Annotated in this window: 220 protein-coding genes, 1 pseudogene, 3 riboswitches and 1 other annotated feature (2 of these 225 only partly in view); of the genes and pseudogenes, 55 read left to right on the forward strand and 166 right to left on the reverse strand. The window is 34.9% G+C overall.

Features of this window, described 5'->3' with window-relative positions:
• The 4 genes from HLK68_RS12350 to HLK68_RS12365 all read left to right on the forward strand — a co-directional run.
• Nucleotides 1–1,171, forward strand: partial view of a hypothetical protein gene (locus HLK68_RS12350; protein ID WP_132942728.1) — the 3' portion only. It extends 704 nt beyond the left edge of the window; only the last 1,171 of its 1,875 coding nucleotides appear in the window; its start codon lies off the left edge, out of view; it ends in the stop codon at nucleotides 1,169–1,171.
• A gap of 2 nt (nucleotides 1,172–1,173) precedes the next feature.
• Entirely contained in the window at nucleotides 1,174–2,022 is an 849-nt protein-coding gene (locus tag HLK68_RS12355) for a hypothetical protein (protein ID WP_055165930.1), read from the forward strand.
• Nucleotides 2,012–2,749 carry a hypothetical protein gene (locus tag HLK68_RS12360; protein WP_006785102.1) on the forward strand — a complete coding sequence of 246 codons (738 nt, stop codon included), beginning with the start codon at nucleotides 2,012–2,014 and terminating at the stop codon, nucleotides 2,747–2,749. The genes HLK68_RS12355 and HLK68_RS12360 overlap by 11 nt, the downstream gene beginning before the upstream one ends.
• A gap of 361 nt (nucleotides 2,750–3,110) precedes the next feature.
• Complete coding sequence (locus HLK68_RS12365) at nucleotides 3,111–4,883, forward strand: AIPR family protein (RefSeq protein WP_055165933.1); 1,773 nt, start codon at nucleotides 3,111–3,113, stop codon at nucleotides 4,881–4,883.
• Nucleotides 4,884–5,129: 246 nt separating this feature from the next.
• On the opposite strand, the gene HLK68_RS12370 is transcribed toward HLK68_RS12365, so the two are convergent.
• Nucleotides 5,130–5,438, reverse strand: coding sequence for a nucleoside triphosphate pyrophosphohydrolase (locus tag HLK68_RS12370; protein WP_055165936.1), 309 nt, complete (start codon nucleotides 5,436–5,438; stop codon nucleotides 5,130–5,132).
• A 114-nt stretch (nucleotides 5,439–5,552) separates the two neighbouring features.
• Here HLK68_RS12370 and HLK68_RS12375 point away from each other — a divergent pair, with 114 nt between their 5' ends.
• The 7 genes and pseudogenes from HLK68_RS12375 (at nucleotide 5,553) to HLK68_RS12400 (ending at nucleotide 13,835) form a co-directional block, all read left to right on the forward strand.
• Nucleotides 5,553–8,006, forward strand: a complete 2,454-nt coding sequence (locus HLK68_RS12375; RefSeq protein ID WP_129821453.1) for a DEAD/DEAH box helicase family protein — start codon at nucleotides 5,553–5,555, stop codon at nucleotides 8,004–8,006.
• A gap of 36 nt (nucleotides 8,007–8,042) precedes the next feature.
• A complete protein-coding gene (locus HLK68_RS12380; RefSeq protein WP_055165608.1) occupies nucleotides 8,043–9,314 on the forward strand; it encodes a hypothetical protein in 1,272 nt (423 codons plus the stop codon).
• 128 nt (nucleotides 9,315–9,442) lie between these two features.
• Complete coding sequence (locus HLK68_RS12385; RefSeq protein WP_055165605.1) at nucleotides 9,443–10,540, forward strand: aldo/keto reductase; 1,098 nt, start codon at nucleotides 9,443–9,445, stop codon at nucleotides 10,538–10,540.
• Between the two features lie 206 nt (nucleotides 10,541–10,746).
• Nucleotides 10,747–11,694, forward strand: coding sequence for an alpha/beta hydrolase (locus tag HLK68_RS12390; RefSeq protein ID WP_055165602.1), 948 nt, complete (start codon nucleotides 10,747–10,749; stop codon nucleotides 11,692–11,694).
• An 86-nt stretch (nucleotides 11,695–11,780) separates the two neighbouring features.
• Nucleotides 11,781–12,311: pseudogene (locus HLK68_RS14860) on the forward strand (iron-containing alcohol dehydrogenase); the annotation flags it as partial.
• Between the two features lie 42 nt (nucleotides 12,312–12,353).
• Nucleotides 12,354–12,947 carry an iron-containing alcohol dehydrogenase gene (locus HLK68_RS14865; protein WP_443259901.1) on the forward strand — a complete coding sequence of 198 codons (594 nt, stop codon included), beginning with the start codon at nucleotides 12,354–12,356 and terminating at the stop codon, nucleotides 12,945–12,947.
• 72 nt (nucleotides 12,948–13,019) lie between these two features.
• Nucleotides 13,020–13,835 (forward strand): aldo/keto reductase, encoded by an 816-nt coding sequence (locus HLK68_RS12400; protein WP_132942727.1) that lies wholly within the window; start codon nucleotides 13,020–13,022, stop codon nucleotides 13,833–13,835.
• A gap of 84 nt (nucleotides 13,836–13,919) precedes the next feature.
• On the opposite strand, the gene HLK68_RS12405 is transcribed toward HLK68_RS12400, so the two are convergent.
• Together HLK68_RS12405 and HLK68_RS12410 are read right to left on the reverse strand one after the other, a co-directional pair.
• Complete coding sequence (locus HLK68_RS12405) at nucleotides 13,920–14,384, reverse strand: MarR family winged helix-turn-helix transcriptional regulator (RefSeq protein ID WP_132942726.1); 465 nt, start codon at nucleotides 14,382–14,384, stop codon at nucleotides 13,920–13,922.
• Nucleotides 14,377–15,123: a lysoplasmalogenase gene (locus tag HLK68_RS12410; protein WP_009606495.1), complete on the reverse strand. Its 747-nt coding sequence runs from the start codon at nucleotides 15,121–15,123 to the stop codon at nucleotides 14,377–14,379. Before HLK68_RS12410 ends, HLK68_RS12405 begins: the two co-directional genes overlap by 8 nt.
• A 335-nt stretch (nucleotides 15,124–15,458) precedes the next feature.
• On the opposite strand from HLK68_RS12410, the gene HLK68_RS12415 reads away from it, so the two are divergent.
• From HLK68_RS12415 to HLK68_RS12465, 11 genes are all read left to right on the forward strand, one after another.
• Nucleotides 15,459–16,421 (forward strand): aldo/keto reductase, encoded by a 963-nt coding sequence (locus tag HLK68_RS12415; RefSeq protein WP_009606494.1) that lies wholly within the window; start codon nucleotides 15,459–15,461, stop codon nucleotides 16,419–16,421.
• A gap of 358 nt (nucleotides 16,422–16,779) precedes the next feature.
• Nucleotides 16,780–17,283 carry a flavodoxin gene (locus tag HLK68_RS12420; RefSeq protein WP_229040165.1) on the forward strand — a complete coding sequence of 168 codons (504 nt, stop codon included), beginning with the start codon at nucleotides 16,780–16,782 and terminating at the stop codon, nucleotides 17,281–17,283.
• Between the two features lie 11 nt (nucleotides 17,284–17,294).
• A complete protein-coding gene (locus HLK68_RS12425; protein WP_006784098.1) occupies nucleotides 17,295–17,699 on the forward strand; it encodes a carboxymuconolactone decarboxylase family protein in 405 nt (134 codons plus the stop codon).
• A gap of 39 nt (nucleotides 17,700–17,738) precedes the next feature.
• Nucleotides 17,739–18,044, forward strand: a complete 306-nt coding sequence (locus HLK68_RS12430; protein ID WP_006784097.1) for a carboxymuconolactone decarboxylase family protein — start codon at nucleotides 17,739–17,741, stop codon at nucleotides 18,042–18,044.
• A gap of 14 nt (nucleotides 18,045–18,058) precedes the next feature.
• Nucleotides 18,059–18,460, forward strand: coding sequence for a cupin domain-containing protein (locus HLK68_RS12435; protein ID WP_006784096.1), 402 nt, complete (start codon nucleotides 18,059–18,061; stop codon nucleotides 18,458–18,460).
• A 251-nt stretch (nucleotides 18,461–18,711) separates the two neighbouring features.
• On the forward strand, nucleotides 18,712–19,407 hold the full coding sequence (locus HLK68_RS12440) for a hypothetical protein (protein WP_009606493.1): 696 nt from the start codon (nucleotides 18,712–18,714) through the stop codon (nucleotides 19,405–19,407).
• 218 nt (nucleotides 19,408–19,625) lie between these two features.
• On the forward strand, nucleotides 19,626–20,684 hold the full coding sequence (locus HLK68_RS12445) for an AEC family transporter (RefSeq protein ID WP_006784095.1): 1,059 nt from the start codon (nucleotides 19,626–19,628) through the stop codon (nucleotides 20,682–20,684).
• A gap of 48 nt (nucleotides 20,685–20,732) precedes the next feature.
• On the forward strand, nucleotides 20,733–21,731 hold the full coding sequence (locus tag HLK68_RS12450; RefSeq protein ID WP_006784094.1) for a 2-hydroxyacid dehydrogenase: 999 nt from the start codon (nucleotides 20,733–20,735) through the stop codon (nucleotides 21,729–21,731).
• A gap of 201 nt (nucleotides 21,732–21,932) precedes the next feature.
• Entirely contained in the window at nucleotides 21,933–23,411 is a 1,479-nt protein-coding gene (locus HLK68_RS12455; RefSeq protein ID WP_394806284.1) for an ATP-binding protein, read from the forward strand.
• Entirely contained in the window at nucleotides 23,404–24,078 is a 675-nt protein-coding gene (locus HLK68_RS12460) for a response regulator (protein WP_006784092.1), read from the forward strand. The genes HLK68_RS12455 and HLK68_RS12460 overlap by 8 nt, the downstream gene beginning before the upstream one ends.
• Before the next feature lie 63 nt (nucleotides 24,079–24,141).
• Nucleotides 24,142–24,324: a DUF3796 domain-containing protein gene (locus HLK68_RS12465; RefSeq protein ID WP_039930754.1), complete on the forward strand. Its 183-nt coding sequence runs from the start codon at nucleotides 24,142–24,144 to the stop codon at nucleotides 24,322–24,324.
• A gap of 158 nt (nucleotides 24,325–24,482) precedes the next feature.
• Here HLK68_RS12465 and HLK68_RS12470 read toward each other — a convergent pair whose 3' ends face one another.
• Nucleotides 24,483–24,980: an aldo/keto reductase gene (locus HLK68_RS12470; RefSeq protein WP_317452373.1), complete on the reverse strand. Its 498-nt coding sequence runs from the start codon at nucleotides 24,978–24,980 to the stop codon at nucleotides 24,483–24,485.
• A 423-nt stretch (nucleotides 24,981–25,403) separates the two neighbouring features.
• Between HLK68_RS12470 and HLK68_RS12475 the strand changes: the two genes are divergently transcribed.
• The 10 genes from HLK68_RS12475 (at nucleotide 25,404) to HLK68_RS12520 (ending at nucleotide 35,986) form a co-directional block, all read left to right on the forward strand.
• A complete protein-coding gene (locus HLK68_RS12475; protein WP_006784090.1) occupies nucleotides 25,404–25,889 on the forward strand; it encodes a hypothetical protein in 486 nt (161 codons plus the stop codon).
• A 102-nt stretch (nucleotides 25,890–25,991) separates the two neighbouring features.
• Complete coding sequence (locus tag HLK68_RS12480; RefSeq protein ID WP_006784089.1) at nucleotides 25,992–26,639, forward strand: SIMPL domain-containing protein; 648 nt, start codon at nucleotides 25,992–25,994, stop codon at nucleotides 26,637–26,639.
• A 14-nt stretch (nucleotides 26,640–26,653) separates the two neighbouring features.
• A complete protein-coding gene (locus HLK68_RS12485) occupies nucleotides 26,654–27,202 on the forward strand; it encodes a GNAT family N-acetyltransferase (protein ID WP_006784088.1) in 549 nt (182 codons plus the stop codon).
• Nucleotides 27,203–27,225: 23 nt separating this feature from the next.
• Complete coding sequence (locus tag HLK68_RS12490; RefSeq protein WP_006784087.1) at nucleotides 27,226–28,266, forward strand: zinc-binding metallopeptidase family protein; 1,041 nt, start codon at nucleotides 27,226–27,228, stop codon at nucleotides 28,264–28,266.
• Between the two features lie 38 nt (nucleotides 28,267–28,304).
• Nucleotides 28,305–29,264 carry a serine hydrolase domain-containing protein gene (locus HLK68_RS12495; protein WP_006784086.1) on the forward strand — a complete coding sequence of 320 codons (960 nt, stop codon included), beginning with the start codon at nucleotides 28,305–28,307 and terminating at the stop codon, nucleotides 29,262–29,264.
• Between the two features lie 309 nt (nucleotides 29,265–29,573).
• Nucleotides 29,574–29,978 (forward strand): metallophosphoesterase family protein, encoded by a 405-nt coding sequence (locus HLK68_RS12500; protein ID WP_238698367.1) that lies wholly within the window; start codon nucleotides 29,574–29,576, stop codon nucleotides 29,976–29,978.
• A gap of 46 nt (nucleotides 29,979–30,024) precedes the next feature.
• A riboswitch (purine riboswitch) is annotated at nucleotides 30,025–30,126 on the forward strand.
• Nucleotides 30,127–30,342: 216 nt separating this feature from the next.
• A riboswitch (purine riboswitch) is annotated at nucleotides 30,343–30,444 on the forward strand.
• A 397-nt stretch (nucleotides 30,445–30,841) separates the two neighbouring features.
• The gene (locus HLK68_RS12505) at nucleotides 30,842–31,594 is read left to right on the forward strand and encodes a S1 RNA-binding domain-containing protein (RefSeq protein ID WP_006784084.1); all 753 of its coding nucleotides are present in this window, start codon (nucleotides 30,842–30,844) and stop codon (nucleotides 31,592–31,594) included.
• A 105-nt stretch (nucleotides 31,595–31,699) separates the two neighbouring features.
• The gene (locus tag HLK68_RS12510) at nucleotides 31,700–32,368 is read left to right on the forward strand and encodes a hypothetical protein (protein ID WP_006784083.1); all 669 of its coding nucleotides are present in this window, start codon (nucleotides 31,700–31,702) and stop codon (nucleotides 32,366–32,368) included.
• 113 nt (nucleotides 32,369–32,481) lie between these two features.
• Nucleotides 32,482–34,407, forward strand: coding sequence for an LTA synthase family protein (locus HLK68_RS12515; protein ID WP_132942724.1), 1,926 nt, complete (start codon nucleotides 32,482–32,484; stop codon nucleotides 34,405–34,407).
• 217 nt (nucleotides 34,408–34,624) lie between these two features.
• Entirely contained in the window at nucleotides 34,625–35,986 is a 1,362-nt protein-coding gene (locus HLK68_RS12520; RefSeq protein WP_006784081.1) for an MATE family efflux transporter, read from the forward strand.
• Between the two features lie 184 nt (nucleotides 35,987–36,170).
• On the opposite strand, the gene HLK68_RS12525 is transcribed toward HLK68_RS12520, so the two are convergent.
• Nucleotides 36,171–37,349, reverse strand: coding sequence for a peptidoglycan recognition protein family protein (locus HLK68_RS12525; protein WP_132942723.1), 1,179 nt, complete (start codon nucleotides 37,347–37,349; stop codon nucleotides 36,171–36,173).
• A gap of 202 nt (nucleotides 37,350–37,551) precedes the next feature.
• Between HLK68_RS12525 and HLK68_RS12530 the strand changes: the two genes are divergently transcribed.
• The 3 genes from HLK68_RS12530 (at nucleotide 37,552) to HLK68_RS12540 (ending at nucleotide 40,994) form a co-directional block, all read left to right on the forward strand.
• Nucleotides 37,552–39,420 (forward strand): carbohydrate-binding domain-containing protein, encoded by a 1,869-nt coding sequence (locus HLK68_RS12530; RefSeq protein ID WP_132942722.1) that lies wholly within the window; start codon nucleotides 37,552–37,554, stop codon nucleotides 39,418–39,420.
• Nucleotides 39,421–39,524: 104 nt separating this feature from the next.
• On the forward strand, nucleotides 39,525–40,553 hold the full coding sequence (locus HLK68_RS12535; RefSeq protein ID WP_006784662.1) for a hypothetical protein: 1,029 nt from the start codon (nucleotides 39,525–39,527) through the stop codon (nucleotides 40,551–40,553).
• 63 nt (nucleotides 40,554–40,616) lie between these two features.
• Complete coding sequence (locus tag HLK68_RS12540; protein WP_006784663.1) at nucleotides 40,617–40,994, forward strand: zinc ribbon domain-containing protein; 378 nt, start codon at nucleotides 40,617–40,619, stop codon at nucleotides 40,992–40,994.
• A gap of 22 nt (nucleotides 40,995–41,016) precedes the next feature.
• On the opposite strand, the gene HLK68_RS12545 is transcribed toward HLK68_RS12540, so the two are convergent.
• On the reverse strand, nucleotides 41,017–41,847 hold the full coding sequence (locus tag HLK68_RS12545; protein ID WP_006784664.1) for a Cof-type HAD-IIB family hydrolase: 831 nt from the start codon (nucleotides 41,845–41,847) through the stop codon (nucleotides 41,017–41,019).
• 112 nt (nucleotides 41,848–41,959) lie between these two features.
• Here HLK68_RS12545 and HLK68_RS12550 point away from each other — a divergent pair, with 112 nt between their 5' ends.
• Nucleotides 41,960–42,868 (forward strand): potassium channel family protein, encoded by a 909-nt coding sequence (locus tag HLK68_RS12550; RefSeq protein ID WP_132942721.1) that lies wholly within the window; start codon nucleotides 41,960–41,962, stop codon nucleotides 42,866–42,868.
• A 212-nt stretch (nucleotides 42,869–43,080) separates the two neighbouring features.
• On the forward strand, nucleotides 43,081–43,662 hold the full coding sequence (locus tag HLK68_RS12555) for a hypothetical protein (protein WP_006784666.1): 582 nt from the start codon (nucleotides 43,081–43,083) through the stop codon (nucleotides 43,660–43,662).
• A gap of 190 nt (nucleotides 43,663–43,852) precedes the next feature.
• On the opposite strand, the gene HLK68_RS12560 is transcribed toward HLK68_RS12555, so the two are convergent.
• On the reverse strand, nucleotides 43,853–44,764 hold the full coding sequence (locus HLK68_RS12560) for an FUSC family protein (protein ID WP_006784667.1): 912 nt from the start codon (nucleotides 44,762–44,764) through the stop codon (nucleotides 43,853–43,855).
• Between the two features lie 168 nt (nucleotides 44,765–44,932).
• Here HLK68_RS12560 and HLK68_RS12565 point away from each other — a divergent pair, with 168 nt between their 5' ends.
• The 4 genes from HLK68_RS12565 (at nucleotide 44,933) to HLK68_RS12580 (ending at nucleotide 50,254) form a co-directional block, all read left to right on the forward strand.
• Nucleotides 44,933–45,808, forward strand: coding sequence for an SDR family oxidoreductase (locus tag HLK68_RS12565; RefSeq protein ID WP_006784668.1), 876 nt, complete (start codon nucleotides 44,933–44,935; stop codon nucleotides 45,806–45,808).
• A 317-nt stretch (nucleotides 45,809–46,125) separates the two neighbouring features.
• Complete coding sequence (gene asnB, locus HLK68_RS12570) at nucleotides 46,126–47,970, forward strand: asparagine synthase (glutamine-hydrolyzing) (RefSeq protein ID WP_132942720.1); 1,845 nt, start codon at nucleotides 46,126–46,128, stop codon at nucleotides 47,968–47,970.
• Between the two features lie 83 nt (nucleotides 47,971–48,053).
• Nucleotides 48,054–48,737, forward strand: a complete 684-nt coding sequence (locus tag HLK68_RS12575) for a YiiX/YebB-like N1pC/P60 family cysteine hydrolase (protein ID WP_006784670.1) — start codon at nucleotides 48,054–48,056, stop codon at nucleotides 48,735–48,737.
• A 137-nt stretch (nucleotides 48,738–48,874) separates the two neighbouring features.
• Nucleotides 48,875–50,254, forward strand: coding sequence for a GTP pyrophosphokinase (locus HLK68_RS12580; RefSeq protein ID WP_055165573.1), 1,380 nt, complete (start codon nucleotides 48,875–48,877; stop codon nucleotides 50,252–50,254).
• A gap of 36 nt (nucleotides 50,255–50,290) precedes the next feature.
• Here HLK68_RS12580 and HLK68_RS12585 read toward each other — a convergent pair whose 3' ends face one another.
• From HLK68_RS12585 to HLK68_RS12730, 30 genes are all read right to left on the reverse strand, one after another.
• Nucleotides 50,291–51,271: an asparaginase gene (locus HLK68_RS12585; protein WP_006784672.1), complete on the reverse strand. Its 981-nt coding sequence runs from the start codon at nucleotides 51,269–51,271 to the stop codon at nucleotides 50,291–50,293.
• Nucleotides 51,272–51,694: 423 nt separating this feature from the next.
• Entirely contained in the window at nucleotides 51,695–52,120 is a 426-nt protein-coding gene (locus HLK68_RS12590; RefSeq protein ID WP_006784673.1) for a HutP family protein, read from the reverse strand.
• 169 nt (nucleotides 52,121–52,289) lie between these two features.
• Nucleotides 52,290–53,081 carry an ABC transporter ATP-binding protein gene (locus HLK68_RS12595; RefSeq protein ID WP_055165566.1) on the reverse strand — a complete coding sequence of 264 codons (792 nt, stop codon included), beginning with the start codon at nucleotides 53,079–53,081 and terminating at the stop codon, nucleotides 52,290–52,292.
• Nucleotides 53,032–53,955 carry an ABC transporter permease gene (locus HLK68_RS12600; RefSeq protein ID WP_006784675.1) on the reverse strand — a complete coding sequence of 308 codons (924 nt, stop codon included), beginning with the start codon at nucleotides 53,953–53,955 and terminating at the stop codon, nucleotides 53,032–53,034. Before HLK68_RS12600 ends, HLK68_RS12595 begins: the two co-directional genes overlap by 50 nt.
• A 1-nt stretch (nucleotide 53,956) precedes the next feature.
• Nucleotides 53,957–54,943, reverse strand: a complete 987-nt coding sequence (locus HLK68_RS12605; RefSeq protein ID WP_006784676.1) for an ABC transporter substrate-binding protein — start codon at nucleotides 54,941–54,943, stop codon at nucleotides 53,957–53,959.
• Nucleotides 54,944–55,669: 726 nt separating this feature from the next.
• Entirely contained in the window at nucleotides 55,670–57,196 is a 1,527-nt protein-coding gene (locus tag HLK68_RS12610; protein ID WP_132942719.1) for an FAD-dependent oxidoreductase, read from the reverse strand.
• 209 nt (nucleotides 57,197–57,405) lie between these two features.
• The gene (locus tag HLK68_RS12615) at nucleotides 57,406–57,582 is read right to left on the reverse strand and encodes a hypothetical protein (protein WP_006784678.1); all 177 of its coding nucleotides are present in this window, start codon (nucleotides 57,580–57,582) and stop codon (nucleotides 57,406–57,408) included.
• Nucleotides 57,583–57,717: 135 nt separating this feature from the next.
• Nucleotides 57,718–57,939 (reverse strand): hypothetical protein, encoded by a 222-nt coding sequence (locus HLK68_RS12620; protein WP_006784679.1) that lies wholly within the window; start codon nucleotides 57,937–57,939, stop codon nucleotides 57,718–57,720.
• Nucleotides 57,940–58,060: 121 nt separating this feature from the next.
• Nucleotides 58,061–58,507 (reverse strand): threonine/serine exporter family protein, encoded by a 447-nt coding sequence (locus HLK68_RS12625; RefSeq protein ID WP_006784680.1) that lies wholly within the window; start codon nucleotides 58,505–58,507, stop codon nucleotides 58,061–58,063.
• Nucleotides 58,504–59,280, reverse strand: coding sequence for a threonine/serine exporter family protein (locus HLK68_RS12630; RefSeq protein ID WP_006784681.1), 777 nt, complete (start codon nucleotides 59,278–59,280; stop codon nucleotides 58,504–58,506). Before HLK68_RS12630 ends, HLK68_RS12625 begins: the two co-directional genes overlap by 4 nt.
• 292 nt (nucleotides 59,281–59,572) lie before the next feature.
• Nucleotides 59,573–61,069 carry a sodium-dependent transporter gene (locus tag HLK68_RS12635; protein WP_009607060.1) on the reverse strand — a complete coding sequence of 499 codons (1,497 nt, stop codon included), beginning with the start codon at nucleotides 61,067–61,069 and terminating at the stop codon, nucleotides 59,573–59,575.
• Nucleotides 61,070–61,386: 317 nt separating this feature from the next.
• Nucleotides 61,387–61,827, reverse strand: coding sequence for a peptide-methionine (R)-S-oxide reductase MsrB (gene msrB / locus HLK68_RS12640; RefSeq protein WP_009607059.1), 441 nt, complete (start codon nucleotides 61,825–61,827; stop codon nucleotides 61,387–61,389).
• A gap of 108 nt (nucleotides 61,828–61,935) precedes the next feature.
• Nucleotides 61,936–62,769, reverse strand: coding sequence for a putative RNA methyltransferase (locus HLK68_RS12645; RefSeq protein WP_132942718.1), 834 nt, complete (start codon nucleotides 62,767–62,769; stop codon nucleotides 61,936–61,938).
• Between the two features lie 119 nt (nucleotides 62,770–62,888).
• Nucleotides 62,889–63,749 (reverse strand): metallophosphoesterase family protein, encoded by an 861-nt coding sequence (locus tag HLK68_RS12650; protein WP_006784685.1) that lies wholly within the window; start codon nucleotides 63,747–63,749, stop codon nucleotides 62,889–62,891.
• A gap of 78 nt (nucleotides 63,750–63,827) precedes the next feature.
• Complete coding sequence (locus HLK68_RS12655) at nucleotides 63,828–64,988, reverse strand: serine hydrolase domain-containing protein (protein WP_006784686.1); 1,161 nt, start codon at nucleotides 64,986–64,988, stop codon at nucleotides 63,828–63,830.
• Between the two features lie 234 nt (nucleotides 64,989–65,222).
• Nucleotides 65,223–65,720: a hypothetical protein gene (locus tag HLK68_RS12660; protein WP_006784687.1), complete on the reverse strand. Its 498-nt coding sequence runs from the start codon at nucleotides 65,718–65,720 to the stop codon at nucleotides 65,223–65,225.
• A 212-nt stretch (nucleotides 65,721–65,932) separates the two neighbouring features.
• Nucleotides 65,933–67,093: a methionine adenosyltransferase gene (gene metK, locus HLK68_RS12665; RefSeq protein ID WP_006784688.1), complete on the reverse strand. Its 1,161-nt coding sequence runs from the start codon at nucleotides 67,091–67,093 to the stop codon at nucleotides 65,933–65,935.
• Entirely contained in the window at nucleotides 67,080–67,985 is a 906-nt protein-coding gene (speB, locus tag HLK68_RS12670) for an agmatinase (RefSeq protein WP_006784689.1), read from the reverse strand. Before speB ends, metK begins: the two co-directional genes overlap by 14 nt.
• A complete protein-coding gene (gene speE / locus HLK68_RS12675) occupies nucleotides 67,966–68,829 on the reverse strand; it encodes a polyamine aminopropyltransferase (RefSeq protein ID WP_132942717.1) in 864 nt (287 codons plus the stop codon). Before speE ends, speB begins: the two co-directional genes overlap by 20 nt.
• Before the next feature lie 26 nt (nucleotides 68,830–68,855).
• Complete coding sequence (gene speD, locus HLK68_RS12680; protein ID WP_006784691.1) at nucleotides 68,856–69,278, reverse strand: adenosylmethionine decarboxylase; 423 nt, start codon at nucleotides 69,276–69,278, stop codon at nucleotides 68,856–68,858.
• A gap of 21 nt (nucleotides 69,279–69,299) precedes the next feature.
• On the reverse strand, nucleotides 69,300–70,790 hold the full coding sequence (locus HLK68_RS12685) for an aminotransferase class I/II-fold pyridoxal phosphate-dependent enzyme (RefSeq protein ID WP_238526658.1): 1,491 nt from the start codon (nucleotides 70,788–70,790) through the stop codon (nucleotides 69,300–69,302).
• Nucleotides 70,791–71,278: 488 nt separating this feature from the next.
• Nucleotides 71,279–72,133 (reverse strand): coiled-coil domain-containing protein, encoded by an 855-nt coding sequence (locus tag HLK68_RS12690; protein WP_132942716.1) that lies wholly within the window; start codon nucleotides 72,131–72,133, stop codon nucleotides 71,279–71,281.
• A gap of 993 nt (nucleotides 72,134–73,126) precedes the next feature.
• Nucleotides 73,127–73,309 carry a hypothetical protein gene (locus HLK68_RS12695; RefSeq protein WP_055165563.1) on the reverse strand — a complete coding sequence of 61 codons (183 nt, stop codon included), beginning with the start codon at nucleotides 73,307–73,309 and terminating at the stop codon, nucleotides 73,127–73,129.
• 15 nt (nucleotides 73,310–73,324) lie between these two features.
• Nucleotides 73,325–73,840 carry a hypothetical protein gene (locus HLK68_RS12700; protein WP_006784695.1) on the reverse strand — a complete coding sequence of 172 codons (516 nt, stop codon included), beginning with the start codon at nucleotides 73,838–73,840 and terminating at the stop codon, nucleotides 73,325–73,327.
• Nucleotides 73,841–73,952: 112 nt separating this feature from the next.
• The gene (locus tag HLK68_RS12705; protein ID WP_006784696.1) at nucleotides 73,953–74,663 is read right to left on the reverse strand and encodes a hypothetical protein; all 711 of its coding nucleotides are present in this window, start codon (nucleotides 74,661–74,663) and stop codon (nucleotides 73,953–73,955) included.
• A 345-nt stretch (nucleotides 74,664–75,008) separates the two neighbouring features.
• Nucleotides 75,009–75,608: a hypothetical protein gene (locus HLK68_RS12710; RefSeq protein WP_006784697.1), complete on the reverse strand. Its 600-nt coding sequence runs from the start codon at nucleotides 75,606–75,608 to the stop codon at nucleotides 75,009–75,011.
• A gap of 262 nt (nucleotides 75,609–75,870) precedes the next feature.
• Nucleotides 75,871–76,851: a tyrosine-type recombinase/integrase gene (locus HLK68_RS12715; RefSeq protein ID WP_006784698.1), complete on the reverse strand. Its 981-nt coding sequence runs from the start codon at nucleotides 76,849–76,851 to the stop codon at nucleotides 75,871–75,873.
• A gap of 100 nt (nucleotides 76,852–76,951) precedes the next feature.
• A complete protein-coding gene (locus HLK68_RS12720; RefSeq protein WP_006784699.1) occupies nucleotides 76,952–77,749 on the reverse strand; it encodes an amidohydrolase family protein in 798 nt (265 codons plus the stop codon).
• A 170-nt stretch (nucleotides 77,750–77,919) separates the two neighbouring features.
• Nucleotides 77,920–78,426, reverse strand: coding sequence for an HdeD family acid-resistance protein (locus HLK68_RS12725; protein WP_006784700.1), 507 nt, complete (start codon nucleotides 78,424–78,426; stop codon nucleotides 77,920–77,922).
• Between the two features lie 186 nt (nucleotides 78,427–78,612).
• Nucleotides 78,613–79,104, reverse strand: coding sequence for an NAD(P)H-dependent oxidoreductase (locus HLK68_RS12730; RefSeq protein ID WP_238843601.1), 492 nt, complete (start codon nucleotides 79,102–79,104; stop codon nucleotides 78,613–78,615).
• Nucleotides 79,105–79,291: 187 nt separating this feature from the next.
• On the opposite strand from HLK68_RS12730, the gene pulA reads away from it, so the two are divergent.
• A complete protein-coding gene (pulA, locus tag HLK68_RS12735; protein ID WP_006784702.1) occupies nucleotides 79,292–81,427 on the forward strand; it encodes a type I pullulanase in 2,136 nt (711 codons plus the stop codon).
• 218 nt (nucleotides 81,428–81,645) lie between these two features.
• Here pulA and HLK68_RS14840 read toward each other — a convergent pair whose 3' ends face one another.
• The 20 genes from HLK68_RS14840 to HLK68_RS12835 all read right to left on the reverse strand — a co-directional run bounded on the left by HLK68_RS14840 (nucleotide 81,646) and on the right by HLK68_RS12835 (nucleotide 104,328).
• Nucleotides 81,646–81,780: a sugar nucleotide-binding protein gene (locus HLK68_RS14840; RefSeq protein WP_202795348.1), complete on the reverse strand. Its 135-nt coding sequence runs from the start codon at nucleotides 81,778–81,780 to the stop codon at nucleotides 81,646–81,648.
• A gap of 128 nt (nucleotides 81,781–81,908) precedes the next feature.
• On the reverse strand, nucleotides 81,909–82,916 hold the full coding sequence (gene rfbB / locus HLK68_RS12745; RefSeq protein ID WP_039930899.1) for a dTDP-glucose 4,6-dehydratase: 1,008 nt from the start codon (nucleotides 82,914–82,916) through the stop codon (nucleotides 81,909–81,911).
• A 270-nt stretch (nucleotides 82,917–83,186) separates the two neighbouring features.
• A complete protein-coding gene (locus HLK68_RS12750) occupies nucleotides 83,187–84,566 on the reverse strand; it encodes an MATE family efflux transporter (RefSeq protein WP_070099668.1) in 1,380 nt (459 codons plus the stop codon).
• Nucleotides 84,567–84,745: 179 nt separating this feature from the next.
• Nucleotides 84,746–85,507 carry a 2-dehydro-3-deoxy-D-gluconate 5-dehydrogenase KduD gene (kduD, locus tag HLK68_RS12755; RefSeq protein ID WP_006784705.1) on the reverse strand — a complete coding sequence of 254 codons (762 nt, stop codon included), beginning with the start codon at nucleotides 85,505–85,507 and terminating at the stop codon, nucleotides 84,746–84,748.
• Nucleotides 85,508–85,532: 25 nt separating this feature from the next.
• Entirely contained in the window at nucleotides 85,533–86,543 is a 1,011-nt protein-coding gene (locus tag HLK68_RS12760; protein ID WP_006784706.1) for a sugar kinase, read from the reverse strand.
• 12 nt (nucleotides 86,544–86,555) lie between these two features.
• Complete coding sequence (locus HLK68_RS12765; RefSeq protein WP_006784707.1) at nucleotides 86,556–87,194, reverse strand: bifunctional 4-hydroxy-2-oxoglutarate aldolase/2-dehydro-3-deoxy-phosphogluconate aldolase; 639 nt, start codon at nucleotides 87,192–87,194, stop codon at nucleotides 86,556–86,558.
• A gap of 24 nt (nucleotides 87,195–87,218) precedes the next feature.
• Nucleotides 87,219–88,055, reverse strand: a complete 837-nt coding sequence (kduI, locus tag HLK68_RS12770) for a 5-dehydro-4-deoxy-D-glucuronate isomerase (protein WP_132942715.1) — start codon at nucleotides 88,053–88,055, stop codon at nucleotides 87,219–87,221.
• 24 nt (nucleotides 88,056–88,079) lie between these two features.
• On the reverse strand, nucleotides 88,080–88,829 hold the full coding sequence (locus HLK68_RS12775; protein ID WP_006784709.1) for an IclR family transcriptional regulator: 750 nt from the start codon (nucleotides 88,827–88,829) through the stop codon (nucleotides 88,080–88,082).
• A gap of 27 nt (nucleotides 88,830–88,856) precedes the next feature.
• Entirely contained in the window at nucleotides 88,857–89,693 is an 837-nt protein-coding gene (locus HLK68_RS12780) for a sugar phosphate isomerase/epimerase family protein (RefSeq protein ID WP_006784710.1), read from the reverse strand.
• 84 nt (nucleotides 89,694–89,777) lie between these two features.
• On the reverse strand, nucleotides 89,778–91,265 hold the full coding sequence (locus HLK68_RS12785) for a UxaA family hydrolase (RefSeq protein WP_055165560.1): 1,488 nt from the start codon (nucleotides 91,263–91,265) through the stop codon (nucleotides 89,778–89,780).
• A gap of 13 nt (nucleotides 91,266–91,278) precedes the next feature.
• Nucleotides 91,279–92,736, reverse strand: a complete 1,458-nt coding sequence (locus HLK68_RS12790) for a tagaturonate reductase (RefSeq protein ID WP_006784712.1) — start codon at nucleotides 92,734–92,736, stop codon at nucleotides 91,279–91,281.
• 19 nt (nucleotides 92,737–92,755) lie between these two features.
• Nucleotides 92,756–94,165 carry a glucuronate isomerase gene (gene uxaC / locus HLK68_RS12795; RefSeq protein ID WP_006784713.1) on the reverse strand — a complete coding sequence of 470 codons (1,410 nt, stop codon included), beginning with the start codon at nucleotides 94,163–94,165 and terminating at the stop codon, nucleotides 92,756–92,758.
• A 6-nt stretch (nucleotides 94,166–94,171) separates the two neighbouring features.
• Nucleotides 94,172–94,567 (reverse strand): RDD family protein, encoded by a 396-nt coding sequence (locus HLK68_RS12800; RefSeq protein ID WP_006784714.1) that lies wholly within the window; start codon nucleotides 94,565–94,567, stop codon nucleotides 94,172–94,174.
• Entirely contained in the window at nucleotides 94,542–96,122 is a 1,581-nt protein-coding gene (locus HLK68_RS12805) for a glycoside hydrolase family 28 protein (protein ID WP_132942714.1), read from the reverse strand. Before HLK68_RS12805 ends, HLK68_RS12800 begins: the two co-directional genes overlap by 26 nt.
• A complete protein-coding gene (locus HLK68_RS12810) occupies nucleotides 96,112–97,221 on the reverse strand; it encodes a glycoside hydrolase family 88/105 protein (protein ID WP_055165554.1) in 1,110 nt (369 codons plus the stop codon). The genes HLK68_RS12805 and HLK68_RS12810 overlap by 11 nt, the downstream gene beginning before the upstream one ends.
• A 118-nt stretch (nucleotides 97,222–97,339) precedes the next feature.
• On the reverse strand, nucleotides 97,340–98,200 hold the full coding sequence (locus HLK68_RS12815; protein WP_006784717.1) for a carbohydrate ABC transporter permease: 861 nt from the start codon (nucleotides 98,198–98,200) through the stop codon (nucleotides 97,340–97,342).
• 10 nt (nucleotides 98,201–98,210) lie between these two features.
• Nucleotides 98,211–99,137, reverse strand: coding sequence for a carbohydrate ABC transporter permease (locus HLK68_RS12820; protein WP_006784718.1), 927 nt, complete (start codon nucleotides 99,135–99,137; stop codon nucleotides 98,211–98,213).
• 3 nt (nucleotides 99,138–99,140) lie between these two features.
• Nucleotides 99,141–100,484: an ABC transporter substrate-binding protein gene (locus tag HLK68_RS12825; RefSeq protein WP_006784719.1), complete on the reverse strand. Its 1,344-nt coding sequence runs from the start codon at nucleotides 100,482–100,484 to the stop codon at nucleotides 99,141–99,143.
• Nucleotides 100,485–100,846: 362 nt separating this feature from the next.
• The gene (locus tag HLK68_RS12830) at nucleotides 100,847–102,793 is read right to left on the reverse strand and encodes a GTP-binding protein (RefSeq protein ID WP_132942713.1); all 1,947 of its coding nucleotides are present in this window, start codon (nucleotides 102,791–102,793) and stop codon (nucleotides 100,847–100,849) included.
• A 239-nt stretch (nucleotides 102,794–103,032) separates the two neighbouring features.
• Entirely contained in the window at nucleotides 103,033–104,328 is a 1,296-nt protein-coding gene (locus HLK68_RS12835; RefSeq protein ID WP_055166313.1) for a Na+/H+ antiporter NhaC family protein, read from the reverse strand.
• Nucleotides 104,329–104,569: 241 nt separating this feature from the next.
• Between HLK68_RS12835 and HLK68_RS12840 the strand changes: the two genes are divergently transcribed.
• Complete coding sequence (locus HLK68_RS12840) at nucleotides 104,570–105,205, forward strand: hypothetical protein (protein WP_009607063.1); 636 nt, start codon at nucleotides 104,570–104,572, stop codon at nucleotides 105,203–105,205.
• A 538-nt stretch (nucleotides 105,206–105,743) separates the two neighbouring features.
• Here the strand turns inward: HLK68_RS12840 and HLK68_RS12845 are convergent.
• From HLK68_RS12845 to HLK68_RS12900, 12 genes are all read right to left on the reverse strand, one after another.
• The gene (locus HLK68_RS12845) at nucleotides 105,744–106,574 is read right to left on the reverse strand and encodes an energy-coupling factor transporter transmembrane component T family protein (protein WP_055166316.1); all 831 of its coding nucleotides are present in this window, start codon (nucleotides 106,572–106,574) and stop codon (nucleotides 105,744–105,746) included.
• On the reverse strand, nucleotides 106,574–108,277 hold the full coding sequence (locus HLK68_RS12850) for an ABC transporter ATP-binding protein (RefSeq protein WP_009606848.1): 1,704 nt from the start codon (nucleotides 108,275–108,277) through the stop codon (nucleotides 106,574–106,576). The genes HLK68_RS12845 and HLK68_RS12850 overlap by 1 nt, the downstream gene beginning before the upstream one ends.
• A gap of 213 nt (nucleotides 108,278–108,490) precedes the next feature.
• Nucleotides 108,491–109,045: an ECF-type riboflavin transporter substrate-binding protein gene (locus tag HLK68_RS12855; protein ID WP_006784725.1), complete on the reverse strand. Its 555-nt coding sequence runs from the start codon at nucleotides 109,043–109,045 to the stop codon at nucleotides 108,491–108,493.
• Nucleotides 109,046–109,146: 101 nt separating this feature from the next.
• Nucleotides 109,147–110,367: a BaiN/RdsA family NAD(P)/FAD-dependent oxidoreductase gene (locus tag HLK68_RS12860; protein ID WP_055166319.1), complete on the reverse strand. Its 1,221-nt coding sequence runs from the start codon at nucleotides 110,365–110,367 to the stop codon at nucleotides 109,147–109,149.
• Nucleotides 110,368–110,459: 92 nt separating this feature from the next.
• Nucleotides 110,460–111,080 (reverse strand): zinc dependent phospholipase C family protein, encoded by a 621-nt coding sequence (locus tag HLK68_RS12865; protein ID WP_006784727.1) that lies wholly within the window; start codon nucleotides 111,078–111,080, stop codon nucleotides 110,460–110,462.
• Between the two features lie 12 nt (nucleotides 111,081–111,092).
• Entirely contained in the window at nucleotides 111,093–112,136 is a 1,044-nt protein-coding gene (locus HLK68_RS12870) for a hypothetical protein (protein WP_055166322.1), read from the reverse strand.
• A gap of 387 nt (nucleotides 112,137–112,523) precedes the next feature.
• Nucleotides 112,524–112,670, reverse strand: coding sequence for a hypothetical protein (locus HLK68_RS12875; RefSeq protein WP_006784729.1), 147 nt, complete (start codon nucleotides 112,668–112,670; stop codon nucleotides 112,524–112,526).
• Between the two features lie 549 nt (nucleotides 112,671–113,219).
• Nucleotides 113,220–114,266 (reverse strand): ABC transporter substrate-binding protein, encoded by a 1,047-nt coding sequence (locus HLK68_RS12880; protein ID WP_006783176.1) that lies wholly within the window; start codon nucleotides 114,264–114,266, stop codon nucleotides 113,220–113,222.
• 7 nt (nucleotides 114,267–114,273) lie between these two features.
• On the reverse strand, nucleotides 114,274–115,053 hold the full coding sequence (locus tag HLK68_RS12885) for an ABC transporter permease (RefSeq protein ID WP_006783177.1): 780 nt from the start codon (nucleotides 115,051–115,053) through the stop codon (nucleotides 114,274–114,276).
• Nucleotides 115,047–115,892: an ABC transporter permease gene (locus tag HLK68_RS12890; RefSeq protein ID WP_006783178.1), complete on the reverse strand. Its 846-nt coding sequence runs from the start codon at nucleotides 115,890–115,892 to the stop codon at nucleotides 115,047–115,049. The genes HLK68_RS12885 and HLK68_RS12890 overlap by 7 nt, the downstream gene beginning before the upstream one ends.
• Nucleotides 115,893–115,895: 3 nt before the next feature.
• The gene (gene potA / locus HLK68_RS12895) at nucleotides 115,896–116,939 is read right to left on the reverse strand and encodes a spermidine/putrescine ABC transporter ATP-binding protein (RefSeq protein WP_006783179.1); all 1,044 of its coding nucleotides are present in this window, start codon (nucleotides 116,937–116,939) and stop codon (nucleotides 115,896–115,898) included.
• A 21-nt stretch (nucleotides 116,940–116,960) separates the two neighbouring features.
• Complete coding sequence (locus tag HLK68_RS12900) at nucleotides 116,961–117,503, reverse strand: helix-turn-helix domain-containing protein (protein WP_006783180.1); 543 nt, start codon at nucleotides 117,501–117,503, stop codon at nucleotides 116,961–116,963.
• Nucleotides 117,504–117,865: 362 nt separating this feature from the next.
• Between HLK68_RS12900 and HLK68_RS12905 the strand changes: the two genes are divergently transcribed.
• The gene (locus tag HLK68_RS12905) at nucleotides 117,866–119,434 is read left to right on the forward strand and encodes a PASTA domain-containing protein (RefSeq protein ID WP_006783181.1); all 1,569 of its coding nucleotides are present in this window, start codon (nucleotides 117,866–117,868) and stop codon (nucleotides 119,432–119,434) included.
• 118 nt (nucleotides 119,435–119,552) lie between these two features.
• Here the strand turns inward: HLK68_RS12905 and typA are convergent, their stop codons facing one another.
• The 4 genes from typA to HLK68_RS12925 all read right to left on the reverse strand — a co-directional run bounded on the left by typA (nucleotide 119,553) and on the right by HLK68_RS12925 (nucleotide 125,539).
• Entirely contained in the window at nucleotides 119,553–121,379 is a 1,827-nt protein-coding gene (typA, locus tag HLK68_RS12910) for a translational GTPase TypA (RefSeq protein ID WP_006783182.1), read from the reverse strand.
• A 231-nt stretch (nucleotides 121,380–121,610) separates the two neighbouring features.
• Complete coding sequence (gene holA, locus HLK68_RS12915; RefSeq protein ID WP_132942712.1) at nucleotides 121,611–122,591, reverse strand: DNA polymerase III subunit delta; 981 nt, start codon at nucleotides 122,589–122,591, stop codon at nucleotides 121,611–121,613.
• 169 nt (nucleotides 122,592–122,760) lie between these two features.
• Nucleotides 122,761–124,992 (reverse strand): DNA internalization-related competence protein ComEC/Rec2, encoded by a 2,232-nt coding sequence (locus HLK68_RS12920; RefSeq protein WP_238581482.1) that lies wholly within the window; start codon nucleotides 124,990–124,992, stop codon nucleotides 122,761–122,763.
• A complete protein-coding gene (locus tag HLK68_RS12925) occupies nucleotides 124,961–125,539 on the reverse strand; it encodes a helix-hairpin-helix domain-containing protein (protein WP_006783185.1) in 579 nt (192 codons plus the stop codon). The genes HLK68_RS12920 and HLK68_RS12925 overlap by 32 nt, the downstream gene beginning before the upstream one ends.
• A 200-nt stretch (nucleotides 125,540–125,739) precedes the next feature.
• On the opposite strand from HLK68_RS12925, the gene HLK68_RS12930 reads away from it, so the two are divergent.
• Nucleotides 125,740–127,026, forward strand: coding sequence for an ISL3 family transposase (locus tag HLK68_RS12930; RefSeq protein ID WP_155077852.1), 1,287 nt, complete (start codon nucleotides 125,740–125,742; stop codon nucleotides 127,024–127,026).
• Nucleotides 127,027–127,138: 112 nt separating this feature from the next.
• Here HLK68_RS12930 and HLK68_RS12935 read toward each other — a convergent pair whose 3' ends face one another.
• Genes HLK68_RS12935 through HLK68_RS12965 form a run of 7 tightly spaced genes read right to left on the reverse strand, consistent with a single transcriptional unit; the run spans nucleotide 127,139 to nucleotide 131,516 of the window.
• On the reverse strand, nucleotides 127,139–127,864 hold the full coding sequence (locus HLK68_RS12935) for a class I SAM-dependent DNA methyltransferase (RefSeq protein WP_006783362.1): 726 nt from the start codon (nucleotides 127,862–127,864) through the stop codon (nucleotides 127,139–127,141).
• The gene (rsfS, locus tag HLK68_RS12940; protein ID WP_006783361.1) at nucleotides 127,864–128,208 is read right to left on the reverse strand and encodes a ribosome silencing factor; all 345 of its coding nucleotides are present in this window, start codon (nucleotides 128,206–128,208) and stop codon (nucleotides 127,864–127,866) included. Before rsfS ends, HLK68_RS12935 begins: the two co-directional genes overlap by 1 nt.
• A 14-nt stretch (nucleotides 128,209–128,222) precedes the next feature.
• The gene (gene yqeK, locus HLK68_RS12945) at nucleotides 128,223–128,777 is read right to left on the reverse strand and encodes a bis(5'-nucleosyl)-tetraphosphatase (symmetrical) YqeK (RefSeq protein WP_006783360.1); all 555 of its coding nucleotides are present in this window, start codon (nucleotides 128,775–128,777) and stop codon (nucleotides 128,223–128,225) included.
• 9 nt (nucleotides 128,778–128,786) lie between these two features.
• Entirely contained in the window at nucleotides 128,787–129,080 is a 294-nt protein-coding gene (gene yhbY / locus HLK68_RS12950) for a ribosome assembly RNA-binding protein YhbY (RefSeq protein WP_006783359.1), read from the reverse strand.
• Nucleotides 129,067–129,855 carry a shikimate dehydrogenase gene (gene aroE / locus HLK68_RS12955; protein WP_006783358.1) on the reverse strand — a complete coding sequence of 263 codons (789 nt, stop codon included), beginning with the start codon at nucleotides 129,853–129,855 and terminating at the stop codon, nucleotides 129,067–129,069. Before aroE ends, yhbY begins: the two co-directional genes overlap by 14 nt.
• A 16-nt stretch (nucleotides 129,856–129,871) precedes the next feature.
• The gene (gene yqeH, locus HLK68_RS12960; RefSeq protein WP_006783357.1) at nucleotides 129,872–130,981 is read right to left on the reverse strand and encodes a ribosome biogenesis GTPase YqeH; all 1,110 of its coding nucleotides are present in this window, start codon (nucleotides 130,979–130,981) and stop codon (nucleotides 129,872–129,874) included.
• Nucleotides 130,982–130,991: 10 nt separating this feature from the next.
• The gene (locus HLK68_RS12965; RefSeq protein WP_006783356.1) at nucleotides 130,992–131,516 is read right to left on the reverse strand and encodes a YqeG family HAD IIIA-type phosphatase; all 525 of its coding nucleotides are present in this window, start codon (nucleotides 131,514–131,516) and stop codon (nucleotides 130,992–130,994) included.
• A gap of 157 nt (nucleotides 131,517–131,673) precedes the next feature.
• On the opposite strand from HLK68_RS12965, the gene sigK reads away from it, so the two are divergent.
• Entirely contained in the window at nucleotides 131,674–132,363 is a 690-nt protein-coding gene (gene sigK, locus HLK68_RS12970) for an RNA polymerase sporulation sigma factor SigK (protein ID WP_006783355.1), read from the forward strand.
• 28 nt (nucleotides 132,364–132,391) lie between these two features.
• On the opposite strand, the gene HLK68_RS12975 is transcribed toward sigK, so the two are convergent.
• The 42 genes from HLK68_RS12975 to HLK68_RS13180 form a co-directional block, all read right to left on the reverse strand.
• On the reverse strand, nucleotides 132,392–134,317 hold the full coding sequence (locus tag HLK68_RS12975; RefSeq protein WP_006783354.1) for an NAD(+) synthase: 1,926 nt from the start codon (nucleotides 134,315–134,317) through the stop codon (nucleotides 132,392–132,394).
• Entirely contained in the window at nucleotides 134,314–134,901 is a 588-nt protein-coding gene (nadD, locus tag HLK68_RS12980; protein ID WP_229040201.1) for a nicotinate (nicotinamide) nucleotide adenylyltransferase, read from the reverse strand. Before nadD ends, HLK68_RS12975 begins: the two co-directional genes overlap by 4 nt.
• Before the next feature lie 122 nt (nucleotides 134,902–135,023).
• Nucleotides 135,024–135,713 carry a 5'-methylthioadenosine/S-adenosylhomocysteine nucleosidase gene (gene mtnN, locus HLK68_RS12985; RefSeq protein ID WP_006783352.1) on the reverse strand — a complete coding sequence of 230 codons (690 nt, stop codon included), beginning with the start codon at nucleotides 135,711–135,713 and terminating at the stop codon, nucleotides 135,024–135,026.
• Nucleotides 135,714–135,770: 57 nt separating this feature from the next.
• Complete coding sequence (gene greA / locus HLK68_RS12990; RefSeq protein ID WP_006783351.1) at nucleotides 135,771–136,241, reverse strand: transcription elongation factor GreA; 471 nt, start codon at nucleotides 136,239–136,241, stop codon at nucleotides 135,771–135,773.
• Between the two features lie 66 nt (nucleotides 136,242–136,307).
• Nucleotides 136,308–136,928, reverse strand: a complete 621-nt coding sequence (gene udk, locus HLK68_RS12995) for a uridine kinase (protein ID WP_006783350.1) — start codon at nucleotides 136,926–136,928, stop codon at nucleotides 136,308–136,310.
• A gap of 42 nt (nucleotides 136,929–136,970) precedes the next feature.
• On the reverse strand, nucleotides 136,971–138,245 hold the full coding sequence (locus HLK68_RS13000) for a peptidase U32 family protein (protein WP_006783349.1): 1,275 nt from the start codon (nucleotides 138,243–138,245) through the stop codon (nucleotides 136,971–136,973).
• Between the two features lie 21 nt (nucleotides 138,246–138,266).
• On the reverse strand, nucleotides 138,267–139,202 hold the full coding sequence (locus tag HLK68_RS13005) for a peptidase U32 family protein (RefSeq protein ID WP_006783348.1): 936 nt from the start codon (nucleotides 139,200–139,202) through the stop codon (nucleotides 138,267–138,269).
• A gap of 44 nt (nucleotides 139,203–139,246) precedes the next feature.
• Complete coding sequence (locus HLK68_RS13010) at nucleotides 139,247–139,897, reverse strand: O-methyltransferase (protein ID WP_006783347.1); 651 nt, start codon at nucleotides 139,895–139,897, stop codon at nucleotides 139,247–139,249.
• 21 nt (nucleotides 139,898–139,918) lie between these two features.
• The gene (gene mltG, locus HLK68_RS13015; RefSeq protein ID WP_006783346.1) at nucleotides 139,919–141,010 is read right to left on the reverse strand and encodes an endolytic transglycosylase MltG; all 1,092 of its coding nucleotides are present in this window, start codon (nucleotides 141,008–141,010) and stop codon (nucleotides 139,919–139,921) included.
• Nucleotides 141,011–141,083: 73 nt separating this feature from the next.
• Complete coding sequence (locus HLK68_RS13020; RefSeq protein WP_006783345.1) at nucleotides 141,084–141,377, reverse strand: DUF1292 domain-containing protein; 294 nt, start codon at nucleotides 141,375–141,377, stop codon at nucleotides 141,084–141,086.
• Nucleotides 141,378–141,398: 21 nt separating this feature from the next.
• On the reverse strand, nucleotides 141,399–141,830 hold the full coding sequence (gene ruvX, locus HLK68_RS13025; RefSeq protein ID WP_006783344.1) for a Holliday junction resolvase RuvX: 432 nt from the start codon (nucleotides 141,828–141,830) through the stop codon (nucleotides 141,399–141,401).
• Nucleotides 141,827–142,093 carry an IreB family regulatory phosphoprotein gene (locus HLK68_RS13030; RefSeq protein ID WP_006783343.1) on the reverse strand — a complete coding sequence of 89 codons (267 nt, stop codon included), beginning with the start codon at nucleotides 142,091–142,093 and terminating at the stop codon, nucleotides 141,827–141,829. The genes ruvX and HLK68_RS13030 overlap by 4 nt, the downstream gene beginning before the upstream one ends.
• Nucleotides 142,094–142,158: 65 nt before the next feature.
• Nucleotides 142,159–144,780 (reverse strand): alanine--tRNA ligase, encoded by a 2,622-nt coding sequence (gene alaS / locus HLK68_RS13035; RefSeq protein WP_055164854.1) that lies wholly within the window; start codon nucleotides 144,778–144,780, stop codon nucleotides 142,159–142,161.
• A 47-nt stretch (nucleotides 144,781–144,827) separates the two neighbouring features.
• Nucleotides 144,828–145,040 (reverse strand) — a binding site (T-box leader).
• Nucleotides 145,041–145,166: 126 nt separating this feature from the next.
• A complete protein-coding gene (locus tag HLK68_RS13040; RefSeq protein WP_006783341.1) occupies nucleotides 145,167–145,334 on the reverse strand; it encodes a hypothetical protein in 168 nt (55 codons plus the stop codon).
• Between the two features lie 86 nt (nucleotides 145,335–145,420).
• Nucleotides 145,421–147,841 carry an SF1B family DNA helicase RecD2 gene (gene recD2, locus HLK68_RS13045; protein ID WP_055164856.1) on the reverse strand — a complete coding sequence of 807 codons (2,421 nt, stop codon included), beginning with the start codon at nucleotides 147,839–147,841 and terminating at the stop codon, nucleotides 145,421–145,423.
• Nucleotides 147,842–147,858: 17 nt separating this feature from the next.
• The gene (mnmA, locus tag HLK68_RS13050) at nucleotides 147,859–148,992 is read right to left on the reverse strand and encodes a tRNA 2-thiouridine(34) synthase MnmA (RefSeq protein ID WP_009607292.1); all 1,134 of its coding nucleotides are present in this window, start codon (nucleotides 148,990–148,992) and stop codon (nucleotides 147,859–147,861) included.
• A gap of 203 nt (nucleotides 148,993–149,195) precedes the next feature.
• Entirely contained in the window at nucleotides 149,196–150,146 is a 951-nt protein-coding gene (locus HLK68_RS13055; RefSeq protein ID WP_006783338.1) for an ABC transporter permease, read from the reverse strand.
• The gene (locus HLK68_RS13060; protein WP_006783337.1) at nucleotides 150,146–151,243 is read right to left on the reverse strand and encodes an ABC transporter permease; all 1,098 of its coding nucleotides are present in this window, start codon (nucleotides 151,241–151,243) and stop codon (nucleotides 150,146–150,148) included. The genes HLK68_RS13055 and HLK68_RS13060 overlap by 1 nt, the downstream gene beginning before the upstream one ends.
• The gene (locus HLK68_RS13065; RefSeq protein ID WP_006783336.1) at nucleotides 151,243–152,772 is read right to left on the reverse strand and encodes an ABC transporter ATP-binding protein; all 1,530 of its coding nucleotides are present in this window, start codon (nucleotides 152,770–152,772) and stop codon (nucleotides 151,243–151,245) included. The genes HLK68_RS13060 and HLK68_RS13065 overlap by 1 nt, the downstream gene beginning before the upstream one ends.
• A gap of 175 nt (nucleotides 152,773–152,947) precedes the next feature.
• On the reverse strand, nucleotides 152,948–154,072 hold the full coding sequence (locus HLK68_RS13070) for a BMP family lipoprotein (RefSeq protein WP_006783335.1): 1,125 nt from the start codon (nucleotides 154,070–154,072) through the stop codon (nucleotides 152,948–152,950).
• Between the two features lie 259 nt (nucleotides 154,073–154,331).
• Nucleotides 154,332–155,429, reverse strand: a complete 1,098-nt coding sequence (locus HLK68_RS13075; protein WP_132942935.1) for a BMP family lipoprotein — start codon at nucleotides 155,427–155,429, stop codon at nucleotides 154,332–154,334.
• A 124-nt stretch (nucleotides 155,430–155,553) separates the two neighbouring features.
• On the reverse strand, nucleotides 155,554–156,702 hold the full coding sequence (locus tag HLK68_RS13080; RefSeq protein ID WP_006783333.1) for a BMP family lipoprotein: 1,149 nt from the start codon (nucleotides 156,700–156,702) through the stop codon (nucleotides 155,554–155,556).
• Nucleotides 156,703–156,827: 125 nt separating this feature from the next.
• Nucleotides 156,828–159,140 carry an FtsK/SpoIIIE family DNA translocase gene (locus HLK68_RS13085; protein ID WP_006783332.1) on the reverse strand — a complete coding sequence of 771 codons (2,313 nt, stop codon included), beginning with the start codon at nucleotides 159,138–159,140 and terminating at the stop codon, nucleotides 156,828–156,830.
• 142 nt (nucleotides 159,141–159,282) lie between these two features.
• Nucleotides 159,283–161,034 carry a ribonuclease J gene (locus HLK68_RS13090; protein ID WP_006783331.1) on the reverse strand — a complete coding sequence of 584 codons (1,752 nt, stop codon included), beginning with the start codon at nucleotides 161,032–161,034 and terminating at the stop codon, nucleotides 159,283–159,285.
• Nucleotides 161,035–161,591: 557 nt separating this feature from the next.
• Nucleotides 161,592–162,473 (reverse strand): 4-hydroxy-tetrahydrodipicolinate synthase, encoded by an 882-nt coding sequence (dapA, locus tag HLK68_RS13095; protein WP_055164859.1) that lies wholly within the window; start codon nucleotides 162,471–162,473, stop codon nucleotides 161,592–161,594.
• Between the two features lie 19 nt (nucleotides 162,474–162,492).
• Complete coding sequence (locus tag HLK68_RS13100; RefSeq protein ID WP_009607676.1) at nucleotides 162,493–163,530, reverse strand: aspartate kinase; 1,038 nt, start codon at nucleotides 163,528–163,530, stop codon at nucleotides 162,493–162,495.
• A gap of 1 nt (nucleotide 163,531) precedes the next feature.
• Complete coding sequence (locus HLK68_RS13105; protein WP_006783328.1) at nucleotides 163,532–164,569, reverse strand: aspartate-semialdehyde dehydrogenase; 1,038 nt, start codon at nucleotides 164,567–164,569, stop codon at nucleotides 163,532–163,534.
• A 3-nt stretch (nucleotides 164,570–164,572) separates the two neighbouring features.
• Entirely contained in the window at nucleotides 164,573–165,406 is an 834-nt protein-coding gene (locus HLK68_RS13110; RefSeq protein WP_006783327.1) for an NAD(P)-dependent oxidoreductase, read from the reverse strand.
• A gap of 144 nt (nucleotides 165,407–165,550) precedes the next feature.
• The gene (locus tag HLK68_RS13115; protein WP_006783326.1) at nucleotides 165,551–166,486 is read right to left on the reverse strand and encodes a polysaccharide deacetylase family protein; all 936 of its coding nucleotides are present in this window, start codon (nucleotides 166,484–166,486) and stop codon (nucleotides 165,551–165,553) included.
• 160 nt (nucleotides 166,487–166,646) lie between these two features.
• Complete coding sequence (pnp, locus tag HLK68_RS13120) at nucleotides 166,647–168,752, reverse strand: polyribonucleotide nucleotidyltransferase (protein WP_006783325.1); 2,106 nt, start codon at nucleotides 168,750–168,752, stop codon at nucleotides 166,647–166,649.
• Nucleotides 168,753–169,013: 261 nt separating this feature from the next.
• Entirely contained in the window at nucleotides 169,014–169,283 is a 270-nt protein-coding gene (gene rpsO, locus HLK68_RS13125; RefSeq protein ID WP_006783324.1) for a 30S ribosomal protein S15, read from the reverse strand.
• Nucleotides 169,284–169,399: 116 nt separating this feature from the next.
• On the reverse strand, nucleotides 169,400–170,317 hold the full coding sequence (locus HLK68_RS13130; protein ID WP_006783323.1) for a bifunctional riboflavin kinase/FAD synthetase: 918 nt from the start codon (nucleotides 170,315–170,317) through the stop codon (nucleotides 169,400–169,402).
• Between the two features lie 12 nt (nucleotides 170,318–170,329).
• Nucleotides 170,330–171,232 carry a tRNA pseudouridine(55) synthase TruB gene (gene truB / locus HLK68_RS13135; protein ID WP_006783322.1) on the reverse strand — a complete coding sequence of 301 codons (903 nt, stop codon included), beginning with the start codon at nucleotides 171,230–171,232 and terminating at the stop codon, nucleotides 170,330–170,332.
• Between the two features lie 21 nt (nucleotides 171,233–171,253).
• Complete coding sequence (gene hemW / locus HLK68_RS13140; RefSeq protein WP_009607670.1) at nucleotides 171,254–172,390, reverse strand: radical SAM family heme chaperone HemW; 1,137 nt, start codon at nucleotides 172,388–172,390, stop codon at nucleotides 171,254–171,256.
• 11 nt (nucleotides 172,391–172,401) lie between these two features.
• The gene (locus tag HLK68_RS13145) at nucleotides 172,402–173,172 is read right to left on the reverse strand and encodes a histidinol-phosphatase (protein ID WP_006783320.1); all 771 of its coding nucleotides are present in this window, start codon (nucleotides 173,170–173,172) and stop codon (nucleotides 172,402–172,404) included.
• Between the two features lie 105 nt (nucleotides 173,173–173,277).
• Nucleotides 173,278–175,101, reverse strand: a complete 1,824-nt coding sequence (lepA, locus tag HLK68_RS13150) for a translation elongation factor 4 (protein WP_039931112.1) — start codon at nucleotides 175,099–175,101, stop codon at nucleotides 173,278–173,280.
• A 244-nt stretch (nucleotides 175,102–175,345) separates the two neighbouring features.
• Nucleotides 175,346–175,696, reverse strand: coding sequence for a hypothetical protein (locus HLK68_RS13155; RefSeq protein ID WP_132942936.1), 351 nt, complete (start codon nucleotides 175,694–175,696; stop codon nucleotides 175,346–175,348).
• 17 nt (nucleotides 175,697–175,713) lie between these two features.
• Nucleotides 175,714–176,772 (reverse strand): stage II sporulation protein P, encoded by a 1,059-nt coding sequence (gene spoIIP / locus HLK68_RS13160; protein ID WP_006783317.1) that lies wholly within the window; start codon nucleotides 176,770–176,772, stop codon nucleotides 175,714–175,716.
• Between the two features lie 105 nt (nucleotides 176,773–176,877).
• Complete coding sequence (gene gpr, locus HLK68_RS13165; RefSeq protein ID WP_006783316.1) at nucleotides 176,878–177,945, reverse strand: GPR endopeptidase; 1,068 nt, start codon at nucleotides 177,943–177,945, stop codon at nucleotides 176,878–176,880.
• A 99-nt stretch (nucleotides 177,946–178,044) separates the two neighbouring features.
• Nucleotides 178,045–178,941, reverse strand: a complete 897-nt coding sequence (locus HLK68_RS13170; RefSeq protein ID WP_006783315.1) for a DMT family transporter — start codon at nucleotides 178,939–178,941, stop codon at nucleotides 178,045–178,047.
• A 79-nt stretch (nucleotides 178,942–179,020) separates the two neighbouring features.
• Nucleotides 179,021–180,475 (reverse strand): aminoacyl-histidine dipeptidase, encoded by a 1,455-nt coding sequence (locus tag HLK68_RS13175; RefSeq protein WP_006783314.1) that lies wholly within the window; start codon nucleotides 180,473–180,475, stop codon nucleotides 179,021–179,023.
• A 151-nt stretch (nucleotides 180,476–180,626) separates the two neighbouring features.
• Complete coding sequence (locus tag HLK68_RS13180) at nucleotides 180,627–180,920, reverse strand: PspC domain-containing protein (RefSeq protein ID WP_006783313.1); 294 nt, start codon at nucleotides 180,918–180,920, stop codon at nucleotides 180,627–180,629.
• 185 nt (nucleotides 180,921–181,105) lie between these two features.
• Here HLK68_RS13180 and HLK68_RS13185 point away from each other — a divergent pair, with 185 nt between their 5' ends.
• The 3 genes from HLK68_RS13185 (at nucleotide 181,106) to rpsT (ending at nucleotide 183,642) form a co-directional block, all read left to right on the forward strand.
• The gene (locus tag HLK68_RS13185) at nucleotides 181,106–181,777 is read left to right on the forward strand and encodes a cysteine hydrolase family protein (RefSeq protein WP_006783312.1); all 672 of its coding nucleotides are present in this window, start codon (nucleotides 181,106–181,108) and stop codon (nucleotides 181,775–181,777) included.
• Nucleotides 181,778–181,792: 15 nt separating this feature from the next.
• Nucleotides 181,793–183,238, forward strand: coding sequence for a nicotinate phosphoribosyltransferase (locus tag HLK68_RS13190; RefSeq protein WP_132942937.1), 1,446 nt, complete (start codon nucleotides 181,793–181,795; stop codon nucleotides 183,236–183,238).
• Nucleotides 183,239–183,378: 140 nt separating this feature from the next.
• Entirely contained in the window at nucleotides 183,379–183,642 is a 264-nt protein-coding gene (gene rpsT / locus HLK68_RS13195; RefSeq protein WP_006783310.1) for a 30S ribosomal protein S20, read from the forward strand.
• Nucleotides 183,643–183,687: 45 nt separating this feature from the next.
• On the opposite strand, the gene HLK68_RS13200 is transcribed toward rpsT, so the two are convergent.
• The 9 genes from HLK68_RS13200 to efp form a co-directional block, all read right to left on the reverse strand.
• Nucleotides 183,688–184,275, reverse strand: coding sequence for a SpoIIIAH-like family protein (locus tag HLK68_RS13200; RefSeq protein WP_006783309.1), 588 nt, complete (start codon nucleotides 184,273–184,275; stop codon nucleotides 183,688–183,690).
• 1 nt (nucleotide 184,276) lies between these two features.
• Complete coding sequence (locus tag HLK68_RS13205; protein WP_006783308.1) at nucleotides 184,277–184,795, reverse strand: hypothetical protein; 519 nt, start codon at nucleotides 184,793–184,795, stop codon at nucleotides 184,277–184,279.
• Nucleotides 184,792–185,259 carry a stage III sporulation protein AF gene (locus tag HLK68_RS13210; protein ID WP_009607672.1) on the reverse strand — a complete coding sequence of 156 codons (468 nt, stop codon included), beginning with the start codon at nucleotides 185,257–185,259 and terminating at the stop codon, nucleotides 184,792–184,794. The genes HLK68_RS13205 and HLK68_RS13210 overlap by 4 nt, the downstream gene beginning before the upstream one ends.
• Before the next feature lie 25 nt (nucleotides 185,260–185,284).
• Nucleotides 185,285–186,343 carry a stage III sporulation protein AE gene (locus tag HLK68_RS13215; protein WP_006783306.1) on the reverse strand — a complete coding sequence of 353 codons (1,059 nt, stop codon included), beginning with the start codon at nucleotides 186,341–186,343 and terminating at the stop codon, nucleotides 185,285–185,287.
• Between the two features lie 24 nt (nucleotides 186,344–186,367).
• On the reverse strand, nucleotides 186,368–186,649 hold the full coding sequence (locus HLK68_RS13220) for a stage III sporulation protein AD (RefSeq protein ID WP_129821770.1): 282 nt from the start codon (nucleotides 186,647–186,649) through the stop codon (nucleotides 186,368–186,370).
• 117 nt (nucleotides 186,650–186,766) lie between these two features.
• Nucleotides 186,767–186,970 (reverse strand): SpoIIIAC/SpoIIIAD family protein, encoded by a 204-nt coding sequence (locus HLK68_RS13225; protein ID WP_006783304.1) that lies wholly within the window; start codon nucleotides 186,968–186,970, stop codon nucleotides 186,767–186,769.
• 672 nt (nucleotides 186,971–187,642) lie between these two features.
• Nucleotides 187,643–187,810: a hypothetical protein gene (locus HLK68_RS13230; protein ID WP_006783303.1), complete on the reverse strand. Its 168-nt coding sequence runs from the start codon at nucleotides 187,808–187,810 to the stop codon at nucleotides 187,643–187,645.
• Nucleotides 187,811–188,467: 657 nt separating this feature from the next.
• A complete protein-coding gene (locus HLK68_RS13235) occupies nucleotides 188,468–189,442 on the reverse strand; it encodes an IS30 family transposase (protein WP_055164376.1) in 975 nt (324 codons plus the stop codon).
• Nucleotides 189,443–190,162: 720 nt separating this feature from the next.
• Nucleotides 190,163–190,720, reverse strand: coding sequence for an elongation factor P (efp, locus tag HLK68_RS13240; RefSeq protein WP_006783846.1), 558 nt, complete (start codon nucleotides 190,718–190,720; stop codon nucleotides 190,163–190,165).
• A gap of 290 nt (nucleotides 190,721–191,010) precedes the next feature.
• On the opposite strand from efp, the gene HLK68_RS13245 reads away from it, so the two are divergent.
• Nucleotides 191,011–191,400: a rhodanese-like domain-containing protein gene (locus tag HLK68_RS13245; protein ID WP_006783845.1), complete on the forward strand. Its 390-nt coding sequence runs from the start codon at nucleotides 191,011–191,013 to the stop codon at nucleotides 191,398–191,400.
• Between the two features lie 83 nt (nucleotides 191,401–191,483).
• On the opposite strand, the gene HLK68_RS13250 is transcribed toward HLK68_RS13245, so the two are convergent.
• Both HLK68_RS13250 and rpsU read right to left on the reverse strand, forming a co-directional pair.
• Nucleotides 191,484–191,936 (reverse strand): GatB/YqeY domain-containing protein, encoded by a 453-nt coding sequence (locus HLK68_RS13250; protein ID WP_006783844.1) that lies wholly within the window; start codon nucleotides 191,934–191,936, stop codon nucleotides 191,484–191,486.
• Between the two features lie 19 nt (nucleotides 191,937–191,955).
• Entirely contained in the window at nucleotides 191,956–192,144 is a 189-nt protein-coding gene (gene rpsU / locus HLK68_RS13255; RefSeq protein ID WP_039931013.1) for a 30S ribosomal protein S21, read from the reverse strand.
• 160 nt (nucleotides 192,145–192,304) lie between these two features.
• On the opposite strand from rpsU, the gene HLK68_RS13260 reads away from it, so the two are divergent.
• From HLK68_RS13260 to HLK68_RS13270, 3 genes are all read left to right on the forward strand, one after another.
• Nucleotides 192,305–193,618, forward strand: a complete 1,314-nt coding sequence (locus tag HLK68_RS13260) for a peptidoglycan bridge formation glycyltransferase FemA/FemB family protein (protein WP_006783842.1) — start codon at nucleotides 192,305–192,307, stop codon at nucleotides 193,616–193,618.
• A 69-nt stretch (nucleotides 193,619–193,687) separates the two neighbouring features.
• Nucleotides 193,688–194,221, forward strand: a complete 534-nt coding sequence (locus HLK68_RS13265; protein WP_006784566.1) for a helix-turn-helix domain-containing protein — start codon at nucleotides 193,688–193,690, stop codon at nucleotides 194,219–194,221.
• The gene (locus HLK68_RS13270; RefSeq protein ID WP_155062476.1) at nucleotides 194,176–195,066 is read left to right on the forward strand and encodes an IS3 family transposase; all 891 of its coding nucleotides are present in this window, start codon (nucleotides 194,176–194,178) and stop codon (nucleotides 195,064–195,066) included. The genes HLK68_RS13265 and HLK68_RS13270 overlap by 46 nt, the downstream gene beginning before the upstream one ends.
• Before the next feature lie 45 nt (nucleotides 195,067–195,111).
• Here HLK68_RS13270 and HLK68_RS13275 read toward each other — a convergent pair whose 3' ends face one another.
• From HLK68_RS13275 to HLK68_RS13335, 13 genes are all read right to left on the reverse strand, one after another.
• Complete coding sequence (locus HLK68_RS13275; protein WP_006785258.1) at nucleotides 195,112–196,557, reverse strand: UDP-N-acetylmuramoyl-L-alanyl-D-glutamate--2,6-diaminopimelate ligase; 1,446 nt, start codon at nucleotides 196,555–196,557, stop codon at nucleotides 195,112–195,114.
• A 22-nt stretch (nucleotides 196,558–196,579) separates the two neighbouring features.
• Complete coding sequence (gene mtaB, locus HLK68_RS13280; RefSeq protein ID WP_006785257.1) at nucleotides 196,580–197,884, reverse strand: tRNA (N(6)-L-threonylcarbamoyladenosine(37)-C(2))-methylthiotransferase MtaB; 1,305 nt, start codon at nucleotides 197,882–197,884, stop codon at nucleotides 196,580–196,582.
• Between the two features lie 40 nt (nucleotides 197,885–197,924).
• Nucleotides 197,925–198,671 (reverse strand): 16S rRNA (uracil(1498)-N(3))-methyltransferase, encoded by a 747-nt coding sequence (locus HLK68_RS13285; RefSeq protein ID WP_006785256.1) that lies wholly within the window; start codon nucleotides 198,669–198,671, stop codon nucleotides 197,925–197,927.
• 21 nt (nucleotides 198,672–198,692) lie between these two features.
• Nucleotides 198,693–199,631 (reverse strand): 50S ribosomal protein L11 methyltransferase, encoded by a 939-nt coding sequence (prmA, locus tag HLK68_RS13290; protein ID WP_006785255.1) that lies wholly within the window; start codon nucleotides 199,629–199,631, stop codon nucleotides 198,693–198,695.
• A gap of 154 nt (nucleotides 199,632–199,785) precedes the next feature.
• Complete coding sequence (gene dnaJ, locus HLK68_RS13295; RefSeq protein ID WP_006785254.1) at nucleotides 199,786–200,934, reverse strand: molecular chaperone DnaJ; 1,149 nt, start codon at nucleotides 200,932–200,934, stop codon at nucleotides 199,786–199,788.
• Between the two features lie 81 nt (nucleotides 200,935–201,015).
• The gene (gene dnaK, locus HLK68_RS13300) at nucleotides 201,016–202,830 is read right to left on the reverse strand and encodes a molecular chaperone DnaK (protein ID WP_006785253.1); all 1,815 of its coding nucleotides are present in this window, start codon (nucleotides 202,828–202,830) and stop codon (nucleotides 201,016–201,018) included.
• Between the two features lie 32 nt (nucleotides 202,831–202,862).
• Nucleotides 202,863–203,417 carry a nucleotide exchange factor GrpE gene (gene grpE / locus HLK68_RS13305; protein ID WP_006785252.1) on the reverse strand — a complete coding sequence of 185 codons (555 nt, stop codon included), beginning with the start codon at nucleotides 203,415–203,417 and terminating at the stop codon, nucleotides 202,863–202,865.
• Between the two features lie 12 nt (nucleotides 203,418–203,429).
• Complete coding sequence (gene hrcA / locus HLK68_RS13310) at nucleotides 203,430–204,452, reverse strand: heat-inducible transcriptional repressor HrcA (protein ID WP_006785251.1); 1,023 nt, start codon at nucleotides 204,450–204,452, stop codon at nucleotides 203,430–203,432.
• Between the two features lie 198 nt (nucleotides 204,453–204,650).
• On the reverse strand, nucleotides 204,651–204,965 hold the full coding sequence (gene trxA / locus HLK68_RS13315; protein ID WP_006785250.1) for a thioredoxin: 315 nt from the start codon (nucleotides 204,963–204,965) through the stop codon (nucleotides 204,651–204,653).
• 182 nt (nucleotides 204,966–205,147) lie between these two features.
• Entirely contained in the window at nucleotides 205,148–205,888 is a 741-nt protein-coding gene (locus HLK68_RS13320) for an amino acid ABC transporter ATP-binding protein (RefSeq protein ID WP_006785249.1), read from the reverse strand.
• Nucleotides 205,889–205,897: 9 nt separating this feature from the next.
• The gene (locus tag HLK68_RS13325) at nucleotides 205,898–206,659 is read right to left on the reverse strand and encodes an amino acid ABC transporter permease (protein WP_006785248.1); all 762 of its coding nucleotides are present in this window, start codon (nucleotides 206,657–206,659) and stop codon (nucleotides 205,898–205,900) included.
• A gap of 2 nt (nucleotides 206,660–206,661) precedes the next feature.
• On the reverse strand, nucleotides 206,662–207,474 hold the full coding sequence (locus tag HLK68_RS13330; RefSeq protein ID WP_006785247.1) for a transporter substrate-binding domain-containing protein: 813 nt from the start codon (nucleotides 207,472–207,474) through the stop codon (nucleotides 206,662–206,664).
• Between the two features lie 76 nt (nucleotides 207,475–207,550).
• Nucleotides 207,551–207,718: riboswitch (Lysine riboswitch) on the reverse strand.
• A gap of 112 nt (nucleotides 207,719–207,830) precedes the next feature.
• The gene (locus HLK68_RS13335; RefSeq protein ID WP_132942972.1) at nucleotides 207,831–210,176 is read right to left on the reverse strand and encodes an endonuclease MutS2; all 2,346 of its coding nucleotides are present in this window, start codon (nucleotides 210,174–210,176) and stop codon (nucleotides 207,831–207,833) included.
• A 108-nt stretch (nucleotides 210,177–210,284) separates the two neighbouring features.
• Between HLK68_RS13335 and rnhC the strand changes: the two genes are divergently transcribed.
• Nucleotides 210,285–211,211, forward strand: a complete 927-nt coding sequence (gene rnhC / locus HLK68_RS13340; RefSeq protein WP_006785245.1) for a ribonuclease HIII — start codon at nucleotides 210,285–210,287, stop codon at nucleotides 211,209–211,211.
• Nucleotides 211,212–211,495: 284 nt separating this feature from the next.
• On the opposite strand, the gene HLK68_RS13345 is transcribed toward rnhC, so the two are convergent.
• From HLK68_RS13345 to HLK68_RS13430, 18 genes are all read right to left on the reverse strand, one after another.
• Nucleotides 211,496–212,767, reverse strand: a complete 1,272-nt coding sequence (locus tag HLK68_RS13345; protein WP_132942971.1) for a rhomboid family intramembrane serine protease — start codon at nucleotides 212,765–212,767, stop codon at nucleotides 211,496–211,498.
• Between the two features lie 24 nt (nucleotides 212,768–212,791).
• Nucleotides 212,792–213,700 (reverse strand): RluA family pseudouridine synthase, encoded by a 909-nt coding sequence (locus HLK68_RS13350; RefSeq protein ID WP_006785243.1) that lies wholly within the window; start codon nucleotides 213,698–213,700, stop codon nucleotides 212,792–212,794.
• 111 nt (nucleotides 213,701–213,811) lie between these two features.
• Nucleotides 213,812–214,270, reverse strand: a complete 459-nt coding sequence (gene lspA, locus HLK68_RS13355; RefSeq protein WP_006785242.1) for a signal peptidase II — start codon at nucleotides 214,268–214,270, stop codon at nucleotides 213,812–213,814.
• An 85-nt stretch (nucleotides 214,271–214,355) separates the two neighbouring features.
• On the reverse strand, nucleotides 214,356–214,829 hold the full coding sequence (locus HLK68_RS13360) for a deoxycytidylate deaminase (protein ID WP_006785241.1): 474 nt from the start codon (nucleotides 214,827–214,829) through the stop codon (nucleotides 214,356–214,358).
• Between the two features lie 91 nt (nucleotides 214,830–214,920).
• On the reverse strand, nucleotides 214,921–215,907 hold the full coding sequence (locus HLK68_RS13365) for a DUF4097 family beta strand repeat-containing protein (RefSeq protein WP_006785240.1): 987 nt from the start codon (nucleotides 215,905–215,907) through the stop codon (nucleotides 214,921–214,923).
• Between the two features lie 18 nt (nucleotides 215,908–215,925).
• The gene (locus HLK68_RS13370) at nucleotides 215,926–216,477 is read right to left on the reverse strand and encodes a DUF1700 domain-containing protein (RefSeq protein ID WP_006785239.1); all 552 of its coding nucleotides are present in this window, start codon (nucleotides 216,475–216,477) and stop codon (nucleotides 215,926–215,928) included.
• Nucleotides 216,452–216,793 carry a PadR family transcriptional regulator gene (locus tag HLK68_RS13375; protein ID WP_132942970.1) on the reverse strand — a complete coding sequence of 114 codons (342 nt, stop codon included), beginning with the start codon at nucleotides 216,791–216,793 and terminating at the stop codon, nucleotides 216,452–216,454. Before HLK68_RS13375 ends, HLK68_RS13370 begins: the two co-directional genes overlap by 26 nt.
• Before the next feature lie 152 nt (nucleotides 216,794–216,945).
• Nucleotides 216,946–218,073, reverse strand: coding sequence for an N-acetylglucosamine-6-phosphate deacetylase (nagA, locus tag HLK68_RS13380; protein ID WP_006785237.1), 1,128 nt, complete (start codon nucleotides 218,071–218,073; stop codon nucleotides 216,946–216,948).
• Nucleotides 218,074–218,231: 158 nt separating this feature from the next.
• Nucleotides 218,232–220,967 carry an isoleucine--tRNA ligase gene (gene ileS, locus HLK68_RS13385; RefSeq protein ID WP_006785236.1) on the reverse strand — a complete coding sequence of 912 codons (2,736 nt, stop codon included), beginning with the start codon at nucleotides 220,965–220,967 and terminating at the stop codon, nucleotides 218,232–218,234.
• A 331-nt stretch (nucleotides 220,968–221,298) separates the two neighbouring features.
• Complete coding sequence (locus HLK68_RS13390) at nucleotides 221,299–221,715, reverse strand: DivIVA domain-containing protein (protein WP_006785235.1); 417 nt, start codon at nucleotides 221,713–221,715, stop codon at nucleotides 221,299–221,301.
• A gap of 13 nt (nucleotides 221,716–221,728) precedes the next feature.
• The gene (locus HLK68_RS13395; protein ID WP_006785234.1) at nucleotides 221,729–222,496 is read right to left on the reverse strand and encodes a YlmH family RNA-binding protein; all 768 of its coding nucleotides are present in this window, start codon (nucleotides 222,494–222,496) and stop codon (nucleotides 221,729–221,731) included.
• Between the two features lie 2 nt (nucleotides 222,497–222,498).
• Nucleotides 222,499–222,750: a YggT family protein gene (locus HLK68_RS13400; protein WP_006785233.1), complete on the reverse strand. Its 252-nt coding sequence runs from the start codon at nucleotides 222,748–222,750 to the stop codon at nucleotides 222,499–222,501.
• A 6-nt stretch (nucleotides 222,751–222,756) separates the two neighbouring features.
• The gene (locus HLK68_RS13405; RefSeq protein WP_006785232.1) at nucleotides 222,757–223,260 is read right to left on the reverse strand and encodes a cell division protein SepF; all 504 of its coding nucleotides are present in this window, start codon (nucleotides 223,258–223,260) and stop codon (nucleotides 222,757–222,759) included.
• A gap of 48 nt (nucleotides 223,261–223,308) precedes the next feature.
• Entirely contained in the window at nucleotides 223,309–223,959 is a 651-nt protein-coding gene (locus HLK68_RS13410; protein ID WP_006785231.1) for a YggS family pyridoxal phosphate-dependent enzyme, read from the reverse strand.
• 101 nt (nucleotides 223,960–224,060) lie between these two features.
• A complete protein-coding gene (locus HLK68_RS13415) occupies nucleotides 224,061–224,327 on the reverse strand; it encodes a YlmC/YmxH family sporulation protein (protein WP_006785230.1) in 267 nt (88 codons plus the stop codon).
• 98 nt (nucleotides 224,328–224,425) lie between these two features.
• Entirely contained in the window at nucleotides 224,426–225,205 is a 780-nt protein-coding gene (gene sigG, locus HLK68_RS13420; RefSeq protein WP_006785229.1) for an RNA polymerase sporulation sigma factor SigG, read from the reverse strand.
• 114 nt (nucleotides 225,206–225,319) lie between these two features.
• Nucleotides 225,320–226,030 (reverse strand): RNA polymerase sporulation sigma factor SigE, encoded by a 711-nt coding sequence (gene sigE / locus HLK68_RS13425; protein WP_006785228.1) that lies wholly within the window; start codon nucleotides 226,028–226,030, stop codon nucleotides 225,320–225,322.
• Between the two features lie 32 nt (nucleotides 226,031–226,062).
• Nucleotides 226,063–226,836, reverse strand: coding sequence for a sigma-E processing peptidase SpoIIGA (locus tag HLK68_RS13430; protein ID WP_006785227.1), 774 nt, complete (start codon nucleotides 226,834–226,836; stop codon nucleotides 226,063–226,065).
• A gap of 273 nt (nucleotides 226,837–227,109) precedes the next feature.
• Between HLK68_RS13430 and HLK68_RS13435 the strand changes: the two genes are divergently transcribed.
• Complete coding sequence (locus tag HLK68_RS13435; RefSeq protein ID WP_170837681.1) at nucleotides 227,110–228,396, forward strand: ISL3 family transposase; 1,287 nt, start codon at nucleotides 227,110–227,112, stop codon at nucleotides 228,394–228,396.
• Nucleotides 228,397–228,493: 97 nt separating this feature from the next.
• Here the strand turns inward: HLK68_RS13435 and ftsZ are convergent, their stop codons facing one another.
• The gene (gene ftsZ / locus HLK68_RS13440) at nucleotides 228,494–229,642 is read right to left on the reverse strand and encodes a cell division protein FtsZ (RefSeq protein ID WP_006785442.1); all 1,149 of its coding nucleotides are present in this window, start codon (nucleotides 229,640–229,642) and stop codon (nucleotides 228,494–228,496) included.
• Nucleotides 229,643–229,671: 29 nt separating this feature from the next.
• On the reverse strand, nucleotides 229,672–230,686 hold the 3' portion of the coding sequence (gene ftsA, locus HLK68_RS13445) for a cell division protein FtsA (RefSeq protein WP_237701289.1). Its footprint extends 311 nt past the window's final position; the window shows 1,015 of its 1,326 coding nt (coding positions 312–1,326); the start codon falls outside the window, past its right edge — the gene reads right to left on this strand; the stop codon is at nucleotides 229,672–229,674.

Consider the following 230,686-nt stretch of genomic DNA (forward strand, 5'->3'; position numbering starts at 1 on the left):
AATTATTGTACCGTTTTTACGTTCGGAGTTCAGTGATGAAATTGAAATTATAAAGGCCGTTTGTGATAGTTTCTTCTTATCTATTTTAGAAGGCAAGTTGCAAGTCTACATTAATGATAAGTGCTTGAATATTCAAACCATTGGTCAATACATGGCTAATCAAATCTATTATCCAGATCATGTAGAACCTAAAAATTTGAACTTTACACCGTATTATTATCAAACGTATACAGAATTAGAACCACAACGTATTACAATTAAGGATAAAAAAGAAACCTATGAATTCAACTTATATTTTAGATATGATTTATCTATTCCAAAAGGGCGCATTGGGATTATTCGAACAATCGGCATGAAGATTGAGGATAAGAAAATTAGTGGCCATGTCAATAAACCGTTTAATGGAATTTTAATTCCGGTATCTTCGAAAGAAGATGCTTATTTAAAGTCACTGGAAAACGAATCACATACCCAGTTAGCTTTTGATCACATCAAAGATCCAAAACTTCAATCAAATGCTAAACGTTTCATTAATAATATTACCAAAGAAATTAGTCAAGTAATTGAGGTGGCAATTAAACAAAACAATCCAACGGATGGGAAGATTGATACTGGTGATATTTTATATGTGGTTGAAACTCAGTTTAAACAAGAGTTATCTAAAGTAGCTTCACCTGTAAAGTTGAAAAAAGGGAGTAAAGAACAAACTGTGGTTAAGGTTAAAACAGATGTTCCAAAGAAGAAACCGAAAAACAAAGAAGCGAAAGAGCAAGATCAAAAACCACCACTAAAACGTAAACCTCGTGCTAAAGATGAGGATGAAGGTAAAATAAAATACCAAGCACAACCAGATCGTGTTCAACGTGCAATCATTGGTAATGCTGAAATCCTACGCTTTGATTTCTCAAAAAGCCCTGAGATAAAAAATGTAAAGACTTGTGATGTTTCACTTGCTGTTGTTGATGGGATGGGGAAAGAATATCCTAATGAATTAAAGCTTCGTGACGCTTATACACAAATCACCGATTTAACCACAAGTAAATCACTAAAAGTCGAAGGCGACATCATTAGAAATGTTGTCTTAACTAAAGGGGTAGCTCAGCTGAAACTCCAATCATCTGATAATAATCTGAACAAAAATCTGAAATTTGTGTACTATGTGGAGGTGTAGACATGATTTATAAAAAAGAAGCGAATTTCCCATACCCTCTCTTAACAAACACATCAGACTCATACGAACAATGCCAATTCATTTTAGATATCGATTTACAAGAAAACACAGATCATTATCAATTCAATGTGAAATCAGAAATTGAATCATCTTTTATCAAAAAGCTAATTCAAGCAAAACAAGCAAAACTTATTCTTGTCATCCAATCAAAGGATAACAAATTTTATGATGTCAATTTAAAGGAAGATCAAGTTATCATCGCTAAAACACGCCTCTCATTAAGTAAGCGAACAACACTCCAACTACTTATTCAAGCAGTAGGGGATGTGAATTTCGCAACAAATGAAGACTTAGCAAGTTTTTACGATGACATAAAAGAAGACATTACAGTACCAAAACACTCTGTTCTTGGATTCTCAAACTGTGTCATCTTCGATGGAAGTACAACTAAACCATTTGACCTATTTGAAAAGAAACTAAATCCAGATTTAAAATCAGAAATCGCAATTGATTTAGGTAGTGAAACAATTATTATTCAGTATAAACACGAAGAGTTCCAGTTCAATGATTCAAGTATGAGCGGAACCTTAAATAATCCATACATCTATATGGGACTTCAAAAAGCACTTTATCGCTTTATTATTAAATATGGTGAAGATGATCAAGTCTACTTAGAAGACATCGAACACCCTGAAGATGGACTAGACTTCAAACTATATAACTTGATGAAAAGTAAGATGATAACAGAGTTGAATACCGAAAATATGGATGAAGTTATTTCTAAAATTTCAGATAAAATCTTAAACAAGTTTACAACTGCGGTAAGGGGGCTTTATAAAAATGAAGATTAATTTATTAGACAAAGGTTATAAAAATAACGAAGACTTCTACAATGCCTTCCTTACTAATAGCATGGAAGAATTTTTAAGTGATGAGGTAATAGATTTAAAATCTGCTCCAGACTTTCCGATCTACCTCAATATACCAGATGAAACAGAACGCGCAAACAAATTCATCGAGGCATTTACTGTCATTGCAAATCACTATTTGCAAACTGATCGTGACACACATTTCGATGAACGTTTCTGGCACTCGTTCCTATGCACGGCAAAAAGAGACTATATTTTAGAAAACTATCCTCAAGTTAAATCCGGGATAAAAGAATTTAATAATGTTGTCCTAAAGAAATTTGACTGGGAAAATTATATTTATAAATGTATTCTTGGTGCTCAGTATGTCGTCGATCATGTGAAAGATTCATCACGCCATGACCACTACTTCCGTCTAATTGCTGATAATTTAGATCTGTTTAACTACATGTTAAAATATCCAGTATTCCGCAATGGAGAATTTATGATCAATATTTTAGATATTGTGGATGAGTATGACTTATCAGCTATCTTAAAGCAAAAAATTACATGGCGCGATGATTTAGGAAAAGATGAGCGCGTTGGAAGACGTGTACTATTTGAGTTTAATAAAAGTTATCCAGTTATCTTGTTCCCAATGCTGAGTAAGAAAGAATTAGAACCATTATTTTTTGAGTATTTGGAGATGTATTGGGATGAAAAGAGTTAAATTATCCTGAAAATTTTTTTACTACTTAAACTTTTAACGGTATGTTGTATTTGTCCAAATATTGTCGCATGACTTATGTTAATACCAAGTAATAATGTATTTAGACTACTATTTTCCCTTTTCTTGAAAGATTCTAATATTTTTAGATCGATAATTTCATGAAACGAAATACATGAGAGATAAATTAATAAATCTATTTATTTAGCATATTTTCTCTCACTTGAAATATGAAGAAAAAATTATAAAATTGTTAAACTTAACTATTTGGCAGTATTCAAACATAGTTATCATAATATTCACTTGATCTTGATATCATTTGGATATAGAATATATGTAATAAAAAGGAAAAACGGAGGGGAATATGGAAATTATTAAACATGAACTAAAAAAAATAATTGAATTTTCCGAAAAAATTGGAGAATCATTAAGCGAAGAGCAAGCATTTAATTTTTTAATTTTACAATATTTTTATTTTAATGGAAGTGACATCAGTAGTAAATGGGTTGATATAAAATCTTGTATTACTGATGGACCCAATGATGGGGGAATAGACTTCGTATACTTCGATGAGGATAATTCAAAAATAATTATTGGACAAAATAAGTGTGTTAAACAAATGAGTGTAAATGAATCTTTAAATGAATTTAATAAAGTCCTAAGAACTATCAAGGATTTTGAATTGCAAAAAACTGGTTCATATAATAATCGATTAAAAGAAGTTTTACAAGATAGCTTAGACAGACTAACGGATGAAAATATAGGAAATATAGAGTTTGTATTCTCTTGTTCATCTGCATTGAATAAAAATAAGGTTATAGAAAAAATAATGTCAAACGAATCTCATATGATAGAACAAATAACCTTGAATGCTATAGAAGACATTGAAACAAGAATCGAGTTATTTCAAAGTATAATAAATAAAGTTTCAGAAGCAAAATTAAAATTAGATAAACCAAAAAACTTTTTATCATATCAATCTGAGAATATGGAAGGTATCTTTGTTAATATTAGTTCAAAATCATTGACAAAAATATATAATAAATATAAAGATAAAGGATTATTTGATTTGAATATAAGAAAATATATTCGCAATAAATTAGTGGATGATAGTATAACAGATACAATTAGAAACAATAGTGAAAACTTTTGGTTTTTAAATAATGGTCTAACAATCGCTTGTGATGAATTTTCACTTGATGGAGATAACATTAGACTATATGATTTTTCAATTGTAAACGGAGGACAAACAACAAATCTAATTGGGAAATCCAACACTGAAAAAGAATTTTTTATTCCTTGTAAAATAGTCAGAAATTTGGATGGAAATGATGAGAACTTCTTTTCAAAAATCGCGGAGGCAACTAATTCTCAAAAGCCAATACAATCTAAAGATTTAAAATCTAATTCACCTGAAATGAGACGCTTAAAAGCACTCCTAAAAGACTATAAAATTGATTTGGAAATTAAACGGGGTGATAAAAAACTTCCATCATCATATACAAAAATTAAAAATGATGAACTTGCTCAAATTATCCTGTCATTTGTAAATCAAAAACCAGGAACATCGCGCTCTTCTAAAAATTCATTGTTTTCAAACAATAAATACTATAGTTTAATATTTAAACAACCTTATCATAAATCTGATGAAAAGAAGAAATTTTTAGTTGATTTAATTGATTTAAATACAAGATTTACTTACATAAACGATAAATTAAAAAAACCGGGAGAATTACAAGTCGAAGAGCAAATTATTCTGAAAAATGGTAAACAAATTTTATTTTCATTATTTGGTGTTGTTTATCAATTAGTCAATAATGATCTAACCCTCGAAGAACTCAAACATGATGATTCTCTTTTAACTACACGTGATTTTCCATATAATTCACTCTTATCGAACTATACTAGTGATGATATTGATAGTAAATTGACTGATTTGATTAAACTATTAATTAATATTTTGGCAAAAGAATATGATAATCAATATCGTAATGGAAAAGTTACTAGTGTTAGTAATTTTTTTAAAACAGACAAAAAATATCAAGATGATATTTTAAGAAAAACTTTTATTCCTGAATTTTCAAGAACACGTAATTATGATGAATTAATGGAATACGCGTCAATTTTTAAACGTTAACAAAATATATGTTATTTTATAATAGTTTTATTCAAAATCAATTTTCATATGCAATATACATTTTGAAGTGTATGATAACTGGTTGGAGTATTCTACAAAAGTTCATTTTTTTATTTTATATACGAAATAATAAAAAGAGTAATCTAAATTTAGCAAACTTCAGATTACTCTTTAACTTTGGGCTACGATAATTCTATGGTTCTTATACTAGGACTGAAAGAGCATTTTTCGTTTTTAAAATCAAAATTACTTTGTTGACTTCAAGACAATATTTCTCTCAAATCCGCCACGTGCGGATTTTTTTTGTTGGCGTTTCATTAGTAAATCTTCTTCAGTGTATCCCATTTTATGTGCTAAACCGAATAAAACTTCCATAACATCCGCTAATTCTTCTAAGTTTTTATCTTGTTTGAATTCTGAGACTTCTTCGTCTAACTTTTTCACTAAGTATTCAAATGCTATTTCGTTATCGACAATTTCAATTTCTGCTTGTTTGCCACTGTCCTGAATAATTTCAGGAATTAAGTCTCGGACTAATTTATCATATTTAATCATATTTTTGCTCCTTTTTACCTTTTATGATTTTATTATAGTCGCTCACACTAATTAATGTCAAAATTTGAAAATAATGATACACTATATTTATATTGTAAATTAGGGGAATGATCGATGAAATCAGTAAAAAGTATAACAGGTTATGATGATTACTTATATGAACATATGAAAAAAAGTTTTGAACGAGCGAAGAAAGTTGATATTATTGTTTCCTTTTTGATGGAATCAGGTGTTAAACTCATCGTAGAAGAACTTAAACTTTTAAAGGAACGTAAGATTCCCATTCGTATTTTAACTGGAAACTATCTGAATATTACACAACCCTCAGCTTTATATTTAATTAAAGATTTATTAGGAGATTCCGTGGATTTACGTTTCTTTAATGATCCTAATCCTAAACGTAGTTTTCATGCCAAATCATATTTCTTTGAATATGAGGATGGAAAAGAAATGTATATTGGATCGTCAAATTTATCGAGATCTGCTTGGACAGATGGGGTAGAGTGGAATTTTAAAGTTAATCAAAAAGATTATCCAGAGGATTACAATCATTATTATGAAACATTCGAAGATTTATTTTATAATCACTCAATTCTGATTACCGATATTGAACTCGACTTTTATTCAAAGAATTGGAAGAAAAATAAGATTTATACAACCACGCCATTTCAAGTCGTAAATCAAGAACTCGCAGCAGAATCGGAATCTACGAACTATACCAATTTATTTGAACCAAGAGGTGCACAAATTGAAGCTTTGTATCACCTAAAGAGAACACGTGAAGAAGGCTTTGATAAAGGGCTTGTCGTGGCTGCAACGGGAATTGGAAAAACGTATTTAGCAGCCTTTGATTCGAAAGAATTTGAACGCGTGTTATTTGTTGCGCATCGCGAAGAAATCTTAAAGCAAGCAGCGAAAAGTTTTAAGAATGTTCGTCACTTAACTGAAGTTGGATATTTTATGGGAAATCAAAAAGATACGACACAAGACGTCATTTTCGCGTCGGTTCAAAGCTTAGGAAAAATGGACATTTTAGCCTCTAATGTATTCGCTCCCGACCACTTCGATTATATCGTCATTGATGAGTTTCATCATGCAGTAGCGGGCAACTATCAAAACATTATTAATTACTTTAAACCAAAATTCTTGCTTGGATTAACAGCCACACCGGATCGGTTAGATAATAAGGATGTTCTTGCAGTCTGTGATTATAACTTAGTTTATGAAGCTCCACTACGTAAAGCCATCAATCAAGGGTGGTTAGTGCCCTTTAGATATTATGGAATCTATGATGATACGGTGAATTATGATGAGGTCACGTATCAAAATGGAAAATATCAATCCAAGTCTTTGGAAGAAGCACTCGCAATCAACAAGCGAGGAGAATTGGTACTCAGTCATTACCGGAAATATATTTCAAAACGTGCGATGGGATTTTGTTCAAGTAAACGTCATGCTGACTTTATGGCACAATTTTTCGTCGCAAATGGTGTGAAAGCATGTGCGGTCTACAGTGGAGAGGGGGGACCATTTTCCATGGAGAGAAATGAGGCTTTAAGTCAATTAGTTAAAGGTGACATACAAGTGATTTTCTCGGTTGATATGTTCAATGAAGGCCTTGATATTGCGGCCATTGATATGGTGTTGATGCTACGTCCGACTGAATCTCCAACCATTTTTCTACAACAATTAGGTCGTGGACTTCGAAAATCGAAAGATAAAAAGTACCTAAATGTGCTCGACTTTATTGGAAACTATAAAAAAGCAAACTTCACCCCCTATCTGATTGCAGGAGCAACTAAAACAGACTTTACTAAAACAATAGACGTTATTCATCAAGAAGAGTTAATTCCTGAAGATTGTAGCATCGACTTTGACTATCAACTCATCAATTTATTTGAAAAAATGGATCAATCTTCAATGAAACTTCAAGATTATATTAAAGAGGAGTACCAACGAATTAAAGCTGATTTAGGATACCGTCCAAGTCGTGTTGAATTATTTACTTATATGGATGAAGACCTATACATCAAAATGAAATCTCAGTCAAAACTCAATATTTTCAAAGACTACCTTAAATTTTTAAAAAATCAAAATGAATTAACTGAAGAAGAATTAATGTGGATTGAGTCTGATGCTGCTTCATTTATCAATATGATCGAGAAAACTGCTATGTCCAAAACATATAAAATCCCAACCATTCTAGCCTTTATCCAAAACAATAAGTTGAAGCTATCGATTACAAATGACGATTTATTCCACTCATTTAAATCATTCTATCAACAAGGATCAAATGGAGTAGACTTAAAACGTGACAAGGGAACAAAAGACTATCAAACCTGGAGAAGTAAAGAATACATCAAACTAGCACGAAATACAGCTGTCAAATATTTATGCCAATCTGAATCAGATTTCTTTACATCAGACGAAGATTACATGTATTTAAATAAAGAATTGGAAGCTTTAATTACTAACACAAGTTTTATTAAACAAGTTAAAGATGCACTAGAATTTAGAAAACAGGAGTTTTATAAAAATAGATTAGACGATTATTCAAGAAAGACATAATTAATCAGTATACAATGTAGGGGGAAGGATATAATCATGAATCACCTAAATTTATTTAATCCATATCGAAATAAATTAAATAGTCACGAAGATGAACTCACCAGAAATTTTCTTATTCTAGTTAAAAATATTCCCTTAATTCAAGTGATTTTTTTTGAATTAATAAAAAATGAGATGAAAGAGATAAACGTTGATTCAATAATAGATGGAGATTTATTTGTAGAGGATATTTATACGCAATTATCAAGTAATAATTCTTTATTTTCGTCACCTTTACTAGAGGGAAGAACTTTAATTTCAATTATTATTTCAGATGATAAGTTAGAAGATAATGTAAAAGTAAAAAATGATACTAGACAGGCTAGATATGATGGTGTGATTACTGCTAATCCATCTTGGCTATTTATTATTGAAAATAAACCTTCAAAAGAAAACATATGGACTAGACAGTTAAATCCAAATATTCCAGAAGATAGTGATATCACCATAGTTGAAGAGCCTTGTTGCTTATCCTGGAGAGCTATTATTTCAAAGTTAAATGTCATCTTGCAAAAAAATATGGTCAATGGTTTAGAGTACATAATGATAGAAAATTTTATTGAATATGTAGATAATGAATACCATTGGCTTAATCCTTATACCAATTTTGATTTATGTAAAGGAAATATCTATTTATTAAATAAACGTTGTATAGCTATTATGGAATCGAGTAACTTATGTCATAAAGATACTACCGTGAAATATCACAAAGGATGGCGACACTATATAGAGAGTGGGAAAAACACCATTAAGCAGATTTCTTTAGATGCAAATGCCCACCAATCAAGTTGGACAATAAATTTATGGTTATACGCTGGTGACACAATGAATTCTTCTAAAGAAGTCTATGAAAAATTGAATATTGATGGCCTCCTAAAGTTACAAGAACAGGGATTTAAAGTAGAACCTAATTTTCACATTTCCTATCGCTCTAGTAACTTATTATGGTTTAAGGGGAATCTTAATCTATCGGAATATTTAACTTATTGGAAAAAAGAATATAAAACTCTCAAACAAATTAAACGTTCAGAGTTTGGGGAATTTTTTAATAAGCTAATTGAAAGTCAGAATATGTTAAAAGAAGAAATGGACACTGTCCAAGAAAAAATCCTTAGTAAAAATTATGATAAGTTAAATATTTGTCCGGGAATAAAGATCACTTATCTATGGGAAAGTGAAGAGGCAATAAAACTTGATAAAAGTAAAAAATTTGAAAAGGAGTTCAAATCAAAAGTATTAATGGCCTTTGATACATTGGGAGGGATTTAGTTTTTTATCAGTTTTCTAATAAATTATTTTAATAGCTGAATTAATATTATTTTATCTTGAAGACGAAGAATCATTGAATTGCATATCTGAATAATGTTATTAATAAAGTTTCATAGGGGGAAAACAATATGACTACCAAAAAATTAGGGTTTGGGTTTATGAGGTTACCGGTTTTAGGGGAGGGAGATATCACGAACGTTGATTATGAGCAAATCAATGAAATGGTGGATATCTTTTTAAATCGTGGATTTACGTATTTTGATACGGCGTACATGTATCATCGTTATATGAGCGAGAGCATTTTGAAAAAGACGCTGGTTGAGCGTCATCCACGTGATTCATATACAGTGGCAACGAAGATGCCAACCATGTTTTTAAAAGTTGAAGAAGATTTAGAGCGTATCTTTAACGAGCAACTTAAAAAAATCGGCGTTGATTATTTTGATTATTATTTGTTGCACTGCCTAAATGTTGAAAACTATGCCATTTGTAAGAAACTAGATGCCTTTACCTTTGTTCAACGTAAAAAAGAAGCGGGACAAATTAAGAAAGTCGGGTTTTCCTTTCATGATACGGCTGACGTGCTCGATGAAATTTTAACGGCTCATCCGGAAATGGACTTTGTCCAGCTCCAAATCAATTATCTCGATTGGGAAGATGAACAGATTCAATCACGTAAATGTTTTGAGGTCGCGCTTAAACATCAAAAAGACATTATTGTCATGGAACCGATTAAAGGTGGGACATTGGCCCAAGTTCCAAAACCGGTTGAAGCGTTGTTTAAAGGAGTTAATCCACAGAATTCGGTGGCATCATGGGCTATTAGATATGCGGCAAGTCTTCCTAACGTGATGATGGTACTAAGTGGGATGTCAAATCTGGAACAATTATTAGATAACACAGCCTACATGCAAAACTTCGTGCCCTTTAATGAGGAAGAATTTAAAATTGTTGAGACTGCCACTCAAATCATTCAAAACCAAGACTTTATCCCCTGTACGAATTGTCAGTATTGTGTGGAAGGATGCCCGAAAAAGATTGCCATTCCATCGTATTTCATACTTTATAACAGTGATACCACGCAAAAAGAAGCTTATCTTAATTACACCCAAACACATGGCAAAGCATCAGACTGTATTGGTTGTAAAAAGTGTGAGCGCATGTGCCCACAACATCTCCCAATCATTCAATACCTAAAAGAAATCACTAAAACATTTGAAGATTAAATCGAGAAAATCAGGTCGTAATGAGACGGCTTGATTTTTTTATTTATTTTAAAAACACCTCTTGTCTTAGAGTTAACTTTAAGTGTTATAGTAATCATAGAGTCATCCAAATACTGAGATGTGAATTAACTAATCACCCTGTTAAGTCTCTGATCATTTAAGTTGTTGATAGCGATGATTGGATAGAAAAGTAGGAGGAATCACTAATGGCCTGTCATTATATTGCAAAATTAAGTGAACAAGTTGAAAGAGAGCACGTTAGATACAATAATCGTTATGGTCTAGCGATTGCTGCAGATGTTTATAAAGCGAAAAACCTTGATTTAAGCAAGAAACATCCAGCTCTGATCGTTGGAGCTCCTTATGGTGGTGTCAAAGAACAAGGCCCTTGTGTGTATGCCAATGAACTAGCAAAGAGAGGATTTGTTGTGCTAACTTTCGATCAATCCTTTATGGGAGAATCAGCTGGAGAACCTAGAAATGTTTCATCACCTGAAATTTTCACCGAAAATTTCAGCGCAGCAGTCGATTTTCTTGGAACTAAACTTTCGTATGTGGACCGTGAAAAGATCGGTGCCATTGGAATCTGTGGATCAGGTGGATTTGCGTTATCTGCTGCACAGATCGATACTAGAATTAAAGCAATTGCAACCTGCAGTATGTATGTCATGACATCAGCAGTACGTGATCTGTTAGATAAGCAGCAATTAGAAGAGACGAAGCAAAAATTATCGTTGAAGAGATGGGAAGATTATGAGAAAGGATATCCAGAATACATTCCATTTTTCCCAGAAGAAGCCTTAGAGGTCGTACCAGCAAATCTGCAAGAGTCGACGGCAGAATGGTTTAGATTCTATGCCACTAAAAGAGGGCACCATCCAAACGCAAGAGGTGGCTTTACGACAACCAGTGATTTAGCTTTCTTAAATGCCGATTTAACAGCCTTTGTTCATGAAATTTCTCCAAGACCAATTCTATTAGTGATCGGAGATTGTGCACATTCTAAATTCTTCTCAGAAATGATCTATGAGAAAGCCTTAGAGCCAAAAGAACTCTATGCCGTAAAAGATGCTGAACATATTGATTTATATGATCGAGTCGATCGAATTCCATTTGATAAGTTAGAAAAATTTTTTAAGACAAATTTGAAATAAATTCACCAAAACAACGAAGATAATAATTAGAATAGATTTCAATTGATGAGTCGCTCATCAAATTTAAAAAGAAAGAAGGAGAAATAATGTTAGGAAACTTTACATATTGTAACCCAACCAAACTGTATTTTGGAGATCAATCACTTCATAATCTAAGTACTGAGCTTGAGAACTATGGTTCAAATATTTTACTTGTCTACGGTGGTGGATCAATTAAGAAAAATGGTATTTATGATGAGGTCATTAATATTTTAAAGGATAGTGGAAAAAATATTGCAGAAATACCAGGGGTTATGCCAAATCCAACGATTTAAAAACTTCGCGAGGGTGTAGCCATCGCAAGAGATCATAAAATAGATTTAATTTTAGCTGTCGGTGGGGGTTCAGTATGTGACTATGCCAAAGCGGTCTCGGTTTCGATTCACTGTGATGAAGATCCATGGGATAAATACTTTATCCGTTTTGAAGATGTGAGCTGTGAAATCGTACCGGTTGGATGCGTTTTAACAATGGTTGGAACAGGTTCTGAAATGAATGGTGGAACTGTTATTACAAATCATGAACAAAAACTAAAGATTGGTCATGTCTTTGGTGAAAATGTTAATCCGAAATTCTCAATCTTAAATCCAAACTATACCTTAACACTTCCAAAAACACAAATGGTGGCAGGTTTCTATGATATTATGAATCATATTTGTGAACAGTATTTCTCAGGAGCTGATGACAATACAAGTGATTATATCAGTGAAGGTTTAATGAAATCGTTAATTCATTCAAGTCGTATCGCCATTCAAGATCCAAATAATTACGAAGCAAGAAGTAACATTATGTGGACGTCAACATGGGCACTCAATACGTTAGTAGCTAAAGGAAAATCAACCGACTGGATGGTTCATATGCTTGGGCAAGCGGTTGGGGCTTATACCGATGCCACTCATGGAATGACGTTATCAGCTGTATCTTTAGCCTATTATCGATATATCATGCCATATGGACTCGATAAGTTTGTCAGATTTGCGACTAACGTGTGGGATGTTAAAGTAGAAGGAAAAACAAAGGAACAAGTCGCAGCAGAAGGACTTAATGCAATGGAAAACTGGATGAAAGAACTTGGTCTAGCGATGAATATCACGGATCTTGGTGTGACAGACGAGATGCTAGAAGGACTTGTTCATTCAACAATTATTCTTCCAGGTGGATACAAAACGCTAACACCTGAAGAAATTTCAACTATTTTTAAAGAAAGTATGTAATGATTCGCACTTGTAGGACATAATGTTAATGTCTGATAAGTGCTTTAATGGATAGATGAAAAGGAGAGAGTCATGGAATATATTGAGCTAAATAATGGAGTACGAATGCCACTATTAGGACTTGGAACCGTTAATCTACATGGAGATAGCGGGATTGAAGTTATCAAGAAGGCGATTGAAGTCGGCTATCGCTTAATTGATACAGCAAGAATGTATCATAATGAAGAGACAGTCGGACAAGCGATTATCAAAAGTGGTATTGACAGAAACGAGCTATTTATCACCACAAAGCTATGTCGTAGTAGCAATAGTTATGAAAAAGCGAAAAGAGATATTGACGATTCATTAAAAAAATTACAACTTGATTATGTTGATCTATTGTTAGTTCATGAACCTTATGTTGAATCGTATGAGATGTATCAAGCGATCAAAGAAGCCTATCAAAGTGGAAAAGCAATAGCCATTGGAATTTCAAATTTTAATCGGAAGTGCTACCGTGAATTTATTGAAACGTGTGGCGTGATTCCAGCTGTCAATCAAATGGAGTCCCATGTTTATTTCACACAACATGAGTTACAAGTAGAACTTGAAAAGCATGGAACTAAGATGCAAGCATGGAGTCCTTTGGCTAATGGGAAAAAGAATTTACTCAACGAACCGATTCTTGTAGAACTCGCAGAGCAATATCATAAAACACCGGCACAGATTGCACTCCGTTTTCTAATCCAGAATGGGGTATCAGCCATTCCAAAAACAACCAGTGAACACAGATTGAAAGAGAATCTTTCTATTTTTGACTTTAACCTATCAAAGGATGAACTAGAAAAAATTAGGACACTGGATGAAAAAGTGTCTATAACAGATTGGTATCGCTCAGATTGGTTTTAATCGTCATATCAATCATGTCATTAAATGATAGTCTAAAATAAAAAATAACAGCTCCATTTGGAACTGTTATTTTTTTTAGTTCGTTTATTTCTGTTGTAATGAATCGCAAATCTTTTCAAGATGATCTGTAATCTGGAAGAATACGTGATAGAAATGTTCACGTTCAGTCTCGCTAAGGTTACTAGAACCTTGGCTTACAGCCTCTGCTATCACCCGATTCAATTGCTTATTTATCTCGTTACCTTCTGCTGTTAGCACCATTTTGGTACGATATTTGCGTCCTGAATCGATCTCAACCGGCTTGATTAATCCTTTTTCAGTTAAATCCACCATCGTTCTTGAGACAGCCGCCTTATCTTCTATACAAAGTTTACATAGCTGAGTCGCTGTTAGTCCTTCTGGATTTTTACCGAGATAGTAGAGATACATCACATGGCTAGCTTTTAATCCCATACGTTCTGTTTCAGTAAGCTTGATTTTTTGGATACACTTATACGCCTTGGTGACAGATGTTGTAAATGCCTCGAATCGTTCAATCAGATCAATCATAATCATATCCTACCTTTAACTTTTGATAAGACGTTTGTAAAGACATCGTCCCTTTTTTGTGATTTAAGAACTTCATAGAAGTAGAAGGATAAACAAATAGAGAAAATGCAAGTAAAAACTGTGCCGGATAATAGGTCCCAAGACATAAATAACCGGCTACTGGAAGATCTGCAAATGACTTTAACATGAGCATGAAATCTGAAATGAAGAATAAAAGACTTCCGATTACAATGATAAGATTTGTCATGTTCGTTTGTCGAAGTGAATTTGAAATGGCTTTACCTAACATAAATGAAATGATGACCGCGTAGACACCACAAACACCTTGCATTAAAGCCCCTCCAAAATTCAAAAATGGAGTAAAGAAAATCACCATTAAGGAAATGAGTGAAATCATCATCCCCCATAGGAAATCTTTACGGTTCATTTTATCTAACATACAATAAGAGGCAAAATAAAAAACATGACCTAGTCCAAAGACGATGGTTCCCAAATAGAAATTAAGGTTAATGAGAATATCTCCTAACATCGCAATCGTTAACGCAATGATCATCCAGATTGGAAATTTTAAATTCTCCTTATTTTTAATGCAATACATCAGATTAATTAGTCCTGTGATAACAAACAAAAGACTGGCAATCGCCTTAACTAATAATCCGTTACTAGTCATGTAAAACATATCAAAAATCAATATAAATGTTAGCATGATAACATTTGTGACTACAAATAATTTTTTCATCGTTATTTCCTTTCAATTCAACTAAACAATTTTGTTGATTTATCAACAAACAAAAATTTAACACGAACTTGTTGAGTTGTCAACAAATTCAAAATCTCCCTTCATTAAATAACAATGATCTCTATTTAAAAATCAAACCAGAATCATTCATTTCATGCGGTAACTTGTCACAGAAAACATTTCATCATGAGGAGTTCATGAACTGAATAAAGTCAATTTAGAAAAAACGATGAGAAAAGCTCAACTAAAGTTCACTTGATAGCTTGACTTGAAGTGAACTCCAAGACGTATAATCCACTTAGAAACACAAAAAGACAAATGGGAGGAAAACGATAATGGAATATACAAAATTAGGAACTACCGATATTACGATTTCACGTCTTTGTGCAGGATGCATGAGTTTTGGGGATTCCAATACTAATTTTCATTCGTGGACGTTAAATAAAGAAGAAAGTGAAAACTTGGTGAAGCGTGCACTCGATTTAGGAATTAATTTCTTTGATACAGCAAATGTTTATTCTGCCGGAACAAGCGAGGAATATCTCGGACGTGCCATCAAACATAATGTCCCACGTGATCAAGTTGTCTTAGCCTCAAAAGTTTATTTTAATGAGGGGCACTTGAAGAAAGAGGCCATTCACCGTGAAATTGACGGCACATTAAAACGTTTAGGCACTGATTATTTAGATTTATATCTCATTCATCGTTTTGATTATGAAACACCAATGGAAGAAACAATGGAAGCTTTAAATGAACTGGTAACATCAGGTAAAGTGCGTGCTATTGGCGCTTCTGCCATGTATGGCTATCAATTTCATAACTTACAACTTGTAGCAGAAAAAAATAACTGGGCAAAATTTCAATCGATGCAAAATCATTACAATTTACTCTACCGAGAAGATGAACATGAACTAATTCCAATTTGTAAGCAGATGAATGTTTCACTCACACCGTATAGTCCACTGGCAGCGGGAAGATTAAGTCGTTTAGAGTGGAAAAGCGACAGCTTGCGTAGTCAAACTGATAAAATAGCTGTTTCAAAATATGATTCGACTGCAGAAAAAGATCATGAAATTGTCCTACGTGTCCATGAACTTGCACAACAACATGAAGCAAGTATGACTCAAATTGCGCTTGCTTGGCAACTAGCAAAAGGTGTCGCATCACCTATTATCGGTGCCACAAAAGAAAAATACTTTGATGATGCAGTCGGAGCCTTTAACGTAAAGTTAACTCATCACGATATCGCTTATTTAGAAGAATTATATCAGCCTCATAAAATTGTGGGAGCCATTTAAGAAGAGAAAGAGGAAAAGCCTAAATGAATGAGATCATGATCTTGTATCAAGACCTTGCTTCTTAATCTTTCTTCATGATCATCCATTCAAAAGCCAATTGACGCGACTGGTGTTTCTTCAAGTCAAACGTCTATTAAAACCATTTTAAACGTCAATAGTTTGCTAGAGGAGTAACAGCCTCTTATTTCCATAGACGATAAAAAACTTAAGCCAGCCATGACTAGCATAAAGATAGGATATGTTTAATTATTGTTTATTTTAGGTCTTGCATTGAAGTTTACTCCAAGTGTTACAGTAATCATATCCTATTCATCAGATAAGGTTATAGATTGATAGGATACTAGAGGAGGAATGAATGATGGGGAAAACATTAATTGCGTATTTTTCACGTAAAGGTGAAAACTATGTCGCGGGACAAATTCGCCATTTAGAAAAAGGAAATACTAAAATCGTAGCAAAAAAAATTCAAAACCTCATCGGAGGCGATTTATATGAAATCAAACCAGTCATACCGTATGCTGATGATTACGATACGTGTATTCAACAGGCGAAACAAGATTTAAATGAAAATAAGCGCCCCCTAATTGCAACACCGCTTCCAAATCTTGAAGGATATGAGACGATTTATATTGGCTACCCAAATTATTGGGGGACGATGCCGATGCATGTGTTTACCTTTTTAGAGGAACAAAACTTAAAAGATAAACATATCAAACCTTTTTGTACACACGAAGGTAGTGGAATGGGGCATAGTGAATCCGATTTAATTCAAATTTGTCAGGATGCTTATCTTGAAAAAGGTTTAGCAATTATCGGTTCAAACGTTTCAACTTGTGATGACTTACTACGCAGATGGGTATAGGAGGAAATAAGATGGCTATTTCAGACTTTGCCAAAGAATATCATGAAAAAATGTTTCCAAATTTCGAATCTAATCTAGCTAAAACAGATGCAGACTTGGTAGAGATTTTTAATAACTTTGCCTTCGATGAGGTGATCAATCAAACGAAATTAGATGATCAGACACGGATGATGGCTATATTGGCTTCATTAATTGGATGCCATGCGATTGATGAATTTAAAATTATGCTATTGGCAGCCTTAAATTTAGGTGTGACGCCTGAAGTCGTCAAAGAAATCGTGTATCAAGCCGTACCCTATGTTGGAATGGGGCGTGTTTATCCATTTTTACATGCCACAAATGAAATATTCGAGCTTTCAAATATTTCATTACCTTTAGCAAGTGCAAAGACAACAACACCTAAAACCCGCCTATAAAAAGGAATTGAAGCACAAGTTGAGATTTTCGGCAATCATATGTCTGAATTTTACAAATCAGGACCCGCGGAAACGAAACATATCAATTACTGGTTAGCAACTAACTGCTTTGGAGATTATTACACACGACGTGTCTTAGATTTAAAACAACGTGAAATGCTGACCTTCTGTTTTTTAGCAGCCCTTGGAGGTTGTGAACCTCAATTAACGAGCCATGCTGTTGCAAATATGAGGATTGGAAATGATAAACTATTTCTAATTGATATTGTCTCAGTCTGTTTACCGTTCATTGGATATCCACGAAGTTTAAATGCGATTCGCTGTATCCAACAAGCGTCAAAATAAAAGGAGGCATTTAAATGAATCAAGATAACATGATTTTTGAAATGGGAAATCCACTTCCCGAAATGTTTAGTCAATATTTTATTGGCAAAGCCTATTTAAACATGCTAACAACAGAAGGGGTTCCTATTGGAAATGTGACCTTTGAACCAGGATGTCGTAATAATTGGCACATTCATCATAAAGGAGGGCAAATTCTATTAGTCACATCGGGACGTGGCTATTATCAAGCATTTGGTGAAGCCCCAAGAGAATTGCATCCTGGCGACGTGATCCAAATCCCAGCCGGAGTTAAACATTGGCACGGCGCAGCACCCGATAGTTGGTTCTCTCACCTTGCAGTCGAAATTCCCGCAGAAGGTAGCTCAAATGAATGGTGTGAACCTGTGAGCGATGAAGAGTATAATCACCTGAAATAACTAATCTAAAATCATGTGAGAGAAAAGTTAATATTTTTAAGATAATTCCGAGGAAATCGGGCACTTTTTCACTGTTTCGCTAAAATAATCTAATCTCTTCCTGTCATTTGTCTTCTCATATTTAAAAGAATCTTTCTTTTCTCATTTTTGTCCTTCAAACCAATTGTTTCACTATATTTCATTCAAAGTGAGCGCGAATGTGTATTTCGTGTTAAAATATGGATATCATTTGATGAATTAGGGTGAGACAGATGAATAAAATTCAAATTATTTCCTTTATTAAAGAAGAGGAGTTAACCATTAAGGCAACTGAAATGTTCGTCACAAAAGAAATAAAACAAGAGAAAAAGCGATATTATCGGATTGCTGATCACTTCATTGAACTGATTTATCTCGATTTAAACTGCTTAAGTGAAATTTCAAATCTGCCGTTATCAAAAGCGACTCAACGGATCCTATTATTAAAAGAAATCACATTTGAGCTCGAACAGCGAATCTATTCCATACTTCAAACTAAAGATATTTTAATCTTTACCGGTCATTTATCAGAGCATTTATCCATTTTTCCAACTATTATTAAGTTTGAAGAGCTAACGTCTTCAAAGAAATTGAATTTAAATCTTTTGATTTACTTATTAAATCAAAGCAACCTGTTATCAACGTTAAAAAGTCACCATTCCAGTCTATTTTTGCTTACGGGTGAGACGACAGAAACTGAATTAGTCTCGACTATTGTCACCCAAACATTAAATCAACTCTCACAAATTGAAACAGCACAAAGGCTTAAATTATACCTTTTTACTCCCTTTGAGTTAAGTTTAATCGATTTAGCAGATATTGAAGATCCAATTAATGAGTATCTCATGAATCCTTTGTTTGAAATTGAACAATTTAAAAACGTTAATCAAGATTATCAAATCTGTTATGCAGTGGTTGCATTGAATTAAAAATCCCTTCTGATGGTATGTCAGAAGGGATTTTTTTATGAATGTAGACTATAAAAAAAACAAATTATACATCAGATTGTTAAAAAATTCACTTAAATAACTTCAATAATTATTAAAAAACTTCAACAAATTGTAGAACCTTGTCGAAACTTATACAATGTTTGTGAGCAAATAAACAAAGGCTTAAAAAGTAAAACGATATATAAAGGAGTAGACGTATGTTAGAAATCATCAAAAGCACATTAAGCGATAACGCCATTTTAGGTGCTATTTTCTCATCAGTTTCAATTATCCTTTTAGGATTTTATTTACGAAAACGAAACATGATTAATTCAACCGCTTCTAAAATGTTAACAAAGGTTGTCTTAACTGTCTCTTTACCCGCGTTAGCCTTCACTTCTTTTATGAAAGATATCAACGGTGAACAATTGAAACAAGGGATGAGCATGTTAGTATGGGGATTTGCCATTTATCTAATCTTAATTCCATTAACAAAAATCATGTTTGCAAAAGTTAAAGGGGATAAGCAAGATGTTTATCGCGTTTTAACAATCTTTGGTTCGACGACTTTCTTCGGAACACCGATTGTAACCGCAGTTTACGGAGCCGTTGGAACAATGTATTCTAACATCTTTAATATTGCTTACCGAGTATTCTTATACTCTTACGCTTTTATTAAAATGTCAGGAACAAAAATGGATAAAGAAAACTTCAAGAAAAATATGAAAGAAATCTTCTTAAATCCAATTATCTTAGCAACCTTCTTCGGATTATTTATCTGGTTATGCCAAGACATGCTGCCTCAAGTTAACGTCACAGTGAACGGAGAGGTTAAACAATATGCCTTCTTACGTCTTGATCAAACGTTACCTTGGTTCTATAAAGCACTAGATTATTTAAAAGCATTAGCGTCACCACTTGCTTGGATTTCAATTGGGGCCACTTTAGCAGAAGTTCCATTCAAAGATGCTATCTCTCAAAAAGATGCATGGGGATATAGTTTCATTAAAGTTTTATTCATTCCAGTCATTAACTTAGTTTTATTAGTTCTTGTCAATCAATTTGGAATTCTTCCAGTTTCATTTGAAGGGATGGCAACAACAGTCATCATGATGGCAGCACCAACAGCAACAGTCGCAGCAGCCTATGCCATTAACTATGACCGTGAAGCATTATTTACCTCAAACTGTTCATTACTATCAACAGTCGTTGCCGTTATCGCCATGCCAATTTGGATCGTGGTGTTAGAGCTAATTAAAACACTAGGATTATTCTAAGAGAGATTTGATTATTTAACCTTAATACCCAAAAAGGAGAAGATGAAAATGACTAAATTAGTATGTTATGGAGTACGAGAAACTGAAGTTCCTTTCTTCCATGAAATCAATAAAAAATTTGGATATGATCTTAAATTAGTAACACTTGGACTAAATCATGAAAATGTGAAAGAAGCCATTGGAGCTGAAGCAATCATGGTTCGCGGGAACTGTAAAGCAGATCGTCAAAACTTAGAATTATTAAAAGCAAATGGATTAGAATACCTCTTAACTCGTACGGTAGGATTTGATCATGTTGATTTAGATGCGGTTAAAGACTTAGAGTTAAAATGTGCTCGCGTGCCAGGTTACTCACCAAATGCTATTAGTGAGTTAGCTGTTTCTTTATCAATGATGTTATTACGTCATACAGCATATACGGTTAATCGTACAAGTCAAACAAACTTTACGATTGATCCATTCATGTTCAGTAAAGAGGTTCGTAACTGTACCGTAGGAATTATTGGAGCAGGAAAAATCGGTTTAACGACAGCTCAACTATTCAAAGGGTTAGGAGCTAATGTGATTGCTTATGATGTGTTCCAAAGTGACGTGGCAAAAGAAATTGTTGAATTTAAAGATTTAGATGCTGTCTTAGCAGAGTCTGATGTGATCTCAGTTCATATGCCATATATTAAAGGGGTAAACTATCATATGATTAATGAAGAGTTTATCGCTAAAATGAAAGATGGAGCCATTTTAATTAATACGGCTCGTGGTGAGATTCAAGATATTGATGCGATTATCAAAGCAGTTGAATCTAATAAATTAGGTGGATTTGGTACGGATGTTTTAGAAGGGGAATCTGCTGTCTTCTTTAAAGATTTCAAAGGCGCTGCTTTAGAAAATCCTTCATTCCAAAAATTAATTGACCTTTATCCTCGTATTTTAGTGACACCACATATCGGATCATATACCGATGAGGCGTTAACAAACATGATCGAATATTCTTATGAGAATTTAAGAGATTATTTAAATGAAGGAACATGCAAAAATAGCATTGCCTAATCATTCAAAGTATATTGTCACACGTGATGTGACAATATGCTTTTTTTTGTGAATATTAAAGTCTGAATCCTCAAAGGATAATAAAAGATAAAATTTCATAGCGAGTGTGATGATGTCATGAAAAAGCAATGAACGTTTAAAACTAAAATCATTTTATGGACACTTAGTATAACGTCCATTCCCTTAATTATTTCATATCTTATTTTTCTTAATTCTAAGTTACACGACTTTGATGAAAAGATCAAAATGTCTCTTCAAGAAACTGGATTTAGTATGGCACATAGTGTCCTCATTAAAGAGAAATTAATCACTCATGACAATGATGGTAGCATTCAAAAGTATACGTTAGATTTTATTGAAAACTTGAATAATGTGGATTTAATCGTCGTAGCAGATATGAATGGAATCAAATACTCCCACTTAGATGAAAGTCAAATTGGCCAAGTCTATGTCGGCTCTGATAAACAAAAAGTATTAGCCACTGGTGAAAGATACTTTTCTATTATGGAGGGATCTCAAGGGAAGACGCTCAGATGGTTTGAGCCTATTTTTGATGAACAACAGCAAATCGGTTTTGTCATGGTTGGAAAATATTATCGTGATATCACGGTGGCTAATACCGACATCATGCGTAATTATGTTTTACTTTGTCTAAGCGTGATTGGATTGGCAGGAATTGGGGCTAAATTCTTTTCATCAAGCATTCAAAAACGCATGCTTAATATGGAGCCTGAAGAAATTGCAAGGCTATACCGTCAAAAAAAGATTATCATTGAAAGTGTAGCAGATGGTATTATCGCCTTAGATGCTTCGCAACACGTGATTGAACTCAATAACCGTTGTAATATGATGATTCCAGATTTTAATGTCACTAGCTTAATTCAACGTCTAGAGCCTTACATCGATTCTTATACCGACTTTACGATGAAAGAATTCATTATCCAAGATAAAAGACTCTTTATAAATCTTCATCATCTCTTTCAAAATGAAGTATACTTAGGAAGCGTCATTACGTTAATGGATCGAAACAATATCCACGATATCGCAAAAGAAATCACTGGGATTGATGAAGTCATTAAAAATTTAAGAGTGACCATTCATGAATTCAAGAATAATTTACATGTCATCTTGGGTTTAATTCAACTCGATAAAGTGGAGGAGGCAAAATCATATATTTTAACCCTTCAACAAACTCGGGCGGAAACTGAAGTGAAGTTTCATTCGATTGAGGATCCTCTGATTAGAGCTTTACTTATGAGTCGGTCATTAGTTGCGAAAGAACGTCAAATCGAGTTTACCTTAACCGAAGAGTCCTTTTTATATCCCACTCATCAACGCATTACGGCTTATGATCTGGTGACCATTATTGGAAATTTACTCGAAAATGCCTTTGAGGCGTGTTCCTCTTTAGAAACCTCTTCGAAAAAAGTCGAAATTTCGTTGTACGAGGATGAGACTTCCCTTGAAATTCAAGTGAGAGATAACGGTGAAAAAATTAATCCAGCGTTTAAAGATAAACTATTTGAATCCGGTATTTCTACGAAGGGTGAACATCGTGGTATCGGTCTTTTTCTTGTCAAAAATCGAGTTGAATTATATCATGGTACAATTGAAATTGAAGATTTTGATGAAGAAAAAATATTCGTAATTATGATTAATAAGGGAGAGTATGATGGATAAAGTATTAATTGTAGAAGATGACCCAATGGTTGCCTTAATTAATAAACGTTATTTACAACAATTTAGACAGATTGAAATCTTTGGTCCTGTTATGTATGAAGAAGAGGTCTTATCCTACTTAGAAGCACAAAAAATTGACCTCATTATTATGGATGTCTTTCTTCCGAAAAAAAGCGGTCTAGAGATTCTTAAAACAATACGTGAAAAAGAATATACGGTGGATGTCATTATGGTCACTGCTGCTAATAGTTCAATGGAACTTAAACAAGCATTTGCCTATGGAGCGATTGATTACTTAGTTAAACCTTTTGAATCTATTCGATTTGAAGAAGCTTATAAAAAATATCAAAGTAAAAAAGGGTTACTGTTAAATCAAAAATCAATGACACAAAAAGAAATCGATGCTTTTATGAAAGCTTCATTGTCTCAACAGGTTGAAGAGTTACCGAAAGGATTAAATAAACGAACCCTAGAAAAAATTACACTCTTTTTAAAAGAACATCCCGATCGCATTTGGACGTTACGCGAGATTGCTAATGAAACAAAAATCAGCAATGTCACCATCAAAAAATATATGGATTACTTAGAGAGTCAAGATAAATTACATGTTCAAGCAACGACTGGAAATGTCGGAAGACCGGAGTTAAAATATTCAATTAAGCTATAAAAAGAGATTATCCTATCCCCGTTCACATATAATAAAAGTAAGAACGAGGAGAGGGGAATTGGAATGATTTATAGCAAACATAAATACCTTGGTTTTCTAGGGCTACTTGCATTAATTGGGTTAAAAGGGTTTGTAACAGAAGAATACCTTTGGTTTTTATTCTTCCTCAATTACGGTTGGTTTACCTTTTTCTATGAAAACAGCCCCATTTATAAACGTCATTTAGACAAACGATTAAACAGCTAAATAAAAAAGATAAAAGGGAAACCGTCAGAATGGATAGTTTCCCTTTTATCTTTAAATGAGATTTTTGACCTAATATAGTCTCTTGGATGTTCTATCAAAAGGAGATTAATGTCACCTTATCCTAAGACCCAAGGTGTCTCTTTAACTGATGAATTATTTTATCCAATTCTTCTAATCAATGGGGTATAGCCGATGATATAATCGATTCGATTTAATAGATCCTCTGATAGTGTGATGGCGCTAGCTTGGACATTTTTCTCAATTTGTTCTGGTTTTGAAGCCCCAGTAATCACTCCACTAATACATGGACGTCGTAGAATCCAAGCCAGAGATAAGACGGGTAAGGAAATACCGAGTTCATGAGCGATTTGAAGAAGAGCTTCAACTTTTTCTAAGTTATCGTCTGTTAACATAGCATTTACTTGATTATATTTAAGCGTTGCACGCGAATCCTGAGGAATAGGCTCACTTTTACGATATTTCCCCGTTAATAAACCTTGAGCTAGCGGACTGAAAGGCACAATTCCAATACCGTATCGTTCACAAAGATCCATGATTTCATCTTCGATGTAACGGTCGAGCATATGATACTGAGGTTGTATCACTGAAAGAGGTCGAAGTCCCTTAGCCTCAATAATACTGATTGCTTCTGCGATTTGGGCTGCACTCCATCAGAAATCGCAAAATTAAATGGTAGTCTCGAGATGATTCAATATAAAATTGAGAATTACAAAAAAATCGGGATTTTTCATCTCGACGTGCCTAAGAATGAAGACTAAAGACTCATCTCGATGAATATCATGTAAAGAATGACCTATTAAAAGTCCTAGTTCCCATCCAACTTGGGCTTTTTTTATCACCTCTTGCTTTTTGAAGGAGCCTTTATTTAGTTTGTTTCTTATTAGAATTTTTTCACAAAATAAGATTCAAATTTAAATTAAAAGCATACAATATAGTATAAGAAATCTTTTATCAATCACTAGTTATTTTTTTATTTTACAATAAAAGCGCTTTAATAAAAAGTTTTATATGGTATAATCTAGAAAAAGGGTTTCATCATGTTTGAGGAGTGATGTGAGATGTGTGAGGTTGAGAATAATGTCAGAGTAAGCGTCAAAGGTCCAAAAGAAGAAATTGAAACGTATATTCAATGGTTAAAATGTACGCAAGAATATCAATTAAAGTCAGGTTTTGGAAAAAATATTCCCGCTTCTAAGTTATCTTTAACCGATTTTAACCTTGCAGAAGATTCATGGCAGTTTTCTAGTACCAATCTTAAGCATCAAATTAAAGCTTTTTATCGTTGGAATCTCAAAGAATTAAATTACCAAGTCAACTATATGGTTTATTACGGAACACATCCTTTAACAAATGGCACGCTATGCACGAATAAGGTAGAGGATTATCAAGACGGAATCTTTCCTGAGCTCATGAAAGCCTTTAATCCCATTCCAGCAATGCTTGCTTGCAAATGTCCAAATCTTCAAATCGAGGTAACTTGGGGAAGTTATTATCTCGAAGAAAAATATCTAAATGATTCACTTGATGATGATCAAGCCATTTAAAACAGACGTGATATCTCGATTCAATGAGGTATCACTTTTTATGTTAAATTATTCCATAACGTGTTATAATAGGAACAAATTGAGATTCAGGGGGGGATTAAAGTGGAGCAACGAACACTAACCGTAAAAGGGACGGGGCAAGCCTCGTTACCACCGGATACCATTCAACTTGATTTTGACTTAGAATCGAAAGCAGAAAATTATGATGAAACGATTAATTTAGCCGGAACACGACTTGAACAACTTCGTTCGTGTTTAGCTAACGTTGGATTTAGCAAATCTGATTTAGTGACGACAAACTTTTCCGTAAATACTGATTATGAAAGCGTCAAAAACGAAGAAGGTGAATACATTCGTGTCTTTAAAGGATACAGTGTCAGAAACAACTTAAAGCTCAGTTTCCCAATCGATACCCATCGTTTAGCTATGATTTTAGAACAACTCAGTGCATGTGAAGCCAATCCTGAACTATCCATCCACTTTTTATTAACAGACGATACCAAACTAAAAGAACTCTTGCTACAAGATGCGGTTGCAGATGCGACTCAAAAAGCCAATATTTTAGCTTTGGCAGCGGGAGTCAGACTTGATGATATATTAGCCATTACCTACGATTGGAGCAATATCGTCTATAGAAATCGTGAGATGATGTTAGAAGAAAGCGTTGCTTATTCAGCTGCAGCTATCGATATTCAACCAGATAATGTCAGTGCGAGTGACACGGTTACCATCGTTTGGGAAATTAAATAGGGGAGGGCCCATCTTTGAAAAGAACAATCAAACCCATCAGTGAAGCCTATTTAACGTGTTCATTAGATTTAGTTGAGACGGTCTTTACAGAGGCTAATGATGAAGAAGAAGGAAAAATGGTTCGATTATTAGTCGAAGAAATTAGGCATAAACGTTACCATATCCCTGAACTAGAATTAATCGCTCTTGATTCAAAGGATAATCTTATTGGATATGCCATGTTTTCAAGATTTCAGTTACAAGGACAATATGAACAGGAATTATTAATTTTGGCACCCGTTGCTGTGAAAACGTCATTTCAACGACAACATATTTCAAAAGAGTTAATTGAATACGGATTTGTTAAAGCCAAAGAAATGGGATTTAAAGCCGTGATTGTGGAGGGAAATCCACAAAATTATCGTTCAAGAGGATTTCAAACAGCAGTTAACTACGGGATTATGCCTGGAAAAAGCGTTCATTTACCTGCCATCGAGTGTCTAATGGTTAAAGAATTAGAAGAGGGGGCTTTAACCACCATGAAAGGGCTGGTAGAGTATGATGATTATGAAGCTTTAAAGTAGGCGTTTAGAATAGGAGATGTATGATGAATAAACACTTTTTATATGAAATGATTCAAACGGCTTCACCATCTGGCAAAGAATTCGAGTTACAGAAAAAAATTATGTCTTACATGCAAGACACCGTAGATGGTTTTGAAACGGATACCACAGGAAACGTTATGAGCATCTTAAATAAAGACCATGACTTTAAAGTCTTACTTGCCGGCCATGTCGATGAAATCGGGATGATGATTACGATGATTACATCAGACGGATTAGCTAAAGTAACAAACGTAGGCGGAATTCGTCCGGCTTTATATCTCGGACAAAAAGTTCGCATTCTGACCAAAAATGGCATTATCGGTGGAGTCGTCGGATATAATAATGACCTTCTTAAAAATAAGTCATTAGAAACAAAAGACTTATTTATTGATTTAGGCGCAACTTCAAAAGAAGAAGCACTTAAAGTGATTGCGCCTGGTGATTATGTTGTAGCAGATACAGATTATCTTGAGTTATTAAACAACAACTTAGCCGGACGAGCACTTGATAATCGGTTAGGGGCTTTTATTGTGATTGAAGCACTGCGTCGTGCAAAAGAGTTAGGAACACGCGTTGGAGTCTACAGTGCCACCACAGTTGGTGAAGAAACGACGATGCGTGGAGCGGTATGGGCAGCTAAAAGGGTAAAACCAGCCCTGGCTTTAATCGTCGATGTAACGTTTGCAACCGATTATCCAGGAACCAATCCGGAAGTAACGGGTGAAATTAAACTCGGTGGTGGACCGGTTTTATGTCATGGATCCATCATTAATAACCACCTAAATGATGCCCTGATTAATATCGCCAACCGTTTAAATATGCCGATTCAATTTGAGATGGCACCCGGACGTACGGGAACTGATGGAGATCGTATTCATTTTCAAAATGATGGAGTCCCATTAGCACTCATCTCAATCCCACTTCGTTACATGCATTCAGGAAGTGAAGTTTGTCATTTAAACGACGTTGAACAAATTATCGAGTTAATTGCACATTTCTTAGCCGAACTTCAACCTTGTTTTAATTTATCACCATATGCATAAAGAGAGCACTCGCTCTCTTTTTTTAAGGGAGGATTGACATGAATTTTAGAGGGACGATTTCAATCAAAAAAGAAAAAAGCATCCTTTTTAAACAATCTTATGGCTATGCTGATGTTGCCAATCAGCGAAAAAATCAACGTGAGACTAAATTTGCGACGGCCTCAGCGGGTAAAGTTTTTGTTGCGGTCGGTATTTTACAATTGATCGAACAGAAAAAACTTCACTTTGACGATACCATCGGACAGATTCTAACGATTGATTGGCAACAAATTGATACAACGATTACGATCCGCGAATTATTGACTCATACCTCGGGAATTCCCGATTACTTTGATGAGTCAGTTATGAGCGATTACGATGAGTTGTGGACAGATTATCCTAACTATAAAATTAGGTCATCTCAAGATTTAATCCCCTTGTTTATTCACAAACCTATGATGTATCCACGGGGAGCGAAATTTCAATACAATAATACCGGCTTTGTGGTGCTTGGCTTAATCATTGAAGCCATCACACATCAGTCTTTTGATGAGTATTTACAACAGCATGTCTTTAACGTCGCTCAGATGCCCTCTACTGGTTACTATGAGCTAGATTGCCTACCTGCAAACTGTGCCAATCATTATGTGTATGATGAAAAACGGCAACGCTATGTGACGAATATTTATAGCGTTGATGTAAAAGGAACAGGGGCGGGAGGTGCTTTTACAACGGTAGATGATATTGAAGCCTTCTGGGAAGCGTTGCTTGGGTATCGCCTCTTATCAAAAGAGATGACAGATGAGATGCTTCGTGTTCAAGCTGGAAATGATCAAGATCATTATGGCTATGGGATTTGGTTAACAGAGGAGAGCATTCCGTATTTTTGTGGAAGTGATCCTGGCGTTAGTTTTATGTCTTCCTATGATGTAAACACTAAAACAATCGTCACACTTTTTAGTAACTTTTCGGATAATGTTTGGTCTTTACATCGTGAGATTCGAGAATCATTATCATGAGAAAAAGACGGATATGAATTAAAGATCATCCAAATCTCACATCCCCCTATTCAAGAGGTCGGTTCCTTAGAGGGGCAAGTCCTCAAACAATTAAAAAAAATCAAACCGGATTTGATTATGATAACGGGAGATTTAGTGAATAATGCCAGGTTTAATGACGTTGACGTTTTATCCTTTTGAGAATCATGAGTATGCCATTTTGAATCGAAAATCCAGGAAGCAGGCGTTGTGTTGCTTTGAAATAACAAGATAGTACTTACAAAAGGGAAGACGCGTATTGAATGAATCGGTGTCAATGATTCCAATTTAATGAAAACCCAAGAAATGGAGGAAACCTTGAACGCGAAGGTGAATCCGGATGCATTTAGTATTTTAATGTCACACCGACCTGAATATTTAAAGCTGTATGAGGCCTATGACGTTGATTTGGTTTTTTCGAGTCATGCCCATGGAAGACAATTTCTGTTTCCTCTGATGGGAGGATTAATTGGGCCAAATCAAGGGTTATTTCCCCTCTATACAGCAGGTGTTCACCAAATAAAAAGCACAAGCTTAGAGATAAGTCGTGGCATTGAAAACAGCCTCATTCTCATTCGTTTTTACAATCAACCGGAACTAGTTTTAATCCTATTATCCTCAGATCCTAGCTTTTTTCAAAAAAACGTCAGACAATATTCGACTTTTCTTAAAAAAAGTTCTTGCAACTATTTTTAAATCGTGCTATTATTTAAGTCCGGAAATAATTAAGTTTATTTCCTACTCCAAATAGTTATAATTTACTTGTATAATTGTTAAGATATGGTTAACTAGTTTCTACCCGCGACCTTATATCTCGCGGACTACAAGTAAAAACTTTGTATGTCCTCATCATACAATCCTTTTTACTTGTTGAACACCGAAATGGCCTTCGGTGTTCTTTTTTTGATTAGAGAATAGATGAAATGCTTTCATATAAAAAGAACTCGTAAGGATTGAATAGATTCAAAATATTTCCAAACTTTTTTTCGATAAAAAAGTTGCATTTTAGATCATAGCGTGCTATTATTTAAGTCCGGAAATAATTAAGTTTATTTCCTACTCCAAATAGTTATAATTTACTTGTATAATTGTTAAGATATGGTTAACTAGTTTCTACCCGCGACCTTATATCTCGCGGACTACAAGTAAAAACTTTGTATGTCCTCATCATACAATCCTTTTTACTTGTTGAACACCGAAATGGCCTTCGGTGTTCTTTTTTTATGTCTAATTTTCAATTCTAGTTTTTTAAAAAGAAAATTCTGAATCATTAAAGGAGAAGGGTGAGGACTGAATCCTCTTCCTTTGAATTTTTATATCTAAAAATCAGCACCCACCCAAATATGAAATAAGGTAATGTTAAAATACGACATCAGGTCTTTTTATGCCGAAACTTGTAGAAACATTAAGCTGAGATTGTATGAAAAGACAGTATCTTTTTTGTGAGATTATTGGTAAAATGATAATACAAACGCTTTCTCGATAGAAAGCTTATTTAATGTGAAGACAGTTGAAGATATCAAACATATCTTGGGGATTCATATAGGGGGGATATATTAATGGAGGATTTTTCACACAATCCATTAGCAACAAATCATGAAATTTTAGAAGGGATTATTCGATTAGTTCAATTCGATATCTTATTAAATGATTACGTGGCATGGCTTGATTTTGAGGGGGATCGTGTCATTATTCCACGTCAAGAACTCGAATTGTATGAAATTAAAAGCACCTTAAATCATTATATCGGGATGAAAGTGCAATTTAAAATCATGAGTTATGACGAACAACGACGTGTTTACTTAGCTTCATGTAAAGAAATAAAAGAAGAACGTCGAAACGACATTATTGCTCGCTTAAAAGAAGGAGAGTCATTTGAGGCGACGATTACCAAAATTGTCTACTTTGGTGCCTACTTAATGATTGATGGCATTTCAGTTATTTTACGTAATCAAGACTTTTCAAATGACTACACAACCGTGGGGGATATTTATCATGAAGGGGATACGATTCTTGTTTCGTTATTAAAGGTGAATGATAATATGAAAATTAATGTTCAAGCTGTTGAAAAATATGAAACACAATCAAGCATTACCATTGAAGATTTTGAACCCCAAACCGTCGTTTATGGACTTGTTCGTAACGTTAAATCTTGGGCATGTTTTGTCAATATCGCCCCAAATTTAGATGCGATTTGTCCGGTTCCAACTTATTTTAATGTCAAAGAAGGAATGAAGGTAGCCTTCAGAATTAATCAAGTTCGATTAGATGAGGGCCGTGTCCGCGGAAAAATCATCAAAATCATTCATTAACCACAGGAATTACACCTCAATCGTGGAATTATATCACTATAAAATTCTAAAATATGATATAATCGTATCAATTAAGCGATAAAAGAATCGATTGGGGGAACTTATATGTTAGGTTGCATAATTGGAGATAACTTACGAAATCAAAAAAACTCCAGTGAAGGCATTACAATCATGATGGCGGTAGCCGATGTTTTATTATCCAAGCTTGTCTTTGAAGACTTAAGACAAGAATCCGAAAGTGACACCCTTTATCGCAATCGCTTTGATTACTTTATGACACACGCTAAAAAGACAAAAAAAGACATTCAATTAAGTCAATGGACACAGATTGCAGCCATTCCCATTGGATTTAGCTCAAACACCATCGATGAGGCAAAAGAAGAAGCAAAAAGATGTACCCGTATCATGACAGATAATAAAAAAAAGCAAGAAGAGGCAGCACTGCTAGCTAGTTTAATTTTCTTAGGAAAAGAGGGGGTACCAAAGGAAGCCATTCCTTTCTTTTTAGAAGCCGAATATAACCTGAAATTAACACCAAAGAAATCACCACTTGCACGTGCCATCTTAGATTTAATTTCACAAGAAAGTTTCGAATCTTATTTAGAGCATAATAAACTAGCTAAAAGAAGATCTTATACCTTATTATGCGGTGGACTTGGCCAAGCCTTTTTCCCGCTTCCCGCTTCTTTAAGTAATGCAACACTCGATCTCTTACATGAAGATTATAAGCGAATCGTCTTAAGCTTTCATAAAACATACGATTTAGCCTTTTAATAACGAAAAGAGCAAATTTTTGCTCTTTTTTGTTTGCTCGACAAAGGTCCCCTTGTCTGACATGAAAACATATGATATCTTAAATCGTAAAAGATGTCTTCGGGGGGAATAGTATGCAATCATTAAGCTTTTGGCTCATTTTTTCAATTCTATTAACCATCGTGGTAGAAACCATCAAATTTAAATCCATTAAAAAAGCACTCTACTTCATGAAACACTCACCAATAGAATTTATCTTAAACGTCCTCATTATCTCCTCAACCTTAGCCTTATCCTTCATGGTGACACGTAAAGTATTTGTCTTTACAATCGTCACTATTTTTTGGTTATTATTATCCATCACCAATACCATCGTCACGACATTAAGAGGCTATCCACTTATGTTTTCCGATATCTTTTTAATTAAAGAAGGTTTAAGTTTGTCTTCTCAATACTTCACACCACTCGTGATTAGTATGGTGTTAATTCTTTTAGGCTTCTTATTTTGGATTGGTTATGATTTATTTCAAATTCAATTCGAAACAACAACCTTACAATACGTCATGGGCACAGTCTACGTTTTTTTAGCTGGGTATATCTTTTATAAAACAGAGAAAAAAGAATTACCAAAACCCGCTGAAGAAGTTGAGTTATATGAGCAAATGGGGTTTGCCTATTCCATTACAGATTCCTTATATCCTTATTTAAATAGAAAACCAGACTCCTACAGTGAAGAAAAAATGAACAACCTGGCTCATGATTTGATGCCGTATTTTAAAAATCATCCCCAAAGTGTAGATCATAATGTGATCATGATACAAATGGAATCCTTCTTTGATCCGTTAACCTTACAAAACCTTTCAATTAATATCGATCCAATCCCTACTATCAGACATCTAATGAAAACTGAGCCGTTTGGGAAACTCATTGTTCCCACATTTGGTGGGGGGACCGGTAAAACTGAATTTGAAGTCTTAACATCCATGAATGTTGACTATTTTGGACCGGGTGAGATTCCACATAATAGCATTTTAAAATCAACTGACATTGAATCTCTCGCCACTCATTTCTCACAATCTGGCTTTGAAACCATTGCTATTCATAACTATGAAGGTAATTTTTATAACCGACACATTGCCTATCAACATTTAGGATTTGATCGCTTCGTCCCCCTGGAATACATGGCAGGCATTGAAGTCAATCACGATTTATCTCAAATGAACGACGAACATTTAATCCATAACATCATTAAAGCGATATCCCAATTTGAAAAGAGCTTTATATACGCCATTTCAGCCGGCACACATCAACCGTATAATGAAACGAGTTATGATGAACATCACGATATTCAAATTGAAGGATATTTATCATTAGAAGAGAGAGCATCATTACAAGATTATTGCATCAAACTACATCGACTAGATCATCAAATTAAGCGTCTTCTAAAATACTTAGAAACACGTCAGACTCCAACCACGTTAATTTTATTTTCAGACCATTTACCAAATTTGCCTGTCATTAATGATGAAACATTTTATCCGTTTGATCATTATGAGGTTCCAGTGATGGTTAAACATCCAAGTGAATTTACCTTTCATGACCAAAAGCTACCTGCTTATCAACTTGCAACAGAAATTTTAAATGCTGTTGGTATACGTGGGGGAATCATGAATGCGATTCATGATTTAGAGAAGGGAACATTTCATTATCAGTCAGACTTAAAATTAGCTCAGTATGATTTAATCTATGGAAAACAATTATTAGCATCGGTCTTTCCACAGCATAAAACAGAAGAAATAAAATTTGGAATTGAACCACTAACCATTCACTCGATTATGAAAACAGACCATCACTTGGTGATAAAAGGATCTGGATTCAATGGCGATAGTCAGGTGTTTATTGATGGAAAAAGAGTGCCGACAACGTATATTAGTGAAGGGGAGTTACATGCCGAAATGAAAATGAATAAAGGCAATCTTGTGACCATTAAACAAATTAGTGGCTATCATCAAGCACTCGATGAAGGAAAAAGCTTTGAACTAGCGAAGATTAATTCGTAAACGTTGACATTTAACATGAGATTTGATACATTGATTATAACAATAGAGGATGGAAGAAATGACATATTTCTTCTGTTTTTTAGCCATTAATAACCTAGATCCTAAGTTATTAAAATACGTTGATACTAAGGCTAATGCTAGTCCCGATCAAAATTTCTTTTAACAGAAATTAATCGGGACTTCTCTATTTTTTATGTTTATAGGAGGAGTTTATGTTATGAAGTTTAAAGACCACTTTAAGTCTAATGCCTCGTTTTATAAAGACTTGTGGATCATTGCATTGCCAATTGCTTTGCAACAGCTTGTCACCTCAAGTTTAAACATGGTTGATACGCTAATGGTTGGTAAAGTCGGGGTTGATGCCGTAGCTGCTGTTGGGGTTTCAAATCAATATTATTTCTTACTAAATATGATTATGTTTGGAATTTATAGTGGAGGAATGGTTTACTTCGCTCAGTACTGGGGAAAAAAAGATGTTAAAAGTATTCATCGCTTACTTGGATTTACCTTAGTACTAGGAGGAATCTTATCCATCATTTTCGGCGGATTAGCCTTCTTTATTCCTGAAAAGATTATTAGTATTTTCACGCCGGATGTTGCGGTTCAATCGCTTGGGGCACAGTATTTAAAAATTGCTTGTTTAAGCTATCCATTTATGATTTTATCATTTGGATATAGCATGGGCCTAAGAGCCGTGGAAAAACCAAAATTTTCGATGATCGCCTCAATCATAGCATTGACGCTCAATACCATCTTAAACTACTTACTCATCTTCGGTGCATTTGGATTACCGCAACTTGGTGTAATTGGAGCCGCGATTGCAACACTTGTTTCTCGTATCGTTGAGTTTATCCTCATCATGTTCTTTGCTTACTTTAAAACTGAGACGATGAATCCAAAACTTTCAGTCTTACTTTCATTTAACAAAGAATTAATTTCAAAGCTAATCACTACTAGTTTACCTGTTGTCATCAATGAGTGTTTCTGGGGACTAGGGACAACGGCCTATTTAGTCATTTATGGTCAGATTAATGTTGAGTCGATTTCAATCATGAATATTGTGACCTCAATTTTCAATATTTTCTTCATTGCTGCTATTGGCGTTGGAAATGCTTCAACCGTGATGCTTGGAAAACAACTAGGTGCGGGTGAAAAGGATAAAACATATGATCATGCTATCCTTTTCTTAAAAACAGGTGTTGTTTTAGGGATTCTTTCGAGCCTTATTCTTATTGCTTGTATTCCACTGATTTTACCCATGTATCAAAATTTTGAATCGAGTACCTTAAAATTAATGGGGCAAGTCCTCGTTATCTTTGCATTTGGCTTAACCTTCCGTTTCATTAACATCATTAATATTGTGGGGATCTTCAGAGCGGGAGGAGATACAAAGTATGCCATGATTCTTGAACTCGGAATCTTATGGACCGTTGGGGTTTTAGGAGCCTTTATTGCAGTCAATCTCTTTAACGCGCCATTACTTATTGTGGCGATGATTGTTCAATTAGAAGAAATAGTCAAAGTGGTCATTGGAATATTTAGAGTTCGCTCAAAAAAATGGATTAATACCCTTGTTTAATAAAAAAATCAGCCTTTTCAATAGGCTGATTTTTTTATTAACGAAAATAATGAATAAGCAAAGTATTTAAATTTAAAAAAAGGGAAGGTCGTACTAAAGCAGATGAAGATTAAGTGAGGGTGAGTGAAACTTAATCTAAGAGAAAAAGCGGCCATCCCTCATCGGATGTGCCGCTTTTAAAACATTAAACGAGCATAAGATCACTGATATTAACCCATGAACCAGGAGTTGTTGCTGATTTTGAGATGTTTAGTGCGTGGGTTGCCCCCTCAACATATTTATAAACATAGTATGTTCCGACATTCACAGAAGTCGTGGCGATGGTTGTCGTTGAAGTCCCGTATCCGTTAATTCGTTTAACCACTTCAACTTGATCTCCATGGTTAAAGGATTGCGTTGAAATGAAACTTACGTTTGTTTCATCAACCCAAGCTCCAGGAGCAATTCCTGATTTCGAAAGATTGATTGAATGGGGACTTCCGTCACTTACTTTAAAAACGATGTACTTCCCACTAGCCAAAAGGCTCGATGCCACAGAACTAGTAGCTGCCTTATAACCTGAGGCAGCCGTATTTAACTGAACTTGATTCCCAACACTTAAACTTTTATTGTTTTTTTTTAGGTCAGTCGCATTAACCCAAGCTCCCGCTACCGTCCCTGTTTTTGAAATATTAACAGCATGTAGCCCATTAGAAGCTACTTTATAAACTTTGTAAGTTCCAGCACTAACAGAAGTTGAAGCTTTAGTTGCCAAAGATGTCGAGTACCCAGAAATAGTTTGTAAAACTTCAACGCTGTCTCCAACCGAAAAATTAACCGGTGTTAAGGGCGTACTTGGGGTAGTGGTTGATTCAGTTAATTTTTGATATTCTGTTTGAATCAAGACTCTAAACACCTCATTCCCATAGCGATCTAGAATATCATGTGGGCAATGTTTTCCACTCCGTGCTTGATGAGGTAAGACTTTTGCCATTGGAATATTGTAAGTTTTCATTAACGATGCAATGACTTTAGCACCATTTTCAATGGCTGCATTTCTTAAACTAATGTCGCTACTTGTAGAGTAGGCCATTTCAATCCCAATTGACTTCATATTTCCTGCACCTGTTGAACCATCTCCAGCATGCCATGTTTGAACATTGAGTGGCAAGCATTCAATGGCCATTTGATCATCGACGACGATATGAAATCCAATGTACACATTATCAGTTCGATTATTCAAATAGTTTCGTTCATTTAATGCCGAAGCATTATTTGAGGTTTGATGGTAGGTAATCTCTGTTGGGGTAAAGCTTGTTCCATATTTATACTTTAGATTGTGTTGCGTTTGATCAAGATGCATGACTTTGTACGTGTATGCCATATATATTTACCTCCTTGTAACTTGCTCATTATAGTATATTTTAACTTCCTCAAAGAGGAAGGGATAAAGAACCGCTCATTGAATAAATACGCTGTTGCCCAAGTTTTGGAGTAATCATCTTTAAATTTTTTAAGATTATCTTCAGACTTCTCTTTTATACTTAATATCGTCAAAGCTTTATATTTGAAGGGAGACAGTCAAAATGAAATTAAATAACAAACATAAAGGAACCCTTTTCCTTGCCTTCTTAGCAACTATGGGGTTATCAGCATGCCAATCAAACAGTAATAACGATACAATAACGAACACTCAAGCAACTGATGAGACAAGCTCGTCACAAAGTTTAAGTACTCAATCAACAGTGTCAGCCAATGCGACGATTCAGTTAAAACAAGATCAAACAACGGTTGAAGGAAATGGCGTGAGCATTGATGGAAATACCATTACAATTACATCAGGTGGAACGTATAACATTAGTGGAACATTAACTGATGGACAAATCATTGTAGATAGTTCAGATGAGTTAGATGTCGAGCTAGTATTAAATGGCGTCGAGATTACTTCCTCAAGTAGTGCACCTATTTATGTCAAAAATGCTAAAAATGCAATCATTAACTTAGTGGAAGGAACAGAAAACATCGTCACTGATAGCGATTCATATGTTCTTGAAGATCCAACCAATAATGAACCTAATGCTGCAATATTCAGTAAAGATGATCTAAAAATTAAAGGAACAGGATCATTAGTGGTGAATGCAAACTACGATCATGGAATTGTCAGCAAAGATGATTTGAAAATTAAAAATGGAAATATCACCGTAACATCAGTCGGTGATGGATTAAAAGGAAAAGATTCAATTGAAATTGAAGATGGAACCCTTACCATTAATGCCGGTGGAGATGGATTACAATCAAGTAACTCCGAAGATCCAACACGTGGTTATATTACGATTGATGGTGGAACGTTAAACATTGTAGCGGGACTTGATGGAATTCAAGCGGAAACAAACGTTACGATTAATGGTGGAAGTTTTGATATTCAATCAGGGGGAGGAAGTACGAATAGTAGCTCATCAACAAATACTAACATGATTTGGGGGCAATGGGGAGCACCCGCTAGCCAAACGACTACGGAAACAAGCTCATCAAGCGCCAAAGGAATCAAAGCAGTTGTTGATATTACAATTAACGGCGGAACCTTTACCATTGACTCATCAGATGATTCGATTCACTCAAATGATTCAATCAATATTAATGGAGGAACCTTTGAAATTGCTTCTGGAGATGATGGGATTCATGCTGATACAACCCTTAATTTAAATGGGGGAGAGGTTAACATCACCCAATCATATGAGGGATTAGAAGCCACAACCATTAACGTTAACGATGGAAGTTATTATGTCGTATCAAAGGATGATGGAGTCAATGCTGCTGGAGGGAATGATGCCTCGGCTACTAGTGGACGTCCAGGTCAAAATAATTTCTCTGCTTCTAATGGAATGATTTATTTAAATGGTGGATTACTTTATGTTGATGCATCAGGCGATGGATTAGATGCGAATGGATCCATTGAAATGAATGGTGGAACCGTGATTGTCAATGGACCGACAAATAGTGGAAATGGTGCTCTTGATTATGATGGAACTTTCAATATTAAAGGTGGAACATTAGTCGCTGCTGGAAGTTCTGGGATGGCGCAAACTCCAAGTTCAACTTCTTCGCAACCTATTTTAAGTATTGGAACCTCATTCTCTGAAGGAACGCTGATTAATATTAAGTCAGAAAATGGGGAAGATATCTTTACGTTTGCACCTGCTAAATCAGGACAATCCATTATCATTTCAACTCCTGCTTTAACATCAGGTACAACCTATACGGTTTCAAGTGGAGGAACGTCTTCTGGAGTCGTAACAGATGGAATTTATACTGAAGGTTCATACTCTGGTGGAACAGAAATTGGTAGTGTCACACTTTCAAACACCATCACAACGATTGGGCAAACTCAAGGTTCAATGGGAGGAGCCGCTGGTATGGGCGGAATGGGTGGTAAAGGACAACGCCCGATGAATTAATCGCAAAAAAGACACAGATAATCTGTGTCTTTTTTGTTCTATCTCCCTCGGCTCATTTCTATACTAAATTATAGATATTTATGCCATTCATTTAGGGGGAGACGATGAGTTATCAAAATGATCAAGTGATTAAATGGGCCCTTAATACCATTAAACGAGAATATGCTGAAGATGTAAGTTTGTTATTACTCTACGGATCATATGAAAACGGAACGTCAAATGACTTGTCAGATGTAGATTTATATTTTATTCCAAAAACAGAGCGTGCTTATGAATTAAGTCAAACATTTATTATAAAAGATATTGGTTATGATTTATTTCCAATGAGCTGGCATCGAGTCGAGGAGATTGCAGACTTTAATGACCGTTTAACGCCTTGTGTTGGAGATGTAAAAATTTTATATGCAAACTCGATTGAAGATGAGAGACGATTTAAGCATTTGCAATTAAAACTTCATAAACATTTAAGTGATCGAGCATTTATGTTAAGTAAAGCGAAGCAACAACTAACAAAAGCCAAGAAAACAATGGGGGAACTAATCCTGGCAAATTCAACGTGTGAATCAAGACTTCATGCCGCCTCTATTATCTGTCAATTATCAGATTGTGTTGCTTTTTTTAATCAAACGTACTTTCATCGTGGTCTTAAAACACAGGTGGAAGATTTAAAACAAATGCGTAAGCTTCCGCTTCATTTTTTAGAGTTATACGATTTTATTGTGACGACAACTTCTAATCGTGATCTTCAATTGGCTTGTATGGCGTTAATTAAAAGCACGGAATTTTTACTTAAACAACAGGATAATCAAAAACAAGACCTTGATTATGAAAAACTGATTGGGCGATACGAAGAGCTTTGTTCAAGCTTCAATAAAATTTATACACAGTGTCAGCTTCAAAATGCGGCACTCGTCTATTTAAGTGCAGCACAAGTTCAAGTAGAACTTAACGAAATAACTGAAGACTTTCATTTTCCGAGATTTGACCTATTGTGTTATTTTGATGCTTCAAATCTTGAGAATTTTTCAATTGAAACCTTTAAAATTGAAAATCAATTCATTACTACTTTAAAGGAACACTCGATCCCAATTCGCTCATTTGCCACCATTGAAACGTTCCTTGAAACACAGTGATTTGCTAGAAGTTCATAAGTTGGGTATAATAAAGGAATAAAGATATATTGATAGGTGAGAATCATGTTTTTTATAGGAATTTTTGGTATTGAAACAAAAGATCAAGAAATTGGACCGCTGACACCGATCAGTTGTAAAGGATGTCAACAAACGGTACCCATGACACTTTTTAAACACTTTTATGTCTTTCACTTTTTCTTTATTCCACTGATCAAATGGAAGACAACCTACTATGTCGTTTGTTCAAATTGTCAAACCATTGCCATCATAGATAAAGAAAAAGGACAGGCCATTGAAGCGGGAGAACAGTCTAGTTTGACATTCTGGGACTTAGAACCCCTTCAGTCACAGATGTCTTCTGCTTTAACTCATTGCAAACACTGTGGTAAACAAATTGATCCAACTTATGACTATTGTCCTCACTGTGGAACACCACAATAAAAGCCAAGAAATCTTGGCTTTTTTATTTTTGATTTAACACAAAGTGTTCAATAGCGTTGGCAACACCACCTTCTTTGTTAGACGTGGTAATAAACTGAGCGGCCTGTTTAACATCCTCAGTTGCATTGCCCATGGCTACCCCAACCCCAGCAAATTGAATCATTGATAAATCATTTTCGCTATCGCCAATACACATCACTTCATCCGGTGTTAGATTAAAATACTTGGTTAACTGTTTGACAGCTTCACCTTTAGAGCTACCTTTTTTCATGACTTCAAAGTTGTTTTTCCAAGATGAAACAACTTCTAAATGAGGGCACTTCGCTTTAATTTCTGCTTTTACTTCATTTAAAATGTCTTGGTTAGGTGCCAAACAAACCCCTTTTAAAATTTGACCTTCATAGTGTCCGTAGATTTCATCTAAACTCGATAAGACAACTAGTTGGATTTGTTCGTCTTCTTTTAACATTTTATTCAATTGTTTATAAAGATTCGTCTCTGGTAGTTCTTGCAAGGAGATAAGTCCAAAGTTAGCCGTTAAATAGGCGAGAAGCCCATGCTGTGTCGTAATCTCTAAAAAATCACGGACATCCTCAATCAATAGCGGATTTTCATAAATGGTTTCTCCATTTGTTCCCCCAATAAATGCTCCATTTGAGGCAATAATGGGCGTCGTTAACCCAATGGTTTTGGCATAGAGTCTGGCACAATTATAAACACGTCCTGTTGTAATTGCGACATGAACACCTTGCTTAACAGCCGCTTTAATGGCTGCTTGATCTACTTCACTCACTTGATGATCATCCATTAATAGGGTTCCATCCATATCAATACAAATTAATTTTATCGCCATGATTCTACCGTCCTTTACAAATAAATTTATTAGATTCTCCTTTAAATATTATTCAGTAAAACGGACACATTAAACCTCAAAAGGGTATTTTTTAATGAGAGGAGAAGATTCAATGGGACAATTTTTACTAATTAGTTTAACGTTTCTTGTTATTTCGATTTTAATTTTTCGACATCGAACACTTGATTTTGGCATTTTGAAGACGATTCGCCACCTTATTTTAGAGATTAATCGGATGTATCGACTCTTATTTCTTGAACGCTCTTTATTAACACGCTTCGTTCAAGGTGGATTTATTATTTTTGCACAGGTTTCAACGTTTGTGTCACTCGCAACAGGAATCTTTCGCCATCTTAGAGTTGATGCTTCTATCCTCCATTTTGAACCCCTGATTAAAGGAGGGATTGTCCTCTTTGCCTTTTTATTAGTTCACTATGCGATTGGTTATGTCCTATTACTAAGTAATAAAATTCATCTTTTCTTCTATCGTGTCGAAAATCAGAATCTTAAAATGGACTTTATCTTAAGTTATACGATGATTAGCACGTTTTTATTAGTCTTATTACTATTTCCAGACCAATTTGCTAAAAATATTTCCATTAGCTTGATTGGGATGGGGATTTGCTATTTCTTGAACTTAAAGACCTTGATGACGATGATGATTAATCCAACCTACGTCAAATCTGTTCAACAACAGCAAACTTCTTTTTCAAGAATTATGATCGCTGCGATTTTAATTCTAATAATGCTCATTTTAAATCTCTATCTGATTGTCTGTTTAGTCTCTCATCTTCCACATGAAGCACCTGTTTTTTCCAATGCCAACAACTATTTTGATTTATTTTATTACACCATTATTACCTTTACAACCATTGGATATGGGGATATCACCCCCACCACGATGGCGGCTAAAACGATCTCATTGCTTATCTCAGTAACTAGTGTGATTTGTCTCAGTATCTTTTTAAGTACCATCCTATCTTATCGTGATCAAATTAACGATAACGAAGGCAATTCCTAATCATAAAAAAAGGGGAAAAAAGCAAAAACAATGAGGATTTCAGGATATGATTAAATGAAACGGGAAATTTGAATGATTTTATCAATATCACCTTAAACAGAGATCTAATAGAGCTCTGTTTTTTTGACTGTAAAAGGCGAAATTTCATCTTTTTGGGTTATTCAATCCCGCTGATTGTCATATATTAGTAGTAAAAAAGGGGGGATCAGACGATGTTAGATCAAACCATGCTTCGAATCAAACGAAATATCAAAATCTGCCTGAGTGAAATTGAGGAAATGTTAGAAACGAGTGACAGTTTGCTTTTTAATAACAACATTGTCATTTTAGTTGATCGGCAGCTATATCATCAAGTAGAAGACTGCCACAAGCAACTAGCAGAAGTCGGTGCAGATTTATATAAAATTTATGCAAATATTGATGAAGAATATACGTGGAATGTCCTTGAATTGACGATTTTAGGGCACGATTTAATTGAAAAAATGAATGACATGATTCAGATTATTGAGGACAAATGGACAGAATCTGATATTGATGTGAATAAATACCTTTTTGCCGAGGCAGCTCTAGACCGACTCGATAATGAAGAAGTCATCTTAGATATTGATGATTTAGAATATGTGGTTGACCATCCAAAGCATTACTGGATTTGTCTATATGTGGTCCACGAGAAAGAACACGAAATTTGTCATTATGCTTGTTTTAAAACAAAACGAGAAGCCTTAGTGTTCGCCATGCAAATGCAAAACTGTGGGAAAGACTGTATTTTTAACCGATTTGAAATCAAAATATAGGCACCGGGGGATGACTCCGATTTAAGAAACGAGAGAATGAGCTACCTGAGTGAGGCAAACGCCATTCTTTAAACGGTGAAGAAGAGTGGCAGAACAGTTTGTAAAAAAATTAGGATGGGAGTTCTGTTAGACTCTGCTGTGATACTTAGTAAGCGGGAATAAAAAACACACCGTTTAAACGGTGTGTTTTTTATTGATTTAAATGGTCCGTTAAAGCATCAACTGTCACAGTCAACAATCTCAATTCTTCTAAAATCTTCTCGATATGATAGTTAAAGATTGAATCAATAGGTTGCTCTAAGTGAACGTCTCCTTGACAACCATGATGGAAGAAATCAATGATTTGCAAACGATTTTTAATAGTTAAATCGGTTTCCTCAACACTTAAACAAGCAATACATTTGGCATGAAAATAAATATCATGACAGGCTTCAATCGTAACTTTTAATTGATTTAAAGAAACGGGATTTTTATCAAAGCGTCGATCCGCACAATAATTCTGATAAATCGTATTTAAACGACTTAATTCTGTATGTAAGCAGTTGACGTCTAAATCCTGATGAATGAGAATGTTTTTTACTAAGTTTTTCGTCATGTCTTCAATGGTTTCAATTTCCTTTGTTAGCGTTCCTAGGTAATTCGGTTGCGCAATCACATAGTTCACAAAAATCCCAACAATGATTCCAATCGATGTATCCGTCGTGCGTAAAATCGAATAGATTAATGGGTCTTGACCTTGAATTCCAATTAAAATAGAAACACAAACCGTCGAAGCAATGATAATCGATGAACTAATTTTAAATGAATTACAGCAAACAATCGTCATAATAACGGCTAGACCGATAAATAGTGGACTATGTAATTGAAGTTGAGCAAATAAAAAGCCAATGATCGCTCCCATAACCGTTCCGAGCAATCGATTTTTTCCTGCGACTAATGAACTTTTCATCGTATTTTGCAGTGCAAAAATCGTCCCAATGACAGCATAAAACACATTGCTAATTAAAAAAGTTTGTCCTAAGTAGAGTGTCAGGACAACGGCGATTCCTGTTTTTAAGGTCCTCATTCCAATATATCGTTTAATTAGACCTAACTGTCTCATAAGCTGTTCCCCTTTATTTTTTAAATCATCATTAGTTTAGCATGGCAAAAGACTGACAAGCAAGAGAAGTTCCATTCAATTTTATTATTTCTTCTCATAGTTTATACAAATTTGACAAAACTACTAAAGATTAAAAAAATACTACCAAAAAGGAGCTGTCAGTGAGATATGACTAGACCAGATGCTTCATTTCCAAGCACTGCTAAACCTCAAACTCAAAATAAACAACCCGGAATTGAGTCGCAAATGGATCCGAAACCCATTTTTGAACATCCTGAATACAATAAATCGGGTGGGCGATTGGATCAAAAAGTAGCCATCATTACAGGAGGCGATTCTGGAATTGGTCGAGCCGTTTCAATTGCTTATGCAAAAGAAGGCGCAAAAGTCGTCATCGTTTACTATGATGAAGTAGAAGATGCAGAAGAAACAAAACGTATCATTGAGGCCCACCAAGGGGAATGTTTGCTAATTCAAGGAGATATCGCCGATCCTAAGTTTTGTGAAGCCGTCGTGTCAAAAACGATGTCTACCTTTAATCAAATTAATATTTTAGTGAATAATGCTGCAGTTCAATATCCTCAAAATGACTTAACTCTGATTAAAGATGAAGACTTACATAAAACATTCGCTGTCAATTTTTTTGGTCCCTTTTACTTAACACGCGCAGTTTTACCTCATTTAACCGAAGGAGACTGTATCATTAATACCACATCCATTACAGCGTATGAAGGGAATGAAACTTTAATCGATTATTCCTCTACTAAAGGGGCTTTAACAAGCTTCACGCGTTCGTTAGCGACAAATCTAGCGAAAAAGAAAATTAGAGTTAATGCTGTCGTACCAGGTCCAATTTGGACTCCTTTAATCCCAGCGTCATTTGATGCACAAAAAGTTTCGCAGCATGGCGCTAATACAGCTCTTGGTCGCATGGGACAACCTGTTGAATTTGGAGCAGCCTATGTCTTCTTAGCCTCAAATGATGCGTCTTATATGACAGGTGCCACGCTTCATATTAACGGTGGTAGCATTATCAATTGCTAAAACGATAGATGATCTATCGTTTTTTTATTTTCACAAGATAAAAAAACGAACAAATGTTCAAAAGATAAAAAAGATACTTTTTTTAAAAATGAACATTAAAAGTGTGATTTTTTCCACATTTTAGATGATAAAACCATTAAAAAGGGCTTAACGATAGAATAGGGGTTAACTTTTCTCACCGCCCCAATAAAATACGAACGAACGTTTGTCAGGAATTGTGACGATAAACCAAGAATATTAACTCATGATTATTGTCATTTATTCATTCAATTCTCCGTATGATGTCACATAAATGTTAAAAAGATAAGGTGATTGTCATGTGTGGGTTAGTTGCATTAATAAAACAAAAGCAAATCACCGTAAATGATTTAGCTTTTTCATATCAGGCTTTACAAAAAATGAAACATCGGGGACCTGATGATCAAGATTTGTATTATAAAGACCACCTCATTCTTGGATTTAATCGATTAAGCATCATTGATTTAAAACAGGGGGTCCAACCGTTTCATCGTGATGACTATAACTGTCATCTCGTCTTCAATGGCGAAATCTATAATTATCAAGAACTTCGAAATCAATTAGAAAAACTCGGTTTTTCCTTTGACACTCAATGTGAGGCGGAAGTCATTCTTTGTTTATATCACCTACTTGGAAAAGAATTCATTACACAGTTACGTGGCATGTTTTCACTCGTTTTATACGATGAACGAACAGAAGAGCTCATTGCTGTTCGGGATCGATTTGGAATTAAACCGTTGTATTATTATGTAGAAGATGATGTTTTATTCTTAACGTCAGAACTAAAACCTTTTAAACAATCTACCATACCTGAGGCTAGTCTTGATTTTATTGCTTTACAGCATTACTTTACCTTTCAATATATCCCAGAACCTTTGACGTGTTTGAAAGATGTCAAAGTATTAGAACCCGGAACTTATTTAACCTACCAACGAAATAAAGGGATTGAAATCAAAGCTTATAATACCATTCAATTAATTCCCCATCATCAAATCTCATCGTTACATAAACATCAATTAGAAACCGTCATCAAAGAATCTGTTCGTGCTCACTTACAAAGCGATGTAGAGGTCGGATGCTTCTTATCAGGAGGGGTGGATTCGACTATCATTACAGCTTGTGCTAATCAATATCATCCAAAAATTAAAGCCTTCACGATTGGCTTTCACGAAGCGGGATATAGTGAAATCGAGGCCGCACGTGAGACCGCCGATTTTTTAAATATTCCTTTATACAGCCGATTCATTACCGCTCAAGAATTTATCGAGGCAACCAAAACAGTCATTGATTATCTCGATAGCCCGGTTGCCGATCCCTCCGTAACAGCCATTTATTTAGTCGCTCAAGAAGCGCGTAAACAAGTTAAAGTCATTTTGTCAGGTGAGGGGGCAGATGAACTGTTTGGAGGTTATCGGATTTATCGTGAGCCTAAGTCACTTGAAGTCTTTAATTACTTATCACCTAATACGAAAAGAAGTTTACTCACGTTATCTCATTTGATTCCAACTGGAGTAAAAGGGAAGAGTTTCATCGAAAGAGGATGTATCCCCCTAAAGGACCGGTATGTTGGAAATGCCTTTGTCTTTAATGAACGTGAAAAACAACAGTTGCTAAATTTTTATGATCAAAACTTTACGTTTAAAGACATTACCGCACCACTATTTGAACAAATTCAAGATTTAGATCCTGTCTCTCAAATGCAAATGATTGATCTTCATACCTGGCTAAGAGGGGATATCTTGGTCAAATCAGATCGTCTATCGATGGCACATGCCTTAGAAGTACGTGTTCCATTTCTTGATCAAAAGGTCTTTCAACTAGCAAAGCAACTGACAACAAATGAAAAGATAGGGCAGAATCAAACGAAAGTTTTTTTGCGAGAAGCGTTTAAAGAGATGATTCCACCTCATGTGTATGAGGCCAATAAAAAAGGGTATCCCGTTCCATTAAAGACCTGGCTCAAGAATGAACTGTATGATGAAGCCAAGCGCTTAATTTTATCCCCTCAGTGTGAGCATTTAATCAACCAAAAATCAGCACTTCGGTATCTTGATCAACATGCAACCGGGAAACACAATCACGCTCGTAAAATTTGGGCGTTGATGACCTTTGTAATGTGGTACGAAAGTTGGAAAATAGAGTAAACCAAACTCGTCAAGTATAAAAAGGATATTTTCATGTTATAATAACTAAATAATACTCTTTTTATCTAATACTGGAGGCACTTATGAAACCAAACTACTATTTTATTACTTTTACAGTGGCCATGTTAATCGTCACTTTATTAAACTTTTTAGTTGAATTAAATGCTTATACACCTCCAGTTTCTGAATCTGATCAAGCCGTTATGGGACAAGTACAGGATGCGTTTAAAGTTGTCGATTATCCTATGACGTTAATTACACTTGAAGAACAATGTATTAATGAAGAATCCTATCAAGTCCCTTGTCATGCATTACAAGACGTCCAAAAGGGAGACATCTTAATTTCTAAATCAAGTCATACCTTGCTTTTTCGTCACGGTCATGCCGGGGTAGTGGTTGATGCAGAAGCGGGACTTGTCCTTGAATCACTTGGTTATGGTGAAACCTCAACGCTACAACCCCTTTCTAAATGGGATTATTATCCGACTGTTAAAGTATTACGTTTAAAAGATGCCACGCCTGAGTTAATGGACCAAATCGTTGAAATTGCCCAAACACAGTTTTTAAATTTAGACTATAATGTGTTTGTCTCTAAAAAAGATTTAAGTGCCACGCATTGCTCTGATATTGTTTGGAAAATATTTAATGAAGTAGGGATTGATTTAGATAGTAATGGAGGACGGACAGTAACACCACAAGATATTGCAGCTAGTGAACTGTTATACGAAGTGGAATCATACGGATTTTCATCGGAAAGAGAATGGTAAGATAACAAATGAACGCGCTAACCTTAGCGCGCTTTTTATTGAAAATCTAAAAATTTATACTATTTTTCCATTTGTATGAATGCTGTATTCCTGTACAATAATAAGGTAGAAGTATTAAAAAAGAAGGGGCGTTAATCTTGCCATTAGCAGAATTTAAGTATATAGAAAAAGCGTTGGCTACACTGGATAAAAAAAGTGAGCAACTCCAAATTATTTCAACTTTATTACAAATAGAGTTCGAACAAATTGTTAACTTATATGATATTGAATATTTAAACATTACATCACGTGTTAAAAGCCACGATAGTTTAAAAGAAAAAATCTTACGTCAAGGATACTATAAAAAATATAATGATCCGATTCGTTTAATCTACCATCTATCTGATTTAATAGGGGTAAGAATTGAATGCCGTTTTGAACAAGATGAACGTGAAATTTATAAAATTCTCAGAAAACATTTCAATATCCGAAATGAAGAAGGGTATTACTACAATGACATGAATCCAAATGTTAAATTGAGTTTAGATGGTCGACAACCACAAAAACAAAAAAATGGATTCAAAATTTATCGAATTGATGGCATCATCACCGACACAAATACGGATTTACCATTTGAACTTCAAATCAAATCACTCGTTAATACCTTTTGGGGAGAAATTGAACATAAAATCATCTATAAAAACTATAGTTACCTACTAGTGGATGACTTATTAAAAGAGATGATGCATTCGATTAAAAATAACTTGGCTTTACTCGATAAACAGTTATTAACTATTTATCGAAATGTTGAACAAAATCAAACCGATGAAGATTACCAACGTAAAGGATTTGAAGATATGTTAGCGAAGATGTGCAACGATGTCTTTGCTAAAAAAATAAAAGCATCGATTGGCATGAATGTTAATATCAAAAAGGCCTGTCAAACCATTATGAAATATACCTTCTCGCCAACGGTTGGATTTGAATTAAATCAAAACACAGCTACCTTAATTAAAGCCCTCGAACGATTATCCGAAATTTCAAAACAAACCGTTCATTTCAATGTTCCAATCAAGTTTGAACGTGATCCGATATATACAACACAATTCCAAAAAATTGTAGGTCCTTATTTTATTGATGTCATGAATAAAGAATTTCATTGGAATTTATTCTTCATTATGTTATTTGAAATCGAACCTCAAGATAATGTTGGGGACTTTGAAAAGTTTATTGGTTTCTTAGAACAGGCTTATCAATCCTCACCGAGTGTCACACGTCTTAAAAAAGTGCTCTACTCACAACTTGAAGAACATAGTGATGACATCATGGAACAAATTATGGTAACCTTAGCTAACAGTATTATTGCAACAGATGATATTGAATGTATTTATGAAGATAGTATTAGTGACGTTACGAGTGTCATGATTGATGTCTTACGTGATATTACCTCACAAATTACAACGATTGACCAGTGGCGTGACCAGCAAGATGTCTTATTAACTGAATTAAGTGACCGATTTAATGAAGCATTAGAATAGAAAAAAAGCGCAATTTTTTAAATTGCGCTTTTTTTCTTAGTCAACAAAGTATGATTTTAATTCTTCTGTTGTTTTTGAAACAGTTAAAGCTAACATCAATTGGATGCGAGCTTTTTGACCATTTAAATTACTCGCTAAGATAGCCCCCATATCGCGAAGCTGGGCACCACCACCAAGATATCCATAAGATCCAAGCACTCGTCCTTGTAAACAACGTGAAACAATGACCACCGGAATCTTATTTTCTGTTGCGGCCTTTATACCTTCTAACATTAGCGGTGGAACATTTCCACGTCCCATCGCTTCAATGACAATCCCTTTAACGTTTTGGCTCACTAGGAAGTTAAGAATGGTTGAATCCATTCCAGAAACGGCTTTAAGCAAGTGAACATCTGATTCAATTTGATTTGTTTCAATGTGGGGAGTAGGGGCAGAGCTTTTATGATAATAAATCACTTCATCTTGATCAACAATTCCAATAGGACCAAATTCAGGTGATTTAAAGGTATCAAGACTCATCGTATGTGTTTTCGTCACTTCACGAGCTGTGTTGACTTCATTGTTTAAGACAACCAAAACACCTTTTCCACGAGAGTTTTCGTGAGCAGCCGTACAAATAGCTGCCGCTAGATTACTTGGTCCATCATATCCAAGTTCCGATCCATTACGCATCGCTCCAACTACAACAACTGGTTTTTCAGATGATAGCGTTAAATCTAATAAATACGCAGTTTCTTCTAAGTTATCCGTTCCGTGTGTCACAACAACTCCACAGATATCCTCTTGTTTTAATTTATTTTCTACGACTTGTTTTAATTCCATCATTTTCTCAGGTGTCATATGAGGCCCTGGTAGAGCACCAAATTCAACAATATCAAGTTCAGCAATTTGATCAATATTCGTAACCATTGACATGATATCTTGACTAGACATTGAAGGGATAGCCGCTTTTAAACGAGGATCAACTTTCATTGAAATAGTCCCACCGGTAAATACTACTGCCACTTTTTTCATCATAATAACCCTCCAAATTTCATTTTTCTACCTTTTTTATTTTACTCATTCTCCCATAACGTTGCAACCTTTATTCCAAATAATCCTCTACTAACAATAATCTGGATTCAGCGTGCCTAAACATTCTTATCTTGCAAAACTAATCGTGAGGTAACATCCTGTTTTCTAACAAATTTTAACCTGAACTTTTTATTTAGACGTGTCAATATCATAAGACTCCATCATTTTAATCGTTAAAGTTCATTAAAGCGTAGCAATCTATATCATAAGCTATTGTCATTTTAAAAAGACGATACTAAGTCACCTTACGCTTAATAACAGAATTTAGATTGACTGAATCAACTTTCATTCTAGCGAAATAATTGAGAAGCGAAGTAAAGAGGAGAGGGAATAAAAAAAACTCTCCGCTATGAAGAGTTTAGATTACTATATATTATCCGGCACAGAACGATGAGCTAATCCAATCACAACATCATCTAAATGCAATAATCCAATACTTAAGAAAATACAAACGGTTAAATGTTCACGATGACGTGCAATTGCAATCTTTCCACCAGCATTTAATCCATTTGCTTTCATCGACACTTGCATGATCGCATCTCTGGCAGCACCTGCTACTGCACCATCTAAAACCATGCATTCTTTAGTAATGCCCGTTTTTCGAGAAGCAATAATGGCACGTTCAATAATTTTTGGGATTGATTGAATTAAATTTCCACCTACATCAACTGCCGTAGCATTAATTCCATGTTCTTTTAATTGCTTGACAAGCTGATCTTCTTCATTTCTAGACGAAGTCATCGCCACTTTAACTGCCGCTTTAGTCACATCTAAACTTGTAAATTGATTCATCTACTTAACCTCCTTACCACTCTTAATAAGGTTACACCTTTTTTTTGTAAAATTCAAAGGAAAAATCGTGTTTTTTTATTAGGTTTTAATCCTATTATGCTCAAAAAGAAAAAGGGATAGTCATCTAAGCGCCCTAAAAGGTTTAACTCAAGACTCTCCCTTTAAAAAATTATGAAAATAATAGTTCATCACTGATTTGACCACCAATATTTTGTTCAAATTGATGTAATAATTTTTCAGGTGTTAATTGTTTTTTCTCATCACCTGAAATATCTAATACAACATGGCCATCATGTAGCATGATTAATCGATTACCATAAGTAATCGCCTGACTTAAATTATGTGTAATCATTAAGGTGGTAATATTTGAAGTTGTAACGATTTGATTCGTCAATTCCATAATTTTTGCTGATGTTTTAGGGTCCAGTGCCGCTGTATGCTCATCAAGTAACAACAATTCTGGTTTAACGAGTGTTGCCATTAATAATGATAACGCTTGTCGTTGCCCACCTGATAATAGCCCAACAGGGGAGTGCATTTGCTTTTCTAGGCCTAATTCTAATGGGGTAACAAGTTCTTTAAATAACTTTAAATCCTTTTTAGATTCTAAAAAAGATAATCCAAATCGTTTCCCTTTATTTTTAGCTAATGATAAATTTTGAGCAATCGTCATAGAAGGAGAGGTTCCCATCGTTGGATTTTGAAATACCCGACTAATGAACCTTGTTCTTTCATATTCAACTGTATGTGTTAAATCTTCTTGATTTAAGAAAATTGTGCCACTATCAGCAGAAATTGAGCCTGATATTAAATTTAATAATGTGGATTTTCCGGCGCCATTACTTCCGATGATGGTCACAAATTCACCATCTAAAACCGTCAAGTTTAAAGAATCAAAGATTCTTTTTTCATTAACTGTGTTCGGATAAAAAGTTTTGCTCAGTTGTTGGATCCTTAACATCTCTTATCCCACCTTTCATTTCATGTTTTTTAAAGAGAGTAACTTTAAAATGATAATGATTTAAAGCTAGAGCCAGTGTCACAATAGCAGCACTTAGTAATTTTAAATCATTAGGTGGAAATCCAAATTGCAAAGCAAGAGCTGTACAACCCTGATACAAAATAGCACCAATAATGGCCGTGGTTGTTGGAAGAATCCAAGATGATTTTTTAAATATCGCTTCTCCGAAGATAACAGCCGCTAATCCAATGACAATCGTTCCAGTTCCCATGGTGACATCAGCATACCCTTGATATTGAGCACTTAAAGAACCAGCTAATCCAACTAACCCATTAGAAATCATTAAACAAACAATCTTCACAAAACCGATATGAACACCGAGTGTCGTGACTAATTGAGGGTTATCTCCTGTTGCTTTGACCATAAATCCAAATTTTGTTTTCAAAAACAAATCAACCAATAACTTCACCACCATGACCACAAGAACAATCGTAAGCAGGGTAGGGAGGGATGTTGAAAAAAGATGTTTTTGATTAAAGAGTGCAATATTCGCACGATTCCCCATCACTCTTAAGTTAATAGAGTACAATCCACTCATCACTAATATTCCTGAAAGAAGGTTCGTGATTTTCAATTTCACATGTAAGAGCCCTGTCACAGCTCCTGCTAACATGCCTCCAATAAATGAAATGAAGATGGCAACAGAAGCATTTATCCCTTGGGTTAAAAGTAGGGCAGTGATTGAAGCGCCTAGTGGAAACGTCCCTTCAACTGATAAATCTGCAAAATCCAAAACTTTATAGGTTAAGTAAACACCGAGTGCTAAAATTCCAAAAATCAAACCTTGTTCTAAAACGGTTAGTAGAACGGTCATACTAGTCACCTTCTACAATTTCAGCTTCACTTAAAATATCCTCAGGAATCACAAGTCCAATCGCATCTGCATTCTGTTGATTTACAATTAACGTTGTATTCTCAAGCGTATTAATGGACATAGTGCTCGGATCTTTTCCTTCTAATACTTCGACTGCCATTAATCCAGTCTCATATCCTAACTGGTAATAATCGATTCCTTCTGTGGCAACTCCACCTGCAGTTGCCATTCCTTCTTCACCCGTAATGACAGGTACCTTTTTCTCCACGCAAGCATTCCATAACACCGGCATCGCACTGGCTACTAAATTATCCGTTGGGGCATACATCACGTCAATTTTATCAATAATTGATGAAACAGCAATTGGAATATCATTCACAGAAGTTATCCCCACTTCTACAATCTCATATCCTAAAGATTTAGCAGCTTCTTTTGCCATTGAGACTTGGACTTGTGAGTTCACTTCACTTGTTGTATAGATGACACCAATTGTTTTAGCATTCGGTACAAGTTCTTTAATTAAGTTCATTTGTTTTTCAACAGGTGTTAAATCACTCGTTCCTGTTACATTAGTTCCCGTGACATCCCAATCTTTAACAAGTTCAGCTGAAACAGGATCAGTTACAGCTGTAATGACGATTGGAATCTCTTGCGTTGCATTATAAGCAGCCTGAGCAGCTCCTGTTGCAATGGCAAAAATCATATCCACCTGATTTGATACAAATTGTTTAGCAATTGTTTGTGTCGTCGCCATATCTCCTTGAGCATTTTTTAAATCAAATTTAATATTTTCACCATCCACATAACCTTCAGCTTCTAGTGCTGCCACAAATCCTTCATAAGAGGCATCCAGTGCAGCATGTTCCATATACTGTAAAACTCCAATCGTTTTAACGTCTGAATTTTCTTGCTTACTGCATCCTACGAGAAAGCTACCACAAAAAACAATCCCAATCCCTAAAATGTTCAACCATTTACTAGCTTTCATACCATCATTCCTTCCTTTTTCCTTCCTTATGCAATTCAACTGATAACTGATTAGAAAAACTCTCCATCTTGGAGAGTTTGTGAGTCTAATAGAGTACTCGAGATTCCATGTAATCAATCATAATCTCACAAACCTTCTATTGGGTTATTCTAATCATCCTACTAGATAAATTCCCCTTGAATTTATCACCCAAAACACCAATATGTGGAAATATCGTGCCCTGAATTATGATTATTATATGACCGATGCCTAGAAAAGTCAAACCATTTAAAAGTTAATTTTTTCCATTTTTTTTAAAAAACAAATAAAAAAAACACTGTAGCAGTGTCTTTTCAAATACAATATAGATACAACATAAATAGAGGTATGAGAAAGAGAAGAAAGGTGAGCTCTAAGTTGTAATGTCTAAGTTGGGCTCAATCATATTATGGTTTGAATTTAAAATTATATACAATAAATCATCATAATATTTAAAAAAATAAAAAAACACCATTGCCGGTCAATGGTGTTTTAGGAATGTAGGTAAAGATAAGGAGTGTGAGCACAACTGGCTCATTACTATTATACTTTTAAAAGATTAAGAGTTTCAAGACATAACAGACAACAAACCTTGATTGCTGTTTTATCCCTCCTTTCTTTCGATTTTCTTTGACAAAATACCTTGAATTCTTTTGCTAAAACAGTAAGAACTCTATTCCAATCTTAACAAGATGTAGTATTTTGTAGTTAATCATCTGATCTAAAAATATTAGGATTCATTTTATTATGATGACAACTTAATGCTTGATGAGCAGGTCCTTCTATTACCTCTCCCGTATAAGAAAATCGTGATCCATGACAAGGACAATCCCATGTTCGTTCAGCCGTATTAAAAGCTAGCTCACACCCTAGATGAGGACAGGTGATATCAACTAGATAAAGAAGCCCTTCTTTATCTTTATACAAACCATAATTTCCTTCGTTAGTGGCTATAATGGTTGCTTCATCAACACCTAATTCTACGTTTTTCTCACCTAATTTTAACTTACCTTTTATGTATTCAAACGCTACCTTTGAATTGTAAGCGATTAAATTCTTAATTGCCATTTTAGAGTTTAAACGGCTTGGAGAGAATAGGGCAGTATACGGACTATCCATCCCTCTAATCAATTGATTTAAAAGAAGAGCCGCCGCGGTTCCATTACTCATTCCCCATTTACAATATCCAGTTGCAACGAATTGATTTAAACAATCTTTATGAAGTCTCCCTATATAAGGCATATGATCAATCGAGACAACATCTTGTGTTGACCACTCATATGAAATAGCATCCGTTTGAAACTTTTCTTTTGCAAAGTTAATCAAGGCTTCATAATTTTCATTCGTATCTTTCACGGTACCTGGACGATGATTTTCACCTCCAATTAAAAGAAAATTTTGATACGTCCGAATGGAGCGTGTTGGCGATTCATACGAAATATACATTCCATGGGGTAGGGAAGAAGCATTCTCAACCGCTATCAAATAGGAATGACTCATCTCAATTTTAGAAAAGAGAAGCGATCCATCATCATAAAATGGAAAATGACAGGCTTGAACCACACGCTTAGCGTTAACCTTATATCCATTAGATGTGATGATTGAGGAACTTTGATCCTCATTGAAAACCATCTCACAGGCTGTTGTATGCTCATAGATCGAAATATTAGAATACTCAGCTAGTGCCTTTAATAAACCGACTAAATACTTTAATGGATGAAACTGTGCCTGATTTTTAAATGCAATGGCCTTTTCAATTGGAAAGGGGAGATCGAGCGATTCTACCAGTTCACAATCCATGTTTAGTGAACGACAGGCTTCATATTCTGCCTCAAATTTTGATAAGTTTGATGCCTCTTGGGTAAAGACATAGTGGGGGAGTCTTACAAAATCACAATCAATCTTTAAATCATGTATCGTTTTCGCCACAAAATCAATGGCTTCTTGCTGTGATTCATAATATAGCTTTGCACCATCATAACCAACATTTTGAATTAAATCCTGATAAATTAACCCTTGACCAGCAGTTAATTTCGCCGTTGTATAAGCAGTTGTCCCATGAATAACTTGGTCTGAATCAATCAATGCAATCTTTAAGCCAGAATCACGTAACAAATAAGCCAACGTAATCCCAGTTATTCCGGCACCCACAATACAAACATCAACAGATAGATCTTCACATAGCGAATGATAACTAGGAACGACCGTCGTATCTAACCAAAGTGGAACTTTCATTTTAAAACCTCCTAAAATAGACTCAATATAGTTTGGAATTCAAAAAAGGAAACTATGTATATCTTTTATTTTTATCATTAAGTTTACATAATATACATTATAGGAAGTTATGGTGGTTGATAAAAAAGCTAACTAGCCGTGCCCTTTCACAAACTCTTTTACCTAAAAATTAAAAACCCAGACACATTAGGTCTGGGTTTTTAATTTTTTTATTTAGGTTGCCAATAACATCTTTTTGGGGAAACAATTTTTTCTTCAGCTTTTAATTGTTTCATCGCTTTTTCGACGTCTTTCTTTTCAAGACCTGTTAACTCTACAATTTTACCATTGTTAAGAGGTTCTCCAGCATTTTTCATCGCTTCAAGAATTTTTTCTGTATTTTCCATGCTTAGCACCTCCTGTCTTCATTTATAATGACACTATCATAATTCATCTACCTAATATTGTCAAATAATAGGATAAAATATAACGTTTTTTAATCAGTCTTCGTTTTTAGAACCCTTAAAGACAGCGAAATTCGATTATTTAGATAACTGATCGATATAAGTTTTAATCAGCTGCTTGACTTCTATTTCCGTGAAACCAAGTTGTTCAAAACCGCCAAACTCACAATTAACACTCCCTTTAATACTTTTAAAAAGATCATTCACTAAATATTTTGACTTAGTGTACGTAACTCCATCTTCAAGTCGATAGTTATATTGTAATTCAATCTCTTTTAAAAGATAGGTCTTCTCATTCATTTTAATCTCTCCTTCTAATACCGATTCATTATCGTTTTCATCTTTCTATTATAGCAAATCGCCCCTATTTCGCTGACTTTTTTTATCAGACTAATCAAAACTAATCTTTCATCCTGAAGCGTTAATACTTAAACTTTTTTCTTAACGATTTTAAATAGTAAAAGAAAATGGATACTAATATAATCGAAACGGCTATCCCTATTCCTGTACTAAATGTATTATGAAGATGACTTGAAAACTCAGGTTCATCATTTAAAATAAAAGCTCTCATCGCATAATAAAGACTTCCTCCGGGTACTAATGGAATAACAGATGGCACTAAAAAGACAATAGCAGGAGATTTTAAAACACGGGCAAAGATTTCTGAATAAGCGGTTGCAAAAATTCCTGCAATTAAGTTACTTAAAAAAGCATCTTGATGAATAGAAAAGAGCCATAAATAAATGGTAATCGTAACCATTCCCCCAATCGTACCATAAATCAGTCTATCTTTCCTTACTCGAAAAAGGAGTGCAAACCCTAAACTCTCAATGGTTGCACTGATGATTAAAATCATATTTTCTTTCATTGTAATAGACCTCCCATAAAGTATAATGCTAATGAAAATCCACACGCAATGGCTGACGCAACTAAAATTGACTCAAAAAATCGCATTAAGCCAGCTAATAAATCTCTAGATAAAATCTCTCTAAAAGCTGTCATTATTCCAAGACCCGGGATTAAAACCATAATATCTCCAATCATTATCTTATCAATGTTTTTTCCAATCCCTAACTTAACTAATAAAATCGTCAGCATTCCAGCGAGCATGGAACACAATACCATATATAAGACCTGATTCATGTAATCTTTTTTAAAATAATTATCTAAGTAAAAAATAAAAGCTGCCACGATGGCAGATGGAACCATGTCGATGACTTCTCCTCCAAAGTAAATACAAGAACTTGTCGCAATAAGAATACAACCCAAGCAGACAGAAAAATTGATTGGAGGGCGAGATTGTTCCAATTCATTAATTTTTTCTCGAACTTCTATACAATTTGGTGCTGTCTCGCAAATCAGACGAGATAACGTATTCACGCCTTCTAACCCTTCAAGATTTGTACCATAAGAATATATTCGCCTCGTTTGCGTAATAATGTCACCATCAGTTGTTTGGATGGTCGCAATAATTAATGATCTGATCGCAAAAACATCAATTCGTTTAACTCCATATGCTTTGCAAATCCTAATAATAGAATCTTCAACACGTCCAATCTCTGCACCACATTTTGTTAGCTTCTCGCCAATATCTAATGCAAGCATTAAAACTTGCTGTGGATGATTCTTTTCTTCATTCATGACGACAACTCCTACTGTTAACTCTTCAATCTTAAACAAATGTTTTGTTAATCTTAACGTTCTATTATTAGTATTGACACAAAAATGGTGAATCATAACTAATTTTTACTAAGTCAGACTTTAAATGGCCTAAATTTATTTAACAAAAAAACCTATTAAATAAATTTAAGCCATTTACTTAATAGGTTATTCATGTCACTTTCTAAGCTCGTTTTATCATTTCTATTAGGAAAATAAATGTTTTTTAGTTGTGATGTTTCAAGATAGACTTTCCTCTCTTAGTAAACCTAGCTTAACTAACTGTGGCTTTATCCTCATTTTTACCTTTCACCAAACTTATTCCAATACCAAAAATAACGGTTAATAGGACAATCCCCCATCCCCCAGCAATTAGATTAGATACTGGATAACCATCATATGGTGTTGTTAAATTTGTGATTAAATAGGTCACACTAATAAATAAGAAGATAACTGGGCAAAGGTATTTGATGCAGGCACTCCACCACTTTCCATATTTAAAATCGGTATTACTGTTGAGATAGTCGCGGATGTTATCCGCTCCAAATACCCATCCTAAAGCTAAACATTCAACGAATCCAATCGCAATTAAATTAAAGTCATTCACAAAGTGATCCACAACATCTAACCAATAAAGTCCAGCCCGCGTCGCAAAAATTAGACTCGATGCAAATCCAATCACACATACCCATAACGTTGTTTTGGATTTATTCCATCCAAATTTATCAACCACCGCTGTAATAATAGCTTCAACAATCGAAAAGGCAGAATCAATTGCAAGGGTAAATAACATGATGAAAAAAACAAGAGAAAATAAAATGACTACCAAACGGCCACCTGGCATTTGAGCTAACGCCTCAGGATACGTTACAAAAGCTAGCATAATCCCCGTATGCTTCATTTGTGAAATCGGTGTTCCACTGACTGCTGATAAGTATCCAAGTGTCCCAAAGGCTGCGATTCCGGATAAAAAGCTAATTCCCGCATCTGCAAACCCAATGATCATCGCATCTTTTGTTACTTCTGCCTCTTTGTTTAAATAACTACCGTAGGCCACCATAATAGAAAATAAGATACTCAAACTAAAGAATATTTGACCGTAAGCTGCCGCCCACACATTAATATCTAGTAATGCTGACCAATCTGGAACTAAGTAATAACTCAAACCGTCAAATGCTCCCGGTAAAGTCATCGCACGAATAATTAAGAAAACAAGTAAAATAACAGGTAAAATAACGGTATACTTCACGACTTTCCCGACTGATGTGACTCCGTGACGGATACAATACCAAATGCAAACCCAAGCAAAAATAAGTGCTAAAAACACCACAGGACTAAAACCACCGAAATCAAACATTCCACTCGAAACCTGTAATACATCCCCCGTAAAGATATCAGCTGCCCCTTTTTCAATCCAAGGTGACTTAAATGACAGCGCCACATACTCAATGACCCATGCGACGACCACTGAATAATACGCACAAATACAAAATGCTGTTCCGACTCCCCACCAACCAATCCATTCAAACTTTTTATTCATTTTTGCAAAAGCACTTGGAGCACCAGACTGATATTTCTTCCCGATAGATAACTCAAGTGCTAATAATGGAATTCCAGCTGTTAGTAACGCCACAAAATAAGGAATTAAGAAGGCACCTCCCCCATTTGCATACGCAATCCCCGGAAATCGCCAAGCATTTCCAAGTCCAACTGCCGAACCAATGGCAGCCATAATAAAAGTACTTCTTGAACTCCATTGTTGTCTTGCCATACACTCATCCCCCCTGATTTCTAATCTATAATTAACTCTTCTTGATCATGATTTCCCCTTCATAATCAAACAATTAATTACCAATAATTGTAATTAAATGTTATTCTAACATATCTCATCAAAAACACAAGACACATTTTAGACATATTTATAAAAGAAAAAAATCGCTTTTCTCTAAAAAATAGAAAAGCGATTTTTAAATAAAATTTGAGAAACTCAAAGAATGATGCACACTTTATTCATGAAATAGCCTATGTACGAGAGTGCACTAAACAGACATGATTAAGATACTGTTACAAAAATCGAAGCAAATGAATCTACAATAATTCGATGTACTGTCCATATCCCGCTTCTTTCATGTTTGATTTTGGAATAAAACGTAAGGCAGCTGAATTAATACAATATCGTAAACCACCCGATGATAAGGGTCCATCATTAAACACATGACCTAAATGAGAATCTGCTTTTTGACTTCGCACCTCAATTCGATGCATCTGATGGGACCAATCGGCTTTCTCCTTAATCATACTCCGATGAATGGGCTTTGAAAAGGCAGGCCACCCACAGCCCGAATGAAATTTATCACGTGATAAAAAGAGGGGTTCCCCACTCACAACATCAACATAAATTCCTTCTTCAAAATGTTGATCATATTCATTAGTAAATGGAGGCTCGGTTCCATTATTTTGTGTCACTTCATATTGCATCGGAGTTAATCTAGCTCTTAACTCGTCTTGAGTTGGTTTTTGATACTTCATCTAACATTACACCACCTATAAAAAATTCATATGCTTTATTATCGCCCAATCAGTGAGTCCCTAATCTGTAAGTAGCTGAAAATAAAAACAGAGGGATTAAACATCCCTCTAGCGACCTACCTGGTTTCGATAAACTAATATAGCAAACTCAATTTCTGTATCAAGTGTTTGAACTGAGTTTAACTTCATTTGATCTTCTCGGCCTGTTTTATAATAATACGGTGTCATCATAAATAAGCTAACGATATCATGATTATTTGTAAGATGCATCATCTCTTTAATATCATGTCTTTCAATTAACTCAAAACCATCTACCTCTAAATTCTCAATGACATTTTCATAAGGCGTGTCATATACCGCTTTTTTTAACGACCATAAATGTTTCTCGAGTGGAATGACTTTAATTAAAAGTCCATATTCTTTTAACGCACGTTGACATTCCTCACCTAAAAACGGAGCAAAAATAGAAATGATGATGTCACATGATTGATCCGCGACTGGTAAATCAGCAATACTTGCCACTGCTAATTCAATCTTTTTATTACGTTTGGCTGCATAATCAACGGCACACTTTGAAATATCAATCCCAAGCATCTTAATGTGCAAAGACTGCTCCGTTAAATGCTTTAGTATATGATCCGTATACCAGCCCTCACCACAACCAGCATCTAAGATTACATCCTGATCTTTGGCATACTTGTTTACAACATCTTGCAGTTTTTCACGTAAAACATTGTAATAACCTGATTCTAAAAATTCTTTTCGGGCCTGAACCATTAATTTATCGTCACCATGACGCTTTTTTTTCGTTTGTTGTGACATTAAAAGATTAATGTATCCACTCTTTGCTCTATCAAAGTTATGTCCCTTGTGACATTTATAGCTTCTTTCTTCTACTACTAATTGGGTTTGACAAAGCGGACATATAAAATTACTGATCATGATCCATGAACCTCACTTCATAACTATATTTTTATCTTATTATATCATAACTGACGTAAAATGATTAAATTGACTATTCATTAAAGATTCTGTTTAATTCTGGTCATTTTTGAAGAATTTTAATTATTTCCATGGTGATGATTTATTTCAAAATTAAACCACACCTTAGCTCGTTGGTTCCAAACTTCATTTTCAATCAATCCATCATGAAAATCAGTTGCTTCAAATGAGCGTAAGAAATTAATATTGGCATTAAATCCTTCTTCAATCGACTGTACAATTAAACGAGCCCATATCGGTGCCACTTCATAAAGCGAGCTCTTGTGCATCGTTTGTTTAAAATCCTCAACTGAATACAATGCAATATGATGACTAGCTTGCCACTTGCCATTTTCAAAACTTAAGATAGCATACTCAGCCCCACTCCACTGATTAAAATGGACTCCCGCTGCACCTGGATTTAACACCAGTGTCTGATTCACTTCTTTTTTCCAAGGTCGATGCGAATGTCCACAAACGAGTACTTCAGTTTGACAAGCTTGAACTGCTTCTAATAAACGATCTTGTTCTTTATCCTCATATAAGTGCTCACTAATATGAAAGGGTGATCCATGTACAATCCTGATACACCCACACTTCCCACATGACCTCACACACGAATCAGATAACCCTTTAATATACTCCACATTTTCTTTCGTTAACGTTTTCGCCGTCCATACGACACTTGCCATCTGTTCATAGTTTCTCCAGTGTTGGTTCTCACCTTTTAAATAACTCAAAACATAATCTTCACGATTTCCTTTGATCACCGTTGCATTCAGGGTCTTAATATAATCTAAAACCTCATTAGGTTGCGAACAGTCTGCGATTAAATCGCCTGCAATGATATAATCACTGATTCCTGCTTTATTTAAGTCGCGAATAATCGCCTTCAAGGCATGTAAATTCCCATGAATATCTGCTATCACACCTATTCTCATTTGACAATCCCCTTTCTAAGGCTTTTATTATATCAAAAAAGAGTCATAATTAAAAAATTACGACTCTTTTTTCTTATTTTATTGCGATTCCAAATTGGTTAACACTAATCGAGCGATGGTAAATGCCATATTCATATCGCTTTCATCGTGATTGGTCAATAAAATAACGGATACTTTATCTTCTTTATGATGCAAAAGCATGGAATGCCATCCAATCAAGTTACCAGGATGGGAAATCGTATTCTCAAGATACATATCAACGTACCACCCATAACCGTAATCCTTATTGCCAATTTTAGAATACGGTGTAGACATCATCTTAAAACTTTCCTCAGAAATCAACTCATTTTTAGCAAGCGCTCGATCATACTTAAACAAATCCATAACGGTTGAATGCAAACCACCTGAAGCATATCCAAACGAAGGATTCAAAATCTTCGCATTATAACCCTCTGCAATATTTCCATTATAAGCGGTTGCCATATTATCTAGTGGCACCGCATCCATATTTAATCCTGAATCTGTCATCTCGCAAGGCTCTAAGATATTAAGTCGAACATAATCAGCATAAGACATTCCTGTAATTTGCTCAATAATGGCCCCCAGAAGATCATAACCTAAATTTGAATAAATCGCATAGACTCCTGGTTCTTCATAATACAGATTATTTTCCTTAAAAGCATCTGCAATCACCTGATCAAGCGTCGTCGCCTGATTATAATTCGTCAAATCATCGCCTGAATAAAGAGCCGAGGTGTGGGTTAGCAATTGATGGATGGTAATTTCTTCTCCATGGGGTAACGTTGGAAAATACGTATCAATCGTTTGCTCAAGAGTCAATTGCCCACTTTCGACTAATTGTAAAATGCTAACAGCCACAAATGACTTTGAGACCGAAGCAATCTGAAACTTTTTATCAATTGTCATCGGTTCATGATTTTCAACATTAGCTAACCCATAACCTTTAACTAAAATTAAATCATCACCTGTTGAGACTAACGCTACTCCATTGAATAACTGCTCTTGCAAATAAGCATCAATTGATTTTGCAACGGTCTCATAATCCTTTGAAATTATTTCCGTCACGATTTCCTCTTCGACTGTTTCTTCTTGAGATGCTATATCTATAACATCACTCTCTTCTAGTGATGACTCCATTTTAAACTCTTCATGTCCACTTTTTTGACAACCACTCAATAATGCAGTAACGATTGCCACTGCCAAAGCTCTTTTATTCATAAATCCTCCCTTAAAACATCGACCCTATTCCTTCTAAACTCTAATATCCTCCCTTCGTTACTAGTTTATCATACGATTCAAAAAATTCATCTCTTTTCTGTCGATAATTGTCATTTTTGTACAATAATTTTATATCCCTTCCACAAATCTTTCTCACTATAGGATAGATCTTTAGATGACTGAATTCACATAAAAAAATAAAGATGAACAGACTCATCTTTACCTTTTTGTCTTTTAATATCCAAGTTGATGTTTAAATCGATTCACAATTTCAGAGCCTTTATAAACGGATAAATACTTTTCAAATAATAAACGATAACATGGTAACTTAGACTCATTTAAATCAAATGATAAATGAATCTCATTTGGGTCGACTTGAAAATTAACACCTTTATCATAACCATTTTCAATACCCAATGCATACGTTCCCCAATCAGAATAAACATAGCATTGATTTTGTAAAATATCGTCATCACTAATCGGTAATAAGTTTCCATTATCATCAAGTGTTGCTTTCACATTTTCAATCGGATTTATGAAATCAACATAAATATGCTTAATCTCACAATCTGCATTGACAACTTTGAATTGAATCTCATTATGATTTACTTCTTGTACCTCTAAACAGACATGATCATTTTGATAATACTTTCCTTCATGTGTCAGAGTTTGAATCCCTTCTTCACTTTCAATTGAAACTGATTTAAGATAATTAAATAACTTGTAAATCATGACTTTCACCTCAGCAATTTTGTATTTCTGAAGGATTACATAGTTTAATGAATAGCATGAGTCCATACAGCTACTTTCACGACCACCATTATCAGTTTGAAATAGATTTCAATTCTAATCCTATATGGCTTATTATATGTCTGGTAAAAGTAGAATATTCTTTCTATAAAATGAAAAGTAGCGCAATGCGCTACTTTTTAAAATTAAATGTGTTAAACAGCTAATGGAATCACTCGCTCCCATGGAAAATGCGGTTGGCCAAAGTGTCCATACGCTGCTGTTTCTTTAAAAATCGGTTGACGTAACTCTAACATCTCGATAATCCCTTGAGGATGTAGTTTGAAGTTTTCCTTAATAATAGAAACTAATTTTTCGGTTGAAACTTTAGCTGTCCCAAAGTCTTCAATTAAGATTGAAGTAGGTTCTGCAACTCCAATAGCATAAGATAATTGAATTTCACATTTATCAGCCAGTCCATTTGCAACAAGATTCTTTGCAATAAAACGTGCCATATAGGCTGCACAGCGATCGACTTTTGTTGAATCTTTTCCTGAGAAAGCTCCCCCTCCATGGCGGGCATAGCCACCATATGTATCAACTATAATTTTACGTCCTGTTAAACCAGCATCCCCATCAGGTCCTCCAACGACAAAACGTCCTGTAGGATTAATAAATAAACGTGTTTTTTCATCCATTAACGTTGTCTCAATAATTGGAGAAATAACATGCTCTTTTAAATCAGTAACGATTTGAGCATGAGACACTTCTTCATCATGTTGAGTTGAAATGACAATCGTATCAATACGAACTGGCTGATTTTGTTCATCATATTCAACCGTTACTTGTGTTTTACCATCTGGTCTTAAATATGAAAGTGTTCCATTTTTACGAACTTCACTTAAACGTTTAGCCAGTTTATGTGCCAACGAAATCGGTAATGGCATAAATTCTTCTGTTTCACGGCAAGCATATCCAAACATTAACCCTTGATCTCCAGCTCCAATCACGGCTTCTTGCTCATCGAATTCTCGTGCTTCAAGTGATTCATTAACCCCTTGTGCGATATCTGGTGATTGAGCATTTAACTCAACCATGACACGACAGTTATTAGCATCTAATCCAATCTCTTTTGCTATGTAGCCAATTTCACGAATCGTTTCACGAACAACAGATTCAAAATCAACACTTGCCGTTGTTGTAATTTCCCCTGTTACTAACACTAAATCTTTAGATGCAACGGTTTCGCAAGCCACGCGAGCCATTGGATCTTGTGCTACGATGGCATCTAAAATAGCATCTGAAATCTGATCACAAACTTTATCCGGATGCCCTTCTGTAACTGATTCTGATGTAAATAATTTACGCTGTTTCATCGATGATTTCTTCCTCTCTTTTTTTACTTGATACTAATAAAGCAAGTTCCCTTAATACTTTACATGCCACTAACGTTGAGACATTCGATTGATCATAATGCGGACTTAACTCAACCAAGTCGGCTCCTACTAACTCAACCTCTGCGTTCTTAAGTGCCGTAAACACTGTTTCTAGCTCACGATAAGTAATGCCTCCCGCTTCTGGAGTTCCTGTTCCAGGGAAAATGGATGGATCTAACACATCTAAATCAAGTGTGACATACACTGGACATCCTTTTAAAGACTTCAGAACTTTAGCGACACTGTGAACCGTAAACGGCTCCATATAAGTATGGTAATCTTTTAATGCAAAATTAAACTCTTCCTTTGTTCCCGAACGAATTCCAAATTGAAAAATATGTCCATCCCCAAGTAAATCATGTATACGACGAATGACTGTCGCATGGGATAACGTCTCATTATGATACGTCTGACGCAAGTCTGTATGAGCATCAAAGTGAAGCACATGAATATCTTGATACTTTTCAAAAAGAGCCTCCATGACTGGAAGAGTAACCAAATGCTCTCCTCCAATCATCAACGGCTTTTTCCCTGCTTCTAATACTTCTTTTGTCACTTCTTTAATTTCTTCTAGACATTTTATTGTATTACCATTCGATAAATTGACATCCCCTAAATCACAAATCTTGAAGTCTTCTAAATCTAAATCAAGCAATGGACTGTAGGTCTCGATTCCTTCTGATTCACATCGAAGTTGTCCAGCCGCAAAACGTGTTCCAGGACGATAAGAGGTCGTTCCATCAAAAGGAGCCCCAAAGACAACCACTTCTGCTTCTTCAAAACTGACATCCATTGCCATAAACGTTGCACGATTACTTAATCGTTTTTGCATCTTCTAACATCTCCTTCACATAAGTTGGGAGCATAAATGACCCCATATGTAAATCTGTATTATAATACTTCGTTTTCAACCCTAAAGCTTGCCATTTATCTACTTTAGCATCTAGAAGTGGATCAAGCGTTTTAGAAGCAAAGCCAAATAACCAATGCCCTGATGGATAAGTTGGAATATGTGCTTGATACACTTTAGAAATTGGGAAAATTCGATGAATCTTCTCATGTGCTCGCTTCATTTCATGTGCATTATGAGCAAAATATGGACTTTCATTTTGATTCACTAAAATTCCATCTTTTGATAAAATACGATAGCAATTTTCATAGAATTCAGTTGTAAATAACCCTTCTCCAGGTCCAATTGGATCCGTTGAATCCACAATAATTAAATCATAAGTTCCTGATGTAGCGTTTGCTACCCATGCCACTCCATCTTCAAAGTATAAGTTCACTCGCTCATCCTCTAATTTAGAGGCCGTAATCGGTAAATATTCTTGTGAGGCTCGAACAACTAGCTCATCAATTTCAACCATATCAATCTTTTCGATTTGAGAATATCGTGTTAGTTCACGAACGGTTCCACCGTCACCGCCGCCGATTACTAGCACCTTTTTAATGGCTGGATTCACACACATTGGGGTATGTACAATGCAGTCATGATAAATAAATTCATCTTTCTCATTGACCATCATTAATCCATCTAACGTTAAAAATGTACCGAGTTCTTCACTTTTAAATACATCAACTTGCTGAAAATCTGATTTCTTTGAAAATAATTGCTTCTCAACCTTTACTGAGAAACGTACCTTATTTGTCCATTCTTCTGTATACCAAAACTCCATCTTGATCTCTCCTTATCTTTGTGACGCTATCCAGCTTGTTCGACTGGTTTATGTGTAATTAATCCTAAATCTTCTTTACTATGTTTCTGAATTTTAGAGGTTAATCCTCTTGGAATTTCAATTGATTCACTAAATTCTGCTTTTAATAAGTCTTCTAAATATTCAAAACTCTTCCATGGATCAATATCGCCACATGTAAAGAAATCCGCTGAAGCAAATCCATACTCCGGCCAAGTATGAATCGTTAAATGAGATTCTGCTACGATAACAGCACCACTTACGCCCCATGGATTAAAATGATGGAAAACCGATTCAACAATCGTTGCTTTTGCTTCAATGGCTGCCTCATTCATTGATTTTTCAATATACATTGGATTCTTTAATACTTCTTTATCGCAATTATAGTATTCAACTAAAATATGGCGACCTAATGTTTCAACTTTATGCATCTTTTAGGACTCCTTTTTTGTTTATTTAATGACTAAAATGTGATCTAAATTTTTATCCGTTTGATCCGTTAAAAAAGCACCACTTTTAATTAACTGTTTTAAGGTTCGAATGACTTCATTTGTAATTAGTTCACCTGGTGCAATAATTGGAACCCCTGGGGGATAGGCTAAAATAGATTCTCCCGAAATTTTCCCTGATGATTCTTCAAGAAGAACTAACTCTTTCTCGCTAAAATAAGCATCACGAGGTGAGAGTTTAACTTCTGGTTCAATTTGTCGAGTAGGAATTAAATGACTTGTTTTAGCCTTCGTATAACGTTTAGATAACAAACGAAAAGCTTCAATTAAACGCTCAATATTTCGCTTAGAATCCCCTAAACTAATAATAGCTAAGACGTTATTTAAATCCGCCATTTCAAGTTGGATGGAAAATTCCTTCCACAACAAATCGTATACTTCAAAACCAGTCATCCCAAGTCCGGCAACATGGATTCCAAGTTTGGTCACATCAAATGGACGTTTAGAATCCTGAGGTTGAATGGTTTGAATTCCTGGAATTTGATTGAGTTGTTCTCTCGCATAATGACTTAAGTTAATGACATGACTTAATCGTTTGTTGCCATGTAAGACTAAATTTTGTCTCGCTCCATCTAAGCTTCCCATAAGTAAGTATGATGCGGATGTGGACTGGAGCATATTAATGACTTGTTGAACTTTCATGACATCCACTCGACTCGAATTGACAAGCATGGCTGATGCCTGTGTGAGTGCCCCACCTGTTTTATGGAGACTGACACAGGAAATATCTGCCCCAAGCTCCATCGCTGATGGAGGCAATCCCTCGTGAAACGGAAAATGCGCACCATGCGCTTCATCGACTAACACTAAAACATTTCGCTCATGACTGATCGTAATAATGGTCTTCAAGTCCGTCACAAATCCATAATACGTTGGATTGAGCAAAAAGACGGCTTTAATTTCTTCATCGCTCATTAATGCTTTTTTTATCTCCTGTGGATCCACATTGGCTGAAATTCCTTCTTTACTTCTAAACTCAGTCGGTAAATAAACAGGAATCGCACCACACAAAATCAATCCGTTAAGTGCAGACTTATGAATATTACGTGGTAATAAGACTTTATCACCTGGTTTTAAAACAGACATTAACATGCAATGAATCGCAGACGTTGTCCCATTTGTCATAAAAAAAGCAGCATCTGATTGATAGGCATCAGCAAGTAGAGCTTGTGATGCGGCAATGACCCCCTTTGGGTTAGAGACATTGTCTAGAAGTGGCAATGAATTGACATCTAATTTCATCAGCTCCGTTCCAAAATAGTCTCTTAGTACTTTCACCCCAACGCCTCGCTTGTGTCCTGGTACATCAAAAGCAGCAATATCTTTCTCACCATATTGTTTAAGAGCGTTAAGCAGTGGCAACTTTTGATGATGAGTTTTTTGAAATGCCAATTCTCTGTTCTCTCTCAATTCTTTTGCACTTAGTTGCAACACCTTTTTCCCTCCTTTCAATTAAAAATCTAAGAATATAACACGTTTTGTTTAGTATTTATAAACTTTTTGGGTAAAAAAATATATTTTTTTCCAAAAAAACAATAAATTAAACAACAAACAAAAAATATAAATACCCTAAAAAATACCTTCTAATCGGTGATTTTGATACCAATTATTGTTTTTTAAAGCATTTATACATCGATTAAATCCAACTTTCAGTTGAATTACGATTAGTTTATTATATAAATTTAATAAAATCAATACTTTTTTTGATATTTTTCTCACTTTTTACCTCAAGTAATAGAATACTAAACTTTTTGTTGTATTCAATTTTCACAACTAACACTATACGTAAACAAAAAAATCACCGCTATTTAAGCGGTGATTTACACAGGCCAACCCTCTTTACAACATACATTTGTTCATCACATAAAGTGACAAATACATTAATTCGTTCATTTTCTTCTATCACTAGTGCTGATATCAAACTAGTCTAGGCTGGCATTTTTTTGTTTTAAAACTTCTACTAAATCCTGTTTTTCTTTTGATAACTCTTCAATTTGCTTTCGTGCCTTTTCATTCACTTCTTCAAGTTCTATAGCAGCCTGCTTCTTCATTTCCAATTGCATTTCACTCAAGGCTAACTGATGATTTCGTCTCTCGAATTCAAACTCCTGTTGAAGCGTTTGGATTGCTATTCTTTTCTCTTCTTCCATCTTCACTTTCAAATTTTGTTGTTCTTCTATCTCTTTTTGTAACTGGAATTCTTGGCGTTTAATTAACGCTTCTTGATCCTGAACCAACGCCTTTAACTTCACCGACTCCTCAAGCACCTGATTTGCCGCTTCTATTTTAGCTTGCGAATCAGCAAATACTTTCTCTAACTGACTATTTTTATCTTTTAATAACTGATTTAACTCACGAATATTCTCTTGCTCCTCTTTTAAGACACCAAAATCCTGAGACATCTTCTTGAGTTTATCCTTTAAACCCTGTAATTCTTTATCTTTTTGCTCTATAATCTCCAATTTTTCGTTTAGAGCCGCAATTTCTTCCTCTTGTTTATGTCTTAAGATTGATTCCTTATTTTTAATCTCTAATTCACGCACTTGAGTTCGCTCAAACATATTAATATAAATATCATTCATACGTTTTGTAATTCGTTGTAATTCTTCTAAGTCTTGATTAAACTGAGTGGATCCATCTCTAATTTGCGCTAACTCAAACTGTGACACCATGACTTCCATTAATTCTTTGTTATTAATCCCATTTTCTTGCGCTAAAACGAGAAACTTCTGCTTTAATTCCTCATCAATTCGCACACTTAATACTGCATCTGCCATCTATCTTCACCTTTTTCCATCGCACTTTTTTCTTTATTATACCCTATTTTTTTATTTTTTGCTACCACCCCTATTCCATGTGCACAAAAGTATACATAAGTATACAAACTCATACACCGACGTAAATAACGTGTTTACAATAGTATACGAAAGTATACACAAAAACTACGATAAGTTTATATTCAATATAACTTTTATTATATTGAATATAAAAAAATAGCAAAAAAAATAAAAACAGAAAAAGGGATGAAAGAAAAAAATAAAGAGACCACAAAAGAAGAACAAGAAAAAAGCGAAGAGATGAGTTAAAATATGGAAATTTATTATTTACTTATAAAGAAATAGCATGAGGGATAAAAAATGCAGTCAAATAGTGATAGTTTAAGTCCTATGTTAACATTGGAGAAAAAACGACTAAACAATTCCGATCATGATGATGAAAATTGCAAAAATCGAATTTCGAAGCGACGTGTTATTTAACTCATAAAATTATAAAGATACACTCAAAATACTTGCTGAATAAAAGCTTGTTATGTTTGGATACAAGAAGCTAAGCTACTCATTTAGAATTACTGTCACACGTGAATCCTAATAACAAAGAAAATAGATGCGTTATAAAACAATTAAAATTCATTTAGAATAAAAACGAGTTAGTGTTCGACGCTAAAAAAACAAAAGAAAAGGATGAATAACTACATAAGTGACGTGAGAATACCGTTGATAGTCCCAAATCTGATTGTAAAAACAAATCGAAAACTCCTAGCTATTCCCTTAAGCGCTCAAGATAAACATTGTCTTCTTTTGAGCAAAAAGAAGCAATCTCACTCAAAATCTTCACAGCCCCGGGCGTATCACTTCTATGCAAAAATAAGTTAGAACTTCCGAACTATAAAAAAATCCTAATTCTCTATCGCCCCTCCTACTTCAAGCAGTCACATTTTTGAACAGTAAGCTAAAAAGGAGACCCTTATAAAAAAGCGTCTCCTTTTTCTTCTAATAATTCTTAGGAAGATTAAATTCTAAAACATCATACCCTTGTTCTCTCATTTGTGCTAACAATTCTTCAAGATTAGCTGCTTTAAGATATCTAAAATCTGATTTTAATTTACTTTCATTAACAATCCAAATTTCATCATGAGGATAGTAATGATCAATAATTTTAAAATGCCGCTCCATCTCCTCATCCCCCCTTTAAAAAGTAGCAACCAGAACTGAAATATTAAATCCTGAATCATCATAATCTCCCCATGATTCCCAAACAACGTCTTTATCCTGAATCACTTGATGGCGGTGTCTTGAATACTCGTCAATCAATAAAGAAATCCCTTCTTTCGTTTTTCCTGAGTGAACTAAACTCTGAACTTTTCTAATATTCTCTGTCAGTTGCGTAACCAATACACGAGGTAAATGGTGTGAGCATACATCTTGACGTAATTTTGATGGTTCTAATAAGATACGAATCACTAACTCCGCCTGAGCTCTCCCACTAAATAATTCTTTGTAATTAGTTCCTTGAGTCACCAAAACTAATTCATTCTCTTTGTGTTCATAACATCCCTTTTCAAGAGGATAATCTTGATACAATTCAAAAGGAAGTCCCTTTTCTTCGATTAAACGCTTCATCTTTTTTTGTAAAATCCAAGTGACATCACGGCTAACCATAAATTCATATTTAGGATATTCCTGTTTGATTTCCTCTAATGCCATAAAAAAAATCTCCTGGCCAATCATCACACACATCACCCTTATTCCTAAATCCCTCCTAATACATCCTATTCAAAACGAAAGAGGAATATTTCAATAAATTAAAACGTTTTCTCTATTTTTCTGTGATTCGCTTCATATAATCCATCATCAGACCAATTAATAAGATAACGCCACAACACGTTATAAAAATTGACGCATGATTCAAATGATTCATTGCAATCCCAATCGATGCCCAAATAATGACAGACGGATAAATAAAGTCCTGTTGTGTTGACAAAATAGTAATTGCGATAAATCCAATAAACATTAAAAGAAAAATTGTCCAAAACGTCTCAGATAATCCGAATAATTCAACACCCCAACGACTCTTTAACACAATCAAAGTTTCAATCAAACTAGCAATTGAAATCCAACTTAAATAAACGGATAATGGCACTCTAAAAAAAGATGATTTGCTAGTGGCATGTCGGCAAGAGATATAACTGAATACAGTCATTAATAAAGAACCTATGATACAAAAAACTGCAATTGGTTGACCAACCAACAACGATCCTCCAGCAAAGCAAAATACTAACGGGATAAAGCGACTCACTTTTTGATATGCAACATCGTATTCAGTAGACTTAAAGCCAAATCTTATAATCCAAATCCCAAATAATAAATAGATGATAATCCAAATCAAAAACGCGTAAGGTGCTGGGGTAATAAGCGGTTGAGCTCCCGCTACACTGAAGGCTGTTTTTCCATTAATAAAAAAAGAACAAACTAATAAAAATACATAACTAACCACATTAAAAAAAGTAAAAATAAATTTCTTATTCATCCCATTCTCTCCTATTTCATAAGACTTATACTTAAGCTTATGTTAAAACCTATCAAAGTCGAACTGATTTATAAAAAAATGACAACATAAATGAATAAATCTAAGAGTTGATAGATCATATAATCTACACAATATCTTTTACTTAAAGGTAGCGCTCATCTAAGAGTTTATCTCTCACTTAGCTTTCTGTTAACAACTTTATTCATTTGAAGAATGACTTATTCTTTTTTATTATCCTCTAACATGAAAAAAAGATAATTCCTGTTGAATACAGAAATTATCTTTACTAAATGGCGCTTATATCATGTTTTTAATAAGAGAACCTATTTTGATAACTTAAGATTTTTAATCGACTGATAAAGAAACATCGTCTATATTTACTGCCTCGATGCCGGCATTACCATATACGAATCTCACTTCTATTTGTTCAGTGCCAGCAGGTGCTTGCGAAGTAATACCACGATAATATGAGAAAATACTTTCACCTGTTGGAAGATCCCCACTTCTTATCGGAATTGTTAACCCAACTACATTAGAAGGTAAAAAAGTTACAGTAGCAGTTAGTGGTCCGCCAGTCCCCTGAGCGTTAGCAAAGAATGAAAACTCATAGTAACATCGACTATCATCAGAAACGTCTACTGTCTGTGTTAAAGTAGTATTACCTGATAATCTAACAGCTGATTGTCCTGAGTGAACTCGCCCCTGGGAAATTTGGCTAGCAGTTGTACCAGTAACAGTCCAATCAGTTGGAACCTCTGCTGCTGTAAAAGATTCAAATCCTGGATTATCTAATAACTCTCCTGAAGATTGACATTCACAGTTTCTAGTTGGTTCTTGTGATTCGTGTTTACAGCGGCAATGACAATCGCGATCATGATGATTGTGTTCATGACAATCGCGATCCATTCCATCATTTCCTGTTTGAACAATAAAGTAATTTGGCATTGTAACACCTCGTTTTAAATTTTTACTTTCAAGCTTAGATTCATAAGCTAAGATACTATATTCAAAGAAACTATCTGGTGTATAGACATAATCATTTACTTTAAGATTTTTTTATTTTAAGCTAATTTCCTATATTCGAAGAACCTATTTGAAGTAAAAAAACTCGTAGCAAATAAACTTCAAATTCGTCTATTTGCTACGAGCCTATAAGATAAAAGGACTACAACATAAATTTTATCGAACCTTATTTTCATTGTAAAAATTAAAATAAATCATCAATATGAATATAGTCCCCTGCATTATCTTTTAATTTATCTATCGAATGGACGTATCGATTGGTTGTCGCTATATTTTGATGAGCCGCAAAATCTCGAACTTTTTCAATACTTGCCCCACCTGTAATAGCAAGGGTAATTGCCGTATGCCGAGTTGAATGAACTTTTAAATGTTTATCTATCCCAGCCTTTTTACAAGTTGATTTCAACATATAATTCAAAGAGCTTGGATCAAGTTTCTCATTATTCCTTTTATTACGAGAGTGGCCAATAAATAAATATGATTCTGCATCCTGGATCATATCACGATTAGTGCGCTCGATATATTCTTCAATCAACCGCTTCAGACTCGACTGAATTTTTACCATATCTTTTTTATTTCCTTTTCGCATGACATGAATGACATCATACTCACCATATGTCGTAATATCTTTTAATTTAATATTAATCATTTCAGATTTACGAAGTGCAGTCGTAAGTGCTAAGACGATAATGGTTTTATTACGAAGTTCCACAATTTTTCTTGTATCAAAGATTGAGATCAGTCGTTGACACTCATCCTGAGTTAAAAACTCTGTTTCCTTATTATTCACCTTTGGCTTTTCATCTTTCAAATTTCCAAACGGGTTAAAATAAAGTAATGATTTTCCCGTTCGATTATCTTGATATTTTAATAGCCACTTATACAAAGAGCTCAGTGAAGAGACCTTGCGATTGATCGTAGCAGAAGCACATCCTTTTCCTTTTAAATCAAGTAAATAATGTTCGACATCAAACATATTAACTGCTATGATTTGTTCTAATTGAATCTGTTCAATATAATCAACTTGAAAAAAATCCAAAATGTCTCTTTCATATGAAATCGCAGTGTAGTGACTACTGCTTGCTTTTAAATTTAAAAAGTGACGAATAAAGTGTACTTTTTGAGATTCGCCGACGGCTCTATTTTGTGATAAAACTATCTCCATTCTACTCACCATTCTCCTGTTTATTCCACATTTAATCATATCACAACTTAAAAATTTTTGGATAATAAAAAATAAAATACCACAAATAACCACTCATCATTTAGAATGATTTAATCTTAAAAATTTGTTTGGCATTTAACCCCATTAATTTTTCGTAATCCGTATGACTTAAAGAATTTTTCAGGTCATAAAAATAATCTTGATAAATACGCTTTCCAAGAGTCTCCAATCCATCAATCGGATTATCACTTCCGAACATGATTTTATCCACTCCACAAACTTTGATGGCTTTAAGGGTATCTTTTGCATTAACCCAAGTTGTATCACCATAAAGATTCGGTAACTTTGAAATCAGTTTAATCGCTAATTCATGATCCGTTCCGAGCCCTAAATGCACCATCACAAAATTCAAATCAGGATATCGCTTGGCTACCTCATAAACATGTAACGGTGTTGAATACGGATCGTTTGCGGTATGAGTCACAATTGGAAGCTGATATTTTCGTGCCAACTCAAAATAAGGAATCATCCGTTTATCATCAAATGCCACCCTTGAATGATAAGGATGAACTTTTAAACCATAGATAACCGCTCGATTTTCTTCAATCAATGCCTCTAAAGAGGCATCAACCGCTTCAAGCAACGGTTTCACCCAGATTAAAGCACCTAATCGATTGGGATGCTGCTTTACAAACTTCAATACTCTCTCATTACTCTTTAGTTGTGAATGTTGAGAGCAACTTGGAATGAGTACTTGTTCATGATCAACTTCTGAAGATTCAACATTCGAAACTAAGCAAAAATCAATCGCATATCGTTCCATTGAATCTAGTAATACGGTTTCTGAGAGCTTAAAATTTAACATTTCCCCTATATGAGCATGCGAATCAATAATCATACTTCCACCTCGTTTTATTTGATGGACTTATTATACAATAAAAACAGAGATGGGTCACCTCTTGAAATATGAGAAAGAACGGTTTAAAAATGCACCTTAAATCCTAAATAACAAAACAAACAATATCCTTATATAATATAGAAAGAAAAAAAGCTTCCAAATAGAAGCTTTTAAAACGTATCTTTAAGTTTTATTCCTAGATAAATTTCACCAACCGCTGTGACAATAAGAGCCGTTCCAATCAAATACGGTGCTGTCATTAGTACTGTGAACGGTTGAAAGACCACAATGACACCAAATAAAATTAAAATCACATTATAAACTGTATAAGCATTTAACCCAAAATATCCTCTAGTCAATGACATCAATAACAAATAAATACCACGAACTAAGACCCAAATTCCGTAAGAGAAAATTAAAATATTAATCGTTGATAAGGGATAGAGCCATAAAACTAAGCCAAATAAGATATTAATGATTCCATTAAAAATAAAGAACCATCTTTCTTCCCGTCCACTTGTCCGAATAATCGTTGAAATGCCCACAATTACAAATAGTACGGCAATAATCGTGCTCATACTCATAATCGTTTCTATTGGGAAGATAAAGAACAAGATTCCAAGAACCCCAAAAATAATCCCTTCTATCACAAACATTTTTTCTAAAAATGATGACATCAAAAATCCTCCTTCTTATTTAAACGCCTCACATCGATGTGCCACTTCACCACTTGCTTTTGCTAACGCAAGTTCAATGCCACTATCATCAATTTCAGTTCCCTGAATGAGTAACGGTTCAATACACTCAATTCCTAAAAAACGAAAAACATCATAAAGATACGTAATTCCATGATTGACACGAGTTCAAACGAACGGAATACTCATACTTTTAAATGGGTAAATATCAGCAGATGATTGAATATAAATTGCCTTTCGTTTTTTAGTATGAAGTAGGCCTTTTACCCCTTTAGGAGAAATAGAAATCGTTTGGTCATTTAAAATCAAACAATCTAGGTATTGCTTTAATTTATAAGGGAATGATAACGTCCACATCGGTGCTGCAATGACATAGCGATCGGCACTCTTAAATTGGTCACACAGTTGTTGCATCCGATTGACAATGTTTTGATCTTGCTCACTTAACTGTCTAAATCGGTCGCCATTAACAAGGGTAGCGCGTGATAAAAAATGGTGATCATTTGGTTGTGGAATAGCATCATGAAAAACATTAATTTCTTCAATCACATACTCAGGATGCTGCTCTAAAAAACAATTTAAGAAAATACGTGCACCTCGTTGACAACTCGATAAAGATTCCGGCTTCGAACTTGCAACAATATACAATAACTTTTTCATAGAAAAGACACTCCTTATGATATACCTATTTTTAGTATGTCTCGTTTTTTCACCCTTATAACCTTAATTTATAAAAAGTTGTATTGAAACGATTCAACGTGTAATGGGTTACACTCTTAAAAGCCCTTTCTTATCCTGATTTTCTTCGCTATAATGAAAACAACAGTATGATAAGGGGGATTTAGACATGAGAAAGATGCAAACATTCGAAGCTTATGTGGATCAATATGAAACAATTACCGTTTATTTAAAAAAGACGTTTTATAATGGGGAAAGCTCTACTTTCCGTTTAAAAGATGAAAATTCAGCCTCAGTTGAATTAGAAATCCTTGAAAAAGTTGAAGATGGAGATTACGTTAAATACTTATTAAAATCTCCAAGCTTAACATTTGGTGGAGAGTATCGTGTGGCAGATGACCATAATTTACAAACGCCTTTACAATTTGGATATGTCGTCCGTACAAAAGAATTCGATGAAGAATTCTACTACGCGGGTGATGATTTAGGAACAACATACACAAAAGAAGCGACAATCTTTAAAGTATGGGCACCGATTGCAAATCGTGTAAAAGTGGATATCAAAGTTAAGGGTGATTATCAAACTTATGATTTATCACGTGAAGAAAATGGAGTATGGACTGCAACCGTTAAAGGTGACTTAGAATTAGCCTCATATGTTTACCTCGTTAAAGTTAATGGAACATGGAATGAGGCAACTGATCCATATGCCATTGCGTCAACTCCAAATCATAAACGTACAGTGATCGTCGATCCTGAAAAAATTAAAATTGACTCTAATCGCGAGATGGCACCAAAAGTACAGTCATATACCGATGCAATTATTTATGAAATGCACGTTCGTGACTTCTCAGTTCATAAAAATTCAGGAATTAAAAATGTGGGTAAATTCTTAGGAGTTGTTGAGGAAGGAACTCGCACAAGCCGTGGGACTTTAACCGGTCTTGATTATTTAGTTGACTTAGGTGTTACACATATTCAGTTATTACCGACTTACGATTTTGGATCAGTCGATGAATTAAATCAATTCGAAACTTATAACTGGGGGTATGATCCAGTTCAATACAACGTCCCAGAAGGTTCTTACGCAACAGATGTTTTAAATCCTTATTCACGCATCATTGAAATGAAACAAATGATTGCTAAACTTCATGAAAAAGGATTCCGTGTCACAATGGATGTTGTTTACAATCATATGTTTGATGCCGGATCATCAGCCTTTGAAAATATTGTGCCTAACTACTACTTCCGCCTAGGTGAAAATGGTGAAGTTTCAAATGGTTCATGGTGCGGAAATGACGTTGACTCGTTACGTCCAATGTGCCGTAAATTCATTATTGACTCAACAAAAATGTGGATTCGTGATTATGGATTTGACGGATTCCGCTTTGACTTAATGGGAATTTTGGATATCGATACGATGAACCAACTAACAGAAGAATGCCAGGCGATTGATTCATCTGTCATGGTATATGGTGAAGGATGGAATATGCCAACATTAATGGATGATGAATTAAAAGCGATGATGTTCAATAATGAAAAAATGCCAAAAATTGCGCACTTTAATGACCAATTCGGACGTGGAATTAAAGGATCACCTTTTGAAACAGAAATGTCTGATATTGGATACGGTCTTGGATACACAGGAGAAATTAATCGTGCGATGAACGTCATAGCGGGATCATGCACTTCTATTGGAACAAAACCAGTCTTTAAAGAACCAACCATGACGTTAAACTACGTTGAGTGTCATGATAACATGACACTATTTGATAAAATTATGTTATCAAATAAATGCGAATCATTAGAAACTCGATTAAAACGTCAAAAAATGATTACCGCTTTAATCTTAGTCTCTCAAGGGATTGCCTTCTTACATGCCGGTCAAGAATTTAACCGTACAAAAGACGGAGACCATAATTCTTATACGTCACCTGATAGTGTGAATAAACTAGATTGGGACCGCAAAGACGAATACATTGAAACAGTCGAATTCGTAAAAGGATTCATCAAATTACGTAAAGAATTAAAAGCTCTTCGCTTAAACACAGCAGAAGAAATAAAAAAACACGTGACTGTACGTAGTCTTGAAAATCGTGTGATTGAATACACGATTTCTAATGTACAAGCTTATGGACCATACGAAGAAATTAAAGTATTCATGAACCCAACACATACCTCAATTGATATCAAACTAAAAGATGATTATCAATTAATTGCCAATCAGGCTGGTGTCCTAACGGAACAAAACTCAGTCAATGAATTAACAGTTGATTCAATTGAATTAGTTGTTTTAGCAAAATAAAACAAAAGCCTTTAGGTCTTATGAAAACCTAAAGGCTTTTTAAATATTCGTTAAGAGACTCTGACCGTAACGGTGACAGGGAAAAACCCGCTTCAATTAGTTTAGTTTTACTCAATCGGCTATTGAGTGGCCTCTTGACTTTTGCCCCCTATTCGGTTGTTGAAATTTTTAATAAACTAGCACTGACTTCAGTTAGTTCAACTATTTGAGCGGGAAACTCATATCAATCGCAATATTGTTTTTATAAGATTATTCCCACTCTTACTAAAAACCCATGAAATGCAGATAATACCGAATTTATCTAATATCTCTTGAACATCTGGTTCCTCTTTTAATTTATTAGCGCCGTACACATGAATCTGATTCTTGTGGCATTTCAAATTACTTTAAAGTAATATTCGGTTTCTTCTGCTTTGTTTACTACTGAATATGTTAAACAATGAATAATTTCGTTACCTATTTACACCTGTTACTACAATTATCATTTAAAATTACCATACTTTTGATACTCACCACGTTCAATGTGATCACACCAATCCTGATGAGATAAATACCACTCAATCGTTTCTTGAATCCCATCATCAAATGAATGAACGGGATACCAACCAAGTTCAGTCTGAATTTTCGTTGGATCAATCGCATAACGTTGATCATGTCCCAATCGATCTTCAACAAATGATAATTGATTCTCTGAAATATTCAATGCCCGCATAATCGTCATCACCACTTCTAAATTTGTTCGTTCATTATGCCCACCAACATTATAGACTTCACCCAAACGCCCCTTTTGTAAAATTAAATCAATGGCCTGACAATGATCCTCAACATGTAACCAATCACGGACCTGACACCCCGTTCCATAAACAGGTAATTTCTCTCCTTTAAGCCCACAGCGAATCATTAATGGGATGAGCTTTTCAGGAAACTGATAGGGTCCATAATTATTTGAGCAGCGGGAAATCGTCACTGGTAAACCAAATGTCCGGTAGTAAGCGAGTACAAGTAAATCAGCTGATGCTTTAGAAGCAGAATAAGGACTTGACGTATGAAGTGGAGATGATTCTGTAAAAAGCAAATCTGGTCGATCAAGTGGGAGATCTCCGTATACTTCATCTGTTGAAACTTGATGAAATCGACTAACCTTATACTCCCGACTTGCATCCATCAACACTTGTGTTCCTAAAATATTCGTTTTTAAAAAGAGGTCCGGTTGTGTAATCGAACGATCGACATGAGACTCAGCCGCAAAGTTTACCACCACATCAAATTGCTCTTTTTCAAATAATGAAAAAATAAACTCTCGATCGGTAATATCGCCTTTTACAAATTGGTAATTTAGATTGCTTTCAAACTTCTGGCAATTTTCCAAATTACCTGCATACGTTAAAGCATCTAAATTCACAACAGTGTCTTTTGGATATTTTTTCAATCTATAATTAATAAAGTTTGAGCCAATAAAACCTGCTCCACCTGTTACTAGTAGTTTCATTGCTTCAACTCCTTCCATAATTTTTGATCTCTCTCTTTTTCTAGTAAAAGAAATGTCCATTCCTTCTTTCGATCCCTCAGATTATAACAATCTGTCCGTCAACAGCTTTCCTATTATCTCATGAAATTGAAATAAGTGTTTTATTTATTGAGTTAAAGGTTGATTTTCTTTGAAAACAATCTCTCCGTCTATTTTATTATTTTTCCAACAAAAAAACTATCAAACCGATAACATTTTATCTTGATTGATAGTCTTTTTTATATTATTTGTCTAAGTAGCCTGAATTTTTAGTTTTTCTTTTGTTTCTTCATCATCTGTCAATCGATGAGATAACCATTTGTCTCCACGAAGGCGAATCATATATAGCGTTCCTCTTACTGCCCAATCGACAAACATGGCAATGAAGATACCGTATACGCCCCATTTTAAGACAACACCGAATAAATATCCAAGTCCTACGCGGAAGACCCACATACCGGTAATCGCTGTTTTCATTGTATACTTTCCATCTCCTGCTCCTTTTAGCCCCCCTGGTAAAACAAATGAAAAGGCCCAAATCGGTGTCGCTAAGGCATTAAGTTGAATTAATTTAGTTGCATAATCCATCACAGCTTCATGATCAGTGTAGAGCGCGACAAGATACCACGCGGTTGGAATCGATAAAGCACCTAAAATAACAAGACATATGGTGGCGAAGCGGGTAATATAGCTTAAACTTTTTCGAGCCTCATCATATTCCGCTCGCCCAATTTCTTGTCCAATAATCGTTGTCGAGACAGTAGTTAGAGCATTCCCCGGAATATTGATTAAGTTAATAATGGAATTTGCAATGGAATTCGAAGACATGGCAATAGCTCCCATTCCCCCAATAAACACTTGTGTCAGTAGCTTTCCTAAATGAAAAATAATGGATTCAACTCCTGCTGGCACCCCAACATAAAAAATTTGCCTTAAAAATTTAAAATTTGGTTTATAGTGATGCAGTTTCTCTAGTTTGAGCACCTTTTTCCCACTCATTAAGATCCATAGGACATAACTAGCCCCGATAGCACGGGCAAGCGAAATTCCAAGAGCTGCACCGATAATTCCCCATTCAAAGACATATAGAAATAAATAGGTTAATCCAATATTAAAAATGTTAGCAATAACATTGCTAATAGCAGCAGTTTTTGTATCTCCTGCCCCACGTAATACTCCATTAGCAATTAAGGTAATTGCCATAAATGGGAAACTTAATAAGACAATTCCAAAATATTTAATTCCATATTCCATAACCTGTGGTTCAACACTGTTATAAATCAACCTAATGAGTGGCGCATTAAATATAAATAAGAATATGGTAATCAAAATTGAAATGAAAGTTGCAGACATTACCCCTTGTTTTGCTGCTTCATTTGCTTTTTGACAATCTCCTCGCCCCATATACTGTGCAACAACAACAGTTCCCCCAATCGCTAATGCTGTAAATACAGAAATAAACAAGTAACTAAACGAGTCAATCATTGAAATCGCTGACACAACATTAATTCCTTCTTGACCTTTTAAATTAGAAGAAAGCATGGTGTTCATCATTCCCATCGTAGTGGTTAAAATCTGTTCAATCAAAATGGGAATTCCGAGTAGCATGATTTCTTTTTTTAATCGTTTCATATCCTTCACTTACACCCACCTCGAGTCCTAAAACCTGATATTCATGAGCTATTATAAAGTGATTCTTCATCAAATTATACGAGCTAATGCCACCTATTTTAAAATAAAATACGACATTTCAACATATGATGGTTTCATTAAAAAGAGCACGCTTGGCGTGCCCTTTTGCTTATTATAAATTATCGTGCTAACCATCCACCATCAACAGCGATTGTATATCCATTGATATAGTCACTTGCTGAGCTTGCTAAGAATACAACTGGTCCTTTTAAGTCTTCAGGTGTTCCCCAACGATCAGCAGGAATACGATCTAAAATTTCTGTACTTCGTTTTTCATCAGCACGTAATTGTGCTGTATTATCAGTTGCCATATATCCTGGTGCAATTGCATTAATATTGATTCCGTATTTAGCCCATTCATTTGCCATGGCCATTGTGATTCCTTTGATTCCTGATTTACTTGCTGTATAAGAAGGAACACGAATTCCACCTTGGAATGATAACATTGAGGCAATGTTAATGATTTTTCCACCCGTTTGTTGTTTAATAAATTGGTTTGCCATAGCTTGGCAGAAGAAGAAGACTGTTTTTAAGTTGATATTCATCACATCATCCCAGTTTTGTTCTGAGAAATCAACTGCATCTTCACGACGAATAATCCCAGCGTTGTTAACTAAGATATCAACATGTCCAAATTCAGCTACCGCTGCATCAATAATTCCTTGAACTGGATCAATTGACATTAAGTTTGCTTGAATAGGTAAACAACGACGACCTGTTGCTTCAATTGCTTCTTTAACTTCATCTAAAGCTCCTAACCCAACTGCTACAATATCAGCTCCTGCTTCTGCTAATCCTAAAGCCATTCCACGTCCTAACCCTACTCCTGCTCCTGTTACGATTGCTACTTTACCTGATAAATTGAATTGTTCTAAAATCATGACTTTTCCCCTTTTCCTTTTATAATTATCGTTTCATTCCAACTGATCCATTACACAGATCTTTAATATCACTGTCATTGGCAATTAAAACATCACCATTAATCGTATGTTTTAAAACACCACTTGCTAATCCATACTCAACCGCTTCAACATAGTTTTGCTCTTCTAAATTTAAAACATTCATTAACCCTGCAACGAAAGCATCTCCTGCTCCAACACGATCCACAATTTCAAAGGTATATTTTTTCGTATAGTGTACAAGCCCCTCAGCTGTGTAACAATACGCACTTAAACTATTTTGATGAGTTGAATGCTGCTCACGCATGGTTCCAAAAATACATTTACAGTTTGAATGATTCATAAAGTGTGTGAAAACACCTTGGCGGTGCGCTTCAACCGTCGCATATTCTTCACCGGTTGTATATCCACCAATGGTTTCAATATCGTATAAACTTGCAAACACGATATGAACATATGGCAACACTTGACGAATCGCTTGAGCAGCTTCTTCAACTGTCCATAGTTTAGCACGGTAATTAAAATCAAAACTAATGATCAGTCCTAAATCAAATGCTTTCTTTACTAAATCAATAGTGAAATTTTTAAGGTCTTCCCCAAGTGCAAGTGTAATTCCACTGACGTGTAAGTGTGTGCGATCCTTTAAAATGTCAGTGAGACTTAATTCATCATATTTGATATTCGCAATCGCTGAGTGTTTACGATTGTACACGACATTTGAAGAACGAATGGAGTGCCCAACTTCAACATAATAGGTTCCTAAAATATCACCACCCATAATCGTAGGTGATAAATCAATTCCATACTGACGAAGCGAGCGGTATGCTGCCACTCCTAATGGATTATTTGGAAGCTTTGTAGCGAACCTTACATCATGTCCAAAATTCGCTAAAGCAATCGCAATATTTGCTTCACTTCCACCATAAGTCACATTCAATGAAGTGCATTGTTCTAATTTATCATGGTTTGGAGGGGTTAAACGTTGCATAATCTCCCCTAAGGTTACAAACTTTTTCATGATATCCCCCTATTATCGACGAGCTTCAGCTACTTTTTGAACGAATTGTTTAGCAAGCTCTGTTACACCTGCATAATCACCATGTTTAGCTGGTGCTGTTAAGTCGCTACCTACTCCAACTGCTACACAACCATTTTTAATCCAACGATCAACATTATCTAAGCTCACTCCACCTGTTGGCATAATGTTTGCTTGTGGAAGTGGTCCTTTAACTGCTTTAACAAAGTCTGGTCCATAAGCACTTCCTGGGAATACTTTAACAATATCTACTCCAGCTTCCATAGCTGTAATGATTTCAGTAATTGTCATACATCCAGCCATGTAAGGAACTTGATATCTGTTACATAATTTAGCTGTTTCTAAATCGAACCCTGGAGATACGATATATTTTGATCCTGCTAAAATTGCAATACGAGCTGTTTCACTATCTAGAACCGTCCCCGCTCCGATTAACATCTCATCTCCAAATTCTTTAACTAATGTTTTAATGACTTCATCTGCATTTGGAACTGTGAAAGTTAATTCGATGGCATTAATTCCACCTGCTAAACATGCTTTTGAAATTTCAATTCCTTGTTGTGCATTTTCTGCACGAACCACGGCAACTACCCCTGTATCTGTTAAGGATTTGATTACTTCGAATTTTTTCATAAGGCACCTCATTTATCCTGTTTATTATTTTAAATCTTTCATAGCAACATGATCCATGTCATCAAATGTGATATTTTCTCCACACATTCCCCAGATGAATGTATAACGGCTTGTTCCAACGCCAGAGTGAATTGACCAACTTGGTGAAATAACCGCTTGTTCATTACGTACGACTAAGTGACGTGTTTCTTGTGGCTGTCCCATAAAATGGAACACATTGCTGTTTTCATCTAAATCAAAGTAAAAATAAACTTCCATACGACGCTCATGCGTATGACATGGCATCGTATTCCACATATTATTTGGCGCTAAAATGGTCATTCCCATTACTAACTGACAAGATTGACAAACAGCTGGGTGAACATATTGATTAATCGTACGTTTATTTGATTCAGCATCTGATCCTAAGTGTACTTTATTCGCCTTTTCTAATGTAATTAAAGTATGAGGATAATGATGGTGAGCCGGTGCACTATTAAAATAAAACTTAGCGGGTTGCTCTTGATTAATTGACTCAAATGTAATCTCTTTAACCCCTAGCCCAATATATAGTCCATCTTGATAATTTAATTCAAATACTTCGCCATCGATGACAATACGTCCAGATCCCCCAATGTTGATAATTCCACCTTCACGACGTTCAAAGAATGAATCAACTCCCATGTCTTTTCCAGCTACTAGTGTTAATTGCTGCTCAACAGGCATGATCCCACCAGCAATGATACGATCGTTGTGAGAATAAGTTAACTGGACTTCATCCGCAACGAATACCTTTTCAATTAAGAAATGTTCACGTAATTCTTCTGTTGTATAATGTTTTACATCATTTGGATGATTTGAATAACGAGTTTCTAATTTCATTTTTAATTCCCCTTTTTGATAAAATTATCCCTGATAGCCAAGTAGCCTTGATATTTTATAAGCAGCTTCTTTTACAAGTTGTGCATCTTGTTCAACATCGTAACCCTCTTTATACAGGCTAACGATTCCGATTGAAGATGACACCACGCCATTATAATCAAAGATTGGTGCAGCAATCGCCATCGTATGCTCCTCATGTTCACGGCATGAAATTGCATACCCTTTAACTTTAACTTGCTGAAGTTCACTTTTTAAAGCAACCTTAGATGTAATGGTATGCTCAGTTAAAGGTAGTAATTGTAATTTCCTGATTAATTCCTCATGATGAGGTGAAAACGCTAAAATTGCTTTTCCAATGGCCGTTGAATGTAAATAAGTTTCATCCCCAATCTCTGGCGTTGCAATGATTCGCTTAGTTGGCTCATGTTTCAGCGTAAATATTAATTTACCATTATTCTCTTTTGCAATAAAAGCGGTATGTCCTGTCTGTAAGCTTAATTGTCTTAAGATTGGATTCGCTGAGTTTAAAAGTAATGAAGTCTTCGAATAAGCAATTCCAATGGCGTATGCTTTGACACCAATGGCATAAGTTTTTAAACGATGTTCTTTAATATATAGCATGTTTAACTCAACTAATGTTTCTAAAATATCAAAGGCACTTGTTTTTGGCATTTCAAGGCGTGTTGCTATATCATTTAATGTCAACTCTTCAGAGGATGACGCAATTAATTCAAGTATTTCAATGGTTCGTTTAGCTGTTCGATTTATTTTCATAAACTCTCCTACGTCCTTTAATAATATTTAAGACTGAAGGAGCTCCAATAAATACTGTTGACTATAAGAAATATCTTCACCCACGACTCCTTCAAAAATAATCGTTGGTTCTTGATCTAATTCTTCTAATTTTGAAAGAAGATATTTATAATCGAGTAATCCTTTTCCTGGTGCTACCTGTCTTATTTGTTGATTTTCGACCATAAAATCTTTGGCATGAACAATTCGAATCTTATCATGAAATAATTCAACCATTTCATCAATTAATCGATGTTGATTTTTATAATTCTCATTCGACAATAAATTGAATAAGTCAAACGTTACCACGGTATTTGGATGATTCAATTCATCAATTAAACGTTTTAAACGACGTGGAGTTGAAATCACATGTTGATACGCCGGTTCAATGGCAAGATAAGTATTAGATTCTTTTGCAACCTCTAAAAGTTGTGAAAAAACACGTTTCACTTCTAAAAAAGCTTCTTCACTACCATTTGATTCATGGAATGTCCACTGATCATCATTATAAGATCCCGTTTCCGTTCCAACTAACGTCGTGTTAAAACAATGAGCTTTTCTTAAATGATTTTTAAAGTTTTCAACGGAATCTTTTACTTTTTCCTTGTCACTATGAATGGGATTAAAATAGGCTCCAAGCATGGCAACTTCGACATGACTCTCATTTAAAAAGAGACTTAACTCCTCAACTAACTCTTCATCTAAAATCTTAGGCATTTGCGTTTGATATTCAATCGCCTTATTTAAAACTAGCTGAATAGAATGAAACCCTTTCTCTACCAATGAATCAACTAAATCCTTAGGTGGTAATGTTCCAATATCATGAGCTCGAATTCCTAATTTCATCGTCTTAATCACCTCCTATTATAACATTTTATAACACCTAAATTAATGAAGTTTTAACATATTTAAGTGTCTTTTTATGGATTGTTATAATGTTACACCTGATTTCCAAATATCAATTTCACGGTGTCCATTAAATTCATTATTTGTCCATTTTCCACTACATACATCGCAAATATAATTAATAAAATCTTCAACGACCTCTTCTGTCGTTGATGCGGTTAACATAGCACCCGCATCAAAGTCAATCCAATGTTTTTTCTTATTGGCTAAGTCAGAATTAGTCGCTACTTTTACCGTTGGAATAAATCCACCGAATGGGGTTCCACGCCCAGTCGTAAATAAGGCTAAATGACATCCGGCACTTCCAAGAGCTGTCACTGCCACTAAGTCATTTCCTGGCCCTTGAAGTAAATTTAAGCCATTATGTTCTAAACGATCCGTATATCTCAAAACATCGACCACTTCAGATGTTCCTGCTTTTTGGGTGCATCCTAATGATTTATCTTCAAGTGTGGTAATTCCACCCGCCTTATTTCCAGGACTTGGATTTTCATAACACACTTGATGGTTTCGTTCATAATACCCTTTAAAATCATTGATTAAATGGACAATTTTATCAAACGTTGCCTCATCTTTAGCACGATTCATTAAAATCGTTTCAGCTCCAAACATTTCTGGAACCTCCGTTAAAACAGTTGTTCCCCCACTTTTTACTAAATAATCAGAGAAATATCCAAGTAAAGGATTTGCCGTAATTCCTGAGAATCCATCACTTCCTCCACATTTTAACCCAACACGTAAGTTACGAAGTAAAGAAGTCGCACGATAATCTTGTTTCATGACCTCATATAACTCATGAAGAATTTTGACACCTGCTTCAATCTCATCTTCAACATCTTGAGCAACTAAGAAGCGTACTCGTTCTTCATCATACTCACCCATTGTTTCTTTAAATGTTGAAACTTGATTATTTTCACATCCAAGTCCAAGTACTAAAACTCCACCTGCATTCGGATGTTTAGCAATATTTTGTAAGATTTTACGAGTTGTCTCATGGTCATCCCCCATCTGAGAACATCCAAATGGATGGGCATATGAGAATACACCATCAATCGTTAGATTATCAACTTCTTTTAAGAAACGATCTTTGATAATTTCAGCTGTCTTATTAACGCATCCAACAGTTGGAATAATCCATAATTCATTACGAATTCCAATATCCCAATTTTTACGATGATAAACGCGAATTTCACGATCCATTAACAATTTATCAGCACGTTTTGATTTAGGCTGGTACTCATAAGATAAACAATCATTTAAATTCGTTTTCACATTCTGAGTATGAACATGAGTTCCCACTTCAATGAATTGGGTTGCATGTCCAATCGCAAAACCGTATTTGACAACATCTTGATTTTCTTCAATCTTTTTGATGGCTAATTTATGTCCTTTTTTGATTTCTTCTTTTACAACGATTGAGTGCTCATCAATCGTTAGTTCGTCACCTGGTTGTAAATTAACCAAGGCAACGACTACATTATCATCTTCATGTAATTTAATAAACGGTCTCATCATATCCCCACCACTAACAAACTTTTTTTAATGCAGTTTCCATTCCATCACTTAAGATGTCTTCAACAATCGCTGTTAATTCATCAGTTAAGTTTGGAATCTCATTTAAATTCATTTCCCAATGATCTTCCATTCCTAAAAATTCAGTCACGACATCACGAACCGTTGCAGTTCCTGCTTCATAACGATTCCAAACATTTCGATAGAATTCTAAGAAATCTGCCTCATCTTGAAGCGCAATGACCTCAGTCCCTCGTTTTCCACGGAAGAACACTAATAAACTTGCCAATGAGAATTCAATGTGTGTTGGGAATTTCCCAAAGCGTTCAACATAATCCAATGCTGTGGGTAATAAACGACTTTTGAATTTTGAAGTTGAATTTAAAGCAATTGACATTAATTCGTGGCGGACACGAGGATTATTAAATCGGTCATAAACTTCTTTGGCAAACTGACGTAACTCATCAGCAGTTAAATAGCGTTCCGTTGCCGGAATCATCTCATCTTCTACCGTATGATTTAAGAAAGTTAACATTAAGTCATCGTTCATTGTTTCTCCAACTGTATCAATCCCATATAAGTAAGAAACAGGAACCATTAACGTATGCAGTCCATTTAAAATACGGACTTTGCGGATTTTGTAAGGTTTAATATCTTTCACAAATAAGATATTTAAGTTGGCTTCTGCTCCTTTTAAAACAGAAGAAATACCATTTCGATCCTCAATCACCCATAAATGGAAGACTTCACCTAGTACCATATTTTTATCTAAATAACCAAATTGGTTTGTAAATTCTTCAATACGTTTAGCAGGATATCCCGGAACAATACGATCAACTAATGTATTGGTGAAGGTATTCGCTTCGTCTAACCATGTCATAAATCCTTCTTCAAGGTGATGAACTTCTGCTAAACGTTTCACACAACGATGTAACTCGTCTCCATTATTATCAATTAATTCGCATGGAACAATGTATAATCCTTTTGTCAGATCTCCATTGAAATGACGATAGCGATGAAGTAAGAAGGCTAACACTTTACCAGGGAATGTTTTAGGTGGTGTTGCTTCAATCGAATCTGATTCATCTAACACAATTCCGGCTTCAGTTGTGTTTGAAATCATTAATTCTAAGGTTTCAACTTCAGCTAATTGTAAATAAGCTTCAAAATTCATATATGGATCAATAAATTCACTAATACTATCAATAATTTGTGATTTTGAAACGAATTCATTATTTTGAACCCCTTCTTGAATCACCGTATATAATCCATTTTGTTCCGCTAATTCTTTCACACGTCCAAAAGGTTGTGGTTGGACAACGGCAATATTTCCATTATATACTCCAGCGTCATTTAATTCTTGAATCATCCAATCGACGAATGCTCTTAAGAAGTTTCCTTCTCCAAATTGAACAATTTTTATCGGTCTTTCTTTTCTATTTGGTAAAATTTCATTATTTAATGCTTTCATTATTGACCCCCACAAACAATTATTTATCTAAATTAAAGAATGATTTTGCATTGTTATAGCAAATATCTTCTACAATTTGTCCTAAGAACTCTACATCATTTGGATATTCCCCATTTTCAACATATTCCCCTAATAATTGACATAATAGACGTCGGAAATATTCATGACGAGGGAATGATAAGAAACTTCTTGAATCTGTTAACATCCCAACAAATTTTGCTAATACACCGTTTGCTGCTAACGCGCGCATTTGATCATTCATTCCATCTTTATGATCGTTAAACCACCATCCAGATCCAAACTGAATTTTACCTGGTGTCACACCATCTTGGAAACATTGCATTAAAGTGACGACTTTATGATTATCGCTTGGATTTAAATCGTAAATAATCGTTTTTGGTAATGCGCCTTTTAAATTTAAACTATTTAAGAATTTAGATAATTTTTGTGTATCTAAAGAGTTATTGATTGAATCATATCCTGTATCTGGCCCTAATTTTTCAAGCATTGTCGTATTATTATTACGTTGTGCTCCAATATGAAATTGCATCACCCAACCACGGTTATGGTATTGTTCCCCAAGGAATAAATAAAGTTGTGTTTTGTATTTCTCAACTTCTTCTTTTGTTAAAGTCGCACCAGACATCGCTTTTTTAAAGATTTCAGCAGCTTCTTCAACTGTTGAATCGGTAAATGCTAAAACATCTACCCCGTTATCGCAGGCTTTACATCCACACTCAACGAAGAAATCCATACGCTCTTCTAATGCTTTAAATAAATCAGATAACTCATGAATGTCATATCCAACTACTTGACTTAACGTTTGAACCCAAGCGGTAAACCAGCTTAATTCAATATTAACCGCTTTATCAGGTCGGAAAGTTGGTAAAATTTGAGCTTTACAAGTTCCTTCTTCTTTAATTAACTGATGATATTTTAAATCATCACATGGATCATCCGTTGTACAAATGACTTCGACATTCATCATATCGATTAATCCACGTACTCGGAAATCTTCCGTTGCTAATAAACGATTACATTCTTCATAAATTTCTTTGGCTGATTTTGCACTCAACGGTGTTTTGATGTTGAAGTAACGTTGTAATTCTAAATGTGTCCAGTGATAAAGTGGATTTCCAATTAAATATGGCATCGAACTAGCCCATGCGTTAAATTTTTCTTCTCCTGATACCTCTTTTCCAGTGATAATTGATTCGTTCACGCCAAGAGCACGCATCGCACGCCACTTATAATGATCTCCTCCAAGCCATACTTCTGAAATATTTGAGAATTTATTATTTTCATAAATTTCTTTTGCACTTAAATGACTATGAAAATCAATAATTGGCATTTTTTTAGCATGTTGGTGATATAAAACTTTAGCCGTTTCATTTTGAAGTAAGAAATCTTCTGTTAAAAATCCTTTCATATCCTTTTATCCCCTTTTTAATTTTAATTCAACTTTCGAGTTTGTAATCACCTCATGCAATCCTGGTTTTCTTGCAAAAATCGGTAAACAAACTAAATAGCAAGAGAAAACTTTTGAGACGTATTCGCGTGTAAACATCGCAAAATAATTTAAATCGGATTCATCATTTGTCACGACTTTACAAAAGACCATTGTTTTTCCAATTGTTGTACGTTCTAACCAAAATAATGATTGAAGCGCAATTGGAATTAATACAATGATACACAGCTCACTAATCGTTAATAATGTAAATGACTCCTCAAACATCCCATTGAGTTGTCCGGCAAGAAATATTCCGAGTGCAGTTCCTCCAATCAGAACAAAAATATCAATAATTTCAGCAATAATTCTCCTTAATAACACCGTCAACTACCACCTTTTTAACATTTTGAATTTGCATTGGATCGCCAATCACATTTTCAAACGTTACATTTTCTAAATTTACTTCAATTATATTGTTTAAAACCATCCCATTTTGACAATAATTAGGAATATCATCCATCATAGCAGGAACTCCTGGCTCTGCCTCTGTTGTGAAATGGAAAACACAATCTTTTAAACTTAACCGTTCAATCGCTTTCTCTGGTAAGCCATAAAAATAAGCCGCTGCAATTTCTGAATGACGACATTTAATATCTTCAAAACAAAAATCACGGATATCTGGTGTTCGATAATCGACCGGTAAAGTTTCCTTCGTCTTAACATATTCACTATGACCATCTGGATCACAGAAATAGAAACAGTTTACCACTAATGGAGTTAGTACCTTCTCCATCTCGATGTGACGGAATGTGACATCTTCAACAATTGCAACCTCTCCACGTCCACGGCGTGTCTTAATTCGAAGCCCACGATCTGTTTCGTTAAATAAACATTGCTCCACTAGAATATGCTTAACACCTCCAGCCATTTCGCTTCCAATAACAACTGCACCATGACCAAAGTTCATACTACAATTTCGAATCGTAATATATTCTGAAGCTCGTTTTAAACGACTTCCTAAATAAATTTTTCCAGATTTGATGGCAATACAGTCATCCCCAACTGAGAAATGAACCCCAAGAATTAAAACACGATGACAAGATTCAGGATCTAATCCATCCGTATTCGGTGAATCTTTGGGATTAATAATTTTTAAATCAATAAACTTCAAATCATCCGAGAATAAGGGATGAACAGTCCAAGAGGGAGAATTTTGTAAGGTAATCCCTTGAACGTTGACATGATGAGAATGAATAATTTGAAATAAACGTGGACGCCAAGCCACATTTCTTACCTTTGGAAAGTCCCACCATCCAATAGATCCATTTCCATCTAATACACCTTCACCAATTAAATTAACATTTGAAACATTAACCCCTTGAATCAATGCTGTAAACGTATCGAGTGGATTCCCTTCCCATGAACCTAAATAATACTCTTCATGATTTGAATTTTTGGTATATCCAGGTAATATTGCACCACTTTCAAATGAGGCACTATATAATAAGGTTGCTCCTTTTTCTAATTCTAACGTTAAGTTAGATTTTAAGAAAATCGTTTTAGTCACATAAGTCCCTTTTGGAATAAAAACTCGCCCATCATCAGGACAAGACATAATTGCGGCTTGAATAGCTAACGTATCATCAGTTATCCCGTCACCTTTAGCATTAAAGTGCTTAACATTTAAACAAATACTTTCTTTTTTTGTATATACCTCTTTTGATAGAGATTCACCTGTTTCTTCATTGATAATCGTGACCATATACGCAGTACTTGGTTGTAACCGATAAATAGAATAAACATTTTGGACTAAATGCTCATCAATTATTTCATCATTTAATTTTAAGGTATACGGTTGACTTGATTTAAAACATGATTGATTTTCAAGTTCTAGTGTTAAACTTGAGGATGTTTGTAAAACAATATTAAAGTTCATCATTTCCACCAACCATTAAATATTCTGCATAGGCCATCATCAGTGGTCCAATTCCTTTTGCTTCATCCGGCACCACTTTTTCTGAAATGTAATACTCAAAACTTCCATCGCGTACAACACCATTAAAACTTCCAAGTCCCGCTACTTCACAAATTCCACCAATATGATACCCAGCTTCGTCCTCATATCCATACACTTCTAAAATTCCTTTTAATGATTTAATTGCCTTTTCTTTATATGATTCATCTAAAATATCCAAACGAACCCCTTTTAAAATTGAATAAATCACCATTGCAGTTCCTGAAACTTCTAAATAATTTCCTTCACGATCCATCGCATCAATCACTTGATACCATAATCCTGTTTTTTCATCCTGATAAGGTAAAATATCATCGATACTCTCAACAAACATGTCAATTAATCCCTTATAATATTCAAAAATTGTTTCGCTCATTTTATCGATCGAATCAATTAATGCCATTAATAGCCATCCTTCTGCACGTAGCCAGTAATTTTTAGACAATCCCGTTTCTTCATCACACCAGAACATTGATTTCGACTCATCCCATGCATGATAATATAATCCGCATTCTTTATTACGGTGTGTTTTATACACTTCCATGAATTGTTTATAAATATCTTCATACTGTTGTTTTCCATTAAATACCGTTTCATATTCGGTAAAAAACGGTAATGCCATGTACAGCCCATCTAACCATACTTGATGTGGGTATCGATTTTTATGCCAGAAGTTACCACTATTTGTTCTAGGATGTGTTCTTAATTGATCCATTTGATGTTCGATGGCTACTTTATATCGCTCATCATTTGTTTTTTCATAAGCAAAGAATAAAACTTTTCCAGCATTTACGTGATCAATGTTATATTCTGATGAATTATACCCTTTTAAATTCCCCTCTTGATCCACGAATTCATTTAAATAAGCTTGTATATAATCCCAATAAAACTCATCATTTGTTGCGATATATAAGTCTTGTGCTCCCTTTAAAATGACACCATCTTCATAGCACCAAAATCCCTTATATGGTTTAAACTGATTAATATAAGATTTAAAATATGTTTCTAATTGCTTCAACATCCTCACATCCTCCAACTTTAGATAACCCTGGTTTGTTTTTTTGTGAAACTTTTCTTTTTATTCTAATAAAAGATAAATAACTAATGACCGAAGTCATTAGTTATTTATGGTTAATAAACTATTCTTTTGAACCTGTTGATGCAATACCGTCAATGAAATATCCTTGTGCACAATAGAATAAGATAATTGAAGGGATAATTGACATTAATGACATTGCGAAAATATTTCGATATTGAACAGCTGAATCTGTGTTATCCATTGCTAAACGCATCGCAATTGATAATGGATACTTGTCAATACTTGAAATATAAATTAACGGTCCTTGGAAATCATTCATTCCCCACATAAATGTTAATAATGCTACCGTAACAATTGTTGGTTTCATCACTGGAATTAAGATGTGAACTAATGTTTGGAATGAGTTACATCCATCCATTTTAGCTGCTTCATCTAACTCTTTAGGAATGGTACGCATAAATTGAATTAACATGAAAACAAAGAATGAGTTAGTTGCAAATGCACTATCTAACCATAAAGGAATATGTGTATCTAATAAATTAAGATCACGCCAGAATAAGTATAGAGGAATACGGAAAATAACATCTGGCATTAATAAAGTCCCAATTACCATCACAAATACAAACTTTTTAAATTTAAAGCTACGGCGTGTTAAAACATAAGCCGTTAAAATGCTTGAAACAACTGTGAAAATTGTTCTTGGAATTAAATATTTCATTGAGTTCATGAAATAATATCCTAAGTTAAATGGTGTATTTGTTTTCCATCCATTTACGATTGATTCCCAACCATTTTGAATATCTTTTGGCCAGAATGCTGCTGACGTAAAGATTTCTGTGTTTGTTTTAAAGATTGCTCCTACAAGCCAAAGCAAAGGGTACATCATGAAGAATCCAACGATTGCGAGGACCATGAAACGTACTGTTGCATTGATTTTTTGTTTTGAAAGACCTTTCACCATACTCATCTCCTTAATCGTTATAATGTACCCAATAATTTGAGCTTCTGAATACTACCGCTGTTAATGCCATAATGATAATGAACATTACCCAAGATGCGGCAGAGGCATATCCCATTTTAAAACTACTAAACGCATTTCGGTAAATGAAAAGGTTTAATAAGTAAGTTGAGTTTAATGGACCTCCATCAGAAATTAAGTAAGCTGAGTTGAACTCTTGGAAAGACTTAACTAATAATTGAACCGCGTTAAATAAAATAACTGGTGTAATGGATGGAACGGTAATCGCAAAGAATGAACGCCATTTTCCTGCTCCATCAATTGAAGCTGCTTCATATAAAGATTGTGGAACATTTTGAAGTGCTGATAAGAAGATTAACATAACTGATCCAAACTGCCATGCTTTTAATAAACTTAAAACAATAATCGCATAACGTGTATCTGTTAACCACATCACTGATTCTAACCCCACTAAATTTAAACAAGCATTGATAACTCCATCATTACCAAAAATAAATTTCCAAACGATTGAAACGGCAACACTTCCCCCAAGAATCGATGGAATATAATAAGCGGTACGGAAGAAGTTAACCCCTTTAATTTTAAAGTTTAAGATGTATGCAATAAATAATGCAAACACAAGTACTAACGGTACCGTTAAGAAGACATATTTGAAGGTAACCATTAATGATGTTTTGAACAATTCATCTTCCATTAATAAGTAACGATAGTTTTCAAATCCAATAAATTTTGGTGCACGAATCAAGTTGTTTTGTTGTAAACTCAAAACTAATGCATCGATGAATGGATTTAATTTAAAAACTAAGAATCCAATTACCCACGGTAATACATATAAATAAGAACTATTAAACTTAAATTTCTTTTTTACTTTCGCCTCATTTTTGATTGTGCTATTCGCAACCTTTTTTACATTTTCCACCTTTTATCGCCCCATTGCTTCATCCATAATTCTTGGCATTTCTTTAATAACTTTTTCAGCCGCTTCTTGTGGTGTCATTGTTCCAAACACGACAGCCTCTCCTGCACCTTCATATAAATCTTTTACATCTGTGTATTCAAAGAATGGATGCATGATTGTTGATTCAATATTTGAGTGCATATTGTAAGCCTCTACCGTTACACCAGTTAATAATCCTTTATCAACTAAAATATCATATCCAGCTTGGTTAGCAGGAATTCCACGTTGAGTTCCCATGATTTCAACTGCTTTTTCATCTGTTAACATCCAGTTTAAGAATTTTGCAACTTCTTCAGGATTTTGAGCATTTTTACTAATTGCAAATCCCATTGAAGGTTTTTGAATATTACCAGTTAATTTTGCTCCATCCATTGTGAATTGAGCGAACGGTTCTACTACTTGACCTTCTTCTAACGTATCAATGTATTTAGCGGCACTTGAATCCCACTCATTAATTCCACCGTATTCTCCAGTGATCCATTTTGGATTTTTCTCATCTAATTCATTTGAATCAACATTTCCAGCAGGCATTACATGATTTTCAACCATGTCTGCTAATAATTGATATCCAGCTGTTAATTCTTCAACTGAGTATTGAATGTTTCCATCAGTATCAAAGAATGTTTTCCCTGTTTCTTGCTCTAAGTAACTGAAGACTAAATACATCATTCCTGCTTTTCCTAATTTACTTAGTGCGTAGTAGTTATCTCCTAATGATGATTGAATTGCTTTACCAGCATCCATTAATTCGTCCCAAGTTGTTGGAATGTCGACTCCAGCATTTGAGTAAAGCGTTGTATTTAAGAATGGTACACGAGCGGTAATACTTGTTGGAATAGCTTGAAGTTTATTTTCAATTGTCATTGCATCTAATAAAGATGAATTATAGTTTCCTAATTCTAAATTAGATAACGTATTTAAATCGTAGAACCCATCACCATCTGGTGAGTAAATCCATAACCAGTTGTAGTTTACTTGCATTAAATCTGCATTTGTTCCCCCTGCATATTGCGTTGTAAATTTATCTTGAAATCCAGACCAAGCCGCATATTCAGGTATGATTGTAACGTGTGGATTTTCCTCCATGTACAATTCAATCACCTCTAATGTCGCCGCATGACGTGAATCTCCTCCCCACCAAGAGAAACGGAATGATACTGGATCATTTGATTCAGTTGTTGTCCCCTCTTGTGTTGTTGATGATTCTGGTGTTGTTGTTGAACCGTTATCTTTTGCTTCGTTCCCTGAACAAGCCACTAATGTTGCAGCACAAGCAAAAACAGTTGCTAAAGACCATATTTTTTTCACTTAAAAACCCTCCCTAGATTTTTTTACAACTTAATAGCTGTTTTTGATTTAGTGAATCCCCCCGGTTGGTTCACCAGATTGCCCCTCTTTTTCTCGTTCGTATATGCGAACTTCATTCGGTTGGAAACGCTTAACTCAAAATTATCATACTTTTTCCAATGTCACAAGATAATTCCACCAAATAATTTGTGAATTTGTTTAAAATCTTTGTGATTTTTTGAATTTTTTCCCAAAAGACATATGCTCAGAACCAAAACAACTAGGATTGTTGGTTTTTGTCGATTTTGTCGTTTTTTACTTTGAACTTCAACTTTTTTACCTGATTAATTTAATAAAAAAAGATGGTAACTCTTTACCATCTGTTAATCACAATGCATATAATCATCCGCTAAATCCCAAGGAACAATAAACCCGCTTCCTTTTGAACAAAAAATAGAGGCAGAAGGATTTGAGCGATCCTCCTCTTTATTATATTGTTGCAATTCAATGATACTTGCTTGGTTATGACACACATCATATCCCCTAACACGCAATGAAATTTTCCCTAATCCTTTTGTATAAGATAAAAATTCAATGGGATAATCCATAAATGTTGCAACAGGAACTCTCCCTTTAATAATACATTGATCATTTCTAGTGACTGGCGATTCAAATGTCCCAGCAGATTTTTGAATATCCGTGATAACTTTTCCCATTAACGATAGATCAACTTCTATTTTAAAATCGTAATACGGTTCTAAAATTATTGAGTTTGCTTTTTCTAAACCTTGACGAATCGCACGAGATGTTGCCTCATAAAAATCTCCTCCACTCGTATGCTTAGGATGAGCTGCTCCCGTTAATAACGTTACTTTAATATCCGTGACTCGAGACCCTGTTAAAATCCCTACAATTTTTCTTTCTAATACTTGCTGTTTGATGAGATTTTGATAATTGATTGGTAACTGTTCTATATGACAATTCGATTGAAACTGGACTCCACACCCTCGGTCTGCGGCCTCAATTAAAAGATGAACTTCTGCATAATGCTTTAATGGTTCATAATGTCCTCTCCCAATCACTGAATCAGCAATCGTTTCAAGATAAATCACCTCACACGGTCCAAATGAAATATCCTTGTGATATCTCTCTTTCATCAGATTCTTCAAAACATCTAATTGAATGATGCCCATAATTTGAATCTGAATTTGTTTGGTCTCTTCATTCCAAACAACACCTAGCGAAGGATCCTCATCCTCTAATCGCCTAAAATAAGATAACATCTCAAGGGGATTGATAGATGAATCATAAAGAACCGTCACACTTAAGGCAGGCAATAATTCACAAGAGTGTCTTTCAACTAAGTCACCTATCCCATCAAAAATTCTAAAATCACATAATCCCGTCACACCAACTAATTGTCCTGCCTCGACATAAGAGACACTTTCATATTTACTTCCTTGATAGACTCGAATCTGATTAATCTTTTCCTGACATTGCGTCTTTTGGTGAATAAACGTATCTTTAACGGATAACGAACCCGATAATAATTTAAGAAAAGTGACTCTTTCCCCTTTTTCATCATATCGAATTTTATACACACGTCCTGAAAAAGAATCCTGTATGGAGTAGTTTGTTTCAGTTAATTCATCTAGCACCCATAAAAAATCAGCAATTCCGATATTCTTTAAAGCAGAACCCGCCATAACGGGGATCATCTTTTTTTGCTTTATTTTAACTTTAAGAGCTTTAATCCAATAATCACGTTCAAGATTTCCTTCAAAATATTCTGACATTAAAGACTCATCTGTTTGAGCAACTGTTTCAATTATTTCTAATGATAACTCTTTAATTTGTTCACTCGCTTCAATAAAAATGGAATCGACTTTAAATTTCTGCTCTATTTCGTTTAAGAGAGTTGAAAGATCGGTGCCTTCACGATCTATTTTATTAATAAAAATAAAAATCGGAATCTGATACCTCTCTAATAAATTCCAAATCGTTTCCGTATGGCCCTGAATCCCCTCGACTGCACTGATAACTAATATCGCATAGTCCATAATCTGAATAGAGCGTTCCATCTCCGTTGAAAAATCAATGTGCCCAGGTGTATCAATTAAATAATAGTCATGACCATTATAAGAAAAAGTTGCTTGTTCTGCAAATACTGTAATCCCACGTTTTTTTTCAATATCGTGATGATCTAAAAAAGAGCTTTGATGATCGACACGTCCACATTGCCTAATGGAATTCGTTAAATAAAGAAGTTGCTCTGCTAATGTTGTTTTACCACTATCCACATGCGCAAACATTCCAATCGTTTTTTTCATGATGACACCTCTATTTATAAACTTATTTTTTTATTATATCAAATCTTTTTTAAACTGTCCTTATAACATTATTCGAACATTTGTTCTAAAAATAGTTGCTATCCTTCAAATAATATGAGATAATAGCATGGTTAGAAAATACACCACTCTAAAAACGGATAAACTCTCCCCAAGTTTTTATCCCCTATCCTATTTTTCTACTTATCAAAAAAGCACCGCTTCATGCGGTGCTTTTTTGATTATTTTTTATTTATTTTCGGAAAACCAAACATAATGGCTAATAATCCGAAAAGTCCCATTAACATTGGATAATGAACATATGGGATAATTTCAAATGGAGAAATAGCTGCTAAACCAGCTGCTCCTAAAAGTTGAGCTCCGTATGGAATTAAACCTTGCCAACATGATGAGAAAATATCTAATAAACTAGCCGAACGCTTAGGATCAATCTCATATTCATCAGCAATATTTTTTGCTAGAGGACCAGATACCACAATGGCAATCGTATTGTTAGCTGTACAAATATCAACTAAACTAACTAATCCTGCAATAGCAAATTCAGCACCTTTTTTAGATTTAATTCGAGAAGTTAAAAGATGTAATAAAAATTGAATCCCACCATTAAACTTAATTAACTCTAGTGTTCCCCCTACAATTAAACAAATGATAGCTAATTCTTGCATTCCAGCCATTCCTGAAGACGCAGATTGAATTAAATCAGGGAACGTCGCAGCATGAGTGAACAATCCAATAATTCCCGCTACTAAAACACCACTACTTAATAAGGTAAATACATTAATTCCGACTAATGCTCCTACTAAAATATACAAGTACGGTAAAACTTTAATCCATTCAAAACTTCCAACACTTGTGGTCGTTTGATCAAATGACATTGTCGTCACGACTAATAATATCAAAGAAATAATCGCAGCTGGTAAGACGATAAAGAAGTTTACTTTAAACTTATCCTTTAATTCACAACCTTGAGTTCTAACAGCAGCAATCGTTGTATCAGAAATCATCGATAAATTATCACCGAACATTCCTCCCCCTACAACCGCTCCAACAACAAGAGCCACAGGAATTCCTGTGGCATTAGCAATCCCTAATCCAATTGGTGTTAAAGCCGTAATCGTTCCAACCGATGTTCCCATTGAAATAGAAATAAAACTTGCAATAATAAACAATCCTGCAACGACTAAATTAGGGGGTAACACAGATAAACTCATATTTACGGTTGCGTCCACGGCACCAATAGATTTTGCAACACCTGAAAAAGCTCCAGCTAATAAAAAAATAACAATCATCATGATAATATTTTCATGACCTGCTCCCTTACAAAAAACGGCGATTTTCTCGTTAAAGGTTGCTGTACGATTAAATAAAAAGGCACAAGCAGCTGCTAACATAAACGCAACTAACACCGGCATATAGTAAAAATCACCTGTGATAACTCCACTTCCCACAAACAATACTAAAAATAATCCTAGCGGTAATAACGCCCACGGATTTCCCTTATCTTTCAACTTATTCATTTTCTCAACCTCCTACAAACCTACATATAGCTTCATTGTTGATAGTTTAGCCTAAAAATTTATAGACTTTTTAAGTTTACTTTGATTGTCGAATGTTGTCAACTATTTAGAACATCATTTTACATAACTTCTTTACATTTAGTCAAAAAAACTCATTTCTTTCGACAAAAATTCCGATACTTTCACTACTCATATAAGATATAGTAAAGAAAACGTTTATAAATGTAGGAGAGACATAATAATGAGTGTAAAGCAAGTAATCTTAGGCCGACTTAACTCCATTGAGCGGGAAGGAATGGAAGACCTAATAAAATTTCTAAATAAAAGTGATTACTTCCTTGCACCTGCTAGTGTAAGGGGGCATTGTAATTATCCATATGGATTAGCCATCCATAGTCATAACGTTGTTGAATTACTAATCGAAAAAAACAAACGATTCCATCTAGGATTAACACTTGAAAGTATCTACTTAGCAGGCTATTTACATGATTTATGTAAAGTGAATATTTTCAAACCCGTTTTAAAACTTCGATACAATCAAAAAAATGAAAAAGAATGCTACTTCACCTATGACTGCATCGATGATTTTCCTCTCGGTCATGGAGAAAAAAGCGTCATTATTGCGCAGCAATATATTCGTCTAACACTTGAGGAAATTTTATTAATCAGATGGCATACAGGACCCGCTACACCTTGTGAAAATACTTACCGATACGATCAAGCATTAAAAATATGCCCTGCTATCAAAGCGATTTTTACCGCTGATGAAGAAGCAGCAACCTTCTTAGAAAAAATTAAAGAACCTCAAGTCTATCAACTAAGTGTCTATTATGCTTGGAAAAAAACAGGTATTCTACCTAAAAATCTATTACATTGAACTAAAGTAGAAAAGGAGCCGCCTTTAAGAGGCTCCTTTTCCTTAATGTCGACTCAAATTTTTAATAGGTAATCCCTATCTAATAGACTTTTTTTTCTTATTTAAGAATAATCAAATCTTAATCTGTGCATAAACAATGTTTTTTTACTTTATAGGCGGCTTGAGAAAAGCATGTATGTCATCTGGTTCAAAAAATCATTATGAACTAGATAGTATAAATTTTGAACACAATCAACGCCTCACTTAATTGATCTTTTCAATCAATATTTTAATTGCTTTCATGAATGTTTTTTCTAAATGAAGTAAGCTAACTGCTACCTGTTCAAACGTTTAGAGAATTAAATCAGGTAGCACACTTTTAACTCGTTCTACTTCTAATATCGGCTTCATTTTTTGAGTTTACCATCTCTTCATATCCCTTCACCGTTCTAGTCAAAATTCCACCCTATCCCCCCTTCTTTTATAAGATAAGAATTTTTTAAAATAATCGCATTAAAACAAAAAAATCGTCATGAAACAAATCATGACGATTTTTTATTTAAATAAAAGGATTATAAAAGCGCGTTCCATTAGAAAAGGTAATAACTAAAAAAATGGCCATTAAAACGCTAAATCCTACAAGTGTATAAGTATCTCGCTTTAAAAACGGACGTTCAGAATAAAAGGTGCGTTTTTTATGTTTACCGAATGCCCTTAATTCCATCGCATAGCTGATTGTTTCAATACGATCTAAACTAGTCAAAATAAGAGGCATTAAAATGGCAGACGTATTTTTAAGACGAACCCATAATGTTGCCTTGCTAGACATATCAATTCCACGCGCTTGCTGAGCTTGAGAAATCTCAACAAAATCACGTTGAATATCTGGAATATAACGCATAGCAATCGCAACAGAATAAGCCAGTCGATAACTAATTCCAATTTTGGATAGTGACGCTGCAAATTCACTTGGATCAGTTGCTGATAAGAAGACTAAACCAAGGGGAATAATCGTTAAGTACTTCAAGGTCATATTAAATTGATAAAATAATTGTTCCTGCGTTAAGACATACGGTCCAAATAATTTAAACAAATCATGCTGTGTTCCGTAAATATGAACGCCTTCAACTGGGGAAAAAATAAAGACCGCTATATTATTGATAACTAAGAAAATTAAAATAAAATAAAAGACGAGCGCCACTTGTTTAAATTCAACTTTTGATAGCTTAAATAAAATTAAACTGATGATAAACATCATCCCAAGAACACGCGTATCATAACTTAACATCGCCGTGATAGACCAAAGTAAAAAGCAAATTAGCTTCGTACTCCCTGTTAAACGGTGTATGGGTGAATCCACATCAATATAAGCAAGCATTTTAGTATTCATTAAGTTCTCACCGCCTTATCTGCAAAAATAAATTTTCGAATAAAGTCCACCGCACTCGGAAGTCCTGTCTGCATGGCCAGTTGATAAAGTGATGTTTTCTTTAAATGAGAGGCTTCAATCAGTTGATCGTCAGTTAAAACATGCCACGTTGACGTATCAGCTAACACTTCCCCATTTGTAATCACAATAGCACGAGTTGTGTATTCAAGCATTAAATGCATGTCATGTGTAATCATTAAAATGGTAATGCCACGTTGATTAAGTTCGACTAAAAACTCCATAATTTCGGTGTAATGACGTAAATCTTGTCCGGCAGTTGGCTCATCTAAAATTAAAAGTTCTGGATTTAAAACCAAAATAGCTGCAATACTTACACGTTTTTTCTGACCAAAGCTTAAAGCTGAAATCGGCCAATTACGATATGGATAAAGACCACAGATTTTTAATGTTTCAATCACACGTTCCTGAACTTCTGTTTCTGATATCCCACGAACACGAAGTCCAAGAGCCACTTCATCAAAAATTTTTGTCTTTGAAATCATCTGATTCGGATTTTGCATCACAAGCCCTATCTTATCTGCTCGTTCCTTAATCGTTTGAGTTCCCATATCTTCGCCATTCAATAAAATCGTTCCTGAAATCGGTTGATAAAATCCACTAATCAACTTTGAAATTGTTGATTTTCCTGCGCCATTTTTTCCAACTAAACTCAACATTTCACCTTTACGAATTTGGAATGAGACATCCTTTAAGGTTAAGCTATCAGATTGATAACCAAAACAAACTTTCTTAAACTCAAGCAAAATGTCTTCCTGATTTCGTTCTTTTTGAATTTCCGTCTGATCATACCAACGATGAAGTGCCTCTTGACATCTTGATAAATCCATTTGATTTAAAGATTGTGGATTCATACTCGCTAAAATCTCGCAATTTGCGTATTTTAACGCTGTCACATATAAAGGTTCGCGAATTCCAATTTGAGATAAAAGATTTGAGGCTAATAACTCATTTGGTGTCATATCAGCAATAATACAACCTTCATTCATTACAATAATTCGATCAATGCATGCCTGTAAAACGTCTTCTAAACGATGCTCAATAATCACAATCGTTTTATGCGTTTTTCTTGAAATTTCATCAATTAATGACATTGTCTGCTCTCCAGCTGCTGGGTCTAAATTGGCTAATGGTTCATCAAATAATAAAATATCAATATCATCCACCATAACACCGGCAAGCGTAACACGTTGCTTTTGTCCGCCTGATAATTCGTGTGGAGCAGATTTTAAATGCGTCTTGATATCAACAAGTGTAGAGACTTCATTCACAATTGACTTCATTTCAGCTTGTGGCACTTCTAAATTTTCAAGTTTAAACGCAATATCCTCTCCTACCGTTAAGCCAATAAATTGGTCATCGGGATTTTGAAGAACTGTCCCTACATAATTAGATCGTTTAAACAGATTATGCTTTAGAGCATTTTCACCTTTAATTTTAAGATTTCCACTTAACTGACCTTTATAAATATTAGGCACTAATCCATTAATACAATGAGCTAACGTACTTTTCCCAGAACCAGAAGGCCCAACGATTAAAACCTTTTCACCTTCATAAATACACAAATTTATATTTTTAAGGGTTGGACTTGACTGCACACGATATTGAAAACTAAAATTTTCAAATTCAATCATCGGTTTTCGCATTCTCATCATCCTTTCTTTTCACGCGACAAAAAATTAGATGAATTAAAATCAATCTAACAAATTTGTTATCATTCTTTTTAATTCACCTAATCTCGATTTTTATTTAACTTCAATATTATAACACAAATTTTATAAAACAGACAAACTTCGACAATGTTTTTTATGTAAAAAAAGCATCTGATAACGCTTCTTCAGATGCTTTTTAACTAAGGATTAATATTCAGGTTTTAAACTTCCCTTTGGGGTACGTGTTTTTGCATAAGCCCCAACTAATAAAGAACCTAAAATTCCAATCGTAATCATGTTAAACGATCCCGCAACCGCTCCTTGAAGATAAACTTTATCTGACGGTTCAGCATAAATCAATACGTCAAGCATCGGTGCTACAATAAACCATCCGACGATATTTGCCGCGATTTGAGCTAGGTTAAAGATAATGATTTCTCGTTTGCCAAAGATACCATCTTCCATGTCAATTCGTTTGGCTAGTAATCCAATCACAAGTCCAATCATTCCTGAGGCAATAATCCAACTAAACCATGGACTTCCCCAAATTAAAATATCTTTTAAAAAGTGACCAATAAGCCCTGTTGCTAACCCAGCCATTGGACCATATAATAATGCAATTAAAGCTAAGACAGCATAAGCTGTTTCAAAGTTTGTATTTGGAATTCCGGTTGGTAATGAGGCAAAACGCGATAAAACGACAAAAATGGCAGCTCCAATCCCAATCGCAACGACCGTTTTAATTGATAGTCTTTGATTCATTTCTAAACTCTCCCTTCGAAAAAGGTAAAAATCAACACTCACTAGTATATCGGTCTGATTATGTGATGTCAAGAAAATACAAACTTCGACTATTGTAAGTTTTAAGCATTAATTGCTAAAGACGCAATGTATCCCATTGAAAACGCTGCTTGGATATTATATCCACCTGTATCGCCATCAATGTCTAATACTTCTCCCACAAAGTATAGATTCTCAACTTTTTTAGACTCCATCGTTTTGGATTTAATTTCTTTAATCGAAACACCGCCTGTCGTGACCATGGCCACATGATAGCCTCCAAGCTCTTTAACTTCCATTTCGTACTCCGTTAATATCGTTAATAATTTTTGGCGTGTCACCTTACTAATTTCAGCACACTTTAAGTCATCACTGATGTGACATAGTTCAAGTACCTTATCAGCAAAGCGTTTCGTCAGATTTAAATCACGTACAATCGTTTTGACAAGTGTTTTTCCACCCGCTGCTAATTTTTTTGTTAATTGACTTCTAAATGCTTCAATCGACTCAGCTCCAACGAAGTTACATTTAATAACATCACCAGCTTGCATATAGCGTGAATGATTGATAATTCCAGGGCCTGAAACACCAGTATGTGTTAATAAAAAGTCCCCGTGATAAGCGCCTATTTTTTTTCCGCCACGCCAAAGTGTATATGATAAGTCTTCAAATGACGTTCCCGACATATCCACAAGTTCGTAATTTTTAATTTTTAAGGGCGTTAAAGCAGGCTTCATTGGGATAATTTTATGTCCGAATGACTTTGCTATGACTTGTCCATCTCCTGTTGACCCAGTATGAGGATAACTCAGTCCTCCTGTTGCAATCACAACTTTTTTGGCTTCATATGACACTTGATTGGTTTTCACAGTAAAAAGATCATCTACTTTTTCGATTGACTGTACAGCCGTTTCAGTGATGATGTCAATGTGACGTTTGTGACATTCTTTTAATAAAACTTGTAAGACATCCATCGATTTTTGTGATTTTGGAAAAATCTTTCCCTTTTCAGTTGTCATAAATTCTAAGCCACGTTTTCTAAAGAAAGCTAGTAAGTCTTCATTTTGAAATGAAAGGAGGGCATGTTTTAAAAATTTTGCATTAGGTCCATAACACTCTAAAAAGTGATGAATGTCACCCGCTTGTGTAATATTACATTTCCCTGCACCCGCCATTAATAATTTACGCCCACACGATTTATTTTTTTCAAGAATGGCAATGCGCTGTTTTTTTTCAGCACACATAATAGCTGTAAAAAGACCGGCTGGTCCTGCCCCTACGATAAGTACATCATATTTATTCAACGTTTTTTCCTCCGATTCTTAGGTTGCTTTGTTTATTGTATTACGAGGATATTTTTTTAGTCAAGCGAAAGAAAAAACTAGCAACTTGGTTGCTAGTCTTCAAAGAGATGAAAATAAGTCACGATCTGCTGACAACACCTTTCAATAAACAACAAAATATCAGTCATATAAAAGGCTTCAAGTTCCGTGTCACCTTGCTTATCTTTTTCTAAATCTTGCTTTAAAACTTTAAGGCGCCATTGTTCAACCTCATCCCGACTTAACAAGGGACAGACCGGCATTGCAATGGCTTGTTTTAAATCAGCCGATAAGGGTAAGACCTGTCCTTTTAATAAATCATCGATTCGTTGCATATCACGGTAATAAAGGGCATGCAACTCTAAGCGTTCCATCCTTTCTTTTCGAGCATGAAAATAAGGAGCATAAATAATTTCACGCCATAGGTAATCTGTATATAAATGAATTAAATATCCAAGTTTAAAGTCTTGAGTCACGCCTGTAATTATTTGTTTCGCTTGTAAAATCGCCTCAACATAATCGTCATCTGCTATGTCATAAAAATGTGTGACCGCCTTATCTGCCCACGTTTGATTCGGCCTCATATGAATGGCATCAGGACTAATTGAACCAAGCAACAAATCAGATGTCATGGGAATCGATAAACGTTTTGAAACGTTTTGGATAACATTCAAGTGCACAATCGGTGATGGCATCTTTGCCCCTCCTTATAATATGTGGCTCATAATTGTCAGATAGCGTTGATTAAACTGATCAACCTCTACTTGTTCAACAACTTCTACTAAATAATCAGAGATAGATTGAGAACTTATTTTCGGATGAGTCTGCATATAATGATAAAACAAGGTCGAAAGTTTGTATGTCCCAAATTGATAGCGTCCTAAATATTGATAAGGTTGATCACAAAGATGAAGTTGAGTGTTTAAATACATTTGATACGCTAGTTTCACATTAGCTTCTAAATAAGAACCTAAATCCTTATATTCCTCTTTCACATGCTTTAAAGCATTTAAAAGCATTTGATCATGCTTTAACGCTCGGACACGCGCTCTTAATTGCCTATGAATCGAAATGGGTTGTAATAATTGTTCTGTCAAGCATTCTAACACCTGTTTAGTTGAGCGTTTAATCGAAACGACAACATCTTCATTAAACAGTTGAATCGACTTTAAATCTAGTAATTCAAAACTCACCACATATACATTGCGTCGCTCAATATGCTGTGGCGTGAGTGATTGATTTAACGTTTCAATCACGTTTAATGGCTGGCACTCTTTATCATAACGTTTTATTTGTTCATTAATCAATGGCAAACGATTTTCTAACCAAAAGTTCTTGAATTTACATCGCTCAAGTTCCGCAATAACGAGGCCTAATTGTTCAAAAACCTTCTCTACATCTTTATTTAAAAACTTTTGATAAGCTTTAGAAAGATTTTTTTTTATCGTTTGTTTTTTTAATTGAGTGACTAGATACTTTGGACTTTGTAACAGTTCTGACAAACGAAGATCATTAAATTCTGAATCCGTTGCAATTAAAGGAATTAAGGTGCTTCCAATTGATTCTCCCTTTGGTAAAGTGTTGCGCACTTTATTTAATAATCCCTCACAATTTTCACTTAATTGCTCTTCTAAGTAACGAACGAACTCCGTATCCTCATCAATTTCACCTGAAAAAAGTAAGTCTAGTAATCCAATCACATCTAATGTGTAGGATGCCTCAAAAGACAATTTATTTTTCTGTTCGTTCATGAAGTTAATCCCCCTAAATTTTTCACCTAATTACTTTTATTTTATCATACAACGAAAACACATAACAGAATTAAATGAATCCCTTACAATAAAACTTAGATGCTTCATTCAAATTTAATCAATCAACAGACTCACCCCCCATCTTTTTCTTATCGTTGTTAAAAAAATTTGAAATAGAATGATTTTTAAACGTATCAATTTCATCGTTATCGAAATCACTCTACTCTCAATGTCAATCCCGATTAAACGATCTAAATCTCTTCACCAATACGATTCTTTATTTTAACACTCATACACAAGCTGACCATCTGCTTATGTTCCATTCAGGCACCTCCTTCATTGGATTAACCCGCCTATACCATCCTATAAAAACTTGAAAAAATAAGACTAAAGAACAAAAGCAGCTAAAATTTTATTTAAAAAAGTCAAAGTGGCTTGTTCTTGAGAATCGACAAAGAAGTTGATCCCTGATGGGATTAGAGTTCCCATAAAATTAACACCAGCATCGTCATTTAACTGACTAACTTGAATCACATAGATTATCGCCCCTCTAATGTGTACAGGATTAAGGAACATCATTTCAATCGTCCAATGAAAGACTACTATTGTCGTCTTACCACTGACTGGTTAAAACTCACCATCTCTAACGCAATACGGTCAAGTATCCCAAACACCGACTGGTCATTGGAACGTAATCCTTCAATTAACCATTCCCAATCACTAGCAGTGGTTATCAATTCAATACTAAAACAACGTAGTTTACAAGATTAACGTCTTGAAGATGAACACCTCCTTCACAGTCAATTAGGAGCCTTTAAATAGCATAGTCCCTAATCTCCCCTAGACAGTGATTTTGAATGTCTCAACTTCAACACCTTACTTCGTTTCATTTAATCGAATAGTCAAAATTTTTCCTAGCAAGTCAAACTCATAATCATATCAGCATCCGTGCAGATAGATGTCATTTAAAGATTTACGTGCGGCTATATGTAATCCTATTTTAAATCCGTAAAATGATTAACAGCATTCTCTTCTCTCTTTACCAAAAAAAAGCACTCGATTAAACTAATCGAGTGCTTTTTTTTATTTTGAAGCTGCTAAAACTTGTGTCCAAATATCATCATACTCTCTAACAAACTCCCCTGGATCTCTAAAGGTTTCCATCGGTAAGAAGTCTAATAAATCTTGTGAGGGACTGTATGCATCATTTTGTGTCCACTCCTCTTCTGAAACCATCTCTAATGTTTCAGTATTAGGTGTAGAATACATGACATACTCTGTATTCATTAAGGCAATCTCTGGACGTTGCATAAAATTAATAAACTCATGGGCTAAATCAACATTTTGAGCTGTTGATGGAATAACCATGGCATCCACCCATGTATTTGATCCTTCTTTTGGAATGGCATATTCCATGTTTTCATTTTCATCCATGATATAGGTCGCATCACCTGAATAGACAACCGCTAATGCTGCATTTCCTGCAATCATATTATCAATGACTTGATCTGTAACATAGGCATAAACAAGCGGACGTTGATCGATTAAAAGTTGCTTCGCTTGTTCTAATTCATCAATATTTTGAGTATTCATTGAGTAACCTAATAATTTTAAAGCGACCATTAATGAGTCACGTTGACTATCATACATAAAGATATTCCCTTTATAATCTTCATCCCACAAAATTGACCAAGAATCGACAGGTTCTTTAACAACGGTTTTATCATATAAAATTCCAACGGTTCCCCAGAAATAAGGAACTGTATACAAATTATCAGGATCATAAGGTAAATTTTTATACGCATCTGAAATATATTCAAAATTTGGAATTTTGCTGTAATCAAGTGGTAGAACAAGATTTTCTTTGATCATTTTTTCTACCATATAATCCGATGGGAAGGCTACGTCATAGTTTGTTCCCCCCGCTTTAATCTTTTGATACATCGTTTCATTTGAATCATATAATTCATAATACACTTTACAATTAAATTCAGATTCAAAAATATCTAATACCTCAGGATCAATATATTCTCCCACGTTGTAAACATAAAGTTTTTGTGTATCACCACTCGAACAAGCCGCTAACATGGCAACAAGGGAAAGACCCAAAAGCTTCAACCAATTTTTCATGAGATTCCTACACCTCCTTTTTCTTTCTAATTGAAAGATTATTTGAAATTAAAACTGAAATTAATACAAAACTTACCATAATAGTCGCTAAAGCATTAACAGTCGGACGAATTCCTCGTTTTGCCATTGAATAAACTTCAATGGATAAGTTTGTCGCACCATTTCCAGCTGTAAAGTAACTAATCACAAAGTCATCAATCGACATCGTAAAGGCCATTAAGGCTCCTGCCATAATTCCTGGCATAATCTCTGGAATAACGACTTTACGAATCGCTTGCATCGGTGTAGCACCTAAATCCATTGCCGCTTCAGCCATATTCGGATTCATCGCATAAAGACGAGGTAAAACAGATAAAACAACGTAAGGAATACAGAACATGATATGAGCAAGTAGCATGGTCGTAAATCCAAAGTTTAATTTAACGGTTTTAAAGAGCATCATTAAGGCAACCGCAATCACGATATCTGGACTAATAACTGGCAAATAGTTAATATTTAAAACAAAGGCTTTCGTTTTCTTTGTTAGTTTATAAATTCCAATCGAGGTAAAGGTTCCAACGACAACCGAAATAGCTGTGGCAATAACGGCCACAACCACGGTATATAAGACGGCTGTTTGCATTTTGCTATCTTGGAACAACTCTTGATACCATTGAAGTGAAAATCCAGTCCACTTTCCGCTCGATTTTGATTCGTTAAACGAGAATAAAATAAGAACGCCAATCGGTGCATATAAGAAAAGGAACATTAAAGCTAAGTAACATCTTGATAACCACTTATTTACCATGGTAAGGCACCTCCTGCTTGTCCATCTGAATCGAATTTTTTCATCAACCAGATTGAAAGTAAGATAAAGAGCATCAGAATCATGGATAAAGCTGATCCAAAGTACCAATTACCTGTTAATAAGAATTGTTTTTCAATTAAGTTCCCAATCATCATAAATTGTCCACCACCAAGTAACTGTGGAATGACGAACGTACTCACAGCCGGTAAGAAGACCATGATAATTCCTGTAATAATCCCTGGTAATGTTAACGGAAATACGACACGGGTAAAGACTTGTTTGCTATTAGCTCCTAAATCACGGGCCGCATCAATCAAGTTCTTATCTACTTTAGAGATAGCCGTATGAATTGGTAACACCATAAACGGCAAGAAGTTATAAACCATCCCTAACATAATTGAAAAATCAGAATACATAATGTCCACGGGCGCAATTCCGAAGAAATCTAAAATATTATTCAAAATACCATTTTTTCCAAGAATTGAGATCCATGCATACGTACGTAATAACATGTTAATCCACATTGGCATAATAAATAATAGTAAAATAGAAGATTGTCGTTTGGGAGATAATTGAGCAATAATCCAAGCTAGTGGATACCCAAACATAAAACATAATAATGTCGAAACAAAGGCGATCCATAACGAACGCCCAAGAGTTGCAATATAGATTGGATTAAAGAATTTAACATAATTTTCAAGCGTAAATCTGAAGGCCATTGGATTTCCATCACTTGGATCAATGATACTATATAAGAAAATCAAAATCATTGGGATGATGATCATGATTGAAATCCACACAATATAAGGATAACTTAAACGTTTTGTTGATTCATGCATGAGCTATACCCCAACTTCCATGACATGAATATCAGCTGGAGCAACTGTCATCCCAACTTCTGCCCCGACTTCTGCACTTTGTGTACTATGTACAATATATTCGCGCCCCTCGACCATCACAATAATTTCATAATGAACCCCTTTGAAGATGACCGTATCTACAACTCCTGTAAAGGCTCCCTTATCTTTTGAAACAATTTGTAAATCCTCAGGACGAATGACGATATCAACTACTTCATTTGCATTGTATCCTCGATCGACACATTCAAAAACATGATTTTCAAATTCAACTTTGTAATCTTCAAGCATCACTCCGCGGACAATGTTACTTTCTCCAATGAAGTTTGCAACAAAACGATTACGTGGCTCATTGTAAATATCAACTGGTGTTCCAATTTGTTGAATTAATCCATCATTTAAGACAACAATGGTATCCGACATCGTTAAGGCTTCTTCTTGATCATGAGTAACAAAAATAAACGTAATTCCCATTTCACGTTGGATTTCTTTTAATTCATATTGCATGTCTTGTCGTAATTTTAAGTCAAGCGCTCCTAATGGTTCATCAAGTAAAAGAACTTTTGGACGATTAACTAAGGCACGAGCAATCGCAATACGTTGCTGTTGTCCTCCAGATAATGAATCGATACGACGATTAGCATAATCAAAAAGTTTAACCATTTTCAACATACGGTTTACACGTTCTTTAACTTCAGACTCTGGCACTTTTTTCATTCTTAATCCAAATGCGATGTTATCGAACACGTTTAAGTGCGGAAATAACGCATATTTTTGGAAAACTGTATTAATTTCACGTTTATAAGATGGAATTTGAATAAGGTCTTTTCCATCAAACTTTACCTCACCCGATGTCGGTGTATCAAATCCACCAATAATACGAAGAAGGGTTGTTTTACCGCAACCAGATGGTCCTAATAAGGTAACAAATTCATTTTGATGAATCGTTAAATCGATTCCTTTTAAAATAATGTCCCCATCGTATTCTTTTGTTAAATTTTTAATCTCAACTAATGGCACTTTTGTCATACCAGATCCTCCTCAAAATAACTAGAAAGTTGGTGGCGTCGCGACCCAAAGTACAGATGCAGGTGCTTTTGAACTGTTCTTTAACTTGTGGTCAACATCTGCTTTATAATAAAAACTCTCGCCTTTTTTCACTTTATATCGTTTAGTTCCCAGGACAAGCTCAACTTCTCCTTTTAACACATAACCAAATTCCTCACCATGGTGAGGCTCATCATCATATGACATTCCACCTGGTTCTAAATCCACAATGATCGGCTCCATTTCATTCTTTTGAGCATTTGGAATAATCCAGCGAATGGTCATATTATAATCTAACTCTTCTTTTATAAATACATCTTCACGTTGAAAAACAACTTTCTGATCATTTTTTTCTTCAGCAAAAAACTCACCAAGAGTTGTTCCTAGTGCTTCTAATATATCAACAAGGGTTGCGATCGATGGTGAAGCTAAATCACGTTCTACCTGTGAGATATATCCTTTTGTTAATTCGGTACGATCAGCTAATTCTTCTTGTGTTAACTGAAGTTCCATTCGTAAACGCCTAATTTTTTCTCCGATTATCATGGCAACACCTCAACTTTTCGACTAAATAAATAAACTATTTGTTTACTAATAATAAACCTATTCTATTATATAATTAATCAATAGTTTGTCAATATCTTAACTAGATAAAAATATACTTATTTTCACAGTTTTATCGATATTTGCCTAAATGTGTGCCACTTTACTTAGTGTCTCCGAAATTAAATTGTTTAATAAACGAATTAATTAAAATGTTAATAAATCTTAAGAAAGTTCAAGCTTTAACAAATTGACATGGTATTTTTAAACAGAGTATAATGATTGTATTCTAATTAAAGGATATTTAAACATTTTAAGGAGAAAATTAACTAATTTAGGTAGGTAACGTGTTATAGGAGGAAAGTATGAGTCAGAAAAATAATGATTTTTTTAATCAATTTTTAAACAATGAATTACCAAAAGAAACACCTCTTGAATCAAAACCTTATGAAAAAGCATTTACGCAACAACCCGTCAAATCAACACCAACACCCAAAATTGAAGTAGATTTACGTCAAACGGTCAAATCAGAACCAGAAAAAGTTGAAGTAAATTCACCAAAAGGACCCGGTGTTTCAATTAAAACAGATGAAAAATATGAACGTTTTATTAATCCTAATAAAAAAAGAAATCAAATCATTGCCTTAATAACAGGTGCCGTTGCCGTTTTATCTGTTATTTTCTATCTTATCTTTGGGAATAAGGTAGAGGTTCCTGATTTCTCAGCCTATACGCCTTCGCAAATTGCGACATGGGGAACCAAAAATAACATGACGATGTTATATGTCGAAGAATATAATCACGAGTTTGAAAAAGGAACACTTATTTCACAAAATATCGCACCCGGTAAGAAAGTAAAAAAAGGGGGCGAGATGACGTTGGTGATGTCTCTTGGAATCGATCCTGAAGTCATCGTGACACTTCCAGATTTTGATGAAACATGGACAACCGACGAATTAATGAACTGGATTGATGAAAATAATTTAATGAATGCGACCATTAAAAATTTAGCAGATGAAACCATTGAAAAAAATCACTTTATTAAATCGGATTTAGATAAAGACCTAACCGAAATTAAACGTAAGACAAAAGTAACGTTTTATGTTTCAACAGGTTCACCTTTTATGATGAGCATGATTGATTTAAAAACTAAAACAGAAGATGATGTCAAAGCATGGGCTCAAAAAAACAACGTAACCGTCGTATATGAGAAAGTGGCGCATGATACGGTGCCAGAAAACCAAATCATCACTCAAAGCATTGAACCAGAAATTGAATTTAATCCAAAAACTGAAACACTAACGGTTGAAGTTTCAACAGGACCTGGTATTACAGTGCCAAGTCTAAATTCAATGACGATTGAAGAAATCAAGGCTTGGGCGACTGCAAATACAGTAAACTTAATGTTGACTGAAAAATACCATAACTCGGTGGCAGCTAATACGATTATCGAATCGAGTATTTCTTCTGGTGAAGTGATTAAAAAAGGCGATTTAGTCACAATTACAATATCACTTGGTAAAGTAGGCGTAAAAAATTTCATCGGAGATACTGAAATTTCATTTATGGAATGGGTAGATGAGCAAAATTTAAAAGGTGCTAATATTACGCCATCGATTACCTATCAATATGTTGACTCAGCTGAGAAAAATAAAATTATTGCGCAATCTCTTTATGATCGCCGTGTTGAAACAGGTGCTAATATTCAAATCGTTGTTAACCTTGGCGGTCATTTAACAGTTCCTGCCTTAACAGGATTATCTGAATATGATGCTCGTCAAACTTGCGAGTATAGCGGATTAACGTGTGTCTTTACTTATGACTATTCAAATGCTCCTGATGGAACCATTGCAAGTCAGGATCGTCAAGCAGGATACAATGCAAGTGAAGGTGATATTATGAACGTCATTATTTCTAAAGGTCCACGTCCTTAACTCCTAAAAGACCCGAATTTTTTTCGGGTCTTTTAAATTTAAATAAAAATGGTTTTCCCTAAAAATAAAAAAACGTCTCAGTAGCAAAGTGCCACTTAGACGTTTTTTTAATGAAACATTACTCAGCATTACGTTTACGTTTGTCGTATTTTTTACGCTCATTTGTATCTAAGATTTTTTTACGTAGACGAACTGATGTTGGGGTAATCTCAACTAATTCATCTTCGTTAATATATTCTAAGGCGTATTCGAGTGTAATTAAGCGTGGTTTCTTTAATACCACTGTATTATCTTTACCAGCTGAACGACAGTTTGTTAATTGTTTTGCACGCGTTACGTTTACGGCTAAATCTAAATCTTTGTTGTTTTCTCCCACGATCATCCCTTCATATACGGCAGCTCCTGGTTCGATAAACATGATTCCGCGATCTTCAAGTCCCATTAAACCGTAGTTTGTTGCTTTTCCGTTTTCCATTGAAACTAAAGCCCCATTTTTACGTTCTCCGACTGAACCTTTTTCCATCGGACGGTATTCAGAGAAAGTATGGTTAATGATTCCGTAACCTTTTGTTAAAGTTAAGAATTCTGTCATGAATCCAATTAAAGCACGTGATGGTACATCATAAATTAAACGAACTTGTCCATTTTCATTATGAATCATATTTTGTAATTGACCTTTACGGTATCCCATGGCTTCAATCACACTTCCGACATGCTCTTCAGGTGACTCAATTTGAACATATTCATATGGTTCGCATAAGACACCATCGATTTCACGGATGATAACTTCTGGTTTTGAAACTTCAAGTTCGAATCCTTCACGACGCATATTTTCAAGTAAGATTGATAAGTGAAGTTCTCCACGACCTGAAACAACCCACTCTTCTTTCGTTCCAACACGTTCAACTAATAATGAAACATCACGTTGAATTTCTTTATATAAACGCTCATCAATTTTAGAAGCTGTGACGTGTTTTCCTTCTTGTCCTGAGAATGGAGATGAGTTCGTTGAGAATGTCATTTTTAACGTTGGTTCATCAATATGTAAAATTGGTAATGCTTCTTCATGACCGATTTCACAAACCGTCTCACCTACGTTGATATCAGGTAATCCAGCAATGGCTACAATATCTCCAGCTTCTGCTGATTCAATTTCGATACGTTTTAATCCTAAGAATCCGAATAATTTCGTGATACGGAATTGTTGAGTTGTTCCATCTAAACGACAAATTGAAACCATTTGGTTCACATTAATCGTTCCGCGTACAACACGTCCTACCCCAATACGCCCTACATATTCATTATAGTCTAATAAAGCAGGTTGGAATTGAAGTGTACCGTTTGGATCCATTCCTGGATCTGGAATGTTTTCTAAAATAGATTCAAAAATAGATTCCATGTTTTCTTCTTGATCCGCAGGATCTGAACTTAAGCTTGCTGTTCCGTTTAAAGCTGAACAGTAAACAACTGGGAATTCTAATTGATCATCATCTGCCCCTAATTCAATGAATAATTCTAACACTTCATCGACTACTTCCTCTGGACGAGCAGCAGGACGGTCAATTTTATTAACCACAACGATTGGTGTTAATTTTTGTTCTAATGCTTTCTTTAAGACGAAACGAGTTTGAGGCATTGTTCCTTCGTAAGCATCAACAACTAATAAAACACCATCTACCATGTTCATGATACGCTCAACTTCCCCTGCAAAGTCAGCATGTCCTGGTGTATCTAAAATGTTAATACGATAATCTTTATAATCAATCGCAGTATTTTTCGCTAAAATCGTAATTCCACGTTCACGTTCGATATCATTTGAATCCATCACGCGATCAGCAACTGCTTCATTTTCACGGAATGTTCCCGCTTGGCGAAGTAATTGATCGACTAAAGTCGTTTTACCATGATCAACGTGGGCAATAATGGCAATATTTTTAATATTCATGCTTTGCACCTCTATCTGGCTAGATTAAAAAATTCATACTCGATTATTATACAACAAAAAAGGAATAATGTATCGAAAAATGATATCATTTTATGAAAATTTTTCAAAAGCACTTTCAAAAGAGACATAAATAAAGTTGTTTTGTCGAAATCTCTTATAGTTTGGACGGCTTGACGAACACTATCCTTTGTTATTTATAGCAAAAAAAAGCAAAACTTATGAAAAGTCTTGCTAATATCGTGATTTTAAATTGAGAATAAACATTTCAAGTGCTAATTCCTTTTTTAAAAGACCTGTTTTAATCTTATAATCAATTTGAGCTAATTGGTATAAATAACTTTGAATTAAGTCTAACTCAAAACGATGAGATTGTCCGTGAATTAATTTAACACGATAGGGATGTACATTTAATGTTTTAGCCACTTCTGCTTCACGGTATCCTTGACGACTTAGCTGAATAACCTGTGACATTAAGCGGAATTGATTCGCGATCATAATTAAAATTTTAAAGGGTTCCTCATTTTGCGTGAGTAAGTCCTGGTAAATAAGATAAGCATCTTTTACTTTTTGTTGCATCAAAGCATCTGTTAGTAAGAATATGTTATCCTCTAACTGTCTTGGAACTAGCAGATGAATTAAGTCAACAGATAAATATTTAGAGGTCGCATCATCTAAAAAATATAAAAAGATTTTATCTAGTTCTTGATACATTAAATCAAGCTTAGCATGCGTGAACTTCACTAATAACTCGACTGCACGAGGATCAAATTCAATGCCTTCTTCTTTTAATTTTTTTTGGGCCCATTGGATGAGCGTGGTTTCTGAGTAAGTTTCAAAGGTAAAAAACTCCGACTGCTTCTTTAATAACTTCACCACTTTTTTACGTTCATCTAATTTATCATAAGGGGCATAAATAATTAAAATATTATCACTAATCGGATGCTCTAAAAACGCCATAAACTTTTCTAAATCATGATTTAATTCGCCTTTTGAATCTTTTCCAGTTAAAAATAAAGGATTCTTCACTAAAATGGCTTTTCGATTACTTAAAAAAGCAACTGTTTGCAAATCAAACAACGCTTCCTGAATCGTTGATTCTTTCATATCATAAGAGATGACATCAAACGATTCAATTTGATGTTGCTCTAAAATTTCATTAATTTTCTTTTCACAAAGAACAGATTGTTCACCAAGGATCGTATAAATGGCCATAAAAACACCTCAGTCCCTATTTTATCACACTAAGGGCTCTGTCACAACCAAACACTTATCGTCCGTATTTTCTTTTGGTGTGACTTTTTTGTTTTTTTTATTGTGAGATTCAATTTGGTACTATACTTTTTCGTTGTGACTTTATTTAGAGAATTGTCTAATTTTTTAATTATTGAATATTATAAACATAAGGTGGAAAAGATTGAATCGATAGCCTATCCCTTCTAATTTTAAATTGAATACTTCCATCGTATTGTGTATTCAAGAGTGGAATTTCGAGTTGTTTCAAATTTTCGATTAACTCTACACTTGGATGACCATAACGATTTTTTCGTCCTGATGATACAAGGGTAATCATGGGACTTAATCTTCTCAAAAATGAATTTGAATTTGAAGTTTTCGAACCATGATGGGCTGCTTTGTATACTGTTAATTGGTTTAACTGATACCGACTCAAAATCTCAGCCTCCTCACTCACCCCCATATCTCCAGTCAATAGTGCGCTAAATCCATCCATCTCTAATGTAAACACCAATGACGCAGCATTCTCATCTGATTTGATCTGATTTGATTGTAAGAACGTGAGAATTTGATTCCCACACGTTAACACTTCTTCTTGTTTGACCTGCCGAAAAATCGTTCCTACTTCCTTTGCTACCTCTTCAATTTCTTTCATCAATTCATTTAAAGGTTGCCCATTTGTTAACACTTCTTTCACCTCAAAAGTTTGAAGTAGCGAAACGGCCTCTCCCACATGATCGAAATCACCATGTGTCAAAATCAAATAATCAATCGTTCGAATCCCCTCTCCCTTTAAAAAGGGCTCTAGCGTGGTTGAAAAAATGGGTTTAGGCTTCCCCGTAAACTGATAGGTACCACCCGTGTCAACCACCACACTACATCGCCTGTAGGACGATTGAATGATAACACTGTCGCCTTGACCCACATCAAGCATCGTGAACTGACTTTCACTGACAAAAAATCGATGGGATTCCAATAGAAAAATAACCAGGATTATGCTAATGGCATAGTTTGAAAAACAACGCTTTTTCTCAAACACATATCCATTCCCCAAAAAAAGCAGCAACAATCCTAGTAATAAATTTAAAGAAAACTCGCCTACAATCCAGTTCCACGTGAATAAACTGGCACTCCCTACAATGACACTTTCAAATAACATGAGAAGATGGTTCGTTAAGGGTGCAATAAACGGTATGAGAATCGTGAGGATTAAAAGCGGTAAAAGACATAGGCTCACAAGTGGAATCACCCATAAATTAACAAGATAACTCAACACATTTATTTCATCATAAAAGTATAATTGAATTGGAGCTGAAGCACATTGAGCAATAAACGGCAAAAAGAAGAATAAACTTTTAGTACCTAATTTTTGAAAAGTAGGTTGAAAACAAATTAAAATAAACGTCATCCAATACGAATAAATAAATCCAAGTTGATAAATTTGTCGTGGATTTAAGCATACATTGACAAGAAAGAGAATTGAAAAAACATCTAATGACGAGAGATTCAATCTTAGACGCTTATTAATCATCAATAAGATACTCATCCCACTCGCCCGAACAATTGAAGGACTTCCTCCACTGATGACCATAAATAAAACTAAAGCGACAATCACAATGAGTTGACTTAACTCCTCAATCACCCCTAATCGCTTTAAAACAAACCGTAAAAGAAAACTTAATAAGCCGACGTGTAATCCACTAATCGCAAACAAATGAATAATCCCAAGCTCAGAATACAGGGTTTGAATCTCTTCTTCTAAATCATCTGTCATTCCAAGCAACCAAGCTTTCATGTAGGCACCTGTCAGTGGTGGAAAGTTCATTTCTATTTGCTGAGCTAATTCATATTGCCACTGCCTAATTGTAAACTGATGCCCGATTAATTCAAATTCATTCGTATATAAGGTCAAATAAACCTTTTGATGAGACAAATATTGCTTAAAATCAAATCCATTGGGAACCGTTGCTGCCATTGGAACATTTAACTCACCGTTTACTAATACAATATCTCCTGGCATTAACTTCGGCTCAACAGAAGAAGTTGTCCAATAAATTCTTTCACTCCCTATTTCTAGAATAGCCGTTTGTTTCTCACGACTCTGCTTTTTGATTTTTACGACCAACGCTTCTGATGGCTCTAACGAGGCATTGGTATGAAGTTTTGTTTGATGTTCTAATGTATGGTAATAGCTAAAACTAATCAAAAAAATAAGGAAATAAATCCAGTATGTCTTAGGAAATCGGCGAAGATAGACAAGAAAAATAAACATCAGATACCAGGCCCCACCATTCATCAAGACTCCGATTAAAATAGCAAAAACCAAGTAAATCATATGCTGTCTTAACTTAAAGTTCGATAAAGTCTTCCAGGCTTTCAAAAGTCTTTTCTCCAATTCCTGTAACATTTTTTAATTCCTCAATGCTTTGAAACGGACCATAATCCATTCGATATTGAATAATAGCAGCTGCTTTGGTCTTTCCGATACCTGGTAAATTTTTGAGTTCATCCTCATTGGCTTGATTAATGGATATTTTTTTAGATTCTGACGATGATTCAAAAGACCACTGGAAATTTACGACCTCCTCTACATGAGGAACATAAATCACCATTTCATCCTTTATTTTTCCCGCTAAATTGATAGCATTCTGATCCGCTTTTTCAGTCAGTCCTCCCGCAAGCAAAATGACCTCATGAATTCTTGAGTTAGCCTCTACCTCATAAACACCAGGACAATAAACTTCTCCCTTTACATCAATTATATAATAAAGGCTTGAAACTTCTTCTAATTCAGATTTTGTAATCTCCTCTATGCTTGATTGTGATTCGATTACAATAGGAACCGACGTATTCTTAGGTTTGGCACTCATAAAGATGAGTGACATAACAATTCCACTCACGAATAAATAAACAAGTTGCTTTTTCATCGTTTTCACCTCATTTTTCTATACGCAAAAAAAAGGTGTTTTCCTTTTAAAAAATAAAAAAGACTTGAGAATAACGGTTCTATAATATTTGGTGTTGCTAACTAAGCAACGCCTTTTTTATGGCATCAAAAAAAGAGACATCAAGTCTCTATCCTGTTACAATGTTATCGGCTAAAACAATATTGAAAGGATAATTTTTGATGTCTCACTCATATTCTACTAGAAAATTTTTAAATATTAAAGATAAAAATATCATCTTTCCTGAAGATTATTTTGAAGAAGTTAAATTAAATGGGATCACTAGCTTTGTTTTTAAGGGAATCTTATCTTACCAACCCACCCATTGTGAACACTGTGGAACTCTTTTTGATTCCAATTTTAAAAAGCATGGGTTTAAAACTTCTCGAATTATCATTCCAAAAGTATCACTCCATGATACCTATTTAGTTTTAAAGAAACAGCGTTATTATTGTGGGCATTGTCAATCCACCTTTACATTAAAAACATCTATTGTTGAAAAGAACTGTTATATTTCTTACAATACGAAACACGCGATTGCTTTAGAAGCTCAAAATAAAATTTCAGAGTGCGATATTGCCCGTCGCCATCAAGTTTCTCATTCAACCGTTAATCGGATCATTCATAGCTTTTATGAATCTCAAACTTTGAACTTTAATGATCTACCTGAAAATCTTTGTTTTGATGAATTTAAATCGGTAAAATCGGCTGAGGGTCATATGTCTTTTATCTTTTGTGATGCAGATACCAAGCAGATTATTGATATCATTGAAGATCGACGCTTAACCTCTCTTCAGACTTATTTCAAGCGATACACAAAAGAAGCTCGTGCGCGTGTGAAACATATTGTCACTGATATGTACGCCCCTTATATCAGTTTGATTAAGGAGCTTTTTCCTCATGCCAAAATTGTCCTTGATAAGTTTCACCTCGTTCAACATATCTCCCGTGCACTCAATAAAACACGTATTCGATTAATGAAAAAATTCAAAAAACATGGTCGTAAATTCAAACGTTACTGGCGACTATTTTTAAAATCACATACCCTACTCGATACCACAACTTATCGATCTGTTTATTGTTTTAAGCAACCGATGCGTGAAATAGATATCTTAAACTTCCTTCTCGATTTATCACCTGAATTAAAAGCAACTTATGAGCTTTATCAAGATTTACTATTCGCCATTCAATCGAAAAATGTGAATCGATTTAATCACTTACTTGAAACAGAACATCCAATGATTTCACCCGAACTTCAAACATCTTTTCAAACCTTTAAAACCTATACTTCTTATATCTACAATACTCTGACTACTCCCTATACTAATGGTCCTATTGAAGGAATCAATAATAAAATTAAAGTCATCAAACGTATCGCGTTTGGATATCGCAGCTTCTATCATTTCAAATCAAGAATTCTTATGATTCAAAATCTAACTAAACCCAAAAGAAAAATCCTAGCAGCATAGCTACTAGGATTTCAATTCGGTCGTTCATTATAATAGGTTACAAATTAATCAGCAACACTATTTGACAAAGAACCAAAATAAAAAAGACTTGAGAATAACTCTCAAGTCTTTTTTATTTTTGTGCGACAAAGATAATTCGTTCTGACTCGTCTGTTGGCGCCTGATCTAAGAAATCAGCTGAAATTTCTAAAATTTTAAATCCAACATCTTCAAGCATTTGAATATACTCTTCAATCGCAAACGTACGTTGGTAATGTGTTTCTTCAAAACGCTCATAAGTCTCACCTTGACGTTTAAAGAACGTTAATTCATGTTCAATCGAATACGGATATTTTCCCTCACACACGTGCCAAATATACGTTAAATCAGGATTCGTGTCTGCAAATAAGTAATCATTGAAAATCTCAGTCATTTTGTATAATGAATGCACATCAAAAATTAACACGCCACCTTCTTTTAAACTCTCGTATAGATGTCTAAATGTTTGGAAAACTTCTGTATCTTTTTTCAAGTAGTTTAATGAATCCACATAAATCACAGCTCCATCAAAACCACTAAATCCTTCTAGACGACACATGTCTTGTTGAACGTAATGAATGCCAAGACCTTCTGCTAACGTTTTTTCATAGGCAATCGCCAACATATCTTCTGATAAATCAATACCTGTGACATCATATCCTTCTTTTGCTAAAAGAATTGAAATGGTTCCCGTTCCACACCCAACATCTAAAATACTTGAGCCTTGTGGAAGGTACTGCTTCGTTTTGGCCATCCATTTACTATACGGAACATCTTGCATTAAGATATCATAATAATAAGAAAAAGCCTCGTAAGCCATTATGCTAACATCCCTTCAACGTCAAGGCGAGGAACATCTCTCCATAATTTTTCTAAGTTATATTCAAGACGCGTTTCAGGTGTAAACACATGAACAATAACACGTCCAAAATCGGCTAAAATCCATTGTGCAGCATGGGCACCTTCAATACGTTTTAATTCAAGTCCAGTTTCTGCTTCTAAATCTTTTAATTCGCGTAAAATTCCCGCTGCTAAACGATCATTTTTAGCTGTTGTAATCACCATGTAATCATAAATGGGTGAAAATTGTTGCATATCTAATACAACGATATCTTCTGCGTGTTTTGCGTCTAAAGCTTTAACGATTGTTGTTAAGTTTTCCAAATAAATCAACTCCATTATAAAAAATTACGATAATAATCATAAGCAGCCAAAGTATCAGGATGAATCGCTCCTTGATTTTTTGAACTTAAGTAGGCGACTGTATCCGATAAAGTCTTAGCGACTGCCTGATCTAAATTTTTAGTGGCAAGGTCTCGAATGACCTCAACCCCCGGTTGCGTACGCCCCGGTTCAATATAATCTGCTAAAAAGACAATTTTCTCAAGATCCGTCATTGCTGCTTTTCCTGTTGTATGATACTTGATTGCATTTAAAATCTCTTCATCTTCAATTTGACACGCTTCTTTAGCGACAATAGCTCCTACCGGTGCATGCCACACGAGCGGAGAATAGGCTAAATAATCTGTTTCATGTGCCTGAATTAACTTTTGCTCCAAGATTTCATTTGATAAATACTTTGCAATATCATGCAATAAAGCGGCCGTTTGTGCCTTTTGCACATCCGCATTAAAACGCTTTGCCAACTCGACACTACTCTCACATACACCAAGTGTATGTTGATAACGTTTAGCTGGCATTTGCTGTTTAACGAAAGACTTCAATTGTTCCATAGCATCTCCTTATTTAGGTAATACGATTTGTTTTTTCTTGCGAGATTGTTTGTATAAAATAATCGTGCGTCCAATCACTTGAACGACTTCTGCCTCTAAAACATCGGCAATATCGATTGCCATTGTCTTAGGTTCTTCTAAACAGTTTTGTAACACTGAAATCTTAATTAATTCACGCGCCTCTAGTGCATCTTCAATCGTTTTAACTAACATTTCATTGACACCATTTTTTCCGATTTGAATAATCGGCTGCATGTTGTGTGATAATCCTTTTAAATAACTTTTTTGTTTACCTGTTAACATATAGTTCCACCTCTAATTGCTGCTTCATCATCGTGCGATTGGCTTCTTGATTAAACCAAATCTCAAAGGCTTTTGCGCCTTGAATCAATAACATGTCTAACCCAAATTCATAGCGACAATTTAATTCTTTTGCACGCTTTAGTAAGGTTGTCAACTTTGGTTTATATATTAAATCCATCACGACATGATTCGAATTTAAATTCTTTAAATCAATCGGGCATTCACCTTCGATTAATCCAACAGATGTCGTATTGATGATACATTGGTACGATTCTAACTGCTCACCTGCTTGTACTAAAGAAATTGAATTGTCACATATATCCTTTGCTTTGTCAAGTGTTCGATTCGCAATGGTAATATTTTGATAACCATTTTTGATTAATGCAAAATACACGGCGCGGGCCGCCCCACCTGCTCCAAGAATTAAAATAGACGCGTCAAGTTTAACGTTTAAACCTTGAAAAGATTCAAAAAATCCATCCACGTCCGTATTATATCCCATTAACTTCCCATTCACATTTTTAACCGTATTAACGGCTCCAATCGCTTTGGCAATGGGATCAACATCATCTAAAAATGGAATAATCATCTGTTTATATGGAAGGGTCACATTAAAGCCGTCTAACTGCTTTAAATCCTTCATTTCTTTTTCTAAATTAAGCACTTGCTTCAACTCATAGCTTGCCTCAATGCCCAATGCTAAAAAATTAGCTCGGTGCATACAAGGTGACAAACTATGCACAATGGGATTTCCAATCACAGCGAATCTTTTCAACGAACGTCCACCTCCTTTAAATTAAAGAAGGGCGAATCATCACTCCAACACCTTTTGGCGCATAAATATTAATATCTTGCCCTGTTCCTGATAGTGTGAACCATCCCAGTCCTGAAATCACTAAATCCGTTTTTTCATGACCGATATGGAACGTATGTTTTTCCATCTCCATTAGTTGATCATTATCCATCGCGACAGGCTTTAACACGGCCCCTGCCTGAGTTGCCCAAAGGTGATCTGCTTTTTCAAGTTTGGTGCGGTGAATGTGTAATTGATTAGCAAAGTGAGTCACAAATGATGTGCGTTCTCCTTTCACAAAATCCATACGAGCCAATCCACCTACGAATAACGTTTGCTCTGCATTTAACTGATAAACACCGGCTTTAATTTCTTTTTTAGGTGTGATTTCTTTTAAAACTTTCGGTGTCACATAATGGGCTAACTGATGTTCATTAATAATCCCTGGTGTATCGACAATAGCTGAACAATCATCTAATGGAATTTCGATAATATCAAGCGTTGTTCCTGGGAAGTGAGACGTTGTAATAATATCTTCACGCTCCTCTGTGAAACGTTTGATGATACGATTGACTAACGTTGATTTTCCAACATTCGTACATCCTACAATATACACGTCACGTCCTTTACGATACTTTTCAATCATTTCCATTAATTCATCAATTCCAAACCCTTTACCGGCACTGACTAATGCCACATCTAAAGGTTTTAATCCATATTCTTTTAATGAACGACGCATCCAATGGTTTAATTTCGTTTTATTTACTGATTTAGGAAGTAAATCAACTTTATTACCAACTAATAAAATATCATTTCCATTAATATGACGGCTTAACCCTGCTACCATACTTCCTGAAAAATCAAAAATATCCACGATATTGATTACTAAAGCATCTGTCTCTCCAACACGTTGTAGGATTTTTAGGAAATCATCACTTGTTAAGGCGACATCTTGCACTTCATTATAGTGTTTTAATTTAAAACAACGTTGACAATAAATAATTTCATTTTCCATTTTTGAAATACTTGAGGCTGGCGTATATCCAATTTCTTTTGGATTTTCAGTTTGAATCGTTGCCCCACATCCAATACATTTTAATTCTTCCATGATGTTCCTCCTACTGCTTATCTAAATACGTTGGAATTGGTAAGTTACGCTTTTTTAATTGGCTCACAACATAGCGCTCTAGTTTTCGATTGAACTTGGTGCTGCTCTCATCGGCTGATAAGACAATGGGTTCTACTAATATCGTATAAAGACCTAATCGTTTAGAGACTAAGACATCCGTCATGAGTTGATCACCCATCATCACCACCTCAGATTTTTGATGATTTTTTAAAACACGACGTAATTTAATCGTTAAAGGTTTTAGTGATTTGTGATGTGCGACAATCGATAAATCTTTTGCAAATGTGGACACACGTTCTTGATTATTATTAGACACAATAATCACTTCAAACCCTAATTCCTTAGCCTGGTTTAAAAAGGTAATAATTTCTGGTGTCGGTAACGCCACATTGGTTCCGACTAATGTATTATCTAAATCTGTTAAAATGACTTTTTTTCCTTGTTGTTTTAATTTATGTAAATCAACTTCAAAAACACTTTTAACATATTCATCCGCTACGAAATGTTTTAACATCGATTACTCCCCTTTCTCATGATGATTAATTGAATCAGACATTCAAAATTTGACGTATTCATTTAATTTTATCATAAATTCACGATTGTTTTAAGTCTATCGACACGAACTTGTGCATATAATCTACTAAGATTACCTGATGAGGAGGATTATGCCTATGTTTTTACTTCAATTTATTGTCTCATTATTTTCCAACTTGATTCCACTTATGGGATCAATTAGCAATCAAGCGTTTCCTAATCCTCTATCTGCTGAAGAAGAAGAGCACTACTTAACCTTAATGGCTAACGGAGACAAGAATGCACGAGAAAAATTAATTGAACACAACTTAAGACTCGTGGCTCATATCGTAAAAAAATATCAAAACCAAACGGATGACAAAGAAGATTTAATTTCTATTGGAACCATCGGTCTAATCAAAGCAATTGACTCTTTTTCACCTGATAAAGGAACTAAACTGGCCACCTATGCTGCAAGATGTATCGATAATGAAATCTTAATGCTCTTTCGTTCTACCAAAAAGATGCGCAATGATGTCTCATTATACGATCCCATTGGATATGATAAAGAAGGAAATGAAATTTGTCTGATTGATGTCGTCAAAGATGAAAATAAAGACTTAAACGATATCATCATTCAGCAATTAGCGTTCGAAAAAATTGAAAAAAACTTAAAATCATTAACCCAACGTGAACGAGACATTATCGTGAGACGTTTCGGACTTGAAAATCATGAGGAAGAAACTCAACAAGAAATCGCGAAATCCTATGGAATTTCAAGAAGTTACGTCTCTCGAATTGAAAAACGAGCGTTAATGAAGCTCTATCGGGAATTTATCAAAAATTAATAAAAAGGAGGGATGATCCCCCCTTTTTTTATGATAAACGACGGCGATACTCCGCATCTGATGGCATACGCCAATCAGTACGTGGCGATAATGAAATATCTAAAACTTTTGGTCCATCTGGTAAGGCTGAACGTTTAAATTGTTGAGAGTAGAAACGACGATAGAAAATTTGTAGATATTCTAATAATTTTTCCTCATCAAAATCATCTTTAAACGCGATTTTCATTAAATCAAAAATACGATCCTCTGTATCTCCATTGTTTAACATATGGTATAAAATAAAATCGTGAATTTCATATTTTCCAATAATTTCTTCGGTATTTTGCTCCGTATTTAATAACTCTGGTGAAATGGGTGTATCTAAAATATCTGCTAATGTATATTGTAATAACTCTGCATCTTCAGCATTGTTTGTTAACGTAGCACTTTCAAGTAACATAAACTGTTTCACCATGAACTTGACTAATGTTTTTGGAACACCCGCATTAATAGCATACATCGACATGTGATCGCCATTATACGTGCACCAACCAAGTGCTAATTCAGACATATTACCCGTTCCTAATACTAATCCGTTCATTTTATTTGCTAAATTCATTAAAATATTCGTACGTTCCCTTGCTTGAGCATTTTCATACGTAATATCGACTTGATTTGGATCATGCCCAATCGTTTTAAAATGAGATAAGACAGATTCTCTTAAATCAATATCATGATGCGTCACTCCGAGCGTTTTCATCAAATTATTTGCATTTGTATTCGTACGATTTGAGGTTCCAAAACCACGAATTGTGTATGCAATAATATTTTTTCGAGGTAAGTTAATTAAATCAAACGTTTTAGCCGCTAATAGTAGCGCTAAGGTTGAATCAAGACCACCTGAAACCCCAATCAATAACGTTTGGGCTTTTGTATGAATCATACGTTTAGCGAGTCCTGCCACTTGAATATTCATAATTTCTTCAAACGATTCTTTTTCTTCCACTTTAGGAACAAATGGGGTCTCATCTAATGGCTTTTCAAACGTATATTCATCATTTACCACTAATGTAAAAGGAACACGTTGAACATAGGCCATATTATCTTCTCCACTTTGTCTAAATGGGGTTGAACGACGACGGTTAAATTGAATTCTTGAAACATCAATGTCTGCAATCGTCATATTAAGTTCATCACGTGAGAATAATTCAGATTCTGTCAAAATTTCTCCAATTTGAGAAATGATGCTATGTCCTGAAAACACGCCATCGGTTGTTGATTCATAAACACCTGATGAACAATACACATAACCAGACACAAGTTTAGAACTTTGGACTCTCACTAAGTCTCGACGATAACGACTTTTTTGGAATAATTCATTACTTGTTGAAAGATTTAAAATGATATCTGCTCCATTTAAAGCTAATCGAGAACTTGGAGAAGAAGCAACCCATAAATCCAAACAAATCTCAACGGCAAACGAAACATTGTGCAATTCATTTTCAAAAATTAAATCCCCAAATGGTACCGTACGATTTAGGTAGTTAATTTCATCAAAATGACGAACGATTTCATGGCCACGTGTAAACCAACGACCTTCATAAAATTCACTATCATTTGGTAAATAATACTTTGGAATAATTCCTAAAATTTCATTCTTCTGAATCACGACAGCACAGTTATATAAATTACGATGAATTGAAATTGGAGCTCCTACCACGACAATCCCATCAAATGGATTTTTTTCAAGCAAGAGTTCAATCGCACGATTAACATCTTGTAATAAGTAAGTCTGTAATAATAAGTCTCCACACGTATAACCAGAAACAGATAATTCCGGGAAAACTAAAATTCCTAATTGTTTTTGTTTTGCGACTTCTAAAGCTTTTAGCATCACTTCAACATTGGCTATTGGATTTCCAACTGATACACGTGGAGAAGAAGTTCCAACTTTTATAAATCCATTTTTAATCATTTTGATTCACCTCGTCCATATAAATGATGCGCATGTACATATGCATCAACCTCTTGTAAAACTAGTTTATCGTTCTTGACATCTTGACGATATTGTGTGGAAGAAACATCCATCTCACCAAATGAATCTAAAACAATAAAACGTTCGATTTGCTCCTTAAATAAGGTTTGAATCAAATCATCCACGTCAATATCGTCCCGACGAAAGACAATGATTTTAAAATAACGAATTAATTCGTCTGCTTGCACCCAATTGGGCAAATCTTTTAGGTTATCTGCTCCAATGACAAATCCAATGTCATCATTCGGATATTGTTGTCGAAAAAGGCTTAACGTTTCAAAACTTGTTAAGACATGATCCGCCTCTACTTCTAGTGTGCTAACAGAAGTTCGTTCTAACTTCGCACAAAGAAGCTTTAACATGTCGACACGAAACTTCGCCTCAATCAATTCTTTTTTAGGATATTGATCCCCTACGGGTAAAAAGAAAAAGTGTCGACAATCAAGATTTTTCAAAATATGTTTAGCAATATTATAATGAGCAATCGTAGGGGGATTAAATGAACCTCCAAAAACAACTAACATCATTCATCACTCCGTTTCCTAAACATTTGTATTATGAACCCAAATAAGTTTTCTAATCGAATTTTTATAAAATAAAACAATCGAACAGTCAAAGTGCGACGCTCGATTGTTTCCATACCTAATTAGATTAAAGAAACTAATTCAGTAACCATTTCTGATGACTCTTTTGCTGCAACTTCAATAAATTCATTAAATGAAATATGTGATTCTTTTCCTGCAATATCTGAAAGAGCACGTAAAATAATAAATGGTTTTTGGTATTGATGACAAACTTGAGCAACCGCAGTTGCCTCCATTTCAATTGCTACAACATTTGGACAATTTTTCTTAATTAATTCCATTTGATCTGGTCGATTAATGAATGAATCTCCTGTTCCAATTTGCCCCATCCAGTAAGTTTTATTCGACTTTTCTAACACTGTTTTCGCTTTTTCGACCAATGTCGCATCTGGCGTAAAAATGGCTGGCATCCCCGGAACTTGTCCATACGCATAATTAAATCCTGTCACATCAACATCATGATAAATAGCTCCATCAGAAATCACGACATCTCCAATATTAGCCTCAGGATGTAATCCTCCAGCTGATCCTGTATTAATAACAGCCTCAATATCAAAATGTTCAAATAATAAAGTAGTGGCAATCGCAACATTAACTTTCCCAATTCCACTTCTTAATAACACAACTGATGTTCCATTTAATAAACCTTTTGTAAACTCAACATGTGCAATGGTTTTAACTTCTTCTACCTCCATTGCCTCACGTAAAATCGTTACTTCTTCTTCCATTGCGCCGATAATTGCAATTGTCATATTAATCCACCTTTTTTCAAAAAATATAAAAAAGAGCTGCTTAAAAGCAGCTTCAAATTACTGAACGTCAAGAATAACGACTGTGACGATTCCTTTTGGAGTTGAAACCATTGCAACGTCTCCAACACGTTTCCCCATTAATGCCTGTGCAATTGGTGATTCATTAGAAATTTTAGCTTCAAATGGGTTTGCCTCTGCACTACCAACGATTTTATATGTCATTTGCTCATCAGTTTCTTCTTCTTGATATGAAACTGTTGAACCAATCGTAATGACTTCACTATTTTCATCTGATTCAATGACAACCGCATTTTTTAAAATGTATTGTAATTCTTGAATACGCTCATAAACCATGGCTTGTTCTTCACGAGCTGCATCGTACTCAGCATTTTCCGAAAGGTCACCTTGTGCGCGTGCTTCTTGTAACTTAACTTTAATTTCTTCCATGCGCACTTGTTGTAAGTGATCTAATTCATCTTGAAACTTTTTAATCCCCTCAAGGGTTAAATGTTGTTGTTTTTCTTTCATGAAAAATTCCTCCGTATCAATAAGAACCTTGTTGATTGATAATATCAACTATTATTATACATGAACTTAGGCATTTAATATACTATTTATTTTAGTGATTAGTAAATCAATGGCAACGGTATTTGTTTTCCCATCTGGAACAATGATATCCGCATATTTTTTAGTCGGCTCAATGAATTGTTGATGCATTGGCTTTACTGACTCTGTATATTGTGAAATCACGGATTCAATGGTACGTCCACGTTCTGTTGTATCACGTAATAAACGACGAATAAAGCGAATATCATCATCTGCTTCAACAAACACTTTAATGTCTAATAAATCACGAATTTGAACATCTTCTAAAACAAATAAACCTTCCACAATAATAATTTTAGTTGGTTCAATTTTTTCAGTTAACTCACTACGTGTATGTTGAGTGTAATCATAAATTGGCTTTTCAATTGAATAACCTAACATTAATTTTTTTAAGTGTTTAACTAATAACTCATTGTCCATTGATAATGGATGATCATAGTTTGTTTTCACACGCTCTTCTAATGTCATATGACTTTGATCATTATAGTAATCGTCTTGTCTTAGTAAAGTAATGGTACGGTCTGCAAATGCATCATATAAAATCGTTGAAACACTTGTTTTTCCTGATGCCGTTCCACCAGCTACACCGATAATTAATGGTTTATTCATGATAGTCTCTTCCTCTTCTTGTCTTTATTATTAGCAATATTTTTATTTCTCATTCACCACATGCTTGCGCATCATATCATTTGGATATAGTTTAAATGGTACTTTAAATTTTAAAATTTGCTTTGGATGTCTAGCAACGTCTAAAGCCTCGCCTTTTTCATCAAATAATTCTGTAATCGTCATGATTTGAGTGTCAATTTTAGGACCAAAGAATTCGACGCGCTCTCCCACACGGAAATGATTTCGTTGTTGTAATGTCACTTCATTGGTTTCTTCATTATAATCTAAAACAAGTCCGATAAACTCTTGAGTTGGATGCTCATCACGATTATTAAACATTTGTTCTTCATGAGATGGAATCCCTTCAAAGAATGCTGGCGCTGTTTCACGGTTAGCACATTTTGATAATTCGACTAATAAGGCTTCATTGAAGACAAAGTTATCTGGATCTTCACAATATAAGTCAATTAATTTGCGATAGGTGCTCACAACGGTTGCAATGTAATGAATGGATTTCATGCGTCCTTCAATTTTCAAACTATCAATTCCTAATTCAATCATTTCAGGAATTGATTTCAATAAATTTAAATCCTTTGGACTCATCGCAAATTTAATGTCATCTTCTTTGAATAAGCGTGTGGTTTCGTTTTCTTGTTCTTTGACTAAATCATATTCCCAACGGCAAGATTGACAACATCCTCCACGATTTGAATCGCGTGCTGTCATATGATTTGATAAGGTACAACGTCCAGAATAAGCGATACACATCGCACCATGAACAAAAGCTTCAATCTCAACATCTGTTTTATCCATGATTTCTTTAATTTCTTCTTTTGTTGTTTCACGGGCTAATACAACACGATGTAAGCCCTCTTGTTCCCAAAACTTAATGGCCATGTAATTCATCGTGGATTGTTGTGTACTTAAATGAACCTCAACATTTGGTGCGACACGTTTACATGTCTCAATAATTAATGGATCCGCCACAATGATTCCCGCTACACCGATTTCACCTAAAGCAGTTAAATAGTCTTCAAGTCCCACCATATTCTCGTTATGAGCAATAATATTCGTGGTAATATAGATTTTTGAACCATATTGATTGGCAAATTCAACTCCCTCTTTAATTTCTTCAAGAGAGAAGTTTTGAGCATTTGAACGTAGTCCAAATTCGCGTCCACCAATAAAAACTGCATCTGCACCATACATCACAGCAATTTTTAATTTTTCAAGTGATCCGGCTGGAGCTAATAATTCTGGTTTTTTAACGATGACACGTTTTCCATCAACAATTGCTGATACTGGAGTTCTCGCCATAGTGTCCACCCCTTTTTAATATTATTTATGTTTATAAATTGAAGGTTTATAGAAGAAACCTCGATCTAACTGTCGATTATTCGGTTGAATTTCTTCTAATTTTTTGTATAAGGCACGCCCTATTTGATTGTATTTCTCACGATTTTCAATACACATGTCAATGGCTAAACGGTAAGCTTTTGTGACATTTAATAAATACTCACTTGATTTCAATACGCCATCGATACGGAAACTATCCACACCAACCTCAATAAATTCAGCTAAATCATCAATCATGCAAACATCGCTTCCATTGAAAATATGAGTTCCTTGTTGATCTTCAAAAATAGGATAATATAGCTTTCGCTCTGGATCAAATAATTGTAGCCCTTCTTCACGCGTCTGAACTTTTTCTACAACTTGTCCTTGGAATTTTAAATAATTCCCCACTAAATTGCGTCGAGAATGGAACATACAAATCGCACCATGAACTAAAATCTCAATCTCACCTTTAGCGAATGTTTTTGTCTCAATAACAGATTCTTTCATCATTTCAGGTGCTAAAACCGTACGTTCTACCCCACGATCATACCAATAATTTACTGTGAAGTAATTGGTTCCTAATGTTTCACTACTCCAATGAAGGCTCATCTGAGGCGCTACTTCTTTAGCAATCATGTAAGCCCCTGGATCTGAAAAGCGAAGCGCATCAATCGGTAATGATTTTATTTCTTGAATATATGTTTTCAAATCATCTAACAAGCTATTTGGCATTAAAGCATTGATAGCAACATATACTTTTTTATTATATTGCTTAATTAACTCAACGGCTTCACGTAAATCATTTAATTTGAATTCACCAGCTAAACGTAATCCAAATTTTTCTTCACCAATGATAAACGCGTCTGCACCTGCCTCAATTAAATCTTTAATCTCATGGATATCATGAGGTGTTACAATCAATTCTGGTTTTTTCATTTTATCAACTCACTTTATCATTTATGACAATATACGATTATAAACTACTTTAGCTTTCTTTTCAAACTAATTGCTACGCCATCACCAATTGGTAATAACAGGGTGTCATAATCTGGATGATTGGCTAACCAATCATTATAACGGTTAATTTTTCGAACTAACTGTTTTAAATTACGGCTTTGTTTTTGATTATTATCAAAAATATGACCATGGAATAATAAATTATCGCTAATAATCATTCCATCTTCTTTTAATAAAGGTTCATATTTTTCAAAGAACTTCTGATATTGAGCTTTAGCTGCATCAATAAAAATAACATCAAATGGAGCATTAGGAATGTCTTCATTCAAAATTTCTAATGCATCTGCTTTAATTAATGTCACTCGATCTGAGATGGTACTACGTGCGTGATAATTAACAGCCTCTTTATAACGGGATTCATCACGTTCAATCGTCACAACATGACTCTGTGGTAAATGGCGCGCCATCATTAAAGAGGAATAACCGATAGCAGAACCTATTTCTAAAATAGTTTTAGGCTGCTTAACTCGTAGTAATTGTAACATTAATTCAAGACCCTGATCTTGAATGATCGGAACATCATGCTCCTGTGCATATTGTTTCATTTCTAATGATAAGTCATCATGTTGAATTGTTTTAAATCGACTCATTAGTTCTATTAATTGTTCATTCATTGCTCTACCACCTAGTTGAGATTACTGACATACATTTGTGCCCGCTTCATATGAAGGAAGTAAATAGTTTCGATAAAATTTCATATGTTCTTCATATGTTTCAAAGAAATGAGTTTTACCATCTACACATCCATACATGTCAGCTATAAAATAATAATAGTTATTTTCATCAGGATGTAACACGGCTTTAATAGCCTCAATTGACGGGCTACTAACAGGTCCAATTGGAATGCCTGGTGTCACATATGTATTATAAGGGGATTGTACTTTTGTCATCGCTTCCGTTACACGCTCATTATGTTCATCTAAGGCATAAAGTACCGTCATATCACTTTGTAAATACATACCTGAGTTAATACGATTAAAGAAAACACCAGCTACTATTGGCATTTCTTCTACATTTTGAGTTTCTCCTTCAATGACTGACGCTAGCGAAAAGACTTGATGAATATTAAGCGATGCTTCATCAAACCAAGACTTCACCGGTTCTAATTTCTTTGCTGTCACATCTAGGATTAAGTGTGTGACTTCATCAAGCGTATACACTTGATCTAAAAATGAATAAGTAGCTGGATAAAAATAGCCTTCTAACGGATATCGAATCCCTTCTTTTAAAATATCATCGGTCAAAAACCAATATTCATTCACTAATTGTTTCAAATAATCAATATTTTTCCACTCATTTAAAATATCTTCAGCACTTAAATCAACAATTAAAGATAAGCTAGCTGCTATATATTCTAAATCATAACCTTCTGGAATCACCACTTTTGTGGTATTCGCTTCGACAACATCTCCACTTTCAAATTTTTGATACATTTGCTCTAGTGTCATGGAAGGGGATAACTCATACTCTCCTGCTTGAATATGCGACCAATCATTTAATTTAACAATCAAATTTGCCATCTCGGGATGCTCAATCAATCCAAGTTCTGCTAACTCGCGATTCACACCCTTTGTTGATGTTCCAGGTTGAAGGGTATAATTCATCACTGTTTCATCACTCGGATTCACCGGCTCTTGGGTTTTGACATAAAGGATTCCTAAATACCCCAAAATCCCAGCTAATGCGACAATAAGTGTTATAACGATCCCTAGGATAACCTTCCTCATCTTATCTTCACCTCTACATTATATACACACAAAAACGGACTTAACGTCCGTTTTCGCATCTATTAGATTTTAATTATTCTGCATCCTCATCTTCTTCAGCTAAGAATGTATTAATCACTTCTTCAATCATATCCCACTCAGCATCTGTTTCAACTGGTAATAATTCTCCACCCTCGTTGTTTTCACCAGGGATGTAAGCTGAAACATGTAAATCTACATTTCCTTCTTCATCTTCATTTTCTGCTCCTGCTGGGTAGTAGACAACATATGATTTGTTATAATCATCTGAATCAAATGTAAATAAAATTTCACATAATAATTCATTTCCATTTTCATCGATTACTGTTAATTGATTTTCATCTAACATTTTGGTCACCTCTTATAAGATTTACACGAATGAACGTGCTTGATTTGAATCTAAATAACTCTGTAAAATAATGGTTGCTGCCATTTTATCAACCACTTTTTTTCGCTTATTGCGACTAACATCAGCTTGAATGAGGACACGTTCAACTTGCATAGTAGTCAATCGTTCGTCCCATAGAATAACCGTGACATTCGTTGCTTCTTCAAGTTTCTTAGCAAACTCTTGTGTCACTTGTCCTCGTTCTCCAATCGAACCATTCATATTTTTAGGTAACCCTAAAACGATTTTCGAAATTTTATGAGTTTTTACTAATTCTTGAACGTGTTGAATTGCTTTTTTATAATGATTTTCCTCAAATCGGAAAGTCTCAACACCATGGGCCATCATTCCAAGGGCATCACTAATGGCGATTCCACACGTGCGAGTTCCTAAATCTAATCCTAAAATTTTCACTTTTTCGTCTCTACAAACTTTTCAAGTAAAACTTCAATGATTTCATCACGTTCAATTTGCTGAATTTTGTTTCGAGCCCCTTGATAGCTCGAAATATAAGCTGGATCTCCTGAAATTAAGTATCCAACCACTTGGTTAATCGGATTATAACCTTTTTCTTTTAATGCATCGAATACATCTGTCAAAATAATTTCAACCGCTTGATTTTGGTTCAATTTATTTTGTAGTAAATCGTCTAGCATCATTGTTTGATTCGAGATCATGCAACTCACCACCCATAAATAGTTCTTAACTTTATTTTACAATAATGTTAATGGGATGAAAAGAATTATAAATTATTTTTTAACCATTCATCGACATTCTTTAATGCCTCTTCAATTTTTGTTGCATCTTTAGCGCCGGCTTGAGCCATATCTGGGCGTCCGCCTCCGCCTCCACCACAAATCGTTGCGACTTCTTTAACAATTTTCCCTGCATGTACCCCTTGTTTCACATAATCTGGCGTTACACCACAAGAGATTGCAACCTTACCATCTACTGCACTTGCTAACACAATAACTGCCGATGATAACTGTTGTTTAAATTCGTCAACCATTTGACGTAAATGGTTCATATCCACATCAACTAAGTTCGCAGTTAACACTGTAATTCCTGCTACCTCACGTGTATTATTAACAATTTCCTTCATTTTTAAATGAGATAATTTAGATTTTAATGAATCATTTTCACGATGCGCTTCTTTTAACTCATCTAAAATCCCTTCAACACGTTCTTCAAGTAATGCTGGTTTTGTTTTTAATGTCTCAGATACCGCTGCAAATCGTTCAATAAATGAATTCATGTATTGATAAGCTCCCTTACCCGTCACCGCTTCAATACGTCGAGTTCCAGCTCCAATTCCTGATTCTGAAATGATTTTAAATAAACCAATTTCAGAGGTGTTTGAAACATGACATCCACCACAAAGCTCAATGCTATAGTCTCCTGCTTTGACAACGCGTACCGTTTCACCATATTTTTCACTAAATAACGCCATTGCTCCCATTTGCTTTGCTTCTTCAATACTTTTTTCAAACACTTCAACTGGAATAGAAGCCCAAATCTTCTCGTTAACAATCGCTTCAATACGTTGTAATTCTTCTGACGTCAACCCTTGCATGTTGGTGAAGTCAAAACGTAAACGATCAGCAGATACTAATGATCCAGCTTGGTTTGCATGCGCACCAATAACATCTTTTAATGCTTGGTGTAATAAGTGAGTCGCTGTATGATTTTTTGTTAAATCTAAACGATTCTCAACTTGAACTTGGCAAACAACCTCATCATTTAATGATAATGTTCCGTCTACTTGTACACTGTGTAAATGCTGTCCATTTGGAGCTTTGATAACATCTGTTACCATCACATTTGCAGCAGAGGTTGTCATCATCCCTGTATCTGCTACTTGTCCTCCACTTTCAGCATAAAATGGAGTAGTATCTAAAATGACTTGTCCAGCTCCAGTTAATGAATCAACCACTTCCCCATTTTGTAGTAATAAAATAACGTTTGATGTTGTTGATAATTGATGATATCCTACAAATTTAGAAGGGGTTTTAAAGCTCATTAAAGCAGCATTCTGTGAATGCATACTTTCAACATCTTCACGAGCATTACGAGCACGTTCACGTTGTGCTTCCATTTGGGCATCGAACCCTTCTTTATCAACTGTAAATCCAGCTTCTTCTGCATATTCTAAAGTTAATTCATATGGGAATCCGTACGTATCATATAACATGAATGCGTCTTTGCCACTAATTGTTTTATCTTCACATTTAGCAATTAAATCCGTCAAGATTTTTTCTCCATCTGCTAATGTTTGACGGAAGCGATCTTCTTCAGATTTAATCACTTTTTGAACTAACTCAATTTTATCGCAAACATATGGGTAATAATCTTTCATAATATCTGCTACAACAGGAACTAATTCATACATGAAAGCACGATCAATTCCTAATTTTTTTCCATAACGAACAGCACGACGTAATAAACGGCGTAAGACGTATCCGCGTCCTTCATTAGAAAGAAGTGCTCCATCTGCTACTGCAAAAGTTACCGTACGAACATGGTCAGCGATCACTTTAAATGCCGTTGCTGTTTCTTGTGTATATTTTACACCAGACATTTCTTCCGTCGCACGAATGATTGGCATGAATAAGTCTGTGTCAAAGTTTGTTTCAACGCCTTGAATCACACAAGCCATACGCTCAAGACCCATTCCAGTATCTATATTTTTATTTGGTAACATAGGATATTCACTACGATCTAATCCTTCTTTTGAATTATATTGAGAAAATACAATGTTCCAAATTTCAATATAACGATCATTTTCAATATCTTCTTCTAATAAACGGATTCCAATATTTTCTGGATCATATTTTGTTCCACGATCATAGAAAATTTCAGTGTTTGGTCCACATGGTCCTTCTCCGATTTCCCAGAAGTTATATTCTAATTTCACAATGTGATCAGGCGAAACACCTAATTTGATCCATAAATCATATGTTTCTTGATCGGTTGGATAAACGGTTACATATAATAATTCTTTATCGAATCCAAACCATTCTTTTGATGTTAATAATTCCCATCCCCATGTCACTGCCTCTTCACGGAAATAGTCTCCAATCGAGAAGTTTCCTAACATCTCGAAGAACGTATGATGGCGAGCCGTTTTCCCAACATTTTCAATATCGTTTGTACGAATTGATTTTTGAGCATTTGTAATACGTGGGTTATTTGGAATTTCACGTCCATCAAAGTATTTTTTTAAAGCTGCAACCCCACTATTAATCCATAATAATGAAGGGTCATTAATTGGAACTAATGGTGCTCCTGGTTCGATCATGTGTCCTTTTGATTTAAAGAAATTTAAGTACATTGAACGAATCTCTGATCCTGTCATGTATTTCATTTTGTTCACCTCTTTTAAAAATGAGTATAAAAAAAGCCCTTATTTGATATAAGGACGTATTGAACGCGGTACCACCTTAATTTTGTTTTTTAAGTAAACTAAAAAAACAACTCTTTGAAACAGATAACGGCGAAAACCGACAGACTTTAACTGTACTCCAGAAGTAGCTTTCGAGCATTGATTGTTAGGATTTATCTCAGCCAAGAAATCCCTCTCTGTGAAACGTTCAATTTTCTACTTTCTTCTATCAACATTTTGTTATTCGACTCTATTTTATCGATTTTATCAAGATGTTTCAAGCTTTTTTTATCCAATTTGATAAATTATTAAATTGAAAAGAAAGCTTATACACAAAAAAGAACTCTCTCGATTGAGAGAGTTCTTTTTTAAAATGGCATTCTATCGTGTAGGTAGTGTTGCCAACAATCCATTTGCTTACGATATTTTCTAGATTGTTTTTTAAATTGTTTTTGATAGTAACGAGGATCTTCATAATACATAAGTGTTGCCACTAAAGCCATTAAAAACATAACAAGTACAAGAATTTTCTTCATCATTTCACCTCAGTTCAAAGATTACAATCTTTAGTTTGAGTGATTTATGATTTTTTATGTTATCTATCTGCACAAAATTTAATCAATTAATCCATTAAATCATACGGTGTGATCCCTTCTAATCCTTCTTCATCTAGGTAATCAAATGGAATATCATGTTCTTTAAAATAATCAGCAAAAGGATTTTCCTTTATCGGTTTTGTTTGATTTAGTTGAAAGCGAAGTTTCAACGTCGTTTGACGTTCTTCTCCCTCATTTTTAACCCCCTTCTCAAGTGCTAAATACTCTCCAATGATAATTAAAGATTTTTTAGCCCGTGTAATGGCGGTATAAATCAACTTTTTTTGTAACATGACGTGATAGGCATGCGTAATCGGTAAAATAACAATCGGATACTCAGACCCTTGTGACTTATGAACCGACACGCAATAGGCATGCGTTAAATTTTGAAGATCGCCCTTTTTGTACGTCACTTCCTTAGTTTCAAAACAAGCAATTAACTTCTCTTCTTTATCATCATTTTCATTTTTATAAGAAATTCCAATGACTTCTCCAACATCCCCATTCATAATTCCTGTTTCCGGATGATTGGCTAATTGGAGTACCTTATCGCCAATTCGAAAAACCTTGGATCCAAATGTCATTTCTCGCTTATCATCTGCTGGTGGATTGAAAATATCCTGTAACATCACATTCAGATTGTCAATCCCACAATCCCCACGGTACATGGGAACTAAAATTTGAATATCACTTGCTGTATATCCTTTTTGAATGGCATTTAGAACAATTTGTTTTAGATAACTTGCAATCACCTGATGCCCACATTCAACATATAGACGATCCGGCTTTTTATCTTTAAGATCCGTTGGGAGATGATTATTTTTCACTGCATGTGCGAATGAAATAATGGACGAATCCTGCGCCTGTCGATGAACCGTTTCAAGCCGTGTCAGAGGAATCACACCACTTTCAATTAAATCTTTTAACACCTGCCCTGGTCCCACAGAAGGCAATTGATTATCATCACCGACAATAATCACTTGCGCACCCGTTGGAATGCTTTGAAATAATTGAAAGGCTAATAAGGTATCAAGCATGGAGCTTTCATCGATAATAATTAATTTATATTCCAGTTGAGCATATTCATCATGTTGAAAAACTCCATCTACTCCATACCCAAGTAAACGATGAATGGTAGATGACTTTAAGCCCGTTGTTTCACTCATTCGTTTAGCAGCTCGACCAGTAGGCGCTGCCAAAGCAATGGGATACTTTTTCTCACTTGTTGCATATTTAGACGGATCTAAATCCACATCGTGTAACATCGAATACGCCTTTAAAATACCTTGAACAACTGTTGTTTTTCCTGTTCCCGGGCCACCCGTGATAATGCTAACTGGTTCCTTTAACGCCATCAAAATCGCTTCTTCTTGTTCTTTTGAATAGGTAATAGCTAATTCTTTTTTTAATTCGTTTAAACATTGTGGCGCTTTCTCTTGATTTTCAACTTTAGACGTTAAAAGTCGCTCTATAGAATCAACAATCCCTTTTTCACTATTGACAAGCAACGGAATAAATAAAAAGTCCCCTTCGATATAAATTTTTTTCTTTTTAATCAGTTCATTAATTTGAGATTCAATTTGCGCAAAATCCAGAAGCTGGGTTGATTTTTGATTTAAATACTGTAAAGCACTTTGAAGCAACTGCTTTTGGTACACATACGTATGACCTTTTTGGATGGCAATTTGATCAATGACATAAAGCAAAGCCGCACGAATTCGACGTGGATCATCTAATGAGATCCCTAGACGTCTTGCAAGCTCATCTGCTTTCAAAAACCCAATCCCCTCAATATCATCAATTAAACGATACGGATTTTCATTGATAATTTCAAGGGCCTGATATTGATATTTTTTGAAAATTTTCATGACTAACTTAGGACTTAAATCATAGCCGTAAAGAGGAGCTAATATCTGTTCTGTCCCCTGTTGATCAATCAGTGTCGAATAAAGTTTATCTGCTAATTTTTTGGATAATTTGGGCACCTCATCAAGCGCCTGTCGATTACGTAAAATGACATCGATAGCATTATCACCTAATACATCCACAATCTTTTCAGCTGTTTTTTGTCCAATTCCTTCAAAAATATCACTACTCAAATAATGAACAAGCGAAGACTTCCCTTGCACATTAACCGAATCATAAGACGTGGCTTGATATTGCCAACCATAACGAGGATGTTCAATTAACTTCCCCTTAAAGCGGTATGTTTTATGTGAAACGAGTTTTGGAAAATAACCCGAAATCGTAATTTTCTCATATTTTTTATGCTCACTTAACCCTAGTTGATTCACTATCTTATCATCAACGGGTTTTAAAGCTTTTTGCATTAAATCTAAATCTTCACCATGTTCTAAGACAAGTAGCGTTCCAATTGAGAAGCCATTATCTTCATTAAAAAATATATAATCTAAAAAAACACCTTTAATGTATCCGGCTTCTCCCATCCTCACAAACTCCTCTCTTAGTATTGGCGAGCCTCTTTATCTTTATATGCAACTTCAATACGCCCTCCACCTAAACAAACCTCATCTAAATAAAAGACAGCCGCTTGCCCTGGCGTCACCGCACGAACAGGTTCTAGCATTTTAACGTTTAAGGTTTCATCATCAATCCAAGTCAATTCAACCGGAATATCAGGTTGACGATATCTAAATTTAGCCGTACAACGATAAGTTCCAACAAATCGCTCACTTGGAATCCAGTTAACATTTGAAACTAATGCTTCATCCGCATAAACGTATTCATGATCAAATCCTTGTCCGACTAGTAAAACATTATCTTTTAAATTCTTCCCAATTACGAACCAAGCATCCCCTTTTCCGCCGATTCCAAGACCTTTACGTTGTCCAATCGTATAATACATTAAACCGATATGCTCCCCCACAACTTCTCCCTCTAAAGTACGCATCTGTCCAGGTTGAGCGGGTAAGTAGTTTTGTAAAAACTGTGTAAAGTTACGTTCCCCAATAAAACAAACTCCCGTTGAATCCTTTTTCTTTGCCGTTGCTAGATCTAATTTCTCTGCAATCGCACGAACTTCAGATTTTTGCAATTCACCAACTGGGAATAACGTTTTACTTAGCTGGGCTTGTGTTAATTGACTCAAGAAATACGTTTGATCTTTATTATTATCAAGCCCACGTAACATTTGAACTTCACCCTCATGTGAAACACGTGCATAATGTCCCATCGCAATGTAATCACATCCAAGATTCATTGCATAATCTAAAAATGCCTTAAATTTCACTTCTTTATTACACATAATATCTGGATTTGGTGTACGTCCAGCACGATATTCATCTAAAAAGTACATGAAAACACGATCCCAATATTCTTGAACGAAATCGACGCGGTGTAGCTTAATTCCTAATTGATCGGCCACTGCTTTTGCATCATTATAGTCAACTTCTTGTGGGCACACCTCATCATTTAGCGTTGGGTTTCCTAAAACGTCAGCATTAGCTGCACTATCCCAGTTACGCATAAATACACCTTCTACTTCGTAACCTTGCTCTTTTAATAAATACGCTGCGACTGATGAATCCACACCACCAGACATCCCAACGATGACTTTTTTACCTTTATTTGCACTCATGTCTGAGACCTCCATTACAACATAATCAAAACATAAATCTTTACTACATAATCTTAAACCTCAGGAAGATACTTTTATTATCGCCCCTCCTTGATAAGATATATTCTTATATTATAAGCAAAAATAGCAAGATAAGCAAATCTATGTCTTATCTTGCCCTAAAAATAAACAAAAAGACAGGAGCTCCTGTCTTTTTGTTTATTTTAACGTTTTCCTTTATCGTAAGGTTCCCCAGCTGCCTTTGGTCCGACAATATTACGACTAAATACAACTAAAGCGACTAATGTCATCACATATGGTAACGCGTTATAAAACTCCATCGGAATTTCAAATGATTTTAACGTATCATTAATTAAAGCTAATTGCCCTAATGTTTTCATAAATCCAAAGAAGAACGAAGCGAATAATACGGTCCATGGATTCCATTTACCAAAAATTAAAGCTGCTAATGCTAAGAATCCAAGCCCTGCAACCGATCCGTTAAATTCTCCAGATGTGGTAACAATAATTAAAGCGCCTCCGATTCCCGATAGGAATCCAGATGCTAACACACCAAAATAACGCATTTTATAAACATTAATCCCCATTGAATCAGCTGCTTGTGGATGTTCTCCACACGCGCGCAGACGTAATCCAAAAGATGTTTTAAAGACAATATACCAAGTTAAAACTACTAATCCTAATACAATAAAAGTGGTTAAATACATCTTGCTAAAGAATAAAGGTCCAATAATAGGAATATCCGATAAGATTGGGGCATCAAAACGTGAGACACCTTTGAGGATACTAATATTTTGAGATCCTGTTAAAGTACGTGCTAAGAAAATAGTTAGCGCGGGTGCTAATAAGTTAATAGCAGTTCCTGAAATAACTTGATCGGCCTTAAGATTAATACTCGCATACGCATGTAATAAAGAGAATAAACATCCCGCTACTCCACCAAGTAAAATTCCAATCCAAATCGTTGAATCACTACCCTGATAAGCTTGATTGATATAAAATGCAGTCGTGAAAGCCCCAATGACCATTAAACCTTCTAATCCAATATTAACGACTCCACTGCGTTCACTAAATAATCCACCTAATGCTGTGACTAACATCGGTGCTGTAAACGCAAGAGCATACGGCATCATTGCCACAATAAATTCCCACATTATTTAACACCTCCATCTTTTCTCTTCGGTGCTACTTTTTTAAAGAAACTTTGAATTAATAAAGCAATCGCTGAGAAGTAAATAATTGTTGAAATAATAATATCAATTAACTCTTTTGGGACAGCTGTCATTGCTTGCATGAATTCTCCTCCTACCTTCATAAATCCAAATAAGAAAGCAGATAAGAAGACACCAATTGGTGTATTTAATCCAAGTAACGCAACGGCAATTCCATCAAATCCTTGCGTTGGTAAAACACCAATTTTAACATGATTCGTATAACCAACATAATAGGTCGCTCCTGCAAGACCTGCTAAACATCCGGCAATAATCATTGAAAGAATGATATTACGTTTAACTTTCATCCCTGCGTAATGTGCCGCATCTGGATTAAATCCAACAGCCTTTAATTCATATCCAAACGTCGTTTTATCTAAAATTAACCAAACAACAAGGCAAGCCAAAATCGCTAAAATAAATCCAATATTGATCGATGAACCATCAAAAAGTGATGTCATCCAAGCCGTTTTTAATGATGCTGTCTCACTAATGGTTGCAGATTCTGTGCTATATTTTCCTGGAATAAATGTCGTTACGCCATATTGAACCATCCAAAGTGCAATATAATTCATCATAATTGATGTCACAACTTCGTGAATTTTAAATTTTGCTTTTAATAAACCTGGGATAATCGCCCAAACTCCACCTGCTAACATCGCGACTAACACCACCACTGGTAGATGAATAAAACGAGGTAAATCAAGGATAATCCCACAGTAAACCGCTGCAAAACCACCGACTAACATTTGACCTGAAACCCCAATATTAAATAATCCAGTTCTAAAGGCAAATGCCACTGATAATCCCGTTAAAACTAATGGTGTCATCTGCAATAAAGTATTTCCAAACTGTTTTAAGTTTCCACTCATGATGCCTTTAAATCCACCTTGGAATAAATACGAAAATCCTTCTGCTGGGTTATACCCTAAACATAATAAAACAATAAATCCAATGATGAAGCCAAGAATAACAGAAGCAAAAGGTGCCAATTTTTTTTGAACATTGTCATCCGCTAGACTAAAATTAATCTTTTTCATTATTCCTCACCTCTTTGTTTACCTGCACCGGCCATTAATAATCCAATTTCTTTTTCATTTGTGTTGGCTGTTTCTAAAATCGCAACAATTTCACCTTCATAAATAACAGCGACGCGATCTGAAACATTTAAAATTTCATCAAGTTCTAACGAGATAAGTAAAACGCCACGTCCTTTGTCACGTTCTGCAATTAATTCTCGATGAACATATTCAATAGCTCCTACATCGAGACCACGAGTCGGTTGTGCTGCGATTAACAACTTCGGTGAACGAACTACTTCACGTGCAATAATTGCCTTTTGTTGATTCCCACCTGACATACTACGTGTAATAGTGGTGCTACCCTGTCCACTGCGAACATCGAATCGTTCAATTAACTGCTCTGACTGTTCACGAATAGCTTGTCGGTTTAGGAAGCCACCTTTACTAAATGAGGGCTGATAATAGGTTTGTAAAATAAAGTTATCTTCTAATGAATAATCTAAAACTAATCCATGCTTATGACGATCCTCTGGGATGTGCCCAATTCCTGCCTCAGTACGTTTTCGAACTGGTAATTTACTAATATCATTTCCAGCTAATTTCACTATTCCTGAATCAGCAGGTTTTAATCCTGTAATAGCTTCGATTAATTCACTTTGACCATTTCCTTCAATTCCAGCAACACCTAAAATTTCACCTTCATGGACCGTCAAAGATAAATTTTTAAGTGCTGAAACGCCACGATTGTTTTTAACCGTTAGATTTTCAACTTGTAAAACAGGGGCTCCAACTTTAGCCGCGTCTTTATCTAGTTTAAACGTTACTTGACGCCCAACCATTAAATCAGCCAATTCTTGCTCTGAAGTATCAGCCACTACGACTGTTCCAATCCCTTTTCCTTTTCGGATAATGGTACAATGCTTCGCCACTGCTTTAATTTCTTTCAATTTATGTGTAATCACAATAATAGATTTACCTTCAGCGGTTAACTGACGCATAATTTCCATTAAATGTTCAATTTCTTGTGGTGTTAAAACAGCTGTTGGCTCATCAAAAATTAAAATTTCAGCATTTCGATATAACATTTTTAAAATTTCAACACGTTGTTGCATTCCAACTGAAATATCTTCAATTTTAGCATATGGGTCAACATGTAAGTTATAACGTTCTGATAATTCAGCTACACGTTTAGCTGCCTTTTTGATATTGATACGCCCACCAAATAGCTTCGGTTCATTACCTAGAACGATATTTTCGGTAACCGTAAAATTATGAACTAACTTAAAATGCTGATGGACCATCCCAATTCCTAACTCAGTTGCGACATTTGGGTCTGTAATCTTAACTTCTTTTCCGCGAACTTTAATACATCCTTCTTCTGGCTTATATAGTCCAAATAGAACACTCATCAGTGTTGATTTACCAGCGCCATTTTCTCCTAAAAGGGCATGAATTTCTCCTGGTTCAACTTGCAGTGTAATATTATCATTGGCTTTAATCCCTGGAAATTCTTTTGTGATGTTCAACATTTCAATCACGTATTCCATGATTTAACCCCTTTCTTTTTTATGATAACGTATCCAATGTCGGTGATAATGAACTCCATGGTATACTCTCTTACTTAGTATGTGTTAAATCCTATTCTTATTATTTACTTTAAAAAAAGTACGCCTGTGAACAGGCGTACTTCGTTTAACAAACAATCAATAGTATTTAAATGAATTATTTAAAGTTAATATTGCTTGCGTCATATCCTAATTCTGCTAACATTAATTCTAATTCTTCTGCAGAAGTTGGAGCAACTACTGTACCTGCTTTGATAGCTTCGAATACTTCATTTGTTTTGGTAGTTGTATCTTCTGTTAAGTTTGGATTCACTTCAGGTAATCCAATTCCATTTGTTTTAGCATCCATTGTGATGACTTGCCCACCTGGGAAGTTTCCATTTACAAATGCATCAATGTTTTCATAAGCTGCATTATCAATACGTTTGATGGCAGAAGTTAAGATAACAGATTTACCATTTGACATGACACCTTCTTCATATTGGTCTACGTCAACTCCAATCACATAAACTTCTTCACCAGCTTCTGCACGAGTTTTAGCTTCATTGATAACACCATTTCCAACTCCACCAGCTGCTACGAACACAATATCGATTCCTTTATCGTACATTCCACCAGCTTGCGCTTGTCCACCTTGAACATCAGTGAATGTTCCATTGTATAAATAATCAGCTACTTCAACTTCTAATCCATAAGTAGCATTCGCGTAAGCAACACCTGCTACATATCCGAATCCGAATTTTTCAACAGCAGGAATTTTCATTCCTCCAATGAATCCAACTTTTCCTGTTTGTGTTTGTAAAGCGGCTGCAACACCTGCTAAGAATCCAGCTTCTTGCTCAGCAAAGTAAATCGCAACTGTATTTTCAGCCATCTCAGCCGGTTGTCCATCTAAAATGATGAATTTTGTATCTGGGTTTGCAACTTGTAATTCGTTGATTGCTTCTTCAAATTTGAATCCAGGAGCAACAATAATTTGATTTCCTGACATGATTAAATTATCTGCTGCACTTAAGTAGTCTTCTTTCGCTTCCCCACCTGGTTGAACATATTTCACTTCAACACCTGTGTGATCAGCTGCATATTGTTGGATTCCAGCCCAAGTTCCTTGGTTAAATGATTTGTCATCAATGGTTCCTGAGTCTGTCATCATCCCAACTTTTACAGTCGTTTGATTTCCAGTTTGAGGTGTTTCAGTTTTTGCTTCTTCTGCTCCTCCACAAGCAGTTAGTCCAACTGTAGCACACATTGCAACAGCAAACATAGAAAGTAATTTTTTCATTTGTATGGCCTCCTCATATTTTATACATCTTAAGTTTAACAGAAAAGCTATTTAATGTAAATATTTTGTCGCTTTTTGTTAAGTATAAATTGTATTAAAAGACCAAATATTACTTTTCTTTTTTAAAACTACGATTAAGTTTTAAGTTGATTGCATTGAATATGTTTTTAAAATGATTCCTCCCAATCTAAAAATAGGCGCCTAACATAAAAGCTTTTAAAGAAGGAATAATCTTTCTTTAAAAGCTTTTATAAATGATCTAATTATAATTTATTAGGCTAGCATCATATTGATACTCAGCTAAAAAGGCTGTTAATTCTTCAGCTGTCTTAGGAACACTTAACTGATCATTTTTCATCAAGTTAAGTGCTGCTTCTATTTTTTCTAATGTCTCAGTTGTTAAATTAGGATTTTCTAAAGGAATCCCAACTCCATTTGCTTTTGCATCCATAATGATCACCTCTCCACCACGAAATTCACTTTGACCAATATCATCCAATGCATCATAAGCCGCATTATCAATTCGCTTAATCGCAGAAGTTAGGATAACTGATTGGTCATCTCCTAATTTTCCCTCCTCATATTGATCAATATCAACCCCAATTACATACACCTCTTCCTGATTCTCAGTACGTGCTTTGGCCTCATTAATCACACCATTTCCAACGGCAGCTGCCGCTGAGAAGATAATATCCACCCCTTTATCGTACATGCCTCCGGCCATCATTTGCCCACCTTGTACATCATAAAAGGTCCCTTGAAATTGATAATCAGTCACTATCGTCTTCGTTCCATACAATTGATTAGCATAAGCAACACCCGCTACATAGCCTCTTCCAAATTTTTCAACAGCTGGTATTTTCATTCCACCTATAAAAGCAACTTTTTCTGTTTTAGATTGAAGAGCTGCCGCCATTCCAACTAAAAATCCAGCTTCATTTTCTGCAAAATAGATAGACATTGTATTAGGACTTTCTACAGATGGTTGCCCATCTAATAAAACAAATTTAACTTCTGGATTTTCTTGTTGTAATTTCGTAATCGCCTCTTCAAATTTAAATCCTGGTGCAATGACAATGTTACTACCTGCCATGATTAAATTATCACCTGATGTGACATAATCTTCCGTTGTTTCGCCTGACGGTTGAACAAACTGTGCCTTTACGCCTTCATGATCCTCAACGTAACGTTGGATTCCTTCCCACGTTCCTTGATTAAACGACTTATCATCGATGCTTCCCGAGTCAATCAACATTCCAATTTTTAACGCTTCTTCACTCTTTGATGAATTGTTACAAGCGACTAATACAAAGCTAAGTATTAAAAAAAATAGAATGCTTATACTATTTTTTTTCATAGTTGAACCTCCTTTTATGACATTTTTTTATCTTCTTTTATTATTCATCAAATTCACTGACTTATTACTTATTTTCCACAAACATCAAAAAAAGAGGGGATATCAATCTTCCTCTTTTTTTAAATTATTGAGTTAAATCAGTTGAAACGACAATTTCTCCCGAGATAATTTTTTCCTGATAGTCCTGAACGATACTAACAGTATTCCCTTCTAACTGCTCATTTTCTAAGGTCACCCTAACGCCCCCGTTTTCAAGCCCTAAAATGAGCTGATTTCCAAGCGTAAATTCTTGTGTTAACCACCCATTTAAAAGATTAGAAACTGCGACGTCAACATTTTTCAAAACGGATGTTAATACCACTGAGTTTCCATTTGAAAGACGACCTTCTTCTAATAAATCGATGACTGAATTTATCACCCATACAGGACGATGATTTTGTGTATACTGTTTCGCCACTTCAATGACATCATGTTGTAAAGAACCTACCCTCTCGAATACAATATCATGATGATCATCATACAAGCTTTTAACGACCTGCTTTAAATCAACTGTTGAAATTGATTTTAAAATATATTTTTCTGTTACTTCAATATCAGAACGAACGGCTTTAGCACCTGCTATAAATCCACAACCATATTTGTTCTCTACTGATGAATCATCTGCATAGCCTAAATAAGCAATCTTATTGGTATTCGTTTGTAAAGCAGCTATGACTCCTGCTAAAAAGGCTGCAGATTCTTCATGAAATTTAACTCCAAATACATTTGATGACTTCGTGTAATAGTCAAAGGTTAAAAAAACAATATCCGGATAATTATTGATGATGGTTTCAAGTTCTTTCTCATATGTTGAATTCGGTATTAAAATCAATTGCGCCCCACTTGCAATTAATTGATTCACCGTATTTAAATAACTATTTGCATTATTTTCTTTGGGTGTTTCCACTTCAAATTTAATTTCAGGATATTCCCTATTCAATTCCTTACTTATCTTTTGAAGTAATTCACGATTTAAATCTTGATGGGGATCATCTACTAAGCCAACTTTCAATTTCGTCGCCACTTCAACCACTTGGCGTGTCATAGGTTGTTGATCCTCTTGTTCTTCGCTAACCGTCTCAATTGAAATAGGCTGTAGTAATTTAATACTGCTCGTCTCCTCTTCACCTGTTTGAAATGTACCTAGACTCTGATTGAATGGTTGACATCCCGTACAAAGCAAAAGACTCATTGCAAAGGTTGCAATCGCCACTCGCTTTTGATTAAGCCCCATTTATAAAACCCCTTTCATCAGCACTCTTTTATTTTATCACATCTCTTATGTCTAATTAAATCATATTTTGTATCATATGCTTTCCCCTGACATAAAAATGTCAACTCGGCGCTTTTACGATGAAACTATTTCAAATTCGACATTAATTCTTGACACTGCCCCTCTGACATCAAGACCTCACGTGGCTTACTTCCTTCACTTGGACCAATTAATCCTGCCGATTCTAAATCATCCACAATTCTAGCTGCACGATTATATCCAATACGGAAACGTCTTTGTAAGAGCGAAGCTGAAACTTTTTTACTTTCAATAATATAAGATAACACTTCTCTCATCAGTGGATCTTCCATCGTATTGCTTTCACTTTGCCCTTGTTCTAAATTTTCTAAGAAATCTTGTTTAATCTCCTCATGTTGGACTTGATTCTTAATAAACTCTACAATTCGAACAACTTCTTCATCCGAAATAAACGCACCTTGCACACGCGTTGGATTTGAAGCTCCCATTGGTAAAAATAACATATCCCCTTTTCCGAGTAACTTCTCCGCTCCTGGCATATCAATAATCGTACGTGAATCGACAGCCGATGAAACACCGAACGCAATACGAGATGGGATATTCGCCTTAATAACTCCGGTAATGACATCTACTGAAGGTCGTTGTGTTGCGATAATCAAATGAATTCCAGCAGCACGTGCCATTTGAGTTAATCGCATAATACACTCCTCTACTTCTTTTGACGCAACCATCATTAAATCCGCTAACTCGTCAATAATTACCACAACAAATGGTAAAACCGTCTTTTTAATTTCATTCGTCTCATTTTGATGACGAACATAATCATTATAACCTTCAATATTACGAGTTCCACTCTCACTGAACAATTCATAGCGATATTCCATTTCCGTCACCACTTTTTTTAACGCAAGAGACGCAAGGCGTGGATCCGTCACAACTGGTGCTAATAAATGTGGAACCCCATTGTAACCATTTAACTCTACCTTTTTCGGGTCAATCATTAACATCTTCACTTCATTCGGAGTCGCACGCATTAAGATACTACAAATAATTGTATTAATACAAACTGACTTTCCTGAACCTGTTGCGCCTGCTACAAGTAAGTGAGGCATTTTATTTAATGGTGAATACACTGTTTTTCCCGAGATATCTCGTCCGAGAACCATTAAAAGTTTTTCTGATTGCTGTTTTTGCGGAACTTCCTTTACAATCTCCTTAAATGTCACTAGCGTTTGTTTAGGATTTGGAACTTCAATCCCAATAGCAGACTTTCCTGGAATAGGAGCCTCGATTCGAATCCCTTTCGCCGCAAGTGCTAAGGCGATATCATCGGTTAAGCCAATAATTTTACTAACTTTTACACCGACATTTGGTAAAATTTCAAATCGTGTGACAGCAGGTCCGATATGAACTTCTTGAACTTTTGCCTTCACATCAAAATTCTTAAATGTGTCTTCAAGTTTTCTGGCTTGTGCTTTTGCACTAACCAGCATCCGTTGCGAATTATTAGTTTGTTGATAATCTACAAGCAAATCTAATGGAGGTAGGGTGTAATTCTCATCACTCATAAACGTTTCAATCGTTGAATGAGGTTCTACTTTTTCCTGTTTTATTTTTTCAGCAAAATCACTAATTTTAAACTCGAGTTCTTCCTCCCCTTCCTCTTGCAATTCAACCTCTTGATCAAACGTTGTAATGGTTACCTCATCATTCTCAAAATCAAAAATAGGAGTGGTTGTGTCGATCATCGCATTCAACTCTTCTGCCTCTTCTTCTATCTCTTCCTGATCGGATCTCTTTTTCACCTTAGGTTTAGTTGCTTTTTTTACTTTTTTCATTCTTTTTTCTCGATACTCAAGTCTAGATAGTTTGATTCCTTCATATACATCTTTAAATGTTAAATTAAAGACGAGTAATGTTCCATAACAAAGAATAACTAAAGATAAAATATATAATCCAATTGCTGTCATTAATGGAACGAAAATCCCATAAATTACAGATCCAATGAATCCGCCACCTACTGTAAAGGTCGTATTTAAGACATCATTATTCCAATAATAATTAACCATCCCGGAAAGCAACGGTGTATTGTGTGCATTAAATTCACGATAAACCGGGAGATGACTAAATGAAATAAAAGCAATAAACATTAAATAGTAACCAATTTGACGCGTCGTAAAAAACGTCGGAACTTTTCGACTAAAAATCATTTTACCACCATTGATAATCATCGCCAGAGCCACTACCCAAAAAAACTCACCAAAAACAAATAAGAAAATTCGCTTCAAAAAAGTTCCGATAATTCCAAGTTGACCTAGAGTTAAAATAGATAATAAGATTAAGCCAATTCCAATTAACTCAATATATAAATCCGTAACAAACGTTTGTTTTTTTTGTTTCACTTTCTTTTTTTGTGCCATAATAATCCCTCTATTACTTCATAATCGTACTTTACTTATTATCTCATAAAATCCCTAATTTTCCATTAATATCTGACGTTCTTTTTTTAGAAATCTTGAACTAAGTCAAAAACAGCTGCCGTTTGGCAGCTGTTCAATTGGATTATAAATTAAATTCTTCTACAATTGGAATAATAATGGGTTTACGTTTTGTCTTGTTAAACAATAACTTCCCAATTTTATCACGTAATTCTTGACGTAATCCTTGCCAGTTTACATATTGTTCTGTCACAAATTGACCAATAATATTTCGAACCAACTCATCAAGTGCCGCATATAACTCTTCATTACCTTTTTCGTAAACAAATCCTTTACTCACAATTTGTGGTCCTGCGACAATTTCTTTTGTATTTTTATTTAAATTAGCAATCACCACAATAATTCCATCATTGGCCATTAATTGACGATCACGTAAGACCACACTTCCGATATCACCCACGCCCAATCCATCAACTAATACTTGATCAATTTGAATATGTTCCGTATGATTAACTAATTCACCTTGTTGAAATTCAACCACATCACCATTATCTAACAAAATAACATTTTCTGTATTATATCCCATTTTCTCAGCAATTTTAGCATGAGCGACTAAATTACGATATTCTCCAATAACAGGCATAATGTATTGTGGTTTTAATAAGTTCATCATTAATTTCAAATCTTCACTACTTGCGTGAGAAGAAGGTAATAAATTTTTATTAATCGCAACCACACTTGCCCCTGTACGGTATAATAAATCTAGTGTGCGAGCTGCTTTAATTTCATTTCCTGGAATAGGAGCAGTTGCCACAATAACCGTATCACTTTTTTCAATATGAATTAAACGATCCTGATGTTTTGCCATGCGAATCAAGGCATTAAATGGTTCGTAGCGATTTCCAGTTGCTAAAACAACAAGATTAGACAGATTATTATCATTTTTTTCATCGATATACAGTAAATTCATGAGCGCAGATTTCGGAATTCGCAAATAACCAAGTTTAACCGAAATATCAACAATACGTTGCATCTTACGTCCAATAATGGCAATCTTACGTCCATTTTGAATCGCTAAATCAATCACTAATTGAATACGATGTAAATCCGATGAATAAAGCGAACAAATAATGCGCCCCTCAGCACGTGAAAAAGCTTCTTCTAATTCATAAGTTAAAGAACTGCCTGTACTTGTATGCCCTGATTTTTCGGCATTGATACTCTCCGATAATAAACAAAGAACACCTTCCTTTGAAATTTCAGAAATACGTGCATAATTAGTTTGATAACGCCCCTTAGCACTTTGATCGAATGTAAAATCAGACGTATATACAATCACTCCATCTGTTGTATGAATACAAATCGCAACAGAATCTGGAATGCTGTGAGTTGTTTTGAAGAATGTGACTTTTATATCTCCAAAAAATAGCTCGTTATTTTCTCGAATTTTATATAATTTATAGTTTTTAAAATCAAGTCCATTTTCACTAAGTGAATCTTCTACTAATGCCATCGTTAAGCGTGTCCCATAAATTGGAACATTAATCAAACTCAATAATTGAGGTAAGGCCCCGATGTGATCTTCATGCCCATGTGATAAGAAAATCCCTTGTACACGTGACACATTCTCTTTTAAATAAGTAAAATCTGGAATTACCGCATCAACACCCAGCAAATCTTCAGTTGGATATTTCAACCCTGCATCTAAAACAAATATTTTATCATTTACTTCTACCACATATAAATTTTTTCCGTTTTCATCTAATCCGCCTAATGCAAATACTTTGATTTTTTGTTCAACTACTGATGACACATTTTTATCGCTATCAAAACTGCTATCACTTGATAACAGGTTACATTTTTGACAACGATTCACCTCCTTTATATCTTGAATTAACGTTAAAGCATTTCGTTGTAACGGACGTTTTTTTGCTTTTAACTTTTAAATAAATGGTTTTAAATCACAATCCTGTCCTCTTCTCATGGGACTTCAAATGTACAATTCCTTCTAAAGTACGTTTACTTATTTTGAAGATGCTTAATGTTATTTTTGAATTACTTTCCTAAACGTCAATATCAATAGGTTTTGTTCTCAATCTTAAATTAGTTCTATTTCTTCGAACAATATCCTACCCTCAAAATTAAAATAAATAAAAATGATTCATAAAAATTAAAAAACATGGCATCCCATCAATAAACTTAAAATTTGAGAAAAAGACCTAATCCTTATTACTCTTTACATTCTTGTAAGATAATAAGTCTGTCAAATTCTCTCAATTATCATTTAAAAGAAACTGCGTAATCTCTATATTCATTATAGTACACAACGCAAGATAATGACAAGTATATCCTTCTTTTTTATTTAACATTCGCTTTTTTCCTCTTTAAAATACGAAAAAACGTCTGTCACACTTCAAACAGACGTTTTGATTCTTATTCATCTATCAAATCTTTGATTTCATTAAATAAATCTAATGCCTCAAACTGATCCATCTCTACAAGGGGTAAACGAAGTGATCCGACATCCATTCCCATTTGATTTAAAATCGCTTTGATTGGAATCGGATTCGTGGTACTAAACAATCCTTTATAAAGTGGCATTAATTTATTTTGTAAAGCTTCCGCCTCTTCTAATTTTCCTTCTTTAAATAATTTATAGATTTGATTCATTTGTAACCCTGCTACATGTGAAGCAACTGAAACAACCCCAGCTCCTCCAAGTTTTAATGCTTCTAAATAATTAGAATCGTCGCCACTATATAAGGCAAAATCGGAAGGCATTACTTCTTTAAGTTGTTTTAATAATGTTAAGTCACCGCTTGAATCTTTAATTCCGACAACATTTTTAAGTTGTGCTAACTCCAAAATGGTTTCTAAATCTAAACTAACCCCCGTACGCGATGGAATATTGTATAAAATAATAGGTAAATCTGTTGAATTTGCCACTTCTTTATAATGCGTTAATAAGCCAATTTTATTTGGTTTATTATAATATGGAGTAACCACCAAAACACCATCAGCACCAATTTCTTCTGCTAATTTAACATTATGAATCGTTGTTTTCGTATTATTAGTTCCAACACCACAAATAATAGGGACACTTCCGCCTGCAAAATCAACTGCTGTTTCCCAAATACGCAAACGTTCAATTGCTGTTAATGTTGGGGCTTCCCCTGTTGTCCCTGTAATGACTAGACTGGTTGATCCGTGTTTTAATAAATGAATAATCAGTTTTCTTAAGCTACCAACATTGAGCTGATTATATTCATCAAAAGGTGTAACCATTGCCGTAATAACCGGACCAAAACTATTCATTCTTCTCACATCCTTCTCATTAAGTTAAGTTACAGTGCAAGAAATTAAGAGTATCCTCAAGTTTCATTGCACTCACATAGTATGTTTCTTCTTTAGGCGAACGTTGTTGATTAATCAAACTGACTCGCACATAATTTTCCTCTTTTTGATAACTAATTTTATTTTCTGTTAAGTAGTCTTCTACGACTTTCTCATCTTGACTGGAAGCATACCAATAAAGTCCGTGTTTAGTAAGTGGCTGACAATTAATAGGAGTGGTCACCCCTACTAATTCATAGCGAGTATAACCCGTTTTATAAGCTAGACTAATACTACTAATTTCCTCTTCTACGACATAAGTTCCAATATGATCGGCTGTTGTTGATCGAAGTCGAAGTTTAACATGATTTTGTTTAGCAAGTTCAACTGCCTTTAAATGAATAACCTTAGCACCTCTAGCCGCTAATGCAATTAAGTTATCATAACTTATTTTCTCTAATACCCTTGCATTTTTAACTAATTTTGGATCAGCAGTCATAACACCTTCAACATCTGAATAAATATCAACATAAACGGCATGGAGGGCTGCTCCGAGTGCAACGGCTGACGTATCACTTCCACCTCGACCAAGCGTTGTGATTTCATTTTCTGATGTGGTTCCGACAAATCCTGGTACAACCACTACTTGATACTCTTTTAATTGACTTAACAAATAATCCGTTTCAACCTTTTCAATATTTGCATTACTAAAATTTCGGTCTGTTTTAATTCCAACCTCATTTGGTGCTAAGGCACAAGCCTTCAAGCCTTCTTGTTGTAAAAAATCAGACATCACAATACTTGAAATTACTTCACCACAAGAGATAAGACGATCACTTTCCTTTTTACTTAGATGATAAGCAACGAGTGATTTTAACGTATCTGTCGCGTAGGGGGCTCCAACTCGCCCCATAGCTGACACGACAACAACTACTCTATATCCAGCATTTACTTCCCGTCTAATATGTTTAAATGCCTCATATCTTGTTTTTTCATCACAAACTGAAGTTCCACCAAACTTTAAAACCACGATATCCATTTCAATCACCTAACAATCCATGACGATGCATATAATAAGCAATTTGAACACTATTTAGAGCTGCTCCTTTTAGAATGTTATCCGCAACAATCCAAAGATGAATCACATCGTCTTCAAATAAATCCTTCCGTATTCTTCCTACATAAACATCATCGTGATGCGCTAAATAATAAGCCATCGGATATTTTTGAGATTCAATCTCATCATAAAGGACGACATCCGATGAGTTTTTGAATAAATCCATAATTTCTTGGCGATTTTGAACGGGACCTTTTAGCTTCACAGTCGCACAAACACTATGTCCATATCGCACGGGAACCCTAGCACACGTTGCATTGACCTTAAGACTTGAATCGCTTAAAATTTTTCGTGTTTCATTAATCATCTTAATTTCTTCTTTGGTGTATCCATTCTCCATAAACACATCAATCTGGGGAATAACATTGTGTGCCATTTGATAATGAACTTTATCTGATCGGGTCGGTAAAATTTGTGGAACATAATCATCTTGTTCCAACTCTTGATTATATTCATATAACGCTTTGGCTCCCGCACCTGAAATCGCCTGATAAGTTGCTACATTGACCGATTCAATGCCGTAAACATCCATTAAAGGTTTTAAAGCAACCACTAATTGAATCGTTGAACAATTTGGATTAGCAATTAACTTCATTTCATGAGTTAAAACGTCTGCATTTACCTCGGGAACCACGAGTGGAATATCTTGATGCATTCTAAATGCACTTGTATTATCAATGACGACAGCACCTTTAGAAACCGCAATCGGTGCAAATTTTTCTGACACACTTCCTCCAGCACTAAAAAAAGCAAGATCGATTCCATCGAAAGAATTTTCCGTCAATTCTTCAATGATGAGGGGTTGCCCTTTAAATACCATGCTTTTCCCAGCCGAACGGCTTGATGCCAATAACTTTAATGAAGTCACCGGAATAGGATAACGTTCTAATGTTTCAACCATACTTTTTCCAACTTCACCACTTGCGCCTACAATCGCAACCGAATATCCGTATCGGTTCATTCTTTATCTCCCCTTTTTATCAGCAGTCGCAATATAATTGGTTAAAAAGCGGAAAAGATAATAAGCTGCTGTTTTAGGAGCAACAATACTTGGAAGCGATCCAGCCAATTCTGCCTGTATTCCGATTTGTTTTGCATAATCAAAGTCGACTCCACCTGGTTTACTACTTACATCAATAATATAGCAATCTTTTGGAACATAATTTAAAGCTTCTTCATCTAACACCATAGCTGGAACAGTATTTACAATCACATCATAATGTTGCAAATCTTCAACCATTAAATCAATATGAATAGGCGTTAATCCCATTTCAAACAATCTCGCCTCGTCTTTTTTCTTTCTAAAGGTCACGGTGACATGCGCACCTAACGCTTTCAAATCTCTGGCAATGGTTTGACCTGTTCTACCTGCCCCAATCACTAATATTTCAGCTTGATGAATCGTTATTTCTGTGTTTTTAATAATATTAAAAATAACGCCTTCTGCTGTTGGAATAGAATTATAAATAGCCACTTCATCATAGTCAAAAATTACTTCACATTTTCTAGGGACAACTTGAAGCAATTCAACTAATTTCGGGTATTTAATTGGGGTTAAAATGGTACAATCTTCGGGTAAACTCAAGAGCACTTCTTCACTTAATCGCAAATTGGTATTTGCAATTTTCCCACTTGCACTAATTCCTCCAAACGGCAAAATAAAATAACGAGTTTGCTTTAAAATATTAAAATCAAAACTCAATGATTCCGGATGATACTCAACTAAATCAAGTCCACTTTCTCGAATAAAACCAGTTAAGTAATTCATTCGCTTATCATTATTAATAATTAAAATCATTATCTATCACCTACCTCAAGTTTTCTTACGTTGTATTTTATGACTTTTAACCCCTAGTGGTGACAGTAATCGAGGTTCTTCTCTACTTATTGCTTTCAAAGAAAAAGAGCCTAATTTTAAAAATTAGACTCTTTTTTTCACCTTTTATTTTGTACATTCTGGACGAGTTCCCGCTACCATTTCATCAACTGTTTTAAATTGATACCCTTTTTCTTTTAACTGATTAATCATTGGCTCTAAAGCAATGACCGTTTCAGGTTTAGGATGCATTAAGATTAAGGTCCCAGGTTCAACCTTACTCATCACACGATTAATCATTTGATCAGCACTTCCTCCCATCCAATCAATGGTATCTGCTGTCCAAAGAATAGTATACATCGATTGATCCGCTGCAGCCTTTAGGGTTCGATCATTAAACTCACCACCAGGAGGGGCAAAATAAACAATTGGTTCATTGATAATTGATGATAACACGTCATTCGTTTTCGTGATTTCTTCTACATATTGCTCATATGTATATCCTCCCCATTTTGAGGGATGAGAATACGAATGATTTCCAATTAAATGTCCATCTGTATATAATTTAGAAACCTGATTTTTATGTTTTTCAGCATAACGACCTTCAACAAAGAAGTTTGCTTTTACCCCTAGTCGATCCAAAATCGTAATCATTTTATCTAGTTCCTCTTCACCCCAAGCTACATTTATTAATAAAGAAACATAATTTCCTTCTTCATTTCCTTTGTAAATGGGTTCATTTCTAAAATCTTCTGGACTATTTTGATAAGGGATACTTTTACACATTAGTAAAGATTCATCAAAACTTCCATTTAATAACATATTATTATAAGATAATTCATAATCTATCTCTGCTCCCATCAATCCCGGAACAAATTTAAACACAGAATCTTTTCGTGGTTCAACCGGATCTTGACGGTGATTTTGCATGTAATCCATCAATTGAATGGAAATTTCATCATTCATATTGGCAACGGGGGATGATTTTTGAAAAAAATTCAAACTAATCACAATGCTAACATACCCTACGATGGCGAGTAAGGTTACGATATTTTGTTTCATTTTCTGACACCTCTAATTTTATGACAAGTATTTAACATAAATCTTTTACATTTTACCCAAAATAAAGTTAACCTATACTCAAATTATTTTTTCACATTCTTAAAAATACCTTAAAAAATAAAAAAAGTCCTATTGTATCCCCTACAATAGGACTTTTTGATTAAGCTTGCTCTGCCGCTTGTTCTTTCATTGCTTCTTTACGTGATAAGTTAACACGACCACGCTCATCCACTTCTGTTACTTTAACTAAGATTTCATCACCAATAGCTACAACATCTTCTGTTTTAGCAACACGTTCTTCAGCCAATTGAGAGATATGAACTAATCCATCTTGTCCTGGGAAAATTTCAACAAAGGCACCGAATTTTTCGATTCGTACCACCTTACCTAAATAAATTTTACCGACTTCAACTTCACGAACAATATCTTCAATCATTGCAACGGCTTGATTAATGTTTTGTGAGTTGTCATGTAAGATGTAAACTGTTCCATCTTGCTCAATATCAATTTTAACACCTGTTTTATCAATAATTTCATTGATTTGTTTTCCACCAGGGCCGATGACATCGCGGATTTTATCAACTTTAATTGTAATGACTTTAATTTTTGGTGCAAATGCAGATAGTTCTTCACGCGTTTCAGAAATAGTCCCTAACATATGGTTAAGAATTTGCATACGTCCAACTTTTGCCTGTTGTAAGGCTTCTTCTAAAATTTGACGATTTAACCCTTCAATTTTAATATCCATTTGAAGAGCTGTTACCCCTTTAGCTGTTCCAGCCACTTTAAAGTCCATATCTCCTAAATGATCTTCCATTCCTTGAATATCAGTTAAAACGGTGTAATTTTCACCTTTTTTAACTAATCCCATCGCAATCCCAGCAACTGGTGCTTTAATCGGAACTCCAGCTGCCATTAAGGCCATTGTGGAAGCACAAATTGAAGCTTGTGATGTCGATCCATTTGATTCTAAGACTTCTGATACTAAACGAACTGTATATGGGAAGTCTTTTTCAGAAGGCATGACTTGTTTTAATGCGCGCTCTCCTAAGGCACCATGTCCAATCTCTCGACGACCTGGTGCCCCGTAACGCCCTGTCTCTCCTACAGAGAATGGAGGGAAATTATAATGGTGCATAAAACGTTTTGTTTCTTCTACTTCTAATCCATCTAACATTTGATGCTCATTTAAGGCACCTAATGTACAAACTGATAAAGCTTGCGTTTGTCCACGTGTAAACAACGCTGATCCATGTGTACGTGGTAATAAATCAACACGTGAAGATAATGGACGAATTTCATCAATCTTACGACCATCTGGACGTACTTTTTCATCAGTAATTAAGCGACGGACTTCTTCTTTTACAATTTTATTTAAAACTTCTTTTACTTGCTTTAATTCTTTGTCACTTGCTTCTTCTGATTCGAATACGTCTAAAACACGTGCATTAACGGCGTCAATTGCTTCTTGGCGCGCATGTTTTTCAACGACTTGAATCGCGGCTAGCATGTCTGCTTCTGCCATTTCACGAACACGTGCATTAATCGTCGCATCCACTTCATATAGGTTTAAATCCATTTTCGGTTGTCCAATTTCAGCCACAATTTGCTCTTGGAAAGCAACAATTTGTTTAATCATCTCATGACCAAACATAATCGCCTCTAACATATCTTCTTCTGGAACTTCTTTTGCTCCAGCTTCAACCATGTTGATCGCATCTTTTGTTCCAGCAACCGTTAAATCAATATCTGACTTCTCTAATTCCTCTACGGTTGGATTAATAATAAATTTTCCATCTACTCGACCTACAACAACTCCCGCAATCGGTCCTTCAAATGGAATATCTGAAATTGATAAAGATAATGATGATCCAATCATCGCTGCAATGGCAGGCGAATTATCGTGATCAACACTCATTACATAGTTAATCACTTGGACATCGTTACGGAATCCATCTGGGAATAAAGGACGAATTGGACGGTCAATTAAACGTCCTGATAAAACAGCATGCTCACTTGGGCGTCCTTCACGTTTAATAAACCCACCTGGTACTTTTCCAACAGCATAAAGACGCTCTTCATATCCAATTGTTAATGGGAAAAAATCTATATCTTTAGGTTCTTTTGAAGCAACACAAGTTGATAAGACAACTGTGTCACCATAGCGTACTAAAACCGAAGCATTCGCTTGCTTTGCCAATTCCCCAATTTCAAATGAAAGGGGACGACCAGCCAGTTCAAACGAATAAACGTGTTTCTCTGACATATTATATTACTCCTTCATATTCTACATTTATATTTATTCTTTTCTATCATACCATAAGCAAATAATTTTACGAAATAATTTTTTTCATAATCATCCCTAATTTGCCAAGTTCGTCTTTTTTTTGTTTTAAAAGTGTTTTATTCTGCCTTTTTACTTCAATCTAGACAATTTTATTATTCTCAACTGCTTATTAAATTATCACGAGTTATGACATACGGTGATCATAAAAAAAAGAACCTTCTACCGAAGGTTCCTCTTTTATTATCGACGTAATCCTAAACGCTCGATTAATGAAGCGTAACGGTTGATGTCTTTGTTACGTAAGTAAGTTAATAAGTTACGACGTTTACCAACCATACGTAATAATCCACGACGTGAATGGTGGTCATGTTTGTGCTCTTTTAAGTGTCCGTTTAAACGGTTGATTTCAGCCGTTAAAACTGCGATTTGTACTTCTGGAGAACCTGTATCTCCTTCGTGTACTGCATAAGCTTTGATGATTTCTTGTTTTTCTGTTTTAGAAATAGCCATTACTATTACCTCCTAATATTTTTTCATACGCCTTATACCAAGCAAATCGCTGGAGGAGCTAAAAGCATAGAATAAGGACTTTTTTATTGTATCATAATTTTAAATTAATTCAAGTCCTATTTGAAATATCCTCTGACCGTTTTACGATCATGATTTAACTGTGTCATCAAGGCTTCAATGGAAGAAAAACGTTCTTCATCACGAAGACGATGATAAAATTCAACCTTCATTTCTTGACCATAAATATCTTGATTAAAATCTAAAATATGAACTTCAACCGACACATTATCGATAAAATTAAACGTTGGATTATGGCCGATATTACACATTCCAGCATAAGATTGCCCCTTCACCCAAACTCTAACGGCATAAACTCCATTTTTAGGAATAATATAGGCTTCAGTCGTTGCGACATTTGCAGTTGGGAAACCAATTTGTCTTCCCTTTTGTTGTCCACTAATCACTGTTCCACAAAGCGTATACGGTCTTCCAAGCATTTCATTTGCTTTTTCAATATTTCCAACAGCTAAGTAAGACTTGATTTCAGTTGCTCCGATTTTTTCTCCTTCAATTTCTTTTTTATCCGTTACATTTAAGCTGAATTTTTCTGGGTATTGTCGAAGTAACTCCACTGAACCTTCTCCCTTCTTTCCAAATCGAAAATCAAAGCCGGTCGAAACGTGCTCTACCTTCATCTTAACTAAATAACGTTCAATAAAATCTATCGCTCTAAGTGATGCCAACTCTTCATTAAAAGTTAAAATCATTAAATAATCAACTCCAAGTTCCGTTAATAAACGAACTTTTTCAGTTGGTGGGGTTATCAAGTGTTCAGAACTTAATTTTTTCAAGATCACATTTGGATTAGGTGAAAAGGTCATCACAGCACTTTTTAATCCATTTTTTTTAGCATATTCAATCGCTTCTTTAATCACTAGTTGATGCCCAATATGTAAACCATCAAAATACCCTAAGGCTACACTTAATCCCTCTTCTGAATTAAAGGATGTTTGATTTAAATTCAAAACTTTCATTTTACTCACTTCCTAAAAGAATCCCCTTACGGATTTCATGACTGGTTTCGACTCGTGCTTCTCATACACGGCTAAACATTGCCCAGATTGACTAAAAATTGCAAATTGAGGAGTTTCTATATTTCCAACTTGTTCAGGATGTAATTGAACTCCATTTCGAACTAACTTTTCAACCCAGTGATCAACCGTTACCTTTGGAAAATCTTCAAAAGCTTGTTCAATCGTTAATAAACTTAAGGACTGATGCTCAACCTTTTCTTTTAATTGATCGATCGATAAACAATCTGAAATTTTAAAAACACCAGATGCAATACGTCGAAGGTGTGACATATGAGCTGGATATCCTAGCTTTTCACCAATCGTTACGGCTACTGTTCGAACGAATAACCCTTTACTTCCTTTGACACGGAAACTAAATTTCACACAACCCGTTTGCTCATCTTGAATAACCTCTCCAAGTAATTCTAATTCATAAATCGTCACTTCACGACGAGGTCGTTCAACCGTTTGCCCTGCTCTTGCATATTCATATAGTTTTTTTCCATTGACCTTAACCGCTGAATACATAGGAGGAACTTGAATACTCGTTCCTAACATTGATTTTAATACCGCTTTAACTTCTTCTTTTGTAATCTGACGATGAATGGGTTTCGATTCAACGACTTCCCCATCTGCATCTTCGGTCGTCGTTGAAAAACCAATCGTCACCTCACCCAAATATTCTTTTTCATTTGCCGTTAAAAATTGCGAAATTTTAGTTGCACGACCGATGCAAAGTGGTAAAACCCCGGTTACACTTGGGTCAAGTGTTCCTGTATGCCCTACTTTTTTTGTCTTTAGCACTTTACGGACAATATTAACACAATCATGTGATGTCATTCCTGCTGGTTTATCTAATAACAATACGCCATCCATGCCTTCACCTCATTATTTCCTTTAAATCGATAATAAAAACTGCTCAAAAACTTCATTTGCCATCAATAAGCCACTTGGAGTTAGCCGGACATTTAATTCTTTTTGTTCTAAATATCCCTTTTGAATTAATTCTTCAAACGCTTTTCCATAAATCTCATCGATATTCACATCGTATTTATCACTAATCGCCTTTAAATTAACACCCTTTAATAATCTTAAACCGAGAAACATTTCTTCTTCAATCATTTCCTCTTTCGTTAACGCATGTGATTCTATCATTGGGAGCTTCCCATCTTTTAATAGCTCAATATACGTATTGATAGAACGAGTATTTTGATAACGCTGCCCCTTAACATAACCATGCGCGCCAAGTCCTACACCAATATACGTCTCATTTTTCCAGTACCACTGATTATGTAAACTTGGTTTAGATTTTGCAAAATTGCTAATTTCATAATGCTCATATCCCGCTTCTGTTAACGTCTCAATCGTCACTTCATACATCTTGGCTTCTATTTCATTATCTGTTAGCTCAATTTGATCTCTCATATAAGCTAAGTATAATTGAGTATGTTCTTCTACGATTAAGGAATAAGCTGAGATATGCTCCACCTCTAGTGAAATAACCTGTCTTAAATCATCTCTTAACTCATCAAGTGTTTGTCCTGGAATGGCATAAATCAAATCTAAATTAATATTTTTAATTCCACATTGTTTTAAGTTAGCAACCGCTTGAATAACCTCTTGAGCCTGATGTTTTCTTCCAATTCGCTTTAATAAAGATTCATGAAAAGTTTGAACGCCCAAACTAAATCGATTCACACCTTGAGCTTTTAAATATTGAATTTTATCACGTGTTAAATTTTCAGGATTTGCTTCAATACTAAACTCTTGAATCTGATTCATCTGGATCTGTTCCGTTAAAAAATCAAAAACTGGTTGAATTTGCTCCACACTTAAAGCCGTCGGTGTTCCTCCCCCAATATAAATACTTTGGAGGTTTGAAAACCCAACGTTCTGTTGATACAGTTTCAATTCTTGAATCAATGCTTCGATATATTCAGCATGTCGTTGTCCTTTTGTTAAAAGCTTTGGAAAATCACAATATGTACAGATATGATCACAAAATGGGATATGTATATATAATCCTTTTGGCATACCGTTCACCATTATAAACGGTCTAACACGTTTAAATGAAGACGTTTAGCCATCTCACGTGCCATGATCATATATTCATCATTTAAAAATTTAGGATTATGACAATCAGAGTTAACGATCACCTTTGTCTCTTTAAATTCTGTTGCAATTAACGACCAGAACTTTTCAGATGGATAAGGATAACGAACCCCATCTTCATATCGTTTTTTCCCGCGTCTAAAACCATTTGCATTTAATTCTAAAATGACATCATATTGATTGGCAGCTTTTGCAATTTGACGAGTTGCTCTAATGCACGCCTCATCCCATTTAGGGTAAAGTGTCATAAAAACATCTGGGTGAGCTAGAATTTTAAATAAGCCAGTTGACATCGCTTCAACAATTTTAGCCGCATATAATTCAAGTTGCTCTGGTCTTGTAAAATGAAACGCATCTTGATATTTTCCATCTAAATAAATATAATGTTGAGCTAATACTAGATAATCCGTCTTTGCAGCTAAACTCGCAATATAATCATGAGTATGAGGGAAATATTCACATTCGAATGCCTTCAGCAAATGAATTTGTGGATATTTCTTCTGAGCCTCTTCAATATCATTTAAATAAATGTCTAAATCTTCAAACTCCATACGACGTCCCATTTCAGGGAAGTTTTCATAAGGAACATGACAACTCATTCCAAGTTCTGTATAGTTTTGATTTACCGCTTCTAAAACATAGTCTTCAACTGTTCCTTTAGCATGTTTACAACGGTCATGATGTGTATGATAATTAGTTAACATCTTCTCACCTTCTTATGTAGTCTCTATTAAACAGTTTATCCTAAGTTTGTCATAGTATAAACTAAGTTGCTTTTTATTATGGAAAAAGAGAGGTTTCCCCCTCTCTTAATCTTCATCCATTGATAAAACAGCCATGAATGCCTCTTGTGGAACCTCAACTGATCCAACTGACTTCATACGTTTTTTACCTTCTTTTTGTTTTTCAAGTAATTTACGTTTACGTGAAATATCTCCACCATAACATTTAGCTAAGACATTTTTACGTAAGGCTTTAATCGTTGAACGTGCAATGATTTTCCCACCAATTGCGGCTTGAATTGGAACCTCAAACTGTTGTCTTGGAATAATTTCTTTTAATTTTTCAGTGATGACTTTACCACGACTATAAGCAAAATCTTTATGAACAATTAAACTTAAGGCATCGACGATTTCACCATTTAATAAAATATCCATTTTCACCAGTTTTGACGCTTGGTAACCAATTAATTCATAATCAAATGATGCGTATCCTTTTGTCGATGATTTTAATTGATCAAAGAAATCATAAACGATTTCTCCTAATGGAATCTCATAGTTAACATGAACACGAGTTTCATCTAAATACTGCATATCGATAAAGTTACCACGTTTTTTCTGACATAACTCCATGATGGCCCCCACATAATCATTTGGTGTCATAATGGAAGCTTTAACGTAAGGTTCTTCAATTGACTTAATCGTTTGTGGTTCTGGCATTTGCGATGGGTTATCGACAATTAACTTTGTTCCATCTGTTAAATAAACATGATAAATTACCGATGGTGCTGTGGCAATTAAATCAATATTAAACTCGCGTTCAATACGTTCTTGAATAACGTCCATATGTAATAATCCTAAGAATCCTGTACGGAATCCAAATCCTAAGGCTTGTGATGTTTCAGGCTCAAACTGTAAAGATGAGTCATTTAACACTAATTTTTCTAATGCATCACGTAAATCATTGTAACGTGCTGCATCAATTGGATAAAGCCCACAGAATACCATTGGATTTAATTTACGATATCCTGGTAATGGTTCTTCAGCTGGATTGTCAACACATGTAATCGTATCCCCGACGCGAACATTTTTAACATCCTTAATCGAAGCTGTTACAAATCCTACATCTCCAACAGTCAAACAATCTACGATTTTCTCATGTGGCGTGTGTACTCCAACTTCAACGACTTCGTACTCAGCACCTGTTGCCATCATACGAATCACTTGCCCTTTTTTCATCGTTCCATTTACAACACGAATAGAAGCAATAATTCCACGATATTGATCATACACTGAGTCAAAGATTAACGCTTGTAATGGCGCTTCAGGGTCTCCCGTTGGGGCTGGGACTTTTTCAACCACTTGCTCTAAAATCTCTTCAATTCCAATTCCTGCTTTAGCTGATGCTAAAACCGCATCATCTGCCGGTAATCCAATGATATCTTCAACCTCTTGCTTCACGCGATCTGGATCAGCACTTGGTAAATCAATTTTGTTAATTAACGGTAAAATTTCTAAATCATTATCTAAGGCTAAATAAACATTCGCAAGTGTTTGAGCCTCAATTCCCTGTGCAGCATCAACGACTAATACTGCCCCTTCACATGCTGCTAACGAGCGTGATACCTCATAAGTGAAGTCAACATGACCTGGGGTATCGATTAAATGTAAAATGTACTCTTCTCCATCTTTAGCTTTATATGTCAACTGCACGGCATTTAATTTAATGGTAATTCCGCGCTCACGTTCTAAATCCATTGAGTCTAACAGCTGATTTTTCATCTCACGTTTTTCCAACGCATTCGTTCGCTCCAAAATACGATCCGAAAGGGTTGTTTTTCCATGATCGATGTGGGCTATAATTGAAAAGTTGCGAATTCTTTTTTGGCGTTCTTTGATTTGTTCAATGTTCATCGCACTCACCAAACTCACTCCATTCCGAAATAATTAAATATCCACTTTATTTTACTGTAAAAAAACCTAACTCACAAGCAAAAAATAATCATTCACTTCTTTTTCGGCTATTTTCGCATCTTTTACGACATCACTTTCTTTCATTCATCACTTAATATCCTTTACATTATGACAACTCCTATGCCTAAAAAATTAAAAACCATGGCTTTTTTCTCCTTGAGAATGAAGTCATGGTTTTCATCTATTATTCAGTGATTAATTGATCACAGGCTTTTACAATCATTCGTAAAACTTCCCTGACTGTGGTTTTTAATAAATCCGCAGCATCTTGTCCAAATTGCGACACATTATTATGTGCTACACCTCCGCTTGAAACTGGTGTTGACTTTGGAACCACGCCTTCAGAAATCATCTCACTATAAGAAGTGATGATTTCCTCACCTTGTGATAATTTCTGCTCATACTCTTTGATTTGTTGCGTGATATTAGAGCTTGCCGCGACATGAGGTGTCGTTTCTGAATGGGAGCTAGAACCATAAATAGTTCCTAATAAAAAGCAAACGACGAAAAAAATAAGAGCTATTCCTTTTTTCATCCCCATCTCTCCTTCAATTAATGAGTTGTAATATACTGTGTCATCACCTTCGCGATGGCTTCGGCAGTATTACATAATTCTTCGTACGTATTATCAACTCCACCGACTTCCATTAAGAGGAGTGTCGTGGCAAAGTCTTGATTATAAATCCCATTCGTATATTCTCCACCTTTTTCAATAATTCCTTTTGAAAGACCGGGATAATACATATTAAACAAATTATTAATTTCATTGGCAAAGGCTAAATTTTCTTTATAACGTTGATGATCTTGTCCTACAACCAATAACAACTTAGCATAGGATTTTCCGTCAATTGTGGTGGTCGTTCGATTATAGTTTAACGAATCACGATGGATATCAATAAAATATTTGAGAGTGTTATACTCTGTTGCCGTCGACTCTAAATACATGCGGGAAGCTTTATAGGATTGCCAATATTCCCAATCATTCGCAACTAATACTTCAGAGATATCTCTTGTTTCAACAAGTGTTTTAACTCCTAAATTAGAAAATTCATTCGCTACAAGGTTTGACATGTCGCCAACAAAAACTTTACGCCCAAGCATGGCATTGACTTGATCAGATTCATACGTTTCAGAATCATGCGTATTAAAAAGATAAACCAATGGTTCTGTTGAATTCACCGCTTCTGGCCGTGGTTCTAATTTTAACTCTTCACTGACATAGGTATATTTATAATCATTGGATGTATTCGGTGTAGCAGCGGCCACACTACTTTGTTTTGAATCCATTTGAATAAAGGCAAACCCATCATTTAAAAAGGAATACAACTGATTCAAATCAAGGTTTGTCATGACTTCTGCAAAATACTTTTGTAAATTAGTCATCAGTTCGATAAAATCCGCTGGATTAGCAAAATCAAAAATACTCGATAAAACAACCTCTTGATTGACATGCTTTTCATAGGCTTCTTTTTGATTGACATAAAATAATTGAAAAAATTGCGTTGAGTATAGCGTCACAACAAAGAATCCTACCACTAAATAGGGAACTCCCTTTGTTAGTTGTTTACTTAATTTATTTCTTTTAGAGCGCAAACGACGTTTTCGTTTCAAAATTCTCCCCCCCAGACCGTTTCCTCTAAGTTAAATTCCTTTTTTCATTTATACTTTATTATACCGAATGAGGGTTGTTATTAATTGTTGTTTTATGGTAATCACTTAACTAAATTGTACATTTTGATGTAAAGCACGGTTAATCCCATTTGAAATCAAGGTTGCCAAATCTTCCATTGCCGTGTCTATTTCTTTTGGTGTGACAATTAAGTTAAATCCATTTGGAGTTAAGACTTCACTAATGAGTTGGCGTTTATCTTCCTCAGCAAGGAGTCCCACCTGCCCCATGAATTGTTGACGTAACTCATCCGACGGTAGATCATCCTCACTATATTGTTGACGAACCATTGAAAAAGGCACTAATTTTTTATACGAACGCTTTTCTTCTTTTAATGATTTTCCAATATGTTTTAATAACAAGTCAATGGTGTCCGACGTAATTGAGACGGCATCTACAACCGTTGGAACACCGATGGAAAAAACAGGAATACCAAGCGATTCCTCATCAACGGCTTTACGTTTATTTCCAACCCCACTTCCTGGCGCAATTCCAGTGTCAGTCATTTGAATCATTTTGTTAACACGAGTTATCGAACGCGAAGCAAGCGCATCAACCATGACTAAAAAATCAGGTTTAATTTTTTTGACCAACGACTCAATCACATCAAATGTTTCAATCCCTGTCATCCCCATTACACCGGGTGCTAAAGCACTCACTTCACGATAACTACGATCGACTTCGTCTGGTCTTAGTTCATAAAGATGACGTGTCACAATCACTTCGTCAACCACCATCGGACCTAAAGCATCTGGCGTCACGTGGTCATTTCCAAGTCCGATGACTAAACAAGTATGTTCATCCGTAATATTTCGATGATCTAATAATTTTTTAAATTGTTGCGCAAAGACTTCCATAGCAACGGTCAGCTGATCGTGATCATGAGATAAAATAGATGACGTATCGAGTGTCATATAGCGCCCCGCCTTTTTCCCCACGCTTTCTTCAGCTTCTTTTTCAACATCAATGCAAGTCACTTTTAAGCCTTTAATATTATCCTCTTGATAATGGACACCTTTTTGTTGATCTTCATCGACTTGTCCCACCATTTGTTCAACAGCTTCAAGTGCTAAGTCAGATCGGCATTGCCATTTTTTTTGTTCTTGTTCATTCATTTTTATCACCTCACCTTATAGTGTGACCGAATCGTCTCAGTTCATGAAACGACTTCACTATTTTTAGCAAAAAAAAAGAAAATCAATGATGATTTTCTCTTATTCCTTTTGAGCAACGATTTTTGATTTTAATTTGGATGATTTTAAGTGACAAAAATCAAATTCAATCATCAATATAGCAATCAAACAAATCAAACCGCCAAAAACTAATCGATTTGTAATGGGGTCATGTAAAATCATGACGGATAAAATAGCTCCAAACAACGCTTCTGTTGATAAAATCAATCCAGCTTTAGCCTCGGATGTATAGCGTTGAGCGATGGTTTGTAACAAATAAGCTAACAGTGTACTAAAGATTCCGAGATACATAATCGCTAGCCCACTTGAGAAACTAAGCGCAGCCCATGGTTCGCTAATTAAAGACCAGATTAGTGAAACCATCGCCACCGTGACCATTTGAATAATCGTGAAACAATAACTATTGCATCGATTAATATATAATCCTGTGATGATAATTTGTAAAGCAAAACCAATGGCACAAATGAGCGTCAGCAAGTCACCAATACTCACCGAAAAATCACGCTCTAATGACAGAATACTAATTCCTAAGATCATCACTAGCATTCCAATCCATTGCGAACCTTTCATTTTGTTTTTGAAAAACAAGACGCCAAATAAAGGTACTAGTAACACATACGATGATGTAATAAAGGCATTTTTAGATGCCGTTGTGTATTGCATTCCAATGGTTTGAAAAGTAAATCCTATAAACAAACAAATTCCAGCCAACACACCGGCTACCACGTCTATCCGCTTTAGATCCAAGAGCTGCTTTCTAAATACAATCGCCAATACTCCCCCTGCAATCAAAAAACGCAACGTGATTAATTGGCCGGCCCCCACCCCCTCTTGCACCGCTAACCCTACTGCTGGAAATCCGCCTCCCCAAATAATCGCAACTAATAACAATAATCCGTCTGCTATTTTCGAATTCATCCCAATCCCCCTAATCCCTTTTATACCATTCTATGTTTTTAGTAAAAAAAGCATGTCCACAAGAACATGCTTTTGATCATTATTTAATTTCTTTTAATACTTGACATAAGAAGTCATAAACGCGTTCAGTAGATGAAATAGATAACGATTCTTTTGGCGTATGCGCTCCTGTAATATCAGGTCCAATTGAAATCATATCTATTTTCCCTAATTTTTGTGATAAGAAGCCACACTCAAGACCTGCATGAATCGCTGAAACTTCTAATTCTTTTCCTGCCGTACGCTCATAAACCTCTTTCATAATATCACGAATTTTTGAATCTGTTTCAAATTCCCACTCTGGATAATCTGCAATTAACTCCATCTTAGCTCCAGTTAAATCAGCAATCGCTTGAATACGATGATTGATTTCACGTTTTAATGATCCAACTGAGCTACGAACCGCACTATTAAACTCAATTTCTGATTCAGTCATTTCAACGACACCAATGTTACTTGAACTTTCAACAAGTCCTGCTACATTTGCACTCATCGTTTGAGGTCCATAAGGGATTAATTGTAAAATATGAGTGACTTTTTGTAACGTTTCTGCTGTCCAAACCTTAAGTTCAGTTGCAACTGGTGCTAATTTTAAAGTAATGTCTTGATCCGCCGTTTCAAATTCAGCACGAATCATGATTTCAAAATCTTTTACTTTTTCTTCAAGTGTTGATACTTTGTCTTTTGATAATGTTAAGACCATTTTGGCACGTTTTGAAATGGCATTCATTTTTTCTCCACCTGCAACATGTGCAACTGAAACTTGAAGATCTTGCACATAATGGAAAAAGCGTCCCATTAATTTATTGGCATTGGCACGACACTTATTAATTTCAATTCCTGAGTGCCCACCTTTTAAGCCACTAATCACAACTTCATATGAAACAAGTGAATTATCACTTAACGTCATCCATTCAAGCGGTAGCTTTAATGAGTTACGTACACCTCCAGCACATGAAGCTAACGCTACTCCTTCTTCTTCTGAATCAATATTAATTAAGATATCACCTTGTACATGAGCAGGATCCAATGCCATGACTCCATCCATTCCTGTCTCTTCTTCCGTTGTCACTAACACAGTTAAGGCAGGATGAGCCATCGTCTTATCTGCTAAAATAGCAAGCGACATCGCAACCGCAATTCCATTATCAGCTCCAAGAGTTGTTCCTTTTGATTTAATCCAATCGCCTTCAACATAAATCGGTAAAGCTTGTGTTTCAAAATCAAACTCTAATTCATCATCTTTGACACAGACCATGTCCATATGACCTTGTAAAATGACACGTGGAGCATTTTCATAACCCGCAGTAGCTGGTTTTTTGATGATTACATTTTTACAGGGTTCTTGAATCACTTCTAACCCATGCTCATTAGCAAAATCAACTAAATACTGACTAATGGCAGCCTCATTTCCTGATTCACGTGGAATCTTCGTCATTTCTTCAAAATAATGAAACACCGCACGTGGGTTTAAGTTTCCTAAAATATCCGACATAATTTGCGCCTCCTTTTTTTATATATTCTACCATAACTTCACTTAAAATGATAACCATTGGACATACTTTTATTCATAATCTATCCAACTTCCCCGAAGGGGGAGATTATAATTTTCAAAAAAAAAGAGGTAACTTTCACCTCTTTAATCTTTAATAGATTGTATAATCTTTATCTTTTTTATTCTCTTGATCCTTTACTTTATAATCATTTGTTTCAAATACGGCATCCTTTGTAGTTTGGCGTTTCTCACGTTCAATCGTTGCTTTATCTGGAAAAATAAACACACACGCAATATATAAAATAATTCCGACTGAGGTAAAGGAAATCAAGACCCATACTAAGCGAATTAAGGTGACGTCAATATTTAAATACTCAGAAATCCCTTTACATACTCCACCAAGCATTGCTCCTTGTGAGGTTTTATATAAACGTTTATTTGACATAGTTTTCCATCCTTTCCATCATATCTTCCTCTTATTATATATCACCACTCATCTCATGCCAATCTTTTTGAAATATATTTCAATCTTAAGCTATTTAAGACTTTGTGATTAAGAATTAAATATACTATAATAGTTCTATAACTTTCCTCACACAGGAAAATTTTTGAGTATCGGAGGTGTAAAAGATGAGTTATGAATTACTAAATTTAATAAAATCGAGTGAAACATCCTTAACAAAAATGGTTAATCTATTAAATGAATCTCCTTCTGTTTGTCTTTCATCATTAGACCCAAATCAAACGGCCTTAATCATTGTTGATATGGTGAATGGATTCGTCAAGATGGGCCCGATGTCATCTCCTCGAATCCAAACAATTATCGATCCGATTTGCGACTTATTAAAACGAGCAAATGATTCTCAAATTGATGTTGTGGCTTTCGCCGACTGTCACCAAACGGATTCAATTGAGTTTAATTCTTATCCTGCACACTGTATCAAAGGAGAAGTAGAAAGTGAAATTATCGATGAAATCAAACAGGCTGGACCTTATCACTTAATTGAAAAAAGTTCTACAAATGGCTTCTTAGAGCCTGCATTTCATCAGTGGTTAGAAAACCATCCATTGATTAACCAATTTATTATTGTGGGTGATTGCACCGATATTTGTGTAGAACAATTTGCGATTACCTTAAAGACTTATTTTATCACGCAAAATAAAATAAGTCGTATCATCGTTCCAATGAATAGTGTTGAAACTTATGACTATGATGTTCATGCTGCTGACTTCATGAATGTCATTGCCTTATATAAAATGATGATGAATGGGATTGAAATTGTGACACGCATCGAAGAATAGAAAGAGGAATTTATTATGAACTTAAAATCATCAAATTTAACAATGCTAGTTGACTTTTACGAGTTAACGATGGCTCATGGTTACTTCGAAAACGGCATGAAAGATCAAATCGCCTATTTTGATATGTTCTTCCGTCGCGTTCCTGAACGTGGTGGTTTTGCCATTATGGCAGGCCTTGAACAGCTCATTGATTATTTAAAGAACTTACACTTTACAGATGAGGATATCGATTTTTTACGACGTAAAAACATGTTTTCTGATGCCTTTTTAGATTATTTAAAAAACTTTGAATTCGCTTGTGACATTTATGCCATTCCAGAAGGAACACCTATTTTTCCAAATGAGCCAATCCTTACAGTTCGAGGACCGATTATTCAAGCTCAGTTCATTGAAACGATGGTATTACTGTCAATCAACCATCAATCTTTAATCGCAACGAAAGCAAATCGAATTGTTCGTGCAGCTGAGGGACGTCCTGTCATGGAATTCGGATCTCGTCGTGCGCAAGGAGCACAAGGCGCTATTTTAGGGGCTCGTGCTTCTTATATTGGGGGATGTATTGGGACGGCTTGTACCATTACTGATCGTGATTACCAAGTTCCATCCCTTGGAACAATGGCCCACAGTTGGGTTCAAACGTTTGATACTGAATACGATGCCTTCAAAAAATACGCAGAACTTTATCCAGAAAATTGTGTTCTTTTAGTTGATACTTATAACACGTTAAAGCAAGGTGTTCCTAATGCTATTAAAGTCTTTAAAGAAGTGTTAATTCCAAAAGGCCATCGACCTGGAGGCATTCGCATTGATAGTGGGGATGCCGCTTATTTATCAAAAAAAGCTCGTAAATTATTAGATGAAGCGGGACTTGAAGATTGTAAAATTGTCATTTCTAACTCACTCGATGAGTATATTATTCGCGATTTAATCATTCAAAAAGCCCCAATCGATTCATTCGGTGTGGGAGAACGCCTTATTACATCAAAAGCTGAGCCAGTTTTCGGTGGCGTTTATAAAATTGTGGCAGTTGAAAAAGAAGGAGCTATGATTCCAAAAATCAAAATTAGTAATAACATTGAAAAAATTACAAATCCAGGATATAAACAAGTGTATCGTTTATTTGAACGCGAAACTAATAAAGCCATTGCTGATGTCATCACCCTAGCTGATGAAATCATTGATGATAATCATCCATATACCATTTTTGATCCAGAACACACTTGGAAACGCAAAACAATCGAAAACTTCTATGCCAAACCGCTACTTATCCCTATTTTCTTAAATGGAAAACAAGTTTATAACTCACCAAGCCTCGAGGAGATTGTCGCCTATTCAAAAGAGCAAATTAATACGTTATGGGAAGAAGTTCTACGTTTTGAACATCCTCATCAATATTATGTCGATTTATCTAAAAACCTTTGGACATTAAAAACGGACTTACTTGAAAAGTACTCAAAATAATCTTTTTACTACAAAAAATACGTCTCAAAGCTCGTAAACAATTGGAAATTTTACTATTTCATTAAATATTGTATTTTCTTCTTGCAATTTAGACATGGGTTTGATAGAATATTTTTGTTGTATTAATGGAGGTGAATTGAATGCCAAATATTAAATCACAAATTAAACGTGTTAAAACAAACGATAAACGTCGTCAATTTAATGCTTCTTTCAAAGCATCTATGCGTACTGCTATCAAAGCTGTTGAGGTTGCTGTTGAGAACAAAAACATCGAAGCTGCAAAAGAAGCTTACAATACAGCTAACAAAAAATTAGACAAAGCTGTTGCAAAAGGAATTTGCCATAAAAACTACGCAGCTCGTCAAAAATCACGTTTAAGCAAAAAAATTAACGCTTTAGGATAAAAAAATACCGACTTTTGGGTCGGTATTTTTTTTATTATCTTTTATTTAGTTAATCGGTTGAAATTGAATGGTTACATCAGGATTATTTGTAAATTCTGTTTTAGCCATCATGTAAAGTTCATTCACTTCTTCCACTCCTGGAAAGGCACTTTCATCTGCCACTTGTACAATAACTTGAACCGTTTCTTCATTAACACGAACTAATACATCATTATAACCTTTTGATTTAATCATTGTTTCAAGCGCGCTTTGATGTTCACGATCTCTATTTAATTTATCTAAATCATCTTTTGCTTCACTTTTAGCTGTTGCATCGTAATCTTTACTAGCAATTACTTCTTTTAATTCTGATACTTTTTGACTTTGTTGTTTTTCAAGTTCAACACGTAACACTTGGATTGAATTCGATTCCGTTGCAACTGTTGTAACATTTTCTTCTGTCGTTGTTTCACTTGCTAACTCACTACCTGTTTGCGCATCAGTTTCGCTAACTTCCATTTGAACATTTGGTAAGGTTTGAGTTGATCCTGCTCCAGTTGTTAAATCTTTTGGATCTTCCATTCCCATATAAAAAACTGTTAATAAGACAAAGACAACAAATAATGCGGCTGTAACATAAGAATTTTTGTTCATTTTAATTTCCTCCTAATTCAGATGCATTTAATAATGATATTTGATGGATTGGTACATCAAGTAACAAACTGATTGCGTTCGTGACATCATAAGGTGCTTTGAGCACTCCGCGATACACAATAACAACTCCATTTGAAACAGTATTTGTTTGATTTGAAGCGAAGATTGTTGCAGATGAAGAATCCGATACAGTTTTATAAGACAAATTAACACTTTCAAGCGTAACCCCTTCTATTGAGGCAAATAACGTATTAATTTGTTCTTGATGTTTCGTCTCAAGTACGTTTGTCGTTGTTTTACCACTGTTGTTTTCAAAACTTCCATTAAACAATGTGGTAAAAATAAAGACGGCTGCAATAACTGATAGAATTCCAAACGGACCTAAATCTGCGACTATTTTTCTTAACTTCTGAATCATTTGTGATATATCCGAGGTTTTTTTTATCTCCTTCGTCCCCCCTCCTGATCCGTTTATACTACTTTGAAACACTGCTGGGATTTTTATCCCCTCATCCTTCATTGACCTCCCCCCTCAAACAAAATATCGTTTCGGTCGATTCCTAGTTGATTAGAAACACATAGTTTCGCTTCTTTACTAGTTTCCACCATTTGTATGGTTAGAACTTCATCTAATTCGAATGTGATAATGTCGACGTCACAGAGTGCCTCAGCTTTTTGTATCAAGGCATCAACTTCACCTAAGGTAAGATCTTTTAAGTCCTCCTCAAGCTTGCTCTGATAATACTGTACAGATTCGTCGAACTCACTCTCACTAATGAAGGTAATCGAATTAATAAATGAACTAACTTCATTATTCATTATACTGAGTACCGGCTTTAAAATGATAACTATAATAAAAAAATGAAGATAAAATGAAATTATCTTTTTATAAGAAGCCGGAATAACCAACAAATTGACAACAGCTATCAAAAAAAACATGGCAATAATTTGTTTGGCGTATGTATATATCATTTCTTTTCCCATCTCCTCACATCTTGTCAAATGTTATCTAATTGGTTACTAACATCATATTAGAACTATATAAAATAATAAAGAACGTAAAGATAAACATAACAGCAATAATAATGGTAATAACTAATAAATTCATAACACCTGTATTAAAAATATCTAAGACGTTAATAAAATCTTTACTAACTAGTGGTTGAATAATCGCTGTTAGTAATCGAAACAAGATGGTTGCAATTCCAAGCTTCACAATAGGAAAAGAAACAAAAATAACCAATGTGATGATACTTAATAGGCCTACACTATTGCGCATAATCGATAACGTTGAGATAATGGAAACAACCGTATCAGTAAAACGGCTCCCAATAACTGGAATGTAATTCATTAAAGTTTGCGTTGTCCTAAAAAACAACCCATCCGCAAAACTTAACGTGACATTTTGGATGGACATCAACGTTAAAAAGAATGCAAAATAGCCTCCCAGTGTCCACAAGGCAATTTTATTAATAAAATTCGTTAATCGACTATATAAATCTTCAATACCAATTTGATTAACAAAACCAAAGATTGTTCCAATCACCGTCAAAGGTAAACTGACAGCATTAATGAAAAAATAGGAGACATTAATCAAAAATACAACAGCAGGCTGAAATAAGGCATGATTCCAAAGTGCGCCCGTAATGGTAATCATCGATAATAAAATAGGAAATACAGCCACAACAATATCCATATATCTTGTTAAAATATCCAGCGTATAGTCGTGATAAAAGACAAATAACCCAAATAATTGTACAATCAGAATTAATTTTAAGACTGTATTCGTAATCTTTTCATATCGTGTTGAAAACGTTGTTTGAATATTTTGAAACAACGCAATCACTAATAAGAAAATTAAAATCATTTTAAACTGAGAAAAACTCACATTTAACTCATACATGGCATATTCAACAATTGACTTAAAAAAACCGACTATATTAAAATTTTCAACCTTTAGTAAGTTCGATTTATCAAGATAATCAGCTTGTACAAGCCAGTCATATTGTGAATAGATTTCGGCCCAAATATTGTCAAACGATGATAGATCCATACTAAATTGACTCATACTTCACCCCCTAGTTCGTAAAGACTACAATATTGATAAAATTAGTTCAAATAAGGTGATAATCATCGGTAAACTGTACCCGATTAAATAGAGTTTTACAATATACTCAAACATTTTCCCTACATTACCAAGCTTTGCTTCTGTTAATAAAAAATTAACAAACTCAGCGTAATAAACAATTCCGATCAAACGAATGATAATCGTAACATACTGCTGTTCAATATTAAAATTCAAGAACACTGCTGTTAAGTCACCAATCATTTTGGAAAGAATTTGTAAGGCGACCATAAAAAAAAATGTTAGCAAGACAAGACTAAATCCTTTAGCATATTTCGGATTTACTTCTTCTAATAGCAAATAAACAAGTGCACATCCAATTACAAGTGAGATGATTTGAACAATATCAATGGCACACCACTCCTTCTACAACATGAAGATATTTCGTAAACTGGTCATTAATATTTCGATTAGTTGTACGATAAAAATAAGCATATAGACGTAACCAGCAAGTGTAATTAACTCACTGACGTCTTTTGCAATGTCTAACTTTTTAAAAACCATTCCTATAATTCCTAGCAAGAATCCGATTCCGGCAAATTGTAATATTTCAGTCACATCAATTGGCATCCCTTACACCTCATACTTTCGTTTAATTTGCTATTTAACTCTATGTTTAACTTATTTAAAAAATAACAAATAAACGATCTTCAGGAAGTAAATCTACAAGGCTATGGATTCATATCATTAAAAAGATGAGCTTTTACCCAAATTACAAACAGAATCCCTCCTATTTTTAGAATGCTCTGTCGAAATTTCATAAGAAAATTCTTTACTTCTCAACTCAAAGAGCCTATAACTCCCCCTTCCAGAACTAAAAACCTATCCTTAAGAAAATAAAAAAAGACTTTAAAAGTCGAAGCTCTAAAGTCTCTAAAACATGATGATTTTAATGTGTTAATGGATTTAAAACCTTACCCCATAACGAAGCAATGCCAGAAAGCGTTCATTATCTACGAGTTAAACCCATACTTTGAAGACGTAAGTGATAGACTATGATCACAACCTACAAGAATGTAGCAATATATTTGCGATAAAAATTTAGAACTACCAAATAAATTTCATAATCAACGCTAAAAAAGACACAACTATGTGTCTTTTCTCAAGTTATCTTTTGATAATAGGACTTAAATCTATCGGAATGCAAACAGAATCATCATTAGTACAAAAGCAATATCACATTATCACTTTTCAGATGCTACCTTTCTTTTTAATCCATCCAGTAGCATAGATTCTAACATCTTAGATATCAAAATTTTCAAATGCTGCATCTTCCAATTCTTGTAGCATCTTTGCATTTCTTCTTTTCTCTTTAAACGATTTTAAAGCCACACCTGAAATGAGTCCTGTTAAAATCACTGCTCCAATCGCTCCGTATTTACCTTTATTTTGTTTCATTTTTTCTAACATTCTTCATTCCTCCTTAGTGTTACTTAATTTGTTAACTTCATATTATCTGAATTTTCGACATAAAAACATTCTTTTTTTAAAATTTTTTATATGATATACTTAGGAGGTAAGCTTAATTTTCATAAAATGAATGAAGACATGATTATAGAGCAATTAATCACTGACATATTCACCGATCATGATACTAGAACGCGCCCTATGGCGTTTTTTTTATAAAAATTTAAATACTAGAATACAAAGTGATTTTCAACATTAAGAGACATCTTTTACACCTTATTCTTTCTTTTTTTTACCTAAATATAATAAGATTATAATCGACCATTATCAAGTGGTCCACCTAACACTAATTAACTATTACCCTTTTACATCGTTATAATTATTATTTTTTTAGCCCAGAGAGGTCCTTGTGGCCTCTTTTTCATTGCTATAACAAAAGTAGCACTGAAGTTCATCGATTCTATCATATTTGATGATGCTGATGAAGGAACGTCTTTTTTCATGGCATCAAAAAAAAGAGACATCACGTTTCTCTCCTGTTACAATGTAATGAGCTAAAGCAATATCGAAAAGATAAATCTTAATGTGTCACTCATAGTCCACTAGAAATTTTTTGAATCCTGAGTTGTCAATTTAAATCAGACAATTATTCATCACAAACTAAGCAATTGGAAGGAGTGAATCTAATCCAGTTGCTTTTTTCATGATTTCTTCTGGTGTGTAATAGTTTAAAGATCTTCTGGGTACACGATTATATTTCATCGCAATTTCATTTAATTTCTTTTGTGAATGTACGGATAAATCCGTGGATTTCGGTAGATCTTGTCTAACGATACTATTTGAATTCTCATTCAATCCTCGTTGTCCTGGTGCTCCTGGATCACTAAAGTAAATCTCAAGAGGTATCTTGCTTTCTTGTTCAATTTCTTTCCATCTAGAAAACTCTTTTCCTCGATCAAAGGTTATTGTTTTGATGTCGATTTCAACTTGTTCATTTAGCCAATTTAATGTCGCATCTTTGACATCTTGACTCTTACGACTTGCTTTTAATAGTACGATATATTTACTTTTCTTTTCAACTAAAGTGACAATGGCTGATTCACGATTCTTACCGACAATGGTATCCCCTTCAAAGTGCCCATATTCTTGATTCATCGAAGCTTTAGGATACTGCTTATCTCGCTCATGAATGGTTTTACAATCATTAATTCTCCCACGTGTTTCTTTGTGATTTTTAGGGTTATTCTTTCCTTTTCGACGGAGCTTTTTAGCGTCAATGACTCCATTTTTAACAAGCTTATATAATGTTTTAGTCGAGACTCTTTCTGAGTGATCCATGATCTTATCACGACCCGCGATAGCATCTAATGACCACCCTTGACCTAATAACTCATGAATATTCTTTAACTTCTGTTCTGATAACACACGTTCTTTTCTCCCACAACGCTTTTTATTTTGCTTGTAAGTGGAGTAGATTTCTTCAACTGTTAATCCTTGTTTGAATAAGCGATAATAGCGATACACTTTGTCTTTTCCAATGTTCATGCGACGTGCACATTCACGAGCGTTAACTCCTAAATAATAATTTGACTCTATATTTGTCAGCTGATTTATGTTAAGATGATGATAAGACATAGATGAAAACTCCTTAATTTGTTTGGCGATGAATTAAGTGTACCATCTATGTCTTTTTTATTACCATTAAATACGTTTACCAGTTGTCTGACTTAATTATATAATTCAGGAATCAAAAAATAAAAACTTCACCCTTCTTAATATGATGTTGAAACAGTTAAATTAAATGAATTCACTAAATTTTTTGAAAAAGAAATTTTGCCTTATCCCTCCACTCATGATAGAAACAGTGTGGAATTCTTTTGATTCCAATTAAAAAGTATGATTTTAAAACGTCTCATATTGTTATTTCCAAAACCTCACTCCCTGATATCGATCTAGATTTAAAGGAACAGTGTTATGATTGTGTGTATGATCGATTTACATTTACTCAAAAACATTTATTATTGAAAAGAACGGTTATACTTTCTACCATACAAAATACGAGATTGTTTTAGAGGTACAAAATAAAATTTCAGAGTGGCGGGTCCTCTACAGTTCACTCCTTTTATGAGCTATTAATACGTATTCTCATAACTCAAAACATAACTCAACTAAAATAAAAACACCTAGTCATTTCATCACAAGGCTTATTCTTAAAGTCATTCATTGTAATAGATGCAATACTCTTTGAGAAAGAACAAAAAAGACTTTAAAAGCCAAAGCTCTTAAAGTCTTTAAAATATAATAATATCAATATTTTATCCTATTCAAGATAAAATTTATAATGTTCCAAAGAAATTATCCGCGAGATACGTAACGTCCATCATTTGTGTTGATGATTAATTTATCTCCAACTTCAACGAATAAAGGAACTTGTAAAGAGTATCCAGTTGAAACTGTTGCACTCTTAGTTGCATTAGAAGCTGTGTTTCCTTTAACACCTGGCTCACATTCTACAACTTCTAATGTTACTTTTTCAGGAACTTCAACTCCTAAGATTTCACCGTTGTAGCTCATCACTTTAACTTCCATTCCATCAACTAAGAAGTTTTTCTCTTGCTCTAATTGAGCAGCCGTTAATTCAATTTGTTCATATGTTTCATTGTTCATGAAAACATACTCATCTCCCATTGAATATAAGAATTGCATTGTTGATTTTTCAACGTGTGCACGTTTAACTTTTTCACCTGCATTGAATGTATTATCAATAACAGCTCCAGAACGTAAGTTACGTAATTTAGAACGTACGAAGGCTTGTCCTTTACCTGGTTTTACGTGTTGGAATTCGATAATTTGGAATAAGTTTCCTTCATAATCGATAGTCATACCTGTTTTAAAATCGTTACTTGAAATCATAAAAATCCTCCTTGAACACTATACAAACTACTCCTTAGTAGTATGAGAATCATTTCCGTATTTAATTATAACGATTAATGGAGAAATTGTCTATTATAAACAGCTATTTTTCCCTATTCTCGACCTAAAATCAGCTTTTTCACCCTCGCTATTGAACAAAAAAAAACACTCTATCTTTCTATTTCTTTTCGTCTTTTCTCGTGATACGACGATACTTCTCTAAAAGGGCTTTATTTTTAATCTGAAATTCTGTAAAATAAAAGGTGTTGCGAATAAAGGAGGTTATGTGGATGAATTGGCCATTAATTATTAGTGCAATTCTTTTAGGATTGATCGTTGGATTATGGATTACTATGCGTCGTGAATCGAAAAAATGTGTGGTAAACTTAACAGAAGCAGAGTTTGTAGAGCAAATGCGTAAGGGACAGTTAATAGACCTTCGTAAGAAAGAAGAATTTGATCAAGGACATATTAACGGTGCTCGTAACATTCCTTTTGCTATTTTAACTCGTAATCCTGGAAAATTACGCAAGGATTTACCTATTTTCTTATATTGTGAAAAAGGAAAAGTAAGCAAACGTGCTGCTTTAGTTCTTTACGGTAAAGGATACGAGAAAATTTACCAACTCGAAGGTGGATTAACAGCTTGGACAGGTCCATTAAAAGCTACAAAAAAATAAAAACAAAAAGATTATTAGAATTAAATCTAATAATCTTTTTTTATTATTTGCAAATAATAAAAAAACACACAATTATGTGTGTTTTATTCTTGGCTTAAATAAGCTTTAACCAATTTACTAACTAAAGCACCGTCTGTACGCCCTTTTGTTTTAGGAACAACGGCACCCATTAACTTACCCATGTCAGATGGTTTTTCTGCGTTAATCATTTTAGCTGTTTCAGATATAATTTGTTTAAGCTCTTCCTCAGTAAGTTGCGCCGGTAAATAGGCATTCACGTATGTTAATTCTTGCTCGATTTTTGCTGCTAAATCTTCACGTGCTGCCTCTTTAAATTCTTTTAAAGAATCACGGCGTTGTTTAACTTCACGTGAAAGAACAGTAAGTTCTTGGTCTTCATTTAAATCTGTAACACCTAAATGAATGGCTTCATTTTGAAGTGAAGCTTTTAACATGCGAATAACTGATAAGCGATCTTTTTCTTTCGCTTTCATTGCTTCTTTCATGTCAGCATTTAATTGATCAAGTAATGCCACTGAGATCACCTATTTAAAATTAGTATTTGTTACGTTTGATTGCAGACTTGCGTGCTGCTTCTGATTTTTGTTTACGTTTGATACTCGGTTTAACGTAATATTCACGTTTACGAGCTTCAGTAAGGGTACCTACTTTAGATACTTCTCTCTTAAAACGACGTAATGCATCATCTAATGATTCGTTTTTTCGAACTACAGTTTTAGCCACCACTAACCCTCCTTCCGCTTCGCTACGATTAACAGTAATATTATACAACATCTTTTACGTTCTGTAAATAAAACAAAAAAAAATCATAAAAATGATTTTATGTTATAATAATAACCGATAATAAAAAGGTGGACAAACACTGAACTGAAGGTGGAGTTTTATGAAATTTGTAACCAATATTGATGCTAAAAAATTTAATGACTTTGTGTCAACTCATCCTAAAAATCATTTTCTACAAACCTATGAGTGGGGTGTTTTTAAATCAAAATCACCCGAGTGGTCATTTGAAACTGTGGGACTTGAAAACGATCAAGGAGAACTCGTTGCAGCTGCGTTAGTTCTCATTCGTTTTTTACCTATCATCAAACGTCCATTTTTATATATTCCACGTGGATTTGTGCTTGACTTTAATAATGAACAACAATTAAAAGATTTTACAGAAGGAATGAAAAACTTCGCAAAATCAAAAAAAGCAATTTTCTTTAAAATCGATCCAGACCTAAAATACGTTAATCGCACCATCGATGGTGAAATTGCAGAAGGGGCGTTCCCAAATGAGTCACTAATTCAATCTTTGCTTAACCTCAATTATAAACATTTAGGCTTCACACAAGATTTTGACTCTAGCATTCAACCTCGATATACTTTCCGCTTAGATTTAAAACCAGAAGAAAAAAACTTATTACAAGGCTGTCATACAAAAACACGCTACAATTTAAAAGTAGCACAAAAAAAAGGAATCGAAATTGTAGAAGGATCACGTGAAGATTTAACAAAATTTGAAGAAATTATGCGTATCACAGGAGAACGTGATGGATTCTTAACTCGTCCTCTTTCTTATTTTGAAGAAATGTATGACACACTAGCCCCTCATGGAATGTGCAAACTCTACTTAGCTAAGCTTAATACAGAGCAAGCCTTAAATAATTTAACGGAGGAACTAAATCAAACCACATCAACCATCGAACAATTAAACAATCAACTTCAAAATGCAGAATTAAATGAGAAGAAACGTCAAAAACTAATTAATAAATTAGAACCCGAAAAAAATAAACTTCAAAATATTACCCAACAATTAAAAGAAGTGGAACAATTGTATAAAGAACACCCAACAGGGATTACAATGTCAGGGATTATTACCACTTATTTCGGCAATAAAGCATGGTATTTATATGGAGCCAGTGATAATGTTTATCGTGAATTCATGCCAAACTACTTAATTCAATGGAAAGCTTTAACAGACGCTAAACAAGATGGATATGAAATTTACGACTTCTTTGGAATTAGTGGGAAAACAGATGAATCAGATCCATTATATGGTCTATATCGATTTAAAAAAGGATTTGGTGGAGAATTTACCGAATTTATTGGAGAATTTGATTACGTGATTGATCCCATTGGTTACTTTGCTTGGACCAAACTTTTACCACAATTTAAAAAATTCAAAAAAAGATTGCGCAATAAAAGACATTAAAAAAGGACACCGACATGTAGTGCACCCCAAATGTTAGACTTAAAAATCTAATGTTAGGGGTGCTTTTCTATGGCTAAATATAGCTCAGAATTTAAGTTGCATGTTGTTAACGAGTATTTGCAGGGAACTTTAGGTTACCGTTTGCTCGCTAAAAAATATCACATACCAAGTAAATCACAAATTGAAACGTGGGTTAGACAATATAAACAAACTGGAAGAAGTGGAGTTCAACGAAAAGAAAAACAAGAATATACTGGAGAATTTAAATTAAATGTATTAAACGATATGAAAACAACAGGTGCTTCATATAGTCAAACTGCTATCCATTTTGGATTATCAGAGATAGGAACGATTGCCAATTGGAAGGCAGACTTTCTAAAAGACGGTGCAGAGGCATTCTTTAAATCGAAAGGAAGGCCTCAAAATCCTATGACTAAATTAAAAGCATCTAAACAACCAAAAACTTTAACTCGTGAACAACAATTAGAAGAAGAACTTAAATTATTGAGAATCGAGAATGAATACTTAAAAAAGTGTCACGCCCATGGAATTACGCCATGGAGCCAAAGAATCAAATCGAAACAAGAATCATCCAAGAATTAACGGCTAATTTTAAATTAAGTGACATTTTAAAGGTCACAAAGTTTCCTAAATCAACCTATCACTATTGGGTCAATAAGATGAAACAAGTAAATCCTGATCAAGAGCTTGAAGAGCTGATTTTAATTATTTTTAAAGAGAGTGATGAGACTTACGGCTATCGTCGAATTCAAGATGAGCTTTATAATAGAGGAATTAGAATCAATCATAAAAAAGTATATCGTCTCATGAAAAAGCTTGGGATAATGTGTGTCAAGTTTGGTCGTAAATCACGTCAATATCGCTCATACAAAGGGACTGTTGGAACAGTGGCTAAGAATCGAATTAATCGCCGTTTTAATACACCGTATCCTTATCAAAAGTTAACAACAGATGTGACGGAGTTTAAAACACAAGAAGGAAAGAAATTATATTTGAGCCCTATAATGGATATGGCAACGGGTGAAATTTTATCTTTTTCAATTAGCCATAAACCTGATTTAAACTTTGTCATGGAATCATTATATCAAGTTCTTCCAATTCTTGAACAAGCTAAATATCGAACAACGATTCATTCTGATCAAGGTTGGCACTATCAACATAGACAATGGGTTCAAACATTAAAACAGAATAACATATTTCAAAGTATGTCTCGTAAAGGAAACTGTTTAGATCATTCTCCTATGGAAAATTTCTTCGAGATTCTTAAACAAGAAAAATATTATGGTAAAACATTCAAAACATATGAGGAGCTAAAAGAAGCAATTGAAGAATATATTGACTACTATAATCATAAACGAATCAAAAGAAAATTGGCTGGCATGAGTCCAGTTCAATACCGAATTCATACCAGCCAATTGGCTGCTTAATATTTAGTTCAACTTTTTGGGGTCACTACAACAAGGTGTCCTTTTTTATGCATTCTTTTCTAATCTTCTACGAAGTACTTCTTTCGCAACTTCACGATCATCTAAACGAATATTCCCACTTTTCCAATATTGGATTTGCTCATGACCTCGTCCTGCAATTAATACAATATCATTTTTCTGTGCTTTATTGATAGCAGTTTCAATTGCTTCAATCCGATCAACAATCACTTCATAATTCATTGGTTTAATTCCAGAAACCATTTCATTCAAAATATCAACCGGATCTTCTGAATGAGGATCATCTGTTGTAAAAATAACATCATCTGCATAATCAACGGATAACTTAGCGATAACTGGGCGTTTGGTACGATCTCGATCTCCTGGACATCCAATAACAACTTTGACCCCATTTTGTTTAATCCCGGTCACAAACTCTAACACTTTCTCAACCCCATCTGGCGTATGAGCATAGTCAACAATAACCGTAAAGTCTTGACCCTCATTAATAATTTCCATTCGGCCATCAACAGGCGATAATGTTTTAATTAACGCAATAATTTGTTCCATTGGCATCGAAGCCGAATAGGCAGAAGCCATAGCCCCTAGGGCATTATAAACATTAAATCTTCCTAAAAGCGGTGTTTGGACCTCATAGATCCCTTCTGGGCATGTCAATTTAAAACTTGTTCCAAATGACGTCATGTGAATATCCTCTGCTTTAAAGTCCGCATCCGACTCAATTCCATATGTATAAACAGCAGTCTGACTTTCTTTTAAGCGATTAACTAATTTTTCACCATACTCATCATCTAAATTCACAATCCCATGACCATCAGGAGTTAACATTTCAAACAACTTATATTTCGCTTCAAAATAGTCATCCATCGTTGGATGAAAATCTAAATGTTCTGGTGTCAGGTTTGTAAATAATGCAACTTTAAACTGACAGTAATCAACACGATGTAATTCTAAAGCATGTGAAGAAACTTCAATCGCAACTTGTTTTACGCCCTCTTCAACCATCTCATGAAAAATACGTTGCAAACTTAAAGGCTCAGGTGTTGTATTTTTAGGTTCAATGTAATGATTGGCATAGCGAATTCCATTTGTTCCAATGTATCCAACATGCCCTTCAAAACCAGTTAGAAGATGCTCTAAAATATAGGCTGTTGTTGTTTTTCCGTTTGTTCCAGTTAATCCAAATAAATTTAGCTTTTCTGTTGGTTTATTAAACATCAAATGCGCAAGCCTTGGAAGTTCAACTGCTGTATCTTTGACAATAATTTGAGGAATTGCAATATTTTCAAGTTCATATTCACAAACGATTGCAACAGCTCCAGCTTCTTCTGCTGACTTAGCAAAGCGATGCCCATCAACAGTATATCCCTTTATACACACAAATAAATCGCCTGGCTTTACTTGACGATTGTCTGTTGCAATACCGGTTACCTCAAAATCTTGTTCAACATTGAATAACGATTTAATATTCATGACATCACCTCTAATTATTCTGTTACTTCACGATTTCCCCTAAACAAATTGGATAATCTGCTTTTACAACCTTCACTGGCACAACTTCTCCAATTAAATCCGTTTCCCCTTTAAACTCCACTTTTACATAATTACTTGCATGCCCTACTAAATACCCTTCTTTTGTATGTGAGGCTTCTTCTGGAATAACTTGTAGAATTTTTCCTTCACAAGAACTTGCATATTCTTTAGCCAATTGTTCACTCAATGCTAATAATTTATTAACTCGCATCGACTTAACCATTTCTGGGACTTGATTTTCCATACGCGCAGCCGGCGTTCCATTACGCACTGAATACGGGAAGACGTGTAATTCAGAGAATCCGATACGTTTAATCGTCTCAACTGTTTCATTAAATAGCTCTTCTGTTTCTCCTGGGAAGCCTACAATCACATCTGTTGTAATTGCTAAATTGTCAAATAACTCACGTAACTCTTTTACCTTTGCCTCAAATTCAGCTAATGTATAGGGACGCTTCATTCCCTTTAAGATTTCATTTGATCCAGCTTGAAGTGGCATATGTAAATGGTTCACAATTTTATCTGACATTTTCATGGCAGTGATGACATCATCTGTCATTTCTGATGCCTCAATTGAAGAGATACGAATACGTTTTAATCCGTCAATTTTAATTAAGTCTTGAAGTAATTTACCAAAACTATAATCTTCTAAATCTTCACCATAAGCCGCTGTATGAATCCCTGTTAAAACGACTTCACAGTGACCATTCGCTACTAATTGCTTAACTTGATCAATAACGATTTCAGGTTTTTGAGAACGAACAGTTCCACGCGCCCAAGGAATAATGCAATACGTACAGAAATTATTACATCCATCTTGAATTTTTAATGTTGCACGCGTACGGTCTGAGAATTGAGAAACATTCAATGTTTCAAATCCATCTACCTTGAAAACATTTTGAATTTGTGAAATCGGTTGACGCTCTTCACGATATTTTTGAACTAATTGAGGAATTTGGTCACGTCCATGTGTTCCAATCACAATATCAACGCCCTCGATATCCATAATTTCTTTTGGTTTGGTTTGTGCGTAACATCCCATGACACACATAACGGCCTCAGGGTTACGACGAATGGCACGACGAATCACTTGACGACTTTTTTTATCTCCTGTATTCGTGACCGTACACGTATTAATGATATAGACATCTGCTACACCTTTAAAATCTACTTTTTCATAACCTTCATTTTTAAATAACTCCCATACTGCTTCTGTTTCATAATGATTTACTTTGCATCCTAATGTATGAAATGCTACAGTCGGCATAAAATCATTCCTTTCCCTATGACAAATCTTGTTGTGATATTTAAAATTCTAATGCAAACGAAATCGCACTCAACGCGTAAATCGGTGCTGTTTCTGTTCTTAAAATGCGAGGCCCTAATGCACACGGTTTAAATCCATGCTGGATTAATAAATCAACTTCTTTTTCTCCAACGCCTCCCTCAGGCCCAACTAATAACAATAACGTTGCACCTGGTTTTATATTTTCTAACGTTTGTTTTAATTGAGCTAATTCACCTTGTTTGGCTGTTTCTTCATAAGCAAACAAGCAAACATCGTAATGTTTAGATTGTTCTAAGAAAGCCTTAAAGGTATGAACAGAATGAACTTTTGGAACCACTTGACGATGAGACTGTTCAGCAGCTTCTTTTGCAATCTTATTCCATCGTTCAACCTTTTTCACTTCCTTTTTAGCATCTAGTTTAACAACACAACGTTCCATACTTACCGGCATAAAGTTAGTTGCTCCACACTCCGTTGCCTTTTGAATGACCCATTCAAATTTATCTCCTTTAGGTAACCCTTGGGCAATCGTGACCTCAATGGGTAATTCCGTATCACTTTCAATTGCTTCACCAATTTCTCCCGTCACTTCATCTGGTGTTACGGCTGTAATCGTGAGATAATAACATTCTTTATCTTCATTACAAACAATGATTCGCTCACCGACTTCCATTCGCATGACACGGGCGATATGATGAGCATCTTCATCAGTAATTCGAACTTGTTTCGCTTGAAACTGATGATTTTTTAAAAAATAACGTTGCATTACGTTGCCTCCAATTCGACTTTAACCTTCGTATGTTGCCACAATCGCAACCCATCCATTTTTTTCTCTCACTTCTTCAATCTTAAATTGATGGGCAACTAAAGCATCTAATACTGCTTGTTTTTCATGGTCAACAATACCAGAACAAATAAACGTTTGACCTTGTGGTAATACTTTCACCACATCATCTAACATATTAATAATAATCGGTGCTAATATATTAGCTACCATTAACGTTGGAGCTTCTGATAACGCCTCCACCCCATCAATTAAATTGTTTTTCTCAATGATAATGTTTTGACAATGATTCATTTCAATATTTTCTTTTGCACGAATCACTGCCATTGCGTCCAAGTCAACCGCATAAACCAAACGACATCCAAGTTTTGAAGCAGCGATTGCTAAAATTCCAGAACCAGTTCCTACATCAACAACGACTTGACTTGAATTGGCATACTGTTCAATCAATTCTAAACATAATTGTGTCGTTTCATGCGTTCCAGATCCAAAGGCCATTCCCGGATCTAACATAATCTCTGTCACATTAGGATCAGTTGTAGGTTCAAGCCAACAAGGTTTAATCACTAGCGTCTTCGTAATTTCAATTGGAGTATAATGTTTTTTCCAACTATTTGCCCAGTCTTCTTCATCTAACATTTTGATTTCCAGTTTATTATGGTCAAAGTTATCAAATTTTAAATTTAATAATTGCGTTCTCACAAATTCTAACTGTGTTTCAATATCTGACGTTACGGCTAAATAGCCTTTAATGATAACTCCATCACTTGGATAATCATTAGGATTTAGGCGATAAATTTCACCAAAATGATCCTCATGTGATTCTGTTACGGTATTTGAATCTTCAAGTAAGACTCCCTTCGAACCAGCCTCAATAAAAATATTACTAACTAAATCATACGCTTCATGCGTTGAATGAAAACTTAACTCTAACCAGTTCATGAAGTCACCTCATTTATCAATTTTATCTCTAAATTATAACACAATTCATCAAAAACTAAAAATTATGTTCTTTTGTTTAATATTGTAAATTTTTTATAGTGTCATTCTTTTTCCATAAAAAAATTGTAAGGATTCTTCATCCTTACAATTTTCATTATTTAAAGGCCTTTTTTAACTTATCCCAGATTGAACCTGTTTTATCTTCTAACTGATCAAATTCATGTAATAATTCACGTTGACGATGACTTACTTTTTTAGGAACGACTAATTTAACTTTGACATATAAGTCTCCCGTCATTTCGCGGTTAATGTATTTAATTCCTTTATTACGAACTCTAAATTCAGTTCCTGGTTGTGTTCCTTCTGGAATTTTTAAAGCCACTTTTCCATTTAACGTCGGTACTTCAACTTCAGCTCCTAAAGTTGCTTGACTAAATGAGATTGGAATTTCACAACGAAGGTCATAACCATCGCGAACAAAGAAATCATGTGGTAAGACTCTAAATCCAACATATAAATCTCCACTTGGTCCGCCATTACGTCCCGCTTCTCCTTGACCTGTTAAGCGGATTTGTTGACCATCATCAATTCCAGCTGGAACTTTAACTTCAATCGTTTTTTGACGGTTAACTGTTCCATGCCCTGAACAAGCATCACATTTATGTTTAATCTTTTTACCCGTTCCAGAACAGTCAGGACAAGTCGTTTGAGTTTGCATACGTCCAAGAATCGTATTTTGAACTTCCACAACGCGTCCTGTTCCACTACAACGAGAACATGTTTCAATATCGTCTTTAGAACGTGCTCCTGATCCCCCACATTTTGTACATTCTTCTTCACGATTTACTGTAATCTCTTTTGTCACGCCAAATGCAGCTTCTTCAAACGTAATCGTTATTGTTTGCTTTAAATCATTACCACGTTGTGGGGCATTTGGATTTCGACGATTTGAGCCACCACCGAATCCGCCGAATCCGCCTCCGAACATACTTTCAAATATATCTTCGAATCCGCCTCCGAATCCGCCTTGTGCTCCACCAAATCCTCCGAATCCGCCAAATCCACCTTGGCCACCGAATCCATCTGTTGCTGCATGTCCATATTGATCATAGGCTGCGCGCTTTTGCTCATCGCTAAGCACCTCATATGCTTCTTGTACCTCTTTGAACTTTTCTTCTGCATTTGCTTCCGTTGCAACATCAGGATGATACTGTTTAGCTAACTTACGGTAAGCGCGCTTAATTTCTTGATCAGTTGCTGTTTTTGAAACACCTAGCACCTCATAATAATCACGTTTTGCCATGCTGTACCCTCCTTTTATTCTTTCATAATATACCATAAAAAAAGTCAAAGTCATAGTAGACTTTGACTTTTAAATTTTTTATTAAACTTCTTTATATTCAGCGTCTACAACTGAATCATCACTTGAATTTGCTCCTGCATCACCTTGTGCCGCTTGAGCTGCCTCAGCTGCTTGAGAATAAACTTTAACCGCTAATTCTTGAGCTAATTTTTCAAGTTCATCTTTTTTCACTTTAACTTCATCGAAATTGTTATCGCTTAATGCTTTTTCTAATGCTTCAACTGCATTTTTAATGTTTGTTTTTTCTTCTTCAGTTGCTTGTTCTCCAAGTTCTGAAACTGATTTATTTGCCGCAAAGATTAATTGCTCTGCTTCATTACGTAAATCTGCTTGTTCTTTACGTTTTGCATCTGCATCTGCATTTTCTTCTGCTTCACGGACCATGCGTTCAATTTCTTCATCTGTTAATCCTGAACCAGAAGTGATGGTGATACGTTGTTCTTTTTGTGTACCTAAATCTTTTGCTTTAACATTTACAATCCCATTAGCATCGATATCAAATGTTACTTCGATTTGAGGGATACCACGTGGTGCAGCTGGAATATCTCCTAATTGGAAGCGTCCTAATGTTTTGTTATCTGATGCCATTGGACGTTCACCTTGTAAAACGTGAATATCTACGGCTGGTTGGTTATCTGCAGCTGTTGAGAACACTTGAGATTTAGATGTTGGAATTGTTGTATTACGAGGGATTAAAACCGTCATCACTTGTCCCATTGTCTCGATACCTAAAGATAATGGTGTAACGTCTAATAATAAGATATCTTTAACATCTCCTTGTAACACCCCACCTTGGATAGCAGCTCCCATTGCAACTACTTCGTCTGGGTTAACTCCTTTATTAGGTTCTTTTCCTAATTCATTTTTGATTGCTGTTTGCACGGCAGGAATACGAGTTGATCCACCAACTAATAAAACTTGATCTAAATCATTTGCAGTCATCTTAGCATCTTTTAATGCTTGACGAACTGGTCCCATTGTACGTTCAACAAGAGTTGAAGTCATCGCATCAAATTGAGCACGTGATAAAGTTTTTTCTAAATGTAAAGGTCCTGTTGCATTCATTGAGATGAATGGTAATGAAATTTGGACAGATGTCACTCCTGATAAGTCTTTTTTAGCTTTTTCAGCCGCATCTTTTAAACGTTGCATTGCCATTTTATCTGCTGATAAATCAACACCTGTTTCTGATTTAAATTCTTTTACTAACCAGTCAATAATCACTTGGTCGAAATCATCTCCACCTAAACGATTATCTCCCGCTGTTGATAATACTTCAAATGTTCCATCTGCTAACTCAAGAATTGAAACGTCAAAAGTTCCTCCTCCTAAGTCATATACTAAAATTGTTTGTTCTTTATCTGTTTTATCTAATCCATAAGCTAAAGCTGCTGCTGTTGGTTCATTGATGATACGTTTAACATCAAGACCTGCAATACGTCCTGCATCTTTAGTCGCTTGACGTTCAGCATCATTGAAGTAAGCTGGAACTGTAATAACTGCTTCAGTTACTGGTTCACCTAAGTATGCTTCAGCCGTTGCTTTTAAATTTTGTAAAATAATTGCTGAAATTTCTTGTGGTGTATAAGATTTTCCTTCAATTGTTTCTTTATGGTTTGTTCCCATATGACGTTTAATAGACATGATTGTATTTGGATTTGTAATTGCTTGACGTTTTGCAACATCACCTACTTGACGTTCTTCACCTTTGAATGATACAACTGATGGCGTTGTACGAGCTCCTTCTGGATTAGCGATAACTTTCGCTTCTCCACCTTCCATAACTGCAACACATGAGTTAGTTGTTCCTAAGTCAATACCAATAATTTTACCCATTGAGATTCATCCTCCTATATAACAATTTAGAATTATTCGCTTACTTTTACCATTGAAGGTCTAATAACACGATCTTTTAATTTATAACCTTTTTGAAGTTCTTGTAAAACCATTCCTGATTCTACCCCTTCAACTGCTTCTTGCATCACAGCTTGATGCACAGTTGGATCGAAGGCCACGCCTTCTGCTTTAATGACTTCAACCCCTTCTTGCTTTAATGCCTCAAGTAATTGGGTATGAATCATTTTAAATCCTGTTAAGAATGTTTTTGTATTTTCATCTTCAACCGTACTAGATAAAGCACGCTCAAAGTTATCAATCGCTGGAATAATATTCGTAATCACAGCCTGTGAGCGATATTTCGCTTCACGAACGCGTTCTTCATTCATACGACGTTTAAAGTTTTCAAGTTCAGCTGCATTACGTAACAATTGATCTTTCAGATCTTGAATTTGTTGTTTTAATTCCACTGTTTCATCGATAACTTCTGATTCCGTCTCACACTGGCAATCACCATTTGCTTCTTGGCAACCTGCTTCTTCATTTAATTCTTCTAATTCTTCAACTGGTTGGGTTTCCTTATTCAACCGCCCCACCTCCTATTTATATAAATCAGACATAATTCGTGCGACATGCTCAAGAAGTGGAATGATTTTTCGATACTCCATTCTCGTCGGTCCTAAAACCGCAATCTTCCCAAATTCATGGTCACTAATTTGGTACGGAACCGTGATTAGTGTACAGTTTTCCATCGCTTTTATTTCGTTTTCTTGTCCAATTTTAACCGTCAATTCATGAGTCTCATCATCTGACTCAATAACTTTTACAATCTCATCTGCTTCAATCATACTAAACAAATGATAAGCTTTATCTAAATCATTGAATTCTGGTTGTTTCAAAATATTAGATTTTCCACTTAGAATATAATTGTTTTGAGAGAGCGACTGAGAAAGTAATTGAAGCATTGTATACATAATTTCCTCTTTGTATGTAATGAAATCATGTAATTGATTTTCAAAGCTTTCAGTTAACTTATCATGGATTTCACCCACAAATTCACCGACAAGTAATTCATCGAGCGCTTTAATAATGGTCTCCATTTTTTTAATATCAATATTGTCAGGAATCGTAATTGTCCGACTCTCAACATGCCCTTGGTCTGTAATAAGAACAAAGACAGCTTGTGCATCTGAAATCGGAACAAACTGAATTTTTTTCACTCGACTGTAATCACGAGAGGGACCTAATAAAATTGACGTATAATTCGTTAAACTTGAGAGCAATTTAACCGCTTCTTTAATGGTTGTTTCACGTTCAAATTGTTTTTGATTTAACAATTGTTTAAATATTCCTACTTCTGGTGTTGTCTCCATAGGTTCTTCTTTTACAAGGTAGTCTACGTAATAACGATATCCCTTTTGACTCGGGATCCGACCACTTGACGTATGTGTTTTTTCAAGAAAGCCCAAATCTTCTAAATCTGCCATTTCATTTCGAATCGTAGCAGCTGAAAAATTCAGTTCTTCTTTTTTAGATAAGACGCGCGAACCTACTGGCTGTGCCGTGTGTATGAACTCTTCTACAATTGCCTTTAAAACAAGTATTTGTCGTTCCGTTAGCAATGTAAACACCTCTTTTAGCACTCGTTATCATCAAGTGCTAATACCATTATATATAACCTTATTAGCACTGTCAACTCATTAGTGCTAATTTTTTATTTTTTTCAGAAGTCTAACTTCAGCAACCGTCTACCTTGATTAATATTCTCATTTCATGCTATTTCATACAAAAAAAGACACTCCTAGGAGCGTCTTTTTGAATTATTTATGCGATTCAATTAATGATAATAACGACGCTTTTGGTTGGAATCCAACTGTTTGCTGAACTGCTTGACCGTCTTTAAATAAAATTAATGTTGGAATTGACATCACTTTAAATTGTGACGCAACACCTGGACAATGATCCACGTTTACTTTAACAATTTTAGCAACACCTTGTAATTCAGTCGCTAACTCTTCTAGAACAGGCGCAATCATCTTACATGGTCCGCACCAATCTGCATAAAAATCAACTAAAACTAATCCAGTTGCAATTTCTTGAGCAAAATTTTCTTCTGTTGCATGAATAACTGCCATGTTTATTTCCTCCTCTAATACTTCTTGATAGTCTATCATAAGTATATCATATTACCATGAAATTACAAATAGATTGCACTTTCACCCAAATATTATTTCACATTTTTAGACACCTATCCCCATAACTTTCTAACAATCCCTTTATTTTAAACAGTAAATGGAGCGCCAACATGATCCTTTAACTAATTTAAATATCGGCGTAAAAATTCTTTCGTTCGTGCCTGTTTAGGATTTACAAAGATTTCATCTGGTGTTCCTTCCTCAGCAATCACCCCTCGATCCATAAAAACAACTCGATGACTCACCTCTTTAGCAAATCCCATTTCATGTGTCACCACAATCATCGTTAATCCATCCTCCGCTAATTGTTTCATGACTTTTAAAACGTCACCCACCATTTCGGGATCAAGGGCACTTGTCGGTTCATCAAATAACAATACTTCTGGTTCCATACATAAAGCACGCGCAATGGCTACACGTTGTTTTTGCCCCCCTGATAATTGTGAACTACTTGCATGAGCAAATGATTTCATTCCGACCTTCTCTAAATAAAACATCGCTTTTTCGATCGCCTCTTCTTTTCTTCGTTTCAATACTTTTGTTTGTCCAATGACACAATTATCAAGAACTGTTTTATTTTGAAACAAATTAAAACTTTGAAACACCATCCCGACTTTAGTTCGGTATTGATTAACATTAAGTTCTCCCTTTAAAATATCCTGGCCTCGATATAAGATTTCACCACTATCTGGAATTTCTAATAAATTAAGGCATCGAAGTAGAGTTGATTTCCCACTTCCACTTGATCCAATAATCGTAATAACTTCTCCTTTATCCACATGAAACTCTATGTTTTTTAAAACCTCTAGTTCTCCAAATCGTTTTTCTAAATGATGGATGTTGATCATCGTATTTTCTGCCATACTCTCCTCCTAAAGATTTGCCATTGGAACCGTTTGCGATGATGGAAATGAAGTTTTTTTCACGTTCATTTTCTTTTCAATCCAACCTAAAATTTGTGCTGTAATTGTCGTTAACACTAAATAAATGAGGCACGTAATAAAAAACGTCTCAGAATATAGCATCACACTTCCTGCTACTGATTTAGATTGGAAGAAAACTTCAATCACCCCAATGACATTTAACATTGAACTATCTTTAATATTCACAATAAATTCATTTCCAATAGAAGGAAAGGCGTTTTTAATCGCCTGAGGTAAGATAATGTACATCATCGATTGAAAAGCGGTCATTCCAATACTTCTAGCGGCTTCAAGTTGCCCTTTATCCACTGACTGAATACCTGAACGGATAATTTCTGCCATATAAGCCCCAGTATTAACCGAAATAATCACAATCCCTGCAGTTAATGAACTCCACCCTAGAATAGGACGTAAAGCATGATATAAAAACATCGCTTGCACCATCATTGGAGTCCCTCTAAAAAACCAAACGTAAAGACCTATCAAACAGTGCATCATTTTTTTTAACACTTTTACACTTTTTAAGTCTCTTGGTTCAATTGTAATCGCACGCAATCCCCCTAGAACTAACCCAATAACTAAGCCTAACATCGTTCCTAAAAAAGCTAAAATGAGTGTCATTTTAATTCCATACATGAACAAATCAAAATTTTTAACAAATAAAGAAAATGATTTATTTAAAAAGCCATTTTGAGTCGTTAAGAACATCATAATTATTCACCTGTTGGCGCACTTTCGCGAGATTCTGTCATCCATTCATTTCGAGTCGAATCTGAAATATTATCTAAAGCAGATTGAACTTGATTAAAGAACTCTGTACCACGACTGCCTTCTTTTAATCCAATTGAAACAGATGTATCAATATCAAATCCTTTACCTTCTGCAAAGTGAACAATAGTCAAATCTGGATTAGCTTGAATGACCCCTTCGGCAACGGGTAATTCAGCCGTAATAGCATCTGCTTCATTTGATTGTAAAGAGACCACTAACTCAGGATAAGAAGATTTAGGTGTTAAGTGATTCACCCCTTCAATTTGGTCAATTACCGTATCATAATTAGTATTCATCTGTCCAATCACATTTTTACCACTAAAATCTTGAATAGATGTTGCATGAACTAAATCATCGTCTGCACGAACAATCAGTACCATTTCTGATTCAAAATAAGGTGTCGTAAAATCAATTCCTTGTTCACGTTCCTCATTAGCGGTCATCCCAGCAATAATCGCATCAATTTCTCCCGATTCTAGTGATAATTGCAAACCATCCCACTCTAATTTTTTAATCACTAACTCTTTTTCCATGCTCTTTGCAATTTCATTTGCAATTCTCACATCGTATCCATCACAAAATCCTGCTCCACCAATTGATACACTTGTCTGTGTTGGTGCTGACGTTTGCCAGTTAAACGGAGCATAATTACATTCCATTCCAACCGTAAACGTATCTTTTGAATTACTTGTAGCATTCCCGCTACATCCTGCAAGCAAAATACATCCTGCTAACGTTACAACTAATTTTCTCATATTAAAATCTCCCCTTTGATTAAAATTGATTGTAACAAAAAAAGTCGTGCTATTAACACGACTGAAAAAAAGTCCTCTGTTTAATAGCTCCTCTTCAAAACTGAAGGAGTGTTACAGGTATTTCCTGCAACCCCAAGTGACGTATTTGCCAATACGAAACTTTCGGCGATGATTACCTTTCCAACATTTCCTCACTTGCCAGCTCCCTGTTGTACTCTGATGCAACGCTACCTCTATACGATTTTTTTTGTCCTCTTATAAAATAACATGATTTCCATATAATGTAAACTTTATTTTAAAAAATATATTTTCACAAAAAAATCTATCCCGATTGACTCGAGATAGACAGGACTCCCTTATTTTAATTCAACAACCGTTGCTCCAGTTCCACCTTCACCGGCTCCCCCAAATCTAAAGCTTGCAACGTGTTTATTTTGTTTTAAATATTTATGAACCCCTTGGCGAAGAGCTCCCGTTCCATGACCATGAATAATCGTAATCGTTTGATATCCAGCCAATAAGACATCATCAAAGTATTTATCAAGCATTAACATAGCATCTTCATAGCGTTCTCCTCGTAAATCCAATTGAATTCCGACATGGCTATTACGTTTATGAACCATTTGCCCTTTTTTTGTTTCCTTTTTCTGAACCGATTTACGTAAATATTGAAGATCTTCAGGTTTAATGTTCACTTTCATCATACCCAGTTGAACCATCCATTCTCCATTTTTGGTTTGCTCAATCAGTTCACCTTGACGATTTAAAGATAAAACCATCACTTCATCACCTGGTTTTAACGGCTGTTTATTTTGAGCCTTTTTCTTAAATTGCTCTGCTTGTTTCGCCTCTGCTTTCTTTAATGACGTCAATTTTTCTGTTAACTCATGATCTTTCATTGATAAATCAGCCATTTTTTTCGCTCGACGTAAATCCATCACAATTTGTTCTGCTTCTTCTTTTGCTTGGCGAACACTTTCAAATGCTTCTTTTTTGATATCCTCTAAGACTTTTTCACGTTCTGCCTCAAATTTTGCCAGTTTTTGCTCATATTCTTTTTTCATTTCTTCAACTAATGTATTTTGTTGCTGAAGATGTTGAATCTCCTGATCTAATTGTAATCCACGATCCTCAAGTTTTGTAATTAAATCCGTCATTTCTGTTCGTTCACTTTCAACATATGAACGAGCTTGATTTAAAATGGCCTCTTTTAATCCTAAACGTTTTGAAATCTCAAAGGCATTTGAACGTCCAGGTACTCCAACAAGTAAACGATACGTTGGGGAAAGCGTCTCAACATTAAATTCAACCGATGCATTAATCACATCATCTTGCTCATAAGCATAGGCCTTAAGCTCAGGGTAATGCGACGTCGCAATCGTACGCGCTCCTCGAACCTTAACATAATTTAAAATCGAAATAGCAAGTGATGCGCCTTCTTTCGGATCGGTTCCTGCCCCTAGCTCATCAAATAAAATCAAGCTATTCACTGTTAAACGTTCCATAATTTTAACGATATTTGTCATATGAGATGAGAACGTTGATAAACTTTGTTCAATACTTTGTTCGTCTCCAATATCAGCAAAAACATGATCGAAAATAGCCAATTGTGATGACTCGTGTGCCGGAATTAAAAGACCTGCTTGTGCCATCAACGTTAGTAATCCCACCGTTTTTAACGTAACAGTTTTCCCCCCTGTGTTTGGACCTGTGATTACAATCGTCGTATACTCATCTCCAAGTTCGATGTCATTAGCCACAACAGACTTTTGATCAATTAAGGGATGTCTAGCAGCCACTAAACGGATAATCCCTTTAGTATTTATTTTAGGACGCGTTCCATTAATTAAACGGGCATACTTTCCTTTTGCAAACATGAAGTCAATTTCTCCAAGAAGCTCAACATTTAATGACAGTAAGTCGACAAACTTCTTCACTTCTTCGGTTAATTCACGTAAAATACGTTCAATCTCACGGCGTTCTTCTACATGCCACTCTTGCAACTTATTATTTAAATCCACCACTTCTTTTGGTTCCATAAAATACGTATTTCCTGATGAGGATTGATCATGAATCGTTCCACCAAACGTATTTTTATAATCTGCACGAACTGGAACAACATAACGTTCATTACGAATCGTTACGATTCCATCTGTCAATTTGCTACGACGCTCTGATACGACTTGATTTAGACGTTCTTTAATACGAGATTCGGTGCTTTGAATAGCACGACGAATACTACGTAATTCACCTGATGCACTGTCCATCACATATCCTGTCTCATCGATACACGCATTAATAGCATTTTGTAAACTCGATAAAGCGACTAACGTATTCGTATGATGTGCAAAAATCGGGGCATCGACTTTAATCTCATTTAAACGTTCTGCAAAAGATTTCATCTGTGACACCGCATAAAGTAAGCGGCTCACCGCTAATAACTCTTGTGAAGATAGAATCGCTGAAATCTTCGCACGCGCAATCGCCTCTGAAATATCAGATACCCCACCTAGTGGAGCCTCTCCTAACGCGTAAATAATTCTTAAGGCTTCATCTGATTGATTTAATCCATACTCCACATCTTTTTCAATCGTCGTTGGCTTTAATAAAGCCACGCGTTTTTGTCCAAGCGAACAAGCACACAACGACTCAATCGTTTGTTTAATCTTATTAAATTCTAATATCTGAATAGCTTGTTTCACTAATCTCACTCCACTTTAGCAAAAAAAATTTGCAAAAATTTTTAACGATGTTATTTTAACACAAATTCTGTTAAAATCATAGTATACATTTAAATGGACGGTGACCCTATGGCTTCAACAATTACCTTAACAGTATCGCAACAAATACTAGAAAAAATGTACCAATATTACGAAAAACAAATTATTAAAATTCCAAATCATACTCTTTTTCAAGCAAAGACCACTTCTTGTACCATTACAGCTTATCTAAGCAAAAAAGTGGTATTTCAAGGGGTGAATCCTGAGATTGAAGCAAACAAATGGCAAAAGGCTTCACCTACTTCAACGACTCCTAAAAAATCAACTTTAAATGAAAAGTCAACCCTCCCAAGCAACATTGCTATGCTTTCAGCAATCGGATGTGATGAGGTTGGAACAGGAGATTACTTCGGACCGATTGTGGTTTGTTGTGCGTCTGTTGAAAAAGATCAAATAGCTTTTCTTCAAGAAATGGGAATTAAAGATTCAAAAGCATTAAAAGATCCTGAGATTTGTCAACTGGCTCATCAAATTGAAACGATGATTCCCCATCAATGCCTCGTTCTACCTAATGAAAAATATAACCTCATGGTTGAAAAAGGAATGAATGCAAACTCAATTAAAGCCTATCTCCATAATCAAGCTTTATTGAAATTAACCACGTCACTCCCTTCCCTTCCTGATTTCATCATAATGGATGAGTTCGTTAATGAAGCAAAGTACTATGACTATTTGAAGAAATTACCTAAACAACCAACCATCATCAGCGAAAACCTTCACTTTATTCAAAAAGGCGAATCGGTTCACGTAGCGGTAGCAGCTGCCTCAATTTTAGCTCGCGCCTCATTTGTTAAATACATGCAAATTATGAGTAAAAAATATCAATTTGAACTACCAAAAGGTGCAGGTGCTCCGGTCGACATCGCAGGACGAAAATTTGTTAAACTTCATGGAAAAGAAACACTTCAGTCTTTAACAAAATGGCACTTTGCGAATACAAATAAAATTTTAAAATAGAACCTCGAATAAAAGAGTTGAGATGAAAATAATCTGATCTTTTATAAAAAGGCGAATTAAATGACAGTTAAAAGATGAATTCTGCATCCTACAGAGTTCATCTTTTTTATTCGACGACTTTCCTTCTCTATTGGGATTGAAATTCTCAATTTCTACGTTGGGGTTAAAAGATGCTAAAGAATACAAAATGGATTGCCACTTAAATCTTATAAAATAAAAGAACCTATAACCACACACTGTTTCAAGTGTAAGCTAATAGGTTCTAATTGAAACTTTCATACTTTTTATTTGACTATTTCTTCTAACTTAACATCTAATTTATCAATAAAATGGGCTGCTTTTTCAGGTTCATTATTTTGTAAATAATAATAGATTAACGCCATATTATAGTCAGAATAATCCGTTTGCTGTGTTAAAAGTGTTCCACGTGTAAAAAGTCCCATCACTAATAACACATAGGTGGCAGTTGCTAACGCTGTTCGTGATAAATACTGTTTAGTTTTTGGAAGTCCTAAAATTGAAGCAATTAAGAACCCTCCTAAAAATCCTCCTAAATGACCATAAAAGTCAATCGTTGGATCTATGATTGCCCAAACAATTGAAAATAGCATAATGGGAAAAATCATTCCCTTTACTAAATGCATAAACATTTTTCTATTTTCAATTCCTAAAAACAGCATGGCACCGAGTAACCCATAAGCAACGGTAGAAGCTCCTAAAGAAACATTTTCAATAAAAGCAAAACTAAATAAATTTCCTAAAAAGGCAGACCCAATGATGATAATAGTGAGTCGCCACCACCCAAATAGGTGCTCAATTATTTTACCAAATTGATAAATAAAAATAGCATTAAATAATAAATGGAATAATTGTAAATGAATAAGACTTGGTGTTAATAAGCGCCAATATTCTCCCGCTATAATTAATGGATTATATTTCGCTCCAAATTCGATAGCGGTTCCAATATTTTTAACCGGTTGAATTTGAATCATTAAAAATAGGATGACTAGAAGCGCTAAAAATCCAATAATCACAAATGATTTAGATTGAAACTCAAGCATTTTTCTTACATTTAAAGCTTTAGCTTTCGATGTTTGTTGCATTTCAATAATCAACTCACTCATTGAACGCTCCAAAGACGCTCGTTCAATACTTGAGTAAAATTGTTTAATGTCCTCATTTTGAGTAAAATCGTCTGCTCGCTGAATATCAATAATTTTAACATAGTCTTTTACATTACTAAAATATTGACAACTTGCCGTATCTATATTTAAAATCACCACGTTCAGACGCCATAACAAATAACGACGTCTGACACGCGAACGAACTCGATCAATTTGTTTCATGAGTTGTGAGGCTTGCATTTCATTAAACAAACTTCGTTGATTAATATATATGAGCTGCACCGTTGGATGTGATAAATTCTCTAACCAAATTTCTTTTTCATTTCCAACATAAATGTAATTTTCTTCTACTAATAAATAATTCACGATATTCATGGTTAGTTCACTTTGAATATCTAAGCGAATCTCCTTCATCACACCTTGCTTTTCCATTTTCTTATCACCTTATATTTAAGCTTATTTTTGAAGATTTGCTAATGCCTCTTCAAAATATGTTGGAATCGGTGCCGAGAATTCCATATACTCTTCGGTCTTAGGATGGACAAACCCTAAAACTTTAGCATGTAAAAATTGTCCATGTTCTGCACCAATTGTTTTACGTGGACCATATTGAGGATCTCCTGCTAATGGATACCCAATATATCTCATATGAACACGAATTTGATGAGTGCGACCTGTTTCTAAACGACACTCAATTAACGTAAACTCTTTAAAACGTTGTAACACTTTAAAATGCGTAACCGCATGCTTCCCTGACTCTACTACCGCCATCTTCTTACGGTCTTTAGGATCACGGCCAATCGGCGCATCAATCGTTCCATTATCATGAGGAATCACCCCATGTACAAGGGCAACATAACGTCTAGTGACTGTTTTTTCAACTAATTGATTCACAAGAGATTCATGTGCCACATCGTTTTTAGCAACCATTAATAAACCAGATGTATCTTTATCAATACGATGCACAATGCCTGGACGTAAAACACCATTAATACCTGATAAATCCGTCACTTGGGCCATCAATCCATTGACAAGCGTCCCACTCATACTTCCTGGTGCGGGATGTACGACCATATTTTCAGGTTTATTAACAACAATCACGTAATCATCTTGATAAACAATATCTAAATCCATCTCTTCTGGAATCACGTCTAAAACTTCAGGTTCTGGGATATTGATTTCAATTTGATCATTTAATCGACATTTATAGTTAGCTTTCGCCACTTGTCCATTAATTAAAACACGTCCCTCTTTAATGAGTTGTTGTAAATAAGAACGTGAATAATCCTCAAATGATTCATTTAAAACTTTATCTAAACGAACACCTACTAATTCTTCTGTTACTATCATATTTTCTTGTTCCATAAACGCCATCCTTTCAACAAGCAAAAAAGCCATTTAAGGATTTACTACTTTCTTGGTTGTCTTTAATTTAATCGTCTTTATTTTACTAAGTTGTAGTGTTTGATGTTATGATTATTGACGCTTCATATCTAAAATGGCATCAATCGCCATTAAGACAACTCCAATACATAAGGCACTATCTGCAATATTAAAAATTGGGAAATCATAACCCAAAATATACGTGTCAATAAAGTCAACAACGTGTTGATACAACACACGATCGATAAAGTTTCCAACCGCTCCCCCTAAAATAAGGGCTAAGGCAATCATTAACCATTTATCTTTTTTAATATCTAAGCGAGTCATCCACACAATAACAACGGCGATGACTGCTAATGTGATGAGGTAAAAAAACATCATTTTTCCTTGAAAAATTCCCCAAGCTGCACCTGCATTACGATGTGATGTAATGTATAAAAAGTTATCAATAATCGGAATGGATTGACCAATCGTCATTTGTGAGGCAACTAAATATTTTGTCACTTGATCGAGCACAATAGTTAAAGCGACAATGGCGATAATTAACCACATTTATTCCACTACTCCTTTAGTATTCGTTTTATTTTGACATTTTAACATTATAACAAACAATTCAATTTTTGTATATAAAATTTCCCTATTTAGCCGTGTTCACATTCAATGAAATCTCAGCCATTTGACGGTATTTAACTCCCGCTGCATCAAGCATTCGTTTTGAGGCAAGGGTGCTGTCTGTATGAGCATACTTATCACTCATGTAAACAATTTCATTAATTCCAGATTGAATGATATATTTGGCACATTCATGACATGGAAACAGTGAAACATATAAACGACAATGTTTAAGGCTAGTCGTACTGTTTAAAATAGCATTTTGTTCCGCATGAACAACGTATGGATATTTCGTATTTATAAACTCTCCTTCACGCTCCCATGGAAATTCTTCATCTTTACATCCATGTGGAAACCCATTATAGCCTATTCCGACAATTCGATGTTCTTCATTTACAATGCAAGCTCCAACTTGAGTCTGAGGATCTTTACTACGCATGGCAGATAGTAATGCAATCCCCATGAAATACTCATCCCAACTTAAATAATTTTCACGCATAAAAAAGCCTCCTATTACATTAACCTAATTCGTTTTGATGTGATAGTAAAAAAACCTATCGCCCACTGGGAGATAAGTTTTTATCCCTATTTTAATTATAACTGATTTTCAAGACATTTGCCTCTATTTCATGATTTTTCTTTAATCCTGATAGCTGTAAAGATTTAATTTGATAACTTAAATCTTCATTTTTTAAACTTACCTCTCCATTTAGTTTATCCACATCAATGTAGCTCATGTATATATTTTTCAAATTGAAATCCCCATTCACTGTGGAGAGGTTTAATACCTCTCCCTTTAAATCTGTTATCGAAAAATCACCATTAATTGTTTCCGCTTCGATATACGAACTTTCTAAATTAGAAACTAAAAGACTTCCGTTTACAACTGATAGCGTACTCTCGTTGTTTATGATACTATCTAAAACTTTAATTTTTCCATTCACTGTTTCTAAAATGGCCTCAACAAACTGACTATCACAGAGTTCAACCGTTCCATTCACGGTCTTAACTTCTAAAATTTGTCCAATCCCTGAAATTTTAATATCGCCATTAAGGGTCTCTAATTCATAATCCATGACATTTTGAGGGACCTTAATGACAATTTTTGATTTACTTTCCTCACATCCAAAGAAACAAAACAGTTGATTTTTTTTCTTTTCTTCAACTGTCACGGTCGAAATGGATTGTTCAATACGGAAACGATTTGGTTTTTTGGTGTAAATTTCAACACTTAATGTCTGACCTTCTACCGATTGAATCACTACATCTGCGTTCATCACATCAGTTTCTAGTTCAATTGGTTGTGCTAAATCAAAATCAAACGTACTTAAATGATAATAGTCTTCTTCACTTCCACTTTGTCTAAACTGTAAATTTGACACAAACTGCTCGGATTCTAGATGATCATAAGTGAAAATATCTCCCTCATAGCCTTCTATTCTTTCTGCGATATCATCAATCAAATCAGGTATTTTCTTGATATCATAGACTGTCATGGAAATCATGCTTGCTATAAAAATAACTAAAGCTGTCACTGATGAATAAATTAAATATAAACCCATTCTATTTTTTTTCATAACAAATCCCCTCTCAAATTAAAATGGTCTGATTAAAAAACGGCCCATTCGATACAAACCGTAAAATAGAGCTAGTCCACTATTAAAAATTAAAATCGATAAGCTAAATAATAAGAAAAAGATTGACCACGTTACTTGGCTAAATAAAAAGGAAACAAAGAACAATACAATCCCACCAATCGTTAAACCAAATGCAACCCCCATCACTCCAAATCCGACAACAAAAAAAACACCCCATAAAGCTAAATAAATTAATTTTTCTCCCATCCTTTTTCCCTCACAATCTTGACGGCTCACCACATCAGCAAAAAAATTAAGCGCCTCATTTGCTCCTTGTTCGATTTTTTCAAACAGATTCTCTTGATGTTCAATCCCTAACGCCAATTTCACTTCCTTTGCTACTTCTTTTGGTGAACCTAGTCGCTGTAAAATTTCATCTTCACTTTTCCCTTCATTGAGCATCGCCTTAATTTGCTCTTGATAATTTAGGATAATATCACTTCGATCCTCTTCAGACAAAAGTCGTAATTCTTTTTCTAATGCCTCAATCCAATTCGTTTTGTGACTCATCCACATTCACTCCTTCTAAAAAATAATTAACTTCTAAACTAAACACTTTCCAATCCCTCACCATTTTACTGAGATGTTTTTTTCCCACTGTCGTTATCACATAATATTTTCGTGCGGGTCCTTCACTTGAATCTCTCATATACGTCCTGCAATAGCCTTCCTTTGTTAACCGTCTTAATAAGGGATAAATCGTACTCTCTGTCACCTCAATGCGCGGTGAAATTCGTTGGACAATCTCATATCCATATAAATCTTCTTGCTCAATTAAACTAAGTACACAAAGTTCTAAAATCCCTTTTTTATATTGAGAATTCATTCAGTCCCTCCTCAATGTTTATCTCTTCTTCATCCAATTTATGCGTCTAACCACTATAGTGTGATACACAATACAAAACATAACATAGTAGTATGTCACGCGCCATAGGTTGAAAAAAAAAGAAGAACATTCGTTCCTCCTTTTTCGTCATGTTATCGCTCATAGACAATTTTTCCTTCAACAATCGTCACCAATGCTTCTAACGCTTCATCCCAAATCACTAAATCTGCATCTTTCCCAATCTCAATCGATCCTTTACAATCCTCTACTCCAATTGAACGAGCGGCATTTAAAGACGCTAATTGGTAAACAGCAGGTAAAGAAAGCGTGGTTTCTTCATAAAAATTACGCACTGCTTTATTTAAAGTTAACACACTACCTGCTAAAGATCCTGTTCGAAGCCTTGCACTTCCATTCTCAACGATAACTTCTTGTCCTCCCAAATCATAAACGCCATCTGGCATACAGCCCGCTCGCATACTGTCCGTAATTAACACTATATTTCCACTTTTAACCCGATAAAACCATTCAAAAATTTCAGGATTAACGTGAATTTTATCTGCGATTAACTCCGCACTCACATCAGACATTAAAATAGCCCCTACTGCTCCAGGTTCGCGATGATTAAATCCAGACATCCCGTTAAACGTATGTGTGGCGTGTGAAATACCAAGTTGAATCGCTTCTTTGGCTTTTGCAAACGTCGTTGAAGTATGTCCCATCGACAATTTAATATCTGTCTTTAATTTCATGGCTTTAATAAATTCATAACCTTCATCAACTTCAGGCGCAAGGGTAATTAATTTAATCACATCTTGAAAAGGTTCAATCCATGTCATATTAGGCTTTTGAATAAACGCTTTGTTTTGGGCACCTTTATACGTCTCACTAATAAATGGTCCTTCTAAATGACACCCTAAAACCTTAGCGCCTTTATAATGGCCATTCATGCCTATTCGAATTTGATTTAATGCACATTCAATCTTTTCTTGACTCATCGTCATCGTGGTTGGTAAAAAACTCGTCACTCCAAACTTAACAAGCAGTTGACTAATCGTCTCAATTGTATCATCATTTGCATCCATGACATCAGCCCCACCTGCCCCATGGATATGAATATCAATCAATCCCGCTCCAACATAAGCTCCTTTAGCATCTATAATGTCCACCTGATCCGGTAAATCATCTGTAATATCTAGGATTTTGTCCTCAAATAAAATAATTTTTTGTTCCATAATAGAATCATTTAAAATAATTTTACCATTTATAATTGCCTTCATCTTTTCCCCTCCAAGCAAACGTTCCTCACTCCTTTTATACCATATCTGACAGTTAAATCGTATGGTTTATCCTCATGATTATATAGAAATATCTTACCTACCTAACAAAAAAAACCAATGAACGAAACATCGATTCATTGGTTTTTGGTCATATTTAATTAGGCTTCAATAACTTCAGCACAACGAGGACAAATTCCTTGCTCATTAGCAGCTGGTACCACTAACCAACAACGATCACAAGTATGTCCTTCAGCTGCTTTAACCACAACGGCTAATCCATCAAATTGTAAAGCATCCTCAGGAGCCTCTCCCTCTTCAAGCACACACTCAGATACGATGAAGATTTGTTTTAAATCTGCCTGTAATGAGTTTAATAATGCTTTAGTCTCAGCATTTGGATATAAGTGTAATGAAGCAGTTAATGATTTACCAATCACTTTTTGATTACGTGCTTCTTCTAATGCTTTTAAAACATCATGACGTAATGATAAGAATTGACTCCATTTTGTCGTCACTTCAGCTGCATTCGCATATTCTTTAACCACTGGCATATCTGTTAAGTAAACAGAAATTTCAGTGTGTCCTGGAATATATGAATACACTTCATCCGCTGTATGTGGGATGACTGGTGCAAGTAAGCGACACATGTCATACACATGGTGATATAAGACGGTTTGAATTGAACGACGTGCTTGGCTATCTGCTTTTTCAATATATAAAATATCTTTCGTAAAATCTAAATAGAAGGCACTTAAATCATTTGAGATATAATTATTAACTGTTTTGAATACGTCATCAAAACGATATTCTTCATAAGCTGATTTTAATTCTTTTGTTAACTCATTTAAACGAATCATCATAAATTGATCCACTTCATTTAAGTCTTCATAAGCCACTAAATCAGTTTCAGGATTAAAATCAAATAAGTTTCCAAGTAAGAAACGGAATGTATTACGCATTTTACGATAACTTTCAGCAACTTGTTTGATTAAATCTTCAGAAATACGAACGTCTGCTTGGTAATCAACTGATGCTACCCATAAACGAACGATATCTGCACCGTAAATTTTAATTAATTTTAATGGGTCAATAACATTTCCAATTGATTTAGACATTTTACGTCCTTGTCCATCTAAAACAAATCCATGACTTACGACTGTTTTATATGGCGCACGTCCTGTCATCGCAACCCCTGTTGATAATGAAGAGTTAAACCATCCACGATATTGGTCAGACCCTTCTAAATATAAATCAGCTGGATATGGTAATCCACGTTCAACTAACACACTATGGTGAGAAGAACCAGAATCAAACCAAACATCCATGATATCTGTCTCTTTGCGGAACTTTCCATTTGGGCTACCTGGATGAGTAAATCCTGCTGGTAATAATTCTTCAGCTTCTAATTCAAACCAGATGTTTGATCCTTTTTCACGGAATAAATTAGCGACATGATTAATAACTGATTCATCTAAAATGGCTTCACCATCTTCAGCATAGAACACTGGAATCGGAACACCCCAAACACGTTGACGAGAAATACACCAATCAGCACGATCTTTAATCATATTTCCTAGACGCACTTCTCCCCATGCCGGTAACCAGTTCACCTCTTTAATTTGCTCCATCATTTGACCTTTTAACGCTTCAATTGAAGCAAACCATTGCTCTGTTGCACGGAAAATAATTGGTTTTTTCGTACGCCAGTCATGTGGATATGAGTGAGTGATGAATTTTAATCCAAGAAGTGCACCCTTTTCTTCAAGCTTTTGTCCAACTGCTTTATTAGCATCTTCATAGTACATTCCTTCAAACTCAAACGCATCTTTTGTCATGTATCCACGATAATCAACTGGACATAAGACCTCTAAATTATATTTACGCCCTGCATTAAAGTCATCTTCACCATGACCTGGTGCAGTATGAACAAGCCCTGTTCCGGCATCTAATGTAACGTGATCTCCTAAAATTAATAATGATTCACGATCAAATAATGGATGTTTAGCTGTCATATATTCAAAGTCTGACCCTTTATAAGTTGCTAAAATCTCATAAGTTTCCCAGTTTAATTCTTTTGATAATGACTCAACTAATTCTTTAGCGACAATGAACTTGCGATCATTAACAGCCACTGTCACATACTCAAGATCAGCATTCACACAGATTCCTAAGTTCGCTGGAATGGTCCAAGGAGTTGTTGTCCAAATAACAAATTCTTCATCTCCAGCTAAAATACCCTTTCCATCTTGTACTTTAAATGCCACATAGATAGATGGCGATTTTTTATCATGATATTCAATTTCCGCTTCAGCTAAAGCTGTTTCTGAAGATGGTGACCAGTAGATTGGCTTTAATCCTTTATAAATTAACCCTTCCTTCACCATTTTTCCGAAAACTAAAATTTGTTGTGCTTCATACTCTTTTTGTAATGTAATATATGGGTTATCCCAGTCACCAAGTACCCCTAAACGTTTAAACTGTGTCTTCTGACCTTCTACTTGTTCAAGAGCGTACTCTTTACATAATTCGCGGAATTCAGCCACCGTTTTTTCTTTACGATTCACTTTTTTATTATTCGTTAATGCTTGCTCAATTGGAAGACCATGTGTATCCCATCCTGGAATATATGGTGCGTAATATCCATCCATATTTTTAAAACGCACAACAAAATCTTTCAAAATTTTATTTAATGCGTGCCCCATATGAATATTTCCATTGGCATAAGGTGGTCCATCATGTAAAACGAAAGGTGTTTTATCTTGATTTTTTTCCAACACTTTCTCATATAATTTTTCATCATACCACGTCTGTTCAATTTGTGGTTCACGATTTGGAAGATTTCCACGCATTGGGAAATCTGTTTTAGGCATTAATAATGTCTCTTTTAATTCCATGTCGACAACTCCTTTTTGATTTATCCATCAAATAGTTTAAGACAATAAAAAAAACTTTCCGTCACATAAGGACGAAAAGTTCGTGGTACCACCTTAATTTACAACAAAAGGATTTCCTCTTATTGCCTCAAACTATTTATCGCATAGTATACGTCATGTTTTAATTCACATGAAAGCTCCTGGCTGATTCTATTTCATCATTTTTATCGGCCTTTCACCAACACCGACTCGCTAAAAAAAAGAGGAAAAAATAGCATGGTCCAATCATCGCTCATATTCACTATATTTGACTTAAATTTTAAAGAATTTAAGTTAAAAAATCAATACATTTTTAACATTTTCCCCAACAATTTTTAATATCTTCAATTTTCGAGTTTAAAAAGTCGATTAACTCATTTTTAATTTGTAATTGTTGTCGTTCAAACAAGGCTGTTTCTTCTGTAATTTTTTCTACATCCTGGACAGCTTGATTAATAATTACTTGCGAAATTTTCTCAGTTTCTTGGATAATTTTCATCGCATCACGTTTAGCATGAGTTTTTAAAAGCTCGATTTGCGCAAGCTCTGATTTCATTTGTTGTTCAGAACTTTCTTGCATCGCATGAATCTCTTTTTTCAACGACTTATTCTGCTTTTCTAAGGCTTCAATTTGCTCAATTAATAAACAGAAAACACGATATAACTCCTCATCTGAAAATCGTCCCCACGATTTTTTCATTTGACTTTTCAACATTTCAGCTGGTGTCATTTTGTTCCCCCTATCACACGGTTTTCCCGACAATAATTACAAATCGTTCACTTTTAGTTCGACTTTTTAAAACTTTTAATCTAAATCGTCCATGTCGTTTAATTGACAAGACATCTCCAATTTGACAAATACGTGAGTGATTTTGTTCAATCACCCAATTAACTTGAACCCCGGCTTGCATGATATACTCATGGACTTGTGAACGCGAAACTTTCATTAAACTAGCCACAATGACATCTAAACGCATCGAACTAATAATGATTTCAAATTCATCTTCCTGATCGATTTTTTCAAACTGGGAAATTGAAGATTCTTTGATTAAAATTGAATGTTTTCCTACCTTATGAAAATGTTGGAGAAAAAATTCTGAAAATTCTTCACATATTGCTAAATAAATTCTTCCATTTGATAGGACAACAATATCTCCAATCAATGAGCGATCAATATTTAAAGCAGTTAAAGAACCTAGAATTTGTGGATGTTTTAAGGTAACTAATTTTTGATTATACTCAATTTCATAACCCTTCACATACTGACTGAGATTATTTAACTTTAAATAATCAGGATATAGGATTGCACGCTTTCGCTCAGCCTTTTGAAAGCCACCTTCAAAACTGACTCGGACTTCACTGTTTTGGTTGACTAACATCTGAACAATTTCTTGTTCACGAAGGGTTAGAAATTTGGTTGTTTTTATTTTGTGACTATAGTAGACTTGATTAACCCAATCCGATACCTTTAATACGAATTGATGCTCATGCTTATTAAAATGCTCTAACATGGCTAAAACAGTCTAAATAATCCTTGCATGGCGATATCTAAAACAATAAAGGCCACGATTGGAGAAAAATCAATCATTCCAATAGGTGGTATGATTTTTCTAAAAATAGATAAATATGGCTCAACAAAACTTGCTAAAACGCGTCCTAACTGCGTTTGGCGACTTTCTGGAACCCAACTCATAATAATATAAATTAGCATCATGGTCTCATAAAATCGCAAAACAAGACTTAAATAATAGACGATGTTTCCCATAATTTATTACTCCTCAATATCTTGTTGTAGTTCTTGAACAGTGACTTGTCCTTCCGTTTCTACATTTCGAGGTGTACATAAGAATAAGTTTGTTCCCACGCGTTTAATATCCCCATCAATGGCATAGATGGTTCCACTTAAGAAATCAACAACGCGTTTTGCTTGTGCTTTTTCTAATCGCTGTAAATTGATAAATACTGGATAATTATCTTTTAAGCAATCTGCAATATCTTGTGCATCAGAATATTCATTTGGTTCACGAATAATCACTTTATTTAAATTGCTATCTAAATTTGCTTTATTTAACTCTTTATTCATTGTCATCACAGTACTTTTCCCTTTGTTATTTGAATGATTAGATTGGTTTGGAATAGCCGTTAATACTGGCTTTGCTGCAGGAATTGGTTTTAAAACTTCTGGCTCTTCAATTTCCTCTTCCTCTTCAAATTCCATTTCATATTCGTCTTCATCGATTCCAATAATTGATTTGAACTTGTCTTTAAAACTCATACTTCTACTCCTCCTAGAATCATTAATTTATAAAGGCTTCATCTCTTACTAGTCTTGAAATAAAATTGAACCTAGACGGACATAAGTCGCCCCTTCTTCTACCGCAATTAAATAATCATTACTCATCCCCATTGAAAGTTCTTGACACGATTTATAGTTTTTTTCTAAATCAAGTTGTAATTGTTTTAATTCACTAAAGCATCTTCTGAGAGTCAGTTCATTCTCTGTATTTGGTGCCATTGTCATTAATCCAATAACCTCAATTTTAGAAAACGAATTTAATTGTTCTATAAATGTGACCACTTCATCTTTGGCTAACCCATGCTTAGTCTTTTCACCACTAATATTCACTTGAATTAAACACTTTAATGGCTTATCGCGATACTTTTCAATCTCCTTTGCTAAAGAAAGACGATCAAGAGAATGTAAAACATCGATCTCATTAATGACTTCCTTTACTTTCCGTGATTGAAGCGTTCCGATGAAATGCCATTCAATTGGCAAATGTAATTGCGCTTTTTTTTCAAGAAGGGCATCCACTCTATTTTCTCCCATGATAGTAATTCCGCAATCATAGAGCCTTTTCATCTGTTCAACATTTACATATTTTGTGGCAGCAACAATACGAACTTTTTCGCAATCGCGCTGACATGCCTGAATATCTTGTTGGACTTGTTCAACGTTTTTTTCAATATTCATCTTATTCACCTGTCAACTTCCAATATTACTGCATGATATTATAAATTATACCATAATTCATTATGAATGGAAATTTTTTTTAAAGAAGTCCTCTCCAATTCCTAGTATTGTGTCATGCTTTGAGTCACATTAACAATAATTACATCTTCCCCAATTTTTAAAATTTGATTCCAAGGAACAACCACTGCTTCATCATCCTTTGAAAAAAAACTCATAAATCGCATCGATGGTTGAACCGTAATCGCAATAATCTGTCCTGAATTTGTATCAATTTTCAAACTAGATACAAATCCGATTCTCTCGCCCGTTACCACATTGATGACATCTTTCTCTTCTATATCGCTTAATGTCATGATACTATCTTTCACCTTGATCCCACCTTTTCTTTCTATCAATTCATATTATGAAGAAAGGAGACTAAATATGTGATCACCATAAAAAAATAGATGGGGGACTCCCATCTATTTTAACTTTTCATCATTTCTTCCATGACTTGTAATGCATTTTTCTCTAATCTTGAAACTTGTGCTTGAGAAATACCAATCTCGGCAGCTATCTCCATTTGGGTTTTTCCCATAAAGTAACGGTCATGTATAATTCGTTTTTCACGTTTTCCAAGGCGTTTAAATCCTTCTTCCAACATTAATTTAACACTCCATTTATCGTCAGTAATACTATCATCCTTTATTTGATCTATTAAATGAATCGTATCGCCTCCATCATTATAGATTGGAGAAAAGATTGAAACGGGATCGGATATAGCCTCCACTGATAACACAACGTCAATAGGTTCGACTCCTATAGCTGCTGCTATTTCTTCGTTCGTTGGATCTCGTTGGAGTTCTATTGAAAGTTGATCCTTAACTTGTAATACTTTATACGCCGTATCTCTTAAAGAGCGAGATACACGTAATGAATTATTATCGCGTAAATAACGTCTGATTTCACCGATAATCATAGGGACGGCATACGTTGAAAACTTGACTTCATGTGATAAATCAAAGTGATCAATCGCCTTCATTAAACCTAGACATCCGACTTGAAATAAATCATCAAGATTTTCACCACGATGATTAAATTTTTTAATAATACTTAACACCAGCCGCAAATTTCCTTTGATTAAACTTTCTCTGGCCTCTACATTTCCATTTTGAAAGCTTTTAAACAATTCGGTCATTTCCGCATTACTTAATACTTCTAACTTAGCTGTGTCAACTCCTACGATATCTACTTTATGTTTTGACATGATGGCCCCTCCTAGTTGCATTACAATTACAGTTGTATCTACTGAAAAGTATGAGCAACATCAGACCAAATCATTCATAAATTAGCTAATTATTGTGTGTGTTTTTTCGACAAGTCACTTTGTTTTTAAAACTTCTTTTCTAATTTTATCAATTATCTTTTTCTCTAATCTTGAAATATAAGACTGTGAAATATCTAGCTTTTGTGCAACTTCTTTTTGTGTCAAAGGGTCTTCCCCACACAAACCAAAACGCATATACATAATTTCTCGTTCACGACGTTTTAAGCGATTAATAGCATCAAACACAAGCTGTCTTTCAACATCTTCTTCAATATCTTTATAAACCTCATTCTCCTCTGTCCCCAATATATCTGACAGCAGTAATTCATTTCCATCCCAATCCACATTGAGCGGTTCATCTAACGATACTTCATTTCGAATTCGATTCGTTTTTCTAAGATGCATTAAAATCTCATTTTCTATACATCGTGAGGCATAAGTCGCTAGTTTAATATTTTTGTCCATTTTAAACGTTTGAACCCCTTTTATTAGCCCTAACGTCCCAATACTAATTAAATCTTCAAGATTAACACCCGAACTTTCAAATTTCTTCGCAATATAGACAACCAAACGCAAATTATGTTCGATGAGCGTCTGTCTAGCTCGTTCATCTCCACCTTGAAATCTTGTTAAGACATTAAATTCTTCGTCTTTTGATAATGGTTCAGGAAGTGTTTCATTTCCACGAATATAGTTGACATATTTATTTTTACGTTTAAACAACCTTTCAATAAGCGCTATGACCCAATTAATTAAATGATGCATCTTACTTCCCCCTTTTTTAACTCCTAACAAACTTATATATTTTGAACCATTTTAGGTTGTAATAAAAAATCGTAATCAATAAAAGTATTATCAATAACCCCAATTAACACATTATGAACCACTTGATTATCAATGAGTAATAACGTTGGCCGAAAAACTAATAATAATTGATCCTCTTCATTGATAACAGAATAATGTGTATACCAATAAGAAATATTCCGTTCATTTAAAAATTCAAGAATCGAATTTCCACTTAATTTTATTTTTGGCATTATCATAATTGCTTGCCGCGTTTTTTCATCTAATAAATGATTTCCGGTATCTACAAATCCAGTCCCTTTAATCTCTTTTTCTCCACAAAATATTTTAACAGAATAAGTAAATTGTTGAATCGTTTGTTGTTCCCCTATCCACCTTACTTTGAGAATATAGCATATCGTAATAAAAACTGAAATGATAAAAAGTGAAATAATATATGGAATAATCGTCATTTCAAATTTAATAAAATGAGCAATCGAATAAATACTTCCACTTAAAATCATACTCAAACAATAAAAGTATAAAACTTTTGTACCATATTTCTTAACTGGCTGTTTTTTAAAGACGATCCAAATCATAACAAATGGAACCAAGCCAATCAAAAAGGTAATGTCTATTGTAAACAAGAAGGTGCTTAGTAGTAATCCAACACTCAATCCTACTAATAGTCTCGAATATTGAAACTCTTCATCGGTAAGAATCGCAACGCCCGTTAAAATTAAATAATCATAAATTAAGTTTTGAATAATGAAAAGATCAATATACATAATTGCTCCTCCTTTCTCATACCATTTCCTATAACTAAATTGTATCGGAAAAGAAGTGTAAAATCTGTCAGTTCTTTGATGCAATTTTTGAAATATTGAATTTATTAGATTAATTTTTTGAACTTCTTTTAAAATATTTGTTAAATTTGGTTCTATAATATTTGGTGTTGCTGATTAAGCAGCACTTTTTTCATGGCATCAAAAAAAGAGACATCAAGTCTCTATCCTGTTACAATGTTATCGGCTAAAACAATATTGAAAGGATAATTTTTGATGTCTCACTCATATTCTACTAGAAAATTTTTAAATATTAAAGATAAAAATATCATCTTTCCTGAAGATTATTTTGAAGAAGTTAAATTAAATGGGATCACTAGCTTTGTTTTTAAGGGAATCTTATCTTACCAACCCACTCATTGTGAACACTGTGGAACTCTTTTTGATTCCAATTTTAAAAAGCATGGGTTTAAAACTTCTCGAATTATCATTCCAAAAGTATCACTCCATGATACCTATTTAGTTTTAAAGAAACAGCGTTATTATTGTGGGCATTGTCAATCCACCTTTACATTAAAAACATCTATTGTTGAAAAGAACTGTTATATTTCTTACAATACGAAACACGCGATTGCTTTAGAAGCTCAAAATAAAATTTCAGAGTGCGATATTGCCCGTCGCCATCAAGTTTCTCATTCAACCGTTAATCGGATCATTCATAGCTTTTATGAATCTCAAACTTTGAACTTTAATGATCTACCTGAAAATCTTTGTTTTGATGAATTTAAATCGGTAAAATCGGCTGAGGGTCATATGTCTTTTATCTTTTGTGATGCAGATACCAAGCAGATTATTGATATCATTGAAGATCGACGCTTAACCTCTCTTCAGACTTATTTCAAGCGATACACAAAAGAAGCTCGTGCGCGTGTGAAACATATTGTCACTGATATGTACGCCCCTTATATCAGTTTGATTAAGGAGCTTTTTCCTCATGCCAAAATTGTCCTTGATAAGTTTCACCTCGTTCAACATATCTCCCGTGCACTCAATAAAACACGTATTCGATTAATGAAAAAATTCAAAAAACATGGTCGTAAATTCAAACGTTACTGGCGACTATTTTTAAAATCACATACCCTACTCGATACCACAACTTATCGATCTGTTTATTGTTTTAAGCAACCGATGCGTGAAATAGATATCTTAAACTTCCTTCTCGATTTATCACCTGAATTAAAAGCAACTTATGAGCTTTATCAAGATTTACTATTCGCCATTCAATCGAAAAATGTGAATCGATTTAATCACTTACTTGAAACAGAACATCCAATGATTTCACCCGAACTTCAAACATCTTTTCAAACCTTTAAAACCTATACTTCTTATATCTACAATACTCTGACTACTCCCTATACTAATGGTCCTATTGAAGGAATCAATAATAAAATTAAAGTCATCAAACGTATCGCGTTTGGATATCGCAGCTGCTATCATTTCAAATCAAGAATTCTTATGATTCAAAATCTAACTAAACCCAAAAGAAAAATCCTAGCAGCATAGCTACTAGGATTTCAATTCGGTCGTTCATTGTAATAGGTCACAAATTAATCAGCAACACTATTTGACAAAGAACCAAAAAAAGAGAGATTACTCTCTCTTATTTATATCGATTCATTAACCAGTTTGGAATCATCTCAACACTTTCTCCACCAAATGGTTGACGCTTAGCTGGTTGAGCTGGTTTTGATTGTTCGGCAGGTTGAACCTCTTGCTCTTCTGTTGAAGCTACTACTTTCTTGTTACGATTATCTCCAATCAACATTTCAACTGGTTTACCTGCTGCATTTGTTTCATCAAATCCAGTTGCAATAACTGTCACAATTAATTCATCTCCTAAATCTGGATTAATTGTCGCTCCATAGATAATATTGATTTCAGTCGTTGAAGCTTCACGAATCGTACGTAATGCTTCATCAACTTCGAATAATGCAATATCCATCCCACCAGAAATATTAATAATAGCATCAGTTGCTCCATCAATGTCATTTTCTAATAATGGACTAGCAATTGCCTTTTTCGCAGCTTCTGTTGCGCGATTTTCTCCTGTACCATAACCGATTCCCATAATGGCTGAACCTTTATTATGCATAACTGTTTTAACATCGGCAAAGTCTAAGTTAATTAAACCAGGCACTGCAATAATTTCTGAAATCCCTTGAACACCTTGGCGTAAGATATTATCCGCTTCACGGAACGCTTCTAACATCGGCGTCGTACGATCAACGATTTGTAATAATCGATCATTTGGAACTGAAATTAATGTATCCACATTAGCCTTTAACTCTGCAATCCCTCGTAATGCAAAATCAGTACGGCGTTTTCCTTCAAATGTAAATGGACGTGTAATAATCCCAACTGTTAATGCTCCACTCTCTTTTGCGGCTTTTGCAATAACTGGAGCAGCACCTGTTCCGGTTCCACCACCCATACCACAAGTAATGAAGACCATGTCTGCACCTTTTACTAATTCCTTAATTTCGCTTAAGTTTTCCTCAGCGGCATGTTTACCAACCTCTGGATTTCCACCTGCACCTAATCCTCGAGTTAAATCACGACCAATTTGAAATTTACGATCAGCGATGGCAAGATTTAATGCTTGTGCATCAGTATTAACAACAACAAATTCAACACCTTGTACATCATTTTCAATCATACGGTTGACAGCATTACTTCCTCCGCCACCAACACCTACTACAATAATTCTAGGGGCATATGTAAACTCATTTCCAAATCCGAAACCTTCCATCCCTGAAACCTCCTCATAACTTTCTACTTCTATTCTGCTTTTTCGTCAAATATCATATCAAATAATCGGACTAATACACCACTATTTTCCAACTTATGATCCATATATGACTTATCTTGATTGTTTGTTTTAACTGAAACCTTTTTTTCTGTTTCCTGTCGTGATTCGTGCATAAGATTGATACCTCTCGCATCAGAGTAAGCATCAAAATTAATTATATTACTTTTTTGCGATGTCAACAACGCTATTTCATGATTAAATGTAGCCATTCCGACTAATTTTGCATATTTAGCCTGTCTAACACCTAACATTGAAGGTCTAAAAATATGAATATCTTGTGCAAATACAAATTTCCCCAAAATATTCAACCCTTCAAGCTCAACTGCACCACCTGTAAAGATATATTTAATATCTTCATGCTTGTAACCATTTTCGGTCAAATACTGTTTAACTAGCTTTAAAATATCTTCATATCGAGACGTCACAACATCCGATAACATTTGTCTAGTGATGCAAATAAACTCCCCATTACCTTCAGCTGTGTAAATAATTTCTGGAATCATATCATCGTAATTAATACGAGCAAAATTCACCTTTAATAACTCAGCTTCACTCTTTTCAATTTGAAATGCTTCACTAATCTCTTCTGTGACATGCTCTCCACCAATAGATAAAGAAACAGATGATAAGACCTTACCACCTTGAGAAACAGTAATTGTTGTGGTTGATTTTCCAATATTTACGTGACATACCCCTTTATATAATTGTTCGGGCGTAGCAACATACATCATTTCTGCTACACTCCCTAACACAATATCAGAAATTCTAAATCCAGCCAATTCAACGACATTAATTAAATTATAAACTAATGAAGATGAGGCAGTCATTTTTTGAGCACTTAACGAAACTTGATTACCAATAATACCTAGTGGGTTTTGTATAGCATTTTTTTCATCCACAATAAATGAACGAGGAATAATGTTAACAACTACTTGATCACGATATGTTGGTTGATTAATAACATTACGGAATAACTGCTTAACA

Origin of the sequence: Turicibacter sanguinis (assembly GCF_013046825.1) — a bacterium.
Taxonomy (GTDB): Bacteria; Bacillota_I; Bacilli_A; order MOL361; family Turicibacteraceae; genus Turicibacter; species Turicibacter sanguinis.

Excerpts from the sequence above, each read along its gene's own strand:
- HLK68_RS12415 (WP_009606494.1), top strand. The coding sequence starts at position 15,459 with ATGGAATATACAAAATTAGGAACTACCGATATTACGATTTCACGTCTT.
- lepA (WP_039931112.1), bottom strand. The coding sequence starts at position 175,101 with ATGAACATTGAACAAATCAAAGAACGCCAAAAAAGAATTCGCAACTTT.
- HLK68_RS13275 (WP_006785258.1), bottom strand. The coding sequence starts at position 196,557 with ATGAATATTAAATCGTTATTCAATGTTGAACAAGATTTTGAGGTAACC.
- HLK68_RS13265 (WP_006784566.1), top strand. The coding sequence starts at position 193,688 with ATGGCTAAATATAGCTCAGAATTTAAGTTGCATGTTGTTAACGAGTAT.
- yqeH (WP_006783357.1), bottom strand. The coding sequence starts at position 130,981 with ATGGAAGAATTAAAATGTATTGGATGTGGGGCAACGATTCAAACTGAA.
- ftsZ (WP_006785442.1), bottom strand. The coding sequence starts at position 229,642 with ATGGAAGGTTTCGGATTTGGAAATGAGTTTACATATGCCCCTAGAATT.
- HLK68_RS12600 (WP_006784675.1), bottom strand. The coding sequence starts at position 53,955 with ATGACCGTTCTACTAACCGTTTTAGAACAAGGTTTGATTTTTGGAATT.
- HLK68_RS13075 (WP_132942935.1), bottom strand. The coding sequence starts at position 155,429 with ATGAAAAAAAATAGTATAAGCATTCTATTTTTTTTAATACTTAGCTTT.
- HLK68_RS12430 (WP_006784097.1), top strand. The coding sequence starts at position 17,739 with ATGTCTGAATTTTACAAATCAGGACCCGCGGAAACGAAACATATCAAT.
- uxaC (WP_006784713.1), bottom strand. The coding sequence starts at position 94,165 with ATGAAAGGATTTTTAACAGAAGATTTCTTACTTCAAAATGAAACGGCT.
- HLK68_RS12405 (WP_132942726.1), bottom strand. The coding sequence starts at position 14,384 with ATGATTGATCTGATTGAACGATTCGAGGCATTTACAACATCTGTCACC.
- HLK68_RS13245 (WP_006783845.1), top strand. The coding sequence starts at position 191,011 with ATGAATTGGCCATTAATTATTAGTGCAATTCTTTTAGGATTGATCGTT.
- HLK68_RS12555 (WP_006784666.1), top strand. The coding sequence starts at position 43,081 with ATGTTAGATCAAACCATGCTTCGAATCAAACGAAATATCAAAATCTGC.
- HLK68_RS14865 (WP_443259901.1), top strand. The coding sequence starts at position 12,354 with ATGGTGGCAGGTTTCTATGATATTATGAATCATATTTGTGAACAGTAT.
- HLK68_RS12930 (WP_155077852.1), top strand. The coding sequence starts at position 125,740 with ATGTCTCACTCATATTCTACTAGAAAATTTTTAAATATTAAAGATAAA.
- pnp (WP_006783325.1), bottom strand. The coding sequence starts at position 168,752 with ATGTCAGAGAAACACGTTTATTCGTTTGAACTGGCTGGTCGTCCCCTT.
- dnaJ (WP_006785254.1), bottom strand. The coding sequence starts at position 200,934 with ATGGCAAAACGTGATTATTATGAGGTGCTAGGTGTTTCAAAAACAGCA.
- HLK68_RS12835 (WP_055166313.1), bottom strand. The coding sequence starts at position 104,328 with ATGAATAAGTTGAAAGATAAGGGAAATCCGTGGGCGTTATTACCGCTA.
- HLK68_RS13350 (WP_006785243.1), bottom strand. The coding sequence starts at position 213,700 with ATGGAACAAGAAAATATGATAGTAACAGAAGAATTAGTAGGTGTTCGT.
- HLK68_RS12900 (WP_006783180.1), bottom strand. The coding sequence starts at position 117,503 with ATGATAATCGGAGAAAAAATTAGGCGTTTACGAATGGAACTTCAGTTA.
- HLK68_RS13180 (WP_006783313.1), bottom strand. The coding sequence starts at position 180,920 with ATGTCAAATAAACGTTTATATAAAACCTCACAAGGAGCAATGCTTGGT.
- HLK68_RS12440 (WP_009606493.1), top strand. The coding sequence starts at position 18,712 with ATGAATAAAATTCAAATTATTTCCTTTATTAAAGAAGAGGAGTTAACC.
- pulA (WP_006784702.1), top strand. The coding sequence starts at position 79,292 with ATGAGAAAGATGCAAACATTCGAAGCTTATGTGGATCAATATGAAACA.
- alaS (WP_055164854.1), bottom strand. The coding sequence starts at position 144,780 with ATGAAATACATGACAGGATCAGAGATTCGTTCAATGTACTTAAATTTC.
- HLK68_RS12660 (WP_006784687.1), bottom strand. The coding sequence starts at position 65,720 with ATGATTTACAAGTTATTTAATTATCTTAAATCAGTTTCAATTGAAAGT.
- HLK68_RS13155 (WP_132942936.1), bottom strand. The coding sequence starts at position 175,696 with ATGAAAAAAGGAATAGCTCTTATTTTTTTCGTCGTTTGCTTTTTATTA.
- metK (WP_006784688.1), bottom strand. The coding sequence starts at position 67,093 with ATGAAACAGCGTAAATTATTTACATCAGAATCAGTTACAGAAGGGCAT.
- efp (WP_006783846.1), bottom strand. The coding sequence starts at position 190,720 with ATGATTTCAAGTAACGATTTTAAAACAGGTATGACTATCGATTATGAA.
- trxA (WP_006785250.1), bottom strand. The coding sequence starts at position 204,965 with ATGGCAGTTATTCATGCAACAGAAGAAAATTTTGCTCAAGAAATTGCA.
- sigG (WP_006785229.1), bottom strand. The coding sequence starts at position 225,205 with ATGTCAAAACATAAAGTAGATATCGTAGGAGTTGACACAGCTAAGTTA.
- HLK68_RS12845 (WP_055166316.1), bottom strand. The coding sequence starts at position 106,574 with ATGAATACTAAAATGCTTGCTTATATTGATGTGGATTCACCCATACAC.
- HLK68_RS12790 (WP_006784712.1), bottom strand. The coding sequence starts at position 92,736 with ATGAAAGCATTAAATAATGAAATTTTACCAAATAGAAAAGAAAGACCG.
- speB (WP_006784689.1), bottom strand. The coding sequence starts at position 67,985 with ATGCAAAAACGATTAAGTAATCGTGCAACGTTTATGGCAATGGATGTC.
- HLK68_RS12645 (WP_132942718.1), bottom strand. The coding sequence starts at position 62,769 with ATGATCAGTAATTTTATATGTCCGCTTTGTCAAACCCAATTAGTAGTA.
- HLK68_RS12965 (WP_006783356.1), bottom strand. The coding sequence starts at position 131,516 with ATGTTAAAACATTTCGTAGCGGATGAATATGTTAAAAGTGTTTTTGAA.
- HLK68_RS13270 (WP_155062476.1), top strand. The coding sequence starts at position 194,176 with ATGGAGCCAAAGAATCAAATCGAAACAAGAATCATCCAAGAATTAACG.
- HLK68_RS13030 (WP_006783343.1), bottom strand. The coding sequence starts at position 142,093 with ATGATCTCGAATCAAACAATGATGCTAGACGATTTACTACAAAATAAA.
- HLK68_RS12510 (WP_006784083.1), top strand. The coding sequence starts at position 31,700 with ATGTTAGGTTGCATAATTGGAGATAACTTACGAAATCAAAAAAACTCC.
- mtaB (WP_006785257.1), bottom strand. The coding sequence starts at position 197,884 with ATGCCGACTGTAGCATTTCATACATTAGGATGCAAAGTAAATCATTAT.
- HLK68_RS12530 (WP_132942722.1), top strand. The coding sequence starts at position 37,552 with ATGAAATTAAATAACAAACATAAAGGAACCCTTTTCCTTGCCTTCTTA.
- HLK68_RS13065 (WP_006783336.1), bottom strand. The coding sequence starts at position 152,772 with ATGGAATACGTGATTGAAATGTTGAACATCACAAAAGAATTTCCAGGG.
- HLK68_RS13430 (WP_006785227.1), bottom strand. The coding sequence starts at position 226,836 with ATGTATATTGATCTTTTCATTATTCAAAACTTAATTTATGATTATTTA.
- HLK68_RS12610 (WP_132942719.1), bottom strand. The coding sequence starts at position 57,196 with ATGAAAGTTCCACTTTGGTTAGATACGACGGTCGTTCCTAGTTATCAT.
- HLK68_RS12445 (WP_006784095.1), top strand. The coding sequence starts at position 19,626 with ATGTTAGAAATCATCAAAAGCACATTAAGCGATAACGCCATTTTAGGT.
- HLK68_RS13100 (WP_009607676.1), bottom strand. The coding sequence starts at position 163,530 with ATGGATATCGTGGTTTTAAAGTTTGGTGGAACTTCAGTTTGTGATGAA.
- HLK68_RS13010 (WP_006783347.1), bottom strand. The coding sequence starts at position 139,897 with ATGAATGAACAATTAATAGAACTAATGAGTCGATTTAAAACAATTCAA.
- rfbB (WP_039930899.1), bottom strand. The coding sequence starts at position 82,916 with ATGAAACTACTAGTAACAGGTGGAGCAGGTTTTATTGGCTCAAACTTT.
- HLK68_RS13370 (WP_006785239.1), bottom strand. The coding sequence starts at position 216,477 with ATGAGTCACAAAACGAATTGGATTGAGGCATTAGAAAAAGAATTACGA.
- HLK68_RS12355 (WP_055165930.1), top strand. The coding sequence starts at position 1,174 with ATGATTTATAAAAAAGAAGCGAATTTCCCATACCCTCTCTTAACAAAC.
- truB (WP_006783322.1), bottom strand. The coding sequence starts at position 171,232 with ATGGATGGCGTATTGTTATTAGATAAACCAGCAGGAATGACATCACAT.
- rpsT (WP_006783310.1), top strand. The coding sequence starts at position 183,379 with ATGCCAAATATTAAATCACAAATTAAACGTGTTAAAACAAACGATAAA.
- HLK68_RS12525 (WP_132942723.1), bottom strand. The coding sequence starts at position 37,349 with ATGGCATACACGTACAAAGTCATGCATCTTGATCAAACGCAACACAAT.
- nagA (WP_006785237.1), bottom strand. The coding sequence starts at position 218,073 with ATGAAGGCAATTATAAATGGTAAAATTATTTTAAATGATTCTATTATG.
- HLK68_RS12850 (WP_009606848.1), bottom strand. The coding sequence starts at position 108,277 with ATGCGAAAACCGATGATTGAATTTGAAAATTTTAGTTTTCAATATCGT.
- HLK68_RS12410 (WP_009606495.1), bottom strand. The coding sequence starts at position 15,123 with ATGAAAAAATTATTTGTAGTCACAAATGTTATCATGCTAACATTTATA.
- HLK68_RS13130 (WP_006783323.1), bottom strand. The coding sequence starts at position 170,317 with ATGAAAGTTTTGAATTTAAATCAAACATCCTTTAATTCAGAAGAGGGA.
- lspA (WP_006785242.1), bottom strand. The coding sequence starts at position 214,270 with ATGTGGTTAATTATCGCCATTGTCGCTTTAACTATTGTGCTCGATCAA.
- HLK68_RS12370 (WP_055165936.1), bottom strand. The coding sequence starts at position 5,438 with ATGATTAAATATGATAAATTAGTCCGAGACTTAATTCCTGAAATTATT.
- HLK68_RS13360 (WP_006785241.1), bottom strand. The coding sequence starts at position 214,829 with ATGCGTGAAAATTATTTAAGTTGGGATGAGTATTTCATGGGGATTGCA.
- gpr (WP_006783316.1), bottom strand. The coding sequence starts at position 177,945 with ATGAATGAACAAGAACAAAAAAAATGGCAATGCCGATCTGACTTAGCA.
- HLK68_RS12925 (WP_006783185.1), bottom strand. The coding sequence starts at position 125,539 with ATGAAAAAGCAACTTGTTTATTTATTCGTGAGTGGAATTGTTATGTCA.
- potA (WP_006783179.1), bottom strand. The coding sequence starts at position 116,939 with ATGACAAAAGTGCCATTAGTTGAGATTAAAAATTTAACAAAAGAATAC.
- HLK68_RS12390 (WP_055165602.1), top strand. The coding sequence starts at position 10,747 with ATGGCCTGTCATTATATTGCAAAATTAAGTGAACAAGTTGAAAGAGAG.
- HLK68_RS12500 (WP_238698367.1), top strand. The coding sequence starts at position 29,574 with ATGAAAACCCAAGAAATGGAGGAAACCTTGAACGCGAAGGTGAATCCG.
- HLK68_RS12880 (WP_006783176.1), bottom strand. The coding sequence starts at position 114,266 with ATGAAAAATTGGTTGAAGCTTTTGGGTCTTTCCCTTGTTGCCATGTTA.
- HLK68_RS13215 (WP_006783306.1), bottom strand. The coding sequence starts at position 186,343 with ATGAGTCAATTTAGTATGGATCTATCATCGTTTGACAATATTTGGGCC.
- msrB (WP_009607059.1), bottom strand. The coding sequence starts at position 61,827 with ATGAAGTATCAAAAACCAACTCAAGACGAGTTAAGAGCTAGATTAACT.
- typA (WP_006783182.1), bottom strand. The coding sequence starts at position 121,379 with ATGAATATTAAAAATATTGCCATTATTGCCCACGTTGATCATGGTAAA.
- HLK68_RS12360 (WP_006785102.1), top strand. The coding sequence starts at position 2,012 with ATGAAGATTAATTTATTAGACAAAGGTTATAAAAATAACGAAGACTTC.
- mtnN (WP_006783352.1), bottom strand. The coding sequence starts at position 135,713 with ATGACAATTGCAATTATCGGCGCAATGGAAGAAGAAGTAACGATTTTA.
- dapA (WP_055164859.1), bottom strand. The coding sequence starts at position 162,473 with ATGAATAGTTTTGGTCCGGTTATTACGGCAATGGTTACACCTTTTGAT.
- HLK68_RS12840 (WP_009607063.1), top strand. The coding sequence starts at position 104,570 with ATGAGTGTAAAGCAAGTAATCTTAGGCCGACTTAACTCCATTGAGCGG.
- HLK68_RS12385 (WP_055165605.1), top strand. The coding sequence starts at position 9,443 with ATGACTACCAAAAAATTAGGGTTTGGGTTTATGAGGTTACCGGTTTTA.
- HLK68_RS13175 (WP_006783314.1), bottom strand. The coding sequence starts at position 180,475 with ATGTCGGATATTTTAGGAAACTTAAACCCACGTGCGGTGTTTCATTAT.
- HLK68_RS13055 (WP_006783338.1), bottom strand. The coding sequence starts at position 150,146 with ATGTGGGAATTTATTGTGGCAATGATGCCGTATGCTCTTGCGTTTACA.
- udk (WP_006783350.1), bottom strand. The coding sequence starts at position 136,928 with ATGAATAAACCATTAATTATCGGTGTAGCTGGTGGAACGGCATCAGGA.
- HLK68_RS13365 (WP_006785240.1), bottom strand. The coding sequence starts at position 215,907 with ATGAAAAAAAATAGAATGGGTTTATATTTAATTTATTCATCAGTGACA.
- HLK68_RS13200 (WP_006783309.1), bottom strand. The coding sequence starts at position 184,275 with ATGAACAAAAATTCTTATGTTACAGCCGCATTATTTGTTGTCTTTGTC.
- HLK68_RS12725 (WP_006784700.1), bottom strand. The coding sequence starts at position 78,426 with ATGTCATCATTTTTAGAAAAAATGTTTGTGATAGAAGGGATTATTTTT.
- HLK68_RS12520 (WP_006784081.1), top strand. The coding sequence starts at position 34,625 with ATGAAGTTTAAAGACCACTTTAAGTCTAATGCCTCGTTTTATAAAGAC.
- HLK68_RS12495 (WP_006784086.1), top strand. The coding sequence starts at position 28,305 with ATGAATTTTAGAGGGACGATTTCAATCAAAAAAGAAAAAAGCATCCTT.
- HLK68_RS13115 (WP_006783326.1), bottom strand. The coding sequence starts at position 166,486 with ATGAAACAAAATATCGTAACCTTACTCGCCATCGTAGGGTATGTTAGC.
- HLK68_RS12805 (WP_132942714.1), bottom strand. The coding sequence starts at position 96,122 with ATGAACTTTAATATTGTTTTACAAACATCCTCAAGTTTAACACTAGAA.
- HLK68_RS12655 (WP_006784686.1), bottom strand. The coding sequence starts at position 64,988 with ATGAATAAAAGAGCTTTGGCAGTGGCAATCGTTACTGCATTATTGAGT.
- HLK68_RS12625 (WP_006784680.1), bottom strand. The coding sequence starts at position 58,507 with ATGAAAGAAAATATGATTTTAATCATCAGTGCAACCATTGAGAGTTTA.
- HLK68_RS12460 (WP_006784092.1), top strand. The coding sequence starts at position 23,404 with ATGGATAAAGTATTAATTGTAGAAGATGACCCAATGGTTGCCTTAATT.
- HLK68_RS12420 (WP_229040165.1), top strand. The coding sequence starts at position 16,780 with ATGGGGAAAACATTAATTGCGTATTTTTCACGTAAAGGTGAAAACTAT.
- HLK68_RS12560 (WP_006784667.1), bottom strand. The coding sequence starts at position 44,764 with ATGAGACAGTTAGGTCTAATTAAACGATATATTGGAATGAGGACCTTA.
- speD (WP_006784691.1), bottom strand. The coding sequence starts at position 69,278 with ATGCATAAAGTTGAAACATTAGGTCGCCATATTTTAGTTGAATACTAT.
- HLK68_RS12715 (WP_006784698.1), bottom strand. The coding sequence starts at position 76,851 with ATGGAGATAGTTTTATCACAAAATAGAGCCGTCGGCGAATCTCAAAAA.
- sigK (WP_006783355.1), top strand. The coding sequence starts at position 131,674 with ATGTTTTTACTTCAATTTATTGTCTCATTATTTTCCAACTTGATTCCA.
- HLK68_RS12785 (WP_055165560.1), bottom strand. The coding sequence starts at position 91,265 with ATGAGACCGTTTATTAAATTACATGAAGATGATAATGTAGTCGTTGCC.
- HLK68_RS12605 (WP_006784676.1), bottom strand. The coding sequence starts at position 54,943 with ATGAAAGCTAGTAAATGGTTGAACATTTTAGGGATTGGGATTGTTTTT.
- HLK68_RS12780 (WP_006784710.1), bottom strand. The coding sequence starts at position 89,693 with ATGAAATTAGGAATTCGAGCTCATGATATTGGAACATTACCACCTAAG.
- hemW (WP_009607670.1), bottom strand. The coding sequence starts at position 172,390 with ATGCCAAAAGGATTATATATACATATCCCATTTTGTGATCATATCTGT.
- yqeK (WP_006783360.1), bottom strand. The coding sequence starts at position 128,777 with ATGGAACAATTGAAGTCTTTCGTTAAACAGCAAATGCCAGCTAAACGT.
- HLK68_RS13085 (WP_006783332.1), bottom strand. The coding sequence starts at position 159,140 with ATGGCACAAAAAAAGAAAGTGAAACAAAAAAAACAAACGTTTGTTACG.
- HLK68_RS12540 (WP_006784663.1), top strand. The coding sequence starts at position 40,617 with ATGTTTTTTATAGGAATTTTTGGTATTGAAACAAAAGATCAAGAAATT.
- HLK68_RS12690 (WP_132942716.1), bottom strand. The coding sequence starts at position 72,133 with ATGGCAGATGCAGTATTAAGTGTGCGAATTGATGAGGAATTAAAGCAG.
- speE (WP_132942717.1), bottom strand. The coding sequence starts at position 68,829 with ATGGAGTTTTGGTATACAGAAGAATGGACAAATAAGGTACGTTTCTCA.
- HLK68_RS13390 (WP_006785235.1), bottom strand. The coding sequence starts at position 221,715 with ATGACACCAGCTGAAATGTTGAAAAGTCAAATGAAAAAATCGTGGGGA.
- yhbY (WP_006783359.1), bottom strand. The coding sequence starts at position 129,080 with ATGTTAACAGGTAAACAAAAAAGTTATTTAAAAGGATTATCACACAAC.
- HLK68_RS12750 (WP_070099668.1), bottom strand. The coding sequence starts at position 84,566 with ATGAAACGATTAAAAAAAGAAATCATGCTACTCGGAATTCCCATTTTG.
- HLK68_RS12565 (WP_006784668.1), top strand. The coding sequence starts at position 44,933 with ATGACTAGACCAGATGCTTCATTTCCAAGCACTGCTAAACCTCAAACT.
- HLK68_RS13410 (WP_006785231.1), bottom strand. The coding sequence starts at position 223,959 with ATGAATATTGAAAAAAACGTTGAACAAGTCCAACAAGATATTCAGGCA.
- HLK68_RS12830 (WP_132942713.1), bottom strand. The coding sequence starts at position 102,793 with ATGAAAAAAACGATTGGAATGTTTGCGCATGTGGATAGTGGTAAAACA.
- HLK68_RS13190 (WP_132942937.1), top strand. The coding sequence starts at position 181,793 with ATGAACTTAAAATCATCAAATTTAACAATGCTAGTTGACTTTTACGAG.
- HLK68_RS13260 (WP_006783842.1), top strand. The coding sequence starts at position 192,305 with ATGAAATTTGTAACCAATATTGATGCTAAAAAATTTAATGACTTTGTG.
- HLK68_RS12400 (WP_132942727.1), top strand. The coding sequence starts at position 13,020 with ATGGAATATATTGAGCTAAATAATGGAGTACGAATGCCACTATTAGGA.
- HLK68_RS12865 (WP_006784727.1), bottom strand. The coding sequence starts at position 111,080 with ATGCCATCACCGATTGTGCACTTGAATGTTATCCAAAACGTTTCAAAA.
- HLK68_RS13170 (WP_006783315.1), bottom strand. The coding sequence starts at position 178,941 with ATGAATTCGAAAATAGCAGACGGATTATTGTTATTAGTTGCGATTATT.
- HLK68_RS12435 (WP_006784096.1), top strand. The coding sequence starts at position 18,059 with ATGAATCAAGATAACATGATTTTTGAAATGGGAAATCCACTTCCCGAA.
- HLK68_RS13205 (WP_006783308.1), bottom strand. The coding sequence starts at position 184,795 with ATGAAGGATGAGGGGATAAAAATCCCAGCAGTGTTTCAAAGTAGTATA.
- HLK68_RS12760 (WP_006784706.1), bottom strand. The coding sequence starts at position 86,543 with ATGAAAAAGTTTGTAACCTTAGGGGAGATTATGCAACGTTTAACCCCT.
- HLK68_RS12700 (WP_006784695.1), bottom strand. The coding sequence starts at position 73,840 with ATGGCATTAGAGGAAATCAAACAGGAATATCCTAAATATGAATTTATG.
- HLK68_RS12775 (WP_006784709.1), bottom strand. The coding sequence starts at position 88,829 with ATGAAAATAAATCGAACAGCTAAACGAACCATTGAAATACTTGAATTA.
- HLK68_RS13020 (WP_006783345.1), bottom strand. The coding sequence starts at position 141,377 with ATGTTAGATGAAAATCAATTAACAGTAATCGATGAAAATGGAAATGAA.
- HLK68_RS12730 (WP_238843601.1), bottom strand. The coding sequence starts at position 79,104 with ATGAAAAAGTTATTGTATATTGTTGCAAGTTCGAAGCCGGAATCTTTA.
- HLK68_RS13000 (WP_006783349.1), bottom strand. The coding sequence starts at position 138,245 with ATGGCGAGAACTCCAGTATCAGCAATTGTTGATGGAAAACGTGTCATC.
- HLK68_RS13405 (WP_006785232.1), bottom strand. The coding sequence starts at position 223,260 with ATGAGTTTTAAAGACAAGTTCAAATCAATTATTGGAATCGATGAAGAC.
- HLK68_RS12935 (WP_006783362.1), bottom strand. The coding sequence starts at position 127,864 with ATGGCTTACGAGGCTTTTTCTTATTATTATGATATCTTAATGCAAGAT.
- HLK68_RS12490 (WP_006784087.1), top strand. The coding sequence starts at position 27,226 with ATGAATAAACACTTTTTATATGAAATGATTCAAACGGCTTCACCATCT.
- HLK68_RS13320 (WP_006785249.1), bottom strand. The coding sequence starts at position 205,888 with ATGGCAGAAAATACGATGATCAACATCCATCATTTAGAAAAACGATTT.
- kduI (WP_132942715.1), bottom strand. The coding sequence starts at position 88,055 with ATGAAATTAGAAACTCGTTATTCAAATCATCCAAATGATGTAAAACAT.
- kduD (WP_006784705.1), bottom strand. The coding sequence starts at position 85,507 with ATGATTTTAGAACAATTCAATTTATCAGGTAAAGTAGCAATCGTAACA.
- HLK68_RS12475 (WP_006784090.1), top strand. The coding sequence starts at position 25,404 with ATGTGTGAGGTTGAGAATAATGTCAGAGTAAGCGTCAAAGGTCCAAAA.
- HLK68_RS12635 (WP_009607060.1), bottom strand. The coding sequence starts at position 61,069 with ATGGCAAGACAACAATGGAGTTCAAGAAGTACTTTTATTATGGCTGCC.
- HLK68_RS13080 (WP_006783333.1), bottom strand. The coding sequence starts at position 156,702 with ATGGGGCTTAATCAAAAGCGAGTGGCGATTGCAACCTTTGCAATGAGT.
- HLK68_RS12575 (WP_006784670.1), top strand. The coding sequence starts at position 48,054 with ATGAAACCAAACTACTATTTTATTACTTTTACAGTGGCCATGTTAATC.
- HLK68_RS13345 (WP_132942971.1), bottom strand. The coding sequence starts at position 212,767 with ATGGAAAAGCAAGGTGTGATGAAGGAGATTCGCTTAGATATTCAAAGT.
- sigE (WP_006785228.1), bottom strand. The coding sequence starts at position 226,030 with ATGCATCATTTAATTAATTGGGTCATAGCGCTTATTGAAAGGTTGTTT.
- dnaK (WP_006785253.1), bottom strand. The coding sequence starts at position 202,830 with ATGGGTAAAATTATTGGTATTGACTTAGGAACAACTAACTCATGTGTT.
- HLK68_RS12650 (WP_006784685.1), bottom strand. The coding sequence starts at position 63,749 with ATGAGAATAGGTGTGATAGCAGATATTCATGGGAATTTACATGCCTTG.
- HLK68_RS12365 (WP_055165933.1), top strand. The coding sequence starts at position 3,111 with ATGGAAATTATTAAACATGAACTAAAAAAAATAATTGAATTTTCCGAA.
- HLK68_RS12505 (WP_006784084.1), top strand. The coding sequence starts at position 30,842 with ATGGAGGATTTTTCACACAATCCATTAGCAACAAATCATGAAATTTTA.
- nadD (WP_229040201.1), bottom strand. The coding sequence starts at position 134,901 with ATGTTAGTTGTTTTTGGAGGTTCATTTAATCCCCCTACGATTGCTCAT.
- ileS (WP_006785236.1), bottom strand. The coding sequence starts at position 220,967 with ATGGAATTAAAAGAGACATTATTAATGCCTAAAACAGATTTCCCAATG.
- HLK68_RS13435 (WP_170837681.1), top strand. The coding sequence starts at position 227,110 with ATGTCTCACTCATATTCTACTAGAAAATTTTTAAATATTAAAGATAAA.
- rnhC (WP_006785245.1), top strand. The coding sequence starts at position 210,285 with ATGGCTTCAACAATTACCTTAACAGTATCGCAACAAATACTAGAAAAA.
- HLK68_RS12615 (WP_006784678.1), bottom strand. The coding sequence starts at position 57,582 with ATGGAAAATACAGAAAAAATTCTTGAAGCGATGAAAAATGCTGGAGAA.
- HLK68_RS12720 (WP_006784699.1), bottom strand. The coding sequence starts at position 77,749 with ATGATTATTGATTCGCATGCTCATATAGGGGAAATGTTAAATTTTAAG.
- HLK68_RS13105 (WP_006783328.1), bottom strand. The coding sequence starts at position 164,569 with ATGAACCGATACGGATATTCGGTTGCGATTGTAGGCGCAAGTGGTGAA.
- HLK68_RS12885 (WP_006783177.1), bottom strand. The coding sequence starts at position 115,053 with ATGGTAAATAAGTGGTTATCAAGATGTTACTTAGCTTTAATGTTCCTT.
- HLK68_RS12595 (WP_055165566.1), bottom strand. The coding sequence starts at position 53,081 with ATGTTAAGGATCCAACAACTGAGCAAAACTTTTTATCCGAACACAGTT.
- HLK68_RS12815 (WP_006784717.1), bottom strand. The coding sequence starts at position 98,200 with ATGGTGAAAGGTCTTTCAAAACAAAAAATCAATGCAACAGTACGTTTC.
- HLK68_RS12550 (WP_132942721.1), top strand. The coding sequence starts at position 41,960 with ATGGGACAATTTTTACTAATTAGTTTAACGTTTCTTGTTATTTCGATT.
- holA (WP_132942712.1), bottom strand. The coding sequence starts at position 122,591 with ATGGCCATTTATACGATCCTTGGTGAACAATCTGTTCTTTGTGAAAAG.
- rpsO (WP_006783324.1), bottom strand. The coding sequence starts at position 169,283 with ATGGCTATTTCTAAAACAGAAAAACAAGAAATCATCAAAGCTTATGCA.
- HLK68_RS13070 (WP_006783335.1), bottom strand. The coding sequence starts at position 154,072 with ATGAAAAAATTACTTTCTATGTTTGCTGTTGCAATGTGTGCTACAGTT.
- HLK68_RS13210 (WP_009607672.1), bottom strand. The coding sequence starts at position 185,259 with ATGGGAAAAGAAATGATATATACATACGCCAAACAAATTATTGCCATG.
- HLK68_RS13040 (WP_006783341.1), bottom strand. The coding sequence starts at position 145,334 with ATGAAGAAAATTCTTGTACTTGTTATGTTTTTAATGGCTTTAGTGGCA.
- mltG (WP_006783346.1), bottom strand. The coding sequence starts at position 141,010 with ATGAGGAAGGTTATCCTAGGGATCGTTATAACACTTATTGTCGCATTA.
- HLK68_RS13230 (WP_006783303.1), bottom strand. The coding sequence starts at position 187,810 with ATGTTAGAAAAAATGAAACAAAATAAAGGTAAATACGGAGCGATTGGA.
- HLK68_RS13185 (WP_006783312.1), top strand. The coding sequence starts at position 181,106 with ATGAGTTATGAATTACTAAATTTAATAAAATCGAGTGAAACATCCTTA.
- HLK68_RS13330 (WP_006785247.1), bottom strand. The coding sequence starts at position 207,474 with ATGAGAAAATTAGTTGTAACGTTAGCAGGATGTATTTTGCTTGCAGGA.
- HLK68_RS12765 (WP_006784707.1), bottom strand. The coding sequence starts at position 87,194 with ATGAAAAAATTCGAAGTAATCAAATCCTTAACAGATACAGGGGTAGTT.
- HLK68_RS12545 (WP_006784664.1), bottom strand. The coding sequence starts at position 41,847 with ATGGCGATAAAATTAATTTGTATTGATATGGATGGAACCCTATTAATG.
- HLK68_RS13375 (WP_132942970.1), bottom strand. The coding sequence starts at position 216,793 with ATGAATTCTCAATATAAAAAAGGGATTTTAGAACTTTGTGTACTTAGT.
- prmA (WP_006785255.1), bottom strand. The coding sequence starts at position 199,631 with ATGAACTGGTTAGAGTTAAGTTTTCATTCAACGCATGAAGCGTATGAT.
- HLK68_RS12375 (WP_129821453.1), top strand. The coding sequence starts at position 5,553 with ATGAAATCAGTAAAAAGTATAACAGGTTATGATGATTACTTATATGAA.
- HLK68_RS12620 (WP_006784679.1), bottom strand. The coding sequence starts at position 57,939 with ATGAATGAGAAGACCTATCTTTTAAAAGAGATTGAATTACAATATAAC.
- HLK68_RS12585 (WP_006784672.1), bottom strand. The coding sequence starts at position 51,271 with ATGATGAAAAAAGTGGCAGTAGTATTTACCGGTGGGACTATTTCAATG.
- HLK68_RS12425 (WP_006784098.1), top strand. The coding sequence starts at position 17,295 with ATGGCTATTTCAGACTTTGCCAAAGAATATCATGAAAAAATGTTTCCA.
- HLK68_RS13285 (WP_006785256.1), bottom strand. The coding sequence starts at position 198,671 with ATGCAACGTTATTTTTTAAAAAATCATCAGTTTCAAGCGAAACAAGTT.
- HLK68_RS12855 (WP_006784725.1), bottom strand. The coding sequence starts at position 109,045 with ATGAATCAAAGACTATCAATTAAAACGGTCGTTGCGATTGGGATTGGA.
- HLK68_RS12870 (WP_055166322.1), bottom strand. The coding sequence starts at position 112,136 with ATGAACGAACAGAAAAATAAATTGTCTTTTGAGGCATCCTACACATTA.
- HLK68_RS13400 (WP_006785233.1), bottom strand. The coding sequence starts at position 222,750 with ATGGGAAACATCGTCTATTATTTAAGTCTTGTTTTGCGATTTTATGAG.
- HLK68_RS13110 (WP_006783327.1), bottom strand. The coding sequence starts at position 165,406 with ATGATTTTAATTATTAATAATGATAAGCGAATGAATTACTTAACTGGT.
- HLK68_RS13060 (WP_006783337.1), bottom strand. The coding sequence starts at position 151,243 with ATGAAAAAGATTAATTTTAGTCTAGCGGATGACAATGTTCAAAAAAAA.
- HLK68_RS12810 (WP_055165554.1), bottom strand. The coding sequence starts at position 97,221 with ATGTTGAAGCAATTAGAAACATATTTTAAATCTTATATTAATCAGTTT.
- HLK68_RS12380 (WP_055165608.1), top strand. The coding sequence starts at position 8,043 with ATGAATCACCTAAATTTATTTAATCCATATCGAAATAAATTAAATAGT.
- mnmA (WP_009607292.1), bottom strand. The coding sequence starts at position 148,992 with ATGAGTGCAAATAAAGGTAAAAAAGTCATCGTTGGGATGTCTGGTGGT.
- HLK68_RS12630 (WP_006784681.1), bottom strand. The coding sequence starts at position 59,280 with ATGAATGAAGAAAAGAATCATCCACAGCAAGTTTTAATGCTTGCATTA.
- HLK68_RS12890 (WP_006783178.1), bottom strand. The coding sequence starts at position 115,892 with ATGCATGAATCAACAAAACGTTTAAGTTATCCTTATATTGTGTGGATT.
- HLK68_RS13235 (WP_055164376.1), bottom strand. The coding sequence starts at position 189,442 with ATGTCTTATCATCATCTTAACATAAATCAGCTGACAAATATAGAGTCA.
- greA (WP_006783351.1), bottom strand. The coding sequence starts at position 136,241 with ATGAAAGAAAAACAACAACATTTAACCCTTGAGGGGATTAAAAAGTTT.
- HLK68_RS12515 (WP_132942724.1), top strand. The coding sequence starts at position 32,482 with ATGCAATCATTAAGCTTTTGGCTCATTTTTTCAATTCTATTAACCATC.
- HLK68_RS12465 (WP_039930754.1), top strand. The coding sequence starts at position 24,142 with ATGATTTATAGCAAACATAAATACCTTGGTTTTCTAGGGCTACTTGCA.
- HLK68_RS13005 (WP_006783348.1), bottom strand. The coding sequence starts at position 139,202 with ATGAAAAAACCAGAATTGATTGTAACACCTCATGATATCCATGAGATT.
- HLK68_RS12905 (WP_006783181.1), top strand. The coding sequence starts at position 117,866 with ATGAGTCAGAAAAATAATGATTTTTTTAATCAATTTTTAAACAATGAA.
- HLK68_RS12705 (WP_006784696.1), bottom strand. The coding sequence starts at position 74,663 with ATGAATAAGAAATTTATTTTTACTTTTTTTAATGTGGTTAGTTATGTA.
- HLK68_RS13225 (WP_006783304.1), bottom strand. The coding sequence starts at position 186,970 with ATGCCAATTGATGTGACTGAAATATTACAATTTGCCGGAATCGGATTC.
- HLK68_RS12710 (WP_006784697.1), bottom strand. The coding sequence starts at position 75,608 with ATGCCAAATTACTTTATTGTTCAAACAGGAAATGATGGAATGGATCGC.
- HLK68_RS13395 (WP_006785234.1), bottom strand. The coding sequence starts at position 222,496 with ATGTTAGAGCATTTTAATAAGCATGAGCATCAATTCGTATTAAAGGTA.
- recD2 (WP_055164856.1), bottom strand. The coding sequence starts at position 147,841 with ATGGGAGAAGCCGGATACATTAAAGGTGTTTTTTTAGATTATATATTT.
- HLK68_RS13145 (WP_006783320.1), bottom strand. The coding sequence starts at position 173,172 with ATGTTAACTAATTATCATACACATCATGACCGTTGTAAACATGCTAAA.
- asnB (WP_132942720.1), top strand. The coding sequence starts at position 46,126 with ATGTGTGGGTTAGTTGCATTAATAAAACAAAAGCAAATCACCGTAAAT.
- HLK68_RS13325 (WP_006785248.1), bottom strand. The coding sequence starts at position 206,659 with ATGATGTTCTTAACGACTCAAAATGGCTTTTTAAATAAATCATTTTCT.
- HLK68_RS12695 (WP_055165563.1), bottom strand. The coding sequence starts at position 73,309 with ATGGAGCGGCATTTTAAAATTATTGATCATTACTATCCTCATGATGAA.
- HLK68_RS12535 (WP_006784662.1), top strand. The coding sequence starts at position 39,525 with ATGAGTTATCAAAATGATCAAGTGATTAAATGGGCCCTTAATACCATT.
- HLK68_RS12450 (WP_006784094.1), top strand. The coding sequence starts at position 20,733 with ATGACTAAATTAGTATGTTATGGAGTACGAGAAACTGAAGTTCCTTTC.
- HLK68_RS12975 (WP_006783354.1), bottom strand. The coding sequence starts at position 134,317 with ATGATTAAAAATGGATTTATAAAAGTTGGAACTTCTTCTCCACGTGTA.
- HLK68_RS12590 (WP_006784673.1), bottom strand. The coding sequence starts at position 52,120 with ATGAATCAATTTACAAGTTTAGATGTGACTAAAGCGGCAGTTAAAGTG.